Annotated in this window: 207 protein-coding genes, 2 tRNA genes, 4 rRNA genes and 4 pseudogenes (2 of these 217 cut by a window edge); 120 read left to right on the top strand and 97 right to left on the bottom strand. The window is 58.9% G+C overall.

What is annotated here, in order from left to right; all coding sequences use genetic code 11:
• The 5 genes in view from bcsQ to bcsE are tightly spaced (each overlapping or abutting the next) and all read right to left on the bottom strand, a layout consistent with a single transcriptional unit that may run on beyond the window.
• On the bottom strand, window positions 1-172 hold the start of the coding sequence (bcsQ, locus tag ACMXYH_RS01615) for a cellulose biosynthesis protein BcsQ (RefSeq protein ID WP_149631077.1). Its footprint begins 551 nt before the window's first position; 172 of the gene's 723 nt are visible here — the first part of the coding sequence; its start codon is at window positions 170-172; its stop codon lies beyond the left edge, outside the window.
• The gene (gene bcsR / locus ACMXYH_RS01610; protein WP_282483430.1) at window positions 169-411 is read right to left on the bottom strand and encodes a cellulose biosynthesis protein BcsR; all 243 of its coding nucleotides are present in this window, start codon (window positions 409-411) and stop codon (window positions 169-171) included. The genes bcsQ and bcsR overlap by 4 nt, the downstream gene beginning before the upstream one ends.
• On the bottom strand, window positions 381-2009 hold the full coding sequence (bcsG, locus tag ACMXYH_RS01605) for a cellulose biosynthesis protein BcsG (protein ID WP_415766092.1): 1629 nt from the start codon (window positions 2007-2009) through the stop codon (window positions 381-383). Before bcsG ends, bcsR begins: the two co-directional genes overlap by 31 nt.
• On the bottom strand, window positions 1996-2187 hold the full coding sequence (gene bcsF / locus ACMXYH_RS01600; RefSeq protein ID WP_282483428.1) for a cellulose biosynthesis protein BcsF: 192 nt from the start codon (window positions 2185-2187) through the stop codon (window positions 1996-1998). The genes bcsG and bcsF overlap by 14 nt, the downstream gene beginning before the upstream one ends.
• Window positions 2184-3725 (bottom strand): cellulose biosynthesis protein BcsE, encoded by a 1542-nt coding sequence (bcsE, locus tag ACMXYH_RS01595; RefSeq protein WP_282483427.1) that lies wholly within the window; start codon window positions 3723-3725, stop codon window positions 2184-2186. Before bcsE ends, bcsF begins: the two co-directional genes overlap by 4 nt.
• 701 nt (window positions 3726-4426) lie before the next feature.
• On the opposite strand from bcsE, the pseudogene ACMXYH_RS01590 reads away from it, so the two are divergent.
• A pseudogene (locus tag ACMXYH_RS01590) lies at window positions 4427-5322 on the top strand (type I secretion C-terminal target domain-containing protein); the annotation flags it as partial.
• Window positions 5323-5470: 148 nt separating this feature from the next.
• Window positions 5471-5809: a tryptophan synthase subunit beta gene (locus ACMXYH_RS01585; protein WP_415766090.1), complete on the top strand. Its 339-nt coding sequence runs from the start codon at window positions 5471-5473 to the stop codon at window positions 5807-5809.
• A 182-nt stretch (window positions 5810-5991) separates the two neighbouring features.
• On the opposite strand, the gene lapD is transcribed toward ACMXYH_RS01585, so the two are convergent.
• Both lapD and lapG read right to left on the bottom strand, forming a co-directional pair.
• Entirely contained in the window at window positions 5992-7938 is a 1947-nt protein-coding gene (gene lapD / locus ACMXYH_RS01580) for a cyclic di-GMP receptor LapD (RefSeq protein ID WP_415766089.1), read from the bottom strand.
• A gap of 14 nt (window positions 7939-7952) precedes the next feature.
• Window positions 7953-8645, bottom strand: a complete 693-nt coding sequence (lapG, locus tag ACMXYH_RS01575; RefSeq protein ID WP_415766088.1) for a cysteine protease LapG — start codon at window positions 8643-8645, stop codon at window positions 7953-7955.
• A gap of 231 nt (window positions 8646-8876) precedes the next feature.
• On the opposite strand from lapG, the gene ACMXYH_RS01570 reads away from it, so the two are divergent.
• The 5 genes from ACMXYH_RS01570 (at window position 8877) to ACMXYH_RS01550 (ending at window position 15887) form a co-directional block, all read left to right on the top strand.
• Window positions 8877-9587 (top strand): GntR family transcriptional regulator, encoded by a 711-nt coding sequence (locus ACMXYH_RS01570; RefSeq protein ID WP_129439559.1) that lies wholly within the window; start codon window positions 8877-8879, stop codon window positions 9585-9587.
• Window positions 9588-10264: 677 nt separating this feature from the next.
• The gene (locus ACMXYH_RS01565; protein WP_415766087.1) at window positions 10265-11041 is read left to right on the top strand and encodes a DUF3050 domain-containing protein; all 777 of its coding nucleotides are present in this window, start codon (window positions 10265-10267) and stop codon (window positions 11039-11041) included.
• Window positions 11038-11967, top strand: coding sequence for a diiron oxygenase (locus tag ACMXYH_RS01560; protein ID WP_415766086.1), 930 nt, complete (start codon window positions 11038-11040; stop codon window positions 11965-11967). The genes ACMXYH_RS01565 and ACMXYH_RS01560 overlap by 4 nt, the downstream gene beginning before the upstream one ends.
• A gap of 13 nt (window positions 11968-11980) precedes the next feature.
• On the top strand, window positions 11981-15397 hold the full coding sequence (locus ACMXYH_RS01555; protein WP_415766085.1) for an amino acid adenylation domain-containing protein: 3417 nt from the start codon (window positions 11981-11983) through the stop codon (window positions 15395-15397).
• A 22-nt stretch (window positions 15398-15419) separates the two neighbouring features.
• A complete protein-coding gene (locus ACMXYH_RS01550; protein ID WP_415766084.1) occupies window positions 15420-15887 on the top strand; it encodes an SRPBCC family protein in 468 nt (155 codons plus the stop codon).
• Window positions 15888-16040: 153 nt separating this feature from the next.
• On the opposite strand, the gene ACMXYH_RS01545 is transcribed toward ACMXYH_RS01550, so the two are convergent.
• On the bottom strand, window positions 16041-17921 hold the full coding sequence (locus tag ACMXYH_RS01545) for a methyl-accepting chemotaxis protein (RefSeq protein ID WP_056745790.1): 1881 nt from the start codon (window positions 17919-17921) through the stop codon (window positions 16041-16043).
• On the opposite strand from ACMXYH_RS01545, the gene ACMXYH_RS01540 reads away from it, so the two are divergent.
• Complete coding sequence (locus ACMXYH_RS01540) at window positions 17901-18215, top strand: hypothetical protein (protein WP_415767776.1); 315 nt, start codon at window positions 17901-17903, stop codon at window positions 18213-18215. The two genes, ACMXYH_RS01545 and ACMXYH_RS01540, sit on opposite strands and share 21 nt — an antisense overlap.
• Window positions 18176-18440: pseudogene (locus ACMXYH_RS01535) on the top strand (sigma factor-like helix-turn-helix DNA-binding protein); the annotation flags it as partial. The gene ACMXYH_RS01540 and the pseudogene ACMXYH_RS01535, both read left to right, overlap by 40 nt.
• 207 nt (window positions 18441-18647) lie before the next feature.
• On the opposite strand, the gene rrf (ACMXYH_RS01530) reads toward ACMXYH_RS01535, so the two are convergent.
• From rrf (ACMXYH_RS01530) to ACMXYH_RS01495, 8 genes are all read right to left on the bottom strand, one after another.
• A 5S ribosomal RNA gene (gene rrf, locus ACMXYH_RS01530) occupies window positions 18648-18763 on the bottom strand.
• A gap of 106 nt (window positions 18764-18869) precedes the next feature.
• A 5S ribosomal RNA gene (rrf, locus tag ACMXYH_RS01525) occupies window positions 18870-18985 on the bottom strand.
• A 173-nt stretch (window positions 18986-19158) separates the two neighbouring features.
• Window positions 19159-22050, bottom strand: a 23S ribosomal RNA gene (locus tag ACMXYH_RS01520).
• A 248-nt stretch (window positions 22051-22298) separates the two neighbouring features.
• Window positions 22299-22374, bottom strand: a tRNA-Ala gene (locus tag ACMXYH_RS01515).
• Window positions 22375-22401: 27 nt separating this feature from the next.
• Window positions 22402-22478 (bottom strand) — tRNA-Ile (locus ACMXYH_RS01510).
• A gap of 161 nt (window positions 22479-22639) precedes the next feature.
• Window positions 22640-24178 (bottom strand): 16S ribosomal RNA (locus tag ACMXYH_RS01505).
• Together the 16S, 23S and 5S rRNA genes with 2 tRNA genes alongside form the textbook arrangement of a ribosomal RNA operon.
• Before the next feature lie 642 nt (window positions 24179-24820).
• Window positions 24821-26041: a CaiB/BaiF CoA transferase family protein gene (locus tag ACMXYH_RS01500; RefSeq protein WP_415766083.1), complete on the bottom strand. Its 1221-nt coding sequence runs from the start codon at window positions 26039-26041 to the stop codon at window positions 24821-24823.
• Between the two features lie 13 nt (window positions 26042-26054).
• Entirely contained in the window at window positions 26055-27236 is a 1182-nt protein-coding gene (locus ACMXYH_RS01495; RefSeq protein WP_129439574.1) for an acyl-CoA dehydrogenase, read from the bottom strand.
• Window positions 27237-27393: 157 nt separating this feature from the next.
• Here ACMXYH_RS01495 and ACMXYH_RS01490 point away from each other — a divergent pair, with 157 nt between their 5' ends.
• The 11 genes from ACMXYH_RS01490 (at window position 27394) to ACMXYH_RS01440 (ending at window position 37512) form a co-directional block, all read left to right on the top strand.
• The gene (locus ACMXYH_RS01490) at window positions 27394-28293 is read left to right on the top strand and encodes a LysR family transcriptional regulator (RefSeq protein ID WP_415766082.1); all 900 of its coding nucleotides are present in this window, start codon (window positions 27394-27396) and stop codon (window positions 28291-28293) included.
• A 436-nt stretch (window positions 28294-28729) separates the two neighbouring features.
• A complete protein-coding gene (locus tag ACMXYH_RS01485; RefSeq protein ID WP_129439578.1) occupies window positions 28730-29851 on the top strand; it encodes a Re/Si-specific NAD(P)(+) transhydrogenase subunit alpha in 1122 nt (373 codons plus the stop codon).
• A 15-nt stretch (window positions 29852-29866) separates the two neighbouring features.
• Entirely contained in the window at window positions 29867-30190 is a 324-nt protein-coding gene (locus ACMXYH_RS01480; protein WP_017335806.1) for an NAD(P) transhydrogenase subunit alpha, read from the top strand.
• The gene (locus tag ACMXYH_RS01475) at window positions 30190-31641 is read left to right on the top strand and encodes an NAD(P)(+) transhydrogenase (Re/Si-specific) subunit beta (protein ID WP_415766081.1); all 1452 of its coding nucleotides are present in this window, start codon (window positions 30190-30192) and stop codon (window positions 31639-31641) included. The genes ACMXYH_RS01480 and ACMXYH_RS01475 overlap by 1 nt, the downstream gene beginning before the upstream one ends.
• A gap of 181 nt (window positions 31642-31822) precedes the next feature.
• Window positions 31823-33316, top strand: coding sequence for an acetyl-CoA hydrolase/transferase family protein (locus ACMXYH_RS01470; RefSeq protein ID WP_415766080.1), 1494 nt, complete (start codon window positions 31823-31825; stop codon window positions 33314-33316).
• Window positions 33317-33634: 318 nt separating this feature from the next.
• The gene (locus ACMXYH_RS01465; protein WP_008154465.1) at window positions 33635-33850 is read left to right on the top strand and encodes a DUF1127 domain-containing protein; all 216 of its coding nucleotides are present in this window, start codon (window positions 33635-33637) and stop codon (window positions 33848-33850) included.
• A 258-nt stretch (window positions 33851-34108) separates the two neighbouring features.
• Complete coding sequence (locus ACMXYH_RS01460) at window positions 34109-34318, top strand: DUF1127 domain-containing protein (protein WP_415766079.1); 210 nt, start codon at window positions 34109-34111, stop codon at window positions 34316-34318.
• Window positions 34319-34463: 145 nt separating this feature from the next.
• The gene (locus tag ACMXYH_RS01455) at window positions 34464-34781 is read left to right on the top strand and encodes a DUF2388 domain-containing protein (protein ID WP_134421211.1); all 318 of its coding nucleotides are present in this window, start codon (window positions 34464-34466) and stop codon (window positions 34779-34781) included.
• A gap of 107 nt (window positions 34782-34888) precedes the next feature.
• Window positions 34889-35206 carry a DUF2388 domain-containing protein gene (locus tag ACMXYH_RS01450; RefSeq protein WP_415766078.1) on the top strand — a complete coding sequence of 106 codons (318 nt, stop codon included), beginning with the start codon at window positions 34889-34891 and terminating at the stop codon, window positions 35204-35206.
• Between the two features lie 27 nt (window positions 35207-35233).
• Window positions 35234-35554 (top strand): DUF2388 domain-containing protein, encoded by a 321-nt coding sequence (locus ACMXYH_RS01445; protein ID WP_046044839.1) that lies wholly within the window; start codon window positions 35234-35236, stop codon window positions 35552-35554.
• Window positions 35551-37512: a DUF4105 domain-containing protein gene (locus tag ACMXYH_RS01440; protein WP_415766077.1), complete on the top strand. Its 1962-nt coding sequence runs from the start codon at window positions 35551-35553 to the stop codon at window positions 37510-37512. The genes ACMXYH_RS01445 and ACMXYH_RS01440 overlap by 4 nt, the downstream gene beginning before the upstream one ends.
• Window positions 37513-37563: 51 nt before the next feature.
• On the opposite strand, the gene ACMXYH_RS01435 is transcribed toward ACMXYH_RS01440, so the two are convergent.
• The 3 genes from ACMXYH_RS01435 to trpB all read right to left on the bottom strand — a co-directional run bounded on the left by ACMXYH_RS01435 (window position 37564) and on the right by trpB (window position 40188).
• A complete protein-coding gene (locus ACMXYH_RS01435; protein WP_415766076.1) occupies window positions 37564-38019 on the bottom strand; it encodes an anti-virulence regulator CigR family protein in 456 nt (151 codons plus the stop codon).
• A gap of 121 nt (window positions 38020-38140) precedes the next feature.
• A complete protein-coding gene (trpA, locus tag ACMXYH_RS01430; protein ID WP_415766075.1) occupies window positions 38141-38953 on the bottom strand; it encodes a tryptophan synthase subunit alpha in 813 nt (270 codons plus the stop codon).
• Window positions 38953-40188: a tryptophan synthase subunit beta gene (gene trpB / locus ACMXYH_RS01425; RefSeq protein WP_134421205.1), complete on the bottom strand. Its 1236-nt coding sequence runs from the start codon at window positions 40186-40188 to the stop codon at window positions 38953-38955. The genes trpA and trpB overlap by 1 nt, the downstream gene beginning before the upstream one ends.
• 126 nt (window positions 40189-40314) lie before the next feature.
• Between trpB and ACMXYH_RS01420 the strand changes: the two genes are divergently transcribed.
• Complete coding sequence (locus tag ACMXYH_RS01420) at window positions 40315-41208, top strand: LysR family transcriptional regulator (protein WP_415766073.1); 894 nt, start codon at window positions 40315-40317, stop codon at window positions 41206-41208.
• On the opposite strand, the gene ACMXYH_RS01415 is transcribed toward ACMXYH_RS01420, so the two are convergent.
• Window positions 41205-41531, bottom strand: a complete 327-nt coding sequence (locus tag ACMXYH_RS01415) for a DUF883 family protein (RefSeq protein ID WP_008152522.1) — start codon at window positions 41529-41531, stop codon at window positions 41205-41207. The genes ACMXYH_RS01420 and ACMXYH_RS01415 overlap by 4 nt on opposite strands.
• A gap of 155 nt (window positions 41532-41686) precedes the next feature.
• Here ACMXYH_RS01415 and ACMXYH_RS01410 point away from each other — a divergent pair, with 155 nt between their 5' ends.
• The gene (locus tag ACMXYH_RS01410; protein ID WP_008027736.1) at window positions 41687-41902 is read left to right on the top strand and encodes a dodecin; all 216 of its coding nucleotides are present in this window, start codon (window positions 41687-41689) and stop codon (window positions 41900-41902) included.
• A gap of 122 nt (window positions 41903-42024) precedes the next feature.
• The gene (locus ACMXYH_RS01405; RefSeq protein ID WP_129439601.1) at window positions 42025-42249 is read left to right on the top strand and encodes a DUF1161 domain-containing protein; all 225 of its coding nucleotides are present in this window, start codon (window positions 42025-42027) and stop codon (window positions 42247-42249) included.
• A 64-nt stretch (window positions 42250-42313) separates the two neighbouring features.
• Here ACMXYH_RS01405 and ACMXYH_RS01400 read toward each other — a convergent pair whose 3' ends face one another.
• Window positions 42314-43315, bottom strand: coding sequence for an LLM class flavin-dependent oxidoreductase (locus ACMXYH_RS01400; protein WP_415766072.1), 1002 nt, complete (start codon window positions 43313-43315; stop codon window positions 42314-42316).
• Between the two features lie 241 nt (window positions 43316-43556).
• Here ACMXYH_RS01400 and ACMXYH_RS01395 point away from each other — a divergent pair, with 241 nt between their 5' ends.
• Window positions 43557-43988: an OsmC family protein gene (locus ACMXYH_RS01395; RefSeq protein WP_008152515.1), complete on the top strand. Its 432-nt coding sequence runs from the start codon at window positions 43557-43559 to the stop codon at window positions 43986-43988.
• Window positions 43989-44144: 156 nt separating this feature from the next.
• Window positions 44145-44378 carry a DUF1161 domain-containing protein gene (locus ACMXYH_RS01390; protein WP_046044848.1) on the top strand — a complete coding sequence of 78 codons (234 nt, stop codon included), beginning with the start codon at window positions 44145-44147 and terminating at the stop codon, window positions 44376-44378.
• Window positions 44379-44384: 6 nt separating this feature from the next.
• Here ACMXYH_RS01390 and ACMXYH_RS01385 read toward each other — a convergent pair whose 3' ends face one another.
• Together ACMXYH_RS01385 and ACMXYH_RS01380 are read right to left on the bottom strand one after the other, a co-directional pair.
• Window positions 44385-44807, bottom strand: coding sequence for a hypothetical protein (locus tag ACMXYH_RS01385; protein ID WP_134421199.1), 423 nt, complete (start codon window positions 44805-44807; stop codon window positions 44385-44387).
• A 40-nt stretch (window positions 44808-44847) separates the two neighbouring features.
• Window positions 44848-45270: a hypothetical protein gene (locus ACMXYH_RS01380; protein WP_134421197.1), complete on the bottom strand. Its 423-nt coding sequence runs from the start codon at window positions 45268-45270 to the stop codon at window positions 44848-44850.
• A gap of 59 nt (window positions 45271-45329) precedes the next feature.
• On the opposite strand from ACMXYH_RS01380, the gene ACMXYH_RS01375 reads away from it, so the two are divergent.
• Window positions 45330-46421, top strand: coding sequence for an aminopeptidase (locus ACMXYH_RS01375; protein WP_415766071.1), 1092 nt, complete (start codon window positions 45330-45332; stop codon window positions 46419-46421).
• 115 nt (window positions 46422-46536) lie between these two features.
• On the opposite strand, the gene ACMXYH_RS01370 is transcribed toward ACMXYH_RS01375, so the two are convergent.
• Together ACMXYH_RS01370 and ACMXYH_RS01365 are read right to left on the bottom strand one after the other, a co-directional pair.
• Window positions 46537-47187 carry an HAD family hydrolase gene (locus tag ACMXYH_RS01370; RefSeq protein ID WP_129439610.1) on the bottom strand — a complete coding sequence of 217 codons (651 nt, stop codon included), beginning with the start codon at window positions 47185-47187 and terminating at the stop codon, window positions 46537-46539.
• 26 nt (window positions 47188-47213) lie between these two features.
• Complete coding sequence (locus ACMXYH_RS01365; protein ID WP_123367392.1) at window positions 47214-47759, bottom strand: gamma carbonic anhydrase family protein; 546 nt, start codon at window positions 47757-47759, stop codon at window positions 47214-47216.
• A gap of 89 nt (window positions 47760-47848) precedes the next feature.
• Between ACMXYH_RS01365 and prlC the strand changes: the two genes are divergently transcribed.
• The 3 genes from prlC (at window position 47849) to ACMXYH_RS01350 (ending at window position 52341) form a co-directional block, all read left to right on the top strand.
• Window positions 47849-49900, top strand: coding sequence for an oligopeptidase A (gene prlC, locus ACMXYH_RS01360; RefSeq protein ID WP_415766069.1), 2052 nt, complete (start codon window positions 47849-47851; stop codon window positions 49898-49900).
• On the top strand, window positions 49897-50184 hold the full coding sequence (locus ACMXYH_RS01355) for a YheV family putative zinc ribbon protein (protein WP_129439613.1): 288 nt from the start codon (window positions 49897-49899) through the stop codon (window positions 50182-50184). Before prlC ends, ACMXYH_RS01355 begins: the two co-directional genes overlap by 4 nt.
• Window positions 50185-50298: 114 nt before the next feature.
• Window positions 50299-52341 carry a M3 family metallopeptidase gene (locus ACMXYH_RS01350; RefSeq protein WP_415766068.1) on the top strand — a complete coding sequence of 681 codons (2043 nt, stop codon included), beginning with the start codon at window positions 50299-50301 and terminating at the stop codon, window positions 52339-52341.
• 9 nt (window positions 52342-52350) lie between these two features.
• On the opposite strand, the gene ACMXYH_RS01345 is transcribed toward ACMXYH_RS01350, so the two are convergent.
• The gene (locus ACMXYH_RS01345) at window positions 52351-52995 is read right to left on the bottom strand and encodes a phosphatase domain-containing protein (RefSeq protein ID WP_415766067.1); all 645 of its coding nucleotides are present in this window, start codon (window positions 52993-52995) and stop codon (window positions 52351-52353) included.
• A gap of 297 nt (window positions 52996-53292) precedes the next feature.
• On the opposite strand from ACMXYH_RS01345, the gene ACMXYH_RS01340 reads away from it, so the two are divergent.
• From ACMXYH_RS01340 to ACMXYH_RS01315, 6 genes are all read left to right on the top strand, one after another.
• Window positions 53293-54033: a gluconate 2-dehydrogenase subunit 3 family protein gene (locus tag ACMXYH_RS01340; protein WP_415766066.1), complete on the top strand. Its 741-nt coding sequence runs from the start codon at window positions 53293-53295 to the stop codon at window positions 54031-54033.
• A gap of 2 nt (window positions 54034-54035) precedes the next feature.
• A complete protein-coding gene (locus tag ACMXYH_RS01335; protein ID WP_415766065.1) occupies window positions 54036-55820 on the top strand; it encodes a GMC family oxidoreductase in 1785 nt (594 codons plus the stop codon).
• 12 nt (window positions 55821-55832) lie between these two features.
• Window positions 55833-57137: a c-type cytochrome gene (locus tag ACMXYH_RS01330; protein WP_415766064.1), complete on the top strand. Its 1305-nt coding sequence runs from the start codon at window positions 55833-55835 to the stop codon at window positions 57135-57137.
• A gap of 70 nt (window positions 57138-57207) precedes the next feature.
• Complete coding sequence (locus ACMXYH_RS01325) at window positions 57208-58266, top strand: PA0069 family radical SAM protein (RefSeq protein ID WP_415766063.1); 1059 nt, start codon at window positions 57208-57210, stop codon at window positions 58264-58266.
• A 243-nt stretch (window positions 58267-58509) separates the two neighbouring features.
• Window positions 58510-59241, top strand: coding sequence for a carbonic anhydrase (locus ACMXYH_RS01320; protein WP_129439625.1), 732 nt, complete (start codon window positions 58510-58512; stop codon window positions 59239-59241).
• A 90-nt stretch (window positions 59242-59331) separates the two neighbouring features.
• Window positions 59332-60858, top strand: coding sequence for a SulP family inorganic anion transporter (locus ACMXYH_RS01315; protein WP_129439627.1), 1527 nt, complete (start codon window positions 59332-59334; stop codon window positions 60856-60858).
• A 153-nt stretch (window positions 60859-61011) separates the two neighbouring features.
• Here ACMXYH_RS01315 and ACMXYH_RS01310 read toward each other — a convergent pair whose 3' ends face one another.
• Window positions 61012-61662 (bottom strand): hypothetical protein, encoded by a 651-nt coding sequence (locus ACMXYH_RS01310; RefSeq protein WP_134421179.1) that lies wholly within the window; start codon window positions 61660-61662, stop codon window positions 61012-61014.
• A 371-nt stretch (window positions 61663-62033) separates the two neighbouring features.
• Between ACMXYH_RS01310 and coxB the strand changes: the two genes are divergently transcribed.
• The 4 genes from coxB to ACMXYH_RS01290 all read left to right on the top strand — a co-directional run bounded on the left by coxB (window position 62034) and on the right by ACMXYH_RS01290 (window position 66427).
• A complete protein-coding gene (gene coxB, locus ACMXYH_RS01305) occupies window positions 62034-63161 on the top strand; it encodes a cytochrome c oxidase subunit II (protein WP_129439629.1) in 1128 nt (375 codons plus the stop codon).
• Between the two features lie 82 nt (window positions 63162-63243).
• Window positions 63244-64836, top strand: a complete 1593-nt coding sequence (gene ctaD, locus ACMXYH_RS01300; protein ID WP_129439631.1) for a cytochrome c oxidase subunit I — start codon at window positions 63244-63246, stop codon at window positions 64834-64836.
• A gap of 126 nt (window positions 64837-64962) precedes the next feature.
• Window positions 64963-65514, top strand: a complete 552-nt coding sequence (locus ACMXYH_RS01295) for a cytochrome c oxidase assembly protein (protein ID WP_129439633.1) — start codon at window positions 64963-64965, stop codon at window positions 65512-65514.
• A gap of 25 nt (window positions 65515-65539) precedes the next feature.
• Entirely contained in the window at window positions 65540-66427 is an 888-nt protein-coding gene (locus ACMXYH_RS01290; protein WP_129439635.1) for a cytochrome c oxidase subunit 3, read from the top strand.
• A 4-nt stretch (window positions 66428-66431) separates the two neighbouring features.
• On the opposite strand, the gene ACMXYH_RS01285 is transcribed toward ACMXYH_RS01290, so the two are convergent.
• Entirely contained in the window at window positions 66432-66635 is a 204-nt protein-coding gene (locus tag ACMXYH_RS01285) for a twin transmembrane helix small protein (protein WP_094469789.1), read from the bottom strand.
• Window positions 66636-66705: 70 nt separating this feature from the next.
• Here ACMXYH_RS01285 and ACMXYH_RS01280 point away from each other — a divergent pair, with 70 nt between their 5' ends.
• Genes ACMXYH_RS01280 through ACMXYH_RS01260 form a run of 5 tightly spaced genes read left to right on the top strand, consistent with a single transcriptional unit; the run spans window position 66706 to window position 70614 of the window.
• On the top strand, window positions 66706-67446 hold the full coding sequence (locus ACMXYH_RS01280; RefSeq protein WP_415766062.1) for an SURF1 family protein: 741 nt from the start codon (window positions 66706-66708) through the stop codon (window positions 67444-67446).
• Entirely contained in the window at window positions 67412-68005 is a 594-nt protein-coding gene (locus ACMXYH_RS01275; protein ID WP_347803965.1) for a hypothetical protein, read from the top strand. The genes ACMXYH_RS01280 and ACMXYH_RS01275 overlap by 35 nt, the downstream gene beginning before the upstream one ends.
• Before the next feature lie 10 nt (window positions 68006-68015).
• Entirely contained in the window at window positions 68016-69095 is a 1080-nt protein-coding gene (locus tag ACMXYH_RS01270; RefSeq protein WP_415766060.1) for a COX15/CtaA family protein, read from the top strand.
• Window positions 69083-69982: a heme o synthase gene (gene cyoE / locus ACMXYH_RS01265; RefSeq protein ID WP_134421173.1), complete on the top strand. Its 900-nt coding sequence runs from the start codon at window positions 69083-69085 to the stop codon at window positions 69980-69982. Before ACMXYH_RS01270 ends, cyoE begins: the two co-directional genes overlap by 13 nt.
• A complete protein-coding gene (locus tag ACMXYH_RS01260; protein WP_415766059.1) occupies window positions 69979-70614 on the top strand; it encodes an SCO family protein in 636 nt (211 codons plus the stop codon). The genes cyoE and ACMXYH_RS01260 overlap by 4 nt, the downstream gene beginning before the upstream one ends.
• Before the next feature lie 116 nt (window positions 70615-70730).
• Here the strand turns inward: ACMXYH_RS01260 and ACMXYH_RS01255 are convergent, their stop codons facing one another.
• The 3 genes from ACMXYH_RS01255 to ACMXYH_RS01245 form a co-directional block, all read right to left on the bottom strand.
• On the bottom strand, window positions 70731-71504 hold the full coding sequence (locus ACMXYH_RS01255) for a MetQ/NlpA family ABC transporter substrate-binding protein (protein ID WP_415766058.1): 774 nt from the start codon (window positions 71502-71504) through the stop codon (window positions 70731-70733).
• Window positions 71505-71595: 91 nt separating this feature from the next.
• On the bottom strand, window positions 71596-72270 hold the full coding sequence (locus tag ACMXYH_RS01250) for a methionine ABC transporter permease (RefSeq protein WP_033059807.1): 675 nt from the start codon (window positions 72268-72270) through the stop codon (window positions 71596-71598).
• The gene (locus tag ACMXYH_RS01245) at window positions 72270-73277 is read right to left on the bottom strand and encodes a methionine ABC transporter ATP-binding protein (protein ID WP_140676009.1); all 1008 of its coding nucleotides are present in this window, start codon (window positions 73275-73277) and stop codon (window positions 72270-72272) included. Before ACMXYH_RS01245 ends, ACMXYH_RS01250 begins: the two co-directional genes overlap by 1 nt.
• Window positions 73278-73540: 263 nt before the next feature.
• Here ACMXYH_RS01245 and katE point away from each other — a divergent pair, with 263 nt between their 5' ends.
• Window positions 73541-75679: a catalase HPII gene (gene katE, locus ACMXYH_RS01240; RefSeq protein ID WP_415766057.1), complete on the top strand. Its 2139-nt coding sequence runs from the start codon at window positions 73541-73543 to the stop codon at window positions 75677-75679.
• A gap of 119 nt (window positions 75680-75798) precedes the next feature.
• Here katE and ACMXYH_RS01235 read toward each other — a convergent pair whose 3' ends face one another.
• The 4 genes from ACMXYH_RS01235 to zur are packed head-to-tail and all read right to left on the bottom strand — an operon-like array spanning window position 75799 to window position 78601.
• A complete protein-coding gene (locus ACMXYH_RS01235; protein WP_415766056.1) occupies window positions 75799-76515 on the bottom strand; it encodes a PA5502 family lipoprotein in 717 nt (238 codons plus the stop codon).
• A 37-nt stretch (window positions 76516-76552) separates the two neighbouring features.
• Window positions 76553-77341: a zinc ABC transporter permease subunit ZnuB gene (gene znuB / locus ACMXYH_RS01230; protein ID WP_056738429.1), complete on the bottom strand. Its 789-nt coding sequence runs from the start codon at window positions 77339-77341 to the stop codon at window positions 76553-76555.
• A complete protein-coding gene (znuC, locus tag ACMXYH_RS01225) occupies window positions 77334-78119 on the bottom strand; it encodes a zinc ABC transporter ATP-binding protein ZnuC (protein WP_415766055.1) in 786 nt (261 codons plus the stop codon). Before znuC ends, znuB begins: the two co-directional genes overlap by 8 nt.
• The gene (gene zur / locus ACMXYH_RS01220) at window positions 78119-78601 is read right to left on the bottom strand and encodes a zinc uptake transcriptional repressor Zur (RefSeq protein WP_415766054.1); all 483 of its coding nucleotides are present in this window, start codon (window positions 78599-78601) and stop codon (window positions 78119-78121) included. Before zur ends, znuC begins: the two co-directional genes overlap by 1 nt.
• A 66-nt stretch (window positions 78602-78667) precedes the next feature.
• On the opposite strand from zur, the gene ACMXYH_RS01215 reads away from it, so the two are divergent.
• Window positions 78668-79588, top strand: coding sequence for a zinc ABC transporter substrate-binding protein (locus ACMXYH_RS01215; protein ID WP_129439661.1), 921 nt, complete (start codon window positions 78668-78670; stop codon window positions 79586-79588).
• An 89-nt stretch (window positions 79589-79677) separates the two neighbouring features.
• On the opposite strand, the gene ACMXYH_RS01210 is transcribed toward ACMXYH_RS01215, so the two are convergent.
• Both ACMXYH_RS01210 and ACMXYH_RS01205 read right to left on the bottom strand, forming a co-directional pair.
• Window positions 79678-80628 (bottom strand): homoserine kinase, encoded by a 951-nt coding sequence (locus ACMXYH_RS01210; RefSeq protein WP_129439662.1) that lies wholly within the window; start codon window positions 80626-80628, stop codon window positions 79678-79680.
• A gap of 58 nt (window positions 80629-80686) precedes the next feature.
• Complete coding sequence (locus ACMXYH_RS01205) at window positions 80687-80977, bottom strand: DUF2782 domain-containing protein (protein WP_008156001.1); 291 nt, start codon at window positions 80975-80977, stop codon at window positions 80687-80689.
• Between the two features lie 74 nt (window positions 80978-81051).
• On the opposite strand from ACMXYH_RS01205, the gene polA reads away from it, so the two are divergent.
• On the top strand, window positions 81052-83823 hold the full coding sequence (polA, locus tag ACMXYH_RS01200; RefSeq protein ID WP_415766053.1) for a DNA polymerase I: 2772 nt from the start codon (window positions 81052-81054) through the stop codon (window positions 83821-83823).
• Between the two features lie 300 nt (window positions 83824-84123).
• Here the strand turns inward: polA and yihA are convergent, their stop codons facing one another.
• On the bottom strand, window positions 84124-84765 hold the full coding sequence (gene yihA / locus ACMXYH_RS01195; protein WP_415766052.1) for a ribosome biogenesis GTP-binding protein YihA/YsxC: 642 nt from the start codon (window positions 84763-84765) through the stop codon (window positions 84124-84126).
• A 191-nt stretch (window positions 84766-84956) separates the two neighbouring features.
• On the opposite strand from yihA, the gene ACMXYH_RS01190 reads away from it, so the two are divergent.
• The 7 genes from ACMXYH_RS01190 (at window position 84957) to ACMXYH_RS01160 (ending at window position 92288) form a co-directional block, all read left to right on the top strand.
• On the top strand, window positions 84957-85247 hold the full coding sequence (locus ACMXYH_RS01190) for a c-type cytochrome (RefSeq protein WP_415766051.1): 291 nt from the start codon (window positions 84957-84959) through the stop codon (window positions 85245-85247).
• A 46-nt stretch (window positions 85248-85293) separates the two neighbouring features.
• Window positions 85294-85905, top strand: coding sequence for a c-type cytochrome (locus ACMXYH_RS01185; protein ID WP_129439670.1), 612 nt, complete (start codon window positions 85294-85296; stop codon window positions 85903-85905).
• 200 nt (window positions 85906-86105) lie between these two features.
• Window positions 86106-86747: a thiol:disulfide interchange protein DsbA/DsbL gene (locus ACMXYH_RS01180; RefSeq protein ID WP_415766050.1), complete on the top strand. Its 642-nt coding sequence runs from the start codon at window positions 86106-86108 to the stop codon at window positions 86745-86747.
• A 14-nt stretch (window positions 86748-86761) separates the two neighbouring features.
• Window positions 86762-87640, top strand: a complete 879-nt coding sequence (locus ACMXYH_RS01175) for an endonuclease/exonuclease/phosphatase family protein (protein ID WP_033059783.1) — start codon at window positions 86762-86764, stop codon at window positions 87638-87640.
• Window positions 87637-89715 carry a GGDEF domain-containing protein gene (locus tag ACMXYH_RS01170; RefSeq protein ID WP_415766049.1) on the top strand — a complete coding sequence of 693 codons (2079 nt, stop codon included), beginning with the start codon at window positions 87637-87639 and terminating at the stop codon, window positions 89713-89715. The genes ACMXYH_RS01175 and ACMXYH_RS01170 overlap by 4 nt, the downstream gene beginning before the upstream one ends.
• A gap of 103 nt (window positions 89716-89818) precedes the next feature.
• Complete coding sequence (locus ACMXYH_RS01165) at window positions 89819-90598, top strand: N-acetylmuramoyl-L-alanine amidase (protein ID WP_415766048.1); 780 nt, start codon at window positions 89819-89821, stop codon at window positions 90596-90598.
• Window positions 90599-90674: 76 nt separating this feature from the next.
• Window positions 90675-92288 carry an EAL domain-containing protein gene (locus tag ACMXYH_RS01160; protein WP_415766047.1) on the top strand — a complete coding sequence of 538 codons (1614 nt, stop codon included), beginning with the start codon at window positions 90675-90677 and terminating at the stop codon, window positions 92286-92288.
• 12 nt (window positions 92289-92300) lie between these two features.
• On the opposite strand, the gene ACMXYH_RS01155 is transcribed toward ACMXYH_RS01160, so the two are convergent.
• Both ACMXYH_RS01155 and algB read right to left on the bottom strand, forming a co-directional pair.
• Window positions 92301-94091, bottom strand: coding sequence for a KinB sensor domain-containing domain (locus ACMXYH_RS01155; protein WP_415766046.1), 1791 nt, complete (start codon window positions 94089-94091; stop codon window positions 92301-92303).
• A 10-nt stretch (window positions 94092-94101) separates the two neighbouring features.
• Window positions 94102-95448: a sigma-54-dependent response regulator transcription factor AlgB gene (algB, locus tag ACMXYH_RS01150; RefSeq protein WP_123367426.1), complete on the bottom strand. Its 1347-nt coding sequence runs from the start codon at window positions 95446-95448 to the stop codon at window positions 94102-94104.
• Window positions 95449-95882: 434 nt separating this feature from the next.
• Here algB and ACMXYH_RS01145 point away from each other — a divergent pair, with 434 nt between their 5' ends.
• From ACMXYH_RS01145 to ACMXYH_RS01130, 4 genes are all read left to right on the top strand, one after another.
• Complete coding sequence (locus ACMXYH_RS01145; RefSeq protein WP_415766045.1) at window positions 95883-96170, top strand: hypothetical protein; 288 nt, start codon at window positions 95883-95885, stop codon at window positions 96168-96170.
• Window positions 96171-96251: 81 nt separating this feature from the next.
• Complete coding sequence (locus ACMXYH_RS01140; RefSeq protein WP_003177151.1) at window positions 96252-96416, top strand: DUF1328 domain-containing protein; 165 nt, start codon at window positions 96252-96254, stop codon at window positions 96414-96416.
• Between the two features lie 779 nt (window positions 96417-97195).
• Window positions 97196-98527 carry a glutamate/aspartate:proton symporter GltP gene (gltP, locus tag ACMXYH_RS01135; RefSeq protein WP_282479366.1) on the top strand — a complete coding sequence of 444 codons (1332 nt, stop codon included), beginning with the start codon at window positions 97196-97198 and terminating at the stop codon, window positions 98525-98527.
• Window positions 98528-98729: 202 nt separating this feature from the next.
• The gene (locus ACMXYH_RS01130; RefSeq protein ID WP_415766044.1) at window positions 98730-99959 is read left to right on the top strand and encodes a nucleoside recognition domain-containing protein; all 1230 of its coding nucleotides are present in this window, start codon (window positions 98730-98732) and stop codon (window positions 99957-99959) included.
• Between the two features lie 119 nt (window positions 99960-100078).
• On the opposite strand, the gene ACMXYH_RS01125 is transcribed toward ACMXYH_RS01130, so the two are convergent.
• The 10 genes and pseudogenes from ACMXYH_RS01125 to ACMXYH_RS01080 form a co-directional block, all read right to left on the bottom strand.
• Window positions 100079-100705 carry an ABC-type transport auxiliary lipoprotein family protein gene (locus ACMXYH_RS01125; protein ID WP_415766043.1) on the bottom strand — a complete coding sequence of 209 codons (627 nt, stop codon included), beginning with the start codon at window positions 100703-100705 and terminating at the stop codon, window positions 100079-100081.
• A complete protein-coding gene (locus ACMXYH_RS01120; RefSeq protein ID WP_415766042.1) occupies window positions 100702-101640 on the bottom strand; it encodes an MlaD family protein in 939 nt (312 codons plus the stop codon). Before ACMXYH_RS01120 ends, ACMXYH_RS01125 begins: the two co-directional genes overlap by 4 nt.
• Before the next feature lies 1 nt (window position 101641).
• Entirely contained in the window at window positions 101642-102445 is an 804-nt protein-coding gene (locus ACMXYH_RS01115) for an ABC transporter ATP-binding protein (RefSeq protein WP_415766041.1), read from the bottom strand.
• Complete coding sequence (locus ACMXYH_RS01110; protein WP_415766040.1) at window positions 102442-103590, bottom strand: ABC transporter permease; 1149 nt, start codon at window positions 103588-103590, stop codon at window positions 102442-102444. The genes ACMXYH_RS01115 and ACMXYH_RS01110 overlap by 4 nt, the downstream gene beginning before the upstream one ends.
• 53 nt (window positions 103591-103643) lie before the next feature.
• Entirely contained in the window at window positions 103644-104675 is a 1032-nt protein-coding gene (locus ACMXYH_RS01105; protein ID WP_415766039.1) for a DUF5924 family protein, read from the bottom strand.
• 220 nt (window positions 104676-104895) lie between these two features.
• Entirely contained in the window at window positions 104896-106284 is a 1389-nt protein-coding gene (locus tag ACMXYH_RS01100; RefSeq protein ID WP_134421130.1) for a M16 family metallopeptidase, read from the bottom strand.
• Between the two features lie 195 nt (window positions 106285-106479).
• Window positions 106480-108138, bottom strand: a complete 1659-nt coding sequence (locus ACMXYH_RS01095) for a Na/Pi cotransporter family protein (protein WP_415766038.1) — start codon at window positions 108136-108138, stop codon at window positions 106480-106482.
• A gap of 284 nt (window positions 108139-108422) precedes the next feature.
• Window positions 108423-109058: a hypothetical protein gene (locus ACMXYH_RS01090; RefSeq protein WP_415766037.1), complete on the bottom strand. Its 636-nt coding sequence runs from the start codon at window positions 109056-109058 to the stop codon at window positions 108423-108425.
• Window positions 109058-110215 (bottom strand): DUF2515 family protein, encoded by a 1158-nt coding sequence (locus ACMXYH_RS01085; RefSeq protein WP_415766036.1) that lies wholly within the window; start codon window positions 110213-110215, stop codon window positions 109058-109060. The genes ACMXYH_RS01090 and ACMXYH_RS01085 overlap by 1 nt, the downstream gene beginning before the upstream one ends.
• Window positions 110216-110233: 18 nt before the next feature.
• Window positions 110234-110730 (bottom strand): annotated as a pseudogene (locus ACMXYH_RS01080) (PAAR domain-containing protein).
• Window positions 110731-111204: 474 nt separating this feature from the next.
• Between ACMXYH_RS01080 and ACMXYH_RS01075 the strand changes: the two are divergent.
• On the top strand, window positions 111205-111453 hold the full coding sequence (locus tag ACMXYH_RS01075; RefSeq protein ID WP_129439700.1) for a DUF6124 family protein: 249 nt from the start codon (window positions 111205-111207) through the stop codon (window positions 111451-111453).
• Between the two features lie 179 nt (window positions 111454-111632).
• Here the strand turns inward: ACMXYH_RS01075 and ACMXYH_RS01070 are convergent, their stop codons facing one another.
• A complete protein-coding gene (locus ACMXYH_RS01070) occupies window positions 111633-112400 on the bottom strand; it encodes a TerC family protein (protein ID WP_415766035.1) in 768 nt (255 codons plus the stop codon).
• 85 nt (window positions 112401-112485) lie between these two features.
• Complete coding sequence (locus ACMXYH_RS01065) at window positions 112486-113793, bottom strand: CitMHS family transporter (RefSeq protein ID WP_415766034.1); 1308 nt, start codon at window positions 113791-113793, stop codon at window positions 112486-112488.
• 319 nt (window positions 113794-114112) lie between these two features.
• Between ACMXYH_RS01065 and ACMXYH_RS01060 the strand changes: the two genes are divergently transcribed.
• The gene (locus tag ACMXYH_RS01060; protein ID WP_129439706.1) at window positions 114113-114514 is read left to right on the top strand and encodes a GFA family protein; all 402 of its coding nucleotides are present in this window, start codon (window positions 114113-114115) and stop codon (window positions 114512-114514) included.
• A gap of 5 nt (window positions 114515-114519) precedes the next feature.
• Here the strand turns inward: ACMXYH_RS01060 and ACMXYH_RS01055 are convergent, their stop codons facing one another.
• Window positions 114520-114846, bottom strand: coding sequence for a DOPA 4,5-dioxygenase family protein (locus ACMXYH_RS01055; RefSeq protein WP_095126792.1), 327 nt, complete (start codon window positions 114844-114846; stop codon window positions 114520-114522).
• Between the two features lie 81 nt (window positions 114847-114927).
• Between ACMXYH_RS01055 and ACMXYH_RS01050 the strand changes: the two genes are divergently transcribed.
• Window positions 114928-115593 carry an NAD(P)-dependent oxidoreductase gene (locus ACMXYH_RS01050; RefSeq protein ID WP_415766033.1) on the top strand — a complete coding sequence of 222 codons (666 nt, stop codon included), beginning with the start codon at window positions 114928-114930 and terminating at the stop codon, window positions 115591-115593.
• A 105-nt stretch (window positions 115594-115698) separates the two neighbouring features.
• Here the strand turns inward: ACMXYH_RS01050 and ACMXYH_RS01045 are convergent, their stop codons facing one another.
• Window positions 115699-116649: a choline sulfate utilization transcriptional regulator gene (locus tag ACMXYH_RS01045; protein ID WP_415766032.1), complete on the bottom strand. Its 951-nt coding sequence runs from the start codon at window positions 116647-116649 to the stop codon at window positions 115699-115701.
• Window positions 116650-116763: 114 nt separating this feature from the next.
• Between ACMXYH_RS01045 and betC the strand changes: the two genes are divergently transcribed.
• From betC to ACMXYH_RS01030, 3 genes are all read left to right on the top strand, one after another.
• A complete protein-coding gene (gene betC, locus ACMXYH_RS01040) occupies window positions 116764-118278 on the top strand; it encodes a choline-sulfatase (protein WP_415766030.1) in 1515 nt (504 codons plus the stop codon).
• Window positions 118279-118294: 16 nt separating this feature from the next.
• Window positions 118295-119215 (top strand): choline ABC transporter substrate-binding protein, encoded by a 921-nt coding sequence (gene choX / locus ACMXYH_RS01035; RefSeq protein WP_415766028.1) that lies wholly within the window; start codon window positions 118295-118297, stop codon window positions 119213-119215.
• 144 nt (window positions 119216-119359) lie between these two features.
• Window positions 119360-120928, top strand: a complete 1569-nt coding sequence (locus tag ACMXYH_RS01030; RefSeq protein WP_415766026.1) for a SulP family inorganic anion transporter — start codon at window positions 119360-119362, stop codon at window positions 120926-120928.
• Window positions 120929-121009: 81 nt separating this feature from the next.
• Here the strand turns inward: ACMXYH_RS01030 and aroE are convergent, their stop codons facing one another.
• Entirely contained in the window at window positions 121010-121831 is an 822-nt protein-coding gene (aroE, locus tag ACMXYH_RS01025) for a shikimate dehydrogenase (RefSeq protein ID WP_415766024.1), read from the bottom strand.
• Window positions 121832-121844: 13 nt separating this feature from the next.
• Complete coding sequence (gene hemF / locus ACMXYH_RS01020; protein WP_415766023.1) at window positions 121845-122759, bottom strand: oxygen-dependent coproporphyrinogen oxidase; 915 nt, start codon at window positions 122757-122759, stop codon at window positions 121845-121847.
• Window positions 122760-122930: 171 nt separating this feature from the next.
• Here hemF and ACMXYH_RS01015 point away from each other — a divergent pair, with 171 nt between their 5' ends.
• Window positions 122931-123908 (top strand): NADPH:quinone reductase, encoded by a 978-nt coding sequence (locus ACMXYH_RS01015; RefSeq protein WP_415766022.1) that lies wholly within the window; start codon window positions 122931-122933, stop codon window positions 123906-123908.
• 117 nt (window positions 123909-124025) lie between these two features.
• Here the strand turns inward: ACMXYH_RS01015 and ACMXYH_RS01010 are convergent, their stop codons facing one another.
• From ACMXYH_RS01010 to ACMXYH_RS01000, 3 genes are all read right to left on the bottom strand, one after another.
• Entirely contained in the window at window positions 124026-124583 is a 558-nt protein-coding gene (locus ACMXYH_RS01010) for an L-threonylcarbamoyladenylate synthase (protein WP_129439724.1), read from the bottom strand.
• Window positions 124584-124637: 54 nt separating this feature from the next.
• Window positions 124638-125738 carry a DNA-processing protein DprA gene (dprA, locus tag ACMXYH_RS01005; protein WP_415766020.1) on the bottom strand — a complete coding sequence of 367 codons (1101 nt, stop codon included), beginning with the start codon at window positions 125736-125738 and terminating at the stop codon, window positions 124638-124640.
• Between the two features lie 79 nt (window positions 125739-125817).
• Window positions 125818-126843, bottom strand: a complete 1026-nt coding sequence (locus tag ACMXYH_RS01000; protein WP_129439727.1) for a LysM peptidoglycan-binding domain-containing protein — start codon at window positions 126841-126843, stop codon at window positions 125818-125820.
• 172 nt (window positions 126844-127015) lie between these two features.
• Here ACMXYH_RS01000 and def point away from each other — a divergent pair, with 172 nt between their 5' ends.
• From def to ACMXYH_RS00975, 5 genes and pseudogenes are all read left to right on the top strand, one after another.
• Entirely contained in the window at window positions 127016-127522 is a 507-nt protein-coding gene (gene def, locus ACMXYH_RS00995) for a peptide deformylase (RefSeq protein WP_046056612.1), read from the top strand.
• 57 nt (window positions 127523-127579) lie between these two features.
• Window positions 127580-128539 carry a methionyl-tRNA formyltransferase gene (gene fmt, locus ACMXYH_RS00990; protein ID WP_415766019.1) on the top strand — a complete coding sequence of 320 codons (960 nt, stop codon included), beginning with the start codon at window positions 127580-127582 and terminating at the stop codon, window positions 128537-128539.
• Entirely contained in the window at window positions 128536-129846 is a 1311-nt protein-coding gene (rsmB, locus tag ACMXYH_RS00985) for a 16S rRNA (cytosine(967)-C(5))-methyltransferase RsmB (RefSeq protein WP_134421100.1), read from the top strand. The genes fmt and rsmB overlap by 4 nt, the downstream gene beginning before the upstream one ends.
• Window positions 129847-129868: 22 nt before the next feature.
• On the top strand, window positions 129869-131242 hold the full coding sequence (trkA, locus tag ACMXYH_RS00980) for a Trk system potassium transporter TrkA (protein WP_415766018.1): 1374 nt from the start codon (window positions 129869-129871) through the stop codon (window positions 131240-131242).
• Between the two features lie 112 nt (window positions 131243-131354).
• Window positions 131355-131670: pseudogene (locus ACMXYH_RS00975) on the top strand (tetratricopeptide repeat protein).
• Here ACMXYH_RS00975 and ACMXYH_RS00970 read toward each other — a convergent pair.
• The 3 genes from ACMXYH_RS00970 to ACMXYH_RS00960 form a co-directional block, all read right to left on the bottom strand.
• Window positions 131671-131910 carry a PilZ domain-containing protein gene (locus ACMXYH_RS00970; protein WP_129439733.1) on the bottom strand — a complete coding sequence of 80 codons (240 nt, stop codon included), beginning with the start codon at window positions 131908-131910 and terminating at the stop codon, window positions 131671-131673.
• A 106-nt stretch (window positions 131911-132016) separates the two neighbouring features.
• Entirely contained in the window at window positions 132017-132904 is an 888-nt protein-coding gene (locus tag ACMXYH_RS00965) for a lysophospholipid acyltransferase (protein ID WP_415766017.1), read from the bottom strand.
• A gap of 40 nt (window positions 132905-132944) precedes the next feature.
• Window positions 132945-133502: a DNA-3-methyladenine glycosylase I gene (locus tag ACMXYH_RS00960; RefSeq protein WP_129439737.1), complete on the bottom strand. Its 558-nt coding sequence runs from the start codon at window positions 133500-133502 to the stop codon at window positions 132945-132947.
• A gap of 81 nt (window positions 133503-133583) precedes the next feature.
• Between ACMXYH_RS00960 and glyQ the strand changes: the two genes are divergently transcribed.
• The 4 genes from glyQ (at window position 133584) to ACMXYH_RS00940 (ending at window position 137993) form a co-directional block, all read left to right on the top strand.
• Window positions 133584-134537 carry a glycine--tRNA ligase subunit alpha gene (glyQ, locus tag ACMXYH_RS00955; RefSeq protein WP_003213601.1) on the top strand — a complete coding sequence of 318 codons (954 nt, stop codon included), beginning with the start codon at window positions 133584-133586 and terminating at the stop codon, window positions 134535-134537.
• Window positions 134534-136588, top strand: a complete 2055-nt coding sequence (glyS, locus tag ACMXYH_RS00950; protein ID WP_129439739.1) for a glycine--tRNA ligase subunit beta — start codon at window positions 134534-134536, stop codon at window positions 136586-136588. Before glyQ ends, glyS begins: the two co-directional genes overlap by 4 nt.
• Window positions 136589-136592: 4 nt before the next feature.
• Window positions 136593-137132, top strand: a complete 540-nt coding sequence (gmhB, locus tag ACMXYH_RS00945) for a D-glycero-beta-D-manno-heptose 1,7-bisphosphate 7-phosphatase (RefSeq protein WP_165353315.1) — start codon at window positions 136593-136595, stop codon at window positions 137130-137132.
• Window positions 137133-137213: 81 nt separating this feature from the next.
• Window positions 137214-137993 carry a lysophospholipid acyltransferase family protein gene (locus ACMXYH_RS00940; protein ID WP_415766016.1) on the top strand — a complete coding sequence of 260 codons (780 nt, stop codon included), beginning with the start codon at window positions 137214-137216 and terminating at the stop codon, window positions 137991-137993.
• A 286-nt stretch (window positions 137994-138279) separates the two neighbouring features.
• Here the strand turns inward: ACMXYH_RS00940 and gyrB are convergent, their stop codons facing one another.
• The 4 genes from gyrB to dnaA are packed head-to-tail and all read right to left on the bottom strand — an operon-like array spanning window position 138280 to window position 144496.
• Window positions 138280-140703: a DNA topoisomerase (ATP-hydrolyzing) subunit B gene (gene gyrB / locus ACMXYH_RS00935; RefSeq protein ID WP_129439746.1), complete on the bottom strand. Its 2424-nt coding sequence runs from the start codon at window positions 140701-140703 to the stop codon at window positions 138280-138282.
• Window positions 140704-140708: 5 nt separating this feature from the next.
• Window positions 140709-141812, bottom strand: a complete 1104-nt coding sequence (gene recF / locus ACMXYH_RS00930; RefSeq protein WP_129439748.1) for a DNA replication/repair protein RecF — start codon at window positions 141810-141812, stop codon at window positions 140709-140711.
• Window positions 141813-141832: 20 nt separating this feature from the next.
• The gene (gene dnaN, locus ACMXYH_RS00925; RefSeq protein ID WP_017341709.1) at window positions 141833-142936 is read right to left on the bottom strand and encodes a DNA polymerase III subunit beta; all 1104 of its coding nucleotides are present in this window, start codon (window positions 142934-142936) and stop codon (window positions 141833-141835) included.
• Window positions 142937-142975: 39 nt separating this feature from the next.
• A complete protein-coding gene (gene dnaA / locus ACMXYH_RS00920) occupies window positions 142976-144496 on the bottom strand; it encodes a chromosomal replication initiator protein DnaA (RefSeq protein ID WP_129439750.1) in 1521 nt (506 codons plus the stop codon).
• Window positions 144497-145063: 567 nt separating this feature from the next.
• On the opposite strand from dnaA, the gene rpmH reads away from it, so the two are divergent.
• The 26 genes from rpmH (at window position 145064) to ACMXYH_RS00790 (ending at window position 172527) form a co-directional block, all read left to right on the top strand.
• The gene (gene rpmH, locus ACMXYH_RS00915; protein ID WP_003213577.1) at window positions 145064-145198 is read left to right on the top strand and encodes a 50S ribosomal protein L34; all 135 of its coding nucleotides are present in this window, start codon (window positions 145064-145066) and stop codon (window positions 145196-145198) included.
• A 16-nt stretch (window positions 145199-145214) separates the two neighbouring features.
• Window positions 145215-145616, top strand: coding sequence for a ribonuclease P protein component (gene rnpA / locus ACMXYH_RS00910; RefSeq protein ID WP_031319201.1), 402 nt, complete (start codon window positions 145215-145217; stop codon window positions 145614-145616).
• A complete protein-coding gene (gene yidD, locus ACMXYH_RS00905; RefSeq protein WP_074872215.1) occupies window positions 145609-145854 on the top strand; it encodes a membrane protein insertion efficiency factor YidD in 246 nt (81 codons plus the stop codon). The genes rnpA and yidD overlap by 8 nt, the downstream gene beginning before the upstream one ends.
• Window positions 145855-145856: 2 nt before the next feature.
• Entirely contained in the window at window positions 145857-147542 is a 1686-nt protein-coding gene (yidC, locus tag ACMXYH_RS00900; RefSeq protein ID WP_129439752.1) for a membrane protein insertase YidC, read from the top strand.
• 79 nt (window positions 147543-147621) lie between these two features.
• Complete coding sequence (mnmE, locus tag ACMXYH_RS00895; RefSeq protein ID WP_033059689.1) at window positions 147622-148992, top strand: tRNA uridine-5-carboxymethylaminomethyl(34) synthesis GTPase MnmE; 1371 nt, start codon at window positions 147622-147624, stop codon at window positions 148990-148992.
• Window positions 148993-149543: 551 nt separating this feature from the next.
• The gene (gene mnmG, locus ACMXYH_RS00890) at window positions 149544-151442 is read left to right on the top strand and encodes a tRNA uridine-5-carboxymethylaminomethyl(34) synthesis enzyme MnmG (protein WP_134421082.1); all 1899 of its coding nucleotides are present in this window, start codon (window positions 149544-149546) and stop codon (window positions 151440-151442) included.
• Entirely contained in the window at window positions 151439-152083 is a 645-nt protein-coding gene (gene rsmG / locus ACMXYH_RS00885; protein WP_129439756.1) for a 16S rRNA (guanine(527)-N(7))-methyltransferase RsmG, read from the top strand. Before mnmG ends, rsmG begins: the two co-directional genes overlap by 4 nt.
• Before the next feature lie 18 nt (window positions 152084-152101).
• Complete coding sequence (locus ACMXYH_RS00880; protein WP_008155709.1) at window positions 152102-152899, top strand: ParA family protein; 798 nt, start codon at window positions 152102-152104, stop codon at window positions 152897-152899.
• 9 nt (window positions 152900-152908) lie between these two features.
• Window positions 152909-153781, top strand: a complete 873-nt coding sequence (locus ACMXYH_RS00875) for a ParB/RepB/Spo0J family partition protein (RefSeq protein WP_129439758.1) — start codon at window positions 152909-152911, stop codon at window positions 153779-153781.
• Between the two features lie 148 nt (window positions 153782-153929).
• Entirely contained in the window at window positions 153930-154337 is a 408-nt protein-coding gene (locus ACMXYH_RS00870) for a F0F1 ATP synthase subunit I (protein WP_007948092.1), read from the top strand.
• A 16-nt stretch (window positions 154338-154353) separates the two neighbouring features.
• The gene (atpB, locus tag ACMXYH_RS00865; RefSeq protein ID WP_134421078.1) at window positions 154354-155223 is read left to right on the top strand and encodes a F0F1 ATP synthase subunit A; all 870 of its coding nucleotides are present in this window, start codon (window positions 154354-154356) and stop codon (window positions 155221-155223) included.
• Window positions 155224-155357: 134 nt separating this feature from the next.
• On the top strand, window positions 155358-155615 hold the full coding sequence (gene atpE, locus ACMXYH_RS00860; RefSeq protein WP_002555987.1) for a F0F1 ATP synthase subunit C: 258 nt from the start codon (window positions 155358-155360) through the stop codon (window positions 155613-155615).
• A 56-nt stretch (window positions 155616-155671) separates the two neighbouring features.
• Window positions 155672-156142 carry a F0F1 ATP synthase subunit B gene (locus ACMXYH_RS00855; RefSeq protein WP_046044927.1) on the top strand — a complete coding sequence of 157 codons (471 nt, stop codon included), beginning with the start codon at window positions 155672-155674 and terminating at the stop codon, window positions 156140-156142.
• 12 nt (window positions 156143-156154) lie between these two features.
• On the top strand, window positions 156155-156691 hold the full coding sequence (locus tag ACMXYH_RS00850; protein WP_033059683.1) for a F0F1 ATP synthase subunit delta: 537 nt from the start codon (window positions 156155-156157) through the stop codon (window positions 156689-156691).
• Between the two features lie 21 nt (window positions 156692-156712).
• Window positions 156713-158257, top strand: a complete 1545-nt coding sequence (gene atpA / locus ACMXYH_RS00845) for a F0F1 ATP synthase subunit alpha (RefSeq protein ID WP_033059681.1) — start codon at window positions 156713-156715, stop codon at window positions 158255-158257.
• Window positions 158258-158307: 50 nt separating this feature from the next.
• Window positions 158308-159168 (top strand): F0F1 ATP synthase subunit gamma, encoded by an 861-nt coding sequence (gene atpG, locus ACMXYH_RS00840; RefSeq protein ID WP_123367463.1) that lies wholly within the window; start codon window positions 158308-158310, stop codon window positions 159166-159168.
• A 27-nt stretch (window positions 159169-159195) separates the two neighbouring features.
• Complete coding sequence (gene atpD / locus ACMXYH_RS00835) at window positions 159196-160575, top strand: F0F1 ATP synthase subunit beta (protein WP_033059678.1); 1380 nt, start codon at window positions 159196-159198, stop codon at window positions 160573-160575.
• Between the two features lie 45 nt (window positions 160576-160620).
• Window positions 160621-161046 (top strand): F0F1 ATP synthase subunit epsilon, encoded by a 426-nt coding sequence (locus tag ACMXYH_RS00830; protein WP_033059677.1) that lies wholly within the window; start codon window positions 160621-160623, stop codon window positions 161044-161046.
• 116 nt (window positions 161047-161162) lie between these two features.
• Window positions 161163-162530, top strand: coding sequence for a bifunctional UDP-N-acetylglucosamine diphosphorylase/glucosamine-1-phosphate N-acetyltransferase GlmU (gene glmU / locus ACMXYH_RS00825; protein WP_129439763.1), 1368 nt, complete (start codon window positions 161163-161165; stop codon window positions 162528-162530).
• Window positions 162531-162730: 200 nt separating this feature from the next.
• Window positions 162731-163510: a DeoR family transcriptional regulator gene (locus tag ACMXYH_RS00820; protein ID WP_415767775.1), complete on the top strand. Its 780-nt coding sequence runs from the start codon at window positions 162731-162733 to the stop codon at window positions 163508-163510.
• Window position 163511: 1 nt separating this feature from the next.
• Window positions 163512-165344 (top strand): glutamine--fructose-6-phosphate transaminase (isomerizing), encoded by a 1833-nt coding sequence (gene glmS, locus ACMXYH_RS00815; RefSeq protein WP_415766014.1) that lies wholly within the window; start codon window positions 163512-163514, stop codon window positions 165342-165344.
• A gap of 78 nt (window positions 165345-165422) precedes the next feature.
• Window positions 165423-166325: a LysR family transcriptional regulator gene (locus ACMXYH_RS00810; protein ID WP_415766013.1), complete on the top strand. Its 903-nt coding sequence runs from the start codon at window positions 165423-165425 to the stop codon at window positions 166323-166325.
• Between the two features lie 130 nt (window positions 166326-166455).
• Window positions 166456-167082: a glutathione S-transferase family protein gene (locus tag ACMXYH_RS00805; protein ID WP_129439807.1), complete on the top strand. Its 627-nt coding sequence runs from the start codon at window positions 166456-166458 to the stop codon at window positions 167080-167082.
• 63 nt (window positions 167083-167145) lie between these two features.
• Window positions 167146-169176: a pyridoxamine 5'-phosphate oxidase family protein gene (locus ACMXYH_RS00800; protein WP_415766012.1), complete on the top strand. Its 2031-nt coding sequence runs from the start codon at window positions 167146-167148 to the stop codon at window positions 169174-169176.
• 50 nt (window positions 169177-169226) lie between these two features.
• On the top strand, window positions 169227-170420 hold the full coding sequence (locus ACMXYH_RS00795; protein WP_415766011.1) for a DUF3142 domain-containing protein: 1194 nt from the start codon (window positions 169227-169229) through the stop codon (window positions 170418-170420).
• Window positions 170407-172527: a hypothetical protein gene (locus ACMXYH_RS00790; RefSeq protein ID WP_415766010.1), complete on the top strand. Its 2121-nt coding sequence runs from the start codon at window positions 170407-170409 to the stop codon at window positions 172525-172527. The genes ACMXYH_RS00795 and ACMXYH_RS00790 overlap by 14 nt, the downstream gene beginning before the upstream one ends.
• Here ACMXYH_RS00790 and ACMXYH_RS00785 read toward each other — a convergent pair whose 3' ends face one another.
• A complete protein-coding gene (locus ACMXYH_RS00785; RefSeq protein WP_129439815.1) occupies window positions 172528-173157 on the bottom strand; it encodes a LysE family translocator in 630 nt (209 codons plus the stop codon).
• Between the two features lie 145 nt (window positions 173158-173302).
• On the opposite strand from ACMXYH_RS00785, the gene ACMXYH_RS00780 reads away from it, so the two are divergent.
• A complete protein-coding gene (locus ACMXYH_RS00780; protein WP_140675785.1) occupies window positions 173303-173776 on the top strand; it encodes an Lrp/AsnC family transcriptional regulator in 474 nt (157 codons plus the stop codon).
• Between the two features lie 127 nt (window positions 173777-173903).
• Here the strand turns inward: ACMXYH_RS00780 and lpdA are convergent, their stop codons facing one another.
• Complete coding sequence (lpdA, locus tag ACMXYH_RS00775; protein WP_415766009.1) at window positions 173904-175304, bottom strand: dihydrolipoyl dehydrogenase; 1401 nt, start codon at window positions 175302-175304, stop codon at window positions 173904-173906.
• A gap of 217 nt (window positions 175305-175521) precedes the next feature.
• Here lpdA and hflK (ACMXYH_RS00770) point away from each other — a divergent pair, with 217 nt between their 5' ends.
• From hflK (ACMXYH_RS00770) to cfaB, 5 genes are all read left to right on the top strand, one after another.
• Window positions 175522-177480 carry a protease modulator HflK gene (hflK, locus tag ACMXYH_RS00770; RefSeq protein ID WP_415767774.1) on the top strand — a complete coding sequence of 653 codons (1959 nt, stop codon included), beginning with the start codon at window positions 175522-175524 and terminating at the stop codon, window positions 177478-177480.
• Window positions 177477-178511, top strand: coding sequence for a protease modulator HflC (gene hflC / locus ACMXYH_RS00765; RefSeq protein ID WP_415766008.1), 1035 nt, complete (start codon window positions 177477-177479; stop codon window positions 178509-178511). The genes hflK (ACMXYH_RS00770) and hflC overlap by 4 nt, the downstream gene beginning before the upstream one ends.
• Window positions 178508-179566, top strand: a complete 1059-nt coding sequence (hflK, locus tag ACMXYH_RS00760) for a protease modulator HflK (RefSeq protein ID WP_415766007.1) — start codon at window positions 178508-178510, stop codon at window positions 179564-179566. Before hflC ends, hflK (ACMXYH_RS00760) begins: the two co-directional genes overlap by 4 nt.
• Window positions 179563-181473, top strand: a complete 1911-nt coding sequence (locus ACMXYH_RS00755) for a cation-translocating P-type ATPase (RefSeq protein ID WP_415766006.1) — start codon at window positions 179563-179565, stop codon at window positions 181471-181473. The genes hflK (ACMXYH_RS00760) and ACMXYH_RS00755 overlap by 4 nt, the downstream gene beginning before the upstream one ends.
• Window positions 181474-181699: 226 nt before the next feature.
• Window positions 181700-182884, top strand: coding sequence for a C17 cyclopropane fatty acid synthase CfaB (cfaB, locus tag ACMXYH_RS00750; RefSeq protein WP_415766005.1), 1185 nt, complete (start codon window positions 181700-181702; stop codon window positions 182882-182884).
• On the opposite strand, the gene cls is transcribed toward cfaB, so the two are convergent.
• Complete coding sequence (gene cls, locus ACMXYH_RS00745) at window positions 182881-184320, bottom strand: cardiolipin synthase (RefSeq protein WP_415766004.1); 1440 nt, start codon at window positions 184318-184320, stop codon at window positions 182881-182883. The genes cfaB and cls overlap by 4 nt on opposite strands.
• Before the next feature lie 132 nt (window positions 184321-184452).
• On the opposite strand from cls, the gene ACMXYH_RS00740 reads away from it, so the two are divergent.
• Window positions 184453-184974 (top strand): DUF3617 domain-containing protein, encoded by a 522-nt coding sequence (locus tag ACMXYH_RS00740; protein WP_123367480.1) that lies wholly within the window; start codon window positions 184453-184455, stop codon window positions 184972-184974.
• Between the two features lie 23 nt (window positions 184975-184997).
• Here ACMXYH_RS00740 and ACMXYH_RS00735 read toward each other — a convergent pair whose 3' ends face one another.
• From ACMXYH_RS00735 to folE2, 7 genes are read right to left on the bottom strand one after another with little or no spacing between them, the layout of a single operon-like run.
• Window positions 184998-185879 (bottom strand): His/Gly/Thr/Pro-type tRNA ligase C-terminal domain-containing protein, encoded by an 882-nt coding sequence (locus ACMXYH_RS00735; protein WP_415766003.1) that lies wholly within the window; start codon window positions 185877-185879, stop codon window positions 184998-185000.
• A 17-nt stretch (window positions 185880-185896) separates the two neighbouring features.
• Window positions 185897-187234, bottom strand: coding sequence for a dihydroorotase (locus ACMXYH_RS00730; RefSeq protein ID WP_415766002.1), 1338 nt, complete (start codon window positions 187232-187234; stop codon window positions 185897-185899).
• 2 nt (window positions 187235-187236) lie between these two features.
• Entirely contained in the window at window positions 187237-187797 is a 561-nt protein-coding gene (locus tag ACMXYH_RS00725) for a DapH/DapD/GlmU-related protein (RefSeq protein WP_076029221.1), read from the bottom strand.
• On the bottom strand, window positions 187794-188669 hold the full coding sequence (locus ACMXYH_RS00720) for a metal ABC transporter substrate-binding protein (protein ID WP_134421044.1): 876 nt from the start codon (window positions 188667-188669) through the stop codon (window positions 187794-187796). Before ACMXYH_RS00720 ends, ACMXYH_RS00725 begins: the two co-directional genes overlap by 4 nt.
• Before the next feature lie 11 nt (window positions 188670-188680).
• Window positions 188681-189547: a metal ABC transporter permease gene (locus ACMXYH_RS00715; protein WP_415766001.1), complete on the bottom strand. Its 867-nt coding sequence runs from the start codon at window positions 189545-189547 to the stop codon at window positions 188681-188683.
• Complete coding sequence (locus ACMXYH_RS00710; protein ID WP_415766000.1) at window positions 189547-190215, bottom strand: metal ABC transporter ATP-binding protein; 669 nt, start codon at window positions 190213-190215, stop codon at window positions 189547-189549. Before ACMXYH_RS00710 ends, ACMXYH_RS00715 begins: the two co-directional genes overlap by 1 nt.
• Window positions 190212-191108, bottom strand: coding sequence for a GTP cyclohydrolase FolE2 (gene folE2 / locus ACMXYH_RS00705; RefSeq protein WP_149628546.1), 897 nt, complete (start codon window positions 191106-191108; stop codon window positions 190212-190214). Before folE2 ends, ACMXYH_RS00710 begins: the two co-directional genes overlap by 4 nt.
• 86 nt (window positions 191109-191194) lie before the next feature.
• On the opposite strand from folE2, the gene ACMXYH_RS00700 reads away from it, so the two are divergent.
• Entirely contained in the window at window positions 191195-192391 is a 1197-nt protein-coding gene (locus ACMXYH_RS00700) for an N-acetylmuramoyl-L-alanine amidase (RefSeq protein ID WP_415765999.1), read from the top strand.
• Here the strand turns inward: ACMXYH_RS00700 and ACMXYH_RS00695 are convergent.
• Entirely contained in the window at window positions 192388-192765 is a 378-nt protein-coding gene (locus ACMXYH_RS00695; protein WP_415765998.1) for a glutamine synthetase, read from the bottom strand. The two genes, ACMXYH_RS00700 and ACMXYH_RS00695, sit on opposite strands and share 4 nt — an antisense overlap.
• Window positions 192766-192908: 143 nt before the next feature.
• Here ACMXYH_RS00695 and zigA point away from each other — a divergent pair, with 143 nt between their 5' ends.
• Entirely contained in the window at window positions 192909-194117 is a 1209-nt protein-coding gene (gene zigA / locus ACMXYH_RS00690) for a zinc metallochaperone GTPase ZigA (RefSeq protein WP_415765997.1), read from the top strand.
• Window positions 194117-194767 (top strand): DUF1826 domain-containing protein, encoded by a 651-nt coding sequence (locus ACMXYH_RS00685; RefSeq protein ID WP_415765996.1) that lies wholly within the window; start codon window positions 194117-194119, stop codon window positions 194765-194767. Before zigA ends, ACMXYH_RS00685 begins: the two co-directional genes overlap by 1 nt.
• Window positions 194768-194771: 4 nt before the next feature.
• On the opposite strand, the gene ACMXYH_RS00680 is transcribed toward ACMXYH_RS00685, so the two are convergent.
• Window positions 194772-195128 carry an NADH:ubiquinone oxidoreductase gene (locus ACMXYH_RS00680; protein WP_415765994.1) on the bottom strand — a complete coding sequence of 119 codons (357 nt, stop codon included), beginning with the start codon at window positions 195126-195128 and terminating at the stop codon, window positions 194772-194774.
• A gap of 26 nt (window positions 195129-195154) precedes the next feature.
• Between ACMXYH_RS00680 and ACMXYH_RS00675 the strand changes: the two genes are divergently transcribed.
• Complete coding sequence (locus ACMXYH_RS00675; RefSeq protein WP_415765993.1) at window positions 195155-196126, top strand: CobW family GTP-binding protein; 972 nt, start codon at window positions 195155-195157, stop codon at window positions 196124-196126.
• Window position 196127: 1 nt separating this feature from the next.
• Here ACMXYH_RS00675 and ACMXYH_RS00670 read toward each other — a convergent pair whose 3' ends face one another.
• The gene (locus tag ACMXYH_RS00670) at window positions 196128-196541 is read right to left on the bottom strand and encodes a DUF3301 domain-containing protein (protein ID WP_134421028.1); all 414 of its coding nucleotides are present in this window, start codon (window positions 196539-196541) and stop codon (window positions 196128-196130) included.
• A gap of 120 nt (window positions 196542-196661) precedes the next feature.
• Here ACMXYH_RS00670 and pdxY point away from each other — a divergent pair, with 120 nt between their 5' ends.
• Window positions 196662-197534 (top strand): pyridoxal kinase PdxY, encoded by an 873-nt coding sequence (gene pdxY / locus ACMXYH_RS00665; protein ID WP_347803311.1) that lies wholly within the window; start codon window positions 196662-196664, stop codon window positions 197532-197534.
• A gap of 92 nt (window positions 197535-197626) precedes the next feature.
• Here pdxY and ACMXYH_RS00660 read toward each other — a convergent pair whose 3' ends face one another.
• Window positions 197627-198109 (bottom strand): acyl-CoA thioesterase, encoded by a 483-nt coding sequence (locus tag ACMXYH_RS00660; RefSeq protein WP_074872148.1) that lies wholly within the window; start codon window positions 198107-198109, stop codon window positions 197627-197629.
• Window positions 198110-198397: 288 nt separating this feature from the next.
• Between ACMXYH_RS00660 and ACMXYH_RS00655 the strand changes: the two genes are divergently transcribed.
• Window positions 198398-200152 carry a cation:proton antiporter gene (locus tag ACMXYH_RS00655; protein WP_415765992.1) on the top strand — a complete coding sequence of 585 codons (1755 nt, stop codon included), beginning with the start codon at window positions 198398-198400 and terminating at the stop codon, window positions 200150-200152.
• A 175-nt stretch (window positions 200153-200327) separates the two neighbouring features.
• On the opposite strand, the gene ACMXYH_RS00650 is transcribed toward ACMXYH_RS00655, so the two are convergent.
• From ACMXYH_RS00650 to uvrD, 4 genes are all read right to left on the bottom strand, one after another.
• Window positions 200328-200735, bottom strand: a complete 408-nt coding sequence (locus ACMXYH_RS00650) for an SMI1/KNR4 family protein (protein WP_008156656.1) — start codon at window positions 200733-200735, stop codon at window positions 200328-200330.
• Window positions 200736-201005: 270 nt separating this feature from the next.
• The gene (locus ACMXYH_RS00645) at window positions 201006-201875 is read right to left on the bottom strand and encodes a Tim44 domain-containing protein (protein ID WP_415765991.1); all 870 of its coding nucleotides are present in this window, start codon (window positions 201873-201875) and stop codon (window positions 201006-201008) included.
• Window positions 201876-202053: 178 nt separating this feature from the next.
• Window positions 202054-202494 carry an EamA family transporter gene (locus tag ACMXYH_RS00640; RefSeq protein ID WP_007934436.1) on the bottom strand — a complete coding sequence of 147 codons (441 nt, stop codon included), beginning with the start codon at window positions 202492-202494 and terminating at the stop codon, window positions 202054-202056.
• A 162-nt stretch (window positions 202495-202656) separates the two neighbouring features.
• Window positions 202657-204840 (bottom strand): DNA helicase II, encoded by a 2184-nt coding sequence (uvrD, locus tag ACMXYH_RS00635; protein WP_056738578.1) that lies wholly within the window; start codon window positions 204838-204840, stop codon window positions 202657-202659.
• Window positions 204841-205097: 257 nt separating this feature from the next.
• Between uvrD and ACMXYH_RS00630 the strand changes: the two genes are divergently transcribed.
• The 3 genes from ACMXYH_RS00630 (at window position 205098) to ACMXYH_RS00620 (ending at window position 209391) form a co-directional block, all read left to right on the top strand.
• Window positions 205098-207971 (top strand): EAL domain-containing protein, encoded by a 2874-nt coding sequence (locus tag ACMXYH_RS00630; protein WP_415765990.1) that lies wholly within the window; start codon window positions 205098-205100, stop codon window positions 207969-207971.
• Between the two features lie 135 nt (window positions 207972-208106).
• A complete protein-coding gene (gene hexR / locus ACMXYH_RS00625) occupies window positions 208107-208973 on the top strand; it encodes a transcriptional regulator HexR (RefSeq protein WP_415765989.1) in 867 nt (288 codons plus the stop codon).
• A 208-nt stretch (window positions 208974-209181) separates the two neighbouring features.
• Entirely contained in the window at window positions 209182-209391 is a 210-nt protein-coding gene (locus ACMXYH_RS00620) for a PA3496 family putative envelope integrity protein (RefSeq protein WP_046044971.1), read from the top strand.
• Here ACMXYH_RS00620 and ACMXYH_RS00615 read toward each other — a convergent pair.
• Entirely contained in the window at window positions 209333-210295 is a 963-nt protein-coding gene (locus ACMXYH_RS00615) for a LysR family transcriptional regulator (RefSeq protein WP_046053911.1), read from the bottom strand. The two genes, ACMXYH_RS00620 and ACMXYH_RS00615, sit on opposite strands and share 59 nt — an antisense overlap.
• Window positions 210296-210485: 190 nt before the next feature.
• On the opposite strand from ACMXYH_RS00615, the gene ACMXYH_RS00610 reads away from it, so the two are divergent.
• The gene (locus ACMXYH_RS00610; RefSeq protein ID WP_008156643.1) at window positions 210486-211901 is read left to right on the top strand and encodes an acetyl-CoA carboxylase biotin carboxylase subunit; all 1416 of its coding nucleotides are present in this window, start codon (window positions 210486-210488) and stop codon (window positions 211899-211901) included.
• Window positions 211902-211912: 11 nt separating this feature from the next.
• Complete coding sequence (gene oadA, locus ACMXYH_RS00605; protein WP_129439863.1) at window positions 211913-213721, top strand: sodium-extruding oxaloacetate decarboxylase subunit alpha; 1809 nt, start codon at window positions 211913-211915, stop codon at window positions 213719-213721.
• 148 nt (window positions 213722-213869) lie between these two features.
• Here the strand turns inward: oadA and ACMXYH_RS00600 are convergent, their stop codons facing one another.
• The 3 genes from ACMXYH_RS00600 to ACMXYH_RS00590 all read right to left on the bottom strand — a co-directional run bounded on the left by ACMXYH_RS00600 (window position 213870) and on the right by ACMXYH_RS00590 (window position 218098).
• Window positions 213870-216221: an autotransporter outer membrane beta-barrel domain-containing protein gene (locus ACMXYH_RS00600; protein WP_415765987.1), complete on the bottom strand. Its 2352-nt coding sequence runs from the start codon at window positions 216219-216221 to the stop codon at window positions 213870-213872.
• A gap of 222 nt (window positions 216222-216443) precedes the next feature.
• Window positions 216444-217280, bottom strand: coding sequence for an amino acid ABC transporter permease (locus ACMXYH_RS00595; RefSeq protein WP_129439864.1), 837 nt, complete (start codon window positions 217278-217280; stop codon window positions 216444-216446).
• On the bottom strand, window positions 217277-218098 hold the full coding sequence (locus tag ACMXYH_RS00590) for an ABC transporter substrate-binding protein (protein WP_415765985.1): 822 nt from the start codon (window positions 218096-218098) through the stop codon (window positions 217277-217279). The genes ACMXYH_RS00595 and ACMXYH_RS00590 overlap by 4 nt, the downstream gene beginning before the upstream one ends.
• A 112-nt stretch (window positions 218099-218210) precedes the next feature.
• Here ACMXYH_RS00590 and ACMXYH_RS00585 point away from each other — a divergent pair, with 112 nt between their 5' ends.
• On the top strand, window positions 218211-219110 hold the full coding sequence (locus ACMXYH_RS00585; protein WP_415765984.1) for a homocysteine S-methyltransferase family protein: 900 nt from the start codon (window positions 218211-218213) through the stop codon (window positions 219108-219110).
• A 121-nt stretch (window positions 219111-219231) separates the two neighbouring features.
• Here ACMXYH_RS00585 and ACMXYH_RS00580 read toward each other — a convergent pair whose 3' ends face one another.
• The 3 genes from ACMXYH_RS00580 to ACMXYH_RS00570 are packed head-to-tail and all read right to left on the bottom strand — an operon-like array spanning window position 219232 to window position 221000.
• Entirely contained in the window at window positions 219232-219903 is a 672-nt protein-coding gene (locus tag ACMXYH_RS00580; RefSeq protein ID WP_415765983.1) for a GNAT family N-acetyltransferase, read from the bottom strand.
• Between the two features lie 17 nt (window positions 219904-219920).
• A complete protein-coding gene (locus ACMXYH_RS00575) occupies window positions 219921-220367 on the bottom strand; it encodes a GNAT family N-acetyltransferase (RefSeq protein WP_134421010.1) in 447 nt (148 codons plus the stop codon).
• 9 nt (window positions 220368-220376) lie between these two features.
• Window positions 220377-221000: an FMN-binding negative transcriptional regulator gene (locus tag ACMXYH_RS00570; RefSeq protein WP_415765982.1), complete on the bottom strand. Its 624-nt coding sequence runs from the start codon at window positions 220998-221000 to the stop codon at window positions 220377-220379.
• A gap of 90 nt (window positions 221001-221090) precedes the next feature.
• Between ACMXYH_RS00570 and ACMXYH_RS00565 the strand changes: the two genes are divergently transcribed.
• Entirely contained in the window at window positions 221091-222641 is a 1551-nt protein-coding gene (locus ACMXYH_RS00565; protein WP_415765981.1) for a PLP-dependent aminotransferase family protein, read from the top strand.
• Between the two features lie 15 nt (window positions 222642-222656).
• Here the strand turns inward: ACMXYH_RS00565 and ACMXYH_RS00560 are convergent, their stop codons facing one another.
• The 6 genes from ACMXYH_RS00560 to aspA all read right to left on the bottom strand — a co-directional run.
• A complete protein-coding gene (locus ACMXYH_RS00560; protein WP_415765980.1) occupies window positions 222657-223772 on the bottom strand; it encodes a polyamine ABC transporter substrate-binding protein in 1116 nt (371 codons plus the stop codon).
• 12 nt (window positions 223773-223784) lie between these two features.
• Window positions 223785-224816, bottom strand: a complete 1032-nt coding sequence (locus ACMXYH_RS00555) for a histone deacetylase family protein (RefSeq protein WP_282479445.1) — start codon at window positions 224814-224816, stop codon at window positions 223785-223787.
• Between the two features lie 327 nt (window positions 224817-225143).
• On the bottom strand, window positions 225144-226136 hold the full coding sequence (locus ACMXYH_RS00550; RefSeq protein WP_129439879.1) for an AraC family transcriptional regulator: 993 nt from the start codon (window positions 226134-226136) through the stop codon (window positions 225144-225146).
• A gap of 163 nt (window positions 226137-226299) precedes the next feature.
• Window positions 226300-227304 (bottom strand): asparaginase, encoded by a 1005-nt coding sequence (locus ACMXYH_RS00545; RefSeq protein ID WP_415765978.1) that lies wholly within the window; start codon window positions 227302-227304, stop codon window positions 226300-226302.
• A gap of 135 nt (window positions 227305-227439) precedes the next feature.
• A complete protein-coding gene (locus ACMXYH_RS00540; RefSeq protein WP_415765977.1) occupies window positions 227440-228891 on the bottom strand; it encodes an alanine/glycine:cation symporter family protein in 1452 nt (483 codons plus the stop codon).
• A gap of 502 nt (window positions 228892-229393) precedes the next feature.
• On the bottom strand, window positions 229394-230686 hold the 3' portion of the coding sequence (gene aspA / locus ACMXYH_RS00535; RefSeq protein WP_415765976.1) for an aspartate ammonia-lyase. It continues 132 nt past the right edge of the window; only the last 1293 of its 1425 coding nucleotides appear in the window; its start codon lies beyond the right edge, outside the window — the gene reads right to left on this strand; it ends in the stop codon at window positions 229394-229396.

Below are 230686 nucleotides of genomic sequence, written 5' to 3'. Positions count from 1 at the left end.
AGCCGCCGGGTTCGCTGACGCTGACGCCGAAGTGCAGGCGAAGCAGGTTCTCCGGACACATGTCGACCAGCAGCACACGCTCGCCGAGACTATGCAATGCATGACCAGTGGCCGCTAGCAGTGAGCTGGTGCCGACGCCGCCGCGCAGACCACGCAGACTAAGGGCGGTCACGACAGCGTCTCCAATTCGGACTCATGCACCATTGGCAGGACCGCCGGTTGCTGGCGCTCCATCTCCGCCAGCAGCGGCCAGCGATGTAGGGCTTTTTGCAATTCGATCTGCGCAGAGATGTCCACGTAGTCCAGTTCGGGCAGCTCAAGCTCCAGTTTCAGGCGGGCGATGTCATCGGCACGATCCGCACGCGACTGCACCCCGGCCTTCACTTGAAGCGCTGTGGGTAGGGCAGCCATCCTGCTTTCTCCTTGATCCGTATGTAAGGTTTTCCGGCGTAGTCAACGACCACAGTGCCAGCGTTTTCGGAGACTGCCGCCGTCTGCGGCAGGTTTCTCAGCAGTGCCGGCCAGTTAGGACCCTGGCCATCCGCCTGGGGTTGGGCGCTGTACAGACGACTGATGATTTCCGACAGGGCCAGGAAACTACTTGGCTCGGTGATGTGCAGTGGTGTGGCATTGGGGTTGCGGCCCATGCCCACCAGCTTGATGCCGACCGGCACATGGGTGATGGACTGGCTCGGTATCTCGCGCATGCCGGATATCTGCATGCTGTCGCCATGCAGCGCCGCGCCATGCTCCGGCACAATCACCACCACCACCCGACGGCCACTGAGCTCCAGTTGTTTAATGAAGCCATTGAGGTCGTCGATCAGCCCTTGGGCACGCGGTTTGTAATCACTGCTCTTGGTGCCGCCATCGGCGGTCAACGCACGGTTGCCGTCATGCAGCGTGGTGGTGTTGTAGAACAGCGCCACGCGATCGCTCTTTTCTTCTTCGCGGTGCTTCCACCAGGTGTTCAATACCTGAGCATCGCGCAGGATCGGCGAACCGTCGAAGCCCACCAGTGCACGCGGCAATTTGCTGGTACTGACGGCGGGGGCCGGCAACGAACCTTGGGCGCGGACTTCGTCAAGGAAGCCTTCGAACTGCCCGGTGTGGTTGAGCATCACTTCGCTGGAAAAGCCCAGCTTGCTCAAATCGTCCATCAACATGCACTGCTCCGGGGCAGTGCCGTAGAGCTGGCTGTGCGGAACCTGCCCACAACTGGCGCGCAACAGGCGGATGGCTGCCGGGCCGCTGTAGGAAGTGGCCGAGTTGAAGCTGTCGAAAATCACGTCCATCTGCTGGAACAGCGTGTTATCGCGCAGGTCCACGGCTTCCAGATCATCCCAGGCCATGGAACAGATATTGATCAGCAACAGGTCGAAAGGCTGCACGGCAGAAGTCGCAGGCTTGAACTCCACCTTACGTCCGGCCTCGTTGCTATAGAACTTCTGCAGGTAGGCTTCCAGTGTCGCGCTGTCCGGGACGGCTGTGCTCACCGCAGCCATGGAGGCGCCACTGGCCGGCGCCGCGACCGGCTCGCTGCTGGTGTGCAGGGCCAGCACATTGGCGCTGGCCAGCCAGGCCAAACCCAGCACGCTCAAAGTGGTCAGGCGCAGCCAGTGACGGACGAAGGCATAGAGCACCGCCAGCACAGCCAAGAGCGCGCACAGGTTCCAGTCGATGAAACGACCCGCCAGCTCGACCACGTATGCGCCGCTGAAACTCATTACACCAGGCTGGGCCAGCAGGCGGCTGAAAGGGGGCAGCCAGGTATCCTGGTAAAACAGCGCAACGCCCACGGGGATCGCAATGACCGTGCGCAGGATACGCAAATAACGATGCGGCAACGGCAGCAGCAATGTCGCAGCGAACACCAGGTTGGGCAATACCTGCAGGTTCAGGTAGCCAGCCCACAGCAGTACGAACTTAAGGATGAAATACAGATTCCAGGGACCCAGGCCCGGCCAGACGCGCACTGACGCCGGGTTAATGACTTCATACCGGCTCATGGGGCTCGCTCTGGGCAGGGACGCGACGACGCACGCCGCAGGATTTCAGGTAACGCGGGGGCAAGAGGCCCTGCACGACGGCCAGAAAATGGCGACCGAACCTGATCAGTACCACGATCAGTGCCAAGGTCAGCAGGCTGCTGAGGCCAATCACCTGGATTAGCTCGGAATAACTCATGAACAGGGATCCGTAATGGGTAGTGTGGTGCGTTGAGGCGAATAGGCGCCACGCCCAGCGGCTTTGGCGGAACTACCGGCTGTGCGCTCTTCTGCCAGAAGGAACGCGGGAGGCAGCAAGGCTGCCATGAGGAAGTCCTCGCGCGGCAACGCTTCAACGCCGGGGAGAATCTCGAAGTCGCTGAACAGATCGCGCCAGGCCAGCCGGCAGATATTCCCCAATGCGGGTTCCAGCCCGTCCGCGCGACAGGCAAACAGGAACAGATAAAAGGCACCGTTGACCACGCAGGCGACGTCACCGAAACGACGCAAGCTGATTTGATTCAAGTACTGCTCGATTTCCAGGCCACCGCGCGGTATCAGTTTGAGCAGTTGATGGCTGATTTCGCCAGAGGCGCCGCTGTAGACGCGCTCCACCATGCTGATGAATTCCCGGGGCGCTAACAGGCCACGCTCGGCGGGCGGCCGCAGGCGTTCGAATAGCGATTGGAAGTCGGTGGTGCGGCTCCGGCGCCAGACCTGGCCCTGGGCACTGTCGATGATGCTGAAGAAGTGTGCCAGCGTAGTCCCATAGGGCACGGTGATGTTGGCGCCGCAGGACACCAGCAGACGCTCGTCCCGATAACGCAGGCAGGGCTCCATCTCGCGTACGATGATCTTCAGCGCGATGCCGCAGCGCTCGCGCAGGGCGTGAATCTGACGGGCCAACTCTTCGACCTGCAGGTTGTTGTCGATGGCCACGATGATGCTGGCACCACGAGCGTGGCTGGCTTGCTGGAGCAAGTCCTCGCGATTCTCGAACAGCCTCCATTGATCCGACATCGGCGGCGAGCCCTCAAGCACAGAACGCTGGGTCAGGTAGATCCGCTGGTCATCGGTATGGGTCAGTTGCACATTGGCCTGCTCATTGACCGATAGCGCAAAACCGTCCACCTGCAACTCGAGCTCGAACTCCTGCCCGCTGCACACGCCCAGTTCGCTGTGCCAGTAGTGCAATTGATAGCGAATACCACCATCACGGCGATAGAGCTGAGCGAGCCCGGAGATCGTATCGTTGAGCCGCAACAAACGATCATGCAGCTGAGGCGTCTGGCCATGGCTGATCACCAACAGGGGGCATTGGCGTGCGCCCAGCCATTTCCTCAGGGACAGGCAGCAATACCGCAGCTCTGGCGCGACGTCGCTCTGCCAAGCGCTGTCCGGCAGCATCAGCACAATGGTAGTGCCAGCAACCGGAGCAGCACGGGTCAGCTCGCCGACCAGCGATTTGAGGGTCAGGCCGATATCGTCTTTTTTGATGTCAAACAGCTTCAGCTGACCAGGACCGGTATCTGCCGCCAGCTTCTGGGCCAGGTCCTGACTTGAATGTCCGCAGCACACTAACATCCCTCGCGCATTGGCCGGCATCGCTGCCAGGCACTGGACCGCCAGCGCGGCAGAATCGCTCGCCTGATCCACTGCCACCCAATAAAGCCCGCCGTCGCGCAACAGGATCTGCTCATCACGCAGATGGCGAATGGCTAAGGTGACCTGACTCAATCGTAGTTCCCTTCTCTTTGAACCGGATGCGGCACGTTCAGCACCTCCTCTCCGGTAAAGCTTTGCAAGAGTGTCATTTTTCTGACGAACAATAAGCACTCCGAGCCAGGCTCAGTGTCAGGATTAATCAGCAAAAATAGGATGTTGCACTGCCAGGTAACCCCCCTGTGGTGCTCAGGGCGTCAGCTTTCAAAGCAATATAGAGCCGCAGGAAGTAGATGAGACATCCTATCCTCCGCCGATCACCATTCCCGGACTCTCATACACCTCGAAAATGGCGCGCAATTGTTATGATGTCGGACTGCTAGTGTCAATAAGTCGTAAGCAATGAGGTCAATTATTGCGGACAAACGGTGACGCAGGACATTTCGCCGTTTTATTGGCGACCACGTGATCAGCCAATTTCAACAAGCTGATTGCTGACATCCGTAGCCCATACGCTTGAGAGCCGTATTGAGGGTGTTCTCGCTGATCCGCTTTGATAGGTCACTGTGATGCGACAGCAAAAAACGCTGTGCTGAACGCCTGCGCCTGAGCAGCTCACGGACTATCGCTCTGCTGATAGGCATTACCACTGATCAGATAGGAGGCCTTCCGGCGGCGGTACCCACTCCGAGGGCGTGTTCAAAACCACGGCCAACTGGTTCCAGAGCGCCGATGCCGTTGCCAACAAGGGCGCGACGAACCTCACGTACTTCATCACCGACGGCAAACCGACTTACTACCAGAGTGATGAATCGACAACCCGAATCTGTATACCGGCGCCAAACTCGCCAGCGTAATCACCACCAGCAACTCCCAGTGGGGCAAAGCGATCAGCCTGTACCCGGACAGCAACCACCAGATCGATCTCACCGCTTCGGGCAACGTCACAGTCTGGACCAAGTCCGGCGACAGCTGGTCATATAAAGATTTCGGCACACTGCACGCCCAAGGCGATGGTACGGATGAGTTCTCGTCCCGCGGTGGCAACGGCAGCAGCACCGGCTCCAGCGCCATCGACAACTCCACCGACAGCTTCGCGTTGCTAAGCAAGGTGTAGACGGTAGAAGCCATCGGCATAAACAAGGATGTCACCCTTGGCGATCTGAAGCCGTACGACTCGGATAAAACACCGCAAACCAACGTCGATCCGAAAGACCTGGCCAACTCGATCATCGGGCACACCGAAGCGACGATGCCTGGCGCCGACATGGTCAATGACGGCGGCAAGGGCAATGACATCCTGCTCGGTGGCACGGGGAAAGACTCGCTGATCGGTGGTTCGGGTGCCGACACCTTCGTCTGGAAGGCTGGCGACACCGGCAGCGACGTGATCAAGGACTTCAAGGCCAGCGAGGGCGACCGCATCGACTTGCGCGATCTGCTGCAGGGTGAAACCGGCAGCACCATCGACAACTTCCTGAAGATCACCACCGTGGATGGCGTTTCGTCCCTGCAAGTCAGCTCCGCCGGCAAATTCAACGGCGCCGACGCCGCAGCGGCAGCACCGGATGTGACGATCAAGCTGGAAGGCAACAACTGGTCCAGCGCCAACATTAACTCGTTGATTGCCGGCAGTGACCCGACCATCAAAATCGATCACAACAACAGCTGATCCAACAAAAAACGGCCGCCCTTATGGGGCGGCCGTCACGTATGCGCCCAACACCCTGGTGACGATTTCGTCGCCGCACCGCATACTCGCGTCCAGTTGGCCTATGCTGCTGACAGCATGACGCTGGTCCATTTCCGAGGGATGTTCAATGTTCTACGTGCTACGCGATGCGCAAGGTCAGTTAGTGCGCGTGGAAGCCGCGGCCTACGCCGAGGCCACGGAAACGCTGCCAGCCGACCACCATGAAATCCAGGCCTGGTACGCCAACGAGGTAGTGGAAACCAGCCTCAAACAGCTCAAGCAGAGCGACCTGGAAATGATCCGGGTACTCGACGATTTGATCCAGGTGTTGACCAGCAAGGGGGTGATCCGCGTCACCGACCTGCCGGCCGCCGCCCAGGCCAAGCTGATGGACCGGTCACACGCCCGTGAAGCGTTGGGTGGGTTGAGTCAATTGATCGATGATGATGAGACGGGGTTGATCTAGCGCCCCGTTGTTGTCTGTACGGACGCCTTCGCGAGCAAGTCGAATCGTCGCACCGCCGCTCCCACATTAGATCTTCAGCGAACACAGCATGTGTGAGCAGCCGAGATTCAATGTGGGAGCGGCGGTGCGACGATTCGACTTGCTCGCGAAGGCGGACTGATTGACGATTCAGCTATGAAGCCTTACTTCCAAGGCTTCGGCTCACCAAACAACTGCCCCTGAACCCCATACAACCCCATCTCACGAATCACCATCAACTCCCCTTCCGTCTCGACCCGCTCGGCAATCAACGGCAAATCGATACTGTGCGCCGCCCGCTGAATCGCCTCGATGAACAGGCGCTTGTCGCTCTCCTGATCAATCGCCCGGATGTAACTGCCGTCGATCTTCAGATACGCCAACCCAAGCCGCGCCAGGTTGCCGATCATGCTGAAGCGCCCGCCAAAGCGTTGCAGGCTCAGGGAGAACCCGAGTTCGTGCAGGCGTCGCGTCAGCTCTTCCAGCATGGCTTGCTCCGGCAACTGCTCCTCACCGATTTCCAGGGTCAATCGCTCCCCGAGATCCGAATGCTGACGCAGGATTTCGAAGACTTTATTCAATGCCTGCGGATCGGTCAGCGTCGCTGAAGACAGGTTCAGCGCCAGCGACTCTTTATGGTCGGCCATCTGCTCAAGCACCAGTTCCAACATCAGACGGTCCAACCGCGCGGTCCAGCCAAAGCGCTCGAGCCACGGCAGGAAGCGCCCGGCGGGAATGGTTTGGCCCTCGTCGTCGATCAAACGCGACAGCACCTTGTAGTGCAGCACCAACTGCGTGTCCTGGGCGGCCACCACCGGCTGGAAATACAGCTCGAAACGCCGCTGGCTCAACGCCTGTTCCAGTAAGTTGTGCCAGGCATGATGGTCGTCGCCGACGCTGGCCGACGCGCTGTGATCCAGGCAAACCCAGCTCGAATCGCCCTGGCCTTCCGCCTGAGCCAACGCCTGGTCGCCCAGCCCGAGCACCGCTTGCGGGGAGTCGCCATACACAAACGGTGCCAGCCCGATCGAGGCCACCGAGGCCACATCGGTGGCGCCCGTCGCGTGCAGGCTCGCCAAGGCACTGTCGAGGTTCTGCGCCAGTTGCAGCGCTTCTTCGCGCACCAGCCCCGGCGCCAGCACGGCGAACTCACCGCCGCGAATCCGCGTCACGAGGTTCAGGGTTTCCGGGTATTTGGCGCACTCTCGGGACAACTGCTCGCCAACCGCTTTCAACAACTGGTCAGTGCGTTGACCGCCCAACCGCTGGTTCAACCCGGCCAGGTCCCTGACCCGCAATAGCAGCAAATAACCGGAACTCGCCTGCTCCGGATTGCTCACTCGGGCGTTCAATTGCATCTCGAAATAACGACGGTTGGCCAGCCCCGTCAGGTTGTCCTGATAGGACTCGGCCCGCAGCTTTTCACTGCGCTCGGCCTGTTCCTGGAACAGCGCTTTAAGCTTCTCGACCATCTGGTTCATGGCCTGCACGACTCGCCGCAGTTCCGGCGTGCGCGGCAGTTGCGGCAGGCTGAGGAATTCGCGGCGAGCGATGGCGTGGGATTGCTTGACCATGTAATCCAGCGGCTTCAGTTGCCGGCGCAACAACAGTGCGCCCAGCACCGCGCTCACCGCACCGCAGATCAGCAACCAGCCAAGACTGCCCAGCGCGCTCTGCCAGAGTTTGGCCAACGCGAACATCGGATGGCTGACCACCTCGACCCGCGCCGCCTGCTCCCAGCCACGGCTGACGAGGGCATCACCACCGGCCGCTTCCAGCCCGATCATTTTGACGAACCAGTCCGGCACGTTGTTCACCGCTGGAATGCCGCTACGCTCGACGATGGTCTGATCAGTCTTGAGGTCGACCACGCGGATGCTCGCGTAATAACCGCTGTCGAAGATCGAACTGACCAGCAACTCGACCATCGCCGGGTCGTCGATATTCGGCGTCAGGGACAGTGCCAATGCGGTCGCGGCGTCCTGGGCGTGGGAGCGCAACTGGTTGACGTATTGGGTGCGCGAGCTTTCCAGGCTGACCACGAAGCTACCGGTGAAGGCGATCACCAGGAACAGACAGATAGCGATCAACAGCTGTTTGAACAAGGACATCTGAGCGCGTGCTCCTAGTTAGTCGTCTCGACCGGGAAACCTTCGGCCTGCATTTTCTTCAACACATCCTGCCAACGAGACAGGCGTTTGGTGTCACCGACTTTCTTGTTGCCCGTGGCGCCCGGCAACCACAACCCTTCGGCATTAAAAGAGTAGACCGGCAGCAAATCGGTTCGTTGGCTGGCCGGTTTGATCGCATCGATCAGGCTGTCGAGTACCAACGGCATGGCCTCGGGGCTTGAGTAGTAGGTCAACACCATGTGCGCCCGATTCAGGCGCAAGGCCTTGACGTACGTGATGCGCAGCTTGTCACTGGCAACGCCGAGATGGCGCAGGCTGAAATACTTGGCGATCGCGTAATCTTCGCAATCGCCGGCGCCCTTCCACAGGGCCTCGATGGGTGTTTCCCAATAATCGACCTCGTGCCACAGGTCGATGTCTTCCTCGTAACGCATCTGCTTGTTGAAGAACTGGTTGACCAATTTAAGCTGTTCGAGCTCGCCAACTTGCTTTTGCGTGACCAATAAGTGCTGCCAGGCATCAATGCGTGGCTGACCTTCGCCCAATGGCCCGTACAATGCCTGCGCGCGACGGCTGATCAGCGAAAAATCCCAATCGGCATGCAGACCGCCCAGCATAACGCCGGCCAGCAGCAACGCGCAGCACAGCCAGCGCAAAGTCCGAGGGATCGCGAAACGTACCGCCAATGCGAGGCATCCAGATCAGGCAGGTGGAAATCGGTCGATGGTGCAGATTAGCCCGGTAAAAGACAATGGCACGGTGAGATCACTGCTGGCGCGCTAAACTTTGTATGGCAGGTGCCATAAAAAACATCGCGGCCACGTCAGGGCGATCTTTTGTCCGTTTGACAACCTGTCAGGCAGTCACTAGTGTCCCCTTGGATCCAAATTTATTTCAGTCAAACAGGGTGCGTAGTTGTGACACAGAAGCCCAATCCTCTGAACAGCATCAAGGTCAACGGGCCGATTCCCGCTCACCTGGCACGCTCGGTGATCGAAGAAACCCTGCGTTCGGCCATTCTCGACGGTCGCATTCCCTGCGGCACCGCCCTGCGTCAGCAAGATTTGGCCGATCTTTTCGGTGTCAGCCGCATGCCAGTGCGCGAAGCCTTGCGCCAGCTCGAAGCCCAGGCGCTGCTCAACGTCATCGCCCATAAAGGTGCAGTGGTCGCACCGCTGGTTCAGGGCGATGCCGTGGAAACCTACGCGCTGCGGATCCTGCTGGAATCCGAAGCGTTGCGCCTGTCGATCCCGTTACTGGTCAATGAGGATCTCGAACAGGCTGCCCGCTACATCGACGACCTGGAAACGCAAAACAACTACACCGAAATCGGCCGGCTCAATCGGCTCTTCCACATGGCGCTGTACTGCAAGGCGCCGAACCAACGGCTGTTGAGGCTGGTGGAAGACGGATTGAACGAAGAGGAGCGCTTCCTGCGCTTCAACCTGGAAGCCATGGGCCTGGGCAAACTGTCCCAGGAAGACCACCGGGCGCTGTTGCTGGCCGTCGAAGTCCGGGACGTCGAGCGCGCGGTGAAGTTGCTCGAACAACACCTCAACCGGGGCGTCGAGGTCATCACACGCTACCTCAACAGCCCCGAAGCGCTGAACAAAAAAACCTCCAAGTAAACCGCGCCGGCAAGCCTAAGCGAGCAGATCGAACTGCTCGTTCTCGCTTGCCGCGCTGCGCTACGCCCCTCTCCAAAGCCCTGCCCTCGATTTACCCCTCTCAAGACCAACAATGACTCCGAGTCGATGACGCGCCGGTGATAGCGGCTGCCGTGATTTACGCTCACTCTTGGGCTGCCAACGAATAATGAACGGGCGACGCACCGCACGAGCGGCGCAGTCCCCGCACCAAGAACCTACGGAAGGAGTCTTGCCACGGGAAAGGAAGAACCGGCGTTGATCCCAGTCAACTTCCGCCCCCTCAATTCACTTTAACGACTCAGTTAGAAAGTTGCTTCGAGTGAGGCATTCACTCTTTATTTTAATTCTGACTTATATAAGCCGGAAGGAGTAACTACATCCAAATGAAACTCAAACTAAAAGTTTTATTGGAACTTGTCGCGCGCCATAAAGTTAAACTTTCAAATAATATAAAAATAACTTGCCCGACACTTTATTCATGTATTAGTTTTTCTCCGCCGCCTTGAATACGGGCGCCAGGCCGTCACTTAACGACGCATTGCAACTTACCCATATCAATTCGCTTGAGGCATCCGCTCGCCAGCAGAAAGCTTTAACTAACGATCGCTTATTCATTAAAACGCAACGGTATATCCAATTCACTTATAGGCTCACCCATGAAACCGACTAAAGACCGTCTCAACCAGAAGAAAGCAGAACTTAGCGCTCATCCGATCTTTTCTGAAATCAACTCACTGTCGGTATTGCAACGTTTCATGGAAACCCATGTGTTTGCAGTATGGGATTTCATGTCACTGACCAAACGCCTGCAACAGGAACTGACCTGCGTCCAGCTGCCCTGGCTGCCACCGCGAGATCCGCAGGCAGCGCGTTTGATCAACGAGATCGTGCTGGGTGAAGAGTCCGATGATCGTCCAGCTCACGGTCACTACAGCCATTTCGAGTTGTACCTTGATGCCATGCGTGAAGTCGGCGCCAGCACGGCGGTGGTCGAGCGCTTCGTCGCGCTGCAAAAAGAAGGCGTGAGTTACGACGTGGCACTGCAAAGCGTGGACGTCGATCCGGCGGCAGCGCAGTTCGTGCGCAACACGTTGCACACCGCGTTGCATGCGCCGGGGCACAGCGTTGCGGCGGCATTTCTGCATGGTCGCGAGAGCGTCATCCCGCAGATGTTCCAGCGAATTCTTGATGACTGGGGCATCGGCATCGAACAGGCGCCAACCTTCCGTTACTACCTCGAACGGCACATCGAAGTCGATTCCGAAGACCACGGCCCCGCCGCTGAAAAACTCCTCGCCCGGCTGGTCAATGGCGATCCGCAACGCGAGGAAGACGTCTACGCCAGCGCCATCGCCGCCGTAGAAAGTCGCATCGCCCTGTGGGACGGCCTGCGCCTGAGCATGACCGAATCGGTTGCAGAGGTGAACGCATGAACGCCGCCGACTACCAATCCTTCGCCGATGCCTGGGAAAGCCGCGCGACCATTCGTACCCGCCCCCGGCGCGTGCTGGAAAACGACGACAAACTGATCTACCCGTTGAGCCGCCAACCGTTGGTGCTGAGCGAAACCTTCCTGCGCGAATGCCCGGAGCAACGCGACTTTGCACTGGTGCAGACGCTCTACAAATTCATCAACGACGTGGTGATTTTCGAAACCGAAATCGTCGACAAGACCGCCCGCAGCATCGCCAAGAATCGCTTCGCCGTGGCCTTCCCGTTCGCCTGCCGTTACGACGCGATGACCGTGGTAGTGGACGAGGATTACCACGCGCTGGTGGCGATGGATTTCATGCAACAGACCGTCGCCATGACCGGCATCACGCCCATCGAACTGCCGGATGAAATCGAACTCAGCCGATCCATTCCAGCGGCCGTGGCACTTGCGCCGGAACACCTGCGCAACGCCGTGGAATTGATCTGCGTGGCCATCGCCGAGAACACCGTGACCGGCGATGTCGCGGCGTTCGCCAAGGACGACACGGTCAAGCAGTCGATCAAGGGCCTGATGGCCGACCACTTGCTCGACGAAGGTCGCCACTCCGGGTTCTGGGCGCGGCTGGTGCGCATCTACTGGCACACCGCGAGCGAAGATGACCGCCAATGCATCGCGCACATCCTGCCGGTGTTCATTGGCCATTACCTGACCAACGACATCCAGAAATCGTTCGACTTCCGCCTGATCGACGCCTTGCAGATCAGCGACGCCGCACGCCAGGCCCTCAAGAGCGAAGTGTCGGGGCTGGCCTTCCCGATCAATCGCCATCACCCGCTGGTCGCCAACATCGTGCGGTTTTTCCGCAGCAGTTCGCTGCTCGATTCGCCGTGCGTGCAAGACGCCCTCAGCGATTACCTGGTTTAACGAGGAGCCCATCATGAGACGTCTCGACATTCTGCTCATTGGACACAGCCAGGCCCTGACCGCCCTGGCGCTGGAACTTGAACAACACGGTCATTCTCTGGTGCGCCTGACAGCCGTCGACGAGCAGCCGTTGGGTAACGCTGATTTGCTGATCGACGACGCCAGCCTGCCTGTTCAAGACGTCGGCGATGTGCCGCGACTGACGCTGCAACTCGGTATCGGTGTGCCTGGGGTTTCTGGCCTGCCGCCGCTGGACGTGCTGTGCACCTACGGTTCAACGCTGTTCACTCGCGTGCCTATCACCGACGAACCTTCGGGCAATGGCCAGGCATTTCGCCTGCGTGCAGTGACGGAATTGGTCGATCACGTGGCGCTGCTGGTCAGCCGTTTCTGTCGCGATGCCGACTATTTTCTATTGGCCGACCCTGCTGCTCCCGCTCACTTCGAGCACGTGGAAAACCTGCTCTATTTGGAGAACCTCGCGTTTTTCCATCGGCTCAACCTCACGGCGGCTCCCGCGTTGCTGGAGCTCAGCAAAATCCCGATGATCGAGCGCCTTGAGCGGCGCTTCATCCAGTGTGCCGAACGACCCGCGCTAAACATTGCCGGCTCATCCCTGAGCTATCGGCATTTGCACGCCCACAGCCGCGCGATCCAGCAGCGTTTGCAGCCGTTGCTCGCTCAGCATCGCGGGCCGTTGGTGATCGGGATCTGCCTGCCAAAATGCAGCGCGTTGTACGCGGGGATTCTCGCGATTCTTGGCAGTGGCGCGGTGTACCTGCCGCTGGAGCCGAGCCATCCCCTGCAACGTCAGCAGTACATTCTGGAAAACGCCGGGGCAGTGTTGCTGCTGCATGACGGTGAACATCCGCTCGCGGCGCAAATGCCGGGACTCGACATCAGCCGCATCGACATCGGTGACGTGGATCTCGATCAACCCTTGATGCACCAACGACCCGATCCAGATGCGCCGTGCATGGCGCTCTATACCTCGGGCACCACCGGCCATCCCAAAGGCGTGTTGCTCAGCCAGGCCAACCTCGCGCACTTCACCGCGTGGTACGCCGACTATGTGCAGCTGACCGAACAGAGCCGCGTGCTGCAGTTTTCGTCGTTGAGTTTCGACTCGTCGCTGATCGATATCTTCCCGACCCTGCTCCAGGGCGCCGAGCTGATCGTACCCGGCGACGATCAGCGCCGCGATCCGTTGCAACTGGTCGAGCTGATCCGCCATCAACAACTGAGTCACGCCTTTTTGCCGCCGGCGTTGTTGAGCATCCTGCCGCTGGATCAATTGCAATGCCTCGATCACGTGATGACCGGCGGCGATGTCTGCGAACCCTACGTCATCGAGCAGCTCACCCGTCAGGGCAACCTCTACAACCTCTATGGCCCTACCGAAGCGACGGTGTTGATTACCGCGCGGCAACTGCGCACCGGCGACAGTAACCGCACCCTCGGCGCGCCTATCGCTAACAGTCAGGTGTTGATTCTCGATGAGGATTTTCATCCGGTGGCCGAACAAACCGTCGGCGAGCTGTACATCGTCGGTCCGGGCGTGTGCCTGGGCTACCTGAACAACCCGCAGCAGACCGCCGAACGTTATCTGAACCTGAGCCTGCCGGATGGCCAGAGCCTGCGCGCCTACCGCACCGGCGACATGGCGAAGTGGACCCGCGACGGCATCGAGTTGTGCGGACGGCGGGACAATCAGGTGAAGATTCGCGGCTTTCGGGTCGAACCAGAAGAGATCGAGCGCTGCCTGCGCGACAGTCAGTTGTACCGCCAAGTGGCAGTGGTTATCGACAGCCATCGACGGATTCTGGCGTTCCTCGCGCAGCCTCAGGAGGATCAACCCGGCACCGCTCGCGAAGCGCTGAAAGCCCACTCGATGCAGTTTCTGCCGGATTACATGCAGCCCACCGCATGGACCGAATTGCCGAGTATGCCATTCGCCAGCAACGGCAAAGTCGACCGCAAGGCGCTGCTGGCGATGCCCGTGAATGTCTCCGAAAACACCTTGCGGCGTTTGCCCGCCAGTGCCGATGAGGCGCTGTTGTTGGAGATCTGGGCTGAGCTGCTGGAGCTGCCGGCCAGCGATATTTCCACCGACGAAAGTTTCTTCAACCTGGGCGGCCACTCGATCCTGCTGTCGCGCATGCTCTTGCGTTTGCGGGAAGAGTTCGGTCGCAGCATCTCGATCAACCGCTTCATCGAATTGCCTTCCATTGCCAAGTTGGCGACCTTGGTGCGCGGCTCCGGCACCGAAGAGGTATTGAGCGAAAAAGCCTTGGCCGATGCCTTCCGCGAACTGGATATTCAGCCGTTGCCAGTCAACCGTATGGGCGATGTGCACAAGGTGATCGTTACCGGCGCCAACAGCTTTGTCGGCGTGCACATCGTCGAAGCGTTGCTCGCCTGGGGCGCCAGCGAAGTCGCCTGCCTGGTGCGCGATGGCGGTGGGCAATCGGCGACCGAGCGTTTTGCCCATGCGCTGCGAGAAAACCGTCTGGAGCATCTGGACCTGAGCCGGGTGCGGGTCTATGCGGCGGACATTACGCGTCCGTCATTGGGGCTCGAAGCGGATGTTTACGAGCGACTGGATCGGCAGTTCGGCGCGTTGGTGCACAACGCCGCCAACGTCAATCACGTACTCGATTACGAGTCACTGGTGTGGGACAACGTCGAGCCGATCTTCGAGTGCCTTCGGTTGTGCGAAGGGCGCAGCAAAAAGATCTTCAACTTCGTCTCGACGCTTTCGGCCTCCAGCACGATTGCCGCCGATGGTCGGGTGCTGGAATTGCCCGCCGCGCAAACCCCGCCGATCTACATCAAGAACGGCTACAACCTGTCCAAATGGGTCGGTGAGCGGATCCTCGAACGGGCTCGCGAACGTGGCGTAAGGGTCAATCTTTATCGCCCCGGCAACATCAGTTTCAACAGCCTCACCGGTGTCTGCCAGCCGCACAAAAACCGCTTGATGCTGATGCTCAAAGGCTCGATCCAGCTCGGCCAGGTGCCGGAGTTCGCACTGAATTTCGACCTGATGCCGGTGGATTTTCTCGCACGGTTCATCGCCTTCCATGCCAGCCGTTATTCACCCGAAAAAGCGGTGTTCAACCTGCACAACCCCGAGCCTCTGAGCTGGGATGCCTACGTCGCATCATTTCGTGAGGCGGGGCGGGAGTTTTCCATGGTCAGCGTCGCCGACTGGCAGCAGCAACTGGGCCGGGTCGACAGCGACAACGCGTTGTTCGGCGTGCTCGGTTTCTACCTCAACGGCTTCGAGGAAGACATCGGCGACATCTCAATGATCGGCCACGCCAACGCCCAGGCGGGCGTACGGCAGATGGGCGCGCACTACCCGGAAAAATCCCCGGCGCTGCTGCGTCGCGGCTGCGACTACCTGAAAGAAATCAACTTCATCTGACTCACTCAACCGGAGCAAAACCATGAAAACCCTACAACCCGATACCCTGATCAAAAACCCTCAAGGCTGCCACGTGGTGTCTTCAGTGGAAGTGCCGGCCGATGCCAAGAAGGTCTGGGCAGTGGTCGGTAACTTTGCCGGCTTCGATCAATTCATTCCGGCGCTGTCGCACATCGAGATGACCGGTGAAGGCGTGTCGTCCCTGCGCAAGAAATTCTTCAAGGACGGCAACCTGGTGGTCGAGCAACTCAACGCGCGGGATGACCGGGCGCTGAACATGACCTGGACCACGATTTACAACACCTTGGGCGTGGCCAATTTGTGGGCGGCGATGAGTGTTGAACCGCTGGGTGCGGACAAATCCCGAGCGACCTGGACCATCATCGCCGAACCCGCACAGGGCGGCGCCGAGGCATTGCCGGGGTTCAGGGATTTCGTACAGGGCTTTGCCGATGACTCGATGAGCAATGTGCTGAAGCTGTTTGCGTAGGGCTTTGGTTCAGCGGTGACTAATCTACCGCTTTCGCGAGCAAGCTCGCTCCCACATTGATCTTCAGTGATCACAACATTTGTGAACGACTGAGAACCCCTGTGGGAGCGAGCTTGCTCGCGAAGAACGATAACGCGGTCCAACTGACCTGAATCAGATTTTGAAGCTGTCGACCAACTGCTTCAATCGGTTCGCCTGCAAGGACAACGCATCGCAATCCTTCAGCGTTTCATTGAGGTTGGCCACGCTCTGCTGGTTCAGCAGGTTGATCTGGTTAACGTCGACGTTGAGGGTTTCCACGACCGCCGTCTGCTCTTCGGTTGCCGCGGCCACCGACTGGTTCATGCCGTCTATTTCGCCGATGCGCTGGGTCACGCTGACCAGTCGCAGACCGGCCTGGTTCGCCACTTCGACGCTCTGTTCGCTGGAGACCTGACTGGCGTTCATCGTGGTCACCGCTTCGCGAGAACCGATCTGCAGCGAGGTGATCATCTTGTGGATCTCCTCCGCCGATTCCTGAGTGCGGTGAGCGAGGTTTCGCACCTCGTCCGCCACCACCGCGAAACCACGACCGGCTTCACCGGCGCGGGCCGCTTCGATGGCCGCGTTGAGCGCGAGCAAGTTGGTTTGCTGGGAGATGCCTTTGATCACATCCAGAATGTGCCCGATGTTGTCGGTGCTGGCGTTCAGGGTTTCGATCTGGGTGCAGGACAGGCTGATTTTCTGCGACAACTCGGTCATCGCCAGAATGGTTTTCTCCACCACCTGACGACCATCATCAGCCTGCTCGCTCGCGCCGCTGGCGTGCTGGGAAGCATCGGCGGCGTTGCGGGCGATTTCCTGGGTGGCGGCGCCCAACTGGTTGATCGCCGCGGCCACACTGTTGGTGCGGGCGCTTTGCTCGTCGGAGCCGACGATCGAGGCGTTGGACGAGGCCATTACCCGTTGCGACAGATCGTGAACCTGGCGGGTGGCCGACGACACTTCGGAAATTGACGCGTGAATTCGCTCCACGAACTGGTTGAACGAACCGCCCAGCTCACCGAATTCGTCTTTGCTTTCCACGGCCAGACGTCGAGTCAGATCGCCCTCACCTTGAGCAATGTCCTGCATCGCACGGCCCATGGTGGTCAGCGGACGCATCAGCACGTTGATCAGCAGGCTCAGCAGCACTGCAATGGCCGTCACGGCGATGAACATCGCGATTAGCGCAGAAGTACGGAACTGACTGAGTGGTGCGTAGGCCTTGTCCTTGTCGATCGACAGACCGATGTACCACTCGGCATTCGGCAAACCACTGACCGGCGTGAACGAAAGGATACGGTCCTGCTTGTTCAGGGTGACTTCCTGATTGCCCTTCTCGATGCGCACGCCGGCGTTCGGGTAGATGTCCTTCAGGTTTTTCATCACCTGGTCCTTGTCCGGGCTGACGATCACCTGACCGTCGGCGCTGACCAGGAATGCGTGGCCGATGCCACCGAAATCCACCGAGTTGATGATCTTCACCAGCGTTTCCAGGCTCAGGTCGCCGCCGACCACGCCGAGCAACTCGCCGTTCTTTTTCACCGGCAGGGCGATGGTCACCACCAAGCCACCGACGGCAGCCATGTAAGGCGGGGTCAGCATGGTCTTGTCGGCAGCCACGGCTTGTTTGTACCAGGGGCGCTGACGTGGATCGTAACCGTCAGGCATCTTCGCGTCCGGGCGCTGAGTAAACACGCCGTTGGCCTGGCCCACGTAGGTGAACTGGAAGTTCGAGGTCAGGGCCGGTTGACTGACCAGCCCCGGGAGGTCGGCATTGGCGCCTTGATGGGCGACGTTTTGCGCGAGGTTTTCCAGCACCAGCACACGGCCACTCATCCAGTTCTGCACGCTGCTGGCGGTCAGATCGCCGGCCTGCTGGACGCTCGATTCAAGATTTTGACGGATGGTGTTTCGCTGCAGATAGTCGTTGTACAAAGTGAACAACGCAAAAGCCAGCACCACGACGCCGGAGGCGGCCAGAAGGATTTTATGGCTGAATTTGAGATTCATTTCATGGGACTTCTTATGCAAAAAGTGGGGATGCGTTCCGGGTTGCAACATTCCATGTACAGCGCAGGCAGGGCTCTGGGGCCGCTCTACTTTGGTGCACGCATGTCTCATCAGTCTGTCGGCACAAAACGGAGAAATCTTAGGCGTTTGTACGAAATGATCGGTATTCCTGTAAGTTACCCGCCGAACGGCGTGCCAGAGCGCCTGCTCAGTCTTTTTGTGATGACGGTTGTTCGTACGGCAGTTGCAAATTCCCCCGCGCCTTTGTGCGAACGATCGCTTTTGGTCTGGTGATCGACCATTGGCGCTGTGAAAAAATCGAACGCGCCTATCTGGAAAGCATTGCCCGCATGCTCGAAGTCCTGAAAGCCGAAAGTGCGTCAGGCGTTTCTGCTGGCGCAGTGCGAAGGGCTTACCCACAAACACATCGCCGAGCAAATGGGTTTGTCTCTGCGTTCAGTGGAGCGCTGTGTGCGCCGACGCGCTGTATTACTGATGTCTGTGGATAACGCGCGGTGAACCGCATCAGCAGGTGCTGCGTCTGCGTAACAACTCGGCTAATGCAAGGCTACGTCAGCAATGCGACGTCTGGCGGGCGAACACCATGAAGACGAACTGGCCTTGGAAGTGGAAGCGCATTTGCAGCTGATGACCCATTGAGCGTTTAGCGAGCCCATAACGACAAAACCCCTGTCTGCGTTAGCAGACAGGGGTTTTGGAATTCAATCTTGACGATGACCTACTCTCACATGGGGAAACCCCACACTACCATCGGCGATGCATAGTTTCACTGCTGAGTTCGGGATGGGATCAGGTGGTTCCAATGCTCTATGGTCGTCAAGAAATTCTGTGAGCAGCCCGTTACAGCGTAACGTGCCAGCAAAATTGGTGACTTCTACTAAAACAAAACCCCTACCTGCATACGCAGATAGGGGTTTCGGAATTTAATCTTGACGATGACCTACTCTCACATGGGGAAACCCCACACTACCATCGGCGATGCATCGTTTCACTGCTGAGTTCGGGATGGGATCAGGTGGTTCCAATGCTCTATGGTCGTCAAGAAATTCGGTAGCCAGGTCGTGGGCCTTTGCAGGTTCACGCTCCAGCGAATGGGTATGCGATAGTTGGGTGTTTTGTGAGTATCTCGAACTTTCGGTTCGTTTCGTCTTCACACACCGCAATCTGGTGCTCTTTCGCTTTTTAGCTCGAAGCATGCAAATTGCTTGGGTGTTATATGGTCAAGCCTCACGGGCAATTAGTATTGGTTAGCTCAACGCCTCACAGCGCTTACACACCCAACCTATCAACGTCGTAGTCTTCGACGGCCCTTCAGGGGACTCAAGGTCCCAGTGAGATCTCATCTTGAGGCTAGTTTCCCGCTTAGATGCTTTCAGCGGTTATCTATTCCGAACATAGCTACCCGGCAATGCCACTGGCGTGACAACCGGAACACCAGAGGTTCGTCCACTCCGGTCCTCTCGTACTAGGAGCAGCCCCTCTCAAATCTCAAACGTCCACGGCAGATAGGGACCGAACTGTCTCACGACGTTCTAAACCCAGCTCGCGTACCACTTTAAATGGCGAACAGCCATACCCTTGGGACCGGCTTCAGCCCCAGGATGTGATGAGCCGACATCGAGGTGCCAAACACCGCCGTCGATATGAACTCTTGGGCGGTATCAGCCTGTTATCCCCGGAGTACCTTTTATCCGTTGAGCGATGGCCCTTCCATACAGAACCACCGGATCACTAAGACCTACTTTCGTACCTGCTCGACGTGTCTGTCTCGCAGTCAAGCGCGCTTTTGCCTTTATACTCTACGACCGATTTCCGACCGGTCTGAGCGCACCTTCGTACTCCTCCGTTACTCTTTAGGAGGAGACCGCCCCAGTCAAACTACCCACCATACACTGTCCTCGATCCGGATAACGGACCTGAGTTAGAACCTCAAAGTTGCCAGGGTGGTATTTCAAGGTTGGCTCCACGCGAACTGGCGTCCACGCTTCAAAGCCTCCCACCTATCCTACACAAGCAAATTCAAAGTCCAGTGCAAAGCTATAGTAAAGGTTCACGGGGTCTTTCCGTCTAGCCGCGGATACACTGCATCTTCACAGCGATTTCAATTTCACTGAGTCTCGGGTGGAGACAGCGCCGCCATCGTTACGCCATTCGTGCAGGTCGGAACTTACCCGACAAGGAATTTCGCTACCTTAGGACCGTTATAGTTACGGCCGCCGTTTACCGGGGCTTCGATCAAGAGCTTCGCGTTAGCTAACCCCATCAATTAACCTTCCGGCACCGGGCAGGCGTCACACCCTATACGTCCACTTTCGTGTTTGCAGAGTGCTGTGTTTTTAATAAACAGTCGCAGCGGCCTGGTATCTTCGACCGGCATGGGCTTACGCAGTAAATGCTTCACCCTCACCGGCGCACCTTCTCCCGAAGTTACGGTGCCATTTTGCCTAGTTCCTTCACCCGAGTTCTCTCAAGCGCCTTGGTATTCTCTACCCAACCACCTGTGTCGGTTTGGGGTACGGTTCCTGGTTACCTGAAGCTTAGAAGCTTTTCTTGGAAGCATGGCATCAACCACTTCGTCACCCAAAGGGTAACTCGTCATCAGCTCTCGGCCTTAGAATCCCGGATTTACCTAAGATTCCAGCCTACCACCTTAAACTTGGACAACCAACGCCAAGCTGGCCTAGCCTTCTCCGTCCCTCCATCGCAATAACCAGAAGTACAGGAATATTAACCTGTTTTCCATCGACTACGCTTTTCAGCCTCGCCTTAGGGACCGACTAACCCTGCGTCGATTAACGTTGCGCAGGAAACCTTGGTCTTTCGGCGTGGGTGTTTTTCACACCCATTGTCGTTACTCATGTCAGCATTCGCACTTCTGATACCTCCAGCAAGCTTCTCAACTCACCTTCACAGGCTTACAGAACGCTCCTCTACCGCATCACCTAAGTGATACCCGTAGCTTCGGTGTATGGTTTGAGCCCCGTTACATCTTCCGCGCAGGCCGACTCGACTAGTGAGCTATTACGCTTTCTTTAAAGGGTGGCTGCTTCTAAGCCAACCTCCTAGCTGTCTAAGCCTTCCCACATCGTTTCCCACTTAACCATAACTTTGGGACCTTAGCTGACGGTCTGGGTTGTTTCCCTTTTCACGACGGACGTTAGCACCCGCCGTGTGTCTCCCATGCTCGGCACTTGTAGGTATTCGGAGTTTGCATCGGTTTGGTAAGTCGGGATGACCCCCTAGCCGAAACAGTGCTCTACCCCCTACAGTGATACATGAGGCGCTACCTAAATAGCTTTCGAGGAGAACCAGCTATCTCCGAGCTTGATTAGCCTTTCACTCCGATCCACAGGTCATCCGCTAACTTTTCAACGGTAGTCGGTTCGGTCCTCCAGTTAGTGTTACCCAACCTTCAACCTGCCCATGGATAGATCGCCCGGTTTCGGGTCTATTCCCAGCGACTAGACGCCCTATTAAGACTCGCTTTCGCTACGCCTCCCCTATTCGGTTAAGCTCGCCACTGAAAATAAGTCGCTGACCCATTATACAAAAGGTACGCAGTCACCCAACAAAGTGGGCTCCCACTGCTTGTACGCATACGGTTTCAGGATCTATTTCACTCCCCTCTCCGGGGTTCTTTTCGCCTTTCCCTCACGGTACTAGTTCACTATCGGTCAGTCAGTAGTATTTAGCCTTGGAGGATGGTCCCCCCATATTCAGACAAAGTTTCTCGTGCTCCGTCCTACTCGATTTCATGACCAAGAGATTTTCGCGTACAGGGCTATCACCCACTATGGCCGCACTTTCCAGAGCGTTCCGCTAATCTCAAAGCCACTTAAGGGCTAGTCCCCGTTCGCTCGCCACTACTAAGGGAATCTCGGTTGATTTCTTTTCCTCAGGGTACTTAGATGTTTCAGTTCCCCTGGTTCGCCTCTTAAGCCTATGTATTCAGCTTAAGATAACCATCTTATGATGGCTGGGTTCCCCCATTCAGACATCTCCGGATCAAAGTCTGTTTGCCGACTCCCCGAAGCTTTTCGCAGGCTACCACGTCTTTCATCGCCTCTGACTGCCAAGGCATCCACCGTATGCGCTTCTTCACTTGACCATATAACCCCAAGCAATCTGGTTATACTGTGAAGACGACATTCGCCGAAAATTCGATTCTTGCTCATAAAGAGCAACTCACAAATTTTACCTTAGCCTGATCCGTTACCAGTGAAAGTAACGTCCAGTCTATCTTTCTATCACATACCCAAATTTTTAAAGAACGATCTAGCCAAAGACTAGAAATCAACATTCACCATCATCAGATGGAATGCTCATTTCTAAGCTTTCAACAAACAGAAGCAGTAGTGGTGGAGCCAAACGGGATCGAACCGTTGACCTCCTGCGTGCAAGGCAGGCGCTCTCCCAGCTGAGCTATGGCCCCGTATTTCTACAGGTTCCCACACAAAATTGGTGGGTCTGGGCAGATTCGAACTGCCGACCTCACCCTTATCAGGGGTGCGCTCTAACCAACTGAGCTACAGACCCAATTTCGAGCTTTAAGGCCGACCTCACCCTGCTCCTTACCACAGAGCATGGGGTGCGCTCCAACCAACTAAGCTACAACCTGTTAGGGCTGCTTCTTATCGTCTTCTTCAATGAATCAAGCAATTCGTGTGGGAACTTATGGAGCAGCTGATGTCGTCGATTAAGGAGGTGATCCAGCCGCAGGTTCCCCTACGGCTACCTTGTTACGACTTCACCCCAGTCATGAATCACACCGTGGTAACCGTCCTCCCGAAGGTTAGACTAGCTACTTCTGGTGCAACCCACTCCCATGGTGTGACGGGCGGTGTGTACAAGGCCCGGGAACGTATTCACCGCGACATTCTGATTCGCGATTACTAGCGATTCCGACTTCACGCAGTCGAGTTGCAGACTGCGATCCGGACTACGATCGGTTTTCTGGGATTAGCTCCACCTCGCGGCTTGGCAACCCTCTGTACCGACCATTGTAGCACGTGTGTAGCCCAGGCCGTAAGGGCCATGATGACTTGACGTCATCCCCACCTTCCTCCGGTTTGTCACCGGCAGTCTCCTTAGAGTGCCCACCATTACGTGCTGGTAACTAAGGACAAGGGTTGCGCTCGTTACGGGACTTAACCCAACATCTCACGACACGAGCTGACGACAGCCATGCAGCACCTGTCTCAATGTTCCCGAAGGCACCAATCCATCTCTGGAAAGTTCATTGGATGTCAAGGCCTGGTAAGGTTCTTCGCGTTGCTTCGAATTAAACCACATGCTCCACCGCTTGTGCGGGCCCCCGTCAATTCATTTGAGTTTTAACCTTGCGGCCGTACTCCCCAGGCGGTCAACTTAATGCGTTAGCTGCGCCACTAAGAGCTCAAGGCTCCCAACGGCTAGTTGACATCGTTTACGGCGTGGACTACCAGGGTATCTAATCCTGTTTGCTCCCCACGCTTTCGCACCTCAGTGTCAGTATCAGTCCAGGTGGTCGCCTTCGCCACTGGTGTTCCTTCCTATATCTACGCATTTCACCGCTACACAGGAAATTCCACCACCCTCTACCATACTCTAGCTTGTCAGTTTTGAATGCAGTTCCCAGGTTGAGCCCGGGGATTTCACATCCAACTTAACAAACCACCTACGCGCGCTTTACGCCCAGTAATTCCGATTAACGCTTGCACCCTCTGTATTACCGCGGCTGCTGGCACAGAGTTAGCCGGTGCTTATTCTGTCGGTAACGTCAAAACACTTACGTATTAGGTAAATGCCCTTCCTCCCAACTTAAAGTGCTTTACAATCCGAAGACCTTCTTCACACACGCGGCATGGCTGGATCAGGCTTTCGCCCATTGTCCAATATTCCCCACTGCTGCCTCCCGTAGGAGTCTGGACCGTGTCTCAGTTCCAGTGTGACTGATCATCCTCTCAGACCAGTTACGGATCGTCGCCTTGGTGAGCCATTACCTCACCAACTAGCTAATCCGACCTAGGCTCATCTGATAGCGCAAGGCCCGAAGGTCCCCTGCTTTCTCCCGTAGGACGTATGCGGTATTAGCGTCCGTTTCCGAGCGTTATCCCCCACTACCAGGCAGATTCCTAGGCATTACTCACCCGTCCGCCGCTCGCCACCAGGTACAAGTACCCGTGCTGCCGCTCGACTTGCATGTGTTAGGCCTGCCGCCAGCGTTCAATCTGAGCCATGATCAAACTCTTCAGTTCAAACATCTTTGGGTTTTTAAGAAACCCTAAACTTGGCTCAGCAATCGTTGGTTACATCTTTGATTTCTCGCGGAGTAACTTGTGATGCTGATAATCTTGTTGACTATCAGTCTGACTCCACAAGCACCCACACGAATTGCTTGATTCAGTTGTTAAAGAGCGGTTGGTTAAGATCTTTCGTCTCAACCGAGGCGCGCATTCTACAGCAGCCTCTGTTGCTGTCAAGCGGTTATTTTTCGAAGTTTTCAAAGTTTCCTTTGCAACTTCAACCACTTGCGCTTGCGATCTCTCGTTAGCGGGAGGCGAATTCTACAGCGTTACTCGCTGCTGTCAACACCTCTTTTACACCGCTGTCGACCGAGAAGATCGAACCGTTAAAAGAGCCAAACAACGCCACCCTTTCAACTCCTTCTGGGCTTCGATGACCTGAAGCAACTCGCTGTCGAAAACTGCGTAACTCATTGTTTTCCAAGGAGTTTTCCGTTTCGACTGCGCCGGAAGTGGGGCGAATTATAGACTTCCAGAATCTGCCGTCAACCCTTAATTGAGCTTTTCTATCAAACACTTGAAGAACGCCGGAAAACAGCCAGTTTCCTCTCTATATAGGAGAGTAAAAACACTCCCCCTATATAGAGGAAATCCTCAGAGCACCCCGGCTTCTTTGAATGCCGACACAGCACCAGCATCCAGACCCAACACCCGCTGCAGAACCTCCAGCGTATGCTCCCCTAATAGAGGAGGCGCATTGCGATACTCCACAGGCGTTTCGGACAGACGAATCGGACTCGCCACTTGCGGCACCATCCCGGCCAGTACATGGGGCAGCTCGATCGCCAACCCGCGCGCCTTAACCTGAGGATCCGCAAACATCTGAGCCAGATCATTGATCGGCCCGCACGGCACACCTGCTTGCTCCAGCCGCAGCACCCACTCAGCAGTCGTCTTGAACACAGTCGCCTGGCGAATAAGCGGAATCAACACCGCACGATTCGCCACCCGCAACTTGTTGGTCGCAAAGCGTGGATCATCTGCCCACTGCGGCTGACCAGCCACTTCAGCAAACTTGCGAAACTGCCCGTCATTACCCACGGTGAGGATGAAGTCTCCATCTGCCGTAGGAAAGTCCTGATAGGGCACGATATTCGGATGAGCATTACCCAGGCGCTTCGGTGCATTGCCCGTGGTCAGGTAATTCATTGCCTGGTTAGCCAGACAAGCCACCTGAACATCCAACAGCGCCATATCAATATGCTGACCGCCGCCGTCATGATCCCGATGAGCCAGTGCCGCCAGAATCGCCACCGTCGAGTAGAGCCCGGTCAAGATGTCCGTCAGCGCCACGCCGACTTTCACCGGCCCGGCACCCTCATCCCCTTCGGGTCGCCCCGTCAGACTCATCAGACCGCCCAGTCCCTGGATCATGAAGTCATAACCCGCGCGCTTGGCGTAAGGGCCTGTCTGACCAAACCCGGTAATCGAGCAATAGATCAGATTAGGATTGATCGCCTTTAGAGACTCATAGTCCAAACCATATGCCGCCAGCCCACCGACCTTGAAATTCTCGATCAGGATGTCCGACTTCGCCGCCAGATCACGCACCAGCTTCTGCCCTTCAGGCCGAGTGAAGTCGATGGTCACCGATTGCTTGTTACGATTGGCCGACAAGTAATAGGCGGCCTCGCTGGTGTTCTCGCCATAAGCATCTTTAAGAAAAGGAGGCCCCCAGGCGCGCGTGTCATCGCCATTGCCCGGACGCTCAACCTTGATCACCTCAGCGCCGAGGTCAGCAAGGATCTGTCCGGCCCACGGCCCGGCCAGAACCCGCGATAAATCCAGTACCCGTAGATGCGAAAGCGCGCCCATGGCCGTTCTCCTATTAATAGAACGCCTGGATGCCAGTCTGAGCACGACCGAGGATCAGCGCGTGGACGTCATGCGTACCTTCATAGGTATTCACCACTTCCAGGTTGACCAGATGGCGAGCAACACCGAACTCATCGGAAATACCGTTACCACCCAGCATGTCGCGCGCCATGCGAGCAATGTCCAGGGACTTGCCGCAGGAGTTGCGCTTCATCATCGAAGTGATCTCGACCGCCGCAGTACCTTCATCTTTCATACGACCCAGACGCAGACAGCCTTGCAGCGCCAGAGTGATTTCGGTCTGCATGTCGGCCAGCTTCTTCTGGATCAACTGAGTTGCAGCCAAAGGACGACCAAACTGCTGACGATCCAGGGTGTATTGGCGAGCGGTGTGCCAGCAAAACTCGGCCGCGCCCAGCGCGCCCCAGGAAATACCGTAACGTGCCGAGTTAAGGCAAGTAAAAGGGCCTTTCAAGCCACGGACATCCGGGAAGATGTTCTCTTCAGGGACAAACACGTTGTCCATGACGATTTCGCCGGTGATGGATGCACGCAGGCCAACCTTGCCGTGAATCGCAGGAGCACTCAGGCCTTTCCAGCCCTTCTCCAGAACGAAGCCACGGATGTCGCCGGCATCGTCCTTGCCCCAGACCACGAACACATCGGCGATCGGGCTGTTGGTGATCCACATCTTGCTGCCGGTCAGGCTGTAGCCGCCTTCCACTTTGCGCGCACGAGTAATCATCGCGCCTGGGTCGGAACCGTGGTTAGGTTCGGTCAGACCGAAGCAACCAATCCATTCACCTGAAGCCAGTTTCGGCAGGTACTTCTGTTTCTGGGCTTCGGTACCAAATTCATTGATCGGCACCATGACCAGCGAGGACTGCACACTCATCATCGACCGATAGCCGGAGTCGACACGCTCGACCTCACGGGCGATCAGGCCGTAGCTGACGTAGTTCAGGCCGCTGCCACCATACTGCTCGGGGATAGTCGCGCCCAACAGACCTATTTCGCCCATCTCGCGGAAGATTGCCGGGTCGGTCTTTTCATGGCGGAAAGCTTCGAGAACACGCGGCGCGAGCTTCTGCTGAGCGAATTGCTCAGCGGTGTCGCGAATCATGCGTTCTTCTTCGGTGAGCTGTTGATCCAGCAGCAGGGGATCTATCCAGTTGAAGCTAGCTTTACCGCCCATGAGTGTGTCCTCTCGAATCGGGTCAAATAACGTGGGCTGATCCTAGGCCGGGTTCGGCGTTACGGCAAACGAGGATTTTGCATACTGTTGTGCTAATTTCTCACTCCGAAACATCGCAAAGTAGCTTTTATGCAATGTATTAGTGAGGTTGACGTACATGCGCAGGAAAATCCCCAGCACAACGGCCCTGATCAGCTTTGAAGCCGCGGCTCGCCACGAAAGTTTTACCAAGGCGGCTCAGGAGCTTTCGCTCACTCAGGGCGCCATTTGCCGACAGATCGCCAGCCTTGAGGAGTTCCTCAGTGTAGAACTGTTCCGACGCTCGCGACGCGGGGTCAAGCTGACAGAGGCCGGTCTTTCCTACAGCCGCCGGGTGGCCACCCAACTCGATGCCGTTGAACGGGACACCTTGTCAGTAATGGGCCAGCAAGGTGCCAACGTGATCGAGCTGGCGGTGGTTCCAACCTTCGGCACTCAATGGCTGCTGCCACGACTCAAGGATTTCCAGCAAAAACACCCGGAAGTGACGGTCAACCTCACCAACCGAACGCGCCCCTTCCTGTTTGCCGACACCGACTTCGATGCCGCGATCTATTTTGGCGACGCGGACTGGTCGGGTACCGAATCCCACAGGCTGATGGGCGAAAATCCGATGCCGGTGTGCAGCCCCAACCTCCTGGGAAAAAAGACAAACCTGTCTCCCGGCGACATCGCTGAATTGCCCCTGCTGCAGCAGACCACTCGCCCTTATGCCTGGCGTCAATGGTTCAACTCCCAAAACCTAAATGTCCCACGAGACATGACAGGGCCGCGCTACGAGCTATTCTCCATGCTTGCTCAAGCCGCCATGTACGATATGGGAATAGCGCTGATTCCACCGTTCCTGATTCAACGCGAACTGGCCGAGAAGCGCCTGGTCATTGCCAACGCCCAAGCGCTATCAAGCATCAAGGCGTATTACTTGATGATTCCCGAGCGAAAGGTCGAATCGGCCTCTTTAAGGGCATTTCGCGATTGGCTGGTCAATCAGGCACAGAGCTACAGCCTAGAAGGATAAAGGCTTTGCGCCATTAGTTGACCTCGTAGTCAGCAAAATCAAAGCACTACAGATATAAGTATTTGTCGCATATTCGAAGACTGTACCGACAAGCAGTACAAACGTCCCACAAGGGCCTTAAAACGTGGCCTTGAGCCTCTATTGCGGAGCAATAACGACTCATTCACCTGGCCGATGTGAAAATTCTTCAATTTTTACAAGAATCCTTACAAGTCACGGCCTGCAAGGGATTGAACCGGTCAGTTGCGACATTCGGTCACGGGGTGACTTGTAGTTAATTTTCCGTCACCCGTCATAAACCCTTGAAGGGCATTAAGTTCGCCTGCAAAATGCCGCGCCCCGCCCTGATTTGGCGGGATCGTGCTGATCGGCCGCCCCCAGCCGCACCATCCGAAGTGCCTGGGTTTACTCAATAAGATCACGCAGGAGATTTGACGTGCACATTGGTGTTCCTCTCGAAACCCAGACCGGTGAAACACGGGTTGCTGCAACCCCGGAAACCATCAAGAAGCTGATCGGCCAGGGTCATAAGGTCACTGTGCAAAGCGGCGCCGGCAATAATGCCAGCGTTGTCGACAGTGCCTATGAAGCGGCAGGCGCAATTATTGGCAGCGCCAACGATGCGTTTGGTGCCGAGCTGATTCTCAAGGTGGTCGCCCCCAGCGACAGCGAACTGACGCTGATTAAAAGCGGCACCGTTGTGGTGGGCATGCTCAACCCGTTCAGCAACGAAATCATTGCCAAGCTGGCTGAGTGCGGCATTACCGCTTTCGCACTGGAGGCCGCGCCGCGCACCTCCCGCGCTCAGAGCCTGGATGTGCTGTCCTCCCAAGCCAATATCGCCGGCTATAAAGCCGTGTTGCTGGCCGCTCACCACTACCCTCGCTTCATGCCGATGCTGATGACTGCTGCCGGTACCGTGAAAGCGGCGCGCGTGCTGATTCTCGGCGCTGGCGTGGCTGGTTTGCAGGCGATCGCTACGGCGAAACGTCTGGGTGCAGTGATCGAAGCGTCTGACGTACGTCCTGCGGTAAAAGAGCAGATCGAATCCCTCGGAGCCAAGTTCGTCGACGTACCTTACGAAACCGATGAAGAGCGCGAGTGCGCCGTCGGTGTCGGCGGTTACGCACGACCAATGCCCGCGAGCTGGATGCAACGTCAGGCCCTGGCCGTGCACGAACGCGCCAAACAGGCTGACATTGTCATCACCACCGCACTGATCCCGGGCCGCAAGGCACCAACACTGTTGAGCGCGGAAACCGTGGCGCAGATGAAGCCAGGCTCGGTGGTCATCGACCTCGCTGCAGCCCAGGGCGGTAACTGCCCTCTGACCGTGGCCGATCAGGTCGTCGTCGAGAATGGCGTGATCATTTGCGGCCCGACCAACCTGGCCGGCGCAGTTGCGGCAGACGCTTCGGCACTGTACGCGCGCAACCTGCTGGACTTCCTGAAGCTGGTCTTCAACAAAGAAGGCCAGTTCGAGATCAACCTCGAAGACGACATCGTCGCCGCGTGCCTGATGTGCCGCGACGGCCAAGTCATCCGCAAAAACGCCTAAGCAGGGATTCAGACGATGGAAGAGCTTATCTCCCCCGGTATCTACAACCTGATCATCTTCGTGCTGGCGATTTATGTCGGTTATCACGTGGTCTGGAACGTTACACCTGCACTTCACACGCCTTTGATGGCGGTAACCAACGCGATCTCGGCGATCGTGATCGTCGGCGCCATGCTGGCCGCGGCGTTGACCGTGACGCCACTGGGCAAAACCATGGGCACCCTGGCGGTGGCTCTGGCGGCGGTGAACGTGTTTGGTGGCTTCCTGGTTACCCGCAGGATGCTTGAGATGTTCAAGAAAAAAGCCCCGAAAGCAGTAAAAGAAGAGGCGTCCAAGTAATGAGCATGAATCTTGTAACGACGCTCTACTTGATCGCGTCGATCTGCTTCATCCAGGCCCTCAAAGGCCTGTCGCACCCTACGACCTCCCGACGCGGCAATGTGTACGGCATGCTCGGCATGGGATTGGCGATCGTCACCACCATCGGCCTCATCTATAAGCTGAGCGCGCTCTCTTTTGGGCAAGGCGGGGCCACCGTCGGCATCGGATACGTCATCGTAGGTCTGTTGGTCGGCGGTACCGCCGGGTCGATCATGGCCAAGCGCGTTGAAATGACAAAAATGCCGGAACTGGTCGCCTTCATGCACAGCATGATCGGTATGGCCGCGGTGTTCATTGCCATCGCTGCTGTCGTTGAACCGCAATCGCTGGGCATCGTCAAGCAACTGGGTGACTCCATTCCTGCCGGTAACCGCCTGGAGCTGTTCCTCGGCGCGGCCATCGGTGCAATCACCTTCTCCGGCTCGGTAATCGCGTTCGGCAAGCTGTCGGGCAAGTACAAGTTCCGCCTGTTCCAGGGCGCACCCGTACAGTTCGGCGGCCAGCACAAGCTGAACCTGCTGCTGGGTCTGGCGACGCTGGCACTGGGTATCACCTTCATGCTGACCGGCAACCTCGGTGCTTTCGCCCTCATGCTGGCCCTGGCCTTCGTGATGGGTGTGCTGATCATCATCCCGATCGGCGGCGCCGATATGCCGGTGGTGGTGTCGATGCTCAACAGCTACTCCGGCTGGGCAGCGGCAGGTATCGGCTTCTCGCTGAACAACTCGATGCTGATCATTGCCGGCTCCCTGGTGGGTTCATCCGGTGCGATCCTCTCGTACATCATGTGCAAGGCGATGAACCGTTCGTTCTTCAACGTATTGCTCGGCGGTTTCGGCAACACGGCAGATGCAGCTGGCCCGGCAGGTTCGAAAGAGGCCCGTCCGGTGAAATCCGGTTCGGCTGACGATGCGACCTTCCTGCTGACCAACGCCGACACTGTGATCATCGTTCCGGGTTATGGCCTGGCGGTGGCACGCGCCCAACACTCACTGATGGAACTGGCGGAGAAGCTGACTCACCGGGGAGTCACCGTGAAGTTTGCGATCCACCCGGTGGCTGGTCGGATGCCAGGGCACATGAACGTCCTGCTGGCCGAGGCCGAAGTGCCTTACGAGCAAGTGTTCGAGATGGATGACATTAACTCCGAGTTCGGTCAGACCGACGTGGTGCTGGTGCTCGGCGCCAACGACGTGGTCAACCCGGCCGCGAAGAACGACCCGAAATCGCCAATTGCCGGCATGCCGATACTCGAGGCCTATAAAGCCAAGACCGTGATCGTCAACAAGCGCTCGATGGCCAGCGGCTATGCCGGTCTGGACAACGAACTGTTCTACCTCGACAAAACCATGATGGTCTTCGGCGACGCCAAGAAAGTCATCGAAGACATGGTTAAAGCCGTCGAGTAAAACCTGCGGAAGCAGCAATACCCAAAACCTCAGCCTTTAGTAGGCTGGGGTTTTTTATTGCCCGCTAAAAACCGACCAAAGGCTCTAAATCAGGACTCTGCATTCGACCATGGTAGCGGGAGGAATTTTTTTGAAATCACTAAACTGCACACCTTGCTTTCGTTGCCCGAGATAACAATCCATGTACCGTGATCGTATTCGCTTGCCTTCGTTGTTGGATAAGGTGATGAGCGCCGCTGACGCTGCCGCTCTGATTCAGGACGGCATGACCGTCGGCATGAGTGGTTTCACTCGCGCCGGTGAAGCCAAGGCCGTGCCCCACGCATTGGCCGAACGCGCCAAAATCACCCCGCTGAAAATCACGCTGATGACCGGCGCCAGCCTGGGCAACGACCTCGATAAACAACTCACCGAAGCTGGCGTATTGTCACGACGCATGCCCTTCCAGGTCGACAGCACCCTGCGCAAGGCCATTAACGCCGGCGAAGTGATGTTCATTGACCAGCATCTTTCGGAAACCGTTGAGCAGTTGCGCAATCAGCAGCTCAAACTGCCGGACATCGCCGTGATTGAGGCCGTAGCGATCACCGAGCAGGGCCATATCGTGCCGACCACTTCGGTGGGCAACTCGGCCAGCTTCGCGATTTTCGCCAAACAGGTGATCGTCGAGATCAACCTGGCGCACAACCCGAATCTCGAAGGACTGCACGACATCTATATCCCGACCTATCGGCCGACCCGCACGCCAATCCCGCTGGTGAAGGTCGACGATCGCATTGGCAGCACTGCCATCCCGATTCCGCCGGAAAAGATCGTCGCTATCGTGATCACCAATCAGTCTGACTCGCCGTCCACCGTGCTGCCACCGGACGTTGATACCCAGGCCATTGCCGACCACCTGATCGACTTCTTCAAGCAGGAAGTGGCTGCCGGGCGCATGACCAACAAGCTCGGCCCGCTGCAAGCCGGGATTGGCAACATCGCCAACTCGGTGATGTGCGGGTTGATCGACTCGCCGTTCGAAGACCTGACGATGTACTCCGAAGTGCTTCAGGACTCGACCTTCGACCTGATCGACGCCGGCAAGCTGAGCTTTGCTTCGGGCAGTTCGATCACCTTGTCGAGTCGTCGCAATACCGATGTTTTCGGCAATCTTGAGCGCTACAAGGACAAACTGGTCCTGCGCCCGCAAGAAATTTCCAACCACCCGGAAGTGGTGCGCCGGCTCGGCATCATCGGCATCAACACAGCGCTTGAGTTCGACTTGTACGGCAACGTCAACTCCACCCACATCTGCGGCACGCGAATGATGAACGGCATCGGCGGCTCGGGCGACTTTGCGCGCAATGCGCATTTGGCGATCTTCGTGACCAAGTCGATCGCCAAGGGCGGCGCGATCTCCAGCGTGGTGCCGATGGTCAGCCACGTCGACCACACTGAGCATGACGTCGACATCCTTGTCACCGAGATCGGTCTGGCGGACTTGCGTGGCCTGGCGCCGCGAGAGCGCGCTCGGGTCATCATCGACAACTGCGTGCACCCGGACTATCGCCAAGCCCTGGATGACTACTTCACATCCGCGTGTGCACTCGGCGGACATACGCCGCATATCCTGCGTGATGCTCTGAGCTGGCACATCAACCTGGAAGAAAACGGGCGGATGCTCGCGGTGTAATTGGTACAGATAGCAGCTGACGCAAACACAGTTTCGTCAGCTTGCTGTTGCCAGACCAAATCCTGAATAAACTGTACTGCTGTACCGGTCTTTTCCTACCGTAATTGCCTACCTTTTCGAGTCAATCAACCAAAAACGCACGATATTAGTGCAGACAAGTACAGTTTCCTCAATTTCGACCAGTACACCACCCTTTAACAGTTAACTGGTCCCTCACAATACAGGTGAACTGTATCTAGAGAGACTGGCCAAACGAGAGGATCATTGGCATCAGTTAAACCACTACCTAATCCCGCCATAAGCGGAAGGATGTCAACCATGGAACGTACACTCAGTTCCGAGCTGTTTTTCGAAGACAACGCTGTAAAAACCCAGGCTTCCACGCCTCTTCGCGTTCTCGCCAACCTGATGCTGTGGCAGCGCCGCATCTCCAGCCGCCACCAACTGGCTCGTCTGGATTCGCGTCTGCTGGCTGACGCAGGGATTAGCGAAGCACAACGCTACGAAGAGCTGAGCAAGCCGTTCTGGCGCTAAGTTAGCGTCGCTGGCTCTGACCCACCGGGTCCACCGCCAGCACTCCAAATTGAAAAAACACAGCCCGTCGTGGGAAACCACGACGGGCTTTGTCGTTTTGGACCCTCAACATAGGCCATACAGAGTAGATACCGCTTAACGGATACAGTTTCACTATTTCAGTAACTGAACCAGTACAATTTTAGTGCAGTGTATCTGTTGCGAAAAAGAGGACGGGATCACCATGAAATCCCGAACTGCCAGCAAAAGGACCGCGCCATGAATCACTTACTGGATGTTTCCGCTTCCACACCTCAATCAACGCCTCGCTCCCACTGGATTCGTAGATTGCTGAGGGGCCTCGCCAACAACCTGGAAAGGGCCCGAACCCGGCGTTTATTGGGCCAACTTGATGACCGGCAACTCTCAGACCTGAACATCAGCCAGGCGGATCGTCTCAACGAATTGGGTAAACCATTCTGGCGTTAGCTTCCTGCTTGAACAGACGGGACTGTGCGAACCGATACTCATAGGCCTAATATCTAGATTGAACGTGGCGAACGCTGCATGATTGGCGTTTGATTCAACAGACACTGCGCCACCTCTCAATCGGTTTTCCCAAAGGAGTTTCACCATGTCCCGTCTTCGTCTGCTCAGCGCTGCAGCCCTGCTTGCCGTGGCTGCCAATTCCCACGCCTCCAGCTTTATCGTGACCACCGATACCGTCGTCGACGCGCTCAAGGCCACGTCCGATGCGACCTCTGATGTCACTTCTTCCTTTCGCGATGACAAAATCGTGCGCGCCGCCCGTGACGACGCCGCCAGCTTCGTGGCCAGCGAAGGCGCCATTCGTGGCGTGAAACTGGAAAGCGCACTCGACCATATTCGCCACCAGGCACCTCAGCTGAACGCGACTGATGCACAACTGGCACAAGCCATACTGACTATCTAAGCGACATCACTGACGTGGGACACGCCCGCCGTGTCCCAATGTTTCAGCGCTGGCTCTAGACCGGGCGTTGCGCTAGCCTTGGGACTTGCTTTCAGCTATCGAGTCTCATGCGTTTCCTTTCAAATCTGTTAATCACTCCGCTTTTCGTGGCAGCCTGCTGGGTGGGCTCGGCCCATGCCTTTGACGCTTTCAACCTGTCTACACAAGGCATCGTCGCTACCGGCTACGCCACAAGCATGGTGACCTCCGCCCCCTTCGACCGTAAGCTGCTAATCGCGGCACACGATGACGCTGCGGCGTTCATCGCCAGTGGCGGCCAACTGCGGGGAGCACAACTGGAGTCCGCCCTTATTTATCTGCGACGGACCCAGCCAAAACTTCATGTCAGCGACCTTGAACTGGCGCAGGCAATTCTCGTCCAATAGTTATCCTTGTTCTTGCGGAGTCGTTCCATGCGTAGCCCCCTGATTGTTGCCGCCCTTGGCCTGCTGTTATTGGCCGATGTGACTCAGGCGCACACCCTGGTTGCCACCAGTAACATCCTCATCAACGCCACCCGGCGCACCCTTGATTTCACTTCCGATACCACGACGTCCATCCGTGACTCGAAGATCGTTCGTGAAGCCCACGACGATGCGGCCAGTTTCGTCGCCAGCGATGGCGAGATTCGTGGCGCGCACCTGGAAGCGGCCTTCAACACGTTGCGCACCCGCGTACCGGAAGCCCGCGACGCCAGTGATCAGGTTCTCGCCGAAGCCATCCTCGCACTGTGAGGTCGCCAGGCGCCTGGCTGTTGGCCGGGGTCATGTTGCTGCTCGGCAACACGGCCCAGGCTGACTTGCAATTAAGGCTTAAAACCGAAGGCCTCAGCCCCGCTCAACGACAGGCCAGTCAGGCATTGCTCGATGAAGCCATGCAGGCGCTGCCGCCGCGGTTCATCGAGCAACTCGACCGACGCATCGACGTCGGCTGGACCGATGAGATGCCGAGCAACGCTTACGGCCAGGCGTCGCTGCTGTCCGAGCTCGACCTGAACCGCAACCTGCTTGCCAGCCTCACTGACGGCAGCGCCGCGACCAAAAAGACTTATCGTCCCCATGGCACCGTGCGCCGCGAAATGCTTGCCACGGTGTTGCACGAACTCACCCACATCTATGACCGCTCGCGCCTGTGGCCAGACGCGGAGCGCACGCTGATTCAGCGCTGCACCCGGCGCAACAGCAGCTCGGGGCTGATTGGCATTCCCGATCAATGCCGCGGCCAGTCCGACCGACGCTTTACGCTCAGCGACGACCCGCACCTGCTCGACCTCGCCGGCTGGCCACAGTATGTCGGCCGTCGTGGCGAACGCGAACAGTACAACCGGCAAATCGCCCGCAGCCCGGACATTTACGAGACGAGCAGCCCCAAGGAGTTCGTCGCGGTCAACATGGAATATTTCCTTCTCGACCCGGCCTACGCCTGTCGCCGTCCTGCGCTGTACCGCTACTACAAAGAACATTTCGGCTGGGCGCCCGCCGCTAAAGACACCTGCGGCAAATCCTTCTCCTTCCTCAATGCCGGCAATGATTTCGCCAAAACACCACTGGGCCAGGTCGATCCGGAACGGGTCTACGCTGTCGACTATCTGCTGGCAGAAGCCAACCAGAACTGGGTCAGCCGCTGGGGTCACAGCATGTTGCGGCTGGTGATCTGCGCACCCGGCCGCCCCCGTGGGCCGGATTGTCGCCTGGATCTGGATCAGCATCTGGTGTTGTCCTACCGCGCCTTCGTCGGTGACGTACAGCTGTCGAGTTGGGACGGACTGGTGGGCAAATACCCATCGCGCCTGTTTGTCCTGCCACTGGCCCAGGTGATCGACGAATACACCAAGACCGAACTGCGCAGCCTGGCCTCGGTGCCGTTGACCCTGTCGCGCAGCGAGATCGAAGACGTGGTGGAACACGCCGCCGAAATGCACTGGAGTTACGACGGCAACTACTTCTTCCTGTCCAACAACTGCGCTGTAGAGGGCCTGAAGTTACTGCGTAGCAGCACCAACAATACAAAACTGGTCGGGTTGGACAGCATCATGCCCAACGGTTTGCTGGAAGTGCTCAAGGGCCGCGGACTGGCGGACACCAGCGTGCTGGATGATCCCCGCGAAGCGCTGCGTCTGGGCTATCGATTCGACTCCTTCCGCGATCGCTATCAAGCGATGTTCGAAGTGCTGAAGAAGCACTTGCCGATCAAGCAGGAAAAGGTCGAAGACTGGCTCGCCCTGAAAGCTGAAGAGCGCCGGCAATGGATCGACCAAGCCGATTTGCGCACCAGCGCAGCATTACTGTTACTGGAGCAGGCAGCCTTCCGCCAACAATTGGTGCTGGCCCAGGACGAAGTAAAGCAGCGCTATCTGGGCGCTCGGGAATTGAAGAACGGCGGCATGGACAAGGCCAACGCAACTTTGCAGCAAATTCTTGCCAACAGCGGCTTCCTCAGCCGTCCGGCGGAGCTGCTCGGCACTGGGGGTTATGGATTGCCGCAGCCGAGTGAGTGGCAGCGTCTGGAGTCGGAAAGCAGCCTGCGGCAGAAGCAGCTTCAGGCGCTGACAGGCGATCTGGACAAAGAAGTGAGAGCGCTGCTCGAACCGAGCCGTGCAGCCGAGATGGCCGCCAATGAAGCCAACCTGAAGCAAATTGGCGAGCATCTGAGAAAGTTGCACAAGGCTGCGGGCGGCTTGGAGTTGCCGTAAAAAACAGGCTTCGCGGCTAATCCGCGAAGCCTTTCAACACTTACCTGCTATTCAAAGCACCCCTTCGAGAATTTCATAAACGATCCCGGTTCCTACGGCGATCAGCACAATGTCGCCACCCGCACGGCGCCATTCGTACCCTGAGTAATACGGCAGCCGGCCCAACGCCCGGTTATCGAGGCGTTCGCCGTAATAGCCGTGAGGCAGCGGTCGGCCACGCACCAGATGAATACCCGGAGGTGGCGGAGCACCGCGCACGAAATAGCCATGGTTATCGTGGATAGTCTGGCGCACCGGGCCGAAGTCCCGTGGCGGAGGGCCGCCGCGATGATTGTCCTGCGGGCCACGGTGATCGTCGCCATGATTGTCACCGTGGTTATCGTAGTGGCCTTGCTGCGGGCCGCCGCGGTCGTGATCGTCGCGCTGATCGGCACTCGCATTCAGCAACGGGGTGGCACTGAGCATCAGCACACCCAGGCTGGCAATCAGACGTTTCGGCATTTTCATCGGGTCTTTCCTCACTGCACATACAGCAAAAAGGGCTTCAGAACGTAGTCCTGAAGCCCTCGGTCTTGCTGTTTAGTCTGTACCGCGAGGCTCTAATTCCTCTGTATCAGGAACTTTACCTTCAGCTGACGCGGGCTTTACGCACGCCGTCTGCCAGAGCCGAGCAAAGGCTCAACACGCCATCGACTGCCTGATCCGGCGTCGAGGCATTGGCGATGTGATCGATCAACGCTGAACCCACCACCACGCCATCAGCCAGACGCGCGATGGACGCCGCTTGTTCCGGTGTACGAATACCGAAACCGATGCTGATCGGCAGATCGGTATGGCGACGCAGACGCGCAACGGCTTCTTCAACATGCTCCAGCGTCGCCGCGCCCGCACCGGTAACACCGGCAACAGACACGTAGTAGACGAAGCCTGAGCTGCCGTTCAAAACGGTTGGCAGGCGCACATCATCAGTCGTCGGGGTGGTCAGACGGATGAAGTCCAGACCGGCAGCCTGGGCCGGGTCGCACAGCTCGCCGTTATGCTCGGGTGGCAGGTCGACCACGATCAGACCGTCAACGCCGGCCTCTTTTGCGTCGGCAATGAAACGCGGCACGCCATACATGTGAATCGGGTTGAAGTAACCCATCAGCACCAGCGGCGTCTCGCTATTGCCTTCACGGAACTCGCGAACCATTTGCAGGGTTTTCGCCAGGTTCTGCTTGGCGCCGAGGGCGCGGATGTTGGCCAACTGGATTGCCGGGCCATCGGCCATAGGATCGGTGAAGGGCATGCCCAACTCGATCACGTCGGCACCCGCGCCGGGCAAGCCTTTGAGGATCGCCAGAGAGGTGTCGTAGCTCGGGTCGCCAGCGGTCACGAAGGTCACCAAAGCGGCACGATTCTGTTCCTTGAGTTCGGCAAAACGCGTTTGCAGGCGGCTCATCAGTGTTTCTCCTGCTTGGATTGCTCTTGCTGAGAGTGTTCCATGTGGTGCATCACGGTTTGCATGTCTTTGTCGCCACGGCCGGACAGGTTGACCACCATCAGGTGATCTTTCGGCAGCGTCGGTGCGCGTTTGAACACTTCGGCCAGGGCATGGGCGCTTTCCAGTGCAGGAATAATCCCTTCCAGGCGGCAGCATTTGTGGAACGCGTCGAGGGCTTCGTCGTCGGTTACCGAGGTGTACTGAACGCGGCCGATGTCATGCAACCAGGCGTGTTCCGGGCCGATGCCGGGATAGTCGAGGCCGGCAGAGATCGAGTGAGCGTCGATGATCTGGCCATCGTCGTCCTGCAACAGGAAGGTACGGTTGCCGTGCAGCACGCCCGGTACGCCGCCGTTCAGGCTGGCGGCGTGCTTGCCGGTTTCGATGCCGTAACCGGCCGCTTCAACGCCGATGATCTCGACGCTTTTGTCATCGAGGAACGGGTGGAACAGGCCCATGGCGTTGGAGCCGCCACCGATGCACGCCACCAGGCTGTCCGGCAGACGACCTTCCTGGTCTTGCAGTTGAGTACGGGTTTCTTTGCCGATAACCGCCTGGAAATCGCGAACCATGGCTGGATAAGGGTGCGGACCGGCCACAGTGCCAATCAGGTAGAAAGTGCTGTCGACGTTGGTCACCCAGTCACGCAGCGCTTCGTTCATCGCATCTTTCAGGGTGCCGGTACCGGCCACGACCGGGATCACTTCGGCGCCCAGCAGCTTCATGCGAAACACGTTGGCCTGCTGACGTTCGATGTCAGTGGTGCCCATGTAGATCACGCAATCGAGGCCAAAACGTGCAGCCACGGTGGCGGTCGCTACGCCGTGCATGCCAGCGCCGGTCTCGGCGATGATGCGTTTCTTGCCCATGCGCCGCGCCAGCAGAATCTGGCCGATGCAGTTGTTGATCTTGTGCGCGCCGGTGTGGTTCAGCTCTTCGCGCTTGAGGTAAATCTTCGCGCCGCCGCAGAACTCTGTCAGACGTTCGGCAAAGTACAGTGGGCTTGGACGACCCACGTAGTCGCGCTGGAAGTAGGCCAATTCTTCTTTGAATGCAGGATCATCCTTGGCCAATTCATATTCACGGGCCAGATCGAGGATCAATGGCATCAGGGTTTCGGCGACGTAACGGCCGCCGAACGCGCCAAACAGGCCGTTGGCGTCGGGGCCGTTGCGCAGATTAGTCTGGGTCATGGGTCGCTCCAGTTGAATGCGTGGGATGATGCTTTTGAAGAGAGAGTGGGCTTAACTCTACCCCTGACGCCCCAGGCTGAAAACCGATAAGATCGCTGCAACCCGTCAGGAAAACTCACACATAACATGAGCCATGACCTTCCCCCGCTGAACGCCCTTCGGGCCTTCGAAGCCACTGCCCGCCTGAACAGCGTCAGCAAGGCCGCCGAACAGCTGCACGTCACCCATGGCGCGGTCAGCCGACAGCTCAAGGCCTTGGAAGAACACCTCGGCGTGAGCCTGTTCATCAAGGATGGACGCGGCCTTAAACTCACAGATGCCGGCATTCGTTTACGCGATGCCAGCGGCGAGGCGTTCGAGCGTTTACGGACTGTTTGTGCAGAGCTGACCCAAAGCACCGCCGATGCACCGTTTGTACTGGGTTGCTCGGGCAGCTTGCTGGCACGCTGGTTTATTCCCAGATTGGGACGGTTGAATACCGACCTGCCCGACCTGCGCCTGCACCTGTCGGCTGGCGAGGGTGATCTCGATCCACGTCGTCCGGGACTGGACGCCTTGCTGGTGTTTGCCGAGCCACCGTGGCCAGCGGACATGCAAGTCTATGAGTTGGCGAGCGAACGGATCGGCCCCGTCATGAGCCCGCGATTCGCGGGCTACGAACGACTGCAAAACGCACCGCCCGCAGCGCTGCTCAGCGAGCCATTGCTGCACACCACCTCACGCCCACAGGCCTGGCCAAGCTGGGCACAGCAAAGCGACCTCGACGCCAAAGTGTTGAAGTACGGACAGGGTTTCGAGCATTTGTATTATCTGCTGGAGGCCGCGGTGGCCGGCCTGGGTGTGGCGATTGCGCCCGAGCCGCTGGTGGCTGAGGACTTGAAGGCCGGGCGCCTGGTTGCGCCATGGGGCTTCAGTGAAACCCCGGCGCAACTGGCGTTGTGGCTACCCAAGCGCGCCGCGGACGGGCGCGCTCGGCAACTGGCGCAGTGGCTCAAAAACGAGCTGCGCCAGACGGATTAGTCCCCGCGTTTGAACAGCAGATAAGCCGCGAGCAGCCCCAACGCACCGACTGCCACACCCGCTGTCGTCCAAGGGTGTTCCTGGGCGTAGTCCCGCGTGGCAATCCCGGTTTCACGGGTTTTGACTTTGACTTCTTCGTACGCATCGCTGAGCAGATGGCGCGAATGCTTCAGCGCGTTCTCGGCGTTGCTTTTCAAGGCTTTAAGGGTTTTACGCGACTCGTCCGAGGCGTCGTCTTTCAAATTTTCCAAAGATTTCAGCAGACTCTCGATCTCGGCTTCCATGCTTTGCAATGAGGCTTTACGTAAAGAGGTGTTGGCCATGGTGGCTCTCCTGCATTGATTGAGTTGCGTGTGTTGGTTGGGACTTCAGGGGTTCGAGAAAGTGCAGTAAATCTGAACTTCCACTTCGGATTGGCCGACAGAAGTAATACGAAAAATCACTGCTAGGCTGTATTTCACACCCTGAGGAGAACGCCATGACTGACCATCACACCTACAAGAAAGTCGAACTCGTCGGCTCGTCCACCAGCAGCATTGAAGACGCCATCAACAACGCCCTGGCCGAGGCCAGCAAAAGCCTCAAGTACATGGAATGGTTCGAAGTGACCGAAACCCGCGGGCACATCAAGGACGGCAAGGCCGCACACTTCCAGGTGACGCTCAAAGTCGGTTTCCGGATTGCCAGTAGCTGAGTTTGAGCTAATCTTCGGAAATTGCGCGCTGGCCGAGCGCCATAGGGAATGGCAAAGCGCTACATCAGTACATCCGGCTGATCGCTGGGTGCCCCTATTGATCCGACCAGGGAATGCGACCGATGAAGAATTTTATTTTGGCAGTAGGCTTGTTGAGTCTCGCGGGAACAGCCCTGGCTCAGGGCAAGTCGTGTGAAGAGCTGAAAGCCGAAATCACAGCGAAACTTGATGCCAAGGGCATTTCTAATTATTCACTGGAAATCGTCGATAAAGGCGCTGCTGCTGGCGGGAAAATTGTCGGCACCTGTGAAAAAGGCTCCAAGCAAATCGTCTACAAGCAGGGCTGACCTCCCTCGAAAATGAAAAAGCCGACGCAATGACGTCGGCTTTTTTGGGCTCGCTAATTGAGCGTCAGCCCTTCATGACTCGGGCCAGCAGCTCGTAGGAGTGCACGCGATCGGCATGTTCGTACAGGTCGCAGGTAAAAATCAGCTCCTCCGCCTGGGTCTGCTCGATCAGCACTTCCAGTTTGGCGCGGATTTTCTGCGGACTGCCAACCATCGCCAGACCAAGGAAATCGCCAACCGCCTCTTTCTCATGAGGCAGCCACAGGCCGTCCATGGTTTTGACCGGAGGACGTTGCACCAGGCTCTGGCCACGCATCAGTGCGAGAATCCGCTGATAGACCGAGGTCGCCAGATAATCGGCCTGCTCGTCGGTGTCGGCAGCCACCAAGGGCACACCGAGCATTACGTAGGGCTTATCCAATATTGCTGAAGGCTTGAAGTGGTTGCGGTAGACGCGAATGGCCTCATGCATGAAGCGCGGTGCGAAATGTGAAGCGAAGGCGTAGGGCAAACCGCGTTCACCGGCCAGTTGTGCACTGAACAGGCTGGAGCCCAGCAGCCAGACTGGGACATTGGTGCCGGTGCCTGGCATTGCGATGATCCGTTGGTCCGGGGTGCGCGGGCCGAGGTAGCGCATCAGTTCCGCCACGTCTTCCGGGAAATCGTCGGCGCTGCCGGAGCGTTCACGACGCAAGGCACGGGCGGTCATCTGATCGGAGCCGGGAGCACGGCCCAGGCCCAGGTCGATCCGGCCCGGGTACAGACTTTCGAGCGTGCCGAACTGCTCGGCGATCACCAGCGGCGCGTGGTTGGGCAACATCACACCGCCCGAGCCGACACGAATGGTCGAGGTGCCGCCAGCCAGGTAGCCAAGCAGTACCGAAGTCGCCGAACTGGCAATGCCGTCCATGTTGTGGTGTTCGGCAACCCAGAAACGGTTATAGCCAAATTTTTCGACGTGCTGAGCCAGGTCCAGGGAATTGCGCAGCGACTGGGCAGCGCTGCCGTTCTCCCGCACGGGCACCAGATCGAGGGTCGAGAACTTGATATCGGACAGTCGTTTCATAAGCCTGCTTCTCCAATTGAGGGCGCAGGTTTTTTCTTACAAACGAAAACCTGCCGAATCTATAAGCGTGTTTTATGCAATGAGGGCATATACCCGAGTTTCAATAGCAGAGCCAAAATTCCTACGAAATAAGAGGACCGATCAGATGAGGTGAACTTTGCACCACGGTCTATCCTCAGAACCCTAGCAACCGAAAAACACAAAGGCGCGACGCTTCGCGCCGGATCTTGAGGAGGCAGACATGGCTATTACAAAGAAAGCATCGGCTCACTGGGAAGGTGACCTGAAAACCGGCATCGGCTCGATTTCCACGGAAACCGGTGTCCTCAGAGAAGCGCCCTACGGCTTCAAGGCACGTTTCGAAGGCGGCAAGGGCACCAATCCGGAAGAGCTGATCGGCGCAGCGCACGCGGGCTGCTTCTCCATGGCGTTTTCGATGATTCTCGGCGATGCCGGTCTAAAGGCTGACAGCATCGATACCAATGCCGAAGTCACCCTGGACCAGGTAGACGGCGGTTTTGCGATCACGGCGGTGAAATTGATCCTCAAAGCGAAGATTCCTGGGGCGACTCAGGCTCAATTTGAGGAACTGAGCAATAAAGCCAAAGAAGGCTGCCCGGTTTCCAAAGTGTTGAATGCGAAAATCAGCCTGGATGCAACATTGGTCAGCTGATAGGGGTTGTCGCGCTCCCCGATAAAAGATCGCAGTCTCGGCGGGCTGCGTTCTTTTTTTGCGCTGAAACAAAACCTGGCTGGCGAGATTGTGGTCGAATAAATGACAGCAGCTAAAGCGCATTACCCTGCGCGCTGCCTCAAAGGAGCTTCAACCATGAAACGTTTTGCCTTGGCGGTTATCTGTTGCGCGCTGGCCACATCGGCCCTGGCGGCAGCGAAATCCTGTGAAGAACTCAAGGCCGAGATTGAAGCCAAGATCCAGGCCAATAACGTCTCGTCCTACACGCTGGAAATCGTCACCAACGACGAAGTACACGATCAGAATATGGTCGTTGGCTCGTGCGAAGGCGGCACGAAGAAAATCATCTACCAGAAGAACGACCGCTGATTCCCCTCACATGAGGCAATAGGACTCTCGATCTTCCGCGACAATCTCCCGCTTGGCGTTGTACAGCCGGGCACCAGGAGAAAATGCTATCGACTGGCCTACCAGCACATAACGCTGGCCGGCTTCGAAATGATCGTAGTTGATGGTCAGGTAGCACAAGCGTTCCGTGGGGCCATTCATCACACCTAAGCCCCCACCACCGGGCACTTCGAAGTCGAATCGAACGATCAGCTCATGGCTACCGGGGGTGACCTGGAAAAAACGCCCGTCGCGCAACCGCTGCTTGTCCAGGCGTTCGGCCATCAGCAATTTATCGTTGGGGAATGGCGTAGAAAACTCGACCCAGGCCATCTGCGGATTAGCCGCTGGCAACGGGCTCTGACAGCCAGCAACGATGCTTGCAGCAAGTAACAGCGTTAACCTGCGCATAATGATTTTCTCAAGGACTAGTCCTTTAGAATAACGCCGATCAGGTGCGTTGGCAGCCAGCCGGTACACCCTGGCCAATCACTTTTCGCTGTTGATCGTAGAGTTTTGCCCACGGCCGAAAGCCGATATTTCCTGCTTTGAGCTGATACCGCTCACCAGCGTTGAAGTCGTTGAATTTCACGTTTAGATGGCAGTCACGCCATAGTGGCTCGGCATCGGGTCCGATGTTGCTTGGCGCGACCGGGAATTGGTAACGAACGGTGAGCTCATGGCTACCCGGCTGAACCTGGAAATAGCGCTTGTCGGTGGCGGCCTTGTCATCGACTTCCAGCGCCTGCAACGCGGTGTCTTCCTGCTTCGAATCCAGGTCGATCCACGCTTGAGCCGGATCATGGGGGGGTAATCCGAATCCAGCACAACCTGCCAGCATCAGCAGGCTTCCTGTCAGCATCAACGTGCGCATAGCGGAGCTCCAGTCAGGCGGGATAGTCTTGCGGGCAGACTCTCCAGGGATGATTCATTTTGATCAGGCCGCTTCCAAGCCTTGGGTTACTTGATCGCGTTTTACGCATTTTGTTTCCGGGCGTGTTGTTTTTGTTTCTCAATGGTTGCGCCGGCGTCAGCTATTACGGCCAATTGGCCAGTGGTCAGCTGCAATTGCTGCGGGCACGGGAGCCGGTTTCCACAGTGATTGCCGATCCCGGTCGCGATCAGCTACTGCGTGCGCACCTGACTCAATCGCAAAAGGCCCGCACGTTCGCCAGCCAACAGCTGCAGCTGCCAGATAACCAGAGTTACCGTTTGTACGCCGACATTGGCCGACCGTTCGTAGTCTGGAACGTGTTTGCCACGCCGGAATTTTCCCTGACACCAAAGAACCATTGCTTCCCGATCGCCGGCTGCGTCGCCTATCGCGGTTATTACAGTCAGAGCGCGGCCCGCGGTGAAGCTGCGTTGCAACGATTGCAAGGTATGGACGTGTCGATCGGCGGCGTCGAGGCTTATTCGACGCTCGGCTGGTTCAACGATCCGATTATCAGTTCGATGATGGCCTGGGGTGACGAACGATTGGCCACGCTGATCTTCCATGAACTGGCGCATCAACGTTTTTATGTGAAGGACGACACCGAATTCAATGAGTCTTTCGCCACCTTCGTCGAACAGGAAGGCACCCGCCAATGGCGTGCATTCCGCGGCCTGACGCCGGACAGCGGCGCGCAGGTGCAGCAACGGGACCAGTTCATTCAATTGGTTCTGGATACCCGCACGCGACTCGAGCGGCTGTATACCCTGCCCCTGCCCGCCGACCAGATGCGCCAGCGCAAAGCCGACGAGTTCGAACGATTGCGGAGTGAATACCGGCAGTTGCGCGAGAGCCAATGGGCCGGGGACAAACGCTATGACGCATGGATCAATGCGCCGATGAACAATGCCCGGCTGTTGCCATTTGGGCTGTACGACCAATGGGTGCCGGCATTTGCGGCGTTGTTCAGACAGGCGGGCGGGGATTGGGTGAAGTTTTATGCGGCGGTCGAGAAGCTCGGCGCGTTGCCGGTGGGGGAGCGCAAGGCGGCGTTGAATGCTTTGGCTCAATTGCAAAGTCGCGGTGGCTGATCGGGCCTCATCGTCGGAACGCCGCCCGGAGCAAGCTCCCACATTAGTTTTGTAAACACTGGTCCACTGTGGGAGCGAGCTTGCTCCGGGCGGCGCTCCGACGATGGCGGTTTAATTAACGCTGCAAAAACGCCTGATGCATCTCTTCCAGCGTCTCGAAGTGCCAGGTCGGGGCTTCGGCGCTCAACTCTTCCCGGCTGCCAAAACCATAACCAACAGCCGCTGCATCCAGCCCATTGCTGCGCGCACCGATCAGATCGTGTTTACGGTCGCCGATCATCAAGGTGTTGGCCGGGTCCAGCCCTTCTTCCGCCATCAGGTGGGCGATCAGCTCGACTTTGTTGGTCCGGGTTCCATCCAGTTCGCTGCCATAGATCACTTTGAAGTGCTTGGCGAAGTCGAAGTGCCGGGCAATTTCCCGGGCAAAAATCCACGGTTTTGACGTCGCGATGTACAGCTGTCGCCCTTGTCCGCCGAGGGTTTCCAACAATGGTGTGACGCCGTCGAATACGCGGTTCTCATACAGACCGGTGACCTTGAAGCGTTCGCGATAGAAGTTCACCGCTTCCCAGGCCTTGGGCTCCTCGAAGTCGTAGAACTGCATGAACGCCTGCAACAACGGCGGACCGATAAAGTGTTCAAGTTTGGTCAGGTCGGGCTCATCGATGCCCAGTTTGCTCAAGGCGAACTGGATCGAACGGGTGATGCCCTCGCGTGGATCGGTCAGGGTGCCATCGAGGTCGAACAATACGGTTTGGTAATGCATGTTGAATCCTGAATAAGGGCGCAGGGTCAGAGCTGGTCGTAGCCTTCGGCCAGATGCAAATTCTTGAGCTTCACGTAATTCGCCGCGCTGTAGGTGAAAAAGGCTTTTTCCTTGTCAGTCAGCGGTCGAATCTGCTTCACCGGGCTGCCCACATAAAGGAAGCCGCTTTCCAGGCGTTTGCCCGGGGGCACCAGACTGCCGGCACCGATGATCACATCGTCCTCGACCACTGCGCCGTCCATGACGATGCTGCCCATGCCGATCAGAATCCGACTGCCCACGGTGCAGCCGTGGAGCATGACTTTATGCGCGATGGTCACATCGTCGCCAATCAGCAAAGGAAAGCCATCGGGATTGAACGGCCCGGCATGGGTGATGTGCAGCACACAGCCGTCCTGCACGCTGGTGCGCGCGCCGATACGAATGCGGTGCATGTCGCCACGAATCACCGTCAGCGGCCAGACCGAGCTGTCTTCGCCGATTTCAACGTCGCCGATCACCACCGCCGAACCGTCGACAAAGGCGCCTTTGCCGAGTAGCGGCGTGTGGTTCTGATACTTGCGAAGGGTCACGATAGGCTCTCTCTCTTTTGCTGATAGCTGCGGTGAGCGTCGATTGTAATTAAGATGGCGCAATGTTTCTTCCAGCCAAGGTGCCAACCGTGAGCGTGAACAACCCTCTTCTGCAGTCCTACGACCTGCCGCCGTTCTCGGCGATCCGTGCCGAACACGTGCAACCGGCCATCGAACAGATCCTGGCTGACAACCGCGCCGCCATTATCGAGATCCTCAAAACCCAGGGCAAACAACCGACCTGGACCGGCCTGGTGCTGGCGATGGACGAACTGAATGATCGACTGGGCGCCGCCTGGAGCCCGGTCAGCCACCTGAATGCCGTGTGCAACAGCGCCGAATTGCGCGAAGCCTACGAGTCCTGCTTGCCGGCCTTGAGCGCCTACTCCACCGAATTGGGCCAGAACCGCGAGTTGTTCGAGGCGTTCGAAGCGTTGGCTAACAGTCCCGAAGCTGTCGGTTTCGAGGTGGCGCAGAAAACTATCCTGGAACACTCCCTGCGTGACTTCCGATTGTCGGGTATCGACTTGCCTGCGCCTGAACAAAAGCGTTACGCCGAAGTGCAGAGCAAATTGTCGGAGCTGGGCAGCCGCTTCTCCAACCAGTTGCTCGACGCCACTCAGGCCTGGACCAAGCACGTCACCGATGAAGCTGCCCTCGCCGGCCTGACCGATTCGGCCAAGGCGCAAATGGCCGCGGCTGCACAGGCCAAAGGTCTGGAAGGCTTCCTGATCACCCTCGAATTCCCGAGCTACTACGCGGTGATGACCTACGCCCACGACCGCGCCCTGCGCGAAGAAGTCTACGCCGCCTACTGCACCCGTGCGTCGGACCAAGGCCCGAATGCCGGTCAGAACGATAACGGCCCGGTCATGGAAGAAATCCTCGACCTGCGTCAGGAGCTTGCAAAACTTTTGGGCTTCACCAGCTTCTCGGAGCTGAGCCTGGCCACCAAAATGGCTGAATCAAGCGATCAAGTGCTGAGTTTCCTGCGCGATCTGGCCAAGCGCAGCAAGCCGTTCGCCGCCCTGGATCTGGAACAGCTCAAGGCGTACGCCGCCGAACAAGGCTGCCCGGACCTGCAAAGCTGGGACAGCGGTTTCTATGGTGAAAAACTTCGCGAACAGCGCTACAGCGTCGCCCAGGAAGCCCTTCGCGCTTACTTCCCGATCGACAAAGTGCTGGGCGGATTGTTCGCTATCGTCCAGCGTCTGTACGGCATCGAAATCGCCGAACTGAAAGGCTTCGACACCTGGCACCCGGATGTTCGCCTGTTTGAAATCAAGGAAAACGGCCAGCACGTCGGCCGCTTCTTCTTCGACCTCTACGCTCGCGCCAACAAGCGTGGCGGTGCCTGGATGGACGGCGCCCGCGACCGTCGCCGCACGATCAGCGGCGTATTGCAGAGCCCGGTGGCGAACCTGGTGTGCAACTTCACCCCGGCCGACAGCGGCAAACCAGCCCTGCTGACCCACGATGAAGTGACCACCCTGTTCCACGAATTCGGTCACGGCCTGCATCACCTGTTGACCCGCGTTGAACACGCCGGCGTATCCGGCATCAACGGCGTGGCCTGGGATGCGGTCGAGCTGCCAAGCCAGTTCATGGAGAACTGGTGCTGGGAGCCGGAAGGTCTGGCGCTGATCTCCGGTCACTACGAAACCGGCGAACCGCTGCCTCAGGACCTGCTGGAGAAAATGCTCGCCGCGAAGAACTTCCAGTCCGGTCTGATGATGGTCCGTCAGCTGGAGTTCTCGCTATTCGACTTCGACCTGCACGCCACCCACGGTGACGGCCGTAGCGTGGCGCAGGTACTTGAAGGTGTGCGCGACGAGGTCTCGGTCATGCGTCCACCCGCCTACAACCGTTTCCCGAACAGCTTTGCGCACATCTTCGCCGGCGGTTATGCGGCGGGCTACTACAGCTACAAATGGGCTGAAGTGCTGTCGGCGGATGCCTTCTCGAAATTCGAAGAAGAAGGCGTACTCAACGCCGAGACCGGCCGCGCCTTCCGCGAAGCGATCCTGGCGCGCGGTGGTTCCCAGGAACCGATGGTGCTGTTCGTCGACTTCCGCGGACGCCCGCCGTCGATTGACGCACTCTTGCGCCACAGCGGCCTGAGTGAGGTCGCGGCAGCATGAGCGAGGGGCCTGTGAAGACGAAAAAACGCTTTATCGCCGGGGCGGTCTGCCCGGCGTGCAGCGAGCCGGACAAGTTGATGATGTGGAACGAAGACGAAGTCCCACATCGTGAGTGCGTGGCCTGCGGTTATTCGGACACGTTGAATGAACAAGGCCTGTCCGTGCCCAAGGAATTGGGCACGCGGGTCAATACCTCGGCGCTGAAGGTGCCGGATGCCAAGGTTCAGGCCGTGCAGTTTTTCCCGAACCCGAAGCTGAAGAAAAAGCCTGACGAGCAACACTGAGTCAACACCACCTTCTACTCCTGAACGGATTGGAAGGTGGTATTTATCTACCACCTTCCCCCTGCGCTTCCTTTATAGGCTGACCACATTCAGCCTCTACTCAAGGAAGACGCCATGCCCGACACCAATCCGCTTTTGCAGGCCTGGGACCTGCCGCCATGGTCGGAGGTCCGCACCGAGCACCTCGTGCCGGCAATCACAGCCATCATTACCGACAACCGGCAGGTCATTGCCGAAACCATCACCAGCCAATCCGTATTCCCCAATTGGGATGACCTGGTTCTGGCCATCGATGAAATCGATGCGCGCCTGGGAGAGGCTTTGGGCATCATCCAGATCCTGTCGATGGCGAAACACTACGATACCGCCTGGAGCACGGCAGCTGCTGCGTGCAGCGACGCTGGGGCGCAGTACCGATCCGAAAGAATGAGCAATCGGCCGTTGTTTGATGCATACCAGCGGTTGGCGAACAGTTCGATCGCCCTCAACTTTGATGAACCGCGTAAGGCCGCGCTGGCCAAGATTTTGCGCAAATTTCAATTGTCGGGAATCGACTTGCCCCTGATGCAACGGGAAAAGCTGGCCCGGTTGAACCTCGACATCGATCAGCTCGAAGAGCGGTTTCTCATCCATCTGAAAAGCGCCAACGCTGCATGGACCAAACACGTCGATGACGTTGCGGTACTGGAAGGTTTATACCCCACCGTAAAAGATCGTCTGAGACACCTGGCCAAAGAGGCAGGACATGAAGGCTGGCTGATTCCCCTGGATGAAAACACCTACCAGCAAATCATGAGGTACGCCGAAAATCGGGCATTGCGAGAAGAATATTTCGTGGCGTACTCCACGCGCGCGTCCGATCAAGGCCCGCATGCCGACGAGTTCGATAATGATCCTGTACTGACGTTGCTGCTTTCGCTGCGTCAGCAGAAAGCCGAACTGCTCGGGTTCGATAATTTCGCGCAACTGCGTCTGGCCACCGCAGCGGCCGAGTCCACCGATCAAGTTCGTAGTTTCCTTCGTCGGCAAGTGACATTGAACACACCGCCCCTTGCACGGGATTCAAAGGAGCTACAAGAGTTTGCGCTCGAACGGGGCATCTCTGAAGTACACGCCTGGGACCACGAATTTCTCGCGGAACAACTGCGCCACCATCGTTTCCCTGAAGCCCTGAAGAATCTGCGCGACTATTTTCCCCTGGACGGCACCTTGCGACGACTCTGCCTGTTCTGCGAACGGCTGTTCGGGATCCGGATCCTCGAGCAGGCTGAATTCAGTCACTGGCATAACGACGTGCGCCTGTTTGAGATCAGCGAGCATGGTCAGACCATCGGGCATATTTATCTTGACCCGTTCCACCGCAAAGAAGCTCCGAATTACGCCTGGACCGGCACGCTGCGAAACCGACGAATAAACGCCGAAGGCCGCGTAGCACTACCGATTGCCGATCTTCACTGCAACTTCACGCCCGGGGTCGACGGCCATCCGTGCCTGCTAGAGCACGAAGATCTGCGGGTGCTTTTTCATGAATTCGGTCATTGTCTGCAACACGTGCTGGCGAGTTCGCCGCATCACAATCTTTCCGGCATTTCCCAACTGGGGCGCGATACTGTGGAATTCGCAGGGCAGGTATTCGAGCAGTGGTGCCTGTCACGGGAGTTTCTATTATGGCTGGGTGCCCACCACCAAAGCGGTGACCGCTTGACCGAGGCCCGGATAGACGCAGCACTGGCAGCCCTCAAAACCCGGACCAGTCGACAAACCGCACTCTTGCTGATGGGTGCAATGTTCGATTTCGAATTGCACCACAGCCAAGGCGATGGTCGTAGCATCCAGCAAGTATTCGAAGACGTTCAGCGGGAGGTTCCCCATGTGCAACTGCCGTCTTATTGCCGATTTGCAAACAGCTTTGACTACATGGTGACCGGTTACGCGGCCTCCGTTTACGCCTACACGTGGTCAGGCGTACTGGCCATCGAAGCCTTCAAGCGGTTCCGTCAGGATTGGGTCTTCAATGCGCAAACAGGGCGAGCCTTTCGCGAGGCGTTTTTTTCTCCGGGCGATTCGCGCTCCTTGCTGACCGCCCTGGAAGCGTTTCTTGAACGGCCGATCGCCGAAGATCTGCTCGTGCTTTCGTCAGAGACCGTTACCCGCTGAGGCAACGGTTTACTCGACGTGCGCCGATTTGAACCAGCTCTTCATCGAACAACTGGCGAACGGACTCGTGCTGCAATCGCCGTTGGCCAACGCGGTGCGGAGCTTGTCGACATCGGCCTGCATCATGTAACGGACGCCGTCCTTGAAATGAGTGCTGTCACCAAAGCCGCCCTGGGTCATTTCGTTCAGCGCGTCTTCCTTGCTCCAGCCCTGCACCACGACCCGGTACATGGCCGCCATCAGGCCCGTGCGGTCCGAACCATGCTTGCAGTGCATCAGCACCGGCCCCTTGGCTTCGGCAGTCTGGATCGTACGAAGAGCTTTGAGTACATCCGCATCATCCACATGATTGGTGCGATAGGGCAGCTGTACCTGTGCGATCCCTGGTGTCGACAACCAGCTGGAGTCCGACTCGGGCAAGAAATTGATAACGGTCCCGACCTTGAGCTTTTCCAGTAACGGCACGGCGCCTCTGTCGGGCAATGCACTGCGATAGAGCGTCGGGGACATTTTGAAGAGGTTGTATTGCACCTCGACCGATTGAGCCCACTCCGCAGGTCGGGGCAACGCACTGTCGTCGGCAAGGGCCAGCGTCAGGTTCAAAAGTGCGGCCAGCGACAGGCAGATCGCTGGGATACAACGCGATAGAGACATGCTCGGGTGACCGTTCAGGAAAATCGGGAAGATGACGCCCAGCTTCCCCTCCGAGCGGTCAAAGGCCTGTGAGCCGTCTGTCAAAGAATCGTGAATCAGCCGATCGCTTTCGTCGCAAAACCGAGGTTTTTTAGCTGAATCGGTTCATCTTGATGCTTAGCCTGCTACCATTTGTTACCCCATATTACCGATGCGCCCTATTGCTCCCCGTTTGCTGGCGTTCTGCATCGGTGTCAAAACGAAAAGTCGTCCTGCGAGACGGCTGAAAAACCGCTAATGCCTGATGAGGTGCCCCCTATGTCCGATCAAGATCGAGACAACCCGCGGCGTGAGTTTTTGCGCAAATCCCTGACCTTGATCCCGGTGGTCACCGTTGCCAGCACCGGTCTGGGCAGCACGGTCCTGATGGCCGCGCCCGAAGCAGCCCCGGCCAGTTCCGGCAAAGCGCCGGTCAGCACCAGCACCTATGAACCAAGCTACTTCACCGCCGAAGAATGGACGTTCATCAAGGCGGCTGTCGCGCAGCTGATTCCGAACGATGCCCAAGGGCCAGGCGCCCTGGAAGCCGGTGTGCCCGAATACATCGACCGCCAGATGAACACGCCTTACGCGGCCGGCGCGCTGTGGTTCATGCAGGGACCATTCAACGCAGACGCTGCTCCGGAAATGGGCTGGCAGAGCAAACTGGTGCCCAAAGAGATTTATCGCCTGGGCATCGCCGCGACGGATGCTTGGTCGAAAACGTTCAACGGTAAAGTATTTGCTGAGCAAGACAGCGCTACCCGAGACGATTTGCTCAAGCAACTCGAGGCCGGAAAACCTCAGTTCGACAGTGTTCCAGCGAAGATTTTCTTCAACCTGCTGCTGCAAAACACCAAAGAAGGGTTCTTCTGCGACCCGATTCACGGCGGCAATAAAGGCATGGTCGGCTGGACCATGATCGGCTTCCCCGGCGCCCGCGCCGATTTCATGGATTGGGTGGAACGCAACGAGCAATACCCCTTCCCGGCAGTTTCGATTCGCGGCGAGAGGGCGTAAGCATGGCAACGGTAATGAAGAAGGTCGACGCAGTGATCGTCGGTTTTGGCTGGACGGGCGCGATCATGGCCAAGGAGCTGACAGAAGCCGGCCTGAATGTGCTTGCGCTGGAGCGCGGGCCGATGCAGGACACTTACCCCGATGGCAACTATCCACAGGTGATCGACGAACTCACCTACAGCGTGCGGAAAAAACTCTTCCAGGACATTTCCAAGGAGACTGTGACCATTCGCCATAGCGTGAATGACATCGCGCTGCCGAACCGCCAATTGGGCGCCTTCCTGCCCGGTAATGGTGTCGGCGGCGCCGGTTTGCACTGGTCCGGCGTGCACTTTCGGGTCGACCCGATCGAGTTGCGCATGCGCAGCCACTACGAAGAACGCTACGGCAAAAGCTTCATCCCCAAGGACATGACCATCCAGGACTTCGGCGTCAGCTATGAAGAGCTGGAGCCGTTTTTCGATTACGCCGAGAAGGTCTTCGGCACTTCGGGCCAGGCCTGGACGGTGAAGGGTCAGTTGGTCGGCGAAGGCAAGGGCGGCAACCCGTACGCGCCGGATCGTTCGAATCATTTCCCGCTGGAATCGCAGAAGAACACTGTTTCCGCACAGCTGTTTCAGAAAGCGGCCACCGCAGTGGGTTACAAACCCTACAACCTGCCCTCTGCCAATACGTCAGGCCCCTACACCAACCCCTACGGCGCACAGATGGGCCCGTGCAACTTCTGCGGTTTTTGCAGCGGCTATGTCTGCTACATGTATTCCAAGGCATCGCCGAACGTAAACATTCTGCCGGCGCTCAAACCGCTGCCCAATTTCGAGCTGCGGCCCAACTCCCACGTACTGCGGGTCAATCTCGACAGCACCAAGAGCAAGGCGACAGGTGTGACCTACATAGACGGCCAGGGCCGGGAAATCGAGCAGCCGGCAGACCTGGTGATCCTCGGTGCCTTCCAGTTCCACAATGTGCGGCTGATGTTGCTTTCGGGTATCGGTAAGCCGTACGACCCGATCAGCGGCGAAGGTGTGGTCGGCAAGAACTTCGCCTACCAGAACATGGCCACCATCAAGGTCTACTTCGACAAAGACACCCACACCAATAACTTTATCGGTGCCGGCGGAAACGGCGTGGCGGTGGACGACTTCAACGCCGACAACTTCGATCACGGGCCCCATGGCTTCGTCGGCGGCTCGCCGATGTGGGTCAACCAGGCCGGCAGCCGACCGATCGCTGGCACATCCAACCCGCCGGGCACCCCGGCCTGGGGCAGTGCCTGGAAACGTGCCACCGCCGATTACTACACCCATCAAGTGTCGATGGATGCCCACGGCGCGCATCAATCCTACCGCGGCAACTACCTCGATCTGGACCCGGTGTACCGCGATGCCTACGGCTTGCCGCTGTTGCGGATGACCTTCGACTGGCAGGAAAACGACATCAAGATGAACCGCTTCATGGTCGAGAAAATGGGCAAGATCGCCGAAGCGATGAGCCCCAAGGCCATCGCCGTACTGGGCAAGAAAGTTGGTGATCACTTCAACACCGCGTCTTACCAGACCACCCACCTCAACGGTGGCGCGATCATGGGTACCAATCCGAAAACCAGCGCCTTGAACCGTTACTTGCAGAGCTGGGACGTGCACAACGTTTTCGTCCCCGGAGCGTCAGCTTTCCCACAAGGCCTGGGCTACAACCCTACCGGCCTGGTGGCAGCGTTGACCTACTGGTCGGCCCGGGCAATCCGCGAGCAGTACCTGAAAAACCCCGGCCCGCTGGTTCAGGCTTAAGGAGCGATGACCATGAAAGCACTTGTTATCGCGACCCTGACGTTGCTCGGCTGTGGCTCGGTCAACGCCGCAGAAATTGATCAAAACCTGATCAAACAAGGCGAGTACCTGGCCCGCGCGGGTGACTGCGTGGCCTGCCACACCGCCAAGGACGGCAAGCCGTTCGCCGGTGGCCTGCCGATGGAAACACCGATCGGGACGATCTACTCCACCAATATCACGCCGGATAAAACCGGCTTGGGTGACTACAGCTTTGAGGATTTCGACAAAGCCGTCCGCCATGGTGTCGCCAAAAACGGTAGTACCTTGTACCCGGCGATGCCCTATCCGTCCTACTCCAGCGTCAACGAACCCGACATGAAAGCCTTGCACGCCTACTTCATGCACGGCGTGGCGCCTGTCGCTCAGGAGAACAAGGTCAGCGACATCCCTTGGCCTTTGAGCATGCGCTGGCCGCTTGCGGGCTGGCGCTGGATGTTTGCCCCGGCCGTGGCGGACTACAAAGCGGCACCCGGCGAAGAAGCGGTGGTCAGTCGTGGGGCTTATCTGGTGGAGGGCCTCGGACATTGCGGCGCATGCCATACGCCACGTGCCCTGACCATGCAGGAAAAAGCTCTGAATGCAGGTGAAGGCAGCACATTTCTGTCAGGCAGTGCGCCATTGGAAGGCTGGATTGCGAAAAGTCTGCGCAGCGATCACAAAGACGGCCTCGGCAGCTGGAGCGAAGAACAACTGGTGCAGTTCCTCAAGACCGGTCGCAGCGATCGCAGCGCGGTGTTTGGTGGCATGAGTGATGTGGTGACGCACAGCATGCAATACATGACCGACAACGATCTGACCGCGATTGCCCGTTACCTCAAGTCCTTGCCGGCGAATGATCCCAATGATCAGCCGCACCAGTACGACAAACAGGTCGCACAGGCGCTGTGGAACGGGGACGACAGCAAGCCTGGCGCTTCGGTGTACATCGACAACTGCGCGGCCTGTCACCGTACCGATGGCCATGGCTACACCAAAGTGTTCCCGGCGCTGGCAGGCAACCCGGTGTTGCAGTCGCAGGATCCGACGTCGCTGATTCACATCGTGCTCAAGGGCGGTACGCTGCCGGCGACTCACACGGCGCCTTCGACCTTTACCATGCCCGGGTTCGCCTGGCGGTTGTCGGATCAGGAAGTGGCGGATGTGGTCAGTTTCATCCGCAGCAGCTGGGGCAACAAGGGTGAGCCGGTCAAGGCGAGCGACGTAGCAGACCTGCGCACGAATGATATGAAGACCACGTCGGCCGACGATCTGGGGCAAGTCACCCAGAAAAACTGACTGCCCGGCGGCACTAGCCAGATGAATAACGCCTCTATACTGTATATAAAAACAGTACAGAGGCGTTCTCATGTCCACCCCTCTTCCCCCGCGCGGTCGCGGCACCGCGACCAACCCGCACAACCGCTTCGCGCCGAATCGCTCGGTGGCCGAGGATGACGGCTGGTATCAGGAAGCGCCGATCACCCAAGGCACCGAGGTGCGTATCGAAACGGCAAAAACCATCATCACTCGCAACAACTCGCCGGACTTGCCCTTCGATCGTTCGATCAATCCCTATCGCGGCTGCGAGCACGGTTGCATCTATTGCTACGCGCGGCCCAGCCACGCTTATTGGGACATGTCGCCAGGGCTGGACTTCGAAACCAAACTGATCGCCAAGACCAACGCCGCCGATGTGCTGGAAGAACAACTGTCCAAGCGCGGCTATCAATGTGCGCCGATCAATCTGGGCTCCAATACGGACCCTTATCAGCCGATTGAACGCGAACACAAAATCACCCGCAAAACCCTCGAAGTGCTGCTGCGCTATCGCCATCCAGTGACCATCATTACCAAGGGCTCGCTGATTCTGCGGGATCTGGACCTGCTGGGCGAACTCGCCGAGCAAAGGCTGGTGGCGGTGATGATCAGCCTCACTACCCTGGACGACGAGCTCAAACGCATCCTCGAACCGCGCGCCGCTGCACCCAAGGCTCGGTTGCGGGCGATCCGCGTGATGCATGAAGCGGGAATTCCGGTGGGCGTTCTGTGCTCGCCGATGATTCCGATGATCAACGACAGCGAACTCGAAAGCCTGCTCACCGAAGCTCATGCCGCAGGGGCGCAAAGTGCGGCCTACATGATGCTGCGCCTGCCGCTGGAAGTTGCGCCGCTGTTCGAAGAATGGCTGGCGGCCCACTATCCTCAGCGTGCCGCTCATGTGTTGAGCCTGATTCGTCAGAGCCGTGGTGGCGAGCTCTACGACAGTCGCTTCGGTGCCAGGATGCGTGGCGAAGGACCGATTGCCGATCTGCTGGCGCAACGCTTTGCCAAAACCATCAAACGTCTGGGGCTCAATCGTCGGGAAGGTTTCAATCTGGACTGCGAAGCCTTCTGTCCGCCGGGTCGCCAGATGTCGTTGATTTGAGGACAATTGGCCTATGATTGAGTAGTGTGAAATTCACTTTGCCACTACGCCGGTCACGTTTTTTGTGACCTGGAACACACGTTCTAGAGCATTTTATTCAGTTTGAGTTAAGTTTCGGCCGCTACCTTGTTCATCGAGTGACTGACGGGGCGAGATTCTCGACCTGGATGTTTTTTAAACAGCCACTGGCTTCACACCGGACAAAACGGGAAAATTCCCTGACTCCGCCAAAGAGGATGAATCATGAGTGACAAGGATAAACAGCCGTTGGCTGCGTCGGCTTCAGCCCAACCGGAGGCGGAAACCGCCGATGCAGCGCTGCAGCATATCGTTGATGGCTTTTTGCATTTTCATCACGAAGTTTTTCCACAGCAGGAAGAACTCTTCAAAAAACTCGCCACGGCCCAGAGCCCCAGAGCGATGTTCATCGCCTGCGCCGATTCGCGCATCGTTCCTGAGCTGATCACCCAAAGCTCCCCTGGCGACCTGTTCGTGACCCGTAACGTCGGCAACGTTGTGCCGCCTTATGGGCAAATGAACGGCGGTGTTTCCACGGCAATCGAATACGCGGTACTGGCCCTCGGCGTGCAACACATCATCATCTGCGGGCACTCCGACTGTGGCGCGATGCGCGCAGTGCTCAACCCGCAAAGCCTGGAAAAAATGCCGACGGTCAAAGCCTGGTTGCGTCATGCCGAAGTGGCAAAAACCATGGTCCAGGACAACTGCCATTGCGCTGACGAAAACGAAAGCATGCACGTCCTCACCGAGGAGAATGTGATCGCTCAGCTGCAACATTTGCGCACGCACCCGTCGGTCGCTTCGCGCATGGCTAATGGTCAGCTGTTTATCCATGGTTGGATCTACAACATCGAAACCAGCGAAATCAGGGCTTACGACGCGGACAAGGGTTGTTTCCTGCCGCTCGACGGCAGCCATCCGATTCCGGTGGCGACGCCCAAAGCGCGCTTCTAAATCCTCCTAAATCCCTGTGTGGTTTAGCCGAGGCTGCCGATCAGGCAGCCTGGCTTCGCCACGCCTGAAGAAAACTTCGGGAGAGTCACCATGCGTGCTGCTCAACTTAAAGCTGTACTGCCACGGGAGCTGCTGGCGTCCGTGGTTGTGTTTCTCGTCGCCCTGCCCTTGTGCATGGGTATCGCCATTGCCTCGGGGCTGCCGCCGTCCAAAGGCTTGATCACCGGGATCATCGGTGGCCTGGTGGTGGGCTGGATTGCCGGTTCACCACTGCAAGTCAGCGGCCCGGCGGCCGGTTTGGCGGTTCTGGTGTTCGAACTGGTGCGCCAGCACGGCATCGCCATGCTCGGGCCAATCCTGCTGCTGGCCGGTTTTCTGCAACTGGTGGCCGGACGCTTGAAACTGGGCTGCTGGTTTCGGGTCACGGCGCCGGCGGTGGTCTACGGCATGCTCGCCGGGATTGGTGTACTGATCGTGTTGTCACAGGTGCATGTGATGCTCGACGCCGTGCCCAAGCCTTCCGGGCTAGATAACCTGGCAGCCTTCCCGGCTGCGGTCGTCCAGGCCTTGCCCTCCTTCGGTTGGCAAGCCGGGTTGCTCGGGCTGTCGACGATTGCGGTGATGTGGTTGTGGGAGAAATTCCGCCCTCATTCCCTGCGCTTCATTCCCGGTGCACTGCTTGGTGTAGGCCTGGCGACTGTCGCCAGCCTGGTGCTCGCCTTGCAGGTCAAACGAGTGGAAGTCCCGGCCAACCTGGCAGAAGCCATCGACTGGTTGAAACCTGCGGATCTGCTCAATCTGGCTGACCCGACCTTGCTGATCGCCGCGTTTGCCGTGGCCTTCATCGCCAGCGCCGAAACCCTGCTCTCCGCCGCCGCGGTGGACCGCATGCACAACGGCCAGCGTTCCGACTTCGACCGGGAATTGTCGGCTCAAGGCGTAGGCAACATGCTTTGCGGTTTACTCGGCGCGCTACCGATGACCGGCGTGATCGTGCGCAGTTCGGCCAACGTCCAGGCCGGCGCCACCACGCGACTGTCGGCGATCTTCCATGGCCTGTGGCTGCTGGCTTTCGTGTTGCTGCTGTCCAGCGTGCTGCAAAGCATTCCGGTGGCGAGCCTGGCGGGCGTTCTGGTTTACACCGGTTTCAAACTGGTCGACCTCAAGGCCTTCCGCGGTCTGGGTCGTTATGGGCGGATGCCGATGTTCACCTACGCGGCGACCGCTCTGGCAATCATCTTCACCGACCTGCTGACTGGCGTGCTGATCGGCTTCGGCCTGACCCTGGCCAAGCTGGCCTGGAAGGCCTCGCGGCTGAAAATCAGCCTGATCGATCTGCCCAAGGACGGCGAAATGGAACTGCGATTGATAGGTGCAGCGACCTTTCTCAAAGTGCCGGCGCTGACCCAAGTGCTGGGGACCATTCCGGCAGGCGCGACGGTGCATGTGCCGCTCAATAACCTGAGCTACATCGATCACTCGTGTCTGGAATTGCTGGAGGAATGGGGCCGGGCCAATGCGGCCAAGGGATCAAAACTGTTGATTGAAGCGCGGGGGTTGAAGCGCAGGCTGGAAGGGCGCTTACGAACCACCTCCGGAGTGGGCTCTACGACATAAACATAAACAATGTGGGAGCGGCGGTGCGACGATTCGACTTGCTCGCGAAAGCGGTGCGTCAGTCAACATCAATGTTGAATGATCGACCGCCTTCGCGAGCAAGTCGAATCGTCGCACCGCCGCTCCCACAGGGATTCGGTTCCTACCGTAAAATCAAGCCGCCGGCTGATCCAACTCCAGCCCTACGCCCAGCTGGCGCGACAGACACGGCCAGCGCTTCCATGCAGCGCCGGTGTCCGGGCTGTTGAGCTTCTCGCGGTAGGCCTCGACGGACTCCAGCGCGAAACTGTCTTCATTGAGCATCTCGTCCACAGCGTGATGCACCGCCTCATCCAGTTGATTGGCAAACTCCTCGCCGATCAGTTGGTGGGCAATCAGGTTGGCAACAGTCATGTCCAAGGGGATCAGTGGCTGGCCAAAATGCTTGATGTACAGGTCATTAACCTCTTCGACCAGGCGATGCGCCAGATAGGCTTCGTCCAGCAGGCTGTCCAGACCAACATGACCGGCCATGATCGCCGGCGGCTGGAGGAAGAACTGCTCGGCGATTTTCAGCACCGGTTTGATCTGTGATTCGATACCCGCTTCCCTGGCGACTTCATTGGCTGCGTCCAGCAGGTCCGGCACTTGCTCTATATACGCGGCCACAAAACGCGTCATCACGCCGTTGGCGTCGACATCCGGCAATTGGATGGCGGAGTGAAGGTGTGGCAGTTGGGTTTCCAGCTGACGAGTCAGCTGGCCGGTTTCGGCTTCGTGTTGTTGGGCTTTTTGGATCTGCTCGCGCAATGCGGCGGTGTTCATGAAAACTCCAGGAAACAAAGGCAATGAAATAGGGAAGACATAACTTAGCTGGCATACGAAAAATGCTAAGACGCATTTGTCATAATTATTTCATCCTTGAGACATCAAAGTTATATCGGTTTGCCACCACTCGTCTGCATCCTTCTCCATTCGTGCCCTGGAACGCAAGTCCCAGCTGTTTCAGATGATTTACGCCCTCACATTGCGAGGTGGCAGTCGCTGTCTATACTCGGGTGGGAATGGAGTTAGCTGATGACGCCCGACTGCACACGCAGCAAGGCTCGGCGATTCAAGTTCGTAGTCTGAAAAAGCCGCTCCCTTGCCGCAGGTGAAAGCCGGCGGGATAACAAGAACGATAAGGGGAACCCGCAATGATGCGACATCCACATGTCTGGATGGGCCTCCTGTTGTGGTCGATTTTCAGTCAGGCACAAGCGGCCTGGACTGTGAATATGGCGCCTGGAGCGACTGAAATCAGTCACGCAGTATTTGACCTGCACATGACCATTTTCTGGATCTGTGTAGTGATCGGCATCATCGTCTTCGGCGCCATGTTCTGGTCGATGATTCTCCACCGCCGCTCGACCGGGCAGGTGGCCGCAAAATTTCATGAAAGCACCACCGTTGAAATCCTCTGGACCATCGTGCCCTTCCTGATCCTGGTGGCCATGGCGGTTCCCGCGACCGCAACCCTGATCAAGATGTACGACGCCAGTGAGCCGGATATCGATATCCAGGTCACCGGCTATCAGTGGAAGTGGCACTACAAATACCTGGGCCAGGACGTTGAGTTCTTCAGCAACCTGACCACGCCCGCCGATCAGATCCACAACAAGGAAGCCAAGAGCGAACACTACTTGCTTGAGGTCGATAAGCCTTTGGTGCTGCCGATCGGCGCCAAGGTGCGCTTCCTGGTGACTTCCGCCGACGTCATCCATTCTTGGTGGGTGCCGGCCTTTGCGGTCAAGCGTGATGCGATTCCGGGGTTCGTCAACGAAGCCTGGACCCGCGTCGACAAGCCCGGCATCTACCGCGGTCAATGCGCCGAATTGTGCGGCAAGGACCACGGCTTCATGCCCATCGTGGTCGAGGTCAAGGAAAAGGCCGATTACGAAAAATGGCTGGGCGAGCGCAAGGCTGAAGCCATGCAGCTCAAAGAGCTGACCAGCAAGGAATGGACCCTCGACGAGCTTAAAGAGCGCGGCGACAAGATCTACCACACCACCTGCGTCGCTTGTCACCAGGCCGAAGGTCAGGGCCTGCCGCCGATGTTCCCGGCGCTCAAGGGCTCGAAAATCGCTACCGGACCGAAAGAAGGACACCTGAGCATTGTCTTCCACGGCAAGCCCGGCACCGCCATGGCGGCGTTCGGCAAGCAGCTCTCGGAAGTCGATATCGCAGCGGTCGTGACCTACGAACGTAACGCCTGGGGCAACAACAAGGGCGACATGGTCACCCCTAAAGAAGTGCTGGAGCTGAAACAGGCGGAAAGCAAATGACCCGGTCTATTGCGCACGTAAGGAACCAGTCGGGGCATCGCGCCCCGGCCTGCCCAGCCCATCTGTTTGCAGGAGACAGGACATGACTGCTGTCGTCGATGACCATGTTCATATCGGCACCGCCCACGCCCACGGCCCCGCCAAAGGCCTGATGCGCTGGGTCCTGACCACCAACCACAAGGATATCGGCACGCTGTACCTGTGGTTCGCGTTCTCCATGTTCTTGCTCGGCGGCTCATTCGCGATGGTGATTCGTGCCGAGTTGTTCCAGCCAGGACTGCAAATCGTCCAACCGGAATTCTTCAACCAGATGACCACCATGCACGGTCTGGTGATGGTCTTCGGTGCGGTGATGCCGGCGTTCGTCGGCCTCGCCAACTGGATGATCCCGTTGATGATCGGCGCGCCGGACATGGCCCTGCCACGGATGAACAACTTCAGCTTCTGGCTATTGCCGGCGGCGTTCATCCTGTTGGTATCGACCCTGTTCACCCCCGGCGGTGGACCGAACTTCGGCTGGACGTTCTACGCCCCGCTGTCGACGACCTACGCGCCGGAAAGCGTGACCTTCTTCATCTTCGCCATCCACTTGATGGGGATCAGTTCGATCATGGGCGCGATCAACGTGATCGCCACCATCCTCAACCTGCGCGCCCCCGGCATGACGCTGATGAAAATGCCGCTGTTCGTCTGGACCTGGCTGATTACCGCGTTCCTGCTGATCGCGGTGATGCCGGTACTGGCCGGCTGCGTGACGATGATGCTGATGGACATCCACTTCGGCACCAGCTTCTTCAGTGCCGCCGGTGGCGGTGACCCGGTGTTGTTCCAGCACGTGTTCTGGTTCTTCGGTCACCCCGAGGTGTACATCATGATCCTGCCGGCCTTCGGTGCCGTCAGCTCGATCATTCCGGCCTTCTCACGCAAGCCGCTGTTCGGCTACACCTCGATGGTCTATGCGACGGCGAGTATCGCGTTCCTGTCGTTCATCGTCTGGGCGCACCACATGTTCGTGGTCGGCATTCCGTTGGTGGGCGAGTTGTTCTTCATGTACGCCACGCTGCTGATCGCGGTGCCGACTGGAGTGAAGGTGTTCAACTGGGCCAGCACCATGTGGCAAGGCTCGCTGACCTTCGAGACACCGATGCTGTTTGCGGTGGCGTTCGTGATCCTGTTTTCCATCGGCGGTTTCTCCGGGTTGATGCTGGCCATCGCCCCGGCGGACTTCCAGTACCAGGACACCTACTTTGTGGTCGCGCACTTCCACTACGTACTGGTGCCGGGGGCGATCTTCGGGATCTTCGCTTCGGCTTACTACTGGATGCCGAAATGGACCGGCCACATGTACGACGAAACCCTCGGCAAGCTGCACTTCTGGCTCTCGTTCATCGGCATGAACATGGCGTTCTTCCCGATGCACTTCGTGGGGCTGGCGGGCATGCCGCGTCGGATTCCCGACTACAACCTGCAGTTCGCCGACTTCAACATGGTGTCATCGATCGGTGCGTTCATGTTCGGCGCCACGCAGATCTTCTTCCTGTTCATCGTGATCAAGACCATCCGCGGCGGCCCGCCAGCACCGGCCAAACCGTGGGATGGGGCCGAAGGCCTGGAATGGAGTATTCCGTCGCCGGCTCCGTATCACACCTTCACCACGCCGCCGGAAGTGAAATGAACACCTTGCCCTATGTGGGAGCGGGCTTGCTCGCGAAGAACGATAACGCAGTTTGTCTGACGGACCGCAGCGTCTGCTTCGCGAGCAAGCCCGCTCCCACAGGGTTTTGTGTGGAGGGCTTGCACCGTGGCTGACTCTATTTCGTTGAAGAAACTGGTCACGCGCCTGCTGCTGGTGGTGGTGGCGATGTTTGTCTTCGGGTTTGCCCTGGTGCCGATCTACGACGTGATGTGCAAGGCGTTCGGCATCAACGGCAAGACCGGCGGGCAGTACGAGGGCGAGCAAACGGTCGACACCTCGCGGCAGGTTCGCGTGCAGTTTCTGTCGACCAATGCCGCCGACATGTCCTGGGACTTCTACCCCAAGGGCGATGAGCTGACGGCCAACCCGGGCGCGGTGAACGAGATGATCTTCATTGCCCACAACCCAACCGATCGCCCGATGAGCGCCCAGGCGGTTCCGAGCATCGCGCCCAGTGCCGCGGCGGCGTACTTCCACAAGACTGAATGTTTCTGCTTTACCCAGCAAGTGCTGCAGCCCGGTCAACGGATCGAGATGCCGGTACGTTTCATCGTTGACCGTGACATGCCCAAGGATGTGAAGCACCTGACGCTGTCTTACACGCTGTTCGATATCACCGCCCGACATCCACCGGTGGCTGTAAATACTGGCGGCTGAGCGTGCCCGATAAGGAGAACAATAAATGGCAACTCATGAACATTATTACGTTCCGGCACAGAGCAAATGGCCGATCATTGCCACCGCAGGCATGCTCACCACCGTGTTCGGCCTGGCCACCTGGTTCAACGATCTGAAGGCGGCGCGGCCGGAGTCCCACGGCCCGCTGATCTTTTTCGTCGGCGGCCTGATGGTGGCCTACATGCTGTTCGGCTGGTTCGGTACGGTGATCAAGGAAAGCCGCCAAGGGTTGTACAGCGCACAGATGGATCGCTCGTTCCGCTGGGGCATGAGCTGGTTCATCTTTTCGGAGGTGATGTTCTTCATCGCCTTCTTCGGCGCACTGTTTTATGTGCGTAACATTTCCGGCCCGGCGCTCGGGGGTGAAGGGGTCAAAGGCATCGCTCATATGCTTTGGCCGAATTTCCAGTTTGCGTGGCCATTGCTGCACACCCCTGACCCGCAACTCTTCCCGCCGCCCAAGGAAGTCATCAGTCCCTGGGGCCTGCCGCTGCTCAATACCGTTTTGCTGGTGAGTTCCAGCATCACCGTGACCATCGCCCACCACGCCTTGAAAAAGGGCCATCGCGGCGCGCTGAAAATCTGGCTGGCGCTCACCGTGCTGCTGGGCTGCGCGTTCCTTGGTTTTCAGGCCGAAGAATACATGCATGCCTACCACGAACTGGGCCTGACGCTCGGTTCGGGCATCTACGGCGCGACCTTCTTCATGCTCACCGGCTTCCACGGCGCCCACGTGACCATCGGCACCATCATCCTGTTTGTGATGTTGATGCGGATCATGCGCGGGCACTTCGACGCCGATCACCAGTTCGCGTTTGAAGCGGCGAGCTGGTACTGGCACTTCGTGGACGTGGTGTGGATCGGTCTGTTCGTTTTCGTCTACGTGCTCTGAGGCTTTACCAAGGCGCAGTAGAGACCAACTGGCCGCTGAAAAAACCCCAGGCAATCAAGCCGACGGTAATGGCGGCCAGCGCAACACGAACACTCAAGGCAATGACGAGGCGGTTCGAGCTGCTGTCGTCCTTGACCAGAAAAAACAGGCCGCTGAACAGGCTGACAACCGTGGCAATCAGCATCAGGACGATGGCTGCTTTGAGCATGGTGAGACTCCGGGGGGAAGGCGATGCACTTGAGTATAGCTATCGCGACTAGCGACTTTCTGGCGACGCCATGAAGCGTTTTCGGCCGGGCATCGTACCGACCCTGGTGGTCGCGTTGTTGCTGCCCATGCTGGTGTCACTCGGGTTCTGGCAATTGAGCCGGGGCGCAGAGAAAAGCGCGCTGCTGCAAAGCTACACCGAGCGCCGCGCCGCTGAACCGATGGCCAGCACCGAGCTGCAACACACCGCAGATCCGGCCTTCCGCCGGGTTCACCTGCACGGCCAGTTCGATGCCGCCCACAGCCTGTTGCTGGATAACCGTCAGCGCGACGGCAAGGTTGGCGTCGAACTGCTGCAACCGTTTCAGGATCAGGCGACCGGGCTCTGGTTGTTGATCAATCGCGGCTGGCTGCCGTGGCCGGATCGCCGCACCCCACCGCAGTTCACTACACCGACTCAGGCCTTGAGTCTCGTTGCCTGGGTCTACGTCTCCCCCGGCGCCACTTTCCAGTTGCACGCCGACCCGAACACCACGACCTGGCCACAACTGATCACCGCGGTCGAGGCGGGCAAGCTCTGGACGGCGCTGGATCGCGAAGGTTTTGCCTACGAATTACGCGCAGAAAACGGCTCCGCGTCCTACCAGGCCGATTGGCCGGTAGTCGCCATGGGGCCGGAAAAACACCTGGCTTATGCCGTGCAGTGGTTCGCCATGTCGATCGCCCTGTTCGGCCTCTATCTCTATCTCGGCTGGCACAACGCAAAGGAGAAACACCATGGGAGCGGCCATGAATCCACCCAGCATGTCTGAGGCGAAAACGCCGGCGAGTCGGCGCAAAGGTCGCTTGCAGTTACTGCTGATCCTGCTCGGGGTGATCGGTCCGATGATCCTCGCCACCGGCATGTACAAATTGCAGTTCTGGGTACCGGAAGGTCGCAGCTATCACGGCGAACTGATCGGCAACGGCCAGACCCGCGCCGACCTCGGCGTGCAGGCACAAGAGGATCGTTGGCAGATACTGGTGACCGCGCCCAAGGATTGCTCGGTGGACTGCCAACAACTGGTGTACCTGGCGCGGCAGATCCAGATCGGCCTCGGCCGTGATGCCGGGCGCGCCAGTCATGCCTTGGCCGCGGCACAACCGCTGAGCAGTGAATACGACGCCAAGCTGACGCGCGAGTATCCTCAATTGCAGCGCTATCCACTGAGCCTGACCGACTTCCATAAAACTGCCGGCGACAAGGCTGTGCCACAGCTGTGGATCATCGACCCTCACGGCAATCTGGTGCTGCGCTACGACCCGACGGTGAAGGGTAAGGATCTGCTCAACGACCTGCGTCATCTGCTGAAACTGTCGAACATCGGATAAGGGCATCGTCATGGCCAAACCTGGATTTCGCCTCGCGCTGTTTGCCACCATGCTGGCACTGATTGTGGTGTTGCTCGGCGCCTACACCCGCCTGACCCACGCCGGGCTCGGTTGCCCGGACTGGCCGGGTTGCTATGGCTTTATCAGCGTGCCGAAAAGCGAAGTTCAATTGGCCCATGCCGAACTGCATTTTCCGGATGCTCCCGTCGAAGCCCATAAGGGCTGGAACGAGATGGTTCACCGCTACTTCGCCGGCACGCTGGGGCTGCTGATCTCGGTGCTGGCGGGTCGCGCCTGGGTTCATCGTCGTCATCCGGGACAACCGGTGAAGTTGCCGTTGTTTCTGCTGGCGGTGGTGATTGCCCAAGCGGCATTCGGCATGTGGACGGTAACGCTCAAGCTCTGGCCACAAGTGGTGACCGGGCATTTGCTCGGCGGCTTTGCGACGTTGAGCCTGCTGTTTTTGCTGACGTTGCGATTGTCCGGCGTGTTGCCGGCGCTGACCGTGCCACGGCGTTTGCAGTACTGGGCGACCGCCGGGTTGCTGCTGGTGATCCTGCAAATCGCCCTCGGTGGCTGGGTCAGTTCCAACTACGCGGCGGTGGCCTGTATCGACTTCCCGACCTGTCATGGGCAATGGCTGCCACCCGCGGACTTCGCCAACGGTTTTCACCTGACCCAACACATCGGCCCCAATTACCTCGGCGGGCAACTGGACAGCGATGCCCGCACCGCGATTCATCTGACTCACCGCATCGGCGCATTGCTGGTGACCCTGGTGTTGCTGGGGCTGGCCTGGCAACTGAAGGTGGTCGGCATGACGCGCCTGGCGGGGCTGGTGCTGATTGCACTCGCCGCACAAATCACCCTCGGCATCAGCAATGTGCTGTTTCACCTGCCGCTACCAGTGGCCGTCGCGCACAACGCGGGCGGCGCGGCACTGTTGCTGACGATGGTGCTGGTCAATTATCACGCGCGAACCAGTCTGGTTCGGGTCAAGCAGCAACCCTCTGCGCGCTGGCGGTTCAGCCCGCGCAAACACTCAGCCGGGCCCATAACAATAAAAGGAGAGATGCCATGGCGACTCTGATCGGTGCACGTCACAGTCAAGCGATCTGGCGTGACTACCTGGAGCTGACCAAGCCGAAAGTGGTGGTGCTGATGCTCATCACCTCGCTGGTCGGCATGTTCCTCGCGACCCGCGCCGGAGTACCGTGGACGGTGCTGGTGTTCGGCAATCTGGGGATCGCCTTGTGTGCCGGTGGTGCGGCGGCGGTCAACCATGTCGTGGACCGGCGCATCGATGCGGTCATGGCCCGCACGCACAAACGTCCCCTGGCCGAAGGCCGGGTGTCGCCGGCGGCCGCGCTGACGTTTGCCTTGGTATTGGCGGTGCTTGGGCAAGCCATACTGCTGGCTTTCACCAATCCACTGACGGCGTGGCTGACCCTGGCCTCGCTGCTCGGCTACGCGGTGGTCTACACCGGTTTCCTGAAACGCGCGACGCCGCAAAACATCGTCATCGGAGGCCTGGCCGGCGCCGCCCCGCCACTGCTCGGCTGGACCGCCGCTACCGGCCACGTCAGCGCCGAACCACTGTTGCTGGTGCTGATCATCTTCGCCTGGACCCCGCCGCACTTCTGGGCACTGGCCATTCACCGCAAAGAGGAATACGCCAAGGCCGACATTCCGATGCTGCCGGTAACCCATGGCGAGCACTACACCAAGGTCCACATCCTGCTTTATACCTTCGCGCTGCTGGCCGTCAGCCTGATGCCGTACGTGATCCACATGAGCGGCATGCTCTACCTGATTTGCGCGCTGGGACTGGGCGCGAGGTTTCTGCAATGGGCCGTGGTGCTGTACCGTGGCACTCGGCCGCACGCGGCGATCAACACCTTCAAGTACTCTATTTACTACTTGTTCCTACTGTTTATCGCGCTGCTCGTAGACCACTACTTACTGTTGAACCTATGACTCGAACCCAGAAAACCGTCTTCATCCTCGTTGCCCTGATCGCGCTGGTCCTGGGCCTGACCATCAACAAAGTGCTGTCCGGTAAAGGCCAGGGCGATCCGACAGCATTGATCGACGCCGGGATCATCCTGCTGCCGCAAAGCCGTAATCTGCCGGACGTGACGATGACCGATCAGGACGGTAAACCGGTGGCGGTCAACGCGTTGAAAGACAAATGGTCGCTGCTGTTCTTCGGCTACACCTTCTGCCCCGACATCTGCCCGACCACCCTCGCCCAGCTGCGCCAGATCAAGAGCGAACTGCCGCCAGAGGCTGTGGATAAGTTGCAGATCATTCTGGTCAGCATCGACCCGAACCGCGACACGCCCCAGCAGCTCAAGCAGTACCTGGGCTACTTCGATCCGCAGTTCAAAGGCCTGACGGCTTCGTCGGTTGAAGACATTCAGAAACTGGCCAACGCGGTGAGCATTCCGTTCATTCCGGCGGATACCAATAAACCGAATTACACCGTCGATCACAGCGGCAACCTGGCGGTGATCGGGCCGGACGGGACGCAGCGCGGGTTCATTCGGGCGCCGTTGAACAACGTGAAATTGGTGGCGCAGTTGCCGGTGATGCTCAAGCGCAAATAGTTGTGCTGACACAGAACTAATGTGGGAGCGGGCTTGCTCGCTCCCACAAGGTCCGTATTCCAAGCATAAAAAACGGGGACGCAATCAATGCGTCCCCGTTTTTTATTGCTGTCAGATCAGAACGCCGGCAATACCGCGCCTTTGTACTTCTCGAGGATGAAGGCTTTCACTTCCGGGCTGTGCAGGGCAGCAATCAGCTTCTTCATCGCTTCGCTGTCCTTGTCGTCTGGACGGGCAACGAGGATGTTCACGTAAGGCGAGTCGTTGCCTTCGATGACGAGCGCGTCCTTGGACGGGTCAAGCTTGGCTTCCAGCGCGTAGTTGGTGTTGATCAGCGCCAGGTCAACCTGGGTCAGCACGCGCGGGATGGTCGCGGCTTCCAGTTCACGGAATTTCAGGTCCTTGGCGTTCTCGGTGATGTCTTTGACGGTCGACAGGATGTTGTTCGAATCCTTCAGCTTGATCAGGCCAGCCTTCGCCAGCAGCAACAGCGCACGGCCGCCATTGGTGGCGTCGTTCGGGATCACTACGTTGGCACCGCCTGGCAGCTCGGTCAGCGCTTTGTACTTGCTGGAGTAAGCACCCAGCGGTTCCAGGTGCACGCCGGCAACGGCCACCAGGTTGGTGCCCTTGGCCTTGTTGAATTCATCGAGGTACGGCTGGTGCTGGAAGAAGTTGGCGTCCAGACGTTTTTCGGCCACCTGCACGTTCGGCTGGATGTAGTCGGTGAAGACTTTGACCTTCAGGTCCACGCCTTCTTTGGCCAGGGCCGGTTTCACGAATTCGAGGATTTCTGCGTGCGGGACCGGGGTGGCCGCGACGGTCAGGGTTTCATTGGCCTGAGCAGAGAACGCTGCAACTGCTGCGAGCGCTACGAGTAATTTTTTCATTCAGCTAACTCCTTGTGGGTACTCGCTTGCGACGCCTGAATTCGGCGCCTGCCAGCGAATGGCCGGCTCATGTCTTATTTACGTGAACGCTTTATTTTCTGGAGAAATGGACTACCAATTTGTCGCCAACAGTCTGCAGAACCTGAACGATCACCAGCAGCAACATCACTGTCACTACCATCACATCAGGCTGGAAACGCTGGTAACCGAAACGGATCGCCAGGTCGCCCAAACCTCCCGCGCCGACCACACCCGCCATCGCCGTGTAGGACACCAGTGTAATGGCTGTCACCGTAATCGCGGCGAAGATGCCCGGGCGGGCTTCCGGCAGCAAGGCATTGGTGATGATCTGCCGGGTCGTCGCGCCCATGGCCTGGGTCGCCTCGATGATGCCGCGATCCACTTCACGCAGGGCGGTTTCCACCAGCCGCGCGAAGAATGGCGTAGCGCCCACCACCAGCGGTGGAATCGCACCGGCGACACCCAGGGACGTACCGGTGATCAACACCGTAAACGGAATCATCACGATCAGCAGAATGATGAACGGCAGCGAACGCAGGATGTTCACCACCAGCGACAGCATCGCGTAAACGCCTTTGGCTTCCAGCAACTGACGCGGGCTGCAGAGGAACAACAGCACGCCCAGGGGCAGGCCAAGCAAAACAGTGAACAACAGCGAACCGAAGAGCATCAGAAAGGTATCGCCGGTGGCCAGCCAGATTTCGAACCAGTCGATATTGACGAAGAAACTTGTCAGGACTTCCATCAGCGCAGCACCTCCATGTGGACGTCAGCTGCGGTGAAGTGGGCGAACGCCGCTTCCATGTCGCCACCGGTCACGGCCAGGGTCAACTGCCCGTAGGGCACGTCTTTAATGCGGTCGATACGACCGGCCAGGATGCTGTAGTCCACACCCGTTTCCCGGGCGACGGTACCCAGCAATGGCGCGTAGGTCGCTTCGCCCTGGAAGGTCAGACGCACGATGCGGCCTGGAACGTGAGCGAAGTCGTCGCGCTGTTCGCTTTCGTCGATCTGCTCGTCCTCTTGCACGAAGCGCTTGGTGGTCGGGTGCTTCGGATGCAGGAACACCTCGGCCACCGAACCTTGCTCGACGATCACGCCAGCGTCCATCACCGCGACCTGGTCGCAGACCCGGCGGATCACGTCCATCTCGTGGGTAATCAACACGATGGTGAGCTTCAGCTCGCGATTGATCTCGGCCAGCAATTGCAGGACCGACGCAGTGGTCTGCGGGTCCAGTGCGCTGGTGGCTTCGTCGCACAGCAGGATTTTCGGCTTGGTCGCCAGGGCGCGGGCGATGCCGACGCGCTGCTTCTGGCCACCGGACAATTGCGCCGGGTACTTCTTGGCGTGGTCGGACAGGCCGACCCGCTTCAGCAATTCGGCCACACGCCGGTCGATGTCGCTGCGCGACAGTTCACCGGCCAGGGTCAGTGGCAGCGCGACGTTGTCGGCCACGGTCTTGGACGCCAGCAAGTTGAAGTGCTGGAAAATCATCCCGACTTGCTGACGGAAACGTCGCAGGCTGTTGGCGTCGAGCGCGGTGACTTCTTCGCCGTCGACGAATATCTTGCCGCCACTGGACTCTTCCAGGCGATTGATCAGACGCAGCAGGGTACTTTTTCCCGCACCGGAATGGCCGATCAGACCGAAGACCTGACCGTTCTCAATCGTCAGACTGGTCGGATGCAGGGCGGGAATATCCTTACCGGCGACGCGGTAAGTTTTGTGGACGTTTTGAAACTCGATCACGTAGCGAACCTTGTGGGGCGCGTTGGAAAAGGGTCAGCGGTTAGCCGGGCGCGCATTTTAGCCTGTCCGTATAGAGGTTATTAGCATTTATTCCGCATTCAACCTTTCATTTGGCAATAACGCGATCAAAGGTTAGAAAAAAGGAACGGCGCAAAACGTCATCAGTCACTAATTAGGCAACTCGAAAACGCCCCCGGTCCGTGCCAGGGGTATTGCTCAAGAGTCCTGGCTACGGCGGGAATCGCAACGAGGAGTTTTGTCTGATGAGTACTAAAAAACCTGCCGCAACCAAAAGCGCACTGGCCGGGACCGATACCCCGGACCGCGGTAACACCAATGCCAAGCTCGACAGCCTGGAACAATTTCGCTCCGACGCCACTGAACAGGCCCTGCGCACCAACCAGGGCGTGAAAGTCTCGGACAACCAGAACACGTTGAAAGCCGGCGCCCGCGGGCCATCGTTGCTGGAAGATTTCATCATGCGTGAAAAGATCACGCACTTTGACCATGAGCGCATTCCCGAGCGCATCGTCCACGCCCGCGGCACCGGTGCTCACGGCTACTTCCAGAGCTATGAAACCCATTCCGTGCTGACCAAGGCCGGGTTCCTACAAGACCCAAGCCAAAAAACCCCGGTCTTCGTCCGCTTCTCCACGGTGCAGGGCCCTCGTGGGTCGGGCGATACCGTGCGGGACGTACGAGGTTTCGCGGTGAAGTTTTTCACCGACGAAGGCAACTTCGACCTGGTGGGCAATAACATGCCGGTGTTTTTCATTCAGGATGCGATCAAGTTTCCTGACTTCGTGCACGCGGTGAAACCCGAGCCGCACAATGAGATGCCCACCGGCGGTTCAGCTCACGATACCTTTTGGGATTTTGTCTCTCTGGTACCAGAGTCGGCGCACATGGTGATCTGGACCATGTCCGACCGGGCGATCCCGAAAAGCCTGCGCAGCATGCAAGGCTTCGGCGTGCACACCTTCCGCCTGATCAATGCCGAAGGTAAATCGCGCTTCGTCAAATTCCACTGGCGCCCCACGGCCGGGACCTGTTCGCTGGTGTGGGATGAAGCGCAGAAACTCGCCGGTAAAGACACGGATTGCCACCGTCGCGATCTCTGGGAGTCGATCGAGATGGGCGACTACCCGCAATGGGAACTGGGCGTACAGATCATCGAGGAGGAGAACGAACATAAATTCGACTTCGATATCCTCGACCCGACCAAGCTGATTCCGGAAGAACTGGTGCCGATCACCCCGTTGGGCAAGATGACCCTCAACCGTAACCCCGATAACTTCTTCGCCGAAACCGAACAGGTCGCCTTCTGCCCTGGGCATATCGTGCCGGGGATCGACTTTTCCAACGATCCATTGCTGCAAGGTCGATTGTTTTCCTACACCGATACGCAAATCAGCCGACTTGGCGGGCCGAACTTTCACGAAATCCCGATCAACCGCCCGGTCGCACCGTTCCACAATGGTCAACGGGACGCATTGCATCGCACCACCATCGACAAGGGCCGCGCGTCCTACGAGCCGAACTCCATTGATAGCGGTTGGCCGAAAGAAACACCGCCGGCAGCCCAGGATGGCGGCTTCGAAAGTTATCCAGAGCGCATCGACGCCAACAAGATCCGTCAGCGCAGCGAGTCATTCAGCGACCACTTCTCCCAGGCGCGGCTGTTTTTCCACAGCATGAGCAAGCACGAGCAGGAGCACATCATCTCGGCTTACAGCTTCGAGTTGGGCAAGGTTGAGCGGGCGTTCATCCGCACGCGCCAGGTGAATGAGATTCTGGCCAACATCGATCTGGAACTGGCTAAGCGTGTGGCGCAGAACCTTGGCCTGCCGGTACCGAAAGCGGGGACGGTCGAGGTGCGTAAGACCTCACTGGATCGCTCGCCGGCCCTGAGCCAGGCCAACTTGCTGCCGGCGGATATCAAAACCCGCAAAGTGGCAATCCTGGCAGCCAATGGCGTCGATGGTGCAGCGATTGATGCCATGAAGAAAGCGCTGAAGGCAGAAGGTGCGCACGCCAAACTGCTCGGCCCGACTTCTGCGCCTGTGACCACCGCCGATGGCAAAGCATTGCCGGTCGATGCGTCAATGGAAGGCTTGCCTTCGGTGGCCTTCGATGCGGTGTTTGTGCCCGGTGGCGCGGCGTCGATCAAGGCGCTAAGCACCGACGGGGTGGCGCTGCATTACCTGCTGGAGGCGTACAAGCACTTGAAGGCGATTGCACTGCAAGGCGAGGCCAAACAGTTGCTGGATGTGTTGAAGCTGGAGGCTGATGCGGGGTTGATCGTGGGCACGGATGCGAAGTTGATCAAACCGTTTTTTGCCGCGATTGGGCAGCATCGGGTGTGGGACAGGGAGCCGACAGCCAAGGCGATTCCGGCTTAAATATCTTTGGCGTTTGAAATGACGCTATCGCGAGCAAGCTCGCTCCCACAGGATTGAGGGTTGACCACAGATTTGTGATCACCCCATCCAATGTGGGAGCGAGCTTGCTCGCGATGCTTTTAGGGTTTGCGAGGACTCAGAACCATCTGCGCCGGCACGTTGCGCAGAATCTGCTTCTCCAGGTTCAGGTCAAAATCCGCATCGAGCTTCTTCACTCGCTTGGTCAGCAACGTGGTCAACCAAGGGAAGTCCTGGGTGCGTGGCGCCTGAATACTCACATCGCACTGGTAATTCACCACATCGGCGGCGATCGCATCCAGTTGACGACGAAGCTTGGTCATATCCGTCAGGTTCAATGCAACCGTGGTGCTTTCAGCCGTCGGATCAATGACCTTGGCCTGTGGCTTGGCTTCGGCAGCCATGAGCGCAGCTTCGGCTCTATCCAGCTCAGCTTTACGGGCATTAACGATGGCGTTGTTGACCCCACCGGTCAGCGCCGGAGCCTTGGGCATCAACGCCCGGGCGCGGCTCAGTGCAGTGGCAGCGGCATTCACATCGCCTTTTTGCAACACGATCTGACTGCGGCGCAGATAGGCTTCGGCCAGTTGCCGCTGGTATTGCACAAGGGATTGATCGTTGGGCGATTCGGCCTGCAAGGCTGCGAGTTGATCTTCGGCAGTCGCCAGCTCACTGCTGGCGAGGCTTTGTTCCAGCTGTGCGATGGCCGTGGCCCGTGCACCGGTGGCCTCGGTGGCCGCCGGTGGCGTGCTTTGGCAAGCGCCCAGTAGCAGCGAAAATGCAACAAGGAGCAGATAACGGGAGGCGAACGGCTTCATTCCTGCGACTCTCTATTTGCGCAAAAAACGAGCAAGTCTACACCCCTCGACGGGGCAGGACAAAACTCAGCAGAAACAGTGCGGCGGCCGTCACCACAATCGATGGGCCCGCCGGGGTGTCCTTGAACCACGACAGCGACAGCCCGCCACAGACCGCGAGCATGCCCAGCAGGCTCGCGCCCAGTGCCATCTGCTCCGGTGACCGGGCGTGACGTTGTGCCGCAGCCGCCGGGATGATCAGCAAGGACGTAATCAGCAACACACCGACGATTTTCATCGCCACAGCGATCACCACGGCAATCAACAACATCAGGGTCAGGCGCAACGCCGCCACCGGCAGACCTTCAACCCTGGCCAGTTCTTCATGCACCGTGATTGCCAGCAATGGCCGCCACAACGTCACCAGCAAGGCTAGAACAGCCGCGCTGCCGCCGAGTATCCAGGCCAGATCGGTCGGGCTGATCGCCAGCAAGTCGCCGAACAGATAAGCCATCAGGTCGATCCGCACTTCGTGCATGAAGCTTAGTACGACCAAGCCCAAAGAGAGCGTGCTCGGTGCGAGAATTCCCAAAAGCGTGTCGGACGCCAGCGGTTGGCGCTGTTGCAAGGTCACCAGCAACACCGCTAACAGCAGGCAGCCTACGGTGACCGCAACGGTCGGACTGACATCCAGCAGAAAACCCAGCGCCACGCCGAGTAGCGCGGCATGGGAAAGGGTGTCGCCGAAATAGGCCATGCGCCGCCAGACCACGAACGAACCCAGCGGGCCCGCGACCAATGCCAGGGCCAGACCTGCAAGCAGGGCGTAGAGCAGAAAATCAGCCATGCTTGCAGCTATCTCCGTGAACGTGGGTAGGGGCCGACGGGGCGGCGCTGACCACCGAGCCATGCAGGTCATGGGCGTGGTCGTGATGGTGGTGATAAATCGCCAGGTTTTGTGCGTTCTTTCCGAACAGCTCGACGAAAGCCGGATCACTGCTGACCTGCTCGGGATGCCCCGAGCAGCAAACGTGGCGGTTGAGGCAGACCACCTGGTCGGTGGTGCTCATCACCAGATGCAGGTCGTGGGACACCATCAACACGCCGCAACCGTGGCGGTCGCGCAATCGTGTAATCAGGCTGTAGAGCTCGGCCTGACCGGCCACATCGACGCCTTGCACAGGTTCATCGAGTACCAGCAATTCCGGCTCGCGCAGCAATGCCCGGGCCAGTAGCACCCGCTGCATTTCGCCTCCGGAAACACTTTGCACCGGGCTGTCGATCACCTGTTCGGCGCCGACTTCCTTGAGTGCCGCCAAGGCCATGGCGCGGTCCACGCCCGGCACCAGACGCAAAAAACGCAGCACCGACAGCGGCAGCGTCGGATCGACGTGAAGTTTTTGCGGCATGTAACCGACCCGCAGCTTCGGTTTGCGCCATACGCTGCCCCTGTCCGGCTTCAACAGACCGAGTACCGCGCGCACCAGCGTGGTCTTGCCGGCACCGTTAGGGCCGATCAGGGTGACGATCTGTCCGGGCTCGACGCTCAACTCGATGTTATCCAGCACGTTTTGCCCGGCAAAGGTGACAGCAACCTGCTCGAGGCGGATCAGCGCGTTGCTCATCAACCCCCCTGGCAACCTGAGCAGAGGCCGACCACTTCAACGGTCTGGCCTTCGACGACAAATCCGACATCCTTGGCGCTGCCGATGATCGCGTCGCTGATGGATTTCTGTTCGAGCTCAATGGCGGCGTGGCATTCGCGGCAAATCAGGAACTGGCCCTGATGGGCATGTTCCGGGTGATTGCAGCCGACGAAGGCGTTCAGCGAGGAGATGCGGTGTACCAGGCCGTTTTCCAGCAGAAAGTCCAGCGCACGGTACACGGTCGGCGGCGCCGCGCGGCGGCCGTCCTGCTCGCTGAGCACCGCGAGAATGTCATAGGCACCCAACGGTTTGTGGCTTTGCCATACCAGTTCCAGCACCCGCCGGCGCAAGGCGGTCAGGCGCAGGCCTTGACGTGCGCACAGAACATCGGCCTCAGACAATGCGCTATGGACGCAATGAGAGTGGTCGTGGGGACGGCTGGCAATCGGTGTTTTAGGCATGAGCGGCGACGAGTTTTGTGAGAGACGTTATTATGTTACCTGTTCTCGCCTCTTCGAGTGATCATCGTGTCCCGACTTTTTTCTATCTTTGTCGCATTTGTCGCCAGTTTTCTGCTGATGGGTTCAGCTCACGCCGAAGTCAAAGTTCTCACCAGTATCAAGCCTCTACAGCTGATTGCCGCTGCGGTGCAGGACGGTGTGGCGATTCCGGAAGTCTTGCTGCCGCCCGGCGCCTCCCCGCATAACTATGCCTTGCGCCCATCCGACGTACGGAAGGTGCAATCGGTCGATCTGGTGTACTGGATCGGTCCGGGCATGGAAGGTTTCCTGCCCCGCGTGCTGAATGGTCGTACGCTGCCCAGCGTCGCCGTGCAGGATTTACCGGGCCTGAAACTGCGACATTTCGCCGAAGATAGCCACTCCCACGCCGAAGAAGCCGACGAGCATGATCACGATCACCGTCCCGGCAGTCTGGACGCGCACTTGTGGCTTTCGCCGGTCAACGCCCGCGTCATCGCCACAAAAATGGCCGCAGACCTGAGCGCAGCCGATCCGACCAATGCCGCACGTTATCAGAGCAACCTCAAGGCGTTCGATGAGCGCCTGGATGCAATGGATCTTCGCTTGAAAGCGCGTCTGGCCGGCATCGCGGGCAAACCGTACTTCGTATTCCATGAGGCCTTCGACTACTTCGAAGACGCCTATGGCCTCAAGCACGCGGGCGTTTTCAGCGTCGCTGCCGAGGTCCAGCCCGGCGCCCAGCACGTCGCGGCGATGCGCGCTCGTTTGCAGGAAATCGGCAAGACCTGCGTGTTCAGCGAACCGCCTCTGCGTCCGCGCCTGGCGGAAACCCTGGTGGCGGGTCTGCCGGTGAAGCTGGCGGAACTGGACGCGCTGGGCGGGTACACGCCAGCGACCGCTCAGGGGTATGAGCAGGTGCTGGAGAAATTGGGGAGTGATTTGGCGGGGTGCCTGGAGTCGTTGTAATTCGAAAATTGCGGCGCCCCATTCGCGAGCAAGCCCGCTCCCACATGGACCGCATAAATCCTGTGGGAGCGGGCTTGCTCGCGAAGCTTTTAAAGGGCGAACGGCAGCGGCGTGCTGACCTTCTGCCGCTGCGCCAGTCGCTGCTGAAACTCCATCGGATCGTGAATCAGCACGTCCTGCCCGGCAAACGACTCGGCGGCGATCAACCGCGACAGCCAGAACCGCACACACGCTACCCGCAGCATGGTCGGCCACAACCCCGCCTCGGCCGCCGTGAACGGTCGCAGCGCTGCATAAGCGCCAAGCAATGCCCTCGCCCGCGGCCCGTCGATCAACCCGCTTTCGTCCGAACACCAGTCGTTCAAGGCGATCGCCACGTCGTAGAGCATCGGCCCCGAACAGGCGTTGTAGAAGTCGATCAACCCGGTCAGGTGAGTGCCTTCAAACATCGCGTTATCGCGGAACAGGTCGGCGTGGATGTTGGCTCGCGGCAGCGCCAGAATTTTCGTCTTCTGCTGTGTGATTTCGTCCAGAGCCCGTTGCAGCAGATCGCTTTGCTCGGCATTGAGGTGCGACAGCAACTGCGTGCCCTCTTCCAGCATCCAGTCCAGGCCGCGATCGGTCTTGCGCTTGATCATATTGGCCTGGGTCGCCAGATGCAGATGGCCGAGCAACTCGCCCACCTGAGCGCAATGCTGCGCATTGGCTTCCTTGATGTGCTTGCCGGCCAGACGCGGCTGCAACAGCGCAGGTTTGCCGGCCAGTTCGCGCAAGGCGACGCCGTCGGTGGTGCGCAAGGCATAAGGCACTGGCAGGTCGGCGTCATGCAGCACGTCGAGCAACTCGATGAAGAATGGCATTTCCTGAACCGGACCACGCTCAACCAGGGTCAGGACAAATTCGCCCTGCTCCAGGCTGATGAAGAAATTGGTGTTTTCGCTACCGGCGGCAATCCCCTGGAAATCAAGCAGGCGGCCGAGCCCGTAAGGGGCGAGAAAGGTTTCCAGCTCGGGCCGAGCCAGCGGGGTGAACACAGACATGTTTGAACTGCCAGTACGGGCGCCGCTGCTTGAGCCAGCGCCGATTGAAATTAAGAAGCTACTTCCACTCAAAAATCTTCCACGACGGAATCAGCATATCCGGCTGATCCGAGCGGATGTAGTTTGCATCGGTCCCGTCAGCGCGCACCAGAAAATACGGCGGTGCGCCCTTCGGCGTGACCTTGATCGCGTACAGGAAACCGTTTTGGCGGTACTCCTGGATGGTTTTGTCCCCTTCCGTGCGGATCGTGACTTCTGGCTCCGGTGTCGGTGCATCGTCCGCCGCCATGACGGCCAACGGAACGGATGCAAACAACCCAGCCAGCAACAGGCGATTTAGTGTGCGCATGATAACCTTGTCCCTTTGTCGTCAACGGTCCCGCTATTCTAGCGCCGGACCCGCCGAAAAGGTTGATCCTGCTCATGAGCCAAGCCCCCCTCGTCCTGGTGGACGGTTCTTCTTACCTGTACCGCGCCTTTCACGCCCTGCCGCCGCTGACCACTTCCAAAGGTTTGCCGACCGGTGCGGTCAAAGGCGTGCTGAACATGCTCAAGAGTCTGCGCAAGCAGTACCCCGAAAGTCCGTTCGCCGTGGTGTTCGACGCCAAGGGTGGGACTTTTCGCGATGACATGTACGCCGAATACAAGGCCAACCGCCCGAGCATGCCCGACGATATGCGTGTTCAGATCGAGCCGCTGCACCAAAGCGTGATCGCCCTGGGCTTTCCACTGTTGTGCGTCGAAGGCGTCGAAGCCGATGATGTGATCGGCACCCTGGCCCGCAGCAGCGCGGCGGCCGACCGCCCGGTGGTGATCTCCACCGGCGACAAGGACATGGCGCAGCTGGTCGACGGCCACATTACCTTGGTCAATACCATGACCGGTAGCGCGCTGGACGTGGAGGGCGTGAAGGAGAAATTCGGCGTCGCTCCCGAGCAGATCATCGATTACCTGGCACTCATGGGCGATTCTTCCGACAACATTCCGGGCGTTCCGGGCATTGGCCCGAAGACCGCTTCCGGCCTGTTGGTCGGCGTGAACGGCGGCCTGACCGAGCTCTATGCACAGCTCGACATCGTCCCGACCCTGCCGATTCGCGGGGCCAAAACCCTGCCAGCCAAGCTCGAAGAGCACAAGGAGATGGCGTTTCTCTCCTATCAATTGGCAACCATCAAGATCGACGTGCCGCTGGATATCGGCCTCGACGACCTGCAAATGGGCAACCCGGATCACGACAAACTCGCCGAGCTCTATACCCTGCTGGAGTTCAAGAGCTGGTTCGAAGAGAACCAGCGCGACGCCAAGCGTTCCGGTCAGGAAGTCGCCGCTCCGGTGGCTGAAGAAGCGGCCGTCGATACCGAACTCAAGTACACCACCATCCTCACCCAGGCTGATTTCGACCTGTGGCTGAAGAAGCTCAACGACGCCAAGTTGATTGCCTTCGACACCGAAACCACCGGCATCGATGCGCAGCAGGCACAACTGGTGGGCCTGTCTTTCGCTGTACAAGCCAACGAAGCGGCCTACATCCCGCTGACCCATTCCTACATGGGCGTGCAGGATCAGCTCGATCGCGACACCGTGCTGCGCGCGCTGAAGCCGATCCTGGAAGACCCGAGAAAACTCAAGGTTGGCCAGCACGCCAAGTTCGACATGAACATCCTGGCCAACTGCGCTATCGGTGGCGATCAGAGCTGCGGCATCACCGTGCAAGGCGTCGCTTTCGACACAATGCTCGAATCCTACGTGCTGGACTCCACCGCGACCCGCCACGACATGGACAGCCTGGCGTTCAAGTACCTGAATCACACCACTACCAGTTTTCAGGACATCGCCGGCAAGGGCGCCAAGCAGCTGACGTTCGATCAGATATCCCTGGAACTGGCCGGGCCTTACGCTGCCGAAGACGCCGACGTAACGCTGCGCCTGCATCAAACCCTGCTGGAAAAACTCAACGCCATCCCGAGCCTGAGCAAGGTCCTGAGCGAAATCGAAATGCCGTTGGTGCCGGTGCTGGCACGGATTGAACGCCAAGGCGCGCTGGTCGATGCCAACCTGCTGGGCATTCAGAGCGTCGAACTGGGCGAGAAAATGGTCGCCCTCGAGCGTGAGGCGTTCGCCATTGCCGGGGAAGAATTCAACCTCGGCTCGCCAAAGCAATTGGGCGTGATCCTGTACGAAAAACTCGGCCTGCCAATCCTCAGCAAAACCGCCAAGGGCCAGGCGTCCACCGCCGAAGCCGTGCTGGCGGAACTGGCTGAACAGGATTTCCCGCTGCCCAAAGTGCTGATGCAGTACCGCTCGATGAGCAAGCTGAAAAGCACCTACACCGATCGCCTGCCAGAGCAGATCAACCCGCGCACCGGGCGAATTCACACCTCTTACCACCAAGCCGTAGCGGCGACCGGGCGTTTGTCGTCCAGCGATCCAAACCTGCAGAACATTCCGATCCGCACCGCTGAAGGGCGTCGGATTCGTCAGGCGTTCGTCGCGCCAAAAGGCTACAAGCTGCTGGCAGCGGACTATTCGCAAATCGAACTGCGAATCATGGCTCACCTGGCCAAGGACGAAGGTTTGCTGCACGCATTCCGCAACGATCTGGACGTGCACAAGGCCACTGCCGCCGAAGTTTTCGGCGTTGAACTGGCAGCGGTCACCACTGATCAGCGTCGTAGCGCCAAGGCGATCAACTTCGGCTTGATCTACGGCATGAGCGCGTTTGGCCTGGCCAAACAGATTGGTGTTGATCGCAAGCAATCCCAGGCCTACATCGACCGTTACTTCGCCCGTTACCCAGGCGTGCTGGAATACATGGAGCGCACCCGTGCCCAGGCTGCCGAACAAGGTTTCGTCGAGACCATCTTCGGTCGTCGCTTGTACCTGCCGGAAATCAACGCGAAAAACCCGGCCCTGCGCAAAGGTGCCGAACGCACGGCGATCAACGCCCCGATGCAAGGCACCGCGGCGGACATCATCAAGAAAGCCATGATTGCCGTGGATAGCTGGCTGACAGCATCAGGCCTCGACGCCAAAGTCATCCTGCAGGTGCACGATGAATTGGTTCTGGAGGTGCGTGAAGATTTGGTCGACCAGGTCCGTGATGAAATTCGCGTGCACATGAGCGATGCAGCGAAGCTTGATGTGCCGCTGTTGGTCGAGGTTGGCGTAGGAAATAACTGGGATGAGGCTCACTGAGCCGTGTGAAAAGGCGTTTTCCGCTGCGGCATAGTGCCGCAGCAGAAAGGACGAAGGGCTCTTAGTTCGGAAAATGCGCTGGGCTATTCCAAAGGCTTTTTAAAAAATTCTGAACTAATCTCCTGAATCGCCACTCAGAGTTACTGAATGGGTGGTGAAGCCCTTCGATGCTCCTAATGTTGTGTTAAGTGTTGGCAGATATCTGGACCCCGCCCTAGCGGTCCGGAACTTGAACCCCGGAACTTCCCCCTCCCCATAAGAAGTCCGGGGTTTTTTTTGCCCGCGGTTTTTGCAAATGGCTTACTCCGCGAGCTCGGCGCCCTTGTCCGCCAGTTCCATCCAACCCGCCAGTACAGTGTAGGCGTCTTCCAGGCCCATGCGTTTTGGCGCCGAGAACAACTGGATGCTGATCGCATCTCCCCAACCCTTGCGGATGTCTGCCTGAACCTTGAGCAGGACGTTTTTCGCCGCGCCGTAGGTCAGCTTGTCGGATTTGGTCAGCAAAATGTGCATCGGCATGCCGCTGGCGACAGCCCAGTCGAGCATCAGCAGGTCGAAGTCGGTCATTGGATGACGGATGTCCATCATCAAGATCAGACCCTTCAAACTCTCCCGACCACCCAGATAGGCTTCCAGGTGACGCTGCCAGTGCAGCTTCAACGGGATAGGCACTTTCGCGTAACCGTAACCCGGCAGGTCGACCAGACGACGATCATCGTCTAGCTTGAAGAAGTTCAAGAGCTGCGTGCGACCCGGAGTTTTCGAGGTCCGCGCAAGGCTGGCGTGCGTCAGGGTGTTCAGCGCACTGGACTTGCCGGCGTTGGAACGCCCGGCGAAGGCCACTTCAAAGCCTTCGTCGTCGGGACATTGATCGACTTTGGCAGCGCTGAGCATGAAGGTGGACTGTTGGCACAGGCCGAGGATGGGGTTCTTGAGTTGCATGGGATTTCCGATGTGGGCGGCGCCGGGAATGGACGCGGCGAGCAGTGTCGTTTCCGTTTCAGTGACGCCAGTATATAATGCCGCAGATTTTGTGTGCGCTTTGTCCCAGCGTAGGATGAAGTTCACGAGAGCGATTGACCTTGATTGCGCACTAGAACGCAGAACGCTCTCAACCCTGAAAAGGTCGTTTTATGACGAAATGGCTGCTAGCTGCCGGTGTCTTGATGCCGCTTTACAGCGCTCAGGCTACACAGGATCCGGAAGCTGTGTACAACCGTGTTTGTGGTGCCTGTCATTCCGGCCAACTACCCATAGCGCCCAAAAAGGGCGATCAGGATGCTTGGACGCCGAGGTTGGCGAAAGGTATGGAGACGCTGGTGCAACACGTGACCCAGGGTTTCAAGGCGATGCCGCCGCGTGGTTTGTGCATGGACTGCAGTGCCGAGGATTACCAAGCAATCATCCAGTGGATGAGCGAGTGATCCCGGTCCATAACTCTTTAACCCTTAGCCGTAGTTGGATTAGCTGATGAACAAATTGATCGTGAGTCTGCTGTTGACCGTGGGGATCTCCGGCATTGCCCATGCTGCAGGTGATGCGACTGCTGGTCAGGCGAAAGCCGCAGTATGTGGCGCCTGTCATGGCCCGGATGGCAACAGTATGGCGCCTAACTTTCCGAAACTGGCAGGCCAGGGCGAGCGTTATCTGAACAAGCAGCTACACGACATCAAGTCCGGCAAACGCACGGTACTGGAAATGACCGGCCTGCTGACCAACCTGAGCGATCAGGATCTGGCCGATATCGCCGCCTACTTCGCCAGCCAGAAAGGCAGCGTTGGCGCCGCCGACCCGAAAGTCGTTTCTCGCGGTGAAGCATTGTTCCGCGGCGGCGATCTGGCCAAGGGCCTGCCAGCCTGCACCGGTTGCCACTCGCCAAATGGCGCGGGCAACGCAGCCGCCGGCTTCCCGCACCTGGGCGGCCAGCACGCTCAGTATGTAGCCAAGCAACTGACCGACTTCCGCAAGGAAGAAGGGGGTCGCAGCAACGATGGCGACACCAAAACCATGCAGACCATTGCAAAAAGGCTGAGCGACGAAGATATCGCAGCAGTGTCCAGCTACATTCAAGGCCTGCACTAAGGCCGGCGAATCGGGCGTCGCGCGAGGCTTACATCTCCTGCAACGTTAACGCTCTATTAATCCGTCGCAGCAAGTATAAAAAGGGTGGCTTAGGCCGCCCTTTTTTGTGGCCGCTGCCGTTACACTACAGAACTCAAGCCCGCCAGTACCTGTCTGAAAACAGGTCGCGCGAGGCGACCAAAATTGTCCAGGAGTAAAGCATGCGTAATCTGATCATCAGCGCCGCACTCGTCGCTGCCAGCCTGTTCGGCATGACCGCCCAAGCGGCTGAAGCACCCGCAGCGCCTTATGTCGAATTGAGCAATCCCGTCCCGGTAGCGGTGCCTGGCAAGATCGAAGTGGTGGAGCTGTTCTGGTACGGCTGCCCGCACTGCTACGCTTTCGAACCCGTGATCAATCCATGGGTTGAGAAACTGCCTTCCGACGTGAACTTCGTCCGCATTCCGGCCATGTTCGGCGGCCCGTGGAACGCACACGGCCAGATGTTCCTGACCCTTGAAGCCATGGGCGTCGAAAACAAGGTTCACGCTGCGGTGTTCAACGCAATTCAAAAAGAACACAAGAAGCTGGTCGACAAGAATGAAATGGCAGACTTCCTGGCCACTCAGGGCGTAGACAAGGACAAGTTCCTGGCCACCTTCGACTCCTTCGCCATCAAGGGCCAGATCGTCAAGGCCACTGAACTGGCCAAAAAGTACGAAATCTCCGGCGTTCCGACCATGATCGTCAACGGCAAGTATCGCTTCGACGTGGGCTCTGCCGGCGGCGCCGAGCAAGCATTGCAACTGGCCGACAAGCTGATCGACAAAGAGCGAGCGGCTAGCAAGGCTGCTGCCAACTAAGCGCGGCGACTGCCATGCGCCGCTGGGGTACTGAACGCGTCGTTGGCCTGCATGATCCGCGGGTCAACGAGCATCATCTGGAGTCGACGGGCCTGCCCGCAGACAGTCGTCTGCGCTTGCTCAGTTTCAATATCCAGGTTGGCATCAGTACCGAGCGCTATCACCACTACCTGACCCGAGGCTGGCAGCATCTGTTGCCGCACACCGGGCGTGCCGACAATCTGCAAAAGATCGGCAATTTGCTGGGCGACTTCGATCTGGTCGCCTTGCAGGAAGCCGATGGCGGCAGCTTGCGATCAGGCTACGTCAACCAGGTCGAACACCTGGCCCAGCTCGGCGCATTCCCCTACTGGTATCAACAACTCAATCGCAATCTCGGACGCCTCGGCCAGCACAGCAATGGTGTGCTCAGCCGCCTCCGTCCGTGGGCGATTGAAGATCATCCGCTACCGGGGCCCAAGGGTCGCGGGGCGATTCTGGTGCGCTTTGGCGAAGGTCCTGAGGCGCTGGTGGTGGTCATGATGCACCTGGCACTGGGCGCTCGCGCCCGCAGCATGCAACTGGCTTACATCCGCGAGTTGATCGGCGGCTATAAACACCAGGTGCTGATGGGCGACATGAATACCCATGCCAGTGACTTGCTGCAAAACTCCCCGTTGCGTGACCTCGGCCTGCTCGCGCCGCAACTGGAAGCGACGTTCCCTAGCTGGCGCCCGCAGCGCTGTCTGGACCATATTCTGCTGAGCCCCACCCTGACCCTTGAAAAGGTCGAGGTGCTGGCACAACCCATTTCCGATCACCTGCCGGTCGCGGTAGAGATTCGTCTGCCGGGTTCGCTCACGGCCGATGCATTGCCCGCGTTGAGTCCTGCCCCTCGCGGATCCCATGAATGAGCGACGAAGCACAGCGCTGGAAAGAGAAATACCTCAAGAGCATCGAACAACAGGAAAAGCTCGAACGTCGATGGGACGCCCGGCTCGATCTGCTGCGTCGTGGCCTGGTGCGCAGCACGCTGGCAGCCGAGGGCACCGACCGCGTCGTTGACCAATGCATGAAGGAAATGCGTGAAGTCGTGCGCACCGACGACATGGACGCCGGCCTGGCCGCCCTGCTTCCGCGGCTGGAAAAAGCCGTGCTCGACTCCGAACAACGCCGGGAAACCCGGGTTAATCAGACCAGCGCTGCATTGACCGCGCTGGTCTCGCAGCTGCAAACATTACCGCTGCCCCGCGAAGTAAGCCGGCCGCTGAAAAACTTCGCCAAGCATCTGGAGGCAAGAGTCGGGCAGGCGCGCGAAATTCCGTTGCTGCTCAGCGAACTGAGCGGCCTGCAAGGCAAAGCCCTGAATCAGCTTGAAAACCCGGCAGAACCCGGTCGCCCTGGTTTGCTGCAGCGACTGTTTGGTAGCCGTGAAGCGGATGAAGCGGCATCACAGATTGCCTCCGGCACCTTCCCGACAACCGCCCCGCAGCCAGCCGAAGCGGTTGCTGTGCCTCATGCCGAGACACCACAGGTAACCGTCGATCTCGCTCCAGAGATCGATAAGCCGCAAGTGGCGGTCGCACAAGTTGCCGCGCCCGCTACTGCATCCGAGCCAACGACGATCGAGGCTCCACCCGCAGCAGCGCCTTCTCCTACAGTTGTAGCGTTTGTCCCGCCGGTGCTTGAGCCGGAGCGAGCACGCGCCCAGACTCCAGAGACGCAACCGCAACCGGACATAGAACATCCAGAAGAACCCGCTCCATCAATCATCGAGCCAGAAATTCAGGCTCAACCGGCTATCAATCCCGACGAACTGACCCCGGTGGTCTATCTCGACAGCCTGCCGTTGCCCCCGGCCCTGGCCGAAGTGTTGGCAGCCGTAGACACTGAACAATCCGAGCCGGATGTTCTCTACGCCCTGCCGGACTCACCCGAGCCGTCCTACAGCTCGGTGGCCAAGCATATCGAAGACACGCTACTGGGCCTGCTCGACGACCTGACGCTGCCCGAGCGTCATCGTCCGCAAGCCGAAGCGATGCGTGATCGCCTGCAAAACGGTTTGAATTGGTACGAACTGCTGCCAATCCTCGACGATCTGGCAACCTTGATGCTGGCAATCACCGACAGTGGCCAGCATGAATTCGAAGCCTACTTGCAACAGCTAAACGAACGCCTCGAGTCATTCCAAAGCAACTTGCAAGCCGCCAGCGAAGGCCATGCCGACAACCGTTCCGCCGCACGTGAGATGGACACGCAGATCCGCGAGCAGGTCGACGGCTTACAGAGCAGCATGCAGGAAGCCGCCGACCTGGACGATCTCAAGCACGTCCTGGAAAACCATCTGGAAGGCCTGCTCGGCACCATGGACCAGCACCAGAAACAGCGTGACGAGCGCGAGCAGGAAGTCGCAGCCCGCCTCCATGGTCTGGCCGAACGCGTTGCGCACATGGAGCAGGAAGCCCTGGGCTACCGCGAGCATCTTGAAGAGCAGCGTCAGAAGGCGTTGATCGACCCGCTGACCGGCCTGCCTAACCGGGCCGCCTGGAGCGAACGGCTGGATCACGAAATCAACCAATGGCAGCAACACGACAACACCCTGTTGCTGGCAATGCTCGACCTCGACCATTTCAAACGCATTAACGATAACTATGGCCACCTGGCGGGCGACAAAGTACTGAAAATCATTGCCAGCGTGCTACGCAAGCGCCTGCGTGGGACGGATTTCATCGCCCGGTTCGGCGGTGAGGAGTTTGTCCTGTTGATGCCAGACACAGTGCCAGCTGCTGGTGCGAAACTGCTGGAAAAGCTGCGCGCCTCGATCGAAGCCTGCCCTTTCCACTTCAAGGGCGAGCCAGTAACCATCACCATTTCCATGGGCCTGACTGCATTCAAACCCGGCGAACATAGCGATCTGGTCCTTAAAAGAGCCGATCAGGCTCTATATCGCGCGAAACATGCCGGCCGTAACCAAGTGGCACTGGGCTGACGGTCAATTGTTCCATTTTGTTTAAAACTTCGCGTCGGCCTTCTGCGCGCAAGACAGTACGTTACACTGTTGCATTACTGTCTTGCGTGTATTGCCTTCTGCCATGAAATACTTAGCTCTCATCGTGTCGCTGACTCTGTTGGCCGGTTGTGCCAGCGGCCCCCGGTTCGACACCCGTCACCCTTCAGCCAATTACGACAGCCGCATTCAGTTCGTGGTGGTGCACTACACCAACGCTTCACTGGAACGCTCGCTGCAACTGCTGACCCACGGCGACGTCAGCAGCCACTATCTGATTGGCGACGACAAGGGCGCCACCATCTACAAGCTGATGGATGAAAACCTCCGAGCCTGGCACGCCGGGGAAAGCGAATGGCAGGGCCGGACCTGGTTGAACTCCAGCTCCATCGGTATCGAAATCGTCAATCCGGGTTTTAAAGACACCCCTACCGGGCGCCTTTGGTACCCCTACAGCGAAGACCAGGTCCAGTCCCTGATCGTCCTGCTCAAGGACATCAGCAAGCGTTACGCCATCAATCCCCGCAGCATCATCGGCCACAGCGACATCGCCCCGCTGCGCAAGCTTGATCCGGGGCCGCTGTTCCCCTGGAAGCGTCTGGCTGCCGAAGGCCTGGGAATCTGGCCGAACGAGCAGGCCGTAACGCGTCAACAAGCACAGTTCGAAGTACAACTGCCAACCATCAGCTGGTTTCAGGCACAGCTGGCCCGCGCGGGTTATCCCACGCCGCAAACCGGCGAACTGGATGTTGCGACACGTCATGTGATTGCGGCCTTCCAGATGCATTTCCGACCGTCACGTTTCGACGGCACCCCGGATGCGCAAACCGCGGCGCTTCTACAAGTCTTGAACCAGACAAAATAATGACGCCCGCCCGACGGTCAGGGCTTTTTTTCCAATCAGCAGCTATAACTCATTGGTAATTCTTCGGATATTCCCTATGCCTGCTGCTCGAGAGAAACTACGTAGTTGGTTCTTTCGCCCTTGGTTTTTGGCGATACTGGCTGCTGCCTTGAGCGCGACACTTCTGATGGCCGGCAGTCTGTTCGTGGCCATGCATCAAGTCGAGCAGAGCGAAAGCGAAGAAATGAACGCCCAGGGCGAGCGCTTCCTTGCTCGTCTGGAGCAACTTTTCGGGCAGTTGCGTGAAAGCCTCGACGACCTGGAAGCCCAGCCGTTACGCGGCTGCGATGACGAAATGATCGCGACCTTGCAACAGGTCAGCTTCAATTATCGCTTCGTTTACGAAGCCGCTTATATGGACGCCTCGCGGATCTGTTCCAACCGCCCCCGCCAGGAAGGGCTGTCGATGATAAGGCCGCCAGACATCAAGGGGCCGACCTACAGCTACTGGCTGAACACCACCACCGAACCCGATGAAAACCGCGCCGCGCTGATGCTCGGGCGCGGCAATTTTCGTGTCGCGACGTCTCGCGGGCATTTGACCGACATGGTCGACTTGCCACCGGGAAGCAGCCTGCTGGTGGTGCTCGACCATGGTACGCGCGCGATTCCGGTACTGGGTGTCTCGCAGACTTGGCCACCAACCGAACCCTGGCCCCCGAAAAGCCTCGACGCGCTACAAGTGACACATTCCCGCTTGATTTACCGCATGCCCACCAACAATCCGGAATACCAATTGGTGCTGATCAGCCCGCGCACCGGCATGCATGTGCCCGCAGTCTGGTGGTGGTTGCTGCCGGCCAGCCTGGCACTCGCCTTATGCGTGGGTTTTCTGGTGCTTCTGCTGGTGCGCCAGCGACAGTCGCTGGACGCCGAACTGAGTGGTGCCATACGACGAGGCGAATTGCAGGTGCTGTATCAACCGATCTTCGACCTCGACAGCCGTAACTGTGTCGGGGCAGAAGCCTTGCTGCGCTGGCGAAGGCCGGACGGCACCCTGACCAGCCCCGACCTGTTTATTCCGATGGCGGAGAACACCGGCCAGATCCGCCAGATGACCGACTTCGTCCTGCAACGCCTGCTTGAGCAGCTAGGTCAATTGTTGCGAGCCAATCCGCAACTTTACATCTCGGTCAACCTGGCGGCCTGCGACGTCATGGTGCCGCGTATCGGTCAGGTAATGGCGCGACTGCTGACCTTGCACCGCGTCGCGGCAAAGCAAATTGCCTTTGAAGTCACCGAACGGGGATTGATCGATGTCGTGGTAGCCCGGGAAAACCTGCAAGCCTTGCGGGACGTCGGGCATCAGGTGCTGATTGATGACTTTGGCACCGGCTATTGCAGCCTCGCCTATCTGCAAACCCTGCCAGTCGATTGCCTGAAAATCGACAAGGCGTTTATCGATGCGCTGGGTCATGACGCTGCAAGTAGCGGTGTCGCCCCGCACATCATTCACATGGCCCAGGCCCTGAAACTCAAAGTGATTGCCGAAGGCATCGAACTTGAATCCCAGGCGGCGCTCCTGAGCAGTGAAGGCGTGAAGTTCGGTCAGGGTTGGCTATTCGCCCATGCGTTGAGTGCGGTGCAGTTCATCGAGCTGATTACCCGTGGTCGCCGATTGGCTGCCCGACGTCTCGATGACGAAGCCTGAAGCCGCTGCGGCTTAAACCGACAGCGCCATATAGAACTGAGTACCCTGCCCTGGCCGCGAATAAACACCCATCCGACCGCCGTGCAACTGCACGATTTCCTTACACAGTGCCAGACCGAGTCCGGCACCGCCCTTCTTGCGACCGACCTGTACAAAGGGTTCGAAAATCCGCCCCTGCTGACCATAGGCAATGCCTTCGCCGTTGTCCTCGACGCTGATAATCACTCGTTCCCCATGGCGTCGAGCCTGCAAACGTATTTGCCCGCCGGAAGTGGTGTGGCGCAATGCGTTGTCGATCAGGTTATCGAGCACCCGGTCCAGCTGCGGCTGATCGGCCTGCAATCGCGGTAATGGCCCTTGCACTTCCACCAGCAGGTCGATGCCCTGCTCTTCTGCAGGGCCGGCAAAACGTGCCCGGGCCTGCTCCAGCAAATCCTCGATGGCGCACGGCGCCAACGTGAGTTTCTGCAATCCGTTCTGGTAGCGGGAGAAGTTCAGCAGGTCGTTGATCAACTGCATCAAGCGCTGCATCTCTTCATTCACGGTGTCCAGCAGGTCAGCTTCACGCGAGTCCTTGGCAAAGTGGGCGCGCTCGCGGAACAGGCCGAATGCCATATGCATCCCGGTAACCGGCGTTCGCAATTCATGGGAGGCGCGCAGCACGAACTCGCTGCGCACCCGCTCAAACGCCCGCTGTTCGGTGACGTCATGCAGCACCATCACGGCGCCGAGAATATGACCTTGTGTATGGCTGACCGGCGTCAGGCTAAAGGTCAGCAACCGAGACTCACCGTCGACCTCAATACTCAGGTCCTCAGGCGCCCGCTCCAGGGTGCCGCCGCGCAGCACCAGTTGCAGCTGATCATCGAGCTCGGGACGCTCAAGCGCCGTACCCAGACCTTGACCGAGACGATCACTGTCCCAACCCAACTGACGCTGCGCTACTGGGTTGAGGTGTTCCAAACGACCATCGCGGTCAATCATCAACAGCCCATCGTCGATACTGTCGAGCACGGCCTGCAAACGCTGCTGGCCTGCGAGCAGTTCATCGACATTGGTGGCCTGATGCTCGCGCAGGGCCTCGGCCATGATCCCGAAGCGCTTGGTCAGCTGGTTCATTTCCATGGCCGAGGAAATCGGTAGCGTCACTTCGAAATTGCCTTGGCCGATGTTGTCCGCCGCCTGGGCCAGGGCCTCGATCGGTTCACCAAAACGTCGAGCGATAGCGTGGGCGGTGACGAAGCCGATGATCAGCACCGCCAGCCCCACCAGCCCGAGCAGACCGGCAACCAGCAGCGCCCTCTCCCGAGTCTGCCGTTCGGTGGCATTGATGTTATCCAGCGCACGCTGTTGCTCGACGATCAAACCATTGCGCAGCGCATTGAATTTTTCGGTGAGTTCTTTGTTGCCACTCAACACCTGTGTCGAGTCACGTGACAGGTCGTACGCCTGTAGAAAGCTCAGGTAGTCAGTCTTGGCCTGTTCGAAACCGTGCTGGCGCTCATCGCCAGCCTGGGCATGGACAATGCCGTCATCAAGCAACTGAAAATAGTGCTGCTTGGACGCCTCAAACGCTGGAGGATCCGGCTTCTCGCTGAGCATGATCATCAGCTGATCGCCCAAGGTCTGACGCAATTTCAGTCCCAGGTCGAGCGTGACGAAATTATTGCGAATCAGCGCTTCCTGGGAACTCGCCATCTGCATCACGCTGACCAGCCCGAGCAACAGCCCCAGCAGCGCCACGGTGATCAGTGCGGAAATACTCAGAAACAGCCGCGTGCGCAACTTCATCGCCAGTTTCATCGCAGACAGCTCACAAGTTGTACTGCTTGCGTTTTCGGTACAACGTCGAGGCATCGATACCCAGGGTCTTGGCGGCCTGGTCCAGCGTATCTGCAGTGGCGAGGACCGCTCCGATGTGGGCTTTTTCCAATTCATCCAGACTCAGCGCAGCGCCGATGCGAGGTGCGTTGTTGACCGGGGTTTCAGCCATGCCCAAGTGACTGATCTCGACCCGTTCCTGTGGACAAATGATGCTTGCCCGCTCCACAACGTTGCGCAGTTCGCGAATATTCCCCGGCCAGCGGTAGCCGAGCAGTGCTTCACGGGCTTCGTCACTGAAGCCCCGAGCCGGACGCGCGTATTCCTTGACGAAACGGGCCAGAAAGCGATCGGCCAGGGTCAGAATATCTTCCCTGCGTTCGCGCAGTGGTGGCAGATGCAGGGTGATCACGTTCAGGCGGTAGAGCAAATCTTCACGGAAACGGCCGTCGCGCACCATGTCTTCGAGGTTCTGGTTAGTGGCCGCGAGGATGCGCACATCGGCGCGGCGGGTGACCGGGTCGCCCACCCGTTCGTATTCTTTATCCTGGATGAAACGCAGCAGTTTAGGTTGCAAAACCAACGGAAAATCGCCGATCTCGTCCAGAAACAGCGTCCCACCGTCGGCCTGATTGACACGACCGAGAGTACTTTCGCTGGCCCCGGTGAACGCGCCACGGCTGTGGCCGAAGAGCTCGCTTTCCATGAGTTCGGCGGTCAGGGACGGGCAGTTGATCGTGATGCAGGATTTCTTCGCGCGCTTGCTCCAGCCGTGAATGGCCTGGGACAGTTCGCCTTTACCGGTGCCGGACTCGCCGAGAATCAAAATATTGGCATCGGTGCTGGCCACCTGGCGGGCGGTTTCGAGCACGACTTTCATCGCCGGGCTGTGAGAGTCGAGTCCATCCTTGGGTTTGCGCACTTCGCCTTCAAGGGCTTCCAGACGTGCCGACAGTTGCCGCACTTCCAGCTGCTTGGCGGTGGCCAGGCGCAATTGGTCGGGGCTGCAAGGCTTGACCAGATAGTCGGCGGCCCCGGCCTGAATGGCATCCACGGCAGTGTCCACGGCCGAATGAGCGGTGACGATCACCACCCTCATCCACGGCGCCTGAATGCGCATTTGGGCCAGCACATCGAGGCCATTGTCTTCACCCAGACGCAGGTCGAGGAAGCACAGGTCGAAGACTTGGCGCTGAAGCAATGCATCAGCCTGAGCGGCGCTGTTGGCGGTAGCGACGCTGTAGCCTTCATCTTCGAGGCAATAACGGAAAGTACGCAGGATGGCGGACTCATCGTCCACCAGCAGAATGCGGCCTTGATGCTCAGTGGCTGATTCCATTTTCCTACGCTCCTTAATGAATGATCTTGGTTAGTCCCGGAAAAATCGGGCAAGTTGCATGGTTGATTCTGGTCGATTCCAGCCACAGCAGCGTAGCTCTCTCCTCACCCTACGGCTAATCGCCTGATTTTGTTGTTTTTTTATCAGATAGCCGGTTCGCAGGCGATTGCTGGTGTCCCCTTGTGACATCCACGCCCTCCTCGCAATTCAAAAATATTGAAAGTTCCTACGAGTCCATCGTGCATTACGCACGACTTCAAAAGGACCATCGTGCAGGATGCGTCCGATCCGAATTCGACATCATTCGTAACTAATTGATTTTATTGATTTTTATTATCATGAAAAGCTGGCATGCAGGCTGCAATGGTCTGAGTAACCAGGGCATTTAGACGCCGCCCCAACCAAGATCACCACCGTGTGGGAGGAGCTTCAGGATGAGTCGTCAACGTGCCGCCCAGTTGCGTATCTCGCCACTGCATCTCCAGCAAGGTCTGTTTGCTGTTCTGGCGCTATTAATCACCTTGATCGGCGGCCAGCAGTTTCAGCGTTGGGAGCAGAGCCAGCAGCAAGAAGCGCCACGCTTGTCGATTCAGCACCCGACTCAAACCCATTTCAGTGCGGCCAGCAGTAACCAGGCTGACAGCCCCCCAATGCGAATGATGGACGTCGACCAGGCTCAGCCTGCAGATGAGATGCCTCGCCAGGAACGTTGGGTGTTCTAAACACATGAACTTGGCGCTTTCGATGCGCCGGGAAAAGCACCACAAGCAACATCTCTAAATAGAAGCGTAAGGAGAATCACCATGTTGAGCTGGGCAATCACATTCTTGATCATTGCCATCATCGCTGCGGTACTGGGCTTCGGTGGTATCGCGGGCACCGCCACGGGTATCGCCAAGATTCTCTTTGTCGTGTTCCTGGTGATGTTCATTGCTTCCTTCTTCTTTGGCCGTCGCGGTCGAGGGTGAATATGAGCGTTTTGTTAAAGACACTGGCAGCCGCCCTGCTTCTGGGCGGCAGTGCCATGGAAGAAAGATCCACACTGGTACTGAATTCGTAACATGAAAGAAGCAACATGGCTTCTTTCCACTGCGCTACCCGAGGAAGGTAGACGCATGATCAAGGGGCCGGGACGTTCTGCCTGTTTCAGGGGCGGAGTGACCTACGGGTACAGGGAGTGCCTGCGCAAGGGCCGGGTCAGGCAGAAGCTGCGACGCAAGTTCGCCGGTCACTCATGGATCGACGGACTTGCGAAGAGCTTCCTCAGCGCAAAGTCTTGTATTAGAGCGTTCTGCTCGCCTCCTCCGCTAATTCCTCGCAAAACCATTTCGCGGTGTTTCTTGGTGACCGTATATCGAGAAAACTGCGACTCAAAGACCGAGAATCTTCGCGCTTAAACGTAGGCTTTTTCCCAAGTTTTAGCCCACATTCCTTTGCTCAAAAAACAACCAACCTCCTCTGCGATGGCCGGTTCACGGCACTTATGCCTGCCGAAATGTCGTATTCGAACCGGTTGGGACGCGAGTTTCAGATAAAAAAGCTCATGCCGATTCGGCATAGGGTAGGCGTTTACGGCATTAGACGTTGCTTCCTTGCATCTGAATAGTTGCGCCTTTTTTCGCCTGCCAGAGAGCCGATAACAAGCGCTCCGGGGCACCTTATACGGGGGCCGATGCACAAGACTTTTTCGCCACAAGCGTTCCAGTTCTTGCATCTGTCTGAGTCAAACGCAAGTAAGGGTAAAGATATGAAGAAGGCAAAGCTTAGCCTCGCCTGGCAGATCCTCATCGGTCTGGTATTGGGGATTGCAATCGGTGCGCTGCTCAACCATTTCAGTGCCGAAAAGGCCTGGTGGGTCAGCAACGTCCTGCAACCGGCAGGCGATATCTTTATCCGTCTGATCAAGATGATTGTGATCCCGATCGTGATCTCCTCCTTGATTGTCGGTATTGCAGGTGTCGGCGACGCGAAGAAGCTCGGGCGTATCGGCCTCAAGACCATCCTTTATTTCGAGATCGTTACCACCATCGCCATCGTGGTCGGTCTGGTGTTGGCCAACGTGTTCCATCCGGGCACCGGCATCGACATGAGCACCCTGGGTACCGTGGATATTTCCAAGTACCAGGCCACCGCCGCTGAGGTTCAGCATGAACATGCGTTCATCCAGACCATCCTCAACCTGATCCCGTCGAATATCTTCGCGGCCATGGCCCGCGGCGAGATGCTGCCGATCATCTTCTTCTCCGTATTGTTCGGTCTCGGTCTGTCGAGCCTGCAATCGGACCTGCGCGAGCCGCTGGTGAAGATGTTCCAGGGCGTGTCGGAAAGCATGTTCAAAGTCACTCACATGATCATGAACTACGCCCCGATCGGCGTTTTCGCATTGATCGCGGTGACCGTGGCCAACTTCGGCTTCGCGTCCCTGCTGCCGCTGGCCAAACTGGTGATCCTGGTTTACGTCGCCATCGCCTTCTTCGCCTTCGTGGTATTGGGCCTGATCGCTCGCTTGTTCGGCTTCTCGGTGATCAAGCTGATGCGCATCTTCAAGGATGAGCTGGTCCTGGCCTACTCCACCGCCTCCTCCGAAACCGTGCTGCCGCGCGTGATCGAGAAGATGGAAGCCTACGGCGCACCGAAAGCCATTTGCAGCTTCGTGGTCCCGACCGGCTACTCGTTCAACCTCGACGGTTCGACCCTGTACCAGAGCATCGCGGCAATTTTCATTGCCCAGCTCTACGGCATTGACCTGTCGATCAGCCAGCAATTGCTGCTGGTGCTGACCCTGATGGTCACCTCCAAAGGCATCGCCGGTGTACCGGGCGTATCCTTCGTGGTGCTGTTGGCCACCTTGGGCAGCGTGGGTATTCCACTCGAAGGCCTGGCGTTCATCGCCGGTGTCGACCGCATCATGGACATGGCCCGTACCGCACTGAACGTGATCGGCAATGCCTTGGCCGTGCTGGTCATCTCCCGCTGGGAAGGTATGTACGACGACGCCAAGGGCCAGCGCTACTGGAACTCCCTGCCGCACTGGCGCAGCAAGGAAAAATTGCCGGCTGGCGAGATTTCCAGCAATTAAGCAGGTCCCTTGTGGGAGCGGGCTTGCTCGCGAAAGCGGTGTGTCATTCAGCAAATAGGTCGACTGACACTCCGTATTCGCGAGCAAGCTCGCTCCCACACTGGTCCGCGTATATCGCACAAACAAACCCCGGAGAAATCCGGGGTTTGTCGTTTCTGGCTACCCCGCTATCATTCGCCGCATTCTTCGGGGGATTTGACTGATGCTTAATGGCCTGTGGCTTGGCTTCTTCATCGTGGCTGCCGTTTCGGCACTGGCGCAATGGCTGATCGGCGGTAACGCCGGGATCTTCGCGGCGATGGTGGAAAGCATTTTCGCCATGGCCAAGTTGTCGGTCGAAGTCATGGTCCTGTTGTTCGGCACCCTGACGCTCTGGCTGGGCTTTCTGCGGATTGCCGAGAAGGCAGGGATCGTCGAGTGGCTGGCCAAAGCGCTGGGCCCGTTGTTCCTGCGGCTGATGCCGGGAGTGCCGGCCGGGCATCCAGCCATTGGCCTGATCACGCTGAACTTCGCCGCCAACGGCCTGGGCCTGGATAACGCCGCCACGCCGATCGGCCTTAAAGCCATGAAGGCGCTGCAAGAGCTCAACCCCAGCGCCACCATCGCCAGCAACGCGCAGATCCTCTTCCTGGTGCTCAACGCCTCTTCCCTGACCCTGCTACCGGTGACGATCTTCATGTACCGCGCCCAGCAAGGTGCACCCGATCCGACCCTGGTGTTCCTGCCCATCCTGCTCGCCACCAGTTGCTCGACATTGGTCGGCCTGCTGTCGGTGGCGTTCATGCAGCGTCTGCGCCTGTGGGACCCGGTGGTGCTCGCGTACCTGATTCCCGGCGCCCTAGCCCTCGGTGCCTTCATGGCGCTGCTGGCGACGCTCTCAGCGACCGCTCTGGCCGGCCTGTCATCGATCCTCGGCAACGTGACGCTGTTCGGGCTGATCATGTTGTTTCTGGTGATTGGCGCGCTGCGCAAGGTGAAGGTGTACGAAGCGTTCGTCGAAGGCGCCAAAGAAGGCTTCGACGTGGCCAAGAACCTGCTGCCGTATCTGGTGGCGATGCTGTGTGCTGTCGGCGTGCTGCGGGCATCCGGAGCGCTGGATTTTGGCCTGGACGGGATCCGGCATCTGGTGGAATGGGCCGGTTGGGACACGCGCTTCGTCGATGCGCTGCCGACGGCCATGGTCAAGCCGTTCTCCGGCAGTGCCGCCCGGGCGATGCTGATCGAAACCATGAAAACGTCTGGCGTGGACAGCTTCCCGGCGCTAGTGGCGGCGACGATTCAGGGCAGTACCGAAACGACGTTCTATGTATTGGCGGTGTACTTCGGCGCGGTGGGGATCCAGCGGGCGCGGCATGCGGTAGGGTGTGCGTTGCTGGCGGAGTTTGCCGGCGTTCTCGGCGCGATCGGGGTTTGCTACTGGTTCTTTGGCTAACCACAAAACCCTTGTGGGAGCGGGCTTGCTCGCGAAAGCGGTATGTCATTCAACATTGATGTCGACTGACACTCCGCTTTCGCGAGCAAGCCCGCTCCCACATTGGGTTTGCGTTGGCCTCAAGGTCTGAGCGGTGGCGCGACTTTCTGCCCTTGCTCCACCGCCCAAGCCACCACCTGCGCCGTCAACTGGTCACTGGCCTGGCCAAACCCGGCCACCACCGCTGGCACCTTCGCATCACTCAACGGCTGGCGCACTTCAAAGCGTCGGCTGGCAAGGATTCGCTGGTCATAACCGCGCACCAGCAACGCATCCAGACGCACGACGACGCTCGCGTTCGTTCCTTGGTATTCAGTCTGGAATGCCTGCAGGCTACCGCCCAGTTCAAGATCCGCCTGGAAGTTGCTGTCGTCGGTGCTCAGCAATGTCACCCGACCATCACGCTGGAAACCATCCAACAGACGATTGCGCAGCAACACCGGTGCCGGGTCGCTCCAGCGCGAAGCCTTGTAGCTGCTGATCAGGTCACCTTGAGGGATCACGGCGATCTTCGGGCTGTTCAAGGCTTCGCTGGCCTGCGGCTTGGTCAGACGCAACGACCAGCGCTGCGGCGTCCCGTGACTGGCCGATGCGCTGCTCTGGGCCGAAGGCAACCGATAGACATCGGACGGCTCGGACTTGGGCAGGATCGAGCAGGCGCTGAGCACAATGAAGCCGGCGAGGAGGGCGAGGTGAGTCAGCTTCATGGCGTGAACTCCTTGTTCTTGTCATTACCCAGCAAATAACCGGTGGGGTTGGCTTCCAGACGCTGGGAAATAGCCCGCAACGACGTCAGGGTGTCGCGCAGTTCACGCACCGCCGGAGCCAGACCATTGAGGCCTTGCATGCCGCTGTTGAGCGAATCCTGATTGGTCGTGAGCAGCTTGTTGATGGTCGCGCTGCTCTGCTCCAGCGACTTCATCGCCTGCTCGGCACTGCCAAACACCTGCTTGCCTTGATCGTTGAGCATGCCATTAGCGTTGCGCATCAGCGCCGACGTCTGTTCCAGCATGGCGCCGGCCTGTTTGCCGACCGAGGCCAGTTGTTGCATCGCCTGGCGGATATCGCCGCGTTGGTCGGCGATGGTGCCGGTGGTTTGCTCCAGATGCTCAAGGGTATTGCTGATGCGCTCGACGTTGTCCGAGGAAAACATCTGGTTGGCGTTATGCATCAGCATGTTCACGCCAGCCATCAGGTCGCCGCTGTCGTTCAACAAGCGAGCGATAGGCGAGGGCGATGCAATAATCGTCGGTAATTCACCGTCCTTGCCCTTGAGCTTCGGACTCTGCGGTGTACCACCGCTGAGCTGAATGATCGAGGTGCCGGTGATCCCGGTCAGCGCCAATATGGCCCGGGTGTCCTCCTTGATCGGCGTATCACCACCCAGACGAATCCGTGCCAGCACCCGGCGCGGGTCTTTCGGGTCCAGGCGCAGGGTCACCACGTCGCCGACCTTGATCCCGCTGTACTGCACGGCGCTGCCCTTCGACAGGCCGCTGACGGCCTCGTTGAAGACGATTTCGTAATCCTTGAACTCGGTGTCGACGCTGGACTTGGCCAGCCACAAGCCGAAGAGCAGGGCGCCCGCCACCACAATCACGGTGAACAGGCCGATCAATACATGATGGGCTCGGGTTTCCATGTCAGACCTCCTTAAGCTGTTGAGCGGCGGTCAGCGCCGCGCGGCCGCGAGGGCCATGGAAGTATTCGTGAATCCACGGATCGTCGGTTTCCGACACCTTGCTGATAGCATCCGCCACCAGCACTTTCTTTTGCGCCAGCACCGCCACGCGGTCGGTGATGGTGTAGAGCGTGTCGAGGTCGTGGGTCACCAGAAAAACACTCAGGCCCAACGCATCGCGCAGGGTCAGGATCAATTGATCGAACGCGGCCGCGCCAATCGGATCGAGGCCAGCGGTGGGTTCGTCGAGAAACAGGATGTCCGGGTCCAGCGCCAGCGCCCGGGCCAGTGCCGCACGCTTGATCATGCCGCCGGACAGCGAAGCGGGGTACTTGTCGGCCGCCGACAGCGGCAACCCGGCCAAGGCCATTTTCACTGCCGCCAGGTGTTCGGCGTCCTCTCGGCTCAAACCGGCATGCTCGATCAGGGGCAGGGCGACGTTCTCGGTCACGGTCAGCGAAGAGAACAGGGCGCCTTTCTGGAACAGCACGCCGAAGCGCCGTTCGACCATCGAGCGCTCGTGTTCAGACAGCGTCGGCAGGTTTTTGCCGAAGACATTCACCCCCCCTTCGCTGGGCTGGCGCAACCCGACGATGCTGCGCAACAGCACCGATTTACCGCTGCCGGAACCGCCGACCACGGCGAGGATTTCGCCCTTGTACAAATCCAGATCGAGGTTCTCATGCACGCTCTGACTGCCGAAGCGATTGCACAGCCCACGGACTTCGATCACCGCCTCAGAGGGCGCTCGGGGTAGTCGACTCACCAGCCCATCTCCATGAAAAACAGCGCGGCCACGGCGTCGAGCACGATCACCACGAAAATAGACTGGACCACGCTGGACGTGGTGTGCGCGCCGACGGACTCGGCGCTGCCGCTGACTTTGAAGCCTTCAAGACAGCCGATGGCGGCGATCAGGAACGCGAAGATCGGCGCTTTGACGATCCCCACCAAAAAGTGCTGAACACCGATGTCGGTTTGCAGCAGCGACAGGAACATCGCTGGCGAGATATCCAGCGCCACCGCGCAAACCACACCGCCGCCGACAATCCCCGAGAGCATCGCCAGAAAGGTCAGCATCGGCAGCGCGACCAGCAGGGCCAAGACTCGCGGCACCACCAGCAGCTCCATCGGGTCCAGGCCCAAGGTACGGATGGCGTCGATTTCTTCGTTGGCTTTCATCGAGCCGATCTGCGCGGTGAACGCACTGGCGGTGCGGCCGGCCATCAGGATCGCGGTCAGCAACACACCGAATTCGCGCAGGAAGGAGAACGCCACCAGGTCCACGGTGAAAATACTCGCGCCAAAACTCGCCAACACCGTCGCCCCGAGAAACGCCACCACGGCGCCCACCAAAAAGGTCAGCAGGGCGACGATGGGGGCGGCGTCGAGGCCGGTCTGTTCGATGTGCGCCACCATCGGCGTAATGCGCCAGCGCTTGGGGCGAAACAGATTGCGGGCGATGGTTTCCAGAATCAGGCCGACGAAACCCAGCAGTTGCAGGGTGTCCTGCCAGATCGCGTCGACCGCGCGGCCGATGCGGGTCAGCAGTTGAATGCCGACGCTGATTTCCGGTTCCTTGATCGGCACGCAGAAGTCGGTCAGCGAGCAATAGACGGTCTGCAACAAGGCACGGTCGGCCGAGGACAGTGTGCAATCGGGGTGTTCGGCGGATCGGCCCAAACGCTCGGACCCCAGCAACTCCACCAGCAGCGACGCACCGGCGGTGTCGAGCGCGCCGAGGCCATTGAGGTCGATGTGAGTGCTGTCGTCGTATTGGCCGCGGAGCTTTTCGCTCAGGTGCTTGAGATCGGCGTAATGGGCAAGCGTCCAGTCACCCGTTACCCGCAACTGAGCAGGGGAGTGAGAGGTGTCCAGTCGGGCGCTACCGGCCATTGTGCTGCTGGTCATAAGCTCCGTGCTTTATCGGCTATTACGCAGCTCTACGTAATAGCACGAACGGGTTACTTTGCGGCAGTCGCAGGCTTGTTGTCCTTTACCACGAAGCGCAACACACCGATGACCTGGCCATCTTCGGTCAACACCCGAACTTGCCATTTACCCGCAGGGTTGCCGGGGAAATTCTGCTTGTGGGTCCAGGCCCGGTAACCTTCCTTGCGCCCGCCGTGGATATCCAGCGGGATGCGGTCGACCTCTTTGCCGTTGAACTGCCACACGTGGTAGATCCGCTCATCCAGACCGCGCGGGGCGTTGATCGCGGTGTAGGCATATAGCCCGTCACCACGGATCTGGTCAGCGCTGACTTCTTCCAGACTCTTGCCAGGTGTGCGGTCCTGCATTTGCGTGCTGATGGCCACGTCGGTCATCCACAGCGTCGCCGGCGGAACCCACGAACGCAGCACCCAGCCAACGCCACCGATACCCACGGTGATGCTCAAAATCGCCAGCGCATTGCGCACGGTACGAATCGGGAAGATCGATGCCAGGCTCGGGAACGACAGCACGACGGCGATGCCCAGGGCCAGTTTGAAGCTCTGAGCGGTGGTCAGGTGCAGGATGACGGGCAGGGCGGTCAGCAGTGCAGCAAACAGCGTCAGTGTGTGCAGCGCCAGGAACGCCCAGCGCCGGGGGGCCAGCCATTTGTAGTAGAGCGGGTCGATGATGGAAATCAGCGCGGCTATGCCCAGCAGACCGGTGAAGAACAGCTGGCCGCTGTTCCAGGTGGTGGTGATAAAAAAGAACGGCAGGACGAAGAACAGGCTTTCCTGGTGGATCATCTGCGTGGCGTAACGCAGCAGAGGCTGGGGTATTTCGCGTTTGAAGATCCTGGCGAACAGCTTGGTGAGGCTGTTTTCCAGCATCAGCCAGATCCAGCTGACCAGCATGATGGTGGTAATCCAGGTCGCCAGACCTTGCTGGCGATCCACCAGAATGAAGCTGCCGACCCCGGAAATGAAACCACCGAGCGCAATGACCCCTGGGTAGCGCTTCATCAATTCCAGGATGCGCTGGACGTATAGGGTCAGAGTAGGCATTCGGCGGTTCGCAATAGTCGTGGGAAAAATCCCCGACAGGGTAACCGCCGTGGGTCGGCGTGGCGAGGGGCTGCGGTCCGATCACAAAACCCGTGTAGCAGCTGCCGAAGGCTGCGTTCGGCTGCGGAGCAGTCGTAAACCATTCAACGCGGTCCATCAGATATATCTGACGTAACGGATTTGCGACTGCTTCGCAGCCGAACGCAGCCTTCGGCAGCTGCTACACGGTTCGTGGTGCCCTTCGATGCAAGCGCCAACCCAGCAGCATCAATACGATGAGCCCCAACACCCCGCCAATCGCCCACATCAACTGGTCATCACTCATCAGCGGTTTCTCGATGCGTAAATACCCCGGTTGCATGAGCAACTCACGCATGGCCTTGTTCACCTCCTCCAGCGTGACCCCTTGCAGTTCCTTGGCTGGGTTGGCGAAACGGCCGTCCTCGTAGTCCCCAAGGGCACTCCAGTAATAATCGGCCAACGCGCTGTTGCCTTGCACGGCCCAGGCCTGGCGGGCGATGGCGGCCTGCTTGAGGCGGTTGAAGGTGTTGGCATTGAGACCGTCCCTGAGCAACCCAGCCTTCAGATCATCCAGCACCTTTTCGGCCTTGGACACGTCATCGCGCTCAAGGTCTGCGTTCAGGCTCATGAAGCCCACACCGCCAAACACCTCGCGCTCGGCCGAAGGCCCGTAGGACAAGCTATGAGTCAGGCGCAGCTGGCGGTAGAGCGCCCAGTCCAGATAGTCCTTGAGCAAGTCGAAGGTTTCGTCGTGCTGGTCTTCCAGCACCGGCTCTGGCACCAGCCAATGCAACTTGGCACTGCCGCCGACAAAACCGTGACTCAGGGTCCGCTCATGTGCAGCACTGGCCTGGATGGCCGGCAGGGGCGGGTGATCAGTCGGGTCGACCGCTTCAAGCGCGCCATAAGTCCGTTCCAGATAGGCCGGCAGCAAGCGCTCAAGGTCGCCGACGACGATCAGGGTCATGTTGTTGGGCGCGTACCAGGCCTTTCGTACCGTCTCCACTTGTTCGCGGGTCAGGTGATCGACCTCAGGCCGCTCGGGGCATTTGAGGCCCAGTTCCACCGCCAGCTGATTACTCGCCGTGTGGCCAAGATCCTGGCGATCCAGCCAGCGTTGCAGGTGCGAGTAATGGCCGCCGTCTTCGCGCTCGACCACTTGTTTGGCGGCGTTGATGGCGTTGTCGTCGATTCGGGTCTGGGTCAGCAGCGCCAGCAGCAGGTCGAGGACCTTGCGCTGGTTTTTCGCCGGGGCTTCAATGACGAACGTCGTGTCGGCGTTGCTGGTGTAGGCGTTCCACTCGCCACCCAAGGCCTGCATGCGCTCTTCCAGCCCGCCTTCGCCCGTGGCGTCGATGCCGCTGAACAGCAAGTGCTCAAGCAGGTGCGGCAACTCCTTGTCAGCGCAACTGAAATCATCGATGCCGACGCCGACCACCAGACGAATCGCCACATGCCCACGCTCGGTGCCGGGTTTGAGCAGCAATTGCAGGCCGTTGGGCAGCGTATAGCCCTCGACCTGAAAGCGATCCAGGGCAAATGAAGGGAATGAGCCAAGCAACAGACAGGCGAACAACAAACAACGCATAACGAGTTTCCAGGCAACCAATCGGAGATCCGTGTCGTCAGCCAGAACGCCTTCGCGAGCAGACTCGCTCCCACAGGTGATCTGAGTCGGACACAATTTCCGAGTACACCGAAGATCCACTGTGGGAGCGAGCCTGCTCGCGAAGGCGGCCTTTATGCTGAATCAATGTTACTGACTGACCACTCCGCCAGACGTTCAAGGTGAATGCGTGATGTCAGCGAATTCGTCGACCGCCAGGGCGCCGGTGTCGGAAGTTTCCAGCACCACATAGGCGCTGCTGCAAAACAGCGAATTCAGACGCTTCATGTCGGCAATCAACTCCAGGTGCAACGAGCTGGTCTCAATACTCTGCACGATCTTACGTTGCAATCGGCTGACGTGAGCATGGGCCAGGCGGCGTTCCTGTGCGCGAAAGCGACGTTTCTCACGCAATAACTGGCGGGCAGTTTCCTTATCGGCACTGAGGAACACCGACAACCCCAAGCGCAGGTTGGATATCAACTGACTGTGCAGCCCCGCCAACTCTTCCAGGCCTACCTCGGAAAAGGACCGGCGCTGCGAGGTTTTCTGCTGCTGAACCTTGCGCAGCATGCGTTCGATGAGGTCGCTGGCGAGTTTAAGGTTGATCGCCAGCTCGATGGTTTCCGCCCAACGCCGGCTGTCCTGCTCGCTGAGGTCTTCGCGGGGCATTTGCGCCAGATACAGTTTGATCGCACCGTAGAGCGATTCCACATCATCGGTCAGGCGCCGCATTTCCTGGGTAACGGCGGTTTGCTTGCCGTTCAGCACGTCGAGCATGGCCTCGAGCATGTTGTCGATCAGGTCGCCGATGCGCAGGGTTTCCCGGGCGGCATTCGCGAGCGCCAGGCTGGGCGTGACCAGCGCTGTTGGATCAAGATGCCGCGGTTTGGCGGTGCCGTTGACTTGCGGGCGCTCCGGCAGCACCCACGCACAGAACCTGGCCATCGGCCCGACACTAGGCAGCAAGATCAGGCAGCGCGCAGTGTTGTAGAGCAGGTGAAAGCCGATGACCATTTCCTGAGGGCTGAAGTCCAGACTGTCGATCCAGTGCACCAACGGGTCGAGTACCGGGATGATCAGCAACAGCCCGATCAGCTTGTACAGCAGGCTGCCCAACGCCACCTGGCGGCCGGCCGCGTTCTGCATGCTGGTGCTGAGGAAGGCGAGGATGCCGCTGCCGATGTTGGCGCCGATCACCAGGCCGATGGCCACGGGCAGGCTGATCACTGCGGCACCGGCCAGGGTCGCGGTCAGCAGGACGGCGGCCAGGCTGGAGTAGGAAACCATTGCGAACAACGCGCCGACCAGGGCATCCAGCAAGATGTCGCCGGTCAGCGAGGCGAAAATCACCTTCACGCCTTGGGCTTGGGTAATCGGCGCGGCAGACTCGACGATCAGTTGCAGCGCCAGGATGATCAGCCCCAGGCCGAGGCTGACCCGGCCCATCTGTCCGACCCGGGTCTGTTTGCGCGACAGGAAGAAAATCACCCCAAGAAAGATCAGCAGCGGTGACAACCATGACAGGTCGAAGGTCAGCACCCGCGCCATCAGCGCGGTACCGACATCGGCCCCGAGCATCGTCGCCAGGGCCGGGGTCAGCGCCATCAGGCCCTGACCGACAAAGGAGGTGACGAGCATGGCGGTGGCGTTGCTGCTCTGGACCATCGCTGTCACGACGATCCCCGAGATGAACGCCAGCAAGCGCTTGGACATGTTCCGGCCAATCACGTGGCGCAAGTTTGAACCGTAGACCCGCAGGATGCCGGTTCGGACGATGTGCGTGCCCCAAATCAACAAGGCCACGGCAGATAACAAATTGAGCAGGGTGAGCATGCAGGCCCCCTGTGGTGGTAGCGCCCCAAAGGGGCAAGTTGACGGTGCCGCGCGTTCTTCTACGTTCTGTACTTAAGCTGTAGTTGGCTAACGGTCTGCGCGCCAGCATCGCACAGCTAAAGAAGCGATTGAAACAAAACTGTCATGAAAACAGGTTGATGCCGAGGTGAGAAAGGGGCCCATAGATCTCAGCCCCTCAGTTGAAAGGTTACGCGACCATAACCTGTGGCGAGGGAGCTTGCTCCCGCTGGGCTGCGCAGCAGCCCTAAAATCGGGGGGAGAACTCAATCGCTGAAATGATCCCTGCTCAGCCCTATGTCGATCAGATACCTGGCTGTTTCGGCGTCTCGCTCATCACAGCGGGCGTAGCATTTGATGTGCAGTAACAGACTGTATTTGTTGGGAATCAGAAGAATTACTCCATCAGCCTGATCAAACAGCTTGGCTTGTAACTGTCGTTTCTCTTCATCACTCGATACTTTTATCCAGTCGTTACCTTCAGCCAACTCAGGTGTCCAACCGGTCTTTTTGAACATGGATTGCAGCTCGCCCAACAGTTTTGCTGTTTGGGCGAAAGGTAGCGTCTCCACCATCGGAGACGTAGTGATGCCATCCACTTTTCCCTTGTTGTAACCCACAGCCCCGTAGATGGTTTGGGGCAAGGTAAAGCCATGTTCAGGATCATCAAACGTAATGACGACCGGACTGCTTATCCAGGTGGAGTCAACTTCGGGAGGTTCGCTTGGGTAAACCGCGGTTTGGCGCTCGACGGGGAAAGCAGAGTCTTTGACGACCTCGGCATATGCTTTGCCGACATGGGCATAGAGCGTGGCGGAACTGGACATGAAATACGCTATAGCACCCGCCAATAAGACAACTGACCCAGTCGCGATAATCAGCGCTCGACGTGAAAACTTCATCACTTGATCCCGCCTCCATTGGCAATGTCCGTAATCGATTGCTTCAACTGAGCACGAGTTGCGGGATTTTTAAGCAAATTGTCAAATTGACTGGCTGCACGTAATACGAACTCCATCCGCTGATCTTTGTCCGCAAGATTAGCCACAGGGTTCTTGGAAAATGAAACCTGCCTGCTATCAGGTGCTTTACATTGACTAGCCAGCGTTAATTGAATTTCTTCTGCCGCGCCGGACATCAACCCTGTTACCACAGACACATAGTTACCTGCGTGCGTGCTACGCATCAGCGCTGCGAAGTGGGTGTCCTCGTACATGGCTGGTTGCAAGATATTCAATTGTTCATGACGCGCCATCTGCCTTACGCTCTCGGCAATGTCGCCGCCATCAATGGCTTCAAAGGTCCGATATATCTCGCCTGCATCAACACCAAACTCCACCTTCCCTGCAATCGGCCACATCACATCTTTCAGAATGCCGCGACGGCTCTTCAAGCATTTCTCCATTTCCTTATAGCCCCGCACCATAAAAAATCGATGCAGCGGATAAACATCCAGAAACAGTGAGGTGTTACCGAGGGCAAGCATTTCATACACGTAGTCCAACTGCTGCGGAACAGCGGAACGGGAGCTGTCGCCGAAGGTAATATCATCAGTAGGAAGAGGATTGGCCGCTTTGGCGTTCGCTAACTCTTTCTCGATTTCTGGATCAGTCTTGCTGAGCTTGAATCCGAGCCCTTCGAAAATGGTTTCCGACTTACCCGTCCGCAGTTTCTCTTGCGCCGCCTTTTGCGCCGCAATAGCGGTTTGCAATTTGGTGGCATGAATCAACCCACACCCCACTTGCTTGGAAGCAAACGCCGCCAACCCCGCCCACTGAAACCGGTTATCCGCCAGCCACAACTGCGCATACGCGGCGTTGATCTTGCGGTTGCGAGCTTGCGGGTCGGCAATCAGTACGCCGCCCGGTGCGACCCATTCTTCGACTTCTTTCTGAAACCTGCGCCAGAGGCAGTTACAGGTCAGCAACGGCACTTCGACACGGGTTTTCGGGTTGGGACCGCCCTTGGTGGTTTCGCGTTTGCAGGCGGGCAGTTCGCAGGTGCTATCCCAGAGTTTTTTCATGTCCAGATCGTCTGGAGCGATGCATTGTCCGGTCATTTCATTCTTCCTTGAGGCTCAGACGGTCCAGCGGACTACGGCGAGGTCGGGCTGTAAGGTGGCGACGCTTTGGGTCATGCCCAGGGCGTTGGTCTGGCCTTTGACGATGCGGCCTTCGGCGGTTTCTATTTCGTAGTCTTGTGCGGCGATCGGTTCGCCATTGCCGGCGCTGACGGCTTTGAATTCGACCAAGGGTTGGCCGATGATCGGCAAGGGCGGAATGAATGGCTCGGGGGTGTGACTGCTGCCGATGATGACGTTGCCAGAGCCGCCGATCACCACGCCGCCGTGACTAGCGGTGCTGTCGAGGGTGATAGCGTTCAGGCCGTTGATGAACACCGTTGAAGAGAATCCACCGCTGAGGGCCTGGCCGCAGGTGCATTTGTCGCTGACCCGAGCGGCGGCGAGACCGTTGAAAAAGACATCGGGAAACCGCTGGCAATCGGGTTAGTGCCGTGGCCGGGAAGGGGACAGGTGGTCGGATCCGTGAGACGTGCGGCCGGTTTTCCAGACATATGCATTCCTTGTCATTGTCGTTTGAGGCGAGCGGGGGACGCTAAACACCAGAACTCTGTGCGTCAACCTTTGGAAAGAGCTGTCGGCTAATTCTTCAACTGCGTTGATGTGATTCACGCGCTCTACGACACATGTTTAATGACACCCAGAGTTACTTCTCGGAGGCTACAACGCCTTGCGCCGTTGCCTACGGTTACGCCAGAATCCGCCGGCTTGTGCGCCTAGAGGCCTGTCGATAACGTGGTTCCCGTCGCTGACCATCAGTGATCGGGTTTAGTAGCCCGGCCAGTCATCTCGGTTGTACAAGCGTCATCCAGTCAGGTATCCGCCTGCGCTTGATGGTGGCTGTGCATAGGGCGCCCTCGGGCGCGCCGGGTGTTTTAGGTGACTTTGCCGGTCTACTAACCTGTGCACAGCTGCCACCCTTTCGTATTAGTAGCGAACGGGTTGCGGCCATACTGGAGAAAGTCCCTATGTTCAAAGTCACACCCAACCCTCCGCGCAAACCCAGCACCATCTTCCTCATCGACCCCAAGGTCGATAATGAAACCCTGCTCGCTCACGCCTGCGAATCGTTAGCGTCGGCCAGCGTCATGGCCAGTGATTTTGCCGGCTTTCTGGAAGGTTCTCAGCGCAACACCCTGCTGGGGATTCAGCAGATCATCATGTTGGGGGAGTTGGCGGTGAATCGGGTGCTGGATAACCTCGATCCGCCAGGGTAATCACTCAGCTCTGAAGTCAGAGGGCTTGTCCCAAATACCTGTTGATTGAGCAAAAAAATGTGGGAGCAAGCTTGCTCGCGATAGCGGCCTCTCAGTCAACATCAATGTTGAATGTGATGGCCTCATCGCGAGCAAGCTCGCTCCCACAGGTTTTGTGTACTAACTGAAAGACATCAGGGTTACTGACCCGGAATGTCCTTGCGCAGCTTCACTGGATCCTGCTGCTTGCGCTTTTTCGCCATCGCGGTGCGCATCTTGATGTTGATCGCTTCCACCGCCAGCGAGAACGCCATGGCGAAGTAGACGTAGCCTTTTGGCACGTGAACGTCGAGGGATTCAGCAATCAGCACAGTACCGACGATCAACAGGAACGACAGCGCCAGCATCTTCAGCGACGGGTGCTTGTCGATGAACTCGCTGATGGTGCCGGAAGCCCACATCATCACCAGCACGGCAACGACGATCGCCGCGACCATGACCGGTACGTGGGACACCATGCCCACAGCGGTGATAACCGAGTCCAGCGAGAACACGATGTCGATGATCGCGATCTGAATGATGGTGTAGAGGAAGTTGCCGCCCTTGCCGCCAGGCTGCTCATTGGTTTCGTCTTCACCTTCCAGCGCGTGATACATCTCTTGCGAACTCTTCCACAGCAGGAACAGACCACCGAAGAACAGGATCAGGTCACGCCCGGAAATACCCTGGCCGAACACTTCGAACAAGTCGGCGGTAAGGCGCATAACCCAAGTGATCGACAGCAGCAACAGAATCCGCGTAACCATGGCCAGTGCCAGGCCGAAAATCCGGGTGCGCTGTTGCATGTGCTTGGGCATGCGGCTGACCAGGATCGAAATCATGATGATGTTATCGATACCCAGGACGATTTCCAGGGCGGTCAGGGTGAAGAAGGCAACCCAGATTTCAGGGTTGGTCAGCCATTCCATGTGTATTCCTTTGTGGATGTGTTAAACCACGAAGGGCCCGGGCTTCAAACAACAAAGCCTGGACCCGTCATGGTGAGTCTTGGGCTTATAGAGTGCTGAACAGCGGAAAAATCCCCATCAGCAAGGCGGCGATCAGTATGCACATGCAAACCAGCACTGCCCACTTCAGGGTAAAACGCTGGTGATCACCGAAGTCGATACCGGCCAGGGCCACCAACAGGTAGGTCGATGGTACCAGCGGGCTCAACAGGTGGACGGGCTGACCGACGATCGAGGCACGTGCCATTTCAACCGCGGTTATACCGTAATGGCTGGCGGCTTCCGCAAGTACCGGTAACACGCCGTAATAAAATGCATCGTTCGACATGAAGAACGTGAACGGCATGCTCACCAGTGCAGTGATCACCGCCAGGTACGGGCCGAGGAAGTCCGGGATGACCGCCAACAGGCTTTTCGACATCGCATCGACCATGCCGGTGCCCGACAGGATACCGGTGAAGATACCGGCCGCGAAGATCAAACCGACCACCGCCAGCACGCTACCGGCGTGGGCCGCGACGCGGTCCTTCTGCTGTTGCAGGCACGGATAGTTGACGATCATCGCGATGCTGAACGCCACCATGAACAGCACAGGCATCGGCAACAGACCGGCAACCAGGGTGCACATCAGGGCCAGGGTCAGGGCGCCGTTGAACCAGATCAAATTCGGACGACGGGCATCCGGGAATTGCGAAACGGTGATTTCACTGTGGTCTATTTCATCGCCCACCAGGTGCAGCTCACCCAGGCGCGCACGCTCACGCTTGCCATAGAAGTAGGCAATCAAGAGGATTGCCACAACGCCGAAAGCCATCGCCGGAATCATCGGTACGAAGATGTCGGACGGGTCCACATGCAGCGCACTGGCCGCACGAGCGGTCGGGCCGCCCCATGGCGTCATGTTCATCACGCCACCGGCGAGGATGATCAGGCCGGCCATGATCCGCGGGCTCATGCCGATGCGGGCGTAGAGCGGCAGCATGGCGGCCACGCAGATCATATAAGTGGTCGCGCCGTCACCATCGAGGGAGACGACGAGCGCCAGTACGGCGGTGCCGACCGAAACTTTCAACGGGTCGCCCTTGACCAGTTTGAGGATCTTGCGCACGGCCGGGTCGAACAGGCCGGAGTCAATCATCAGGGCGAAGTACAGAATGGCGAACATCAGCATCACACCGGTCGGTGCGAGCTTGGTGATGCCTTCGAGCATCATCGGGCCGATCTTCGGCGCAAAACCACCGAACAGCGCGAACAGAATCGGGATGATGATCAGAGCGATCAGCGCGGAAAGGCGCTTGGTCATGATCAGGAACATGAACGTGATGACCATGGCAAAGCCAAGGAAAGTCAGCATGGGAATACTCCAGGCATAGCGCGGCTAGGGAATGGGCGAACCGGGTGGGTCAGCGCAGAACGGGAAGCACGAGGCGTATGGGCGGAGTGACAGCGAAGTGGCGGGTAGCAGAGGACATCAGGATCACCATTGTTGTTGTTAAATGGGCTGTGCGAGCGATAAAACACTGGCATTGGCCGACCGGTCTGTTGCCGGTAGTGGGGGCGATCCTAATCGGGGAAGCTTTCACCCAGCTTTCGCGGATGAAAGCATTGACCAGATGTGCAACCGGTCGTCGGGCGGGGTCAAAGTCCCTGAAAGCAGGGCAGGAGGACAAAACATGGTCGAAATTCATACAGGCGGCTGCCACTGCGGACATCTGCGCTATCAATTCAGTGGGCCTTTGCACGACATCGCCCACTGTCATTGTTCGATTTGCCGACGGGTCAGCGGCGGGATCGTGACCACCTGGATCACCCTGCCCGCGTCAGCCTTTGAATGGGTGAAGGGGATACCCGCGCAGTACGACTCTTCAACAACCTGCGTGCGGTATTTTTGCGGCAACTGTGGGGCGCAGCTGGCGCTGTCAACGCACCTGAGCCCGGACAGCATCGACGTGACCATCGCCACCCTCGATCATCCCGAGCAGGCACCCGCCCAACGGCATATCTGGACGGACAACCGTCTGCCCTGGCTGCATCTGGATGAACATTTGCCCGGCGAAGCTGAGGAACAGTTGTAAACTGATCAAAAAATAGACAGATCCAGTGGCCGAATCGCGCCCATCCAGATGGCGTGCTCGGTGTGGTCGAGCAGATCGTCGCCGGTGTCCGGGTGCAGGAACACCACCAAACCCTTGCGGTTGAGCGCAAGCCAGGGCAGCACGTCGCCGATGTATTGCGGCTCGAAAGCCAACTGGCAGCTCCAATCCGGGTGCGGGCCCACCGGGCGTTCATGGACGCGACCCATTTTCACTGGAAACAGTTGCGCCGCCTGCTCACACAAGGCTCGCGCCTGAGGAAGGGTGCTGGCGTCGAAATAAACATGGGCGTGGTAGCCCTTGATCCGCTGCATTTGAAAGCCTCTGAACCGAGTCGAACCGGCGTTGTTCCCACAGGTCACACGCCATATAGGTAGGAAGAACGGAGCACGGCCATGAAAAATGCCGAAACCCCGGTGGTGAAAGTGGTGCTTTATGGTGCCATGAGTAGCCTGGGCAGTGCGCTGATGGCTGAAATGCTGCGGCGCCAACATGAAGTGATCGCGATTCTCGATGATTTGACGGCGCTCGCGCCGCGCCCGGGATTGCGGACCAAGACCGGTGATTTGTTCGACGCCAAGCGAGTCAAGCAGAGCGTCGCCGGGTGTTCGGCGGTGATCTGTCTCCTGGATGCACCCGGATTGCCGATGAACAGCGAGCACGTGGAAAAATCCATCGTGCCCGGCCCGGTCGAGCAAGTGCTGGCGGTGGATGCTCTGATCGATGGCATGCAGGCCTCAGGGATTGCCCGGCTGTTTCTGGTCGGAGATTTCGAGGTACTGGACGATCCGGAGATCGAAGATCGACTGCAACGCCACGCCGCCGAAGAAATCCGCGAGGCCCTGCAAAGCAGCACCTTGCACTGGACGCTGGTGAATGCGCCGCGCGGTGTGGCCGGGCTGACCATCGAGCATTTCAGCCACGTCAGCAGCAGCCTGGAGCCGGGTCTCGCCGAACCGCTTGAACGGTTGAGCCGGGTGGCCGTGGGGATTGCCGATGAGTTGCGGTTGAACCTGCATGTCGGTGAGCATGTGAATTTCGTTGCGACTTCAGAGCCGTAAAGATCGCAGCCTGCGGCAGCTCCTACAGGGCTCCGCGTATCGGCATCGATCTTTGCCATGCGCGGCCCACTGTAGGAGCTGCCGCAGGCTGCGAACTTTTCGCTTCTAAACGGCAATCGACGGCAACGGCAGGCCATTCAACGATTGCGCACTGCTGGCCTGCTCGGCCATCAGCCAGTCCACAAACTGTTGAATCAGCGCACCACGCCTTTTTCGCTGGGGCAGGACCACGTAATAGCCGAGCCTGGAAATGACAGTTTCCGCAATCGGTCGACACAACAAACCTTGCGCCAGCAAGTTATCCACAAGGTGCCGCCACCCGATGGCCACGCCCTGGCCGCCAATTGCCGCCTGGATCAGCAACGTGTAATTGTCGAAGCGCAATTGCCCAGGCGCAGGTGCCGAAGCGATCCCCAACTCCCGAAATACGCCGCTCCAGTCGAACCAGTTGCTACTGTTTTCGCCTCGAAGGTGCAGCAGCGGGAACTCGAGCAATGACTGGGATGGCAAGGGCAGGGGACGATCCTTCAACAGCAGCGGGCTGCACACCGGAAAGACTTCTTCGTTGAACAGCCAATGGCTTTCGCCCTGCTTGAATCGGCCATCACCAAACAACACCGCCACATCAATATCGGTGCGCAGCATGTTGAGGCTGCGTTCGCTGGTGACCAGGCTGACATCCACCTGAGGATTGGCGGCATGGAAGCGGTGCAGGCGCGGCATCAGCCAATACGCGGCGAAGGCGAAATCGGTGGCGACCTGCAACACTTCATGTTGGTGCTGTGCACTGATCGCGCTCAATCCTGCATCGATATTCTGCAATCCGAGCTGAACCTGCTCAAACAGGATCGTTCCGGCCTCGGTCAATTCGATGCCACGATAGATCCGGTCGAACAGCCGCGTCCCGAGTTGTTCTTCCAACCGCTTGATCTGCTGGCTGATGGCCGGTTGCGTGGTGCCGAGCTCTACCGCGGCAGCCGTGAAACTGCGCTGACGGGCCGCCGCTTCAAAGGCGCGAAGCAAATCCAGAGACAAATCACCAAGGGCGTCATACATAAGCTGTGCTTATCCTAGTCATTGCCGCGCATGGGCTTTACCACAAGTTGCATGGGCTACATGCTCGATCGCAGCACTCTCGCATAAATATTCACTATGGAATGCCGCGATCACATGAAGCGCAAGAATATTCTTTTCATCATGGCCGATCAGATGGCCGCGCCAATGTTGCCGTTCTACGGCCCTTCGCCCATCAAACTGCCTAATCTCAGCCGCCTCGCCGCCCAAGGCGTGGTGTTCGACGCCGCCTATTGCAACAGCCCACTGTGCGCGCCGTCGCGTTTTACCCTGGTCAGCGGTCAGTTACCGAGCAAGATCGGCGCCTACGACAACGCGGCCGATTTCCCCGCCGATGTACCGACTTATGCCCACTACTTGCGTCGACTCGGCTACCGCACCGCACTGTCGGGCAAGATGCATTTCTGTGGCCCGGATCAGCTACACGGCTATGAAGAACGCCTGACCAGCGACATCTACCCGGCCGATTACGGCTGGTCTGTGAACTGGGACGAGCCAGACGTGCGTCCAACCTGGTTTCACAACATGTCTTCGGTGCTGCAAGCCGGGCCGTGCGTACGCACCAATCAACTGGATTTCGACGAAGAAGTGGTGTTCAAGGCCCAACAGTATTTGTTCGATCACATTCGTGAGGATGGCGATCAGCCGTTCTGCCTGACCGTTTCGATGACTCACCCACACGACCCGTACACCATTCCCAAGGCCTTCTGGGACATGTACGACGACGCCGATATCCCATTGCCCGAAACCCCGGCGCAGACCGAACTTGATCCGCACTCCCAACGTTTGCTCAAAGTTTACGACCTGTGGGACAAACCGCTGCCTGTGGATAAGATTCGCGATGCGCGCCGGGCGTACTTCGGTGCGTGCAGCTATATCGACAGCAACGTCGGCAAACTCCTGCAAACACTCGAAGAAACCGGCCTGATCGACGACACCATCATTGTGTTCTCCGGCGACCACGGCGACATGCTCGGCGAGCGTGGTCTCTGGTACAAAATGCACTGGTACGAAATGGCCGCCCGCGTGCCGCTGTTGATCAGTGCGCCGGGGCAATTCGGCGCTGGCCGGGTCAGCGCGGCGGTCTCCACTGCCGATCTGTTGCCGACCTTCGTGGAACTGGCCGGCGGGTCGCTGGAGCCTGGGTTGCCGCTGGATGGCCGCTCACTGGTTTCGCACCTGCAAGGGCAGGGCGGTCATGACGAGGTCTTCGGCGAATACATGGCTGAAGGCACCATCAGCCCGTTGATGATGATTCGTCGCGGCGCCTACAAATTCATCTACAGCGAAGACGACCCTTGCCTACTCTTCGACGTACACAACGACCCGCGTGAACAGGAAGAGCTCAGCCAATCGCCGCAACATCGGCCGCTTTTCGATGAATTTCTCGCCGAAGCCCGTGCCAAATGGGATATCCCGGCGATCCACCAACAAGTGCTCGCCAGCCAACGGCGCCGACGTTTTGTCGCCGATGCGTTAACCATCGGCAAACTGAAGAGCTGGGATCACCAGCCGCTGGTGGACGCCAGTCAGCAGTACATGCGCAACCACATCGACCTCGACGATCTGGAGCGTAAAGCACGTTATCCACAACCCTGCCAAAACCAATAATGTTAAGGGGAATGCCATGCGTACGTTATCCACAGCAATGACGGTCGGGCTTTTGGCTCTGGGCAGTGCATCGGCCTATGCCGATCAGAGTTGCGAGACGGTGAAAATGGCCGACCCTGGCTGGAGCGACATCGCCGCGACCAACGCCATCACCGGGTTTCTGCTGGACGGCATGGGCTACAAGGCCAAGGTCGACACGCTCGCAGTGCCGATCACCTTTGGCGGCTTGAAAGACGGTCAGGTCGACGTGTTTCTCGGTAACTGGATGCCGGCACAACAGGGTTTCTACGACAAGTTCGTGGCCACCGGCGATGTCACGCAACTGGCGAAGAACCTCGACGGCACCGAATTCACGCTCGCGGTCCCGGATTACGTCTGGGACGCGGGTGTGCATGACTTTTCCGACCTGAACAAATACGCCGACAAGTTCGACAAGAAGATCTACGGCATCGGCTCCGGCGCTCCCGCCAACATCTCCTTGCAGGAAATCATCAAGAAGAACGACTTTGACATGGGCCAGTGGAAACTGGTCGAGTCCAGTGAGCAGGCGATGCTGGCGGAAGTGTCTCGCGCGGTGAAAAAACAGAAGTTCGTGACCTTCCTCGGCTGGACCCCGCACCCGATGAACGTGCAACTGAAAATGCACTATCTGAAGGGCGGCGAGAAGTACTTCGGCGACACCGGCAGCGTCCACACCCTGACCCGCAAAGGTTATGCACAGGCCTGCCCGAATGTCGGCAAACTGCTCACCAACCTGAGTTTCACCCAGGAAATGGAGAACAGCATCATGGCCGAGGTGGTGAACAAGAAGGTCAGCAATGCTGATGCGGCCAAGGCATGGATCAAGGCTAATCCGGCGGTGCTGGATAAGTGGCTGGACGGGGTGAAGACCGTGGATGGGAAAGATGCGTTGGGGGCGGTGAAAGCCAAGCTCTAGCACCCCATGTGGGAGCGGGCTTGCTCGCGAATGCGGTGGGTCAGTCGATATCAATGTTGAATGACCCACCGCATTCGCGAGCAAGCCCGCTCCCACAGTGTCTCGTCCTGCTACCCTTGCGCAAAATCCCACCCGAGAGGACCCATGGCCTTTCCAAGCCGCCATTCGCTCTTCCCTTTCCTCAGCTGGTTGCCTCGGCAAACCCGCGCCAGCGTCGGTCGCGATCTGATCGTCGGCCTCAGCGGCGCGATTCTCGCGTTGCCGCAATCCATTGCCTACGCGCTGATCGCCGGTCTCCCACCTGAATACGGTCTATATGCTGCGATTATCCCGGTGCTGATCGCCTGTCTCTGGGGTTCTTCGTGGCACTTGATCTGCGGTCCTACGGCGGCGATTTCTATTGTCTTGTACGCCAGCGTCAGTCCCCTGGCCGTTCCGGCGTCAGAGGACTACGTCACCCTGATCCTTTTGCTGACGCTGCTTGCCGGCATTTTCCAGTGGCTGCTCGGTTTGCTGCGCTTCGGCGCCTTGGTGAATTTCGTCTCGCACTCGGTAGTGCTGGGTTTCACCCTCGGCGCGGCGGTGGTGATTGCCATCGGCCAACTGCCGAATCTGTTGGGGCTGGAATTGCCCAACCAAGCGACGGCGCTGAACAGCTTGATGATGCTGTTGAGTCATCTCGGCGCTGTGGATAAACCGTCGCTAATGCTGGGCCTGGCGACGGTCGTCGTGGGCGTGATCCTCAAATTGCTCCTGCCGCGCTGGCCGACGCTGTTGATCACCTTGGCGCTGAGCGGATTGCTGGTCTGGCTCTGGCCATCGATGTTTGGTCATGTGAAGTTGGTCAGCGCGTTTGTCGGGCGGCTGCCGCCCTTCAGCCCGCTGCCGCTGGATCTTGATCTGATTCTGCGCTTGCTACCCAGCGCGGTGGCGGTGGGCATGCTCGGGCTGGTCACCAGTCTGTCGATTGCCCGATCCTTGTCGGCCCGCTCCCAGCAGTTGCTCGACGCCAACCAAGAGGTCCGCGCCCAGGGATTATCGAACATGGTCGGTGCGTTTTTTTCCGGATCGCTGTCAGCCGGTTCCTTCACCCGCTCCGGCCTGAGCTACGAAGCCGGTGCCTGCTCGCCAATGGCCGGCGTTTTTTCGGCGGTGTGGGTGGCGCTGTTCGCCATCTTCGGCGCGAATTTGATCGCGCACATTCCGATCCCGGCCATGGCCGGCAGCATTCTGTTGATCGCGTGGGGGCTGGTGGATCATCGCGGTATTCGCGCGTTGTTGCGGGTCAGCCGCGCCGAGTTTCTGGTCATGGCGCTGACCTGTGTCGCCACACTGCTGCTGGAATTGCAGACCGCGATCTACGCCGGGGTGCTGGCTTCGCTGTTCTTCTACCTCAAACGCACCTCGCAACCGCGAGTCCAGCATTGGCGGGATGGGGATGAAGACATCCTGCGAGTTGGCGGCTCAATCTTTTTCGGCGCCAGCCATTACCTGCAAGTACGCCTGCAACGAATGCACGGCGCGCGCGTGGTGATCGAGGCGCAGCAAATCAACTTCATCGACTATTCAGGCGTGGAGATGTTGCACCAGGAAGCGCGACGGCTACTGCGCCAGGATCGCAGCCTGACCCTGCGGCGCGCGCGGCCGCAGGTGGTGGAAGAATTGAGGAAGCTGGAAGGCGCGGAGAAATGCCCGATCCGTTTCGAAGACTAAAAAGATCGCAGCCTGCGGCAGCTCCTACAGAGTGAACGCCTATCCCATGTAGGAGCTGCCGCAGGCTGCGATCTTTTGACTTTAAAGGGCCAACTGGCGGCGAAGTTCGGCGAGCACCGGCGCCGTATCCGGCCGCACGCCGCGCCACAGGAAGAAGGCTTCTGCCGCTTGTTCGGCGAGCATCCCCAAACCATCCATCGACACCGCCGCGCCATGTTCACTGGCCCAACGGCAGAATGAAGTCGGCTCCTTGCCGTACATCATGTCGTAGCACACCGTTTTGCCCGGCTCGATCAAACTGCTGGCAATCGGCGGTACATCCCCTGACAGACTGGCGGACGTCGCGTTGATGATCAGGTCCACCGACTCCTTCAACCAATCAAAACCACTGGCCGACACCGGCCCCAGGTCCGCGAACAATTCCGCCAACAGTTCGGCTTTTTCCACCGTGCGGTTGGCGATGATCACCGAGGCGGGTTGCTCGGCCAGCAACGGCTCCAGTGCACCGCGCACCGCACCGCCAGCACCGAGCAGCAGGATGCGTTTGCCCTTGAGGCTGAAACCGGCGTTGACCGTCAGGTCTCGCACCAGTCCGGCGCCATCGGTGTTGTCGCCCAGCAGGCTGCCATCGGCCAGTTTGCTCAGGGTGTTCACCGCACCGGCGCGTTGCGCTCGCGCCGTCAGACTGTTCGCCAGACGATAAGCCTCTTCCTTGAACGGCACCGTCACATTCGCCCCACGACCTTCGAGGAAAAACGTCCGGGCGCACGTGGGAAAATCGTCGAGGGGCGCCAGCAATGTGCTGTAGTCCAGTTTTTGAGCCGTCTGCTCGGCGAACAGACGGTGGATCAGCGGCGACTTACTGTGGCCAATCGGGTTACCGAAAACGACATAACGGTCCATCAGGATTCCTCGTTCAGGCCTTGGCCAACCAATCGCGGTCTTGCAGGAAGTACTCGGTCAGCCGTGCTTCTTCGCTGCCCGGCTCGGCTTTCCAGTCGTAGCTCCAGCGTACTTGCGGCGGCAGAGACATCAGGATCGACTCGGTACGCCCGCCCGATTGCAGACCGAACAGCGTGCCGCGGTCGTAGACCAGGTTGAATTCAACGTAGCGCCCACGGCGGAACTCCTGGAATTCACGCTGTTTGGCGGTAAACGCATCATTTTTGCGGCGCTGCACGATCGGCAGGTAGGCGTCGATGAACGCGTCACCGATGGCGCGCATGAAGGCGAAGCTAGTGTCGAAGTCCCACTCGTTCAAGTCATCGAAGAACAGGCCACCGATGCCGCGCGGCTCGTGTCGATGCTTGATGTGGAAGTAGCTGTCACACCAGGCCTTGTAGCGCGAGTAGACGTCCGGGCCAAACGGCGCGCAGGCCTGCTCGGCAACGCGGTGCCAGTGCACGCAGTCTTCTTCATTGCCGTAATAAGGGGTCAGGTCGAAGCCACCGCCGAACCACCAGACTGGTTCTTCGCCATCTTTTTCAGCGATGAAAAAGCGCACGTTGGCGTGGGACGTCGGCACGTGCGGGTTGTGCGGGTGAATGACCAAAGAGACGCCAAGGGCTTCGAAGCCACGGCCGGCCAGTTCTGGTCGATGGGCGCTGGCGGACGGTGGGAGACCGCTGCCGAAGACGTGGGAAAAGTTGACGCCGCCCTTTTCGATGACAGCACCGTTTTCGATCACCCGGGTGCGACCGCCACCACCGGCAGGCCGGGTCCAGGCGTCTTCGACGAACTGCGTGCCGCCGTCTTCAGCTTCGAGGGCCGCGCAAATGCGGTCTTGCAGGTCGAGCAGGTAGGCTTTTACGGCCTCGGTGCGGGTCGTCATGTCATCACCTTGAATCGGGCAAAGCTACGCGGCGCTTAATGGCCGGCGGCAAATTGCTGCGTAGGATAACACTGCACCTTGCCCCGTCGCAGTTGACGAAGATCAAGCATAGGAGTCCGATAGGGAGCTTCGCGCTACAACTCTAGTAGCTAAGACCTAAGGAGAGTTCTGATGGCTAAGCGTATCCAGTTCCGCGCCCACGGCGGCCCCGAAGTGCTCGAGTATGTTGACTACCAACCCGCCGAGCCCGGTCCGCAGCAGGTTCGCGTGACCAACAAGGCCATCGGCCTGAACTTCATCGATACCTATTACCGCAGCGGTCTCTATGCACCGCCAGCCCTGCCATCGGGCCTGGGCTCGGAAGGCGCGGGCGTGGTCGAGGGGGTGGGAAGTGAAGTCACCCGGTTCAAGGTCGGTGATCGCGTGGCGTATGGCAGCGGTCCATTGGGCGCCTACAGCGACGTTCACGTGTTGCCGGAGGCCAATCTGGTGCATCTGCCGGACGCGATCAGCTTCGAACAGGCCGCCGGCGTAATGCTCAAGGGCCTGACCGTGCAGTACCTGTTGCGTCAGACGTATGAACTCAAGGGTGGCGAAACCATCCTGTTCCACGCTGCCGCGGGTGGCGTCGGTTCCCTGGCCTGCCAGTGGGCCAAGGCCTTGGGTGTGAAGTTGATCGGCACGGTCAGCTCACCGGAGAAAGCCGCACTGGCAAAGGCCAACGGCGCTTGGGCGACCATCGATTACAGTCATGAAAACGTCGCACAGCGCGTACTGGAATTGACCGACGGCAAAAAGGTCCCGGTGGTGTACGACGGCGTGGGCAAGGACACTTGGCTGACTTCGCTTGATAGCGCGGCGCCTCGCGGTCTGGTGGTGAGCTTCGGCAATGCGTCGGGTGCGGTAGACGGGGTGAACCTGGGAATTCTGTCGGCGAAGGGTTCGTTGTACGTGACCCGGCCTACCCTCGCGACTTACGCCAACAATGCTGCAAACCTGCAGTGTATGGCGGATGAGCTGTTTGAGATGATCATCAGTGGCAAGTTGAAGGTGGACATCAGCCAGAAGTATCCATTGGCTGAAGCGGCGAAGGCGCAGACCGAGTTGTCGGCACGGCGTACGACGGGTTCGACTGTTTTGTTGCCTTGACGGACGCCATCGCGAGCAAGCTCGCTCCCACAGTGGATCGTTGTCGAACACAAATTCTGTGTTCACTGAAGATCTCCTGTGGGAGCGAGCTTGCTCGCGATGAACGATGACGCGGTCTTAATCCGGGCGCACGACATGCCCGGTTGCCAGGTCTCGGATCACGCTCGGGTTCTTGCGCCCACCCAGATTCCCGCCCAACACCAAATCCAACTGCCCACGGAAATACTGCTCCACGCGAATCCGTGTGCGCGCCGCCGGCCGGCCCTGTGGATTGGCCGAGGTCGACACCAGCGGCCCGACCAACGCACACAAATCCCGCACCAGCGGATGATCGCTGACCCGCAGCGCCACCGTTTCATGCACGCCGGTAATCCACTGGGGCAACATATTCTGATGCGGCACCAGCCAGGTGTTCGGTCCCGGCCAGGTGCTGGCCATGCGGTCCATCCACAGCTCCGGGAAGTCTTCGAAGAGGAAGTCGAACTGCCGGATGTTGTCGGCGACCAGAATCAGCCCCTTACCCACAGACCGGCCCTTGAGCATCAACAGACGCTCAACCGCCTCTTCGTCCCATGGGTCGCAACCCAGCCCCCAGACCGCTTCGGTTGGATAGGCAATCACCGCACCTGCGCGAATGGCTTGCGCGGCTTGTTGCACACGCCAACTGTTAACCATGAAAAACTCTCCGGAATAAGGCTCTGCGCAGTTTACCGATCTTCCTTATAAAACCTAGCTCACCCGCGCAAACCAGCGCCCGCTTTCGCAGACCGCCCGACCATCCATTTCCAGTTCCGTCAGTGCCGCCAGCACTTTCGGCAAGGCCCAGCCGCTGGTGACGGACAACGCTTCACTGGTATGCGGCGCCGCATGCAGCAGCATAAGCAACGGATGTGTCACCGCTGGTGTCGCTGTGGGTAACGGCAACTGCTGCCAGCCACGCAAGGCTTCGAGGATATGCTCGATGGTTTCTACCAGCACCGCGCCGTCGCGGATCAGTTGATGACAACCCTTTGCACCCGGGTGATGGATCGACCCTGGAATCGCATACACCTCGCGCCCTTGTTCCGCCGCGAGCCTTGCGGTGATCAACGAACCGCTGGCGACACTCGCCTCGACCACCAGCACGCCCAGGGATAAACCGCTGATGATTCGATTGCGCCGGGGGAAGTTGCTGGCGGTCGGTCCGGCGTCCAGCGGGAACTCCGAAAGCACTGCGCTGCCCGAGGCGATCATCGCGTCTGCCAGCCTTCGATTGCGCTGTGGATAAAACTTTTCAAGTCCCGTGCCAAGTACACCGACCGTTCGCCCGCCCACATCCAAAGCGGCTTGATGCGCGGCGGCATCAATACCCAGTGCCAGACCGCTGGTAATGACAAAACCGGCGCCGGCCAAACTGCGGGAAAAGGCGGCGGCGGTGTCCATGCCCGGCCGCGAAGCGCGACGGCTGCCGACCATCGCCAGCTGCGGTTTTTCCAGAATGCCAGGATTGCCCGCCACGAATAACAATGGCGGCGCATCACTGATTTCCGCCAGCAGTGCCGGGTAGTCAGATTGGTCCCACATCAGTAAATGCTGGCCCGGACGCTCTAACCAGGCCAATGCATGGCTCGCGCCATCACGGATTTCACTGGAGCGCCTGGCCTCCGCGCAAGCGAGTGGCAAACCCAGTGAACGCCAGGCACTGGCCGGCGCGCTGATAGCCTTGGACGCCGAGCCGAAGGCCTCAAGCAATTTCTTGAAACGCGCAGGACCGAGTTCCGGCAGGCGATGCAAACGTAAACGAGCTTCCAGTTCCGCAGGGGAAACCGGTGCAAAAGCAGACAGCGACATGGATCATCCTTGATCGTTATGAGCCCCGTTCAAACGGGAATAAGCTGTGGATAACTCTGTTGGTAACTTGTAGAGCCTGTTAAGGATTTCGCACCTTGTCCAGCACCGCCAGGGAGCGTGATGCGTTGAGCACCAGCCCGTAGCTGAGCTTGTCATAGGTGCGGAAAACCATCAGCAGACCGGCGCGTTCATCCGGGATTTTCAGTGGCTGACCGGTGATCCGGTCACGCACGGTCTCGCCGGTTTTCATCACCACCAACACGTTGCCTTCGGCCAAGCCATCGCGATGGCCCTTGTTCAGCGTGACCACATCCAGCGCGCCAATTTGGGTAACCCCGCGCGGCACGTCGATAATCAACCCGTTGATCTCGGTTTTTGGCGCACTGGGCATGAAGGTCGAGTTGATCGATCGCTCTTCACCGCTGAACAAGCGGTCGCCGAGGCGGACTTCCTGAGTGGTGCGTTGCAGTGCCAGGGTGGCGACGTCGCCTTCGGTGGCCACAATCTCGCCACCGCCGATGTCGTCGGCATTGATCCCCAAAAATTCTTTACTGACAGGATCGGTGTAGACCTTGCCCTGACGGAAGATGCCGTAAACCGGCTGAGCCGGATCGAAGTGGCCGCGAGCGAAGATTCGATCACCGGTGCCACTGAGCACGCGTTCGGCATCGCCGGCGACGATATAAGGCGCCTTGTCGAAGTCCTCGACCGTGTCGACGATGCGGTTGCTCAGCAGAAAGCTGTTGATCGACTGCAGCGGAATGCTTGGGATCGCATCGGCAACCGGGCTGCTGCGGATGCGTGGCGAAAGCTTGATGGTGCCCCGGGAAGCGCCGCGATTGAGGGTCAGACGTGGTTGCCCGTTGACGTAGACCAGCGACAGCGAGTCGCCGGGGTAAATCAGATTGGGGTTTTCGATCTGTGGATTGGCTTGCCAGAGTTCCGGCCATTTCCACGGTTCACGAAGGAATTTCCCCGAGATGTCCCAGAGTGTGTCACCCGATACCACAGTGTATTGCTGTGGAAAACCTTCCTTGAGTTGCACTTGCCCGTGCGCCAAACCGGCCGAGGCCAGAAGGAGCAAGGCGAGTAGTGATTTCCTCATGCGGTGAATCCCTTTATTATGTGCATTCGCGTAGAACGCCAGAGCCCTCGTGGCTCGCTCCCGACTCTTTACCAAAAAGAGAAGGAAGCTACGTTTTACAACGGTAGCCTGCATCTTCGGACCCGCCAGGCCATCGACCCGACATTACCTCAAACGTGCAGCAATTAAGCTTATGGCCATTTTAGACATCCTCGAATTCCCCGATTCGCGCCTGCGCACTATCGCCAAACCTGTGGCCGTAGTGGACGACGAAGTGCGTCAGTTGGTCGATGACATGTTTGAAACAATGTATGAAGCGCCAGGCATCGGCCTCGCCGCGACCCAGGTCAACGTGCACAAACGTATCGTCGTGATGGACCTCTCCGAAGACCGCAGCGAACCACGGGTGTTCATCAACCCCGAGTTCGAAACCCTGACCGACGAGATGGAGCAATATCAGGAAGGCTGCCTCTCGGTGCCGGGCTTCTACGAAAACGTCGATCGCCCACAGAAGGTCAAAATCAAGGCCCTGGACCGCGACGGCCAGCCTTACGAACTGATCGCCGAAGGCCTGCTCGCGGTGTGCATCCAGCATGAATGCGACCACCTGAATGGCAAATTGTTCGTCGACTACCTGTCCAATCTCAAACGCGACCGAATCAAGAAGAAACTGGAAAAGCTCCATCGCCAGAACGCTTGATGCCCTCCTTTCAAAGGCTTGCTGCGGCAAGCCTTTTTCTTTTGCGAGACCTTTTGAATGACTGAGCCACTGCGCATCGTCTTTGCCGGCACCCCGGAATTCGCCGCCGAACACCTAAAGGCCCTGCTCGACAGCCCTTACGAGATCGTCGCGGTCTACACCCAACCGGACCGTCCGGCGGGCCGTGGGCAAAAGTTGATGCCAAGCCCGGTCAAGCAGTTGGCTCTCGAGAACAACATCCCGGTGCTGCAACCGCCAACCCTGCGCAACGAAGACGCTCAGGCTGAACTGGCCGCGCTCAAACCTGACTTGCTGGTGGTGGTCGCCTACGGCCTGATCCTGCCGCAAGTGGTGCTGGATATTCCACGCCTGGGCTGCATCAACAGCCACGCCTCCTTGCTGCCACGCTGGCGCGGTGCGGCGCCGATCCAGCGCGCCGTCGAAGCGGGCGACAGCGAAAGCGGTGTGACCGTGATGCGTATGGAACTGGGCCTCGACACCGGGCCGATGCTGCTGAAAGTCACCACGCCGATCACCCCCGAAGACACGGGCGGCAGCCTCCACGACCGTCTGGCTGAAATGGGTCCCCCAGCGGTGATTCAGGCGATTGCCGGCCTCGCTGCCGGCACGCTGGATGGCGAAGTGCAGGACGACAGCCTCGCCACTTATGCTCACAAATTGAACAAGGATGAAGCACGCGTCGACTGGACCCGTCCGGCGGTTGAGCTGGAACGTCTGGTTCGCGCCTTCAATCCATGGCCGATCTGCCACAGCACGCTGAATGGCGAAGCATTGAAGGTGCTGGCTGCGAGCCTCGCCGAAGGGCAGGGCGCTCCCGGTGAAATCCTCAGCGCCAGCAAGGAGGGTTTGATCGTCGCCTGCGGTGAGCAAGCCCTGTGTCTGACTCGTCTGCAATTGCCCGGCGGCAAGGCGCTAAACTTCAGCGACTTGTTCAACAGCCGTCGTGAGAAATTCGCCGTCGGCACCGTCCTCGGTCAAGCGGCGGACGTTCAATGAATCCACGTCTGGCCGCCGCCAAGGCACTTGCTGCTGTTCTTAACGGAAAAGCCTCACTCAACAGTTCTCTGCCAACACAAATGGACAAGGTTGAAGACCGCGACCGCGGCTTCACCCAAGACCTGGCGTTCGGCACCGCTCGCTGGCAGCCACGTTTGTCGGCGCTGGCGGCCAAGTTGCTGCAGAAGCCATTCAAGGCAGCCGACGCCGATGTCGAAGCGCTGTTGCTGGTTGGGCTCTACCAGTTGCTCTACACCCGGGTTCCGGCCCATGCCGCCATCGGCGAAACCGTGGGTTGCGCCGACAAGCTGAAAAAGCCCTGGGCCAAGGCCTTGCTCAACGCCGTGTTGCGCCGCGCCCAGCGTGAAAGCGAAGCGCTGCTGGCCGAGCTGGAACACGATCCTGTGGTGCGCACCGCCCACCCGCGCTGGCTGCAAAAATCCCTGAAGGCTTTCTGGCCCGAGCAGTGGGAAGCCATTTGTGCGGCGAACAACGCGCATCCGCCGATGATCTTGCGGGTCAACCGTCGTCATCACAGTCGCGATGCTTATCTCGGGTTGCTGACCGACGCCGGCATCGCCGCCACGCCGTGTGTTTACAGTCAGGACGGCATCATTCTCGACGCCGCTGCCGACGTGCGCAGCTTGCCGGGTTTCGCAGAAGGCTGGATCAGCGTGCAGGACGAAGCCGCGCAACTGGCCGCCGATCTGCTCGACCTGGCTCCGGGCCAACGGGTGCTGGACGCCTGCTGTGCCCCGGGCGGCAAGACCTGCCACATCCTTGAAGCCGAGCCGGCACTCGCCGGCGTGGTCGCGGTGGACCTGGAAGCCAAGCGTCTGGTGCGAGTGCGGGAAAACCTCGCACGCCTGGGCCTGAGCGCCGAACTGATCGCCGCCGACGGCCGCGACACCGCCACCTGGTGGGACGGCAAGCCGTTCCAGCGCATTCTGCTGGACGCGCCGTGCTCGGCCACCGGCGTGATTCGTCGTCACCCGGACATCAAGCTGACTCGCCAACCCGACGACATCGCCGCACTCGCGGTTCTCCAGGGCGAACTGCTCGATGCCATGTGGATAACTTTGGAGGTCGGCGGCATCCTGCTTTACGCCACCTGCTCCACGCTGCCGACCGAGAACACCGAAGTCATCGAAGCCTTCCTCGCTCGCACGCCGGGTGCCCGTGAACTGGACCTCGCGACTCAAGCCGGTATCAAGCAACCTCACGGCCGCCAATTGCTGGCTCAGGAAGGCGGCCACGACGGGTTCTACTACGCCAAGCTGATCAAGATCGCCGCCGCGCGCGGTTAATGGGTTTTAAGGGAGTGACTGGATGAAAATCATCATCCTCGGCGCAGGGCAGGTCGGCGGTTCGCTGGCGGAACACTTGGCCAGCGAGGCCAATGACATCACCGTGGTCGACACTGATGGCGAACGTCTGCGCGACCTCGGTGATCGGTTGGACATCCGCACTGTGCAAGGCCGCGGCTCGCTGCCGACCGTGCTGCGTCAGGCCGGCGCCGACGACGCCGACATGCTGGTGGCGGTGACCAACAGCGACGAAACCAACATGATTGCCTGCCAGGTTGCCCACTCCCTGTTTCACACCCCGACCAAAATTGCCCGGGTTCGCGAAGCTGCCTACCTGACTCGCTCCGAGCTGTTCGACAACGAAGCGATTCCGGTGGACGTGCTGATCAGCCCGGAGCAAGTGGTCACCCATTACATCAAGCGCCTGATCCAGCATCCGGGCGCCTTGCAGGTGATCGACTTCGCCGAAGGCAAAGCCCAATTGGTGGCGGTCAAGGCGTACTACGGCGGCCCGCTGGTGGGTCAGCAACTGCGACAGTTGCGTGAGCACATGCCGAATGTCGAAACCCGCGTGGCGGCGATTTTCCGTCGCGATCGGCCGATCCTGCCCCAGGGCGATACGGTGATCGAGGCGGACGACGAAGTCTTTTTCATCGCCGCCAAGGCGAATATTCGCGCCGTGATGAGCGAAATGCGCCGCCTCGATGAGAGCTACAAACGCATCGTCATCGCGGGCGGCGGGCAGATCGGTGAGCGTCTGGCCGAGGCCATCGAAAGCCGTTACCAAGTGAAGATCATCGAGATGAACCCGGCCCGCTGCCGTCATCTCTCGGACACCCTTGACAGCACCGTGGTACTGCAGGGCAGCGCTTCGGATCGGGATCTACTGCTGGAAGAGAACATCGCCGACGCTGACCTTTTCCTGGCCCTGACCAACGACGACGAAGCCAACATCATGTCCTCGCTGCTGGCCAAGCGCCTGGGTGCGAAGAAGGTGATGACCATCATCAACAACCCGGCCTACGTCGACCTGATCCAGGGCGGCGACATCGACATCGCCATCAGCCCGCAATTGGCGACCATCGGCACCTTACTGGCCCACGTGCGCCGTGGCGATATCGTCAGCGTGCACTCATTGCGCCGGGGCGCGGCGGAAGCCATCGAGGCGATTGCCCACGGTGATGAGAAGTCGAGTAAGGTCATCGGCAAGTCCATTGAGAACATTGGTCTGCCGCCGGGAACCACCATCGGCGCAATCATCCGCGACGAAGAGGTGATCATTGCCCACGATGACACGGTGATTGCGGCGGGTGACCATGTGATTCTGTTCCTTGTGGATAAGAAGCATATTCGGGATGTGGAAAAGCTGTTCCATGTGGGGTTGAGCTTTTTCTAATTCAAAATCGCCAAGATCGCAGCCTTCGGCAGCTCCTACGCCGATCTCAGTAGGAGCTGCCGGAGGCTGCGATCTTTTGATCTTCGCTTCAGCACGCCAAAGGAATCCACCCATGCTCGAATCCCTGGAAAAAATGCTCGCCAAGGGTGTGGATAACTCATTGCTGCGCTTCGGGCTGGGCAAGGGTTATCTGGATCTTGGGGAAAACGCCAAGGCCGCTGAGCATTTCCAGCGTTGCGTCGAATTCGATCCGAAGTATTCAGCAGCCTGGAAGCTTTTGGGCAAGGCCCATCTGGGGCTGAAGGATTTCGCGGCCGCACGTCAGGCGTGGGAACTGGGGCCTGGAAGCCGCTCGCGCCCATGGCGACAAGCAGGCCGAAAAGGAAATGACCGTGTTTCTGAAGAAGCTTGAGCGTCAGGCTCACTGATCAGAGGTATCGCAGGCCAATGCCCTCTGCATCCACCAGCACCACTTCCATGCGCACGCGCGGCGCGCCTGTGGATAAGTCCTGCACCTGACCGTACACCACCGCGCCCTTGGGCAATGTCGACAGGCCCGGATGCTTGACGTAGACGCCTGTCGTCGAAAGGTTACGCGTCTGGCCCAGGCATTCGCCGAAGCTGTGGTGACTGATCTTGATACGAAAGGATTTGCGGTGTTCGGACATCTGTTGCGCCCTTATTGAACGTGTTGTGGATAAGCCGATGAGCAAGATCAAAAGATCGCAGCCTGCGGCAGCTCCTACGGGTTATCCACAGATCGTGCCAGCCTTATCAGTACCAGCGTTCTTCGCCGGGTGGACGCTTCTTGAAGCGCTTCATGCTCCACATGTACTGGCTCGGATACGCCCGCACATAGCGCTCGACCACCTGGCTCATGGCCGCGCAGGACGTCTCGGTATCGGTGCTGTACATGGCCTCTGGCGCGGCTTCGAGGATCACTTTGTAACCCGAACCATCCGGCAGACGTAGCGCATGCAGGAACACGCCGACCGCTTTGCCGCCGGCGAGCATGTTCGGTACGAACTTGCTGGTCAGGGCCTGTGTGGCGAAGAACGGCACGAAAATCCCGGCGGATTCGGACGGTTCCGGGTCAGCGGGAATGCCCACTGCACCACCTTTGCGCACTTCCTTGATAACACTGAGGATGCCTTCCTTGGTGGAAGCGGCCACCCGGTTGCCCAATTGCACCCGCTGCTTGCGCAGCAAATCATCCACCGCCTTCAACTTCGGCGGGCGATAGAAAATGATCGGTTTGCACTGGCTGCAATAGAAGTGGTTCAACACTTCCCAGTTGCCCAGGTGGCTGGTGATGCCAACGACCCCTTTGCCGGAGGCGAGGGCGTCCTTCAATACGTCGAGACCTTCGACTTCACGCACCAGGTCGATGGAGCGCTGGGCCGGCCAGATCCAGGCGCAGGCGCTTTCGGTCAGGGATTTGCCGATGTCTTTCAGGCTTTGGCCTACCAGTCGCTCCCGTTCAGCCGCGTCCATGTCCGGGAAACACTTGGCGAGATTGATCCGCACCACATCGCGGGAACGGTTGGGGGTTTTCCACATGACCCAGCCGATGGCCGAGCCCACGGCCTGCACTGCCCGCCACGGGAGCAGGGCAAACAGCCGCAGAGCGCCTACCAGCAAGGCGCCTTTAAACTTTTCCACAGGTCACTCCTGATCTTGTGCTGTGCGCGAGGCGGCTATTCTAACCGCCGTTCGCCAGCACCGCGTAGCGATCGCAATCCTGAGTGTGGTCCATGACCATGCCCGAGGCCTGCATCAGCGCGTAACAAATAGTCGGGCCGACGAACGTGAAACCGGCCTTTTTCAGGCCTTTGCTCATCTCCACGGCGGTCGGCGTCACGGCCGGCACTTCGCTGCGGTCCTTGAAATGGTTGATCACAGGCTTGCCGTCGACGAAGGACCAGAGAAACGCCACCGGATCCTCCAGCGCCAGCCAGGCCTGGGCATTGCGCCGGGCCGCATTGAGTTTGAGGCGATTGCGAATGATGCCCGGATCGAGCATCAATTCATCGATTTCGGCGTCGCTCATCTGCGCCACGCGCTGTACGTCGAAGCCGAACATTACCTGACGATAGTGCTCACGTTTACGCAGCACGGTGATCCAGGAAAGGCCGGCCTGGAACCCTTCGAGCAAAAGCAACTCGAACAATCCCTGCGCATCGCGTAGCGGCGTGCCCCACTCCTGATCGTGATAAGCCATATACAGCGGATCTTCGGAACACCAAAAGCAGCGTGGCATAAGGCTCCAGGGGGCGTGCGCAGGACCGAATCGGGTATACTCCCGCTCTTTAAATCGCAGCCCAAGAAACAGGTGAATTTCGTGAGCCAGCCTACGCCAGCCGTGCGTACCTTCCAAGACTTGATCCTCGCCCTCCAGCAATACTGGGCCGAGCAAGGTTGTGTGGTACTTCAGCCCTACGATATGGAAGTAGGCGCCGGGACTTTCCACACTGCCACGTTCCTGCGCGCCATTGGCCCGGAAACCTGGAACGCCGCTTATGTGCAGCCCAGTCGTCGCCCGACTGACGGCCGCTACGGCGAAAACCCGAACCGTCTGCAGCACTACTATCAGTTCCAGGTCGTGCTGAAGCCGAACCCGGACAACTTCCAGGAACTGTACCTGGGCTCCCTCAAGCATGTCGGCCTGGACCCACTGGTCCACGACATTCGCTTTGTTGAAGACAACTGGGAATCGCCGACCCTCGGCGCCTGGGGCCTGGGTTGGGAAGTCTGGCTCAACGGAATGGAAGTGACGCAGTTCACTTACTTCCAGCAAGCGGGCGGTATCGAGTGCTACCCGGTGACCGGCGAGATCACTTACGGTCTCGAGCGTCTGGCCATGTACCTGCAAGGCGTGGATTCGGTCTACGACCTGGTCTGGGCTGACGGTCCGTTCGGCAAGGTGACCTACGGCGACGTGTTCCACCAGAACGAAGTGGAGCAGTCGACCTACAACTTCGAACACGCCAACGTCGAGAAGCTGTTCGAGCTGTTCGACTTCTACGAAAGCGAAGCCAAGCGCCTGATCGAACTCGACCAGCCGCTGCCGTTGCCGAGCTACGAAATGGTGTTGAAGGCCTCCCACACCTTCAATCTGCTGGATGCGCGCCGGGCAATCTCGGTGACCGCGCGTCAGCAATACATTCTGCGTGTCCGCACCCTGGCGCGTTCCGTTGCGCAAGCCTACCTGCTGGCTCGCGCCAAGCTGGGCTTCCCGATGGCGACCCCGGATCTGCGTGACGAAGTGTTGGCTAAGCTGGAGGCTGCACAATGAGTGCTCAAGATTTTCTGGTTGAACTGGGCACCGAAGAACTGCCACCCAAAGCCCTGAACACCCTGGCCGACGCGTTCCTGGCCGGTATCGACAAGGGCCTGCAAGCCGCTGGCCTGAACTACGAGACCAAAACCGTCTACGCCGCGCCACGTCGTCTGGCTGTGCTGATCACCTCGCTGGCTACCCATCAGCCGGATCGCAGCATCAACCTCGATGGCCCGCCACGTCAGGCCGCATTCGATGCCGAAGGCAACCCGACTCAAGCGGCATTGGGCTTCGCCAAGAAGTGTGGCGTCGACCTGAGCGAAATCGATCAGAGCGGCCCGAAACTGCGCTACAGCCAAAGCATTGCCGGCAAGCCAACCGCGAGTCTGCTGCCGACCATCGTCGAAGATTCCCTGAACGACCTGCCTATTCCCAAGCGCATGCGCTGGGGTGCTCGCAAGGAAGAATTCGTTCGTCCGACTCAGTGGCTGGTGATGCTGCTCGGTGACCAGGTCATCGATTGCACGATCCTTGCCCAGAAGTCCGGCCGCGATTCCCGTGGTCACCGCTTCCATCACCCGGAAAGCGTGCGCATCACCTCGCCGGCCAACTACCTGACCGACCTGCGTGCCGCTTATGTATTGGCCGATGCCAACGAGCGTCGCGAGCTGATCAGCAAGCGCGTCGAAGAGCTGGCGACGATGCAGGAAGGGACGGCGATCGTTCCGCCAGCGTTGCTCGACGAAGTGACCGCGCTGGTTGAATGGCCGGTGCCGCTGGTGTGCTCGTTCGAAGAGCGTTTCCTCGACGTGCCGCAAGAAGCCCTGATCACCACCATGCAGGACAACCAGAAGTACTTCTGCCTGCTGGATGCCGACGGCAAGTTGCTGCCACGTTTCATTACCGTGGCCAACATCGAAAGCAAAGACCCGCAGCAGATCATCGCCGGTAACGAGAAAGTGGTTCGCCCACGCCTGACCGACGCCGAGTTCTTCTTCAAGCAAGACAAGAAGCAGAAACTCGAAGACTTTAACCTGCGTCTGCAAAACGTGGTGTTCCAGGAAAAACTCGGCAGCGTCTACGACAAGGCCGAGCGCGTTTCCAAACTCGCTGCGTTTATTGCTCAACGCATTGGCGGTAACGCCGCATGGGCTTCCCGGGCCGGCCTGCTGTCCAAGTGCGACCTGGCGACCGAGATGGTCGGTGAGTTCCCGGAGATGCAAGGTGTCGCCGGTTACTACTACGCCCTCAACGACGGCGAGCCGGAAGAAGTTGCACTGGCACTGAACGAGCAATACATGCCGCGCGGTGCCGGTGCGGAACTGCCGACCACCCTGACCGGTGCGGCCGTGGCCATCGCGGACAAGCTCGACACGCTGGTGGGCATTTTCGGCATCGGCATGCTGCCAACCGGCAGCAAAGACCCGTATGCCCTGCGTCGTGCTGCACTGGGCGTGTTGCGCATCCTGATCGACAAGAAGCTCGACCTCGACCTGAACGACGCCGTGGCTTTCGCCGTGAATGCGTTCGGTACCAAGGTCAAGGCTGCCGGCCTCAATGACTCGGTGCTGGAGTTCATCTTCGACCGTCTGCGTGCCCGTTACGAAGACGAAGGCGTGGATGTCGGGACGTACCTGTCGGTGCGTGCCCTGAAGCCGGGTTCGGCGCTGGACTTCGATCAACGCGTACAAGCGGTAGAAGCTTTCCGCAAATTGCCGGAAGCCGCTGCCCTGGCCGCCGTGAACAAGCGCGTTTCGAACTTGCTGAGCAAGGTCGAAGGCTCTGTTCCTTCGGTCGTGGAAGCCAAGTACTTCGACAACGCCAACGAGTTCTCCCTGTACTCGGCGATCCAGCAGGCTGACCAGGCTGTCCAGCCGATGGCGGCGGCGCGTCAGTACAGCGAATCGCTGGCACGTCTGGCTGCCTTGCGCGAGCCAGTGGATGCGTTCTTCGAAGCAGTAATGGTCAACGCTGAAGATGCCAAGGTCCGCGCCAACCGTTATGCGCTGCTGTCGCGCCTGCGTGGGCTGTTCCTCGGCGTCGCCGACATTTCGCTGCTGGGCTGAGGGGCTGCTGTTGAAACTGCTGATTCTCGATCGGGACGGGGTGATCAATTACGACTCCGACGCTTACATCAAGTCGGTGGAGGAGTGGATTCCGCTCCCGGGTTCGATCGAAGCCATCGCGCAGTTGAGCAAGGCTGGCTGGACGGTAGCGGTGGCTACCAACCAGTCGGGCATCGCTCGCGGCTATTACGACATCGCCACCCTGGACGCCATGCACGAGCGCTTGCGCGAGCGGGTGGCGGAGCAGGGCGGTGAAGTCGGGCTGATCGTCTATTGCCCGCACGGGCCGGACGATGGCTGCGATTGCCGCAAACCAAAACCTGGGATGTTGAAAACCATTGCCGCGCATTACAACGTATCGCTGACCAATCTTTGGTTCGTCGGCGATACCCTTGGTGACCTGGAGGCCGCCAAAGCCGTCGATTCTCAGCCAGTTTTGGTAAAGACCGGGAAAGGCGAAAAGACTTTGGGCAAGACCCTACCGGTAGGCACCTTGATTTTTGACGATCTGGCGGCGATTGCCGCAGAACTTATCCACAACTAAGGCTCTTCTGACATCCTGGCCAAGGACTGATCGGGAGTGCGCTTGAATAGGCGGGCAGAGCCCGCAACGGTAAATGTCGCCATGTCGATACTGCAGGCCATCAGAACCTTCCTCTTTTACCTGCTGCTGGGCACCAGCTCCTTGCTCTGGTGCAGCCTGAGCTTTTTTATCGCGCCTTTTCTGCCGTTCAAGGCGCGCTATCGCTTCATCAATGTGTACTGGTGCCGCTGCGCCTTGTGGCTGAGCAAGGTTTTCCTGGGCATCAGCTACGAAGTGAAGGGCGCCGAGAACGTGCCTGACCAGCCCTGCGTGATTCAGTCGAACCACCAGAGCACGTGGGAGACATTCTTTCTATCCGCCTACTTTGAGCCATTGAGCCAAGTGCTCAAGCGCTCATTACTGTTTGTGCCGTTCTTCGGCTGGGCCATGGCCATGCTGCGACCAATCGCCATCGACCGCGACAATCCGAAAGCCGCGCTCAAGCATGTGGCGAAGAAGGGCGATGAACTGCTGAAAGACGGCGTCTGGGTCCTGATCTTCCCAGAGGGAACGCGCGTTCCTTACGGCACCATCGGAAAATTCTCTCGCGGTGGTACCGCTTTAGCCGTCAACGCCGCACTTCCAGTGCTGCCGATTGCGCACAATGCTGGCAAGTTCTGGCCGAAAACCGGTTGGGCGAAGAAGCAGGGCGTCATCACCGTGATCATCGGTGAGCCGATGTACGCCGTGGGCAGTGGGCCGCGCGCCATTGCCGATCTGAATGACCGGGTGCAGAGCTGGAATGAGCAGATGCAACGGGAAATGGGCTCGCTGCCAGCAACCCCTGCGGCCCCCTCCGCCAACGATCAGGTTGCTGTCTGAGATTCTGTGGATAACCTGTGTACCGTTTTGTCGAAAAGTAGCGTTTTTTGTTTTTAAGCTTATGATTTATATACATATTTCCTAAACACATAAAACGCCGGAAATGGTGCATAAGTTTTTTTCGGGCGCAAAAAAACCGGCTGATATAGCCGGTTTTTTTATGCCTGCGATTTGCTGGATTTCAGGCTTCGAACAAACGGCACGTGGGGCCTGCTTTCACGGAATCGCAGAAATAAAAAAGGCCAACGCTGAGCGTTGGCCTTTTTCGTTTGGCAGGTTTGCTGGATCAGAAGTCCAGGTTGGAAACCGCCAGGGCGTTGCTTTCGATGAAGTCACGACGAGGCTCGACCGCATCACCCATTAGGGTGTTGAAGATCTGGTCCGCGCCAATGGCGTCTTCGATGGTCACTTTGAGCATCCGGCGCTGTGCTGGGTCCATGGTGGTTTCCCACAGCTGATCCGGGTTCATCTCACCCAGACCTTTGTATCGCTGGATGGTGTGACGCTTGGTGCTTTCGGCCATCAGCCATTCAAGGGCTTCCTTGAACTCGGTGACCGGCTTCTTGCGCTCGCCACGCTGGATATACGCGCCGTCGTCCAGCAAGGTGCTCAATTGAGCGCCCAGCGATACAACGGTCTTGTAGTCGTTACTGCCGAAGAAGTCGCGGTTGAAGGTGACGTAGTTCGACAAGCCGTGGGAGATCAGTTCGACCTCTGGCAGCCAGACGTTACGTTCACGGTCTTCACGCAGGCTGGCTTTGTAGACCAGGCCGGACTTCTCGACGGTGCGCAGGCGAACTTCGTACTGGGCCATCCAATCCTGCATCGCAGCGTGATCGGACAATTGCTCCAGGCTAACGGCAGGCAGGTAGATGAAGTGCTCGGTCAGCTCCTGTGGGTACAGGCGCGACAGACGCTTGAGGGTCTTCATCACCAGACGGAAGTCATTCACCAGACGCTCGAGGGCTGGTCCGGAAATACCCGGGGCTTCCTCGTTCAGGTGCAGGCTCGCATCTTCCAGGGCCGACTGCGTCATGTACTCTTCCATGGCGTCGTCGTCTTTGATGTATTGCTCTTGCTTGCCTTTCTTGACCTTGTACAGCGGTGGCTGGGCGATGTAGATGTAGCCGCGCTCGATCAGCTCCGGCAACTGACGGAAGAAGAAGGTCAGCAGCAGGGTACGGATGTGCGAACCGTCGACGTCAGCATCGGTCATGATGATGATGTTGTGGTAACGCAGCTTCGCGATGTTGTACTCATCGCGGCCAATGCCACAGCCCAGCGCGGTGATCAAGGTGCCCACTTCTTGCGAAGAGATCATCTTGTCGAAGCGCGCCTTCTCGACGTTCAGGATCTTGCCCTTGAGAGGCAGGATGGCTTGGGTCCGGCGGTTACGTCCCTGCTTGGCGGAGCCGCCAGCAGAGTCACCTTCCACGAGGTACAGTTCGGAAAGAGCAGGGTCTTTTTCCTGGCAGTCAGCCAGTTTGCCCGGCAGGCCGGCGATATCCAGCGCGCCTTTACGGCGGGTCATCTCACGGGCTTTACGCGCCGCTTCACGAGCGCGAGCCGCATCGATCATCTTGCCGACGACCAGTTTGGCTTCGTTCGGGTTTTCCAGCAGGAAGTCGGAGAAGTACTTGCCCATTTCCTGTTCGACTGCGGTCTTCACTTCGGAAGAAACCAGCTTGTCTTTGGTCTGGGAGCTGAACTTCGGATCCGGCACTTTAACCGAAATGATCGCGGTCAGGCCTTCACGGGCATCGTCACCGGTGGTCGCGACTTTGTGCTTCTTCGCCAGACCTTCGGCTTCGATGTAGGTGTTCAGGTTACGCGTCAGAGCGGAACGGAAACCCACCAGGTGAGTACCGCCATCGCGCTGTGGAATGTTGTTGGTGAAGCACAACAGGTTCTCGTTGAAGCTATCGTTCCACTGCAAGGCGATTTCCACGCCGATGCCGTCTTCGCGCTGGATGTTGAAGTGGAACACCTGGTTGACCGGGGTCTTGTTGGTGTTCAGGTATTCAACGAACGCACGCAGGCCACCCTCGTACTTGAACAGCTCTTCCTTGCCGCTGCGCTCATCCTTGAGGACGATGCCGACACCGGAGTTGAGGAAGGACAGTTCACGAATCCGCTTGGCCAGGATGTCCCAGCTGAAGTGGATGTTCTTGAACGTCAGGTCGGACGGCTTGAAGTGAATCTGGGTGCCGGTGCTTTCACTCTCACCGACGATTTTCATCGGTTCTTTTGGAACACCGTGAATGTAGGTCTGTTCCCAGATTTTGCCGCTGCGGCGAACGGTCAAGACCAGCTCTTCGGACAGGGCGTTCACCACCGACACACCTACACCGTGCAGGCCGCCGGATACTTTGTAGGAGTTGTCGTCGAATTTACCACCAGCGTGCAGCACGGTCATGATGACCTCGGCTGCCGAGACGCCTTCTTCTTTGTGCACGTCTACCGGGATACCACGACCGTTGTCGCGAACGGTGATGGATTCGTCCGGGTGGATGATGATGCTAATGTCGTCGCAGTGGCCAGCGAGCGCTTCATCGATGGAGTTGTCGACTACCTCGAAGACCATGTGGTGCAGACCGCTACCATCGTCGGTGTCACCAATGTACATACCGGGACGTTTGCGTACGGCATCCAGGCCTTTCAGCACTTTAATGCTCGTTGAGTCGTAGGTATTCGTATTTTCTTCGCTCAATGCCTTCACTCCCGATGGTCGTGGGTCTGGGTGATACGGCCCTGTTCCACGTGGAACAGAGCGACTGGCGTATCCGTCTGCCAGCCTTCCCTCAATAATTCGTGATCTACACAGGTGATAAACACCTGGCAGCGTAAGTCTTCCAGCAAGCGGCAAAGCGCGCGGCGGTGGTGCTCGTCCAGTTCGGACGGCAGGTCATCCACCAGATAAATACACTGGCCTCGTCGGGCCTGGCTGACCAAGTGCCCTTGGGCAATCCGCAATGCACAGACCACCAGCTTCTGCTGACCGCGAGACAAGATGTCCGCGGCGTTATGTGCGCCCAATCTAAGACGCAAATCAGCACGCTGTGGTCCGGCTTGGGTATGACCCATTTGCTGATCCCGCTGAAGGGACCCGGCGAGCACTGCACTCAACTCGCGGTCTTTGTCCCAACCTCGGTAATAGCTGAGCGTTAAGCCCTCGAGCTCAACCAGTTCGCTCAAGGTCTGTTCAAAGACTGGTTTCAAGGCTTTGATATAAGCGCGGCGGTATTCATCAATTTCAGCGCTGGCCTGGCACAGTTCCCTGTCCCAAACCGCTTGCGAAACGGCGTCAAGTGTACCATGCCGCAGCCAAGAGTTTCTCTGGCGCAGGGCCTTCTGCAAGCGCTGCCAGGTGGACATGAATCGTGGTTCCACGTGGAACACGCCCCAGTCGAGAAACTGCCGACGAATCTTCGGTGCGCCTTCCAGCAATCGAAAACTGTCAGGGTTGATCAACTGCAGCGGCAGGATTTCCGCCAGTTGCGCCGCGCTGCGAGCATTCTGCCCGTCGATGCGAATCTGGAACTCCCCTTGACGGTCTCGGGAGATCCCCAAGGCGCTGTGCCCACCCTCGGCCATCTCCACCTGACCAAACACCGTACAGGCGAGCTGCTCGTACTGGATGACCGGTAACAGGCGGGTGCTACGAAACGAACGGGCAAGCCCCAGCAGATGAATGGCTTCCAGAACACTGGTTTTGCCGCTGCCGTTGGCGCCGTAAAGAATGTTGATTCGGGGGGAGGGGGAGAAGGTCACCGGGTGCAGATTGCGCACCGCGGTGACAGAGACACGACTTAAGGACATCTAGCTTCTGCTGAGCATGATTACAGACGCATCGGCATGACAACGTAGGCCGAGTCGTCGTTGTCGGACTCTTGCACCAGCGCACTGCTGTTGGAGTCGGACAGGATCAGGCGAACTTGTTCAGTGGTCATCACGCCCAGCACGTCGAGCAGGTAACTCACGTTGAAACCGATTTCCAGATTGCCGCCGTTGTACTCGACGCCCACTTCTTCTTCCGCTTCTTCCTGTTCCGGGTTGTTCGCCTGGATCTTCAGCTGACCATTGGCCAGTTGCAGACGGATGCCGCGGTACTTCTCGTTGGACAGAATCGCGGTACGGCTGAACGCTTCACGCAGGGCCTGACGATCGCCGAGTACCAGCTTGTCGCCGCCCTTAGGCAGAACACGCTCGTAGTCCGGGAATTTGCCGTCGACCAGTTTCGACGTGAAGGTGAACTCGCCAGTGGTCGCACGAATGTGGTGCTGACCCAGTACGATACTGACGATGCCGTCCGGCTCAGTCAGCAGGCGCGCCAGCTCAAGGATACCTTTACGTGGCACGATGACCTGATGGCGATCCGGCTGACCGATATCAGCCTGCATCGAGCACATGGCCAGACGGTGACCGTCGGTGGCCACGGCGCGGATGATGCCAGCCGAGACTTCCAGCAGCATACCGTTGAGGTAGTAACGCACGTCCTGCTGGGCCATCGCGAAGCTGGTGCGCTCGATCAGACGACGCAGTTTGCTTTGCTCAAGGCTGCACGTCAGCGAGCCGGGGCCTTCTTCCACAGTCGGGAAGTCATTGGCCGGCAGGGTCGACAGGGTGAAGCGGCTACGGCCGGCCTTCACCACGAGCTTCTGCTCGTCGACCTTGATGTCGATCAGCGCATCGTTCGGCAAGCTTTTGCAGATATCCATCAGCTTGCGCGCAGGCACAGTGATGGAACCTGGATCGGCAGGCTCTTCGAGTTGTACACGACCGACCAACTCGACTTCCAGGTCGGTACCGGTCAGCGACAATTGCTGGCCTTCGACAACCAGCAGCACGTTGGAGAGCACCGGCAAGGTCTGTCGGCGCTCGACGACGCCTGCGACCAGTTGCAGGGGTTTCAACAGGGCTTCGCGTTGAATGGTGAAATGCATGGTCTAGTCCCTTGCCTTAATAAGCTGCGCTGGTGTTCATCAAGTGGTCAGTGTACGCAGCAGGTTCTTGTAGTCCTCGCGGATGTCCGCGTCGGATTCCTTAAGTTCGTTGATCTTGCGGCAGGCGTGCAAAACAGTCGTGTGGTCCCGGCCGCCAAACACGTCGCCGATTTCCGGCAAGCTGTGGTTGGTCAGTTCTTTGGACAACGCCATGGCGACCTGACGCGGACGAGCTACCGAACGCGAACGACGTTTGGACAACAAGTCGGAGATCTTGATCTTGTAGTACTCGGCGACCGTGCGCTGAATGTTATCCACAGAGACCAGTTTGTCTTGCAGTGCCAACAGATCTTTCAGGGATTCGCGAATCAACTCGATGGTGATATCGCGGCCCATGAAGTGCGAGTGGGCGATCACGCGTTTGAGCGCGCCTTCCAGCTCACGGACGTTGGAACGAATACGCTGGGCAATGAAGAACGCCGCGTCATGGGGCAGATCGACTTTGGCCTGATCGGCCTTTTTCATTAGGATCGCCACACGGGTTTCCAGTTCCGGCGGCTCGACGGCTACCGTCAGGCCCCAGCCGAAGCGGGATTTTAGGCGCTCTTCAAGGCCTTCAATTTCTTTCGGGTAGCGGTCACTGGTGAGAATGACCTGCTGGCCACCTTCAAGCAGGGCGTTGAAGGTGTGGAAAAACTCTTCCTGGGAACGTTCTTTGCGAGCGAAGAACTGAATGTCATCGATCAGCAATGCATCCACCGAACGGTAGAAGCGCTTGAACTCGTTGATGGCGTTCAGCTGCAGGGCCTTGACCATGTCGGCCACGAACCGCTCGGAATGCAGGTACACAACCTTGGCATTCGGATTCTTCTTTAACAGGTGGTTACCCACAGCGTGCATCAAGTGGGTTTTACCCAAACCGACGCCACCATAAAGGAAGAGCGGGTTGTAACCGTGCTTGGGATTGTCCGCCACTTGCCAGGCCGCAGCCCGAGCCAGTTGGTTGGACTTGCCCTCGACGAAGTTTTCGAAGGTGAAGGTGCGGTTCAGGTAGCTGGTGTGCTTGAGCGCGCCTTCGACCTGCACCGTACGCTGTTCGGCGCGAATCGGAGCTTGTTGCGAACTGGCCCCGGCCATCGGGTCGAAGCTGTCGCGCGATGGCTCTTCATTAACCTCGGCAACTTTTTGCGTCGCACGCTTGGTCGGAGCGGCTAACTGGGCTGGCGCCGGGGCGCTGACAGGTGCTTGAGCGGCCTGAGCCTGTGAAGCAGCGGCGGCCAACGGAGCATTCGGGGCGGCACGCGGTGCCGAACTGCGTTTGCTGCCTATTAATAAGGACAGCGCCGGCGCCATGCCATTGCCATGCTCATCCAGCAGTTCAAGGACGCGGCCCAGGTACTTTTCGTTGACCCAGTCGAGAACAAAACGATTCGGTGCGTAGACACGCAACTCGTCGCCTTCGGCTTCGACCTGTAGTGGACGGATCCAAGTGTTGAATTGTTGGGCAGGCAGCTCATCGCGCAAAAGCTCCACGCACTGCTGCCAAAGTTCCACTGACACGGATATCCCCTAAGTTGAAAGCCGGTGAGGCAAAAACAAGCCGCCATTGTAGCCGACCAAGCCCCGACTTATCCACACGAAGGTTGTGCAACTCCCATGAAGAATCAGTGATTTATACGAAAAAAAGACGACCAGCGGTCTGTGCATAAGCTCTGTGGATAACCGGGCCTAAGGTCGTTGTACAAGTGGGGGCGAAACCCGGTGGATAACCACGCTGTGGATAAGTACCTCTTTCACACACAGCTTATCCGACAGCGCAGCACAGGGTTACCACCGTTTTCCACCGTAGTTGTCATTCTCTGTACATCACGACTTTAAAGGGCTGATGGCAGTTATCCACAGATGATCGTGTCCCTAGCTTTTATAAGCTTTACAGAAAAGCTTTAAATACTTTCCTTCTTAATTTCTATATCTAGCCAAGGAGCTCGGCAGGAAAAACGTCTGGAGATCTATTTATAAGGAATCGCTGGTTGGAAATTGACCTAGAGGCTTGCTTTCTCTAGAATCCCCGGTCTCTTAAAACGGGGGCCATTCCGGCCCGTTGTGGACGAACCAGGTAACACGACAATGAAACGTACTTTCCAACCAAGCACTATCAAACGCGCTCGTACCCACGGTTTCCGTGCTCGCATGGCTACCAAAAACGGTCGTGCCGTCCTGTCGCGTCGTCGCGCCAAAGGTCGTGCGCGTCTGGCAGTTTGATAATCCGGCACTGGAGGTGAGTCAGGACTTCAGTCGGGAAAAGCGTCTGCTTACTCCCCGGCATTTCAAGGCAGTCTTTGACTCCCCTACCGGCAAGGTTCCGGGGAAAAATCTCCTGCTCCTTGCGCGCAACAACGATCTTGATCACCCCCGTCTCGGGCTGGTTATCGGGAAAAAGAGCGTAAAGCTCTCCGTCGAGCGCAATCGCCTCAAACGTCTGATGCGCGAATCGTTCCGTCTGAACCAGGACTCACTGGCCGGCTGGGACATCGTTATCGTCGCGCGCAAAGGTTTGGGTGACGTAGAAAACCCCGAATTGATTCAGCATTTCGGCAAACTCTGGAAGCGTCTGGCACGCAGCACGCCGGTACCAGCAGTCAAAACCGAAACTGTAGGGGTAGACAGTCCCGATGCGTAAACTGGCACTCGTTCCGATCCAGTTTTATCGCTATGCCATTAGTCCTCTGATGGCCAGTCACTGTCGTTTCTACCCCAGTTGTTCCTGCTACGCGTATGAAGCCATAGAAAATCATGGCCTTCTGCGCGGTGGCTGGCTGGCCTTTCGTCGTTTAGGTCGCTGTCATCCGTGGAATCCCGGTGGTTATGACCCGGTTCCATCTATCCCTACCTCCCGTTCTTCTTCGATGGCCGAGTAATCATGGATATCAAACGCACGATCCTGATCGTCGCCCTGGCAATCGTGTCCTACGTTATGGTTCTTAAATGGAACCAGGACTATGGCCAGGCTGCCCTGCCGACTCAGAATGTTGCTTCCAGTACTACCGCACCGGGCCTACCGGATACGGCGACTGGCAATAATGCTTCTGTCAGTGACGACATTCCACGCGCCGCAAGCGATACCAGTGCAACTGCACCTGCTGAAACTCCGGTAGCTGCAAGCAAAGACCTCATCCAGATCAAAACGGATGTTCTCAACCTGGCAATCGATCCACAAGGTGGTGATGTTGCGCAGTTGACGCTGCCGCTGTATCCACGTCGCCAGGACCATCCGGAAATTCCATTCCAGTTGTTCGATAACGGCAACGAGCGGACTTATCTGGCCCAGAGCGGTCTGATCGGCACCAACGGTCCGGACGCCAGTCCTGCCGGTCGTCCGGTTTACTCCTCGGAGAAGAAGATTTACCAATTGGCTGACGGTCAGGACCAATTGGTCGCAGACCTGAAGTTCAGCAAGGACGGCGTCAACTACATCAAGCGTTTCACCCTGAAACGTGGCCTGTACGACGTAACCGTTTCCTACCTGATCGATAACCAGAGTGCCCAGCCCTGGTCCGGTGCAATGTTCGCGCAATTGAAGCGTGACGCCAGCTCCGATCCTTCTTCCAGCACCGCCACCGGCACCGCGACTTACCTGGGCGCCGCCCTGTGGACAAGTAACGAACCGTACAAGAAAGTGTCCATGAAGGACATGGACAAGGCTCAGCTGAAAGAAACCGTTAACGGTGGTTGGGTTGCATGGTTGCAGCACTACTTCGTGACCGCGTGGATTCCGGCGAAAGGCGAGAACAACCTCGTCCAGACCCGTAAAGACAGCAAAGGCAACTACATCATCGGCTACACCGCTCCGGCAATGACTGTCGCACCAGGTGCAAAAGCCGAGACCAGCGCAGTTCTGTACGCAGGTCCGAAAAGTCAGGCCGTGCTGAAAGAGTTGTCCCCAGGTCTGGAACTGACCGTCGACTACGGCATCCTGTGGTTCATTGCCCAGCCAATTTTCTGGCTGCTGCAACACATCCACGCGCTGGTCGGTAACTGGGGCTGGTCGATCATCTTCCTGACCATGCTGATCAAAGGGATCTTCTTCCCGCTGTCGGCTGCCAGCTACAAATCCATGGCGCGCATGCGTGCAGTGGCACCGAAACTGGCGGCGCTGAAAGAGCAACATGGCGACGACCGGCAGAAGATGTCGCAATCCATGATGGAGCTGTACAAGAAAGAGAAGATCAATCCGCTGGGTGGTTGCTTGCCAATCCTCGTGCAGATGCCGGTTTTCCTTTCGTTGTACTGGGTTCTGCTGGAAAGCGTTGAAATGCGCCAAGCGCCGTTCATGCTGTGGATTACTGACCTGTCGATCAAGGATCCGTTCTTCATTCTGCCGATCATCATGGGTGCAACCATGTTCATCCAGCAGCAGCTGAACCCGACTCCTCCGGATCCGATGCAGGCCAAGGTGATGAAGCTGATGCCAATCATCTTCACCTTCTTCTTCCTGTGGTTCCCGGCTGGTCTGGTGCTGTACTGGGTAGTGAACAACTGCCTGTCGATCGCCCAACAGTGGTACATCACTCGTAAGATCGAAGCGGCTACCAAAGCAGCTGCCTGATTTACACTGTGGATAACCACTCAAAACGCCCCCTAGTGGGGCGTTTTGCTATCTGTCACTTTTGTCTGGATAACGGTTTATGAGCGTTCCTCGTGAAACCATCGCCGCCGTCGCTACCGCTCAAGGTCGCGGCGGTGTGGGCATCGTCCGTATTTCCGGGCCGCTGGCGAGTGTTGCGGCCAAGGCCTTCAGCGGTCGTGAACTCAAGCCAAGGTTTGCCCACTACGGCCCGTTCCTCAGTGAAAACGATGAGGTGCTGGATCAAGGCATCGCCCTGTATTTTCCCGGCCCGAACTCATTTACCGGCGAAGATGTGCTGGAACTCCAGGGCCACGGCGGTCCGATAGTTCTGGATATGCTACTCAAGCGTTGCCTGGAACTGGGCTGTCGGTTGGCCCGGCCAGGTGAATTCAGCGAGCGCGCGTTCCTCAATGACAAACTCGACCTGGCTCAGGCCGAGGCCATCGCTGACTTGATCGAGGCGAGTTCTGCACAGGCTGCACGAAATGCGCTGCGTTCCTTGCAGGGCGCATTCTCCGAGCGTGTGCATAACCTCACCGAGCAACTGATTGGTCTGCGCATCTATGTCGAAGCGGCGATCGACTTCCCTGAAGAAGAAATCGACTTCCTCGCCGATGGTCACGTACTGAGCATGCTCGACAAAGTGCGTGACGAGTTATCCACCGTACTTCGGGAAGCCGGGCAGGGTGCCTTGCTGCGTGACGGGATGACCGTGGTGATCGCCGGCCGGCCGAATGCCGGTAAATCCAGCCTGTTGAATGCACTGGCCGGTCGTGAAGCCGCGATCGTCACCGAGATCGCCGGCACCACCCGGGACATTCTTCGTGAACATATCCACATCGATGGTATGCCGCTGCACGTGGTCGACACCGCAGGTCTGCGAGATACCGACGACCAGGTAGAAAAAATCGGTGTCGAACGGGCGCTGAAAGCAATCGGCGAGGCTGATCGCGTGCTGTTGGTGGTCGATGCTACGGCTCCTGAGGCACTTGATCCGTTCGCGTTATGGCCTGAATTTCTGGAGATCCGTCCCGATCCGGCGAAAGTCACGCTGATCCGAAACAAGGCTGACCTCACTGGCGAAGCCATTGCCCTGGAAGTCAGCGAGGATGGCCACGTCACCATCAGCCTGAGCGCCAAATCTGCAGGTGAAGGGCTGGAATTGCTGCGCGACCACCTCAAGGCCTGCATGGGCTACGAACAGACCTCGGAAAGCAGCTTCAGTGCTCGCAGGCGTCACCTTGAAGCGTTGCGTCACGCCAGTGCTTCCCTTGAGCACGGCCGTGCACAGCTGACCCTGGCGGGTGCCGGCGAACTGTTAGCCGAGGATTTGCGACAAGCCCAACACGCTTTGGGTGAAATCACTGGTGCATTCAGCTCTGATGACCTGCTGGGACGGATCTTTTCCAGCTTCTGTATCGGTAAATAATCTTCCCCGTTGTCCACAGACAGGCCATTCGTGCCTGTCTGTTCCCTCCTTTTCTTGAATTCTCTTCCAGTGCTGAGCAGATTCTTTCTGCTTGAGCGGGTTTCCCGTGCCCTGGATTTGCTTATTCAGCAGTTTTCTGTGGATTAAGCCCTGTGAATAACTGCCTCTAAGGGCAGTTGATAACAGGGCCTCAAAACTGAAGATAACCGCCCCTGTGGATAAGCACCCCTTTAATCCACAGGCTTAAACCGGTTATCCAAGGGCCTCCTTGGCACATGACCACAGGGTTTTGAATCTCTGTACACATTGAATATAAAGGCCTGTAGAGATCTATCCACAGAAATGTGCTTCAGTAGAAATAAACATAAAAACAAAGATTTAATAAATTTCTTTCTTTTTAATTTCTATAACCGCGACTTCTCCACAGCTGGTTAAATTTTGTGCAAAGGGTTCTTTAGGAAGGGCGAAGTCCCTATACTTGCCGCCCAGGTCCAAAAACCTGAGCTCAAACTATTCCTGATTACCTAACTGAAGCAGGCACGAGGTGCGTGGTGGATTTCCCTTCCCGTTTTGAAGTGATCGTCATCGGCGGCGGTCATGCCGGTACCGAGGCAGCACTGGCCTCAGCACGCATGGGTGCAAAAACCCTGTTGCTGACGCATAACGTGGAAACCCTCGGTGCCATGAGTTGCAACCCCGCTATCGGTGGGATCGGCAAAAGCCATCTGGTCAAGGAAATCGATGCCCTCGGCGGCGCGATGGCCATGGCTACCGATAAAGGTGGTATTCAATTTCGCGTATTGAACAGCCGCAAAGGCCCGGCCGTGCGTGCAACCCGCGCTCAGGCTGATCGGGTTCTGTACAAGGCCGCTGTCCGCGAAATCCTTGAAAACCAGCCGAACCTGTGGATATTTCAACAGGCCGCCGACGACCTGATCGTCGAGCAAGAACAAGTGCGCGGTGTTGTCACCCAAATGGGCCTGCGTTTCTTCGCGGACTCCGTGGTGCTGACCACTGGCACCTTCCTCGGTGGACTTATCCACATCGGCTTGCAGAATTTTTCCGGCGGCCGTGCCGGTGATCCGCCGTCGATCGCCCTGGCGCATCGCTTGCGTGAATTGCCGCTGCGCGTTGGTCGCCTGAAAACCGGTACACCGCCGCGTATCGACGGTCGTTCTGTGGATTTCTCGGTGATGACCGAGCAAGCCGGCGATACACCGATCCCGGTGATGTCGTTCATGGGTTCCAAAGAGCAGCACCCGAAACAGGTCAGTTGCTGGATTACCCACACCAACGCCCGCACCCACGAAATCATTGCCGCCAACCTAGATCGGTCGCCGATGTATTCCGATGCCGGGTTGATCGAAGGTATCGGCCCGCGTTACTGCCCGTCGATCGAAGACAAGATCCATCGCTTTGCCGACAAGGAAAGCCATCAGGTTTTCATCGAACCGGAAGGCCTGACGACCAACGAGCTGTACCCGAACGGGATATCCACATCCCTGCCATTCGACGTGCAACTGCAGATCGTGCAATCGATCCGCGGTATGGAAAACGCGCACATCGTTCGCCCGGGCTACGCCATCGAATACGACTACTTCGACCCGCGTGACCTGAAGTACAACCTGGAAACAAAAGTCATCGGCGGTCTGTTCTTCGCCGGGCAAATCAACGGCACTACCGGGTACGAAGAAGCCGGCGCCCAGGGTTTGCTGGCCGGGGCCAACGCCGCACTACGTGCTCAGGGCAAAGACGCCTGGTGTCCGCGTCGCGACGAGGCGTACATCGGAGTGTTGGTCGACGACCTGATTACCCTGGGTACCCAGGAACCGTATCGGATGTTCACGTCCCGCGCCGAATACCGCCTGATCCTGCGCGAAGACAACGCCGACCTGCGCTTGACCGAAAAAGGTCGCGAACTGGGTCTGGTGGATGACGCGCGTTGGGCTGCGTTCTGCACCAAACGCGAGAGCATCACGCTGGAAGAGCAACGCCTGAAAAGTACCTGGGTTCGCCCGGGCACCGAGCAAGGCGATGCGATTTCCGAGAAGTTCGGCACGCCGCTGACCCATGAATACAACTTGCTCAACCTGCTGAGCCGTCCGGAAATCGACTACGCTGGTCTGATTGCCGTGACCGGCGGCGGCGCAGAAGATCCACAAGTCGCCGAGCAGGTCGAAATCAAGACCAAATACGCCGGTTACATCGATCGTCAGCAGGATGAAATCGCTCGTCTGCGGGCCAGCGAAGACACAAAACTGCCTGTGGATATCGATTACACGAATATTTCCGGTCTCTCCAAAGAGATCCAGAGCAAACTCGGTGCGACCCGTCCAGAGACTTTGGGCCAGGCGTCGCGTATCCCGGGTGTGACGCCGGCAGCGATTTCGCTGTTGATGATTCATTTGAAAAAACGCGGCGCGGGCCGTCAGTTGGAGCAAAGCGCTTGAGTTCGTTGGTCACCTCGCAACACGCAGAAGAGTTATCCACAGGTGCTCGCCAGCTCGGTGTCACGCTGACAGAAACCCAGCACGCGCAGCTGCTGGGTTATCTGGCCCTGTTGATAAAATGGAACAAGGCTTACAACCTGACTGCCGTACGCGATCCGGATGAAATGGTTTCCCGTCACTTGCTCGATAGTTTGAGCGTGATGTCGTTCGTCGAAAACGGTCGATGGCTGGACGTCGGCAGCGGTGGTGGCATGCCGGGTATTCCGTTGGCCATCCTGTTTCCAGAGTCCCAAGTGACCTGCCTGGACAGCAACGGCAAGAAAACCCGCTTCCTGACCCAGGTCAAACTCGAACTCAAACTGGATAACCTGCAAGTTATCCACAGCCGCGTCGAAGCTTTTCAGCCTGATCAGCCATTCAACGGGATCATCTCCCGGGCGTTCAGCAGCATGGAGAACTTCAGCAACTGGACTCGCCACCTCGGCGACACCGATACGCGTTGGCTGGCAATGAAGGGCGTTCATCCCGCCGATGAGCTGGTAGCATTGCCGGCAGACTTCCACCTCGATAGCGAACACGCCCTGGCCGTACCCGGTTGCCAAGGCCAACGCCATCTGCTGATACTGCGCCGCACGGCATGATTGGGAACACAAGCAAGAATGGCTAAGGTATTCGCGATAGCGAACCAAAAGGGTGGTGTGGGCAAGACCACCACCTGTATCAACCTCGCAGCTTCCCTGGTCGCTACCAAGCGCCGGGTGCTGTTGATCGATCTCGATCCACAAGGCAACGCCACCATGGGTAGCGGTGTGGATAAACACGGCCTGGAGAACTCGGTCTACGACCTGCTGATCGGCGAATGCGATCTGGCCCAGGCCATGCACTATTCCGAGCACGGTGGTTACCAACTGCTGCCGGCCAACCGCGACCTGACCGCGGCCGAAGTGGTTCTGCTGGAAATGCAGATGAAGGAAAGCCGCCTGCGCAGCGCGCTGGCGCCGATCCGTGAAAACTACGATTACATTTTGATCGACTGCCCGCCGTCGTTGTCGATGCTCACGCTTAACGCACTGGTTGCGGCTGACGGGGTGATTATCCCCATGCAGTGCGAGTACTTCGCGCTCGAAGGTTTGAGCGACCTTGTGGATAACATCAAGCGCATCGCTGAGTTGCTGAACCCGAACCTGAAAGTCGAAGGCCTGTTGCGGACCATGTATGACCCGCGCCTGAGCCTGATGAACGATGTTTCGGCGCAGCTCAAGGAACACTTCGGCGAGCAGCTCTACGACACGGTGATTCCGCGCAACATCCGCCTGGCTGAAGCCCCAAGCTATGGCATGCCGGCGCTGGCGTACGACAAATCATCGCGGGGCGCCATTGCCTATCTGGCTTTGGCGGGCGAGATGGTTCGTCGTCAACGCAAAAACTCACGCACTGCCGCTGCTCAGGCAACTTAAGGAATCCCCATGGCCGTCAAGAAACGAGGTCTCGGACGTGGACTGGATGCACTGCTGAGTGGTCCGACTGTCAGCTCGCTGGAAGAACAAGCGGTGCAGGCTGATCAGCGTGAGCTGCAGCACCTGCCCCTGGACCTGATCCAGCGCGGCAAGTACCAGCCGCGGCGGGACATGGATCCTCAGGCGCTGGAAGAGCTGGCGCAGTCGATCAAGGCTCAGGGCGTGATGCAGCCGATCGTGGTTCGTCCGATTGGCAGCGGTCGCTTCGAAATCATCGCCGGTGAACGCCGCTGGCGCGCCAGCCAGCAGGCTGGCCAGGAAACCATCCCGGCGATGGTTCGCGATGTGCCGGATGAAACCGCAATCGCCATGGCGCTAATCGAGAACATCCAGCGCGAAGACCTCAATCCGATCGAAGAAGCGGTGGCTTTGCAGCGTTTGCAGCAGGAATTCCAGCTGACGCAGCAACAAGTGGCCGAAGCCGTGGGCAAATCCCGCGTGACCGTGGCCAACCTGCTACGCTTGATCGCGTTGCCGGAAGTCATCAAAACCATGCTGTCACACGGCGACCTGGAAATGGGTCATGCCCGTGCTTTGCTCGGTTTACCGGAAAATCAACAGGTTGAAGGGGCGCGACACGTTGTCGCACGGGGGCTGACTGTGCGCCAGACTGAAGCACTGGTTCGCCAGTGGTTGAGTGGTAAACACGAACCTGCTGAACCGGTAAAGCAGGACCCGGATATTGCACGACTCGAACAGCGTCTGGCTGAGCGCCTAGGCTCTGCGGTGCAGATTCGCCACGGGAAAAAGGGGAAGGGGCAGTTGGTGATCGGTTACAACTCCCTGGATGAGCTTCAAGGTGTACTTGCACACATCCGCTGAAACATTTCCTCATGTAGCGTGGAGTCGGAAATCACTACCTGACAGTTGAATAGGGGCAGAACCGCCCCTATACTCTGCGCGCATTTTGTCGGCACAAATTATGCCAAGTTATTGAATTATGGCAGCCGATCATTGGGGAGCAAAAACGATGGAAAGCCGCACGCCAAACCGCTTGCCGTTCCATCGCCTGGCAGTTTTTCCGGTCTTACTGGCTCAATTTGTCGTTTTGGTACTGGCCGCTTTGGCGCTCTGGTACTGGCATGGAGTCGTTGCCGGGTACTCAGGACTTTGCGGAGGCCTGATAGCCTTGCTGCCCAATGTTTATTTCGCTCACAGGGCATTTCGGTTTTCCGGCGCCCGAGCAGCTCAAGCCATCGTCCGGTCTTTTTATGCCGGCGAGGCGGGCAAACTAATTTTGACGGCAGTGCTCTTTGCATTGACGTTTGCAGGTGTGAAGCCATTGGCGCCGCTAGCTGTATTCGGCGTCTTCGTGTTGACCCAACTGGTCAGCTGGTTCGCGCCCCTGCTGATGAGAACAAGACTTTCGAGACCTTAGGGCGTTTGAGGCAACCATGGCAGAGACAACCGCTTCGGGCTATATCCAGCACCACTTACAGAACCTGACCTTCGGTCAGCACCCAACTGGCGGGTGGGGTTTTGCCCACACCGCAGCAGAAGCCAAAGAAATGGGCTTCTGGGCTTTCCACGTCGATACACTCGGCTGGTCGGTCGCGTTGGGTCTGATCTTCGTTCTTCTTTTCCGCATGGCGGCAAAGAAGGCGACTTCCGGTCAGCCTGGCGGCCTGCAGAACTTCGTAGAGGTTCTGATCGAGTTCGTCGACACCAGCGTGAAAGATACCTTTCACGGCCGTAATCCATTGATCGCGCCATTGGCTCTGACGATTTTTGTCTGGGTGTTCCTGATGAACGCCGTCGACCTGGTACCGGTTGACTGGATTCCTAAGCTGGCTGCCTTCATTACTGGCGACCCGCACCTGGTCTTCCGTGCTGTTTCTACCACTGACCCGAATGCGACCCTGGGCATGTCCCTGTCGGTATTCGCGTTGATCATTTTCTACAGCATCAAGGTCAAGGGCATCGGCGGCTTCATCGGCGAACTGACCCTGCACCCGTTCGGCAGCAAGAACATCTTCGTTCAAGCCCTGCTGATTCCGGTGAACTTCCTGCTGGAGTTCGTGACGCTGGTTGCCAAGCCAATCTCCCTGGCACTGCGTCTGTTCGGCAACATGTACGCCGGCGAGCTGGTCTTCATTCTGATTGCTGTGATGTTCGGCAGCGGTCTGCTCTGGCTTAGTGGCCTGGGCGTAGTTCTGCAGTGGGCGTGGGCTGTGTTCCACATCCTGATCATCACCCTGCAGGCGTTTATCTTCATGATGCTGTCCATCGTTTACCTGTCGATGGCGCACGAAGAGAACCATTAAGACCAGTCTCAGACTAGTCTGATGTCCCACTCGGTCAAACGAGTGGGTGCCCGAACAGGGCTATGAAACGATTTGTTTTACCGCTTTAAAATCTAAAAAACCTAAACCATACGACGTAAAAGTCGGGAGGAAAGATGGAAACTGTAGTTGGTCTAACCGCTATCGCTGTTGCACTGTTGATCGGCCTGGGCGCACTGGGTACCGCAATTGGTTTCGGCCTGTTGGGTGGCAAGTTCCTGGAAGGCGCAGCGCGTCAGCCAGAGATGGTTCCAATGCTGCAAGTCAAAATGTTCATCGTTGCCGGTCTGCTCGACGCCGTAACCATGATCGGTGTTGGTATCGCTCTGTTCTTCACCTTCGCGAACCCATTCGTTGGTCAACTCGCTGGCTAATTACTCGAACCTTCGAGTAATTGGTGTGATGTGCAACGAACGAGCGAGGTGTTGGCGTGAACATTAATGCAACCCTGATTGGCCAGTCCGTTGCGTTCTTCATTTTTGTACTGTTTTGCATGAAGTTCGTGTGGCCTCCGGTCATCGCGGCTTTGCACGAACGTCAGAAGAAGATCGCGGATGGACTGGATGCTGCCAGCCGAGCAGCTCGCGACCTGGAGTTGGCCCAAGAGAAAGCGGGTCATCAACTGCGCGAAGCAAAAGCTCAGGCAGCTGAAATCATTGAGCAAGCCAAGAAACGCGGTAACCAGATCGTTGATGAGGCCGTTGAAAAAGCCCGTATCGACGCTGACCGTGTGAAGGTTCAGGCTCAGGCCGAGATCGAGCAGGAACTGAACAGTGTCAAAGACGCGCTGCGTGCCCAATTGGGTGCTCTGGCCGTTGGCGGCGCCGAGAAGATCCTGGGTGCCACAATCGATCAAAACGCGCACGCGGAGCTGGTAAACAAACTGGCTGCTGAAATTTAAGCGAGGGCGATCATGGCAGAATTGACCACGTTGGCCCGACCTTACGCTAAGGCAGCCTTCGAGCACGCCCAGGCCCACCAGCAACTGGCCTCTTGGTCAGCCATGCTCGGCCTGGCTGCGGCAGTGTCGCAAGACGACACCATGCAGCGCGTGCTCAAGGCCCCGCGACTGACGAGCGCAAACAAGGCCACCACGTTTATTGACGTGTGTGGCGACAAGTTCGATGCCAAGGCACAGAATTTCATTCACGTCGTTGCCGAAAACGACCGTCTCCCGCTTTTGCCGGAGATCGCCGCTCTGTTTGACCTGTACAAGGCCGAACAAGAGAAATCGGTAGACGTGGACGTAACCAGTGCTTTTGCATTGAACCAAGAACAGCAAGACAAACTCGCCAAGGTTCTCAGTGCACGGCTCGGCCGGGAAGTGCGACTGCACGCTGCGGAGGATGCCACCCTTATTGGTGGTGTCATCATCCGCGCCGGCGACCTGGTAATCGATGGCTCGATTCGCGGCAAACTCGCGAACCTTGCCGAAGCATTGAAATCTTGAGTTTGAAGGGGCAGCAGAGCAATGCAGCAACTCAATCCTTCCGAAATAAGTGAAATTATCAAGGGCCGCATCGACAAGCTCGATGTGACCTCCCAAGCCCGTAACGAAGGCACTGTCGTCAGCGTATCTGACGGTATCGTGCGGATTCACGGTCTGGCCGACGTAATGTACGGCGAGATGATCGAGTTTCCGGGCGGCGTCTTCGGTATGGCTCTCAACCTGGAGCAAGACTCTGTAGGTGCCGTTGTATTGGGCTCTTACCAGTCTCTGGCTGAAGGCATGAGCGCCAAGTGCACTGGCCGCATCCTCGAAGTTCCGGTTGGTAAGGAACTGCTGGGTCGCGTAGTCGACGCACTGGGTAACCCAGTTGACGGCAAAGGTCCGCTGAACAACACCGAGACCGATGCGGTCGAGAAAGTTGCTCCAGGCGTGATCTGGCGTAAGTCGGTAGACCAGCCTGTACAGACTGGCTACAAGGCTGTCGATGCCATGATTCCTGTCGGCCGTGGCCAGCGTGAGCTGATCATCGGTGACCGTCAGATCGGTAAAACCGCTCTGGCGATCGACGCGATCATCAACCAGAAAAACAGCGGTATTTTCTGCGTCTACGTAGCTATCGGTCAGAAACAATCGACCATCGCTAACGTGGTTCGCAAGCTGGAAGAAAACGGCGCACTGGCTAACACCATCGTCGTTGCCGCGAGCGCTTCGGAATCTGCAGCACTGCAGTTCCTGGCACCGTACTCCGGTTGCACCATGGGTGAATTCTTCCGCGACCGCGGTGAAGACGCGCTGATCGTTTATGACGATCTGTCCAAGCAAGCAGTGGCTTACCGCCAGATTTCCCTGCTGCTGCGCCGTCCACCAGGCCGTGAAGCTTACCCAGGCGACGTGTTCTATCTCCACTCCCGTCTGCTGGAGCGCGCATCCCGCGTTTCGGAAGAGTACGTAGAGAAGTTCACCAATGGCGCAGTGACCGGCAAAACCGGTTCCCTGACCGCACTGCCGATCATCGAAACCCAGGCTGGCGACGTTTCCGCGTTCGTTCCGACCAACGTGATTTCCATCACCGACGGTCAGATTTTCCTGGAATCGGCCATGTTCAACTCCGGGATCCGTCCTGCTGTGAACGCCGGTGTTTCGGTATCCCGTGTGGGTGGTGCCGCTCAGACCAAGATCATCAAGAAGCTCTCCGGTGGTATCCGTACCGCTCTGGCTCAGTACCGTGAACTGGCGGCATTCGCCCAGTTCGCTTCTGACCTGGACGAAGCGACCCGGAAGCAACTTGAGCATGGTCAGCGCGTTACCGAGCTGATGAAGCAGAAGCAATACGCACCAATGTCGATCGCTGACATGGCGCTGTCGCTGTATGCCGCTGAGCGTGGGTTCCTGACTGACGTTGAAATCGCCAAGATCGGCAGCTTCGAACAAGCGCTGATTGCTTTCTTCAACCGCGATCACGCCGAATTGATGGCGAAGATCAACGTGAAGGGTGACTTCAATGACGAAATCGACGCTGGCATGAAAGCCGGTATCGAGAAGTTCAAGGCCACCCAAACCTGGTAAGCCGCAGCGGGAGCCGCAAGGCTCCCGCTTGCTAACCTGATAGGTGTTACATGGCAGGCGCAAAAGAGATTCGCAGTAAGATTGCGAGCATCAAAAGCACGCAAAAGATTACCAGCGCCATGGAAAAAGTGGCGGTCAGCAAAATGCGCAAGGCACAAATGCGTATGTCTGCTAGCCGTCCTTACGCGGAGCGCATCCGCCAGGTTATTGGTCATTTGGCCAACGCTAACCCGGAATATCGCCACCCCTTCATGATCGAGCGTGAAATCAAGCGCGTCGGTTATGTCGTAGTGAGCAGTGACCGTGGTCTGTGTGGTGGCTTGAACACCAACCTGTTCAAGGCCCTGGTCAAGGACATGGCGGTAAACCGCGAAAACGGCGTCGAGATCGATCTGTGTGTTGTTGGTAGCAAGGGTGCGGCTTTCTTCCGCAACTTCGGCGGTAACGTCGTTGCAGCTATCAGCCACCTGGGTGAAGAGCCGTCGATCAATGATCTGATTGGCAGCGTCAAGGTGATGCTGGATGCCTACCTGGACGGCCGTATTGATCGCCTGTCCGTGGTGTCCAACAAGTTCATCAACACCATGACGCAACAGCCTACTGTGGAGCAGTTGATTCCACTGGAGGCAACCCCGGATCAATCGCTCAAGCACCACTGGGACTATCTCTACGAACCGGATGCCAAAGAGCTGCTTGACGGCTTGATGGTCCGTTACGTCGAGTCGCAGGTCTACCAGGCGGTGGTCGAGAACAACGCGGCTGAACAAGCTGCGCGGATGATCGCGATGAAGAACGCTACCGACAACGCCGGTGATTTGATCAGCGATTTGCAGCTGGTCTACAACAAGGCGCGTCAGGCTGCGATCACCCAAGAGATCTCGGAAATCGTCGGCGGCGCTGCCGCGGTTTAACGGTTCAAATATTCAGAGGATCCAGCTATGAGTAGCGGACGTATCGTTCAAATCATCGGCGCCGTTATCGACGTGGAATTTCCACGCGACAGCGTACCGAGCATCTATAACGCGCTGTTGGTACAAAGCGCGGCAGGGACCACTCTGGAAGTTCAGCAACAGCTGGGCGACGGCGTGGTTCGTACCATTGCGATGGGTTCCACCGAAGGCTTGAAGCGCGGTCTGGAAGTCAAGGACTCCGGCGCAGCCATCTCCGTACCGGTCGGTAAAGCGACCCTGGGCCGGATCATGGACGTACTGGGCAACCCGATCGACGAAGCTGGCCCGATCGACACCGAAGAGCGCTGGGGCATTCACCGTCCTGCGCCAACCTTCGCTGAACAAGCTGGCGGCAACGACCTGCTGGAAACCGGCATCAAGGTTATCGACCTGGTTTGCCCGTTCGCCAAGGGCGGTAAAGTCGGTCTGTTCGGTGGTGCCGGTGTAGGCAAAACCGTAAACATGATGGAACTGATCCGTAACATCGCCATCGAGCACAGCGGTTATTCCGTGTTCGCCGGTGTGGGTGAGCGTACTCGTGAGGGTAACGACTTCTACCACGAGATGAAGGATTCCAACGTTCTGGACAAAGTGGCACTGGTTTACGGTCAGATGAACGAGCCGCCGGGTAACCGTCTGCGCGTAGCACTGACCGGCCTGACCATGGCCGAGAAGTTCCGTGACGAAGGTAACGACGTTCTGCTGTTCGTCGACAACATCTATCGTTACACCCTGGCCGGTACTGAAGTATCCGCACTGCTGGGCCGTATGCCTTCCGCAGTAGGTTATCAGCCGACCTTGGCCGAAGAGATGGGTACTCTGCAAGAGCGTATCACTTCGACCAAAAACGGTTCGATCACTTCGATCCAAGCGGTATACGTACCTGCGGATGACTTGACTGACCCGTCGCCAGCGACCACTTTCGCCCACTTGGACGCCACCGTCGTTCTGTCCCGTGACATCGCTTCCCTGGGTATCTACCCAGCGGTCGATCCACTCGACTCGACTTCGCGCCAGCTGGACCCGAACGTAATCGGACAGGACCACTACGACACCGCTCGCGGCGTACAGTATGTTCTGCAACGTTACAAAGAACTGAAGGACATCATTGCGATCCTGGGTATGGACGAGCTGTCGGAAGCCGACAAGCAGTTGGTAAACCGTGCTCGTAAGATCCAGCGTTTCTTGTCGCAGCCGTTCTTCGTGGCTGAAGTCTTCACCGGTGCCTCGGGTAAATACGTTTCCCTGAAAGACACTATTGCTGGCTTCAAAGGCATCCTCAACGGTGACTACGACCACCTGCCAGAACAAGCGTTCTACATGGTCGGCGGCATCGAAGAAGCGATCGAGAAAGCCAAGAAACTGTAATCCCGGCGCCCGGCAACGGGCGCTAATTTAGGTTGAGGCAATCAGATGGCTATGACAGTCCATTGCGATATCGTCAGCGCGGAAGGGGAAATCTTCTCCGGCCTGGTCGAGATGGTGGTTGCGCACGGTGCACTGGGTGATCTTGGTATCGCCCTGGGTCACGCGCCGCTGATCACTAATCTCAAGCCGGGCCCGATCCGCCTGATCAAGCAGGGCGGGGAAGAGGAGGTGTATTACATCTCCGGCGGTTTCCTCGAGGTTCAGCCGAACATGGTCAAGGTACTTGCCGACACTGTGCAACGTGCTGCCGACCTGGACGAAGCCTCCGCTCAGGAAGCCGTTAAGGCTGCCGAGAAGGCCTTGCATGACCGTGGTGCAGAATTCGATTACGGTTCTGCTGCTGCACGTCTGGCCGAGGCTACAGCTCAGCTGCGCACCGTCCAGCAGATCCGCAAGAAGTTCGGCCACTAACAGGCCACCGCTTGTTGTGCGATTGATTAAAAAGGGTAGCTTCGGCTACCCTTTTTTCTTTTTAGATATTCATAACCTGGTCGCAGCCGCTGACCTCCCAGGATTGGTAGCCAGTCATGTCTTTAGAAATCGTTATCCTCGCTGCTGGTCAGGGCACTCGCATGCGTTCGGCACTGCCGAAGGTTCTGCATCCGATTGCCGGCAACTCGATGCTCGGCCATGTTATCCACAGCGCCCGGCAACTTGATCCACAGCGCATCCACGTCGTCATCGGCCATGGCGCCGATGCAGTGCGCGAGCGCCTGGCGGCTGATGATCTTAATTTCGTCCTGCAGGACAAACAGCTTGGGACTGGCCACGCGGTAGCTCAAGCGGTGCCTTTTATTGAGTCCGACACCGTCCTGATTCTTTATGGTGACGTGCCATTGATCGAAGTCGAGACCCTGCAGCGTCTGCTCAAGCAAGTAGCGCCGCAGCAACTGGGCTTGTTGACAGTAGAACTGGACGACCCGACCGGCTATGGCCGCATCGTCCGCGACGCCGACGGCAAAGTGACAGCCATCGTCGAGCAGAAGGACGCCAACGAAGCCGAACGAGCGATCACTGAAGGCAACACCGGCATTCTGGCGCTGCCGTTCGCGCAATTGGCTGGCTGGATGAGCCGTCTATCGAACAATAACGCCCAGGGCGAGTACTACCTGACCGACGTGATCGCCATGGCAGTCAGCGACGGTCTGGTGGTGGCAACCGAGCAACCCCACGACGCCATGGAAGTGCAGGGCGCCAACGACCGCAAGCAGCTTTCCGAGCTTGAGCGTCACTATCAGCTGCGCGCTGGTCGTCGGTTGATGGCTCAGGGCGTGACCCTGCGTGACCCGGCTCGTTTTGATGTGCGCGGTGAAATCACCGTCGGCCGCGACGTGCTGATCGACATCAACGTGATCCTCGAAGGCAAGGTCATTATCGAGGACGACGTGGTGATCGGCCCGAACTGTGTGATCAAGGACAGCACCCTGCGCAAAGGTGTGGTGATCAAGGCCAACAGCCATATCGAAGGCGCGATTCTCGGCGAAGGCAGCGATGCCGGCCCGTTCGCTCGTTTGCGTCCAGGTACTGTGCTGGAAGCACGCGCCCATGTGGGTAACTTTGTTGAGTTGAAAAACGCTCACTTGGGCGAAGGCGCCAAGGCCGGTCATCTGACCTATCTGGGTGATGCCGAGATCGGCGCGCGTACCAACATCGGCGCGGGCACCATCACTTGCAACTACGACGGTGCCAATAAGTGGAAAACCGTGCTGGGTGAAGATGTGTTCATCGGTTCCAACAACTCGTTGGTTGCGCCTGTGGATATCTCTTCGGGTGCGACCACGGCGGCGGGTTCGACCATTACGCAGAATGTGGATAACGCGCAGTTGGCCGTGGGTCGTGCGCGGCAGAAGAATATCGATGGCTGGAAGCGGCCTGAGAAAATCAAGAAGGGCTGAGTTATCCACAGATTGAAAGATCAAAAAGATCGCAGCCTTCGGCAGCTCCTACAGAGTGAACACGAATTCCCTGTAGGAGCTGCCGAAGGCTGCGATCTTTTTATGGGTTATCCACAGGTCTTTTTATCGCCCCACGCTTGACGAAGTTTCGCCAATAGGTTTTGATTGCTTCCGTTATCTTTCGAATCGAAACTTACCAGATCATGTCGAAACGCAATACACCTCAACGCCGTCACAACATCCTCGCCTTGCTCAATCAGCAGGGCGAAGTCAGTGTGGATGAGCTGGCCAAGCGCTTCGAAACGTCGGAAGTTACGATCCGCAAGGATCTCGCGGCGCTTGAGAGCAATGGCTTGCTGCTGCGCCGTTATGGCGGAGCGATCACCTTGCCTCAAGAGCTGGTGGCCGACCTTGGTCAGCCGGTGTCCAAATACAAGCAGGCCATCGCCCGCGCCGCCGTTGCGCGGATTCGCGAGCATGCGCGGATCATCATCGACAGCGGCAGCACCACGGCGGCGATGATTCCGGAACTCGGCCAGCAGCCGGGCCTGGTCGTGATGACCAACTCCCTGCATGTCGCCAATGCTTTGAGCGAACTCGAGCATGAGCCGGTGCTGTTGATGACCGGCGGCACTTGGGACCCGCATTCCGAGTCCTTTCAGGGGCAGGTGGCCGAGCAGGTACTACGCTCTTACGATTTCGACCAGTTGTTCATCGGTGCCGACGGCATCGACCTGGTTCGCGGTACCACCACCTTCAACGAACTGCTGGGGCTGAGCCGAGTCATGGCTGAAGTCGCCCGGGAAGTGGTTGTCATGGTGGAGGCCGACAAGATCGGCCGCAAGATTCCCAACCTGGAACTGCCCTGGAGCAGCGTCCATACCCTTATTACCGATGATCGCCTGCCGCTTGAGGCACGGGATCAGATTCAGGCTCGCGGAATCAACTTGATCCTCGCGGCTGTCAGTCAGGAGAAATAGCATGTGTGGAATTGTCGGCGCAGTTGCAGAACGTAATATCACCGCCATCCTGCTCGAAGGCCTGAAACGCCTGGAATACCGTGGCTATGACAGTGCCGGTGTAGCGGTCTACACCCATGACCAAAAGCTTGAGCGCCTGCGTCGCCCGGGCAAGGTCAGTGAATTGGAACAGGCGCTGGCCGAAGAACCGCTGGTCGGCCGCCTGGGTATCGCCCACACCCGCTGGGCCACCCATGGAGCGCCGTGCGAGCGCAACGCTCACCCGCATTTCTCCGGTGATCTGGCGGTGGTGCACAACGGCATCATCGAGAACCACGAAGCCCTGCGCGAGCAACTGAAAGCCTTGGGTTACGTGTTCACCTCGGACACCGATACCGAAGTCATCGCTCACCTGTTGAACCACAAACTCAAGGATCTGCCGGATCTGACCGTGGCCCTGAAAGCTACTGTCAAAGAGCTGCACGGTGCTTACGGTCTGGCGGTCATCAGCGCTCAGCAACCGGATCGTCTGGTCGCCGCCCGCAGCGGCAGCCCGCTGGTCATCGGTCTGGGCATGGGTGAAAACTTCCTGGCTTCCGATCAGTTGGCCCTGCGTCAGGTCACTGACCGCTTCATGTACCTGGAAGAAGGCGATATCGCCGAAATTCGCCTCGACAGCGTGCAAATCTGGGACGTGAGCGGCCAATTGGTCGAACGTGAGTCGGTGCAGTACCGCGATGGCGCCGAAGCCGCTGACAAGGGCAAATTCCGCCATTTCATGCTCAAGGAAATTCACGAGCAACCGGCCGTGGTGCAGCGCACCCTGGAAGGTCGCATCAGCCACAATCAAGTGCTGGTGCAAGCGTTCGGTCCACAGGCTGCCGAGCTGTTCGCCAAAGTGCGTAACGTGCAGATCGTCGCGTGCGGCACCAGTTACCACGCCGGCATGGTTGCCCGTTACTGGCTCGAAGAACTGGCCGGCATCCCGTGCCAAGTCGAAGTCGCCAGCGAATTCCGCTACCGCAAGGTAGTGGTGCAGGCCGACACCCTGTTCGTGACCATCTCCCAGTCCGGCGAAACCGCTGACACCCTGGCTGCCCTGCGTAACGCCAAAGAGTTGGGTTACCTCGCCAGCCTGGCGATTTGCAACGTCGGCATCAGCTCACTGGTGCGTGAATCCGATCTGACTCTGCTGACCCAGGCCGGTCGCGAAATCGGCGTCGCCTCGACCAAAGCCTTTACCACTCAGTTGGTCGGTCTGCTGTTGCTGACCCTGTCCTTGGGTCAGGTTCACGGCACGTTGGCCAAAGGCGTCGAAGCCACATTGGTTGAAGAGCTGCGTCGCCTGCCGACCCGCCTCGGCGAAGCCCTGGCCATGGACGGTACCGTCGAAAAAATCGCCGAGCTGTTCGCCGAGAAAAACCACACCCTGTTCCTCGGTCGTGGTGCGCAATTCCCGGTGGCAATGGAAGGGGCGCTCAAGCTCAAGGAAATCTCCTACATCCATGCTGAAGCTTATCCGGCCGGCGAGCTGAAACACGGCCCGTTGGCGCTTGTGGATAACGACATGCCGGTGGTCACCGTGGCACCGAACAACGAGCTGCTGGAGAAGTTGAAATCCAACCTCCAGGAAGTCCGCGCCCGTGGCGGCGAGCTGATCGTCTTCGCAGACGAGCAGGCCGGCATGACCAATGGCGAAGGCACTCATGTTGTGCAAATGCCGCACATCCACGACATCCTGTCGCCGATCCTCTACACCATTCCGCTGCAGTTGCTCTCGTACTACGTTGCCGTGTTGAAGGGTACCGACGTTGACCAACCGCGTAACCTGGCGAAGTCGGTGACGGTGGAATAAGTTATCCACAGGTGATGGAAACATTAAAAATCGCAGCCTACGGTTGCGATTTTTTTTATCTGAATTGAGGACATGCCCATGGACCGATTCCAGGAAATGCAAGTCTTCGCCGCCGTCGCCCAAGACCAAGGCTTCTCGGCGGCGGCACGGCGTCTGGGCCTGTCGGCAGCCAGCGTGACTCGCGCGGTGGCGGCGCTGGAGAAACGCATCGGCACGTTGCTGCTGACGCGCACTACCCGCAGCGTGCATTTGAGCGAGGCGGGTCAGCGTTACCTGGAAGACTGTCGGAGGATTCTCGCCGAGGTGCAGGAAGCTGAGGATTCGGCGGCGGGCAGTCACGCTCAACCGCGTGGGCAACTGACAATCACCGCACCGGTGTTGTTTGGTGAGCTGTTTGTCACGCCAGTGATGGTGAATTATCTGACGCAATTTCCTGAGGTCAGCATCAATGGGTTGCTGGTCGATCGCGTGGTGAGCATGGTCGAGGAGGGAATTGATGTCGCCGTGCGCATCGGTGAGTTGCCCGACAGCAATCAGCACGCGATTCGCGTCGGTGAAGTGCGGCGGGTGATCTGCGGTTCTCCGCAATTCCTGTCGGCCCATGGCAGGCCTTTACATCCTCAAGACCTGGCTGGGGCGCCGGTTATTGCGACGTCCGCTATCGGTCAGTTGAGAAGCTGGCCATTCCTCGAAGCCGGGGAGCCGCTGAGTGTTCGACCTGAACCGCGATTGGTGGTGACGGCGAATCAAGCGGCTATTACCGCCGCGTGCCTGGGTCTGGGATTCACCCGGGTCCTGTCTTATCAAGTAGCGAGTAAAGTGGCGACCGGTGAGCTGGAAATCGTATTAGCGGACTTCGAACTGCCGGCATTGCCGATCCATGTGGTGTACCAAGGTGGGCGCAATGCCCCGGCGCGAATCCGCAGTTTTGTGGACTTTACGGTCAAAGCGCTACGGGAACACCCGGCCTTGCAGGGCTGACGGTTTATTGCGCCACATGAAACAATCGATTGCGTTTGCTGGTTATTCTGTTGTTTTGGTTGCGGGTGGAAGATAGCTCCCATCGGCGCTGATCTCACCTGAACGGCGCCACCACCCAGCGGAGTCGACCATGCAAGCGATCAAACTCTACAACTTCCCGCGTTCCGGCCATGCTCACCGTGTGGAGCTGATGCTGTCCCTGTTGAAACTGCCGACCGAGTTGATCTTTGTCGATCTGGCCAAGGGCGCGCACAAACAGCCGGAGTTCCTGGCGGTTAACCCGTTCGGGCAGGTTCCGGCCATTGATGATCAAGGCGTGGTGCTGGCCGATTCCAACGCGATCCTGGTTTATCTGGCACAAAAGTACGGCAACGGCCGCTGGCTGCCAGCCGACCCGGTCGGTGCGGCGAAGGTTCAGCGTTGGTTGTCAGTGGCGGCCGGGCCGATTGCCTTTGGTCCGGGCAGGGCAAGGCTGATCACTGTGTTTGGCGCACCTTACAACGCTGAAGAGGTGATCGCTTATTCCCACGTCTGGCTCAAATTGATCGATCAGGAACTGGCAAATACGGCTTATCTGGCAGGCAGCGAACCCACCATCGCCGACGTCGCGGTCTACAGCTACATCGCCCATGCCCCTGAAGGCAATGTGTCGCTTGAGGACTACGCCAACGTGCGAGCCTGGCTGGCGCGCATCGAAGCCTTGCCGGGTTTTGTCGGCATGCCGCGCACCGTCGCCGGCCTGCAAAAAACTGTCTGATGCTTGCGGCCCGGCATTGTCGGGCCGTTCACACTGCGCCCATGGCGCAGGGGAGACGCCGTTATGGACCGTTCACCGTGGCACGCTGGCGAGAAACAGTTGCAGACACACGTAGGTGTTGCCGAGCGAATGGAGGCGTTTGGTCGTAGGGTGATTCGCACAGAAATGCCGGACCAGCACCGCACGTTCTATCAGCAACTGCCGTTCATGCTGTACGGCGCGGTGGATGTCGATGGCAACCCATGGGCCAGTATTATTGAAGGGCCGCCGGGCTTCGCTCACTCGCCCGAGCCCGGTGTGTTGCAATTCAACAGCCTGCCGGGTGCCGATGATCCCGCGCAGTTAACGGATGGCGCAGCGATCGGTCTGTTGGGCATCGAACTGCACACCCGGCGTCGCAACCGCATCAATGGTCGCGTCGGCGCAATGACGGCCAACGGCTTCGGTGTGACGGTGGAACAGTCCTTCGGCAACTGCCCGCAATACATTCAGTTGCGGCAGTTTCGCTCGGTACCGCTGGCGGATCCGTCGACCCGCATCGCGCAGCACTTCGATGGGCTGGATGACACCGCCAGGGCCATGATCAGTGGAGCCGATACCTTTTTTGTCGCCAGTTATGTGGACGTCGATGGTGAGCGTTCGGTGGATGTTTCTCACCGCGGTGGCCAGGTCGGTTTCGTACAGGTGGAAGGTAATCGCCTGACCATTCCGGATTTCGCCGGCAACTTGCACTTCAATACCTTGGGCAACCTGCTGCTCAATCCCCGGGCCGGTTTGCTGTTTATCGATTTCAATTCGGGAGACCTGCTGCACCTCAGCGGTCGCACCGAAGTCATTCTTGAAGGCCCACAGGTCGAGGCGTTTCAAGGGGCTGAGCGCTTGTGGACGGTCGAGGTGGAAAGCGTGGTGCGTCGGCCCGCCGCGCTTGCTCTGCGGTGGCGCTTCGACGGCGTGTCACCGAACAGTTTGCTGACCGGCACCTGGGAGCAGGCCAATGCCCGTCTGCAAGCCCAGGCTTTGGGGGATCGCTGGCGGCCGCTGCGGGTGGCGCGCATCAAAGAGGAAAGCCACAACATCCGCTCGATCTATCTGGAGCCTGCCGATGGCGCGGGGTTGCCAGTGTTTCAGGCCGGGCAGCATTTGCCCCTGCGCTTTAACATTGCCGGCGAGGTGCATATCCGTACTTACAGCCTGTCGAGCGCGCCGTCCGATGATTTTTTCCGCATCAGCGTAAAGCGTGAAGGCTTGGTGTCTTCGCACCTGCATGAACAAGTGCGTGTCGGTGATCTGTTGGAGGCCCGTGCGCCTCAAGGGCATTTCAACGTGGCACCTAATGAACGTCGGCCGCTGGTGTTGTTGGCTGCCGGCGTGGGCATCACGCCGCTGCTGTCGATGCTGCGCGAGGTGGTTTATCAAGGCCTGCGCACCCGCCGCATCCGGCCGACCTGGTTTTTCCAGAGTTCGCGCACGCTGGCCGATCAAGCGTTTCGTCCTGAGCTGGATCGCTTGCTCGATGGCGCAGGTGATGCGGTCAGGGTGCTGCGTCTGGTGAGTCAGCCGGAAGCCGGGGCCTTGGAGGGTGAGGATTTCGACCTGACGGGGCGGATCGACACCGCGCTGCTCAAGACCCTCCTTGAAGTGGAGGACTACGATCAGCTGGATTTTGTCCTCTGTGGTCCGGGCAGTTTTACCCAAGCGCTGTACGACGGCCTGCGGGAACTGGACATCCGTGATGCAAGGATTCACGCCGAAACCTTCGGCCCCTCGACCTTGCGCCGGGTGCCGGACCCCGATGCAGTGGTCATTGAGCAACCGCCCGCTGCTACGACTTCGGTGCCGGTGGTGTTTCAGCGCTCGGCTAAAGAGGCCCGCTGGCAACCCGACGGGGGCAGTTTGCTGGATTTGGCGGAAAGCCGTGGATTGCGCCCGGAATTCAGTTGCCGCGGCGGTTCCTGCGGGACCTGCAAGACCCGGCTGATCAGCGGCCAGGTGAATTATCCACAGCCGCCGGCGGAAGTGCCGGATGACGGACAAGTGCTGATTTGTTGTGCGATTCCGGCGCAGGGGTCGCAGCCTTTGGTCCTCGACCTGTAGCATCTGCCGAACGCAGCTTCTAGCCGCTGCGATAAGGGATCAGATTCGGTATGTATTTTTTCGCTCGTCTGTCGGCGTTGATTGTCGCGGTGGCGTTGCTCAACGGTTGCGAACGACAGGACGCGCCAGCGCTCGATCAGCAACTCTACGTCTGGCAACGGCAATGGACACCCGCCCACGAAGCGGCGCTGAGGGACAGTCGCGCTGACTTTTCCACCCTGCGGGTGCTGGCCTTGCAGGCATTCCCTGAGGCGGGTTGGAGCCGGGCGCGGATTGATCCGGCGCTGCTCAAGCGTGATGGTCGGCCGCTGATCGCGGTGATTCGTCTCGATGGACAACTCAAGTCGCTGGATCAGGACGCAGTCACCGCGCAGATCCAGCAGGTACTCGGCGATTGGCAAGGGCAGGGGCTGAATCTCTCCGGTGTGGAAATCGACCACGATGCCGGTAATGCTCGGCTACCGACCTACCGCGAATTTCTTACGCACCTGCGCGCAGTTCTGCCGGCCTCTATTGCGCTGAGCATCACAGCATTGCCCGCCTGGCTCGACAGTCCCGAATTGTCGGCATTGTTATCCACAGTCGACAGCAGCGTGTTGCAGGTGCACGCGGTGAGCGATCCGCGTCTTGGCTTGTTTGACCCGGATCAGGCCCGTCAATGGACCAAGGCCTGGAGCCGCGTCACTTCCAAACCTTTCTATCTGGCGCTGCCGGCCTATGGTGTGGCGTTGTTGCCGGGCGGCGGTGCGCCGGTAGTGGAAAGCGAAGTGCCGATCGAACAGGGCGGCAAACGCCGGGAATTGCTCGCCGATCCGCAGCAATTGAGCCGACTCGGGAGCGAGTTGCGCAACGATCCACCGGCGCATCTGGCGGGTCTGATCTGGTTTCGTCTGCCGCTGGCCAGCGACCGCCGTGCCTGGAGTCTGACGACCTTGGGCGCCGTGGCGCGTGGCGATGCACTCGACAGTCGACTGGCGCTGAAACTATCGGCGCAGAACGACCTCTATGACATCAGCCTCAGCAATCAGGGCAACCTCGACAGCGCCTGGCCCGAACGCCTGACACTTGTGGTGCAGGGCTGTGACGGTGCCGATGCGCTGGCCGGTTATGTATTGCAACAGCGTCCGGATCTGCTTACCTTCACCCGCCTGCGCGACGGTCGAATACCGGCCGGCGGGCAGCGCGCCGTGGGTTGGGCTCGTTGCGCACATATTGATCAAGGAGGTTCGAATGTTTACCCGTAACTGGCCCCGCCATCTTCTTTGCCTGAGCCTCAGCCTGCCGCTGGGTTCGGCGCTGGCCTGTGGGCCGGATTTCCCGATGCGTCTGCTGGACAACCGCGGCCAGTCGCTGGCGGAGCTGCCGGAAGGCAACTTCAGATTTGAAATCAGTCGCCTCGGGCATGCGGTCGCCGGGCTGAAGAACGTCACCGAAACCGCCTATGGCATGGATGCGCCCGACTACGCAGAACAGCGGGATAAGGCTGAGCAATCCGGTTTGACGGCTGAGCAGCAAACGCTGGTGAAACAGTTACGCAGCCTGACCGATGTGCATCAGGTCGAGAGTCAGGGCGCGAGCCTTCCGGCTGAGCTCAAGCTCTATCTGGCCGGCGCGGTGGCATTCAATGCCGGTGATCATGGACTGGCCGCCGAGTACTTCCAAAAATTGCTGGCATTGCCAGCGGATCAACGGGCGTTGCGCAGCACCTGGGCGGCTTACTCGCTGGGTCGGGCGCTGTTTGCCATGAGCTCCGAAGCGGGCGCTGGCCCTGACTTGTTGGCTCAGTCTCGAAAGGCTTTCGAGCAGACTCGCCAGCTGAGCATCGACGGCTTCAATGACCCTCTGGAACTGGGTGTCGCCAGCCTCGGAGAGGAGGCCCGCGTGGCCCGCACGGCCGGCGACTGGAACAGCGCCATCGAACTCTACGCCACGCAAAACCTTCAGGGTTCGGCGGTGGGCTACACCTCGCTGAAACTGTTGGTGGCCGACCTCGCGGCGATGCCTGACGATCAACTGGCCGAGTTGCTCAAGGGCAAACCGGTGCAGCAACTGGTCACGGCGTCCTTGATCAGTCGATTGGGCTGGTCATTCGGTGATCAACCGCCGAACGAATTGAAACTGATCAAACTGCTGCAAAACAGCACCCGCGGTAGCCTCGATAACGCTGATCGCCTGGCCGCGGTGAATTATCAACAGGGTGATTACACCAGCGCCAAGGCGTTCCTCGAACACGCCGGTGATGGCGGACTGGCGTGGTGGCTGCGGGCCAAACTGGCCGTGCGCGATGGCGATAAAAACGCGGCTGCCGCAGCGTATGCCAAGGCTGCCCAGGCCTTCCCGCAGAATGAGTCGTGGGGGGAGCGGAGGACGCCGGATTGGGACTTCGAAACGCTTCAACCCAAGTGCCGGGTCGAGGGTGAAAGCGCGATCCTGGCGTTGCAACGCGGGGACTACCTGCAAGCGTTCGATCAGCTTTATCGCAGTAAAGATATCTACTGGTTCGACGCCGCCACGGTCGCCGAGCGGGTGTTGACCGTCGATGAGCTCAAGCAATACGTCGACACTCAAGTGCCGGCGCCGCCCCCTCTGACTCAGCAGGATCGCGATAACTACGTGCAGTTACCGGTGGCGGCGAAACTGCGCAATTTGCTCGGGCGGCGCTTGCTGCGCGAAGAGCGGTATGACGAAGCGCCGGCGTACTTCGACAACGTCGAGTTGCAGGCCAAGGCCAAGGAGTATGGGCGGTTGCGCCACGACGCCGAATCAAAATGGTGGCCGACCAAACGGGCATTCGCTTACTACCATGCCGCGACACTGGCCCGTTTCGACGGAATGGAGTTGTTGGGCTACGAGATGTCCCCGGATTACGCGACCTTCGGAGGCAACTACAGCCTCGAAAGCAGCGAACTCAAGGTCGGTTCATTAGTGGCTGAAGGTGAAGTCAAACGTCAGCAGGCAAGCGCAGCCCAACCCGATCAGCGCTACCACTACCGTTTTGTCGCCACCGCATTAGCCAGTCGCGCAGCGGACAATTTGCCGCATACCAGTGCAGCCTTTGCGGCAGTGCTGTGTGCGGCGGCGGGGTGGAACAGCAGCCTTGAAGAAGAAAGCGCCTTCTACCAACGCTATGTCAAAGAAGGACCGTACGTGTTTTGGACGGTGAACTTCGGTCGCCAATGCCCTTATCCTGATTTCCCGAACGCTGACAAACGTTACGTAACCCAGGCATTGGACCCTGTTCGCTCGGCCTTGCGACCTTACAAAAAATGGCTGCAAGCGGGCGGCGTTGTTGTGTTTACAGCGGTAGCGCTGGTGCTGATCAATCGCCGCAAGCGCAAGGCGCTGGCGTAATCATGCCTGTTGCACAAAGGTCAGCCGCACGGCGAAGCCGATCAACAGGCTGCCGAACAGCCACTGCTGCAGGCGTTGGGCCGAAGGACTGCGTTGCAGCCAACGGCCCAGCGCTGCGCCGGTCAGTGCGTAAGCGCTGTCGAACAACAACCCAACGCCAACTAACACTACGCCCAGCGTCGCGAATTGCGTGAGCACCGGCCCGGCGTGTGGATCGATGAACTGCGGCAGCAGCACCGAGCAGAACAGCAACGCTTTGGGGTTGAGCAGGTTGGTCAGCAAACCGCGCTGGATCGCTGCACGCCAGCGAGGCTTTTCGGCGGTGGCGTCTGCTCCGTTCAAACTCGGCAGCATTGTGGTTCGCAGGCATTGAATGCCGATCCATAGCAGATACGCGGCCCCGGCCAGGCGTACCACGTCGAACGTCCAGGGCGCAGCCTTGAACAGTGCCGCCAACCCCAACGCTGCCAAGGCCACATGACAACCACGGGCAATGCCCAGACCCACCGCCGTCGCCAGCGCCGCGCCTTTGCCCTGACGGGCACCGGTTTGCAACAACAGGATCATGTCCGGGCCCGGCAACAGATAGACCACCGCCAGCGCCATGAAAAACACCCAGAGTCCTGCCACGTTGCACCCCATTCGTTGTCGATTCGGTACGGCCAGTCTAGGGCTGAAGGGCAGGGCAGGTGGTTGCGTAGTTCGCTTCTAAACTGCTTCGAGTTGGCATAACCTGCCACTCCATTGCAGGTAAACCATCAGGATCTGCCAAGCCATGAAACTCGACGCCTATGACCGCAAGATTCTCGCCGCCCTGCAACGGGACGGTCGCCTGAGCAATGTGCAACTGGCTGACGAGATCGGCCTGTCCGCCTCGCCTTGTTTGCGCCGGGTACGGATGCTCGAAGAAGCCGGGGTGATACGCGGTTACCAGGCCAATCTGGATCGCGACGAAGTAGGGCTTGGGCTGACGGTGTTTGTCGGGGTCAAGGTCGAGCGGCATAACGATGAACAGGCCGAAGCCTTTCGCCTGGCCGTGACGGCGCTACCCGAGGTTATTTCAGCGTTTCTGGTGTCAGGGGAATCGGATTTTCTGCTGCAAGTAGTGGTGCCGGATCTGCGCGCCTATGACCGTTTTCTCACGGGGCGGTTGCTGAAATTGCCGGGCGTGAGCGACATCCGCAGCAACTTTGCGATTCATACGGTGAAGACCCCGGGGGCGTTGCCGCTGGAGCATTTACCGGCCTGAGACCCAATCGTCGGAATGCCGCCCAGACCAAGCTCGCTCCCACATTTGATCTGTGGCGTTCACAAAACCAATGTGGGAGCGAGCCTGCTCGCGAAGGCGATAGACCCGCCACCGCCAACCTCCAGGCTTACATCTGAGTCGCCATCCCCTCCACATTCATCGCCGCCTGACGCAAGGCCTCGGAGCGGGTCGGGTGTGGATGACAGGTCAGGGCAATGTCCTCGGCGGAGGCGCTGAACTCCATGGCCACGCAATATTCGCCAATCATTTCGCTGACACTTGGGCCCACAAGGTGCACGCCGAGAATCTCGTCGGTGCGCTCATCGGCCAGTACTTTGGCGAAGCCTTCGGTTTCGTGATTGATCTTTGCCCGGCTGTTGGCGGTGAAGGGAAATTTGCCGACCTTGTAGGCGCGGCCTTCGGCCTTGAGCTGCTCTTCGGTCTTGCCGACGCTGGCCAGTTCCGGCTTGGTGTAGATCACGTTGGGGATCAGGTCGTAGTTGACCTCGGCAGCCTTGCCGACAATCTGCTCGATGCAGGCCATGGCCTCGTCTTCGGCCTTGTGGGCGAGCATCGGTCCGGACGTCACGTCGCCGATCACCCAGATGCCAGCGGCTTCGGTGCGATGGCCCTTGTTGGCGAGCATGCCGCGCTTGTCCGTGGCGAGGCCGACGTTTTCCAGCCCCAGGCCTTGGGTGTAAGGCCGGCGTCCGATGGATACCAGCACGTAATCCGCTTCAAGCAGTTCGACGGTGCCGCCAGCCGCGGGCTCGACGCTGAGCTGAACGCCGGTCACCGAGGTTGTGGCGCTGGTGACTTTGGAACTCAATTTGAAGTTGATGCCCTGTTTACTCAACGAACGTTGCAGGGTTTTGCCGGCCTCGCCATCCACACCGGGGCAGATCCGGTCGAGAAACTCGACCACGGTCACCTGAGCGCCCAAACGCCGCCACACCGAACCCAGCTCCAGGCCGATCACTCCGGCGCCGATCACCACTAGATGTTTCGGCACTTCAGTCAGTGACAGTGCGCCCGTCGAATCGAGGATGCGTTTGTTGTCGATGTCCACACCGGGCAGGGGAGTAGGCTCGGAACCGGTGGCGATGATGATGTCCTTGGTGTTCAGTTCGGTCTTGCCGCCCTGGCTGTCGGTCACCGTCACTTTGCCGGGCCCGTCGATGTGACCCCAGCCCTTGACCCAATGGACTTTGTTTTTGCGAAACAGAAACTCGATGCCCTTGGTCAACCCGGCAACGCTTTCATCCTTTTGCTTCATCATCTGCGCGAGGTTGAGTGTGGGTTTGACGTCAATCCCCAGGTTGGCGAATTCTGCGCCCATGGCGGCGTCGTAGAGTTCGGAGGCGTGCAGCAACGCCTTTGACGGCATGCAGCCAACGTTCAGGCAGGTACCGCCGAGGGTGGCGCGTCCTTCTACGCAAACCGCTCGCAGGCCCAACTGACCGGCGCGGATCGCTGCGTTATAACCACCGGGGCCTCCGCCCAGAATCACGACGTCATAGATGCTCATGGTTGTACTCCTGGAGTGAACGGGGATCGGAATGGGTAAACGTAGTCCTTGGGTAAAATTACGAACGTAATATGAGCATTCCGCAGCATTTCGGTCAAGGCTTCAGCCAAGCGACAGGTTGAGCGTTTTTAGATAGAGCATTTAAGAACGGAAATTTCACGGCTTTCGTTATACCGTAACGTATTGCGATATGAGCAACGGTAAACACTGGGGTGATATGCAAGTCGATCTCGATGTCGATGGGACGCAAGTAGCCGGGCTGCCGCGTTTCCAGCAGGCGGTTTTTCAAGGGCGACGATTGCGTCAGTTCGCAATCGGTCTGGGCGCTCTTGCGGCGACGGGTTGGTTGCTGGCGTTTTTTGTCGGGCTGTTTGCGCCGCAGTCGCTCTGGCCCGCATTGCTGGTCAATCAGAGCGCCGGTTTGCTGGTGCTGGTCGCCGGTTTGCAATCGGCCTGGTGGGTGACGCAGTGGCGCGCGCGGGCGTTGAACCCGGTCGTGCAGGTCGTCGTTGCTGACGAAGTCGTTGCCCCGGTGGGCTGGTACGAGCGGCTGCTGGATCGGCTCAGCCAGCGATGGCTGCGAATGCTGGTGCAGATCGGCGCCCCGACGCTGTGGCTCGCGGGTTGGTCGCTGGTGACGTTGTTGAGCATCGAACAAGTCTGGAACCTTGCACTGCCGCCGACCGCACTGGGAGTGTCAGCCAATGTCGGTGCGGCGCTGTCCTTGTTGCTGGCTTTCGGTTTGTTGGTGCTGGAGCGTCAACTGGCGCAGGAAAACGTCGCGCAATGGCCCGAAGCAGCGTCGTTGGCGCAACTGACACGGGTGGTGATCATTGGTCTGGTGCTCAGTGCTTTGTGCCTGCTGTTCGGCAGCGAAACCTCAGTCTGGCCGGTGCGTCTGGCGGTGCTGATTGGTTTGCTGCCAGGGTTGGTCGCCGCTGAGCTGCTGTTGCGCGCCCTGCTGTCATTGTTCAGTCCGCAGCGTGAACAACTCGAACCTGCCTTGCTGGCGCGCAGCTTCGTCGCCGACATGCTGCGCTGGCCGCCGCAACCCTTGTTGGCGTTGCAGCACGAATTGCACAACCGCTTCGGCATCGACTTGCGGCAGATCTGGGCCTTTACCTACATGCGTCGGGCATTTTTGCCGGTGCTGGCCGTGGTCTCGATTGTGGGTTGGTCACTGACCGGCATTCACGAAATCCCACTGCAAGGGCGGGGCATCTACGAGCGATTCGGCAAACCGGTGGAGGTGTTCGGTCCCGGTTTGCACGCGGGTTTGCCCTGGCCTCTGGGCCGAGTGTTGAGCGTCGAGAACGGTGTGGTTCACGAGTTGGCCACCAGTGTTGGCGACACACCGGCGCCGGTCATGGCCGAACCCGCCGAAGGCCCGGCGCCCGCGATTGCCAATCGCTTGTGGGACGCCAGCCATGTGAACGACAAATCCCAAGTCATCGCCAGCAGTCGAGCCGACAAGCAGAGCTTCCAGATCGTCAACATGGACGTGCGTTTCGTCTATCGCATCGGCCTGAGCGATCAAGCGGCGTTGGCCGCGACCTACAACAGCGCCGACGTCCCGACGCTGATCCGCAGCACCGCCAGCCGGATTCTGGTCCACGATTTCGCCTCGCGAACCCTCGACGGTTTGCTCGGTGAAGACAGGGTAGGGCTCGCCGAAGAGATTGGTCGGGCGGTGCAGGCTGACCTGCAGCAACTCGACAGCGGTGTGGAAATTCTCGCCACGGTGGTCGAGGCGATTCATCCACCGGCCGGTGCCGCCAATGCCTATCACGGCGTTCAGGCAGCGCAGATTGGCGCCCAGGCATTGATTTCTCGCGAGCGCGGTGCGGCGGCGGAGGCCACCAACCAGGCGCAATTGCAGGCCAGCATCGCTCGCGATCAAGCGACGGCCAGCGCTCGTGAAATCAACGCCACCGCCCAAGCGGCAGATCTGAGATTCGGCGCCGAGCAGAAGGCCTACGCCAGCGCCGGCCAGGCCTTCGTGCTGGAGCAGTACTTCAGCCAACTGTCCCAGGGCTTGGCCAATGCCAGGTTGCTGGTGCTCGATCATCGCTTGGGCGGCAGCAGTAACGCGCCGACCATCGACCTCCGTACATTCACGCTGCCGGCTGACCCTGCGCCGGCGCGTAAAACCGCTCAGCCAGGAGCTGCCAATTGAGCCAGTCACACACTCACGATCACGATGACCACACTGGCCACGATCACGGGCATGGCGGGCATCACCACGGACATCACCACCACGGTGATCCGCAAGAAGCTGGCCCGTTCCCATGGCGGCGAATGGGCTGGGCAGCGTTACTGGTAGCGTTCGCCATCGCGGCAGCGAGCCTGGTGCAGGTGCGTTCGGGGGAGGCCACGGTGATCACGCGTTTCGGCAATCCGTCACGGGTATTGCTGGAACCAGGTCTTGGCTGGCGTTGGCCTGCTCCTTTTGAAGCGGCGATTCCTGTCGATCTGCGACTGCGCACGACCTCGAGTGGTTTACAGGATGTGGGTACGCGGGACGGTTTGCGCATCATCGTTCAGGCTTACGTGGCCTGGCAGGTTCAGGGTGATCCGGACAACGTGCAACGCTTCATGCGCGCCGTACAGAATCAGCCGGACGAAGCAGCGCGGCAGATTCGTACGTTTGTGGGTTCGGCTCTGGAAACCACGGCCAGCAGTTTTGATCTGGCTAACCTGGTGAACACCGACGCCAACAAAGTACACATCGCTGATTTTGAAGCGCAACTGCGTCAGCAAATCGATCAGCAGCTGCTCACCACTTATGGCGTGCGGGTGCTGCAAGTCGGCATCGAGCGACTGACCCTGCCGTCGGTAACCCTCACCGCTACGGTCGATCGCATGCGTGCCGAGCGTGAAACAATCGCCACCGAACGCACGGCAATCGGTAAGCGCGAAGCGGCGCAAATCCGTTCCGCTGCCGAGCGTGACGCGCGCATCGTGCAGGCCGACGCCACGGTAAAAGCAGCGGACATCGAAGCACAATCGCGCGTCGAAGCCGCACAGATTTATGGCCGCGCCTATGCCGGGTCACCACAGCTCTACAACCTGCTGCGCTCCCTCGACACACTAGGCACGATCGTCACGGCCGGAACAAAACTGATTCTGCGCACCGATGCCGCGCCGTTCCGGGTGTTGGTTGACGGTCCGCCGACCCTTGATAACAAGTCCGGGTCGCAGCCATGAAATTAGTTCCACGTGGAACAAATGAGTTAAGCAGTCCCTGGATTCAGGCGGGGCGCTTGGCTTTTTTGGCTCTTTACGCCGTGACGGTACTGGCCGCTTTGGTGTGGGCATTTTCCAATGTGCGGCAGATCGATCCGCAAAATCGCGCGGTGGTTTTGCACTTCGGCGCGCTGGATCGCATCCAGAATGCTGGTTTGCTATTGGCCTGGCCCCGCCCGTTTGAGCAGGTGATTTTGTTGCCCGCGGCAGATCGGGTGATTGAGCGGCGAGTAGAAAACTTACTGCGCACAGATGCTGCGTTGCAGGCAGACCGAGTCGCGAGTTTCGCCACACCGATCAGCGATGCACTCGCCGGCTCCGGTTATTTGCTCACCGGTGACGCGGGCGTGGTGCAACTGGATGTGCGTGTTTTCTACAAAGTCACCGAGCCGTATGCCTTCGTCCTTCAAGACGAACATGTGTTGCCGGCACTCGATCGACTCGTCACCCGCAGCGCCGTGGCGCTCACGGCGGCACGAGATCTGGACACTATTCTGGTCGCTCGACCGGAGCTGATCGGCGCCGATAGTCAGGCTGCCGAACGCCGCGAACGCCTGCGCGGTGATCTGGTGCAAGCCATCAATCAGCGCCTGGCTGACTTGACCGCGACCGGGCAGGGGTTAGGCATTGAAGTGACGCGGGTCGACGTGCAGTCGAGTCTGCCCGGCCCGGCGGTCAATGCCTTCAACGCTGTTCTGACCGCCAGTCAACAAGCCGACAAAGCCGTGGCCAATGCTCGCACTGAAGCCGAGAAGCTGACTCAGACTGCCAACGAACAAGCCGATCGCACGCTGCAAGTCGCTCACGCCCAAGCGAGCGAACGGCTGGCCAAAGCCTCGGCTGACACGGCCACGGTATTGAGTCTGGCCAAGGCGCAACAACAAGGGACCGACCCGCAAATGCTGCTGCGCATCTACCGCGAGCGGATGCCGAAGATTCTCGGTCAGGCCGGTTCGGTGACCACGGTCAACCCGAAAGACGATTCCCGGCTGATCATTCAGGGAGCTGCACAATGACCACCCAAACTGCCGCCGCACCGAGCATGTTGTCCTCGGCTGAACAACGCAGCGCTGCCCGCCAATTGACCTTGGCCATGCTCGCATTGGGCCTGCTCGCGCTCGGCCTGACCTGGCGCTGGTTGTCGCCGGAGCAGACGGGCGTCAGTCAATTGCTGCTGGGCTTTGCTTCGTTATTGGTGGCCGTGCCCGTGATGCGTTCAGCCTGGTACAGCCTGCGTTATCCGAGCCTGCACGGGATCACTGATCAATTGATCGCCCTGGCCATGCTCGGGGCGTGGGCCACGGGGGATCTGCTGACCGCGGCGTTGCTGCCGATCATCATGATCTTCGGCCACGTGCTGGAAGAGCGCAGCGTGATCGGTTCCCAGGAAGCGATTCGCGCCCTCGGCAAACTGACGCGCAGCCACGCGCGCAAGGTTCAGGCCGATGGCTCCATCGTCGAAGTCGATAACGGCACACTCAAGGCCGGCGACCTCGTCGAGGTGCGCGCGGGTGATCGAGTACCGGCGGATGGCCGGGTGTTGTCTGGTCAAGCGAGCCTGGACACCGCTTCGATTACTGGCGAATCGGTGCCGATGGAGGCGGGCGTCGGCATGCAAGTCTTCGGCGGCGCGATCAACCTCGACGGTCTGCTGCGCATCGAGGTGACTCGCACCGGCAATGAATCGACCCTCGGCAAAGTCATCGCGCTGATGCAAAGTGCCGAGCGTTCCAAACCCCCGATCACGCGTTTGCTGGAACGCTACGCCGGCAGCTACATGGTGCTGGTGTTGCTGCTGGCCGCCGTGACCTGGTTCGTCACTAACGATGCTCAGGCAATGCTCGCGGTGTTGGTGGCGGCCTGTCCTTGTGCGCTGGTGTTGTCGGCACCGGCCACTGCGATTGCCGGGGTGGCGGTGGCGGCTCGGCATGGGATTCTGATTCGCAGCTCCGCGTTCCTCGAAGAGTTGGCAGACCTGACTTCACTGGTGGTCGACAAGACCGGAACCCTGACCTTCGGCACCTTGCGTTTGCAATCCATCGACAGCCCAATCGAGGATCGTAGCCACGTACTAAAACTCGCTGCCAGCCTCGGTTCTGCCAGCAGTCATCCGGTCAGCCGCGCGCTCGCCGGGTTGGTCACCCAGGAACATTTTCTGCTGCTCTCCGACATCCACGAGCGCCAGGGGCTGGGCGTGGTGGCGATGACGGAGCAGGGCGAGGCGGCGCTCGGTCGTCCGGAGCTGTTCGCGCAATTGGGCATCGCCACTTCAAGTGTTCCCGACCACGATGGCCCGATTGCCGGGCTGGCGCTCAACGGTGAATTCCTCGCCTGGCTGTTGCTGGCCGACAGCGTCAAACCCGAGGCTCGATTCGCTTTGAGCGAGCTGCGTGAATTGGGGTTGGGAAGGCAGTTACTGCTGACAGGTGATCGGCAAAGCGTCGCGCACACATTGGCGCGAGATGTCGGGATCAGCGACGTTGAAGCGCAAGCGTTGCCCGAGGACAAACTCAATCGCGTGTTGAAGGAAATCGGCAGCGGCTTCCGGCCGATGGTCGTGGGAGATGGGATCAACGATTCGCTGGCGCTCAAAGCCGGTGTAGTCGGCGTGGCGATGGGCGCGGGCGGGGCGGACATCGCGCTGGCTTCGGCCGACATCGTCCTGATTGGCAGCGACCTGCGTCGACTCGGCACATGTGTGCGCTTGAGTCGCCAATGTCGGCAGACGTTGCAGGTTAACGTGATCATCGGTCTGGGCTGGACGCTGGCGATTGTAGCCTTCGCCGCCTTCGGCTGGCTCGGTGCTGCGGGCGCGATGATTGCCGCACTGTTGCACAACTTCAGCACCTTGCTGGTGTTGGGGAACGCCGGGCGTTTACTGCGTTTTCAGGAACCCTTGCTCAAGCTTGAGGATGAGGATTGAGTACGCCGGGTGAATGCTCTAAACAGCGCGATCACGGTCGATTTCAAGTTTTCAGAACTGTACGACGAATTCGTAGTCATCTAGGTGAGGGCAATCAATTTTGTGAATTCGCGACGGTGGGTTCGAGCGTTACGAATCATAGAAAAGGGCATTAATTCGATAGCCAGCTATTTTTCAAGGATGGTCTACCCTCACATCAGACGTCTGAAACAAAGAGGGACTATCCATGCTCGCGCACCTTCCTCCGGCCTTACAGAATCTGCAGATACCGCTACGCCTGCGACTCTGGGACGGCCATGAATTCAACCTGGGGCCGACGCCTAGCGTCACAATTGTGGTCAAGGACCCACAAATGGTTACCCAGTTCACTCATCCAAGCCTGGACGCGCTAGGAGCGGCGTTTGTCGAAGGTAAACTTGAGCTGGAAGGCTCCATCAGCGACGTGATCCGCGTCTGCGATGAGTGGAGCCAGGCGTTGCTCGGTGATCAAGACAGCCAGCCAGTGCGCACCGCTCACGACAAAGAAGCAGACGCCAAGGCGATTTCCTACCACTACGACCTTTCCAATGCGTTTTATCAGCTGTGGCTCGACAGTGACATGGCGTATTCCTGCGCCTATTTCGAGACCGGCAGTGAAACCCTTGAACAGGCCCAACAAGCCAAATTCCGCCACCTGTGCCGCAAGCTACGGCTGCAACCAGGGGAATACTTGCTGGATGTCGGTTGCGGTTGGGGCGGATTGGCACGGTATGCGGCTCGGGAGTTTGGCGCGAAGGTGTTCGGAATCACACTCAGTAAAGAGCAACTGGCACTTGCCCGTGAACGGGTGACTGCCGAAGGCCTGGACGATCTGGTCGAACTGCAACTGCTCGACTACCGCGACCTGCCTCAGGACGGTCGTTTCGACAAAGTGGTCAGTGTCGGCATGTTCGAACACGTAGGCCACGCCAATCTGGCCGAGTACTGTAAGACCTTGTTCGGTGCGGTGAAAGAGGGCGGCCTGGTGATGAACCACGGGATCACCGCCAAGCACATCGATGGCCGTCCGGTGGGGCGCGGTGTCGGCGAATTCATCGAGAAGTATGTGTTCCCCAATGGCGAGCTGCCGCATCTGTCGATGATCTCTGCCGAGATCAGTGAAGCAGGGCTGGAGATCGTCGACGTCGAGAGTCTGCGCCTGCACTACGCGCGTACCCTGGACCACTGGAGCGAACGCCTGGAGGACAATCTGGAAGCGGCTTCCCGGCTGGTGCCAGAGCAGGCCTTACGGATCTGGCGGTTGTACCTGGCGGGATGCGCTTACGCGTTCGCCAAGGGCTGGATCAATCTGCACCAGATTCTCGCGGTGAAAGCCCACCCCGATGGCAGCCATGAACTGCCATGGACTCGCGACGATATCTATACACCTTAAAGAATCGGTGAAATAAGCCGGGCGATCCGCATGCCGACCTGTTGCAGGCGGCGGGTCTCCCGGCTTTCTTCTTTGGCGATCTCGTGCGCCTGGGCGAAGTCATCGTTGAGCATCTGTTCTACTTCGGCGGCAAACGCGCTGTCGACCGTCAACAACATCACTTCAAAATTCAGCCGGAACGAGCGGTTGTCCAGATTGGCACTGCCAATGGCGCTGATTTCGCTGTCGATCAACACCACTTTCTGATGCAGGAATCCCGGCTCGTAGCGGAACACCCGCACGCCGGCGCGCACGGCTTCGAAGGCATAAAGGCTGGAGGCGGCGTAGACGATCCGGTGGTCCGGTCGCGAGGGCAGCAGCAGCCGCACATCCACGCCTCGCAGAACCGCCAGCCTTAACGCCGCGAAAACGGCTTCGTCGGGGATGAAATAAGGGCTGGTGATCCACACCCGCTCGGTTGCCGCATGGATGGCTTCGACGAAGAATAACGAACAGGTTTCGTAGGAATCCGCCGGACCGCTGGCAAGCAATTGGCAGAGCACGCCGTCGTCCGGGTAAACGTCCGGCAGGATCAGCGGGGGTAACGACCGCGCTGCCCAGAACCAGTCTTCGGCGAAAGACTCTTGCATGCAGGCCACCACTGGCCCGCGTACTTGCACATGGGTATCGCGCCACGGCGCCAGGGGTGGTTTCTCGCCCATGTATTCATCGCCGACGTTGTGTCCACCGACGAAGCCCAGTACTCCATCAACCACCACAATCTTGCGGTGGTTGCGGAAGTTGATCTGGAAGCGGTTGAGCCAGCCGCTACGGGACGCAAAGGCTTTGACCTCGACGCCGGCATCGCGCAGCGGCTGAACGTAACTGTGAGGCAGGGAATGGCTGCCGATGCGGTCGTACAACAAATAAACCGCCACGCCTTCGGCGGCTTTCTGCAGTAGCAAGGTTTGCAGGCGTTGACCGAGGCGATCGTCGTGGATGATGAAAAACTGAATCAACACTGCTTCCTTCGCGTTGCTGATGGCGTCAAAAATGGCGTTGAAGGTGGCCTGGCCATCGATCAGCAAATGCACTTCGTTATTCGCCAGGCACGGCATGCGCCCCAGTTTCGGCATGGCCCTCAAGGACGCGTAAGCATTTGAGGCGCGAGCGGTCAGCGCCTCTTCTACCCAAGGGCGCCAGTTGAGCTCGGAGATAGCCTTGCGCATTTCTTCGTTGGCCTGGCGCCGAGCCTTGATGTAGCCATCGAAGGTACTGCGGCCGAAGACTAGATAGGGGATGAGCGTGAGGTAGGGAATAAACAGCAACGACAGGGCCCAGGCGATCGATCCCTGGGCGGTCCGGACGGTGAGCACGGCGTGGATGGCAGCGATCAGGCCCAACGTGTGAAGCAGTGCAATCATGTAGCCGAAAATAGGCGGTCCAAAGTAATCCATGGGGGCAGCCTTGCTCCTGAAGATTCAATGCTTAACAGACCATGTTCCGTGCAGAATGTCGCTATTTTATTAGCCCATGAACCGAAGCCACTGGCTGACGTCTAACGGCCACAACTGATCAGGAGTTACTCGATGAACGTTCGTCTGCTGGGTTTGGCCATGGCTATTGGTTTGTCACTTCCTGTGGCCGCTCAGGCGCAGATGCTGCAGCCCGGCTTGTGGGAATTGACCACAAGCAACATGAAGGTCGATGACCAGAATCTCCCGGATTTGCAGCTGATCCTTGGCCAGTTGCAGGGCCAGATGACCCCGGCACAGCGTGCGCAGCTGGAGAAGCAGGGCATCACCATGGGCGGCAAGGGGATTCGGGCTTGCCTGACCCCGGAACAGGTGAAGAGCGACGACATTCCGCTGACCGATCCACAGTCGGGCTGCAAGCAGGAAATCACTGATCGCAGCGGGAATCAGTGGAAATTCCGCTTCAGCTGTCCGAAAGCGCAGGGCACCGGTGTCGCCACTTTCCTCAGTGATCGTGAGTTCACCACCAAGGTTAATGGCACGTTCAACGCCACCGGCATTCAGCAGAAGGGCAGCCTCGATAGCCGCGCCGTGTGGTTGGGGCAGGATTGCGGGACCGTCAAGCCAAGAGCTTAAAAGTCCGTCAGCAGGCCCGCGCCCTACATGACTATGTGGGAGCGGGCCTGATTCAACCACTCACACACCATATCAACACCCATCCTCCCGAAGTCTTCCCCTGTGCGGCTGCGCACACTGACAAACCCGCCTGCTTGTTCTTTCTCCCCGATCACCACCAGATATGGCACGTGCTGACTGTGCTCGCGAATCTTTTGGCGAACTTTCTCGTGACGCAGATCCGCACGGGCGCGCACGCCGCTTCGACGCAATGCCTCGGTTACCGACTGCGCGTAATCCGCCTGACGTTGGTCCATGCTGACGATCATGACGTGTGGCGGTGTCCGCCAGTTATCAAGCTCCTGTTGGCAGGACCAGCACGTACCGTATATCCGTTGCGGCAACGTACTGCTGATGTGGTCGAGGGTGAACGCTTGCAGCACTCTGGTCGCGGGGACATGCGGCCCAGCGGTCGTAGATTCGACGTTCCCCAGGCGGTACAGCGGCGTCTTTCCTTGACGGCGAATCGAGTGATTGGTCGCCGCCAGAGCCTGCATGCGGGCTTCGATCAGTGGCAGGTCTGCGGGCGTTAAGGATCGCTCGACAGAAAACTCATGAAAGAACCCGTCGCCCAGCGCCGTTCCTGCGTGCAGTTGCACCTGTGGATGAAGTTGTTTAACGGCCATGGCCAGCATCAGTGCACAGGAGCGTCGCAGGATCTCCAGCCCATCGGGCTCTTGAGGCGTGACGATGCTGACCCGGGCATCGGCCTCGATCATGAACTCACAGTCCACCAAGATGCCGTCCACTCGGCCGGCCACCGCCGCTTTTGCCAGCCCGGGTCCGATACTCGCGGCGAGCTCGTACACCGACAGTGGCTGGTCGTATTCACGCAATGAACCATCGCTCAGGGTGATGTGAATCATGTCGGTGCTCTCGAGTGCTAGCGCATAAAACGTAGTGGTAAACCCTGACAGTTGTCATTAAGACGTTTGTCGTGCCAGGCAATTTGCCCCGACACGATCGTGGTGCTGACGCTGTGGCGAAAACGCTGCCGGGCAAAAGGCGTCCAGCCGCATTGAGACAGAATCGGCTGCTGGGAAACGGCGACGCCGCCGGGTTCGGGTTTGATCAGAACGAGGTCGGCCCAATAGCCTTCGCGCAGATAGCCGCGGTCTGGAATGGCGAACAGATCGGCGACCCGGTGACTGGTCTTGGCCACGAGTGTCGTGATCGGCAACACTGCATCCGCGACCAGTTCCAGCAACGCGGGTAGGGCGTGTTGCACCAATGGCAAACCGGAAGGCGCCTGGCTGTACGGCCGCTGTTTTTCGGCCCAGGTGTGAGGCGCGTGATCGCTGCCGATCACGTCGAGCCGATGGCTCAGCAATGCTTCGCGCAAGGCATCGCGGTCGGCCTGGGTTTTGATCGCCGGGTTGCACTTGATCAGGTTGCCGAGGCTCGGGTAATCCCGATCATCGAACAGCAAGTGGTGCAGGCAGACTTCGGCGGTGATGCGTTTCTGGGCCAGTGGCTTGTCTTCGAACAACGCCAGTTCGCGGGCGGTGGTCAGGTGCAGAACATGCAGTCGGGTGCCGTGACGCCTGGCCAGCTCTACGGCCATCGAAGAGGAGCGAAAGCACGCCTCGGCGTTGCGGATCAGCGGGTGGGTCGCAGCTGGAAGGTGTTCGCCGAACAAGTCACGCAGGTTCGCGGCATTGGCGTCGATGCTGGGCGTGTGTTCGCAGTGGGCCAATAAAATGGTCGGCACCTCGGCGAATAGCCGCTCGAGGATCTGAGGGTCATCGACCAGCATGTTGCCGGTCGAAGCGCCCATGAACACTTTGACGCCGGCGACTTCACAGGGGTTGAGCCTGGCGACGGTATCGAGATTGTCGTTGCTCACGCCGAAATGAAAACCGTAATTGGCGACGGAGTTAATCGCCGCTCGGCGCTTTTTGTCGGCCAGTGCACAGAGGGTCAGGGTCGCCGGATTGGTGTTGGGCATGTCCATGAAGCTGGTGATGCCACCGGCCACCGCAGCCCGCGATTCGGTGTAGACGCTGCCTTTGTCTGGCGAGCCTGGATCGCGGAAGTGCACTTGGTCGTCGATCATTCCGGGCAGCAGCCATTGCCCTTGTGCATCGATTTCCACGTCGGCATTTTCACCGTGGATGCTGCTGGCGATCTTCACGATTCGCCCGTTGCTCACCAACAGATCACCGTCAAACTCCCGACCTTCGTTCACCAGCCGGGCATTGCGAATCAGCACGCTGCTCATGGTCAGAACTCGTTCTGCAGGGCTTTGTAGCCACGCACCAGGTCGACGTTGGTACGCGCCACGTCCTCGGAAAACTCCGAGGCGCTGACGCTCACCGGCGGGAACTGCGACAGATCTGTCTTCGGGCCGATACGAGTGGTGGAGGGCACGTAGAAGTCTTCGGGCAGGTCGCGACCATCGACCACCGAGTTGTGCCGCACCACACAACCGTCACCGACTACGCAGTTGAACAGCACGCTGTTGAAGCCGATAAACACCCGGTCGCCAACCTTGCACGGACCATGAACGATCGAGCGGTGGGCGATCGAACTGAACTCGCCGATGGTCACCGCCGCCCCGGACTTGGAGTGGATCACCACGCCATCCTGGATGTTCGAGTTGGCGCCGATGGTGATCGGCTCCATCTCGCCTGAGGCATCCACTTCGTCGGCACGAATCACCGCGTAAGGACCGACGAAGACGTTCTCGCCGATCACCACTTTGCCGCAGATGATGGCGGTTTTATCCACGTACGCTGACTCGGCAATCAGAGGCAAATCACCCGAAGGATTCTTGCGGATCATGGCTTGCTCAACGCGTTGTAGAGGGTGTTGAGGTTGTACTCGAACAACCCGACGAAGGTGCTGGCCGGGCCGGTAGCCGCGAGCGCATCGGAGTACAACGTGCCACCGATGTGCGCGCCGCTTTCATCGGCAATCTGCTTGAGCAGACGTGCATCCTTGATGTTTTCCATGAACACCGCTTTGACCTTGGCCTGGCGTATCTGGGTGATCAGTGCAGCGACTTCGGCGGATGACGGTTCGCGCTCAGTGGACAGGCCTTGAGGGGCCATGAAGTCGATGCCGTAAGCCTGACCGAGATAACCGAACGCGTCATGGGACGTCACGATTTTACGATTGCCCGGGGGCAGTGAACCGAGTTTGGTCTTGGCTTCGGCGAGCAGCGCGTAGATCTGTTTCAGGTAGACCTGACTGTTGCGTTCGTAGTCGACTTTGTTAACCGGGTCGGCGGCGATCAGTGCCTTGGTGATGTTGCTGACGTACAGCTCAGCGTTCGCCAGATTGTGCCAAGCGTGCGGGTCGGGAATCGTCTCGCCATCTTCATCCAGGGAGCGCGGGATGACGCCGTGGCTCGCACTAATCACTGGCGCTTTGGTCTCGGTGCTGGTCACCAGACGGTCCAGCCATGGCTCGAAACCCAAGCCGTTTTTGATGATGAGTTTGGCTTTGAGCAACGCCTTGGCGTCGTCCGGCGTCGGCTCGTACGTGTGAGCATCGGCATCCGCGCCGACCATGTTGGTGATCTGAATATGGTCGCCGCCGACTTGGTGGGTCATGTCGGCGAGGATGCTGAAACTGGTGACTACCTGAAGTTTTTCCGCAGCAGACAGCGACATCGACAGCATCAAACTGAACAGCACGAGTAAAACGCGCATCGGGTAACACCTCATTGGGATGTGAGCAAAGGCGGGCGGCGCAGCAAACCATGCACCGGCCCGAACACCACGGACAGCAGATAAAAACCGCCAGCCACCAGCACGATCGCCGGGCCACTGGGCAGCGAGTAGTAGAACGACAGCAACAATCCGAGCCACACCGAGAGGCAGCCGAGCAGGGCGGCGATGGCCATCAACACGGGCAAGCGACGACTCCAGAAGCGCGACGCGGCGGCGGGCAACATCATCAAACCGACCACCATCAGCGCGCCGATGGCTTGAAAACCGATCACCAGATTTAGCACCACGAGGGTTAGAAATACGCCGTGTGCCAGGGGGCCGAGTCGGCTGACGGTTTGTAGAAAGAGTGGGTCGAGGGTGTCCAGCAACAGCGGTTTGTAGATGAACGCCATGGCGATCAGGCTGAAGCCGGAGACCCAGAGCATGCCCGTCAACGTCGGGCCATCGACCGCCAGCGCCGAGCCAAACAACAGGTGCAACAGGTCCAGGCGTTTGCCGGCGATGCCGAGGATTAGCACACCGCAGGCAAGGGAGATCGGGTAGATCGCAGCGAGGCTGGCGTCTTCCCGCAGGCCGGTGCGACGGGTGATCCAGGCGGCGAGTCCGGCCATGCCGAGACCGGCACCGAGGCCGCCGACGGTCAGCGCCGGCAGACTCAATCCGGCAAACCAGAAGCCCAATGCGGCCCCCGGCAGAATGCCGTGAGCCACCGCGTCGCCGATCAAACTCATGCGGCGCAGGATCAGAAACACGCCCAATGGTGCGGTGCTGCATGCCAGAACCAACCCGCCAAGAAGCGCTCGGCGCATGAACACGAACTCGTGGAACGGTTGCCAAAGATGAGCGGCAGCGAGCATCAGGCCACCCGCGCTTGCGGCTGTTGATGGATCAGATCAACGCTCGACCCGAGGACGCAGCCGGTGCTTTTGATCAGCAACGTTTGAGGAATGTGTTGGCGAACGGCGGCCAGGTCGTGGCACACGATCAGCTGGGTTCGGCCTTCGGCATGCCAGGCGTGAATGTGTTTCCAGAGCAGTGCCTGACCGAGCTCGTCGAGGGCGGCGTGGGGTTCGTCGAGCAATAGCAATGGTGCGTCGGCGAGGCTCAAACGGGCGAGCAGGGAACGCTGTAATTCGCCGCCGGACAAAGCCATCAATGGGCGCTGTTCCAGTCCGCTCAGACACCAGTCTTCCAGCACGGCTTTGAGGCGTTGTCTGCGTATCTCGGGAGACTGCGTGCTACCCCAGAAACCGGCAGCGACTAAATCTTGCAAGCTGATGGGGAATTGGCGATCCAGGTGTTGTTGCTGTGGAAGGAACGAGAGGCTGCCCTTGCGTGGAACATCCAAGATGACTTTGCCGTTCAGAGGTTTTTGCAAACCCGCGATGACTTTCAGCAGGCTGCTTTTACCCGAACCGTTCGCACCGATTACGGCGGTGAGACTTCCTTGGGCCAGTTCGAAATCCACGGGTGGAGTCAGTGGTTGGCCGGGTGCACCCCATCGCAAGGCTTGGCAACGGATCATGCGGCCTCCCAATTCCAGCGGCTTTCGGCGACGGCATCGTGGGCGTGGAGGCTTTCCGCATGGACGACTCGTAGGTGGAAGGCGTTGATGCCGGGGGAGCGTTTCAGGGCCAGGTTCAAACGTCGGGCGGCGTCTTCGCAGAACATCAGGTTTTGACCGTTGGCCAACGCGAAGGCTTGTTCGTCGGCGCGTTTTACGGCGGTTTGTACGGCGGTGCCGAGGGCTGCTTCGGCGTCGTTGATGATCGCGATCAGCGGTAAGTCATCCAGATAGTCGTCCAGTCGAAGCCGCATTTTTGCATTGCTCCGTTGGCTGTGAGGCGTTGCGACGATGCCTTTTGTGGAGCCGAGCCAAGTCAACACATCGGCGTGTTGCAGCGGTTTGTTGGCGAAGTCATCGACGAATTGCTGCTGAATCAGCTGTCGGGAAAGTGCGGCCGAACACGGACAGGTCGAGGAATAAGGCACGTCGATTTTTAGTTCCACGTGGAACATCGCGTTTTTCAAACGTGCTTCGATGCTCACTGGATAGGTTTTCCAGCCGGCCAATGGACTGACCAGCGCCGGTCTTTTTAGCAGTAAATCGGTGTGAATTTTTAAGTACGCGCTGTTGGACAGACCTTCATGAGTCTCGAGAAAACTTTGCAAAACTTTCCGCAACAAGGCGGGTGTCAGATTTTCTTGCTCGAGCATTTCCAGCGCCAAGTACAACCGCGACATATGAATCCCGCGAGCCTCTCCATCATCGAGGCTAACGCCGGCGTCGGCTTTTGCACTCAGTCGTTGACCATCGAACAAAACAGGAAGAGCAATGCCACACATGCCCACCCAGTCGAGTGGCAGGGCTTGGCGTGAGGCCTGCGCGGCGATATCCGGCAGAGTCAGCGCATTCATGAGCAGGTCCATCGTGGGAGTCGATTCTGTATGTTATGTTATTACATTAAAATCAACCATGCCTTTTTCATGAACAGGCTTTCATCATGCACAGACGTCACTTGTTGAACCTGATCCTGGCCAGCGCGGCCTTTGCTTTACCCTTTGGCGTTTCGGCCACGCAGATTCGCAATGCGCGGCTCTGGCGTTCGGATGACAAGCTGCGTTTGGTGTTCGATCTGAGTGGGCCGGTGCAATACAAGACGTTTTCCCTGAGCGCTCCCGAACGGCTGATCATCGATCTGAGAGGCGCCAACCTCAGTGGCGACTTTAGTCAGTTGGCGCTCAGCAACACTGTGATTCGCTCGATACGCTCCGGGCCCTTCGGCCGGGGCGATACGCGAATCGTCCTCGACCTCAGCGGCCCGGTGCAGCTCGCCAGTTTTTTGTTGCCGCCACAGGACGGTCAGGGCCATCGACTGGTACTCGATCTGAAGACGGCTGCGCCGTTACAAATGGCGGCCGCGCCCGAGGCGGCCATCGACAAGGCACACCCCAAGCGCGACATCATCGTCGTGGTCGACCCAGGCCACGGCGGCAAAGACCCGGGAGCGGTTGGCGCCAAAGGTGAGCGTGAGAAAGACGTGGTGCTGTCCATCGCCCAGCTATTGGCCAAACGGCTGAAACGCGAGAAGGGCTTCGACGTGAAACTGGTGCGCAACGACGACTTCTTCGTCCCGTTGCGCAAGCGTGTGGAGATCGCTCGCAAGCACAACGCCGACATGTTCATCTCGGTGCATGCCGATGCCGCACCGCGTCTCACCGCGTCAGGCGCTTCGGTCTACTGCCTGTCCGAGGGTGGAGCAACCTCGGCGACGGCGCGCTTCATGGCGCAACGTGAGAACGGCGCAGACCTGCTGGGCGCTACCAGCCTGCTCAACCTCAAGGATAAGGACCCGATGCTCGCCGGGGTGATTCTCGACATGTCGATGAACGCGACCATCGCCGCCAGTTTGCAGTTGGGCAGCACGGTGCTCGGCAGTCTGGCGGGCATCACCACATTGCATCAGAAGCGCGTGGAACAAGCGGGATTTGCTGTGTTGAAATCGCCGGACGTGCCGTCGATCCTGGTGGAAACCGGCTTCATCTCGAACGCACGCGACAGCCAGCGACTGGTGACTGCGCGGCATCAACAGGCCGTAGCCGATGGCTTGTTCGAAGGATTACAGCGCTACTTCCAGAAAAATCCGCCGGTAAACAGTTACATCGCTTGGCAGCAAGAGCAGAAGAAATCCCAGGCCTAACATCCTGTAATTCGGCTACAGGTGAACTTGCCACTGCTGCCACCGGAACTGGAAAACCGATTGATCGTGGTCCAGCCGACGCGACGGTTGTAGCCGACCCAGGCCTCGCCATCGGAAGCAAGCCCGGTGAAGAACGTGAGTTGTCCGTAGCGACTGTTGGTCTGCGCCCAATGGCGTTTTCCGGCCGCTTCGAAACCCCGCAGATAGATCGTGCTTCCGACGGTGTTGACGCTATAGGCGTTGCCGTCGCCATCCACGCAGGCCAGCAGATTGGCGCTTCGGGTGCATTTGGCCAGGCTCGGGATTTGCGCCCAGGCGTCGACAGCGACCAGCAGCGAAAAGCTCATCAGCGTTATTTTCAGGGCGACACGCATAGGATTTCTCACGGACCGAACGGGCTCGAGCATCGCGCTCTTTGTCATCGTGGGCAAGAGGAGAGTGGCTTGATTGTGTTGTTATACTATAACATCAGGTTAAGCCCGACACTGCGACCGGGCATCTCTGTGAGGAATACCTGATGCCCAATCGTCTCCCCGTAACCGTCCTGTCGGGCTTTCTCGGCGCTGGCAAAAGTACGCTGCTCAACTACGTGCTGCGCAATCGCGACAACCTGCGCGTCGCCGTGATCGTCAATGATATGAGCGAAATCAACATCGATGGCGGTGAAGTTCAGCGCGATGTCAGCCTGAATCGCGCGGAAGAAAAACTGGTGGAGATGAGCAATGGCTGCATCTGCTGCACCTTGCGCGAAGACTTGTTGGAAGAGGTGAGCAAACTCGCCAAGGAGGGTCGCTTTGATTATTTATTGATCGAATCCACCGGCATTTCCGAGCCGCTGCCCGTGGCGGAAACCTTCACCTTCCGCGATGAAGAAGGGCAGAGCCTGGCCGACATCGCCCGGCTCGACACCATGGTCACCGTGGTCGATGGCATGAACTTCCTGCTCGACTATCAGGCCGCCGAAAGCCTCGCATCCCGTGGTGAAACGTTGGGCGAGGAAGACGAACGCTCGATCACCGACCTGTTGATCGAGCAGATCGAATTCGCCGACGTGATTCTGATCAGCAAGATCGACTTGATCAGCAGCAGCGAGCGCCAGGAGCTGATCGCGATCCTTGAGCGGCTTAACGCCCAAGCGGAAATCATCCCGATGGTCATGGGCGAAATTCCCTTGGAGAAGATCCTGAATACCGGTCGTTTCGACTTCGAAAAGGCCGCACAGGCGCCGGGCTGGTTACAGGAATTGCGTGGCGAACACGTGCCCGAAACCGAGGAATACGGCATCGCCTCGACAGCTTACCGAGCACGCCGACCGTTTCATCCACAGCGCTTTTTCAGCTTCATCGACCGCCCGTGGGTGAATGGCAAACTGCTGCGCTCCAAGGGCTTCTTCTGGCTGGCCAGCAAGCACATGGACGCTGGTAGCTGGTCTCAGGCCGGCGGATTGATGCGCCATGGTTTCGCCGGACGCTGGTGGCGTTTCGTGCCGAAAACCCAGTGGCCGCAGGACGAAGAAAGCACCGCCGGGATCATGGAAAACTGGACCGCAACCACTGGCGATTGCCGCCAGGAACTGGTGTTCATCGGCCAGAACATCGACTTCGCGCAACTCACCAACGAACTCGACAATTGCCTGCTGACCGACGATGAAATGGCGTTAGGCGTCGAGGGCTGGCGACTACTGCCAGATCCATTTGGCCCATGGCATGAAGAGGCGGCAGCCTGATGTTGGCACCCAGTCTGAAACTGCGGCCGATCATTTATCAGGTTCAAGGTGAGACGCCGCAAGCGCTGACCCGAATACTGGATGACGGCATAAACCTCGCCGTTTGGCAGCGCCAACTGCCGGCGCACATCGCCGATTTCGGGAGTTTGTTGCTGTCCCTGAACGAGCCGTTGGCCGAGTCGCTGGTCCTGGAACTGCCCAGCAATGACACCGAACCCAATCTGCACGGATTAGCCTCAGGTTTCAGCGATCTCGAAGGTTACGAAGGTTTCATCGCCGACGTCTCTTGGCTGGTCAGTGCTTTCGCCTGTTTGCTGGGCGCCAGGCGTGTCGGGCTGCGCTTGCGGGCCCTGGACAAGGCCATGTGCCCGCGTTTCCACGTCGATCACGTGCCGGTACGGCTGATCACCACGTATTGCGGGATCGGCAGTCAGTGGCTGAAGGAAGGGGCGATGGATCGCCGGCAATTGGGAAAACCCGAAGCCGAGCCCAAGGTCGACTTGATGATCCAGCAAATCTCCAGCGGCCACGTGGCGCTGCTCAAGGGTGAGAAATGGCACGGCAACGAAGGCTTCGGCCTGATCCACCGCTCACCGCAACCGGAGCCCGGTGAGCGTCGCTTGATTCTGACTCTCGACTGGCTGGGCTGATGTTTCAGGGTTTAAGCCAGGTTCCTTGGCTTTTGCTTTCGCAGAACGGCTGTAAAAACGCCGCATCGGTAGCTTTACCGTAATAGTGAATATCCAGCCGGTAAGGCATATTGGAGACGTTGGCATTGCTGCACACACCGAACGCCCCGGCAGGGCATTGGTCGACGTATTGCACGTCGACCGTCTGTCCAGGTAGGTTGGGCTGACAGAAACCTTCGGCGAACAGTTTTTCCGGCATGTTGCGGTTCTGCTCGCAGACTTTTACGTTGACTCGCTCTGACTTGCTTTGAACCACGCAAGCCTGGGCCAGCGCTTCGCCTGACATGAGCATCAGGACCAACGACAATCCCATCAACCGCATCCTTACCTCCTCAGAAACTTTCGACCATGTTGCAGAACATTCCCACTCACGTCATTGCTGGCCCTTTGGGTGCCGGCAAGACCAGTCTGATCAAGCACCTGCTGGCGCAGCGGCCGGCAAATGAGCGTTGGGCGGTGCTGATCAACGAGTTCGGCCAGATCGGCCTCGACGCTGCGTTGCTGAGCCGGGACGCCGATGGTATCGCACTGGGTGAAGTGGCCGGGGGCTGTTTGTGTTGCGTAAATGGTGCGCCGTTTCAGATCGGCCTCGGGCGTTTGCTGCGCAAGGCGCGGCCGGATCGGCTGTTTATCGAACCCTCCGGGCTTGGACATCCGGCGCAATTGCTCAGGCAATTGAGTGAGGCGCCGTGGCAAGGCGTGTTGGCTGTTCAACCCTGCGTCCTGGTGCTGGATGCCCAGGCACTTGCTGCCGGCAAACCGCTGCCGGTGGCGCAACAGGAAGCGCTCAAGAGCGCTGGGTTGTTGCTGATGAATAAAGCCGAAAATATCGACGACGCTGATCGCCAGCGAATCGCCGCACAGTTGCCGGCGCGTCCGTTGTACTGGACGCAGCAAGCCGCATTGCCATTGAGTGAGTTACCAGGGCTTGGGGTTCAGGCTGTAGCGGGTGTGGATAACTTCGTTGCGCCCAAAGGATTGGCACAGCTGCCAGCCATCTGGACCGATCCTGCGCTGCCAATTTGCTTGAGCCAGGAACAGGAGGGCGGCTGGAGTGTTGGGTGGCGGTGGCATCCAAGTCAGACTTTCGACGCGACGCTCGTTGGCCGTTGGCTTGAAAGCCTTGCCTGGCGGCGGGCGAAGCTGGTTATCCACAGCGCCGATGGTTGGGTTTCGGCGAATGCGCTGGAAAACCCGGTGCTGGACTGGCAGCCCAGCGAATGGCGGCGTGATTCGCGCATCGAGCTGATTTTCAGTGAGCCGCAGGATGTTGATTCATTGCAAAGAGATCTAGCCGGCTGCCGGTCGAGTCCGACTTGAATCAAGGACGCCATTTAGTGTGTTCTTGCCGCCACTGGCTCATCTCGATCACCTCAGCGCGCGGTTTCACTACATCGGTCACCGCAGGCGTGTCGTCGAACGGCATCGGGTAGGGCGCCAGCTCAATCTGCGCACTGTGGGCGCCGAACTGGGTGATGGTGCCGTTGTGACGGCTTTCACCGGTCACGGTGAATTCGAAGTTATACACACGGGCGAGGCGCCGTCGGCCATTGGCGTCTTTAATGAACGCAATCTTCTTCAAGGCCACGTTGCCGTCCAGCAGCTCGATTCCGAGCTTTGTGCAATGCAGCTTGACCCGCTCCAGCGCGCGCTCGCGCAAGCCATGGTTGTGCCATAACCACGCGCCACCGGTGGCAAGCAGCATCAGGACGAAGATATTTCCAAGGGTCAGCATCAACACGTTGCTCCAACAAGATAGTGTCAGCTTAACTGCGTCACCGGTCTGTCGTACAGGCTGCGTTTAGTCGCATACTGCGCGGCTTGAATTTCAATCGTTTGACGGAAAACCCACCGCATGAAACGTACGCCCCATCTGCTCGCCATCCAGTCCCACGTGGTGTTCGGCCACGCTGGCAACAGCGCCGCGGTTTTCCCGATGCAGCGGGTCGGGGTGAATGTCTGGCCACTCAATACGGTGCAGTTCTCCAACCACACCCAGTACGGCCAATGGGCCGGTGAAGTGCTGGCGCCGCATCAGATTCCCGACCTGGTCGAAGGCATCGCGGCGATTGGCGAACTGGGCAACTGCGACGCCGTGCTGTCTGGCTATCTCGGCAGTGCTGCCCAGGGGCGGGCGATCCTGACGGGGGTGGCGCGGATCAAGTCGATGAATCCCAAGGCACTGTATCTGTGTGACCCGGTGATGGGCCATCCGGAGAAGGGTTGCAGCGTGCCCGCGGAAGTCAGCGATTTTCTGCTGGAGGAGGCGGCTGCCGTGGCGGACTTCATGTGCCCGAACCAGCTGGAGCTGGACAGCTTTTCGGGGCGCAAGCCGCAATCGTTGTTCGATTGCCTGGCCATGGCGCGAGCGTTGCTGGCGCGTGGTCCGAAGGCTGTGCTGGTCAAGCATCTGGACTATCCCGGTAAACCGGGGGATGTTTTCGAGATGTTGCTGGTGACGGCCGAAGACAGCTGGCATTTGCGCCGTCCGCTGCTGGCGTTCCCGCGTCAGCCGGTGGGCGTCGGCGACCTGACCTCCGGACTGTTTCTGGCTCGCGTACTGTTGGGCGATAGCCTGGTGGCGGCTTTCGAATTCGCCGCGTCGGCGGTGCATGAAGTGCTGCTGGAAACCCAGGCTTGCTCCAACTATGAGCTGGAGCTGGTACGGGCTCAGGACCGGATTGCCCATCCCCGGGTGCGGTTCGAGGCGACGGCGATCAGTTTGTAATCGGGGTCACAGCGAAAAGATCGCAACCTGCGGCAGCTCCTACACGGGAACGCGTACCCCGTAGGAGCTGCCGCAGGCTGCGATCTTTTGATTTAGGCGTCGCCCTTGATGTCCTGATAGCGCTTTTCCAGCTCCTGACGAATCTGCCGACGTTGCTGGGCCTGCATGAAGCGGCGTTTGTCTTCGCTGTTCTGCGGTTGCAGTGGCGGGACAGCAGCCGGTTTGCGGTCGTCATCCACTGCGACCATGGTGAAGAAGCAGCTGTTGGTGTGGCGCACCGAGCGCTCGCGGATGTTTTCGGTCACCACCTTGATGCCCACCTCCATGGAGGTGTTGCCGGTGTAGTTCACCGAGGCCAGAAAGGTCACCAGTTCGCCGACATGAATCGGCTCGCGGAAAATCACCTGGTCCACCGACAGGGTCACCACGTAGCGGCCGGCATAACGGCTGGCACAGGCGTAGGCCACTTCGTCGAGGTATTTGAGCAAGGTACCGCCGTGGACATTGCCAGAGAAGTTGGCCATGTCGGGGGTCATCAATACCGTCATCGACAGTTGTGCGTTTCCGGGTTCCATAGCGTTCTCACGGTTCAAGGCAGAATTTCGGGAGGGCGGCACCTCTGCGGGGGCCTCGTCAGCTTTTTCAAACCAACAGTTATCGGGACGCCGGGCGGGTGGCTGCCGTCACGCCCGGATCGATCTGTTTCCATATATTGCACCGCCTTTCTGCCGGAAGTCGCGGTGTTACCCTTCAAAAGCCCTTCTCAAGGGTAATTCCCACGCGGAAAGAGGACTTTTTACCTTGTTCGAACAGACCTTTCCCACATCTGTTGATTGAGCAATGTCACCCAAGGAGCCCACGCCATGCACGCCATCAGCTTCATTCAAGATCTGGCAGTGATCATGTTGATCGCGGGTGTGGTGACCGTGCTGTTTCATCGCTTCAAACAACCTGTGGTACTCGGCTACATCGTCGCCGGCTTCATCATCGGCCCGCACACCCCGCCGTTCAGCCTGATTCACGATGAAGAAACCATCAAGACCCTCGCCGAACTCGGGGTGATTTTCCTGATGTTCTGCCTGGGCCTGGAGTTCAGCCTGCGCAAGCTGTTCAAGGTCGGCGCCACAGCGTTCATTGCGGCGTTCCTGGAAATCATGCTGATGATCTGGATCGGCTACGAGATCGGTCGCTGGTTTGATTGGAACACCATGGACTCGCTGTTCCTCGGCGCGATCCTGGCGATTTCCTCGACCACGATCATCGTTAAGGCGCTCAACGATCTGAAGATGAAGAACGAGCGCTTCGCGCAGCTGATTTTCGGCGTGCTGATCGTTGAAGACATCCTTGGCATCGGCATCATCGCCTTGCTGTCGAGCATCGCGGTCAGCGGCACGGTCAGTTCCGGCGAAGTGTTTTCCACGGTCGGCAAGCTCTCGCTGTTCATGATTGTCGCACTGGTCATCGGCATCCTGTTGGTGCCGCGATTGCTGGCTTACGTGGCGAAGTTCGAAAGCAATGAAATGCTGCTGATCACGGTGTTAGGCCTGTGTTTCGGCTTCTGTTTGCTGGTGGTCAAACTTGAGTACAGCATGGTGCTCGGTGCCTTCCTGATTGGCGCGATCATGGCTGAATCCCGGCAATTGCTGAAAATCGAGCGCTTGATCGAACCGGTTCGCGACCTGTTCAGTGCGATCTTCTTTGTCGCCATCGGGCTGATGCTCGATCCGATGATCCTGCTGCAATATGCATGGCCGATTACGGTGATCACCGTGGCCGTGGTGCTGGGCAAAATGTTCTCTTGCGGCCTTGGCGCCTTTATCGCTGGTAATGATGGACGCACCTCACTTCGAGTCGGGATGGGGCTTTCGCAGATTGGCGAATTTTCTTTCATCATCGCGGCGCTGGGCATGACGTTGCAGGTCACCAGCAACTTCCTTTACCCGGTCGCTGTAGCCGTCTCGGTGATCACCACGTTGCTGACGCCCTACCTGATCCGCGCGGCTGATCCGCTGTCGGTCAAGCTTGCCGCGGTGATGCCTAAGCGACTGGGCAGGGTATTGGGGATGTACGGCGAATGGCTGCGCAGCATCCAGCCTCAGGGCGAGGGCGCGCTGTTGGCGTCGATGATTCGGCGGATTCTGTTACAGGTGGGAGTCAATTTGGCGCTGGTGATTGCGATCTTCTTCTCGGGTGCTTTTTTCGCTGAGCGCATGTCCGCTTACCTGCAAGACTGGATCAGCGACCCGAGCTGGCAGAAAGCGTTGATTTGGGGCGGGGCGTTGCTGTTGTCGCTACCGTTCCTGATCGCCGCCTATCGCAAGCTCAAGGCGCTCTCGATGCTGTTAGCGGAGATGGGTGTGAAGCCGGAGATGGCCGGCCGCCACACGCAGCGAGTGCGTCGGGTGATCGCCGAAGTGATCCCGCTCCTCTCGCTGCTGGTGATTTTTCTGCTGCTGGCAGCCTTGTCGGCCAGTATTCTGCCGACCAACAAGTTGCTGGTGCTGATCGTCGTCGTCGCGGCCGCTATAGCGGCGCTGCTCTGGCGCTGGTTCATCCGCGTGCACACGCGGATGCAGGTGGCGTTGCTCGAAACACTGGACAACCACAAGGACTCCTAAAGCCACTGAGACCTCTGTAGCAGCTGCCGAAGGCTGCGTTCGACTCGGGCCGCGTTCGGACGCAGCAGTCGTAAACCCGGATGACTCGGTTTTCCTGAAACACCTCGTTGCCTGATATTGCGGCCGCTTCGCAGCCGAACGCAGGCTGCGCCAGCTGCTACAAAGTTGAGGCGTCTCAGCTTTCCAGCCAGACGTCCCGCGCCCAGTGCCACACCGATTCCCAGGTTTCTTCGGCGATCAGCTCTTCTTCGGCCAACCACAGCACCACGGTGCCGTCTTCTTCGACCAGGTAGTAGTTGTCACCGTCCTGGCAGATCGGAATCATGCTGCGATCAACACCCGCATCCCAGGCGTTGGCGGCAACGTCCGGCAGGTAGGTGTGGGATTGCGGGTCGGTAACGGTTACCGGCTCCAGGCTGCCGTAGACGACGTCGCTGACGGTCAGCAAAAATTCTCTGAAGACAAATGGAATGTCGATGAACAGCTGTTCTTCGATTTCCACCAATTGATCTTCGTCGGGCAACTCCAAGGGGACCGGTACCGGTTCGTTGGCTTCACGCAGCTGTTCGATGATTTCTTCCACGTCCGGGATCCTCTTGCTTGATGGCGCGGTTTAGTTGGGGCGGTTTATACAGTAGCTCGCTATAGATGCAACCGCGAAATAGAAAACCCCAGCCAAGGCTGGGGTTTTCATTACAGCATGCTAGGTTCTGTCTGGAACGTGCCTGCGCGTCGATCATACTGCGTTAAAAACAGGCTCGGATGCTCATTGACTAAAGTCAACTCCGCGTCCTCGCCTGTTTTTGCCTTGTCTGATCTTAGCTCGGCACCTTCCAGACAGAACCGGGAGGTATCAGCCGTTCTGGCGGATACCGGCGACCAGCCAAGGCTGGTTCTCGCCCTGCGGACGTTCCATGTTCCAGCTTTCGCTGAACACTTCGCCCTGGTCGAAACGAGAGGTCTTCGACACACCGGTGAAGGTCAGGGTGGCGATGGTCTTGTCGGCACGGTCATCCACGCCATCCAGTTGAACATTGAGGTTATCAATGTAGGTGGACTGGAAACCGTCGCCCAGATCGGCACGTTCGCGCTTGAGGAACTCCAGCAGTTGCGGGGTCACGAACTCGGCGATCTTGTCCATTTCGTTGGCGTCCCAGTGTTGCTGCAGGGACTGGAAGTGGTTGCGGGCTGCTTCAATGAAGTTCTTTTCATTGAACCAGGCCGGAGCGTTGATCACCGGACGAGCGGCAACCGGTGCTGCCGAACCGCCGAAGATCGAACCGCCAGCAGGCTTCTGTTCGAACACTTCACGCTGCATCGGTGCGCCAGCTGGAGCCATGTGCTCCTGCTGCTTGCGACGACGAGCGGCGATGAAACGGAAGATCAGAAAGGCGATGACCGCCATGATCAGGATGTCGAAGATCTGCATGCCCTGGAAGCCGCCGCCCATGAACATGGAGGCCAACAGACCACCGGCAGCGATACCGGCCAGAGGGCCGAGCCAGCGCGAAGCACCACCGGCCTTGGCAGCGGCGCCCGCGGCACCGGCCGCGCCCGCAGTGGCAGCAGCGCCGCCTGCAGCAGAAGAAGGAGCCATTTGGCTGGTCTGGTGAGTCGGCGCAGCGCCGGAGCTCTTACCGCCACCAAAGCGCTTGGCGTTGGCGTCGAGGCTCATCGTCAGGCCGATGCACAACGCCATGGCGATGCTAAGAAAACGTTTCATAAAGGGAATTCCCATTTGTGGATGGCACGCGCGCCATGTTGCACAGCTGAAGTGTTACTGGCTAGCGGCAGAGTGTTTCGGGCTTTTGCCTGACAGGTTGCGTTCAGCTTCAGTCAGCGCAATAAGGCCTGTTAACTTTGGTCCGTAGGATAGGTGGATAAGTTCTGTAGGAAGGGGCCTAGCGGCGCAGCGCCAGCATGACCACACCGGCTGTAATCAGGCCGATTCCACCCCATTGGCGCAGGTCGAGTTTTTCGCCCAGCAGGATCACGCCGAGCACTGCCACCAGTACCACGCTGAGCTTGTCCACCGGAGCGACCAGTGAGGCCGGCCCCAGTTTCAGTGCGCGGAAGTAGCAGATCCACGAGGCACCGGTGGCCAGTCCCGACAGCAGCAGGAACAGGTAGCTCCTGGCAGAGATCGATCCTAATGACTGATATTGGCCCGTGGCGTACAAAATCAAGGCCAGGCTGACCAAAACCACCACGGTACGCAGTAGGGTGGCGAAGTCGGAGTTGACGTTTTCGATACCGATTTTCGCGAAAATGGCGGTCATGGCGGCAAAGGCTGCCGACATCAGGGCCCAGAATGTCCAGGAAGAAAAGAAGCCTGAGCCCATGTTGTCGCGCCTTATAAGATCAACCTGCTGAGGTCCGGATCGACACAAAACCCTGTGGGAGCGAGCTTGCTCGCGATGAACGATAGCGCGGTGTTTCAGACGCACCGCAGCGATCCCAATCGCGAGCAAGCTCGCTCCCACAGAAAAGCTAATCAGATAGCCCTAAATCGCTTCCAGCTTTGCGTAACCCAGCATCAGCCACTTGCTGCCTTCGCTGAAGTTCACCTGCACCCGGGCCTGAGCCCCGGCGCCTTCGAAGTTCAGGATCACGCCGTCGCCAAACACCGAATGCCGTACGGCCTGGCCGAGGCTGAACCCGGTGTCCGGGATCTCGCTACCGCCAAACAGACTGCTGGAGCTCTGCTGCTGGCCACCGCCGAACGGGCGGCTGACACTGTTGGACAGCCGCACTTCCTGTATCAGGCCTTTCGGTACTTCACGTACGAAACGCGACACCTTGTTGTAGGTCTCGCTGCCGTATAGGCGTCGAGTTTCAGCATAGGTCATCACCAGGTTCTGCATCGCCCGAGTGATACCGACGTAGGCCAAACGGCGCTCCTCTTCAAGACGACCCGGTTCTTCGAGGCTCATCTTGTGCGGGAACAGACCTTCTTCCATGCCCACCAGGAACACATAAGGGAATTCCAGACCCTTGGCGCTGTGCAAAGTCATCAACTGAATGCTGTCTTCGTGCTCGTCGGCCTGAGTATCCCCGGCCTCCAGCGACGCGTGACCGAGGAATGCCGCCAATGGCGTCAGGTCTTCATCTTCTTCAGCGTTTTCGAAGTTACGCGCGGCGCTGACCAGTTCCTCAAGGTTTTCTACCCGGGCCTGGCCTTTCTCACCTTTTTCCGCTTCGTGATAGGCGATCAGCCCGGACTGCTCGATGACGGTCTGGGTCATCAGATGCAGTGGCATTTCCATGCACTTGGCGGCGAGGTTCTCGATCAGCTCAATAAATGCGCCCAGCGCGCCGGCGGCGCGACCGGTCAGGCCTTTATTAGCCACCAGCAGACGCATGGCTTCCCACATCGACACATCGCTGTGACGAGCATGGTCGCGGATCGCTTCGACGGTTTTCTCACCGATACCTCGGGCCGGAACGTTGATCACCCGCTCCAGCGCTGCATCGTTGCCGCGGCCTTCGAGCAAGCGCAGGTAGGCCATGGCGTTTTTGATTTCTGCCCGTTCGAAGAAGCGCTGACCGCCATAGATGCGGTACGGAATGCGCTCCCGCAACAAGGCTTCTTCCAGAACGCGCGATTGGGCGTTTGAGCGGTACAAAATCGCGATATCGCTGCGGGCCAGGCCGGTTTTCAACGCGCTTTCGATGGTTTCCACCACGTAGCGTGCTTCATCGTGTTCGTTGAACGCGGCGTACAGGTTGATCGCTTCGCCTTCGCCGCCGTCGGTCCACAGCTCTTTGCCCATGCGTCCCGTGTTGTTGGCGATCAGGGCGTTGGCTGCCTTGAGGATGCCGGCGGTGGAGCGGTAGTTCTGCTCCAGACGAATGGTCTCGGCATCCGGAAAGTCGTCGGAATACTGATAAATGTTTTCGATTTTCGCGCCGCGCCAGCCGTAGATCGACTGATCGTCGTCGCCGACCACCATCAGGCTGTCGCCGCCCTTGGCCAGCAGTCGCAACCAGGCGTACTGCACGGCGTTGGTGTCTTGGAACTCGTCCACCAAAATGTGCCGGAAGCGCTTCTGATAGTGCGCCAGCAGGCCCGGATGATCGCGCCACAGATCGAGGGCGCGCAGCAGCAATTCGGAGAAGTCGATCACGCCAGCGCGCAGGCACGCAGCCTCATAGGCTTCATAAATGCTGCGCATGGTCGCCAGGAACAGATCGCCGCTGGCTTGAATGTGTTGCGGACGCAGACCTTCGTCTTTTTGCCCGTTGATGAACCATTGGGCCTGACGGGCCGGCCAGCGTTGCTCGTCCAGGCCCAGCTCGCGGATCACCCGCTTGACCAGTCGTTGCTGGTCGTCGCTGTCGAGAATCTGGAAAGTCTGGCTCAGGCCGGCTTCCTGCCAATGCGCCCGCAACAAACGGTGCGCCAGGCCGTGGAAGGTGCCGACCCACATGCCGGCCGGGTTGATACCCATCAACTGCTCGATGCGATGGCGCATCTCGGCAGCGGCCTTATTGGTGAAGGTCACCGACAGGATGGAGTGGGGCGAGGCGTTTTCGACCTGGATCAACCAGGCGATACGGTGCACCAGCACTCGGGTTTTACCGGAGCCAGCACCGGCCAGGACCAACTGACGACCCACGCGGGCAGCTACGGCCTGGCGTTGGGCATCGTTGAGGGAGTTCAGCAGAAGGGAGAGATCATCGCGCATCGGGGCATTCTAGGGTGCGCCGTCACACCGGGCAAACCGAGCTTTGCATTAGCCGATGAAAGAAGCATGGATGACGACCGGTCGGTCACTGGCTGCAGGCGTTGGCGGGGCTCGCTCCGAGGCTTTTCAGCGGGTATGGGGGCTGCAGTTTTTGTCGATTTTATGATCTGGAGCAGTTTGGTCCGGGCATTTGCTTGTGTATGCTCCGTCGACGTTTCGGGCTCATGCTCACCATTATAAGAACAAGAACATTGCCTATGACCCTCAGCACCGACCTGTCGGGCCCCGTTGTGGAACCTCGGGTTATTCGCAAACAGTACGCCATGGAAATGGCGGTCGAACGCACGCGTCTGCTTTATCAGGGCTCGTTGCTGCCCACGTTATTCATGTTGATCAACGGTCTGGTCTGCGCTGGCTTGCTTTGGAGTCCGCAGCGTTACTTCCTGGTCAGCGTCTGGCTGGTGTGGCTGTTGTCGCTGGTGGCGTTGCGGGTGATTCAAGTCGCGGCCTTCGATTCGGCGATACCCAACCGTCAGGCCCATCCGATCTGGCGCCGCATGTTTTTGCTGGGTTCGGCCATGACCGGCCTGACCCTGGCTGGCGCCGGCATTGCCCTGGTACCCGCCGATAACTTCATTCAACAAGCCTGGGTGTTCGGCCTGATCGGCGCTGCAGCCCTTTCGGCCAGTGTTGCCTACGCGGTCAGTCTGCCGGGGTTCCTGTCCTTTACCTTGCCCTGTCTGTTGCCGGCCATCGGCTATCTGTTCTGGGGCGGCGATGAACAAGATCAGGGTTGGGGCTGGTTCGGTCTGATTTTATTGGGCGCGTTGAGTGTGGTCGCCTGGCAGGTCAATCGGCTCATCGATAGCGGACTGTTGCGGCGCTTTCAGAATCAGGCACTGATCGAACACTTGCAGCAGGCTCAAAGCTGTAGCGACCAGCTCAATCAAAAGCTGGCCAAGGAAATCGACCAGCGCCGACGTGCCGAAGACGAGCTGCGGCAAATTCAGATCGAGCTGGAAAGCCGAGTTGCCCAGCGCAGCCTGGAGCTGGACGCTGCCAATCAGGCCCTGAGCAAGAGTGAAGCGCGTCTGGCGCTGGCGTTGAAGGCCAGTGAGCTCGGCTTGTGGGACTGGAACCTGCAAACCGACGAAGTCCATCACACCCACGTTCAGGAGCTGTTCGGCCTGGAGCCGGAATTCGTGACGGCGATGCTCCGCCACCTCAAGCCGCGCCTGCACCCCGATGACTTGCCATCACTCAAGCGCGCGCTGGTCGAGCATTTGAAGGGCCGCAGCGAGGATTACCAAATCGAGTACCGCGTGCGCCACGGCGATGGCCATTGGGTCTGGATCGAGGACCGAGGACGAGCCGTTGAGCGCGGCGAAAATGGCCGAGTGATCCGCATGGTCGGCACCCGTCGCGACATCAGCGTCAGCAAAGGTCTGGAAGAACAGCGGCAATTGGCCGCGACGGTGTTCGAGGCCGCCAGCGAAGGCATTGTGATTTTCGATCCGAATTACGCGCTGATCGCGGTCAATCAGGCCTTCAGTCGAGTCACCGGCTACGACATTGAAGACATGATCGGACGCAACGTGGTCGAGTTGCCATGCAGCCGCGATGCCCGCCGGCACTACGCGGCGATTCATCAGGCGCTGGAGCAGCACGGCAGTTGGCAGGGTGAGCTGGTAGAAACCCGCAAGAATGGCGAGTTGTATCCGCAATGGTTGCAACTGAACGCTGTGCGCGATTCTCGGGGAAATGTGAGCCATATTGTAGGCTTCTTCGCCGATCTATCGGCTCGGCGTGAATCTGAAGAGCGCATGCGTTACCTGACGCATTACGACGAATTGACGGGCCTGGCTAACCGTTCTCTGTTCCGCGAACGGCTAAGCGAGGCCCATCAGCGGGTTCGTCAGGGCGCCTATCGCAGTCTGGCGTTGCTGCACATCAATCTGGATCGTTTCAAGCTGCTCAATGACAGCCTTGGCCATGAAATCGCCGACCAGCTCTTGCAGAAGATGGCCCGGCGGCTGGTCAATGCGTTGCCTGAAGCAGACACCATCGCTCGCTTATCCGGCGATGAGTTTGCCGTGTTGTTCAATGCCTACGGCAACCTGTCGAGCCTGGCGCGGGTGGCGACCCGACTGTCGACCAAGCTGCGCTTGCCGATCACTGTCGAGGGCCATGAACTGGTGGTTAGCGCATCCATGGGCATCAGTATGTTGCCGGACAATGCGCGAGAAATTTCCGCGCTGGTCCATCAGTCAAATATGGCCATGCAGCACGCCAAGCACTTGGGCGGAAATAACTTCCAGTTCTACACCGATAGCCTGCAAGCCAGCACGCTGGAGCGCTTGCAGCTGGAAAATCAGCTGCGAAAAGCCATCGAAGAGAAGCAGTTGATGGTGTTTTATCAGCCGAAGCTGTGCCTCGCCACGGGTCGGTTGAATGCCGCCGAGGCGCTGGTGCGCTGGGATCACCCGACCATGGGCCGTGTGCCGCCGGGGGACTTTATCGGCTTGGCCGAGGAAACCGGGTTGATCGGCCCGATCGGCGAGTTCGTGTTGCGTCAGGCCTGCTGGCAAGCCTGTGAGTGGCAGCGTCAGGGGCTTGAACCAATACGGGTGTCGGTCAATCTGTCGGTGCATCAATTGCGTCAGGGCAAACTGGTCAGCCTGGTGCGTCAGGTGCTGGAAGAAACCGGTCTGGCGCCGCACTACCTGGAGCTGGAACTTACCGAGAGCCAGTTGCTGGACAGCGTCGAGCACATCATCGCGACCTTCCAGCAATTGCGTGATTTGGGGGTTAAGTTGGCGATTGATGACTTCGGCACCGGGTATTCGTCCCTGAGCTACCTCAAGCGCATCCCGGTGGATTACGTGAAGATCGATCAGGCATTTATCCGCGGTCTGGGGGAGGGCAGCGAGGATGCGGCGATCACCCGGGCGATTATTGCCATGGCGCACGGCTTGTCGCTCAAAGTGGTGGCTGAGGGTGTGGAGCGGGCAGAGCAGTTGGAGTTTTTGAAAGCCGAGCACTGCGATGAAGTGCAGGGTTATTTGATTAGCCGCCCGGTCGAGGCCGATGGCCTGGCGGCGCTGTTGCGTGCGGACGCGAAACCCTTGTAGGGGCTACATGGAGCGCATGTGGCGTGAAATGGGGACATCGAGTTACGCATTGAGCAGGCAAAAAGCCGATTCATGTAGTATAACTACAAGCGTGCTACATCCCCGGCACCTGCCAATAACAAAGAGTCCAGCCCTTTGAATCTGCTGCAACACATCGCCCAGTCACGCCACCTCTTACGCAAGTCGGAGCTCAAGGTCGCCGACCACGTGCTGCTTGATCCTGCGGCGGTGATGCACAGCTCCATGGCCGACCTGGCCCACAACGTAGGCATCAGCGAACCGACCATCGTGCGGTTCTGTCGCGCCATCGGTTGCTCCGGTTTCCAGGACTTGAAGCTGAAGCTGGCACAGAGCCTGGCTGCCGGCGCGAGCTTCGGGCAGTTTGCGATTCATGAAGACGACTCGGTCGCTGACTACAGCCTGAAAATCTTCGACACCACCCTGCACACGCTGATGGAGGTTCGCGAGAAGCTTGATCCGGTGGAGTTGCAGCGTGCTGTGTCGCTCATGTCGGAGGCCCAGCGGGTCGAGTTCTATGGCTTTGGCGCTTCGGGTGCAGTGGCGGCCGATGCCCAGCACAAGTTCTTCCGTTTGTTGCTGACGGCGGCGGCGTATTCCGACCCGCACATGCAGGCGATGTCCGCGGTCACGCTGAAACCGACCGACGTGGCGATCTGTATTTCCCAGTCCGGGCGTTCCAAGGACCTGTTGATCACCGCCAATCTGGTGCGCGAAAGCGGCGCTTCGCTGATTACCTTGTGCCCGAGCCAGACGCCGTTGGCGGAACTGTCGACCGTCAACCTGGCGATCGATGTGCACGAAGACACTGAGATCTATACGCCGCTGACCTCGCGCATCGCCCACCTGGTGGTGATCGACGTGTTGGCGATGGGCGTGGCCATGGCGCGCGGGCCGAGCCTGGTCAATCACCTCAAGAGCGTCAAGCGCAGCCTGCGCAGCTTGCGGCTGTCGCCTAAATCGGTAAAAGCGCTGGACGATTAAAGTCAAAAGATCGTCCGAACGCGGCCCGAACCTTCGGCAACTCCTACATGGGAATGTGTACATCTGTAGGAGCTGCCGACGGCTGCGATCTTTGCTTTTTGGGTTCACATCACTCGGCAAGGTTCATCTCCCTGTAACCCGTCCGCCGCCAAACCGTCATCCCTCGCGCCTATCTTGAAACTCCCGTAATCGCCTTGGGAGACTCGAAATGGCCCAGCCCTACGAAGAACGCAACAGCGCCGCCAGAACCCGTCGTCAGCAGGAAGACCAGCGCCGCATGGAATTTCGCCGCGCTATCGAAGATCGCTGCGAACGTCGCCAACTGCTGGCCGAGATCGGTGATTTCCCTGAGCTGGAGCTCAACTACTGGCAGGCGGCACCGGCAACTTCGCGTCGAAACGCTCAACCAGCGCGCTGATCTGCACTCGCTCGCTGCGAATAAACGCAAGGAACGCGTGCGCCACCGGTGACAGCCGTTTCGCCTTGGCTTGCACCAGGCACCAGCTGCGGTACAACGGCAGCTCCTCGACCGGCAGCTCTATGAGTGCGCCGGTCGCCAACTCAAGGTTCAGGGCGTGGCGAGTCAATAGCGCCAGGCCCAGACCCGCCCGTACGCATTCACGCTGGGCTTCGGCCGACGCCACTTCCTGGGTTTGCGTGAAGTGCACGCGCTTCTCCTTGAAATACTCCTCGCAAGCCAGTCGCGTGCCGGAGCCCGGCTCACGCAACAGCAGCGTATAAGGCTCCAGATCCTGCAAGCGCAGTGGTCCCATATGGGACAGCGGATGATCCGGCGGCGCCACGGCCACAATTGGATTGTTGAGAAACGGCAGAAACTCCAACCCCATGTCTTGCGGCACCATCGACATGATCACCAAATCATCGCGGTTGTCCGACAGGCGTCGAATCACTTGTCCGCGGTTAACCACCGTCAGGTGCAGGTTTACTTCAGGATGCTGGCGCTTGAACGCGGCAAACAGGTGCGGCACGAAATACTTGGCGCTGGATTCCACCGCCAGTTTCAGCTGCCCTTGTAGTGAGCCCTGCATGTCAGAAAGCTGCATGTCGAGGTTTTCCAGGCGCCCGAAAATGTCGCGGCTGGCGCGTTGAAGAGCTTCGGCGGCCTCGGTCATGTAGAGCTTTTTGCCGACGTAATCGAACAAAGGCTGACCAATCAGCTCTTCAAGTTGACGAATCTGTAGGCTCACGGCAGGTTGTGTGAGAGACATTTCATCGGCTGCGCGGCTGTAGGACCGCAAATCACAGACCTCATTGAAGATCTGTAATTGACGCAATGTCATACGCATCAGGGACTTACGCATTTTATGGGCGCTCTCACCGCAGGCTGATGCGTCAACTATAAGTCTTTACTTATGGCTGACCCAATAATTAATCATTTTTGTTAATCCCTTGTGGGGGCTAGTGTGGGGCTGCGACTGAATTGAAACATTTGGTCACGCGTCGACCTGGTCTAACAGGTCGTGGGTACCACCGGCTCAAGGGAACCTCCAAGTGATAAAAAAGATCCTGATCGCCAACCGTGGTGAGATTGCCGTACGAATCGTACGTGCCTGCGCCGAGATGGGCATTCGCTCGGTCGCGATCTATTCCGACGCCGACCGCCATGCGCTGCATGTGAAGCGTGCGGACGAGGCCCACAGCATCGGTGCCGAGCCGCTGGCCGGTTACCTGAATGCGCGCAAGCTGGTGAATCTGGCGGTAGAAACCGGTTGCGATGCGCTGCACCCCGGCTACGGTTTCCTCTCGGAAAATGCTGAACTGGCAGATATCTGCGCAGAGCGCGGCATCAAGTTCATAGGTCCATCGGCTGAAGTGATTCGCCGCATGGGCGACAAGACCGAAGCCCGTCGCAGCATGATCAAGGCTGGCGTACCCGTCACCCCGGGGACCGAAGGCAACGTCGCGGATATTGCGGAAGCCTTGATCGAAGGCGACCGCATCGGTTATCCGGTGATGCTCAAGGCGACTTCCGGTGGTGGTGGCCGTGGTATCCGTCGCTGCGACAGCCGGGAAGAACTTGAACAAGCATTCCCTCGTGTCATTTCCGAAGCCACCAAGGCCTTTGGTTCGGCGGAAGTGTTCCTCGAAAAATGCATCGTCAACCCGAAACACATCGAAGCGCAGATCCTCGGCGACAGTTTTGGCAATGTGGTGCACCTGTTCGAGCGTGACTGCTCGATCCAGCGTCGCAACCAGAAGCTCATCGAGATCGCCCCAAGCCCGCAACTGACCCCGGAACAGCGCGCCTACATCGGCGATCTGTCGGTGCGCGCAGCCAAAGCCGTGGGTTACGAGAACGCCGGCACCGTGGAGTTCCTGCTCGCCGAGGGCGAGGTGTACTTCATGGAGATGAACACCCGGGTGCAGGTGGAACACACCATCACCGAAGAAATCACCGGCATCGACATCGTTCGCGAGCAGATTCGCATCGCCTCCGGTCTGCCGCTTTCGGTGAAACAGGAAGACATCCAGCACCGCGGTTTCGCGCTGCAATTCCGGATCAACGCCGAAGACCCGAAAAACAATTTCCTGCCGAGCTTTGGCAAGATCACCCGTTATTACGCGCCCGGCGGCCCCGGCGTGCGTACCGACACGGCGATCTACACCGGTTACACCATTCCGCCGTTCTACGACTCCATGTGCCTGAAACTGGTGGTCTGGGCGCTGACCTGGGAAGAGGCGATGGACCGTGGCTTGCGCGCCCTCGACGACATGCGTCTGCAAGGGGTCAAGACCACCGCCGCGTACTACCAGGAAATCCTGCGTAACCCGGAATTCCGTAGCGGCCAGTTCAACACCAGCTTCGTTGAAAGCCACCCTGAACTGACCAACTACTCGATCAAGCGCAAACCCGAAGAGCTGGCCCTGGCCATCGCCGCCGCCATCGCCGCCCACGCAGGCCTGTGAGGAATATTCCAATGACTAAGAAAATCCACGTTACCGACACAATCCTGCGCGACGCCCACCAATCGCTGCTCGCGACTCGCATGCGCACCGAAGACATGCTGCCGATCTGCGACAAGCTCGACAAAGTCGGCTACTGGTCGCTGGAATGCTGGGGCGGCGCGACCTTCGACGCCTGCGTACGTTTCCTCAAAGAAGACCCGTGGGAGCGCCTGCGCCAACTGCGCGCGGCGCTGCCTAACACTCGCCTGCAAATGCTTCTGCGTGGTCAGAACCTGCTGGGCTACCGCCACTACAGCGACGATGTGGTCAAAGCCTTCGTCGCCAAGGCCGCGGTCAACGGCATCGACGTGTTCCGCATCTTCGACGCGATGAACGACGTGCGTAACCTGCGAGTCGCCATCGAAGCGGTGAAAGCTGCTGGCAAACACGCTCAAGGCACCATCGCTTACACCACCAGCCCGGTGCACACCATCGAGGCGTTCGTGGCGCAAGCCAAGCAGATGGAAGCCATGGGTTGCGACTCGGTGGCGATCAAGGACATGGCCGGCCTGCTGACGCCGTACGCCACTGGCGAGTTGGTCAAAGCGTTGAAATCCGAGCAATCGCTGCCCGTGTTCATTCACTCGCACGATACCGCTGGCATGGCAACGATGTGCCAACTGAAGGCCATCGAGAACGGCGCCGATCACATCGACACCGCGATCTCCAGCTTTGCCTCCGGCACCAGCCATCCGGGCACCGAATCGATGGTCGCCGCCCTTAAAGGCAGCGAGTTCGACACCGGCCTGAACCTGGAACTGCTGCAAGAGATTGGCTTGTACTTCTACGCCGTGCGCAAGAAGTACCACCAGTTCGAAAGCGAGTTCACCGCCGTCGATACCCGCGTTCAAGTCAACCAGGTCCCGGGCGGGATGATTTCCAACCTGGCCAACCAGTTGAAAGAGCAGGGCGCTCTGAACCGCATGGCCGAAGTGCTGGCCGAAATCCCGCGCGTTCGTGAAGACCTCGGCTTCCCTCCGCTGGTGACCCCGACCTCGCAGATCGTTGGCACCCAGGCGTTCTTCAACGTGCTGGCCGGAGAGCGCTACAAGACCATCACCAACGAAGTGAAGCTTTACCTGCAAGGCGGCTATGGCAAAGCGCCGGGCACCGTGAACGAAAAACTGCGTCGCCAGGCCATTGGCAGCGAAGAAGTGATCGACGTGCGTCCGGCCGACCTGCTCAAGCCGGAGATGACCAAACTGCGTGCCGAAATCGGCACCGTGGCCAAGTCTGAAGAAGACGTGCTGACCTACGCCATGTTCCCGGACATCGGTCGCAAGTTCCTCGAAGAACGTGCTGCCGGCACCCTGACTCCAGAAGTGCTGCTACCGATTCCTGAAGCCGGCGGCGTGACCTCGGCTGGTGGCGAAGGCGTGCCGACCGAGTTCGTCATCGACGTTCACGGCGAAACCTACCGCGTCGACATCACCGGTGTCGGCGTCAAGGCCGAAGGCAAGCGTCACTTCTACCTGTCTATCGACGGCATGCCGGAAGAAGTGGTGTTCGAGCCGCTCAACGAATTCGTCAGCGGCGGCAGCAGCAAGCGCAAGCAAGCCACTGCACCGGGCCACGTCAGCACCACCATGCCGGGCAACATCGTCGACGTGCTGGTCAAGGAAGGCGATACCGTGAAAGCCGGCCAGGCCGTGCTGATCACCGAAGCGATGAAGATGGAAACCGAAGTCCAGGCGGCCATCGCCGGCAAAGTCACCGCCATCCACGTGGTCAAGGGCGACCGGGTGAACCCGGGCGAAATCCTGATCGAGATCGAAGGCTGAGTTAACAGCCTCGATATACCGCTTTAAACCTCGGGGGGGCATGTGCTCCCCTTTTTTTTTCGCCCGGAATTCAGGGTGAAACGCTTCCCTGAAAACGCCTCCGCTCCCACAGGTATCGAGTCGAGTCAGTGAGATTGGCGTGGGTTCATCAGAACGCCATTCGCCACTGACCCGTCACGCCGTGGTTTCGGCTGTCGGTGCCGATCTCGCCAGTGAGACCGACGCCCAGGGTGTGTTTTGCTGACAATCCAAGGTCCAGCCCTGCATCGACCAGCAGACTGTCACGATCCAGCGGCGCACCGGAAACGGTGAAGTTTTTTCCGCCCGTCACCAATCGTTGGCGGGTATCGCTGTAGACGTCCCCGTAAGTGTGTTTCCAGCCGGCACTGAACCGTGGCGTCAGTTGCATGCCGTTATCCAGAGTGTTGAGCTTCGCCAGCCGCAGGCCGAATGTGCTGTTCATGTTGGTCTGGGTTTGACCGTGTACCTTCAGCGCCGCTGCGCCGCCTTTTTCCGTGTAAGTGTCGCGCTGATAGCGCTGGTAGCCCAGGCTGGCAAACGGTTCGATGCTGACGTTCGCCTGGCCCAGGTTGTAACCCAATTCCGCAAAGGCCTGCTGGGTGTTGGCATCGTAACGGCCTTCGGGGCGGTCGCTGAAACCTTTGAAGGCAACCCGGCGTTTAGTGCTGCCGTCGTGGCTGCTATAGGTCGCGCCCAGGCGCAGTGACATTGGTCCGTTTTGACGTAGGGCATAAGCTCCCAAATGCCAGCTGTCGAGATCGCCGTCGAGTCCGCGGCTGTCCAGGCGCGTTTCGGATTTGCCGCTCATCACCCCGATGCGCCATTCCTCATCGATGCCCCAATCAGCTCCCAGTACCAGGCCGTGGGTTGTGTGTTTCAGAGCGTCGTAGTCGCGATCCAGCGTCCCACTGTGACCCAGCGCTTGCATCCAGACTCGGCCATTGTCTTCGCTGCCGGTGGCCAGGCGTGGTGCATTGCGCCTGGTGGAATTGCTGTAACTACTGGCGCTGTCCAGCTGACGCATGGCCGAGAGCATGGTTGCGCTGATTGGGCTGTCACTGTTGAGGGTCGCTTTCGCAAGGTTGGCGTTGTTGCCGCCAGCCAGCTGTTCGATGGCAACAGATGCCGTTTGTTTGTCAGCGCTGAGCAGGGCTGCGACAGCAGCGTTTGTGGGGCTGGATGCCTTTGGCACTGTGGCGACGGAGTTGGTAGCTGGGGGTGGAGTTGAGGCAGTGACGGGCTGGTCGGTGGTGGTTGGAGTTACGGCAGTGACGGGCTGGTCGGTGGTGGGTGAAGTTGCGGCTGTGACGGGCTGGTCGGTGGTAGGCGGCGTTGCGGCTGTCGATGGTTTTTCAGCGGTAGTTGTCGGTGTGGAGACCGGAACGGATGTGTCGGTACTTGCAGGTGGATTCGGGGCTTCAGCGACGGAGGGGGCCTGAGGTATGTCCTTTGGCTCTTCAATGCTTTGGGCGACTCCCTTCCCGTTATCCGTGGTTGCGACACTCTCGATCGCCACATCGTTACGGACGAAGATCAGGTTGACTCTCTTTTCTTCGTAGTCGAGCGTGGGCGTTAAAAAGGCAAGGTTATTGATGACTTTCCCAAATTCCCCTTCGACTTTACTGGCAGCAAGGATGTTGTTTTCGCTGATTAGCGGGTAGTCACCCGGTGCTGCAACGATGTTCAGTGTGGCGCCGCCGAGGCTGGCGGTGCCACCGACTAATATCGTTTCACCTTTGCGGTCGGCATTGACCTCGTAGGTTAGCTCGGCAGTTTTTGAGAGGTCCAAGTCACCTTTAACTTTCGGTGCGCCGTGCAAACCGTCGACAGAAAGCTTTCCGTTTACCTTCAGGGAACCCGTTAAACCGTTGCCCGCCAAAGCGCCTTTTTCATGGATAACGACATTGCCTTCGATAGTTCCTGGGTTGTTCAGGAAACCTCCTGATTGCACGGTCGCGTCGCCGCCAATCGTTCCGTTGTTGACAAGCGCTCCTTGGGTCAACGCCCCACCCTGGATATGCCCATTATTTATTAGCGTTGCTTTTGGACGAATCCAGACACCGGTATTGAAATCACCAGAACCCTTCATGGTCCAAGTGCTTCGTTTGATCTCCAGGCCTTCAAAACGACGACTCTCACCTAACGTGCCACCGCTCGCGGTATCGAGTTGCAGGACGTTGACACCGTCACCACCGTCAATCGATCCGGTAAGGGCTCCGCGGCTAGACACAATGACCAGATCATCTCCATCGCCGAATGTCCGATCAATACCATCCGTTGCTTTGCTGATGGTGGTCTTGTTGGTGGCGGGATCATTGATAAATGCGTCCAGCGCCGCTATGAGCTGCTCCGGTGTTGCATCTGAAGGAATGGTGGCATCGATGGATACTTGCTGGGCAAGCGAAATTTCAGTGCAACCCAACGCAAGCGCAATGGCCAGCGCCAGGTGTTTTGGTCGGTATTTGTGTTGAACGGGCATCGAGTACGGCCTCTTTTGACAGGAGGCCGAACTCTAAGAGAGAGGCTATAGGTGCCGATGTCAGCTGCTTCCGGTGGGCTTGCGGGGGTTGTCAGAAGGTTGTGTAGAAAATTGCCAGCCTCCTGAGGAAGGTTGTTTTTACCCGTTCGGACAGACGCTTTTTCTTACAACAAATCGAGACATGGTCGGCTATCGCAAACTCGGAAACTCATCTGCCTTTCGCTAACTACGGCTCAAATACGCCTTCCCATAATGCCGCTCCATCCGCGCCTGAATCAGCTCCAGCCCGATCGACATCACCCAATAAATCACCGCCGCCGTCGTGAGCATTTCGATGTAGCGATAGCTCGAGCGCCCATACGATTGCGCCAGAAACATCACCTCCCAAACCCCCATCACCGAGATCAGCGACGAGTCTTTGAGCATCGAGATAAATTGGTTGGTGGTCGGCGGGATGATGGTGCGCATGGCCTGGGGCAGGGTGACGCGCCAGAAGATCACGGTTTCGCGCATGCCCAGGGCCAGGGATGCTTCGCGTTGGCCGTGGGGGACGCCGAGGATGCCGGCGCGGAAGATTTCGCTGAGGTAAGCGCCGTAGTTGAGCGACAGGGCGATGATGCCGGCGGCGATTGCGCCCGGGACGATGCCGAGTTGTGGCAGGCCGAGGTAGATCAGCAGGATCTGGATCAGTAGCGGTGTGCCACGAAAGAACGAGGCATAGAAGCTCGCAATGCCGAAGGCCACGGCGCTTTTCGACAGTCGTGCCAGGGCAGTGATGAAGCCCAGCAGCGAGGAGGTCACGATCGAACACAGGCACAAGAACAACGTCAGCACCGCGCCCTGCAAGAAGCCGTTGGGCGCCAGGTGCAGGCCGATCAGGTTCGGCAGTTTGTCGAGGATGATCGAGAACTTCAGGTCGAAGCTCAGGAAGAAGCTGGCGAACAACCCGAGCATCGCTGCCCAGGTCAGGTACAGCCGCGTGCGGAAACCGAAGATCCGTTGCAGCCGCGACTCAGCCACCGGTTGCGGCGGCTGGGGAGGTTTTGGGAAAGAAGTCATTTGCTGATGTCGGCGCCGATCCATTTTTGCGAAAGCTTGCTCAGGGTGCCGTCCTGTTTCAGCTGAGCGAAGACGTCACGCACTTTGGCGTCCCACTGGGCGTCGCCTTTTTCAATGGCCACCGAGTTTGGCTCCGAGTACAGCGGCTCGCCGGCGAGCTTGAAGCGTTTGTCTTCGGTCAGGCGCGGTTGGGCGGTGACAAGGTTGGTGAGGATCGCATCCAGTCGAACGCCAGCGCCCAGGCCGAGGTCCTGGAAGGCGACATTGTCGGTGTCATACGGCGCGATCTGCACATCTTCGAACGGGTACTGCAATTGAGTGTCTTCGGCGCCTTCGATCACCAGGTTCTTGTTCAGGTAGCTTTCGTAGCTGGAGGCGCTGGTGAGGCCGACTTTTTTGCCGCTCAGGTCTTTGGCGTTGTGGATGCTGTCGTCCTTGGCGTTGACCACGATCACCGCTGGCGAGGCGTAGTACTCGACCGGGAAGTCGAAGACCTCGGCACGGGCCTTGCTCGGGGTCATGGAGCAGATGCAGATGTCATAGCGCCCACTCCAGCGGCCGGCCGCGATCACGTCCCAGGACGGGGTTTCGAGGCGCAGTTTGACGCCCAGTTTGTCTGCCACGGCCCTGGCCACGTCGACGTCGAAGCCATCGAGCTGGTTCTGATCATTGAGGAACGAGAAGGGTGGGTAGCTTTCCATCAACACGCCCACCAATTCTTTCTTTTTTTCGACGCGATCCAGCGTGGCGCCGCCAAAGGCTTGGGTGGAGGCAGCCAGAATCGTCAGGCCCAGGGCCAGTAGCGGTTGGAATTTCACAGTCGATCCCTGATAAAAAAGAGGTTGTTATTAACCGGATGGTGCGTATTAAATAGTTATAAGAGCGACTCTGATAGTGAGTTGTTTTCATAAGCTTATGAGTGAAAAGCATATGGGCGCAGCAAGCACAGTAATTCTGGATGGCGGCATGGGTCGTGAGTTGCAGCGTCGAGGCGCGCCGTTCAGACAGCCCGAGTGGTCGGCGCTGGCCTTGAGCGAAGCGCCGCAAGCGGTAGAGGCGGTGCACTCGGCTTATATCGAAAGCGGTGCCAACGTGATTACCTGCAACAGTTACGCGGTGGTGCCGTTTCACATTGGCGAAGAACGTTTTGCCGCAGAAGGGCAGGCGCTCGCGGCGTTGGCCGGTGAGCTGGCTCGGCGCGCTGTAGAGGCTTCGGGCAAAGCGGTGCGTGTGGCCGGCTCATTGCCGCCGCTGTTTGGGTCCTATCGTCCGTACCTTTTCGATGCTGCTCGGGCGACTGAATTGTTGGCGCCGCTGGTGAAGGGTCTGGCACCTCATGTCGATCTATGGCTGGCGGAAACCCAGAGTTCGATCGTTGAAGCGCGAGCGATCCATGCCGGTCTGCCAACAGACGGCAAGCCGTTCTGGCTGTCGTTTACCCTGAAGGATGAGGACACGGACGAAGTGCCGCGCTTGCGTTCGGGTGAGTCGGTGGCTGAAGCCGCAGCCGTGGCGGCTGAGCTGGGCGTCGAGACGTTGCTGTTCAACTGCAGCCAGCCGGAAGTGATCGGTGCTGCGATTGATGCCGCGCGGGAAACCTTTGAGCGTTTGGGGGTGAAGATTCACATCGGCGCGTACGCCAATGCCTTCCCGCCGCAACCGAAAGAGGCCACGGCCAACGACGGTCTGGACCCGTTGCGTGACGATCTCGATCCGCCGGGTTACTTGCAGTGGGCGGCGGATTGGAAAGAACGCGGCGCCAGTCATTTGGGAGGTTGCTGCGGGATCGGGCCGGAGCACATTGCGGTGCTTGCCCAGAAATTAGCGTGAAGCCAATCGCGAGCAAGCTCGCTCCCACAGGGATTTTCGGTGAACGCAATATTGGGGATCGCCGCAGATCAATTGTGGGAGCGAGCTTGCTCGCGAAGGCGTCCGTCCAGGCGCCGATGTTTTACCTGCGGCACTCGGCCAGGGTTTTCACCTGCCCCGAATCCGTCTGGTTCTCATCGGACAGCCAGCGCTCAAACCCCGCCCCAATCGCCGGCCATTCCGAATCCAGAATCGAATACCACGCCGTATCCCGGTTCTGCCCCTTCACCACCATGTGCTGGCGAAAAACCCCTTCAAAACTGAACCCCAGACGCTCGGCCGCGTATTTGGAGCGGGCGTTTCCGTTGTTGCACTTCCACTCCAGGCGTCGGTAACCCAAGGCAAACGACTCTTTGGCGAGCAGATAAACCGCCTCTGTACTTTTCGGCGAGCGCTGCATCGGCGCGCCAAACGTGACATGGCCGATCTCGATCCGGCCTTGTGAAGGAACAATCGACATCAAACTGAGGATGCCTTGCACATCGCCGCTGGCACGGTCGATCACGCTGAAGAAATACGGGTCGCTATTGGCCGCATGGTTGTTCAGCCAATCGTAGAACGCGCTGCGCTCCGGGAAAGGACCGTATGGCAAATAGTCCCAGAGTTTTGGGTCGGCACCCGGTCCTTGCAGAGCCTCCCACAAACCGTCGGCGTGACGCGCCGGGTCGAGTTTTTCCAGGCGGATGAAACGCCCTTCGATGGTTTGAACCGACGGTGCCGGAACGCCTTTCCAGTCGGCGAGTGAAATCGACATGCTGCTCTCCTTGAACCTTAAATGGCTTTGCGAAACTGGATGAAACCGGGGCGTTCGGCAATGCGCTCATAGAGCTGAATCGCAGTGGCATTGGTTTCGTGGGTCAGCCAGTGGACCTTGCAGCAACCGTCCTCTTTGGCTGTCGCGTAAACGAATTCGATCAACTGTCGGCCGACGCCAGTGCCGCGGGTTTCAGGCGTTACCAACAGGTCTTGCAGGTAGCAGGAGTTTTCGATGCTCCAGTTCGAACGATGGTAGATGAAGTGCACCATGCCCACCGCTTTGTCATCGGCCCAGGCCAGCGCGGCATGGGTCGGTTCGCTCGGGTCGAGCATGCGCTGCCACGTGCTTTGGGTGACGGCCTCAGGCAATTCGGTGTTGTAGAAACGCAGGTACGCTTGCCACAACGGCAACCAGGCGGCGTGGTCGTCGGTGGTGACCTGGCGGATGTCGATCTGACTCATGTTCATTCCTTAACGCATCAAGTGGGCGAGGGCCTGGTCGTGCACATCAGGGCTGGCGGCAAGCCCCTCGCGCACACCGGTAATGTCTGCAGCGTTGCGGTTCTGGCTGAGCTTGCGCTTGCCTTCCAGGCGCTGGATCGGCAGGGCAAAACCGACGATGGCCTTGAGCATCCCGTCAATGTAGTCGGCGGGGGCATCGGCGACTTTCCATGGACTGGCACGACCCGCTTCATGACGATCAGTCAGCGCGCTGACCAGAGTGCGCAGGCGATCGGCGTCGGTGAATAATTCGGCCGTGCCGTAGGCATGCACGGCGACGTAGTTCCAGGTCGGCACGACTTTGCCGTGCTCGGCTTTGCTCGGGTAAAACCCCGGGCTGACATAAGCGTCGGCACCGGCAAAAATCACCAGGGCTTCGGCGCCGTTCTGCAATTCCCGCCATTGCGGATTGGCCTTGGCGAAGTGTCCATAAAGGGTGCCATTCGGGCCTTGGTCTGAACTCAACAGCAGCGGCAAATGGCTGGCTTGCAGACCTTGCTCCCCGTGTGTGACCAACACAGCGAGGCGGGTGCCGAGTATCTGCTGGTGCAGTTCATGCAAATCATCTATGGCAAAGCTGCTTGGCGTGTACATGGAGATTTTCCTTGGCGAATGCCGGCATCCTAGGCAGGCTATTGGTCTGTTGTAAGAGCCATTAGCGACCAATTTCATAGGTCCATTGCCATGACCAGCGAGCCACTGTCCTTGTCATTCAACCCGGCGGGTATCGAACTCGATCGCCGTCAGGGTTTGAGTCGTCAACTCTATCAAGCCTTGCGAGTGCGAGTGCTCGACGGTCGGCTGGCCAGCGGTACGCGATTACCGGCCAGTCGCGATCTGGCGGCGGCGTTGTCAATTTCCCGAAACAGCGTGGTCCGGGCCTACGATCAGCTCTACGCCGAGGGCTTTATTGAAGGGCGTGTAGGTGACGGGACGTATGTCGCGCAATTGCCTCAATCAGTGCTGCCGGTGAAAAAACTATCCACAAAAGTATCCACAGGGTTGTCAACAGGGTTACCCACAGTCTTATCCACAAATTGGCTGGATTTACCTGTGGTTTCATCCAGCAAAGTTATCCACAGCGGTGCGCTGGGACGCGTGGAAAAGAACCATTTGGCCTTGCCACCGAGTGGTCCGCCTCGTGCGTTTCGGGTCGGTGTACCGGCGTTCGATCTGTTTCCTTTCGAGGTTTGGGCCAAGCTGAATGCGGCTTTCTGGCGTAAACCGGATCTCCAGCAACTGTGTTACGGCGATCCAGCAGGCGACGCGCGCTTGCGCGGCCTGATTGCCGCGTATTTGCGCAGCTCGCGGGGGATGCAGTGCACGGCTGAGCAAATAGTGATCACCAGTGGCGCACAGCAGGGGATTAGCCTTTGTGCACAGCTGCTGGTAGAGCCCGGCGATGGCGTGGCGATCGAGAATCCGGGGTATCGGGCGGCGGGTCATGCGTTCGCCGTAGCCGGTGCGCGATTGCACGGGGTGGCGGTGGACAGCGAGGGCATCGACTGCAGCGAATTGAATGGGCTCAACGATTGTCGACTGGCCTATGTCACGCCGTCGCATCAGTACCCGACCGGGGTGGTGATGAGTCTGGCGCGGCGGCTGGAGTTGTTGGCCTGGGCCGAGCGAACCGAGGGGTGGATCGTCGAAGACGATTACGACGGCGAATATCGTTACAGCGGCGCGCCACTGGCACCGCTGGCTGCGCTTGATCGTCACGGGCGGGTGCTCTACGTCGGCACTTTCGGCAAAGTGGCTTTTCCGGCATTGCGCCTGGGCTATCTGGTGCTGCCACCGGCATTGGTAGACGCTTTCGCCCAGCGTCGAGCGGTCGATGTTCGGCATTCCGAGGTGAGCACCCAGGCCGTCATGGCCGAGTTCATGGCGGCCGGGCATTTCCAGCGGCATATCCGCCGCATGCGCCGCGCCGCGTTGAGTCGTCGCAATACGCTTCTGGCCAACTGGCCCTCGGACATTCCCGGGGTTGGCAGCCTGCCGAGTGTGGCGGCTGGGCTGCACCTGACTGTGGCGGTCGACACTCAGGCCCGCGAACGGGAACTGATTGAAGCCGCCGCCAGCGTTGATGTCGAGATCAATGGCCTGAGCAGTTACTGGCTACCGGATTCGAGAAAAACTGTGGATCAACGCGCCGGGCTGGTGCTGGGCTTTGCGGCGGTGCCCGAGGCGGCGATCAGCGCAGCGCTCGGGCGGTTGCAAAAGGCCTGGCGTCCCTGAGGTCAAGGACAGGTTTCAGGTCCCGGACTTGATCTTGGTCCAGGCTCGGGTCCGCGCTCGTTCGGCATCACGGGGCAGCGGTTGCAGGGTGTAGAGCGTACTCATCGCTGTTTCGGTCGGGTACAGATTCGGGTTGTTGCGGATCGCCGGGTCGACCATTTCGGTGGCGTCCTTGTTCGGGTTCGGGTAGCCGACGAAGTCGCTGACCGGTGCAATCACCTGCGGCTGCAACAAGTAGTTGATGAAGGTGTAGGCGTCTTCCGGGTTCTTCGCGCCTTTGGGGATCGAGAGCATGTCGAACCAGATCGGCGCGCCTTCTTTCGGCAGGCGCATGTCGACGATCACGCCGTTCTTGGCTTCCTTGGCGCGGTTCGCTGCCTGGGAGAAGCTGCCGGAGTAACCGACTGCGACACAGATGTCACCGTTGGCGATGTCGGCCATGTACTTCGAAGAATGGAAGTAGGTGACATACGGACGGATCTTCATCAACAGCGCTTCAGCCTTTTCGTAGTCCGCAGGCTTCTTGCTGTTGGGGTCCAGGCCCAGGTGTTGCAGGGCCAGTGGCAGGATCTCCGATGGCGAGTCGAGCAGGGCTACGCCGCACTGCTTGAGCTTGCTGATGTTCTCTTCCTTGAAGATCAGGTCCCAGCTGTCCACCGGTGCGTTGGCGCCCAGCGCAGCCTTGATTTTGTCCGGGTTGAAGCCGATCAGGATGGTGCCGTACATGTACGGCACGGCAAATTTGTTACCCGGATCGTTGGCTTCGATCAGCTTCATCAGCTTGGGATCGAGGTGGTTCCAGTTCGGCAGTTTGCTGCGGTCCAGTGGCTGGAAAACGCCGGCCTCGATCTGTTTGGCAAGGAATACGTTGGACGGCACGACCACGTCATAACCGGAGTTGCCGGTCAGCAGCTTGGCCTCCAGTGCTTCGTTGGTGTCGAAGATGTCGTAGACCAGTTTGGTCTGGGTGTTCTGGGCCTTGAAGTCTTCCAGGGCTTTGGGGGTGATGTAGTCGAACCAGTTGTAGACGCGCAACGTTCGCTCTTCAGCGTGAGCGGCACCACTGAGTACTGTGGCGCACAGCACTGTGGGGAAGAGTGCTGGCGCGATAAAACGCTTGAGACTGATCATTGTTCTAATTCCTCATTGGGCGCTTTCAAAACCTTCGAGAACGTTCACGGCATTGATGCCGATTTCTTCTACCGCGTAGCCGCCTTCCATCACGAACAGCGTCGGCTTGCCGAGGCCGGCGATGCGTGCGCCCATGGCCAGGTAATCCGGGCTGTCGAGCTTGAATTGGGAGATCGGATCGTCCTTGAACGTATCGACGCCCAGGGATACGACGACGATATCGGCGCCGTACTTTTCGATCTCTTTGCAGGCTTGTTCCAGCGCGGCGCTCCAACTGTCCCAACCGCTCCCGGCTGGCAAAGGGTAGTTGAAGTTGAAACCTTCGCCGGCCCCTTCACCCAGCTCATCTTCATAGCCGAGGAAGAACGGGAACTCCGCTTCCGGATGACCATGGATCGAAGTGAACAGCACGTCGCTGCGCTCATAGAAAATCGATTGAGTGCCGTTGCCGTGGTGGTAATCGACGTCGAGGATCGCGACTTTTTTGTGGCCCTGGTCAAGGAAGGCTTGAGCGGCGATGGCGGCGTTATTGAGGTAGCAATAACCGCCCATCAAATCGCTGGCGGCGTGGTGTCCCGGTGGCCGGCATAAGGCGAAGGCACTGCGGGCGCCGCGTTGAATGACGGCTTGAGCGGTCAATGCGACTTGCGCCGCACTGTATGCCGCTTGCCAGGTGCCGGCAGTAATCGGTGCGCCGCCGTCGAAGCTGTAATAGCCGAGTTGGCCGTGCAGGCTGGTGGGCATGATCCGGCGCAGGGTGCGGGCTGGCCAGGTGTAGGGCAGCAAGTCGCCGTCGGTGCCGAATTCGGTCCAGCGCGTCCAGGCACCTTTGAAGAAGTCGAGGTAGTCGCGGCTGTGGACGCGCGCGATCGGGTCGAGGCCGAAATCCTGGGGCGCCTCCACAGGGCCGAGGTCGCGGTACTGCACGCGCTGCAGAACATGGTCGGCCCGCGAGGGCATTTCGAAGCAGGGCATCAGTTGCCCGTCCATCAATTCACAACGACCGTGGTGCAGGTGGTGATCGTCCGAGTAGATCGTCAGCATTTTCTTGTTCTCCGCAGGCTGATTCGGTTGAACACAGTCTTGCGGCGCGCGGCGTTTGAGAGAACGGCAGGAAAGGCCAAAAGGGGATCGATATGGCCAAAAGAATTGACCGGAATTCGCCCCCTTGTGGCGCGGCGGTGCTCCAGCTCAGGGCGCTAGCTTGTCCGTTATGTTGTTGGTGATTTTGAGGGCGTCATCGTCGGAGCGCCGTCCGGAGCAAGCTCGCTCCCACATTTGATCTTCAGCGAACACTGATTTTGTGTCCGACGCAGAACCAATGTGGGAGCGAGCTTGCTCGCGATAGCAATATTTAAGACAACACATCATTCAAGGTCGGAACTGGCTGGGCGCCACGCCGCTCCAGCGCACAAAGGCATGGCGGAAACTCGCGGTCTCGCTGAACCCCAGCGCTTCTGCAATCCGATAGATCGGCAGTTCGTCCTCGCAGAGCATGCGTTTGGCCTGCTCGAACCGCAGTTCATCGAGCAACTCTTGATAGCTGCACCCCAGCTCCTTGAGATGTCGGCGCAAGGTGCGCGCCGAGCAGTTCAGCTGTTCGGCCAAACCTTCGAGGCCGGGCGCCGCATTCAACTGCGCACTGAGTAGCTGGCGGATTCGTCCCAGCCACACTTGGCGACCCGTGAACTCGGTGTTCTGTTTGCGGCAGCGTTCTGCCATGGCCTGATGGGTGATGGCGTCGGCCAGAGGCAGGGGGTGCTCCAGCCAGGCTTTGTCGAAGGCAAAGGCGTTGGACGCAGCGTCGAACTGCAAGGGGCAATCGAAACGTTCGGTGTAGCGTGCCTGATAGTCCGGTGCCGGGTAATCGAAGCGGGCGCCAAGCAGCGGCAACGGTTGGCCGAGCAGGTCTTCGCAAGTGACCTTCATCGAAACCAGGCAAAACTCGACATTGAATGGCGCCAGCGCTGGGTTTTCCCGATAGTCGCCAGCGGTGAGCCAGATGCGCTCGTTATCCTCTTCCAGGCTCAACTCGAACAGTGTTCCCAATAGCGCCGGATAGTGCAGTGCCAGCCGCAAGGCGTCACCTAAAGTGGCGCTGGTGAGTAAGGCGTACCCGAGCATGCCGTAGGACGAAACGTGCATCCTCCGGCCCAGTTCCAGGCCGATGTCACGCTTGAGCGCGACGGCGTTGGCGCAGACCTGCATCTCCTGATTGGTGGTGATGCGTGTGTCCGCCCGGCTCAGATCCGCCGTGGTGATGCCGCTGCCGGCCAGCAGCGCTTCGCTGGACAAGCCCTCGGCCTTGAAGGTGTTGAGCACCAGGGAGACAGCGTTGAGGGTGGTGAGGTGGGAGTGGAGCATGGGGGGTTCCAGCCTTGGGATGGCTGGAGGACAGCAAGTTGTATGCCGAGTGATGAACCTGTGGGAGCGGGCTTGCTCGCGAATGCGGTGTAGCAGTCACATAGATGTTGGATGTGCCGCCGCCTTCGCGAGCAAGCCCGCTCCCACAAGGTTTTGGGGTGTGTCAGCTCAGTTCGCCGCAGAGGTCGAGTTCTACAAGGCGCCGCACTTCAGCGGTGTCGAGCCCGGCACCCAGCAAGCCATGCAACTTGCCAAACGCCGCTTCACGGGTCATGCCACCACCGGACAACACGCCGACACCACGCAGACGACTGCCGGCCTCGTAAACATCCAGCTCGACGCCACCTTCATGGCACTGCGTAACCGCCACCACCACAACACCCTTGTCCCGCGCCCGTTCCAGGCTAGCGAGAAACTCCGGGTTGTCACTCGGTCCGGTGCCGCTGCCGTAGCACTCCAGCACCAGGCCCTGAATGCCGCTGTCGAGCAGGCCGTCCAGTATCTCGGCGCCGATGCCGGGGAACAGTGGTAGCACAGCGACTTTCGCCAATTGCTTGGGCTGGTTGTAGGTCAGCGATGCCGGTATTGAAGAAGCCTTCTCACCGCCACCCTGACGCTCAAGACGCTTGAACGGATGGCGACCGAAACTGCGGACCTTCGCGCAACGGGTCGGGTCCAGCAGTTCGCCGTGGAAGTACAGATGAACGCCCGGCGCAAGGCCGTGACCCAAAGCAACCAGCGCGCCACTGAGGTTTTCCCAGGCATCACTGTCGGTCACGCCGGCCGGCAGCATGGAGCCGGTGAACACCACACGGGCATGCAGGCCGAGCAATTGAAAACTCATGGCCGCCGCGCTGTAGGCGAGGGTATCGGTGCCATGCAGGATCAGCACGCTGTCGCAGCCCTGGACATCGACGGCGTCGACCACCGCTTCACGCAGTTGCTGCCAGTAATCAGGAGTCATGTTGGCGCTGTCGATCAGCGGCGACATCTCGCGAAAGCGCCACTGCGGTACGACAAGGTCAGGCTGGCTGTGCAGATACTCGCGCATCCGGGCTTCGAAACCGGACGCCGGGGCCAGGCCATGAGCGCTGGCTTGCATACCGATGGTGCCACCGGTGTAGAGCACCATGACGTGCTGGGCGGCAGGGTAGGTCGAAGGGTTCATGGAATTCTCCGAAACGATGAGTTCCTGTGGGAGCGAGCTTGCTCGCGATGGGGCCATAACATTCAACATCTGTTGACTGTGAAGACGCTATCGCGAGCAAGCCCGCTCCCACATGGGATTTCGCACTTTAACCGATCAGCGTTGCGCTGCGGGTACGCCTTGCAGCTCAGCTTCAGCCTTGGTGGCGGCAGCTGGCGGGTTGGCTGGCCAGGCTTTCAGGTCCAGGTCCAGATCCGGGAATTTGCTCGAATCGAACACGGGTGTCTTGATGCCGGCCGCGCGCTGGTCATCGTAGTCACGCAGGATGCGCATGCCGACTTTGAACAGCAGGAATAGCGCGATCAGGTTCACAAACGCCAGCAGGGTCATGGTGATGTCAGCGAAGGCGAACACCGTGCCGAGGTTTTCGATAGCGCCCCAGAAGATCAACACCAATACCAGCGCGCGGTAACCGATCAGCGCCTTGCGGTTTTCACCGATCAGGAAACGCAGGTTGCTCTCGCCCAGGTAGTAGTTGTAGAGGATCGAGGTGAACACGAACAACGACAGAGCCACGGAGATGAAACTCCGGCCCCAGTCACCGACCACGGCAGCGAGCGAGTTCTGGGTCAGGGCAATGCCGTCGCCTTCGAAGCCTGGGGTGTAGAAGCCTGAGAGCAGGATCAGCAACGCGGTGCAGGTGCAGATCACGAAGGTGTCGAGGAACACGCTGAACGCCTGAACCACACCTTGTGCCACCGGGTGCTCGACCGACGCGACCGCAGCCACGTTTGGCGCACTGCCCAGGCCCGCTTCGTTGGCGAACACGCCACGCTTCACGCCCATGACGATGGCGGTGCCGATCAGGCCACCGAAGGCTTGATCCAGACCGAAGGCGCTTTTGACGATGGTCATCAGCATCGTCGGTACGTGATCGAACTGCAGCACGATCACGTAGATGGTCACGCCGATGTACACCAGGGTTTTCACCGGCACCAACAGGTCAGCGACCTTGGCGATGCGCTTGATACCACCGATGAACACCAGACCCAGCAACACCGCCAGGGCCAGGCCCGTGTAAGTGGGGTCGAGGTCGAAAGCGTTTTTCAGCGAGTGGGTCACGGCGTGGGATTGCAGACCGTTGAAGGCGAAGCCGAAGGTGATCAGTAGCAGGAACGCCATGATCATGCCCAGCCAGCGTTTCTGCAGGCCGTGCTGGATGTAATAGGACGGGCCGCCACGGTACGTGCCGTCGGAGTCGCAGCGCTTGTAGAGCTGGCCGAGGGAGCATTCGAAGAAGCTGCTGGACATGCCGACCAGCGCGGTCACCCACATCCAGAACACCGCACCCGGACCACCCAGGGTCACGGCGATACCGACACCGGCGATGTTGCCCGCACCGACACGACCGGCGAGGCTGAGCATCAGGGCCTGGAACGAGCTGAGTTGACCGGCGCTGCTTTTCAGGCTGTCGCGGAACACCGCGAACATATGGAAGAAGTGGCGCAGTTGAACGAAACGCGAGCGGATCGTGAAGTAGCTACCGAGCCCGACAATGAGCACGATCAGTACTTTCCCGGAGAGGAAGTCGTTAATGACTTCGAGCATGGATTATTCCTCGCTGTTTTTGTTTAGGCAAATGCTGGGCGGGCCGAAACATCGCGTTACACCAGATTGCGCGCGGCAAAACAGGCAAGGCGAAGGTTCGTCCCGATTTCATATTGCGGGTTTGTTATTAGTTCGGGTTTCGCATGGGTTTGGGCCTCGTTACCGACGACCGCTCACGCGAAGAGGGGCGGCACTATACCTAGGAGAGTGCCGTCCGTCTTCACGGATGTGGTGCAAGCATCGAAACGAGGTGCTGCCAAGATCAAAAGATCGCAGCCTTCGGCAGCTCCTACAGGGTGTACGTCAAATCCTGTAGGAGCTGCCGAAGGCTGCGATCTTTGCGGTGTCAGACATATTCGCTATCCGCAAAAGAGTTAAAAAAAAGGGCTTGGGGAATAAATCCCCAAGCCCTCAAAAGGTGAGAGGTGTCTAGTCCCTCGACCTGGTGAGCGTGGCGCTTGGTGCTCTTCGTTAAAAGAGCAAGCGCCGGCGTTGCGTTCGGTTAAGCCTTCAGAGGCACCAGACGCGGAGCAATCATGTTTTCCGGGCGCAGGATGTCGGCGAGCATTTCGTCGTCGAGCAAGCCTTCTTCGCGCACCAGTTCCAGCACGCCGCGGCCGCTTTCTAGGGCGATACGGGCGATGCGGGTGGCGTTTTCATAGCCGATGTACGGGTTCAGCGCGGTGACCAGACCGATCGAGTGCTCGACCAGCTCACGGCAACGCTCTTCGTTGGCGGTGATGCCGACGATGCAGTGCTCGCGCAGCATGTCCATGGCGCGTTGCAGCAGGCGGATCGAGTCGAAGATCTTGAACGCGATCAGCGGCTCCATCACGTTCAATTGCAACTGGCCGCCTTCGGCAGCAATGGTCAGGGCCAGGTCGTTGCCGATGATCTGGAACGCCACCTGGTTGACCGCTTCCGGGATAACCGGGTTGACCTTGCCGGGCATGATCGAGCTGCCTGGCTGACGCGCTGGCAGGTTGATTTCGTTGATGCCGGTGCGTGGGCCGCTGGACAGCAGGCGCAGGTCGTTGCAGATTTTCGACAGCTTGACCGCGGTGCGCTTGAGCATGCCGGAGAACAGCACGAAGGCACCCATGTCGGAGGTGGCTTCGATCAGGTCGGCGGCTGGAACCAGCGGTTGACCGCTGATCAGCGCCAGACGCTGAACGGCCAGGAGTTGGTAGCGCGGGTCGGCGTTGATGCCGGTGCCAATCGCGGTGCCACCCAGGTTCACTTCGGTCAGCAGCTCGGGTGCCAGCGTTTTCAGGCGCGCCAGGTCTTCGCTCAACGTGGTGGCGAATGCGCGGAATTCCTGGCCGAGGGTCATCGGCACGGCGTCTTGCAGTTGGGTACGGCCCATCTTCAATACGTGGTTGAACTCGACACCTTTGGCGGCAAACGCCTGGATCAGGCTGTCGAGGCTGGCCAACAACGCATCGTGACCCAGCAGCAGACCCAGACGGATCGCGGTCGGGTAGGCGTCGTTGGTCGACTGCGCCATGTTCACGTCGTTGTTCGGGTGCAGGTATTGGTATTCGCCCTTCTGGTGACCCATGGCCTCCAGCGCGATGTTGGCGATGACTTCGTTGGCATTCATGTTGGTTGAAGTGCCAGCGCCGCCTTGAATCATGTCCACCACGAACTCTTCGTGGAAATCGCCGCGGATCAAACGTGCGCAGGCTTCGCTGATGGCAGCGTGCTTGGCTTCGCTCAGGTGACCCAGCTCGCGGTTGGCGTCAGCGGCGGCCTGTTTGACCATTGCCAGGCCGACAACCAGCTTCGGGTAATG

The organism is Pseudomonas frigoris (assembly GCF_047758635.1).
GTDB lineage: Bacteria > Pseudomonadota > Gammaproteobacteria > Pseudomonadales > Pseudomonadaceae > Aquipseudomonas > Aquipseudomonas frigoris.
The sequence above is the reverse complement of the archived record's forward strand: the minus strand, read 5'-3'. Positions and strand labels throughout refer to the sequence as shown.

Bases quoted from the DNA above. Each gene is read 5' to 3' on its own strand.
- lapD (WP_415766089.1), bottom strand. From the start codon at position 7,938: ATGTCCTTGTTCAAACAGCTGTTGATCGCTATCTGTCTGTTCCTGGTG.
- aroE (WP_415766024.1), bottom strand. From the start codon at position 121,831: ATGGACCGTTATGTCGTTTTCGGTAACCCGATTGGCCACAGTAAGTCG.
- hflK (WP_415767774.1), top strand. From the start codon at position 175,522: ATGCAAGTCGATCTCGATGTCGATGGGACGCAAGTAGCCGGGCTGCCG.
- ACMXYH_RS01270 (WP_415766060.1), top strand. From the start codon at position 68,016: ATGGCCAAACCTGGATTTCGCCTCGCGCTGTTTGCCACCATGCTGGCA.
- ACMXYH_RS01385 (WP_134421199.1), bottom strand. From the start codon at position 44,807: ATGCGCAGGTTAACGCTGTTACTTGCTGCAAGCATCGTTGCTGGCTGT.
- folE2 (WP_149628546.1), bottom strand. From the start codon at position 191,108: ATGAATGCGCTGACTCTGCCGGATATCGCCGCGCAGGCCTCACGCCAA.
- ACMXYH_RS00810 (WP_415766013.1), top strand. From the start codon at position 165,423: ATGGACCGATTCCAGGAAATGCAAGTCTTCGCCGCCGTCGCCCAAGAC.
- pdxY (WP_347803311.1), top strand. From the start codon at position 196,662: ATGAAACGTACGCCCCATCTGCTCGCCATCCAGTCCCACGTGGTGTTC.
- ACMXYH_RS00805 (WP_129439807.1), top strand. From the start codon at position 166,456: ATGCAAGCGATCAAACTCTACAACTTCCCGCGTTCCGGCCATGCTCAC.
- cls (WP_415766004.1), bottom strand. From the start codon at position 184,320: ATGGATTACTTTGGACCGCCTATTTTCGGCTACATGATTGCACTGCTT.
- ACMXYH_RS00700 (WP_415765999.1), top strand. From the start codon at position 191,195: ATGCACAGACGTCACTTGTTGAACCTGATCCTGGCCAGCGCGGCCTTT.
- glmS (WP_415766014.1), top strand. From the start codon at position 163,512: ATGTGTGGAATTGTCGGCGCAGTTGCAGAACGTAATATCACCGCCATC.
- ACMXYH_RS01155 (WP_415766046.1), bottom strand. From the start codon at position 94,091: ATGAAACTGGCGATGAAGTTGCGCACGCGGCTGTTTCTGAGTATTTCC.
- ACMXYH_RS01165 (WP_415766048.1), top strand. From the start codon at position 89,819: ATGAAATACTTAGCTCTCATCGTGTCGCTGACTCTGTTGGCCGGTTGT.
- cyoE (WP_134421173.1), top strand. From the start codon at position 69,083: ATGGCGACTCTGATCGGTGCACGTCACAGTCAAGCGATCTGGCGTGAC.
- ACMXYH_RS00640 (WP_007934436.1), bottom strand. From the start codon at position 202,494: ATGGGCTCAGGCTTCTTTTCTTCCTGGACATTCTGGGCCCTGATGTCG.
- znuC (WP_415766055.1), bottom strand. From the start codon at position 78,119: ATGAGCAACGCGCTGATCCGCCTCGAGCAGGTTGCTGTCACCTTTGCC.
- ACMXYH_RS00620 (WP_046044971.1), top strand. From the start codon at position 209,182: ATGGCCCAGCCCTACGAAGAACGCAACAGCGCCGCCAGAACCCGTCGT.
- ACMXYH_RS00960 (WP_129439737.1), bottom strand. From the start codon at position 133,502: ATGCCACGCTGCTTTTGGTGTTCCGAAGATCCGCTGTATATGGCTTAT.
- ACMXYH_RS01410 (WP_008027736.1), top strand. From the start codon at position 41,687: ATGACTGACCATCACACCTACAAGAAAGTCGAACTCGTCGGCTCGTCC.
- ACMXYH_RS01320 (WP_129439625.1), top strand. From the start codon at position 58,510: ATGAGTGACAAGGATAAACAGCCGTTGGCTGCGTCGGCTTCAGCCCAA.
- atpG (WP_123367463.1), top strand. From the start codon at position 158,308: ATGGCAGGCGCAAAAGAGATTCGCAGTAAGATTGCGAGCATCAAAAGC.
- ACMXYH_RS01330 (WP_415766064.1), top strand. From the start codon at position 55,833: ATGAAAGCACTTGTTATCGCGACCCTGACGTTGCTCGGCTGTGGCTCG.
- ACMXYH_RS01045 (WP_415766032.1), bottom strand. From the start codon at position 116,649: ATGTATGACGCCCTTGGTGATTTGTCTCTGGATTTGCTTCGCGCCTTT.
- ACMXYH_RS00710 (WP_415766000.1), bottom strand. From the start codon at position 190,215: ATGATCCGTTGCCAAGCCTTGCGATGGGGTGCACCCGGCCAACCACTG.
- betC (WP_415766030.1), top strand. From the start codon at position 116,764: ATGAAGCGCAAGAATATTCTTTTCATCATGGCCGATCAGATGGCCGCG.
- ACMXYH_RS01085 (WP_415766036.1), bottom strand. From the start codon at position 110,215: ATGACCGGACAATGCATCGCTCCAGACGATCTGGACATGAAAAAACTC.
- ACMXYH_RS01480 (WP_017335806.1), top strand. From the start codon at position 29,867: ATGGAAGAGCTTATCTCCCCCGGTATCTACAACCTGATCATCTTCGTG.
- ACMXYH_RS01435 (WP_415766076.1), bottom strand. From the start codon at position 38,019: ATGAAAATGCCGAAACGTCTGATTGCCAGCCTGGGTGTGCTGATGCTC.
- ACMXYH_RS01495 (WP_129439574.1), bottom strand. From the start codon at position 27,236: ATGGGCGGTAAAGCTAGCTTCAACTGGATAGATCCCCTGCTGCTGGAT.
- hflK (WP_415766007.1), top strand. From the start codon at position 178,508: ATGAAATTAGTTCCACGTGGAACAAATGAGTTAAGCAGTCCCTGGATT.
- ACMXYH_RS01100 (WP_134421130.1), bottom strand. From the start codon at position 106,284: ATGCGTTGTTTGTTGTTCGCCTGTCTGTTGCTTGGCTCATTCCCTTCA.
- ACMXYH_RS01380 (WP_134421197.1), bottom strand. From the start codon at position 45,270: ATGCGCACGTTGATGCTGACAGGAAGCCTGCTGATGCTGGCAGGTTGT.
- ACMXYH_RS00875 (WP_129439758.1), top strand. From the start codon at position 152,909: ATGGCCGTCAAGAAACGAGGTCTCGGACGTGGACTGGATGCACTGCTG.
- ACMXYH_RS00790 (WP_415766010.1), top strand. From the start codon at position 170,407: ATGTTTACCCGTAACTGGCCCCGCCATCTTCTTTGCCTGAGCCTCAGC.
- ACMXYH_RS00545 (WP_415765978.1), bottom strand. From the start codon at position 227,304: ATGAACCCTTCGACCTACCCTGCCGCCCAGCACGTCATGGTGCTCTAC.
- ACMXYH_RS00850 (WP_033059683.1), top strand. From the start codon at position 156,155: ATGGCAGAATTGACCACGTTGGCCCGACCTTACGCTAAGGCAGCCTTC.
- ACMXYH_RS01325 (WP_415766063.1), top strand. From the start codon at position 57,208: ATGTCCACCCCTCTTCCCCCGCGCGGTCGCGGCACCGCGACCAACCCG.
- ACMXYH_RS00870 (WP_007948092.1), top strand. From the start codon at position 153,930: ATGGAAAGCCGCACGCCAAACCGCTTGCCGTTCCATCGCCTGGCAGTT.
- ACMXYH_RS00660 (WP_074872148.1), bottom strand. From the start codon at position 198,109: ATGGAACCCGGAAACGCACAACTGTCGATGACGGTATTGATGACCCCC.
- katE (WP_415766057.1), top strand. From the start codon at position 73,541: ATGAGTACTAAAAAACCTGCCGCAACCAAAAGCGCACTGGCCGGGACC.
- ACMXYH_RS01405 (WP_129439601.1), top strand. From the start codon at position 42,025: ATGAAGAATTTTATTTTGGCAGTAGGCTTGTTGAGTCTCGCGGGAACA.
- ACMXYH_RS01350 (WP_415766068.1), top strand. From the start codon at position 50,299: ATGCCCGACACCAATCCGCTTTTGCAGGCCTGGGACCTGCCGCCATGG.
- ACMXYH_RS01450 (WP_415766078.1), top strand. From the start codon at position 34,889: ATGCGTTTCCTTTCAAATCTGTTAATCACTCCGCTTTTCGTGGCAGCC.
- ACMXYH_RS01345 (WP_415766067.1), bottom strand. From the start codon at position 52,995: ATGTCTCTATCGCGTTGTATCCCAGCGATCTGCCTGTCGCTGGCCGCA.
- ACMXYH_RS00645 (WP_415765991.1), bottom strand. From the start codon at position 201,875: ATGAAACGTTTTCTTAGCATCGCCATGGCGTTGTGCATCGGCCTGACG.
- ACMXYH_RS01010 (WP_129439724.1), bottom strand. From the start codon at position 124,583: ATGGTTAACAGTTGGCGTGTGCAACAAGCCGCGCAAGCCATTCGCGCA.
- ACMXYH_RS01275 (WP_347803965.1), top strand. From the start codon at position 67,412: ATGGGAGCGGCCATGAATCCACCCAGCATGTCTGAGGCGAAAACGCCG.
- atpD (WP_033059678.1), top strand. From the start codon at position 159,196: ATGAGTAGCGGACGTATCGTTCAAATCATCGGCGCCGTTATCGACGTG.
- ACMXYH_RS01335 (WP_415766065.1), top strand. From the start codon at position 54,036: ATGGCAACGGTAATGAAGAAGGTCGACGCAGTGATCGTCGGTTTTGGC.
- ACMXYH_RS00675 (WP_415765993.1), top strand. From the start codon at position 195,155: ATGTTGCAGAACATTCCCACTCACGTCATTGCTGGCCCTTTGGGTGCC.
- ACMXYH_RS01355 (WP_129439613.1), top strand. From the start codon at position 49,897: ATGAGCGAGGGGCCTGTGAAGACGAAAAAACGCTTTATCGCCGGGGCG.
- ACMXYH_RS00630 (WP_415765990.1), top strand. From the start codon at position 205,098: ATGACCCTCAGCACCGACCTGTCGGGCCCCGTTGTGGAACCTCGGGTT.
- glyS (WP_129439739.1), top strand. From the start codon at position 134,534: ATGAGTGCTCAAGATTTTCTGGTTGAACTGGGCACCGAAGAACTGCCA.
- ACMXYH_RS01455 (WP_134421211.1), top strand. From the start codon at position 34,464: ATGTCCCGTCTTCGTCTGCTCAGCGCTGCAGCCCTGCTTGCCGTGGCT.
- ACMXYH_RS01395 (WP_008152515.1), top strand. From the start codon at position 43,557: ATGGCTATTACAAAGAAAGCATCGGCTCACTGGGAAGGTGACCTGAAA.
- ACMXYH_RS00970 (WP_129439733.1), bottom strand. From the start codon at position 131,910: ATGTCCGAACACCGCAAATCCTTTCGTATCAAGATCAGTCACCACAGC.
- ACMXYH_RS00735 (WP_415766003.1), bottom strand. From the start codon at position 185,879: ATGATTCACATCACCCTGAGCGATGGTTCATTGCGTGAATACGACCAG.
- ACMXYH_RS01290 (WP_129439635.1), top strand. From the start codon at position 65,540: ATGGCAACTCATGAACATTATTACGTTCCGGCACAGAGCAAATGGCCG.
- ACMXYH_RS01545 (WP_056745790.1), bottom strand. From the start codon at position 17,921: ATGAATCTCAAATTCAGCCATAAAATCCTTCTGGCCGCCTCCGGCGTC.
- ACMXYH_RS01110 (WP_415766040.1), bottom strand. From the start codon at position 103,590: ATGACCAGCAGCACAATGGCCGGTAGCGCCCGACTGGACACCTCTCAC.
- ACMXYH_RS00800 (WP_415766012.1), top strand. From the start codon at position 167,146: ATGGACCGTTCACCGTGGCACGCTGGCGAGAAACAGTTGCAGACACAC.
- ACMXYH_RS01420 (WP_415766073.1), top strand. From the start codon at position 40,315: ATGAGCCATGACCTTCCCCCGCTGAACGCCCTTCGGGCCTTCGAAGCC.
- ACMXYH_RS01050 (WP_415766033.1), top strand. From the start codon at position 114,928: ATGAAAAATGCCGAAACCCCGGTGGTGAAAGTGGTGCTTTATGGTGCC.
- trpB (WP_134421205.1), bottom strand. From the start codon at position 40,188: ATGACCCAGACTAATCTGCGCAACGGCCCCGACGCCAACGGCCTGTTT.
- ACMXYH_RS00680 (WP_415765994.1), bottom strand. From the start codon at position 195,128: ATGCGGTTGATGGGATTGTCGTTGGTCCTGATGCTCATGTCAGGCGAA.
- atpB (WP_134421078.1), top strand. From the start codon at position 154,354: ATGGCAGAGACAACCGCTTCGGGCTATATCCAGCACCACTTACAGAAC.
- coxB (WP_129439629.1), top strand. From the start codon at position 62,034: ATGATGCGACATCCACATGTCTGGATGGGCCTCCTGTTGTGGTCGATT.
- ACMXYH_RS00615 (WP_046053911.1), bottom strand. From the start codon at position 210,295: ATGCGTAAGTCCCTGATGCGTATGACATTGCGTCAATTACAGATCTTC.
- ACMXYH_RS00695 (WP_415765998.1), bottom strand. From the start codon at position 192,765: ATGCGTGTCGCCCTGAAAATAACGCTGATGAGCTTTTCGCTGCTGGTC.
- ACMXYH_RS01070 (WP_415766035.1), bottom strand. From the start codon at position 112,400: ATGGAATGGCTGACCAACCCTGAAATCTGGGTTGCCTTCTTCACCCTG.
- ACMXYH_RS00600 (WP_415765987.1), bottom strand. From the start codon at position 216,221: ATGCCCGTTCAACACAAATACCGACCAAAACACCTGGCGCTGGCCATT.
- ACMXYH_RS01170 (WP_415766049.1), top strand. From the start codon at position 87,637: ATGAGCGACGAAGCACAGCGCTGGAAAGAGAAATACCTCAAGAGCATC.
- ACMXYH_RS01255 (WP_415766058.1), bottom strand. From the start codon at position 71,504: ATGAAAAAATTACTCGTAGCGCTCGCAGCAGTTGCAGCGTTCTCTGCT.
- ACMXYH_RS01550 (WP_415766084.1), top strand. From the start codon at position 15,420: ATGAAAACCCTACAACCCGATACCCTGATCAAAAACCCTCAAGGCTGC.
- glmU (WP_129439763.1), top strand. From the start codon at position 161,163: ATGTCTTTAGAAATCGTTATCCTCGCTGCTGGTCAGGGCACTCGCATG.
- ACMXYH_RS00780 (WP_140675785.1), top strand. From the start codon at position 173,303: ATGAAACTCGACGCCTATGACCGCAAGATTCTCGCCGCCCTGCAACGG.
- ACMXYH_RS00725 (WP_076029221.1), bottom strand. From the start codon at position 187,797: ATGATCCGCAAGAATCCTTCGGGTGATTTGCCTCTGATTGCCGAGTCA.
- ACMXYH_RS01500 (WP_415766083.1), bottom strand. From the start codon at position 26,041: ATGGGCGCGCTTTCGCATCTACGGGTACTGGATTTATCGCGGGTTCTG.
- bcsG (WP_415766092.1), bottom strand. From the start codon at position 2,009: ATGAGCCGGTATGAAGTCATTAACCCGGCGTCAGTGCGCGTCTGGCCG.
- ACMXYH_RS01175 (WP_033059783.1), top strand. From the start codon at position 86,762: ATGCGCCGCTGGGGTACTGAACGCGTCGTTGGCCTGCATGATCCGCGG.
- yihA (WP_415766052.1), bottom strand. From the start codon at position 84,765: ATGCAACTCAAGAACCCCATCCTCGGCCTGTGCCAACAGTCCACCTTC.
- ACMXYH_RS00655 (WP_415765992.1), top strand. From the start codon at position 198,398: ATGCACGCCATCAGCTTCATTCAAGATCTGGCAGTGATCATGTTGATC.
- ACMXYH_RS01130 (WP_415766044.1), top strand. From the start codon at position 98,730: ATGCTTAATGGCCTGTGGCTTGGCTTCTTCATCGTGGCTGCCGTTTCG.
- ACMXYH_RS00880 (WP_008155709.1), top strand. From the start codon at position 152,102: ATGGCTAAGGTATTCGCGATAGCGAACCAAAAGGGTGGTGTGGGCAAG.
- ACMXYH_RS01560 (WP_415766086.1), top strand. From the start codon at position 11,038: ATGAACGCCGCCGACTACCAATCCTTCGCCGATGCCTGGGAAAGCCGC.
- ACMXYH_RS01205 (WP_008156001.1), bottom strand. From the start codon at position 80,977: ATGCGCACACTAAATCGCCTGTTGCTGGCTGGGTTGTTTGCATCCGTT.
- ACMXYH_RS00730 (WP_415766002.1), bottom strand. From the start codon at position 187,234: ATGAGCAGCGTGCTGATTCGCAATGCCCGGCTGGTGAACGAAGGTCGG.
- zur (WP_415766054.1), bottom strand. From the start codon at position 78,601: ATGCCTAAAACACCGATTGCCAGCCGTCCCCACGACCACTCTCATTGC.
- zigA (WP_415765997.1), top strand. From the start codon at position 192,909: ATGCCCAATCGTCTCCCCGTAACCGTCCTGTCGGGCTTTCTCGGCGCT.
- yidD (WP_074872215.1), top strand. From the start codon at position 145,609: ATGCGTAAACTGGCACTCGTTCCGATCCAGTTTTATCGCTATGCCATT.
- ACMXYH_RS01185 (WP_129439670.1), top strand. From the start codon at position 85,294: ATGAACAAATTGATCGTGAGTCTGCTGTTGACCGTGGGGATCTCCGGC.
- ACMXYH_RS01490 (WP_415766082.1), top strand. From the start codon at position 27,394: ATGCGCAGGAAAATCCCCAGCACAACGGCCCTGATCAGCTTTGAAGCC.
- ACMXYH_RS01055 (WP_095126792.1), bottom strand. From the start codon at position 114,846: ATGCAGCGGATCAAGGGCTACCACGCCCATGTTTATTTCGACGCCAGC.
- recF (WP_129439748.1), bottom strand. From the start codon at position 141,812: ATGTCCTTAAGTCGTGTCTCTGTCACCGCGGTGCGCAATCTGCACCCG.
- ACMXYH_RS01585 (WP_415766090.1), top strand. From the start codon at position 5,471: ATGTTCTACGTGCTACGCGATGCGCAAGGTCAGTTAGTGCGCGTGGAA.
- ACMXYH_RS01095 (WP_415766038.1), bottom strand. From the start codon at position 108,138: ATGCTCACCCTGCTCAATTTGTTATCTGCCGTGGCCTTGTTGATTTGG.
- ACMXYH_RS00585 (WP_415765984.1), top strand. From the start codon at position 218,211: ATGGGCGCAGCAAGCACAGTAATTCTGGATGGCGGCATGGGTCGTGAG.
- ACMXYH_RS00685 (WP_415765996.1), top strand. From the start codon at position 194,117: ATGTTGGCACCCAGTCTGAAACTGCGGCCGATCATTTATCAGGTTCAA.
- ACMXYH_RS01315 (WP_129439627.1), top strand. From the start codon at position 59,332: ATGCGTGCTGCTCAACTTAAAGCTGTACTGCCACGGGAGCTGCTGGCG.
- ACMXYH_RS01235 (WP_415766056.1), bottom strand. From the start codon at position 76,515: ATGAAGCCGTTCGCCTCCCGTTATCTGCTCCTTGTTGCATTTTCGCTG.
- ACMXYH_RS00550 (WP_129439879.1), bottom strand. From the start codon at position 226,136: ATGCTCCACTCCCACCTCACCACCCTCAACGCTGTCTCCCTGGTGCTC.
- trpA (WP_415766075.1), bottom strand. From the start codon at position 38,953: ATGAGCCGCCTGCAAACGCGTTTTGCCGAACTCAAGGAACAGAATCGT.
- bcsR (WP_282483430.1), bottom strand. From the start codon at position 411: ATGGCTGCCCTACCCACAGCGCTTCAAGTGAAGGCCGGGGTGCAGTCG.
- yidC (WP_129439752.1), top strand. From the start codon at position 145,857: ATGGATATCAAACGCACGATCCTGATCGTCGCCCTGGCAATCGTGTCC.
- ACMXYH_RS01340 (WP_415766066.1), top strand. From the start codon at position 53,293: ATGTCCGATCAAGATCGAGACAACCCGCGGCGTGAGTTTTTGCGCAAA.
- ACMXYH_RS01445 (WP_046044839.1), top strand. From the start codon at position 35,234: ATGCGTAGCCCCCTGATTGTTGCCGCCCTTGGCCTGCTGTTATTGGCC.
- ACMXYH_RS00560 (WP_415765980.1), bottom strand. From the start codon at position 223,772: ATGATCAGTCTCAAGCGTTTTATCGCGCCAGCACTCTTCCCCACAGTG.
- ACMXYH_RS00555 (WP_282479445.1), bottom strand. From the start codon at position 224,816: ATGCTGACGATCTACTCGGACGATCACCACCTGCACCACGGTCGTTGT.
- ACMXYH_RS01140 (WP_003177151.1), top strand. From the start codon at position 96,252: ATGTTGAGCTGGGCAATCACATTCTTGATCATTGCCATCATCGCTGCG.
- ACMXYH_RS01210 (WP_129439662.1), bottom strand. From the start codon at position 80,628: ATGTCTGTGTTCACCCCGCTGGCTCGGCCCGAGCTGGAAACCTTTCTC.
- ACMXYH_RS01475 (WP_415766081.1), top strand. From the start codon at position 30,190: ATGAGCATGAATCTTGTAACGACGCTCTACTTGATCGCGTCGATCTGC.
- ACMXYH_RS01470 (WP_415766080.1), top strand. From the start codon at position 31,823: ATGTACCGTGATCGTATTCGCTTGCCTTCGTTGTTGGATAAGGTGATG.
- ACMXYH_RS01060 (WP_129439706.1), top strand. From the start codon at position 114,113: ATGGTCGAAATTCATACAGGCGGCTGCCACTGCGGACATCTGCGCTAT.
- ACMXYH_RS00580 (WP_415765983.1), bottom strand. From the start codon at position 219,903: ATGTCGATTTCACTCGCCGACTGGAAAGGCGTTCCGGCACCGTCGGTT.
- ACMXYH_RS00595 (WP_129439864.1), bottom strand. From the start codon at position 217,280: ATGACTTCTTTCCCAAAACCTCCCCAGCCGCCGCAACCGGTGGCTGAG.
- ACMXYH_RS01120 (WP_415766042.1), bottom strand. From the start codon at position 101,640: ATGGAAACCCGAGCCCATCATGTATTGATCGGCCTGTTCACCGTGATT.
- ACMXYH_RS01075 (WP_129439700.1), top strand. From the start codon at position 111,205: ATGTTCAAAGTCACACCCAACCCTCCGCGCAAACCCAGCACCATCTTC.
- trkA (WP_415766018.1), top strand. From the start codon at position 129,869: ATGAAAATCATCATCCTCGGCGCAGGGCAGGTCGGCGGTTCGCTGGCG.
- ACMXYH_RS01260 (WP_415766059.1), top strand. From the start codon at position 69,979: ATGACTCGAACCCAGAAAACCGTCTTCATCCTCGTTGCCCTGATCGCG.
- ACMXYH_RS01065 (WP_415766034.1), bottom strand. From the start codon at position 113,793: ATGCTGACTTTCCTTGGCTTTGCCATGGTCATCACGTTCATGTTCCTG.
- rsmB (WP_134421100.1), top strand. From the start codon at position 128,536: ATGAATCCACGTCTGGCCGCCGCCAAGGCACTTGCTGCTGTTCTTAAC.
- dnaN (WP_017341709.1), bottom strand. From the start codon at position 142,936: ATGCATTTCACCATTCAACGCGAAGCCCTGTTGAAACCCCTGCAACTG.
- ACMXYH_RS01090 (WP_415766037.1), bottom strand. From the start codon at position 109,058: ATGAAGTTTTCACGTCGAGCGCTGATTATCGCGACTGGGTCAGTTGTC.
- ACMXYH_RS01540 (WP_415767776.1), top strand. From the start codon at position 17,901: ATGGCTGAATTTGAGATTCATTTCATGGGACTTCTTATGCAAAAAGTG.
- dprA (WP_415766020.1), bottom strand. From the start codon at position 125,738: ATGTCGCTGTCTGCTTTTGCACCGGTTTCCCCTGCGGAACTGGAAGCT.
- ACMXYH_RS01030 (WP_415766026.1), top strand. From the start codon at position 119,360: ATGGCCTTTCCAAGCCGCCATTCGCTCTTCCCTTTCCTCAGCTGGTTG.
- hemF (WP_415766023.1), bottom strand. From the start codon at position 122,759: ATGACGACCCGCACCGAGGCCGTAAAAGCCTACCTGCTCGACCTGCAA.
- ACMXYH_RS01015 (WP_415766022.1), top strand. From the start codon at position 122,931: ATGGCTAAGCGTATCCAGTTCCGCGCCCACGGCGGCCCCGAAGTGCTC.
- bcsF (WP_282483428.1), bottom strand. From the start codon at position 2,187: ATGAGTTATTCCGAGCTAATCCAGGTGATTGGCCTCAGCAGCCTGCTG.
- algB (WP_123367426.1), bottom strand. From the start codon at position 95,448: ATGGAATCAGCCACTGAGCATCAAGGCCGCATTCTGCTGGTGGACGAT.
- ACMXYH_RS01415 (WP_008152522.1), bottom strand. From the start codon at position 41,531: ATGGCCAACACCTCTTTACGTAAAGCCTCATTGCAAAGCATGGAAGCC.
- ACMXYH_RS00830 (WP_033059677.1), top strand. From the start codon at position 160,621: ATGGCTATGACAGTCCATTGCGATATCGTCAGCGCGGAAGGGGAAATC.
- polA (WP_415766053.1), top strand. From the start codon at position 81,052: ATGAGCCAAGCCCCCCTCGTCCTGGTGGACGGTTCTTCTTACCTGTAC.
- ACMXYH_RS00575 (WP_134421010.1), bottom strand. From the start codon at position 220,367: ATGAGTCAGATCGACATCCGCCAGGTCACCACCGACGACCACGCCGCC.
- ACMXYH_RS00565 (WP_415765981.1), top strand. From the start codon at position 221,091: ATGACCAGCGAGCCACTGTCCTTGTCATTCAACCCGGCGGGTATCGAA.
- ACMXYH_RS01190 (WP_415766051.1), top strand. From the start codon at position 84,957: ATGACGAAATGGCTGCTAGCTGCCGGTGTCTTGATGCCGCTTTACAGC.
- ACMXYH_RS01160 (WP_415766047.1), top strand. From the start codon at position 90,675: ATGCCTGCTGCTCGAGAGAAACTACGTAGTTGGTTCTTTCGCCCTTGG.
- ACMXYH_RS00670 (WP_134421028.1), bottom strand. From the start codon at position 196,541: ATGCTGACCCTTGGAAATATCTTCGTCCTGATGCTGCTTGCCACCGGT.
- ACMXYH_RS00940 (WP_415766016.1), top strand. From the start codon at position 137,214: ATGTCGATACTGCAGGCCATCAGAACCTTCCTCTTTTACCTGCTGCTG.
- ACMXYH_RS01400 (WP_415766072.1), bottom strand. From the start codon at position 43,315: ATGAAACGACTGTCCGATATCAAGTTCTCGACCCTCGATCTGGTGCCC.
- ACMXYH_RS01390 (WP_046044848.1), top strand. From the start codon at position 44,145: ATGAAACGTTTTGCCTTGGCGGTTATCTGTTGCGCGCTGGCCACATCG.
- ACMXYH_RS00740 (WP_123367480.1), top strand. From the start codon at position 184,453: ATGAACGTTCGTCTGCTGGGTTTGGCCATGGCTATTGGTTTGTCACTT.
- ACMXYH_RS01180 (WP_415766050.1), top strand. From the start codon at position 86,106: ATGCGTAATCTGATCATCAGCGCCGCACTCGTCGCTGCCAGCCTGTTC.
- ACMXYH_RS00795 (WP_415766011.1), top strand. From the start codon at position 169,227: ATGTATTTTTTCGCTCGTCTGTCGGCGTTGATTGTCGCGGTGGCGTTG.
- ACMXYH_RS00570 (WP_415765982.1), bottom strand. From the start codon at position 221,000: ATGTACACGCCAAGCAGCTTTGCCATAGATGATTTGCATGAACTGCAC.
- gltP (WP_282479366.1), top strand. From the start codon at position 97,196: ATGAAGAAGGCAAAGCTTAGCCTCGCCTGGCAGATCCTCATCGGTCTG.
- uvrD (WP_056738578.1), bottom strand. From the start codon at position 204,840: ATGCGCGATGATCTCTCCCTTCTGCTGAACTCCCTCAACGATGCCCAA.
- ACMXYH_RS00715 (WP_415766001.1), bottom strand. From the start codon at position 189,547: ATGCTCGCTGCCGCTCATCTTTGGCAACCGTTCCACGAGTTCGTGTTC.
- ACMXYH_RS01285 (WP_094469789.1), bottom strand. From the start codon at position 66,635: ATGCTCAAAGCAGCCATCGTCCTGATGCTGATTGCCACGGTTGTCAGC.
- choX (WP_415766028.1), top strand. From the start codon at position 118,295: ATGCGTACGTTATCCACAGCAATGACGGTCGGGCTTTTGGCTCTGGGC.
- ACMXYH_RS00755 (WP_415766006.1), top strand. From the start codon at position 179,563: ATGACCACCCAAACTGCCGCCGCACCGAGCATGTTGTCCTCGGCTGAA.
- oadA (WP_129439863.1), top strand. From the start codon at position 211,913: ATGACTAAGAAAATCCACGTTACCGACACAATCCTGCGCGACGCCCAC.
- ACMXYH_RS01280 (WP_415766062.1), top strand. From the start codon at position 66,706: ATGAAGCGTTTTCGGCCGGGCATCGTACCGACCCTGGTGGTCGCGTTG.
- ACMXYH_RS01310 (WP_134421179.1), bottom strand. From the start codon at position 61,662: ATGAACACCGCCGCATTGCGCGAGCAGATCCAAAAAGCCCAACAACAC.
- atpE (WP_002555987.1), top strand. From the start codon at position 155,358: ATGGAAACTGTAGTTGGTCTAACCGCTATCGCTGTTGCACTGTTGATC.
- fmt (WP_415766019.1), top strand. From the start codon at position 127,580: ATGACTGAGCCACTGCGCATCGTCTTTGCCGGCACCCCGGAATTCGCC.
- znuB (WP_056738429.1), bottom strand. From the start codon at position 77,341: ATGGCTGATTTTCTGCTCTACGCCCTGCTTGCAGGTCTGGCCCTGGCA.
- ctaD (WP_129439631.1), top strand. From the start codon at position 63,244: ATGACTGCTGTCGTCGATGACCATGTTCATATCGGCACCGCCCACGCC.
- ACMXYH_RS01370 (WP_129439610.1), bottom strand. From the start codon at position 47,187: ATGCATTACCAAACCGTATTGTTCGACCTCGATGGCACCCTGACCGAT.
- mnmE (WP_033059689.1), top strand. From the start codon at position 147,622: ATGAGCGTTCCTCGTGAAACCATCGCCGCCGTCGCTACCGCTCAAGGT.
- cfaB (WP_415766005.1), top strand. From the start codon at position 181,700: ATGCTCGCGCACCTTCCTCCGGCCTTACAGAATCTGCAGATACCGCTA.
- ACMXYH_RS01145 (WP_415766045.1), top strand. From the start codon at position 95,883: ATGAGTCGTCAACGTGCCGCCCAGTTGCGTATCTCGCCACTGCATCTC.
- ACMXYH_RS01000 (WP_129439727.1), bottom strand. From the start codon at position 126,843: ATGAGGAAATCACTACTCGCCTTGCTCCTTCTGGCCTCGGCCGGTTTG.
- ACMXYH_RS01105 (WP_415766039.1), bottom strand. From the start codon at position 104,675: ATGCCTACTCTGACCCTATACGTCCAGCGCATCCTGGAATTGATGAAG.
- lpdA (WP_415766009.1), bottom strand. From the start codon at position 175,304: ATGAGCATCTATGACGTCGTGATTCTGGGCGGAGGCCCCGGTGGTTAT.
- rpmH (WP_003213577.1), top strand. From the start codon at position 145,064: ATGAAACGTACTTTCCAACCAAGCACTATCAAACGCGCTCGTACCCAC.
- ACMXYH_RS01250 (WP_033059807.1), bottom strand. From the start codon at position 72,270: ATGGAAGTCCTGACAAGTTTCTTCGTCAATATCGACTGGTTCGAAATC.
- ACMXYH_RS01465 (WP_008154465.1), top strand. From the start codon at position 33,635: ATGGAACGTACACTCAGTTCCGAGCTGTTTTTCGAAGACAACGCTGTA.
- ACMXYH_RS01555 (WP_415766085.1), top strand. From the start codon at position 11,981: ATGAGACGTCTCGACATTCTGCTCATTGGACACAGCCAGGCCCTGACC.
- ACMXYH_RS01565 (WP_415766087.1), top strand. From the start codon at position 10,265: ATGAAACCGACTAAAGACCGTCTCAACCAGAAGAAAGCAGAACTTAGC.
- ACMXYH_RS01125 (WP_415766043.1), bottom strand. From the start codon at position 100,705: ATGAAGCTGACTCACCTCGCCCTCCTCGCCGGCTTCATTGTGCTCAGC.
- ACMXYH_RS00720 (WP_134421044.1), bottom strand. From the start codon at position 188,669: ATGCGCGTTTTACTCGTGCTGTTCAGTTTGATGCTGTCGATGTCGCTG.
- ACMXYH_RS00540 (WP_415765977.1), bottom strand. From the start codon at position 228,891: ATGCTCGAAGTCATTAACGACTTCCTCTCCGGGAAAGTACTGATCGTG.
- atpA (WP_033059681.1), top strand. From the start codon at position 156,713: ATGCAGCAACTCAATCCTTCCGAAATAAGTGAAATTATCAAGGGCCGC.
- def (WP_046056612.1), top strand. From the start codon at position 127,016: ATGGCCATTTTAGACATCCTCGAATTCCCCGATTCGCGCCTGCGCACT.
- ACMXYH_RS01460 (WP_415766079.1), top strand. From the start codon at position 34,109: ATGAATCACTTACTGGATGTTTCCGCTTCCACACCTCAATCAACGCCT.